General features: G+C 34.6%; 180 protein-coding genes, 4 tRNA genes, 2 pseudogenes and 1 riboswitch. Of the genes and pseudogenes, 72 read left to right on the top strand and 114 right to left on the bottom strand.

Annotated elements, in window-relative coordinates:
- Positions 1-450: 450 nt before the first annotated feature.
- The 7 genes from AR685_RS12590 to AR685_RS12560 form a co-directional block, all read right to left on the bottom strand.
- Complete coding sequence (locus tag AR685_RS12590) at positions 451-2,607, bottom strand: outer membrane beta-barrel protein (RefSeq protein ID WP_059124782.1); 2,157 nt, start codon at positions 2,605-2,607, stop codon at positions 451-453.
- A 211-nt stretch (positions 2,608-2,818) separates the two neighbouring features.
- Positions 2,819-4,819: an LTA synthase family protein gene (locus tag AR685_RS12585; RefSeq protein WP_059124781.1), complete on the bottom strand. Its 2,001-nt coding sequence runs from the start codon at positions 4,817-4,819 to the stop codon at positions 2,819-2,821.
- Between the two features lie 56 nt (positions 4,820-4,875).
- Positions 4,876-6,162 (bottom strand): sensor histidine kinase, encoded by a 1,287-nt coding sequence (locus AR685_RS12580; RefSeq protein WP_059124780.1) that lies wholly within the window; start codon positions 6,160-6,162, stop codon positions 4,876-4,878.
- Between the two features lie 94 nt (positions 6,163-6,256).
- Positions 6,257-6,934 carry a response regulator transcription factor gene (locus AR685_RS12575; protein WP_059124779.1) on the bottom strand — a complete coding sequence of 226 codons (678 nt, stop codon included), beginning with the start codon at positions 6,932-6,934 and terminating at the stop codon, positions 6,257-6,259.
- A 211-nt stretch (positions 6,935-7,145) separates the two neighbouring features.
- Complete coding sequence (locus AR685_RS12570; protein WP_047445839.1) at positions 7,146-7,409, bottom strand: hypothetical protein; 264 nt, start codon at positions 7,407-7,409, stop codon at positions 7,146-7,148.
- 31 nt (positions 7,410-7,440) lie between these two features.
- On the bottom strand, positions 7,441-7,776 hold the full coding sequence (locus AR685_RS12565; protein ID WP_047445838.1) for a peptidyl-tRNA hydrolase: 336 nt from the start codon (positions 7,774-7,776) through the stop codon (positions 7,441-7,443).
- A gap of 36 nt (positions 7,777-7,812) precedes the next feature.
- Positions 7,813-9,000 (bottom strand): PQQ-binding-like beta-propeller repeat protein, encoded by a 1,188-nt coding sequence (locus tag AR685_RS12560; protein ID WP_059124778.1) that lies wholly within the window; start codon positions 8,998-9,000, stop codon positions 7,813-7,815.
- A 648-nt stretch (positions 9,001-9,648) separates the two neighbouring features.
- Here AR685_RS12560 and AR685_RS12555 point away from each other — a divergent pair.
- Positions 9,649-10,116: a hypothetical protein gene (locus AR685_RS12555; protein ID WP_131777628.1), complete on the top strand. Its 468-nt coding sequence runs from the start codon at positions 9,649-9,651 to the stop codon at positions 10,114-10,116.
- Positions 10,117-10,138: 22 nt separating this feature from the next.
- Here the strand turns inward: AR685_RS12555 and AR685_RS12550 are convergent, their stop codons facing one another.
- Entirely contained in the window at positions 10,139-10,573 is a 435-nt protein-coding gene (locus AR685_RS12550; protein WP_131777626.1) for a hypothetical protein, read from the bottom strand.
- 223 nt (positions 10,574-10,796) lie between these two features.
- Between AR685_RS12550 and xth the strand changes: the two genes are divergently transcribed.
- Positions 10,797-11,573, top strand: a complete 777-nt coding sequence (gene xth / locus AR685_RS12545) for an exodeoxyribonuclease III (RefSeq protein WP_059124777.1) — start codon at positions 10,797-10,799, stop codon at positions 11,571-11,573.
- 86 nt (positions 11,574-11,659) lie between these two features.
- Here the strand turns inward: xth and AR685_RS12540 are convergent, their stop codons facing one another.
- The 8 genes from AR685_RS12540 to AR685_RS12505 form a co-directional block, all read right to left on the bottom strand.
- Positions 11,660-13,117 carry an OmpA family protein gene (locus AR685_RS12540; protein WP_059124776.1) on the bottom strand — a complete coding sequence of 486 codons (1,458 nt, stop codon included), beginning with the start codon at positions 13,115-13,117 and terminating at the stop codon, positions 11,660-11,662.
- A gap of 553 nt (positions 13,118-13,670) precedes the next feature.
- The gene (locus AR685_RS12535; RefSeq protein WP_047445827.1) at positions 13,671-13,865 is read right to left on the bottom strand and encodes a cold-shock protein; all 195 of its coding nucleotides are present in this window, start codon (positions 13,863-13,865) and stop codon (positions 13,671-13,673) included.
- Positions 13,866-13,943: 78 nt separating this feature from the next.
- Positions 13,944-14,588 carry a DEAD/DEAH box helicase gene (locus AR685_RS12530; protein WP_047445933.1) on the bottom strand — a complete coding sequence of 215 codons (645 nt, stop codon included), beginning with the start codon at positions 14,586-14,588 and terminating at the stop codon, positions 13,944-13,946.
- Positions 14,589-14,709: 121 nt separating this feature from the next.
- A complete protein-coding gene (locus AR685_RS12525; protein WP_059124775.1) occupies positions 14,710-14,979 on the bottom strand; it encodes a hypothetical protein in 270 nt (89 codons plus the stop codon).
- Positions 14,980-15,348: 369 nt separating this feature from the next.
- A complete protein-coding gene (locus AR685_RS12520; RefSeq protein WP_082671933.1) occupies positions 15,349-15,909 on the bottom strand; it encodes a helix-turn-helix domain-containing protein in 561 nt (186 codons plus the stop codon).
- 500 nt (positions 15,910-16,409) lie between these two features.
- Positions 16,410-17,921: an acyl-CoA dehydrogenase family protein gene (locus AR685_RS12515; RefSeq protein ID WP_059124774.1), complete on the bottom strand. Its 1,512-nt coding sequence runs from the start codon at positions 17,919-17,921 to the stop codon at positions 16,410-16,412.
- A 290-nt stretch (positions 17,922-18,211) separates the two neighbouring features.
- Positions 18,212-18,472 carry a SemiSWEET transporter gene (locus tag AR685_RS12510; protein WP_047445822.1) on the bottom strand — a complete coding sequence of 87 codons (261 nt, stop codon included), beginning with the start codon at positions 18,470-18,472 and terminating at the stop codon, positions 18,212-18,214.
- Positions 18,473-18,546: 74 nt separating this feature from the next.
- A complete protein-coding gene (locus AR685_RS12505) occupies positions 18,547-18,873 on the bottom strand; it encodes a hypothetical protein (protein WP_059124773.1) in 327 nt (108 codons plus the stop codon).
- 141 nt (positions 18,874-19,014) lie between these two features.
- On the opposite strand from AR685_RS12505, the gene AR685_RS12500 reads away from it, so the two are divergent.
- A complete protein-coding gene (locus AR685_RS12500; RefSeq protein WP_047445817.1) occupies positions 19,015-19,608 on the top strand; it encodes a ferritin-like domain-containing protein in 594 nt (197 codons plus the stop codon).
- An 80-nt stretch (positions 19,609-19,688) separates the two neighbouring features.
- Here AR685_RS12500 and AR685_RS12495 read toward each other — a convergent pair whose 3' ends face one another.
- From AR685_RS12495 to AR685_RS12475, 5 genes are all read right to left on the bottom strand, one after another.
- Positions 19,689-20,192 (bottom strand): CinA family protein, encoded by a 504-nt coding sequence (locus AR685_RS12495; protein WP_047445815.1) that lies wholly within the window; start codon positions 20,190-20,192, stop codon positions 19,689-19,691.
- A 47-nt stretch (positions 20,193-20,239) separates the two neighbouring features.
- Positions 20,240-21,406, bottom strand: coding sequence for a zinc-dependent alcohol dehydrogenase (locus tag AR685_RS12490; RefSeq protein WP_059124772.1), 1,167 nt, complete (start codon positions 21,404-21,406; stop codon positions 20,240-20,242).
- 41 nt (positions 21,407-21,447) lie between these two features.
- Positions 21,448-23,592 carry a catalase gene (locus AR685_RS12485; protein ID WP_059124771.1) on the bottom strand — a complete coding sequence of 715 codons (2,145 nt, stop codon included), beginning with the start codon at positions 23,590-23,592 and terminating at the stop codon, positions 21,448-21,450.
- 34 nt (positions 23,593-23,626) lie between these two features.
- The gene (locus tag AR685_RS12480; RefSeq protein ID WP_059124770.1) at positions 23,627-24,238 is read right to left on the bottom strand and encodes a hypothetical protein; all 612 of its coding nucleotides are present in this window, start codon (positions 24,236-24,238) and stop codon (positions 23,627-23,629) included.
- A gap of 535 nt (positions 24,239-24,773) precedes the next feature.
- Positions 24,774-25,223: a PA2169 family four-helix-bundle protein gene (locus tag AR685_RS12475; RefSeq protein WP_059124769.1), complete on the bottom strand. Its 450-nt coding sequence runs from the start codon at positions 25,221-25,223 to the stop codon at positions 24,774-24,776.
- A gap of 280 nt (positions 25,224-25,503) precedes the next feature.
- On the opposite strand from AR685_RS12475, the gene AR685_RS12470 reads away from it, so the two are divergent.
- Positions 25,504-25,728, top strand: a complete 225-nt coding sequence (locus AR685_RS12470; protein ID WP_047445805.1) for a hypothetical protein — start codon at positions 25,504-25,506, stop codon at positions 25,726-25,728.
- 48 nt (positions 25,729-25,776) lie between these two features.
- Here AR685_RS12470 and AR685_RS12465 read toward each other — a convergent pair whose 3' ends face one another.
- Both AR685_RS12465 and AR685_RS12460 read right to left on the bottom strand, forming a co-directional pair.
- On the bottom strand, positions 25,777-27,300 hold the full coding sequence (locus AR685_RS12465; RefSeq protein ID WP_047445803.1) for a carbon-nitrogen hydrolase family protein: 1,524 nt from the start codon (positions 27,298-27,300) through the stop codon (positions 25,777-25,779).
- A gap of 477 nt (positions 27,301-27,777) precedes the next feature.
- Positions 27,778-29,469: a helix-turn-helix domain-containing protein gene (locus AR685_RS12460; RefSeq protein ID WP_165592814.1), complete on the bottom strand. Its 1,692-nt coding sequence runs from the start codon at positions 29,467-29,469 to the stop codon at positions 27,778-27,780.
- A 251-nt stretch (positions 29,470-29,720) separates the two neighbouring features.
- Between AR685_RS12460 and AR685_RS12455 the strand changes: the two genes are divergently transcribed.
- The gene (locus tag AR685_RS12455) at positions 29,721-30,065 is read left to right on the top strand and encodes a hypothetical protein (protein ID WP_131777625.1); all 345 of its coding nucleotides are present in this window, start codon (positions 29,721-29,723) and stop codon (positions 30,063-30,065) included.
- A gap of 183 nt (positions 30,066-30,248) precedes the next feature.
- Here AR685_RS12455 and AR685_RS12450 read toward each other — a convergent pair whose 3' ends face one another.
- A complete protein-coding gene (locus AR685_RS12450) occupies positions 30,249-33,140 on the bottom strand; it encodes an AsmA-like C-terminal region-containing protein (protein ID WP_059124767.1) in 2,892 nt (963 codons plus the stop codon).
- A 167-nt stretch (positions 33,141-33,307) separates the two neighbouring features.
- Here AR685_RS12450 and AR685_RS12445 point away from each other — a divergent pair, with 167 nt between their 5' ends.
- The gene (locus AR685_RS12445; RefSeq protein WP_059124766.1) at positions 33,308-33,640 is read left to right on the top strand and encodes a hypothetical protein; all 333 of its coding nucleotides are present in this window, start codon (positions 33,308-33,310) and stop codon (positions 33,638-33,640) included.
- 15 nt (positions 33,641-33,655) lie between these two features.
- On the opposite strand, the gene AR685_RS12440 is transcribed toward AR685_RS12445, so the two are convergent.
- Positions 33,656-35,656 carry an ATP-binding protein gene (locus AR685_RS12440; protein ID WP_059124765.1) on the bottom strand — a complete coding sequence of 667 codons (2,001 nt, stop codon included), beginning with the start codon at positions 35,654-35,656 and terminating at the stop codon, positions 33,656-33,658.
- A 130-nt stretch (positions 35,657-35,786) separates the two neighbouring features.
- Entirely contained in the window at positions 35,787-37,070 is a 1,284-nt protein-coding gene (locus AR685_RS12435; RefSeq protein WP_047445798.1) for a cryptochrome/photolyase family protein, read from the bottom strand.
- Positions 37,071-37,397: 327 nt separating this feature from the next.
- On the opposite strand from AR685_RS12435, the gene AR685_RS12430 reads away from it, so the two are divergent.
- The gene (locus tag AR685_RS12430) at positions 37,398-38,453 is read left to right on the top strand and encodes a 3-oxoacyl-ACP synthase III family protein (RefSeq protein WP_059124764.1); all 1,056 of its coding nucleotides are present in this window, start codon (positions 37,398-37,400) and stop codon (positions 38,451-38,453) included.
- A 67-nt stretch (positions 38,454-38,520) separates the two neighbouring features.
- Here AR685_RS12430 and AR685_RS12425 read toward each other — a convergent pair whose 3' ends face one another.
- The 5 genes from AR685_RS12425 to AR685_RS12405 form a co-directional block, all read right to left on the bottom strand.
- Positions 38,521-39,195, bottom strand: a complete 675-nt coding sequence (locus tag AR685_RS12425; protein WP_059124763.1) for a phosphatase PAP2 family protein — start codon at positions 39,193-39,195, stop codon at positions 38,521-38,523.
- A gap of 289 nt (positions 39,196-39,484) precedes the next feature.
- Positions 39,485-39,922, bottom strand: coding sequence for a hypothetical protein (locus AR685_RS12420; RefSeq protein WP_059124762.1), 438 nt, complete (start codon positions 39,920-39,922; stop codon positions 39,485-39,487).
- Positions 39,923-40,005: 83 nt separating this feature from the next.
- Positions 40,006-40,335 carry a hypothetical protein gene (locus AR685_RS12415; RefSeq protein WP_131777624.1) on the bottom strand — a complete coding sequence of 110 codons (330 nt, stop codon included), beginning with the start codon at positions 40,333-40,335 and terminating at the stop codon, positions 40,006-40,008.
- A 124-nt stretch (positions 40,336-40,459) separates the two neighbouring features.
- Positions 40,460-40,909 carry a GAF domain-containing protein gene (locus AR685_RS12410; protein ID WP_047445792.1) on the bottom strand — a complete coding sequence of 150 codons (450 nt, stop codon included), beginning with the start codon at positions 40,907-40,909 and terminating at the stop codon, positions 40,460-40,462.
- 12 nt (positions 40,910-40,921) lie between these two features.
- Positions 40,922-42,349: a hypothetical protein gene (locus tag AR685_RS12405; RefSeq protein WP_047445790.1), complete on the bottom strand. Its 1,428-nt coding sequence runs from the start codon at positions 42,347-42,349 to the stop codon at positions 40,922-40,924.
- Between the two features lie 53 nt (positions 42,350-42,402).
- Between AR685_RS12405 and AR685_RS12400 the strand changes: the two genes are divergently transcribed.
- The 3 genes from AR685_RS12400 (at position 42,403) to AR685_RS12390 (ending at position 44,014) form a co-directional block, all read left to right on the top strand.
- Positions 42,403-43,170 (top strand): MBL fold metallo-hydrolase, encoded by a 768-nt coding sequence (locus AR685_RS12400; RefSeq protein ID WP_059124760.1) that lies wholly within the window; start codon positions 42,403-42,405, stop codon positions 43,168-43,170.
- 75 nt (positions 43,171-43,245) lie between these two features.
- A tRNA-Leu gene (locus AR685_RS12395) sits at positions 43,246-43,327 on the top strand.
- A 195-nt stretch (positions 43,328-43,522) separates the two neighbouring features.
- Positions 43,523-44,014, top strand: coding sequence for a cupin domain-containing protein (locus tag AR685_RS12390; protein WP_059124759.1), 492 nt, complete (start codon positions 43,523-43,525; stop codon positions 44,012-44,014).
- A gap of 100 nt (positions 44,015-44,114) precedes the next feature.
- On the opposite strand, the gene AR685_RS12385 is transcribed toward AR685_RS12390, so the two are convergent.
- The 3 genes from AR685_RS12385 to queG all read right to left on the bottom strand — a co-directional run bounded on the left by AR685_RS12385 (position 44,115) and on the right by queG (position 46,768).
- Complete coding sequence (locus tag AR685_RS12385) at positions 44,115-44,747, bottom strand: murein L,D-transpeptidase catalytic domain-containing protein (RefSeq protein WP_059124758.1); 633 nt, start codon at positions 44,745-44,747, stop codon at positions 44,115-44,117.
- Positions 44,748-44,776: 29 nt separating this feature from the next.
- Entirely contained in the window at positions 44,777-45,460 is a 684-nt protein-coding gene (locus AR685_RS12380; RefSeq protein WP_059124757.1) for a TIGR02117 family protein, read from the bottom strand.
- Positions 45,461-45,820: 360 nt separating this feature from the next.
- Entirely contained in the window at positions 45,821-46,768 is a 948-nt protein-coding gene (queG, locus tag AR685_RS12375) for a tRNA epoxyqueuosine(34) reductase QueG (RefSeq protein WP_059124756.1), read from the bottom strand.
- A gap of 105 nt (positions 46,769-46,873) precedes the next feature.
- Between queG and AR685_RS12370 the strand changes: the two genes are divergently transcribed.
- Both AR685_RS12370 and AR685_RS12365 read left to right on the top strand, forming a co-directional pair.
- Positions 46,874-47,173: a rhodanese-like domain-containing protein gene (locus AR685_RS12370; RefSeq protein ID WP_047445668.1), complete on the top strand. Its 300-nt coding sequence runs from the start codon at positions 46,874-46,876 to the stop codon at positions 47,171-47,173.
- A gap of 24 nt (positions 47,174-47,197) precedes the next feature.
- A complete protein-coding gene (locus AR685_RS12365) occupies positions 47,198-47,815 on the top strand; it encodes a hypothetical protein (protein ID WP_059124755.1) in 618 nt (205 codons plus the stop codon).
- A 111-nt stretch (positions 47,816-47,926) separates the two neighbouring features.
- Here AR685_RS12365 and AR685_RS12360 read toward each other — a convergent pair whose 3' ends face one another.
- The 11 genes from AR685_RS12360 to AR685_RS12310 form a co-directional block, all read right to left on the bottom strand.
- Positions 47,927-48,700, bottom strand: coding sequence for an alpha/beta fold hydrolase (locus tag AR685_RS12360; protein WP_059124754.1), 774 nt, complete (start codon positions 48,698-48,700; stop codon positions 47,927-47,929).
- 3 nt (positions 48,701-48,703) lie between these two features.
- The gene (locus AR685_RS12355) at positions 48,704-49,693 is read right to left on the bottom strand and encodes an NAD(P)H-dependent flavin oxidoreductase (protein WP_228376437.1); all 990 of its coding nucleotides are present in this window, start codon (positions 49,691-49,693) and stop codon (positions 48,704-48,706) included.
- 91 nt (positions 49,694-49,784) lie between these two features.
- On the bottom strand, positions 49,785-51,152 hold the full coding sequence (locus tag AR685_RS12350) for a peptidylprolyl isomerase (RefSeq protein WP_047445663.1): 1,368 nt from the start codon (positions 51,150-51,152) through the stop codon (positions 49,785-49,787).
- A gap of 91 nt (positions 51,153-51,243) precedes the next feature.
- Positions 51,244-52,164 (bottom strand): PfkB family carbohydrate kinase, encoded by a 921-nt coding sequence (locus AR685_RS12345; RefSeq protein WP_059124753.1) that lies wholly within the window; start codon positions 52,162-52,164, stop codon positions 51,244-51,246.
- A gap of 112 nt (positions 52,165-52,276) precedes the next feature.
- Entirely contained in the window at positions 52,277-52,834 is a 558-nt protein-coding gene (gene gldD / locus AR685_RS12340) for a gliding motility lipoprotein GldD (protein ID WP_047445659.1), read from the bottom strand.
- A gap of 114 nt (positions 52,835-52,948) precedes the next feature.
- Positions 52,949-53,995, bottom strand: a complete 1,047-nt coding sequence (gene mutY / locus AR685_RS12335; protein WP_059124752.1) for an A/G-specific adenine glycosylase — start codon at positions 53,993-53,995, stop codon at positions 52,949-52,951.
- Between the two features lie 272 nt (positions 53,996-54,267).
- Complete coding sequence (locus AR685_RS12330) at positions 54,268-55,629, bottom strand: DUF5458 family protein (RefSeq protein WP_047445655.1); 1,362 nt, start codon at positions 55,627-55,629, stop codon at positions 54,268-54,270.
- Between the two features lie 23 nt (positions 55,630-55,652).
- A complete protein-coding gene (locus AR685_RS12325; RefSeq protein ID WP_082002140.1) occupies positions 55,653-56,189 on the bottom strand; it encodes a type VI secretion system contractile sheath small subunit in 537 nt (178 codons plus the stop codon).
- A gap of 151 nt (positions 56,190-56,340) precedes the next feature.
- Positions 56,341-58,437 (bottom strand): M13 family metallopeptidase, encoded by a 2,097-nt coding sequence (locus AR685_RS12320; RefSeq protein WP_059124751.1) that lies wholly within the window; start codon positions 58,435-58,437, stop codon positions 56,341-56,343.
- A gap of 143 nt (positions 58,438-58,580) precedes the next feature.
- A complete protein-coding gene (locus AR685_RS12315) occupies positions 58,581-60,623 on the bottom strand; it encodes a M13 family metallopeptidase (RefSeq protein WP_047445650.1) in 2,043 nt (680 codons plus the stop codon).
- Positions 60,624-60,815: 192 nt separating this feature from the next.
- Positions 60,816-62,066, bottom strand: coding sequence for a CinA family nicotinamide mononucleotide deamidase-related protein (locus AR685_RS12310; RefSeq protein ID WP_059124750.1), 1,251 nt, complete (start codon positions 62,064-62,066; stop codon positions 60,816-60,818).
- Between the two features lie 113 nt (positions 62,067-62,179).
- On the opposite strand from AR685_RS12310, the gene AR685_RS12305 reads away from it, so the two are divergent.
- Positions 62,180-62,656, top strand: coding sequence for a hypothetical protein (locus AR685_RS12305; protein WP_047445646.1), 477 nt, complete (start codon positions 62,180-62,182; stop codon positions 62,654-62,656).
- Between the two features lie 138 nt (positions 62,657-62,794).
- Here the strand turns inward: AR685_RS12305 and AR685_RS12300 are convergent, their stop codons facing one another.
- The 3 genes from AR685_RS12300 to AR685_RS12290 form a co-directional block, all read right to left on the bottom strand.
- Positions 62,795-63,334: a lipocalin family protein gene (locus tag AR685_RS12300; RefSeq protein ID WP_047445645.1), complete on the bottom strand. Its 540-nt coding sequence runs from the start codon at positions 63,332-63,334 to the stop codon at positions 62,795-62,797.
- Positions 63,335-63,420: 86 nt separating this feature from the next.
- Positions 63,421-64,155 (bottom strand): LytR/AlgR family response regulator transcription factor, encoded by a 735-nt coding sequence (locus tag AR685_RS12295; RefSeq protein WP_047445642.1) that lies wholly within the window; start codon positions 64,153-64,155, stop codon positions 63,421-63,423.
- Between the two features lie 60 nt (positions 64,156-64,215).
- Entirely contained in the window at positions 64,216-65,982 is a 1,767-nt protein-coding gene (locus AR685_RS12290) for a histidine kinase (protein WP_047445640.1), read from the bottom strand.
- A gap of 126 nt (positions 65,983-66,108) precedes the next feature.
- Between AR685_RS12290 and AR685_RS12285 the strand changes: the two genes are divergently transcribed.
- From AR685_RS12285 to AR685_RS12275, 3 genes are all read left to right on the top strand, one after another.
- Positions 66,109-67,479: a vWA domain-containing protein gene (locus AR685_RS12285; protein WP_059124749.1), complete on the top strand. Its 1,371-nt coding sequence runs from the start codon at positions 66,109-66,111 to the stop codon at positions 67,477-67,479.
- A gap of 158 nt (positions 67,480-67,637) precedes the next feature.
- Positions 67,638-68,312, top strand: a complete 675-nt coding sequence (locus tag AR685_RS12280) for an SIMPL domain-containing protein (protein ID WP_059124748.1) — start codon at positions 67,638-67,640, stop codon at positions 68,310-68,312.
- 11 nt (positions 68,313-68,323) lie between these two features.
- Positions 68,324-69,517, top strand: coding sequence for a vWA domain-containing protein (locus tag AR685_RS12275; protein ID WP_059124747.1), 1,194 nt, complete (start codon positions 68,324-68,326; stop codon positions 69,515-69,517).
- 227 nt (positions 69,518-69,744) lie between these two features.
- On the opposite strand, the gene AR685_RS12270 is transcribed toward AR685_RS12275, so the two are convergent.
- Positions 69,745-70,950 carry an NAD(P)/FAD-dependent oxidoreductase gene (locus AR685_RS12270; RefSeq protein WP_059124746.1) on the bottom strand — a complete coding sequence of 402 codons (1,206 nt, stop codon included), beginning with the start codon at positions 70,948-70,950 and terminating at the stop codon, positions 69,745-69,747.
- Between the two features lie 110 nt (positions 70,951-71,060).
- Here AR685_RS12270 and AR685_RS12265 point away from each other — a divergent pair, with 110 nt between their 5' ends.
- The gene (locus AR685_RS12265) at positions 71,061-71,441 is read left to right on the top strand and encodes an STAS/SEC14 domain-containing protein (RefSeq protein WP_059124745.1); all 381 of its coding nucleotides are present in this window, start codon (positions 71,061-71,063) and stop codon (positions 71,439-71,441) included.
- A 33-nt stretch (positions 71,442-71,474) separates the two neighbouring features.
- On the opposite strand, the gene AR685_RS12260 is transcribed toward AR685_RS12265, so the two are convergent.
- Positions 71,475-72,674, bottom strand: a complete 1,200-nt coding sequence (locus tag AR685_RS12260; protein WP_059124744.1) for an MFS transporter — start codon at positions 72,672-72,674, stop codon at positions 71,475-71,477.
- Positions 72,675-72,800: 126 nt separating this feature from the next.
- On the opposite strand from AR685_RS12260, the gene AR685_RS12255 reads away from it, so the two are divergent.
- Positions 72,801-73,658, top strand: a complete 858-nt coding sequence (locus AR685_RS12255) for an AraC family transcriptional regulator (protein WP_228376436.1) — start codon at positions 72,801-72,803, stop codon at positions 73,656-73,658.
- Positions 73,659-73,834: 176 nt separating this feature from the next.
- On the opposite strand, the gene lipA is transcribed toward AR685_RS12255, so the two are convergent.
- Both lipA and AR685_RS12245 read right to left on the bottom strand, forming a co-directional pair.
- Positions 73,835-74,701 carry a lipoyl synthase gene (gene lipA / locus AR685_RS12250; protein WP_047445627.1) on the bottom strand — a complete coding sequence of 289 codons (867 nt, stop codon included), beginning with the start codon at positions 74,699-74,701 and terminating at the stop codon, positions 73,835-73,837.
- A 113-nt stretch (positions 74,702-74,814) separates the two neighbouring features.
- Positions 74,815-75,375, bottom strand: coding sequence for an RNA polymerase sigma factor (locus AR685_RS12245; protein WP_047445625.1), 561 nt, complete (start codon positions 75,373-75,375; stop codon positions 74,815-74,817).
- Positions 75,376-75,527: 152 nt separating this feature from the next.
- Here AR685_RS12245 and tyrS point away from each other — a divergent pair, with 152 nt between their 5' ends.
- Positions 75,528-76,823, top strand: coding sequence for a tyrosine--tRNA ligase (gene tyrS / locus AR685_RS12240; RefSeq protein ID WP_047445623.1), 1,296 nt, complete (start codon positions 75,528-75,530; stop codon positions 76,821-76,823).
- A 64-nt stretch (positions 76,824-76,887) separates the two neighbouring features.
- Here the strand turns inward: tyrS and AR685_RS12235 are convergent, their stop codons facing one another.
- On the bottom strand, positions 76,888-77,322 hold the full coding sequence (locus AR685_RS12235) for a hypothetical protein (protein ID WP_047445621.1): 435 nt from the start codon (positions 77,320-77,322) through the stop codon (positions 76,888-76,890).
- 271 nt (positions 77,323-77,593) lie between these two features.
- On the opposite strand from AR685_RS12235, the gene AR685_RS12230 reads away from it, so the two are divergent.
- From AR685_RS12230 to AR685_RS12220, 3 genes are all read left to right on the top strand, one after another.
- Positions 77,594-78,232 (top strand): alpha/beta hydrolase, encoded by a 639-nt coding sequence (locus tag AR685_RS12230; protein WP_047445619.1) that lies wholly within the window; start codon positions 77,594-77,596, stop codon positions 78,230-78,232.
- Positions 78,233-78,331: 99 nt separating this feature from the next.
- Positions 78,332-79,645, top strand: coding sequence for a PDZ domain-containing protein (locus tag AR685_RS12225; RefSeq protein WP_228376435.1), 1,314 nt, complete (start codon positions 78,332-78,334; stop codon positions 79,643-79,645).
- A 1-nt stretch (position 79,646) separates the two neighbouring features.
- The gene (locus AR685_RS12220) at positions 79,647-80,171 is read left to right on the top strand and encodes a hypothetical protein (protein WP_059124742.1); all 525 of its coding nucleotides are present in this window, start codon (positions 79,647-79,649) and stop codon (positions 80,169-80,171) included.
- Here the strand turns inward: AR685_RS12220 and AR685_RS12215 are convergent.
- The 24 genes from AR685_RS12215 to AR685_RS12100 all read right to left on the bottom strand — a co-directional run bounded on the left by AR685_RS12215 (position 80,168) and on the right by AR685_RS12100 (position 101,579).
- Positions 80,168-81,193 carry a L,D-transpeptidase gene (locus AR685_RS12215; protein ID WP_059124741.1) on the bottom strand — a complete coding sequence of 342 codons (1,026 nt, stop codon included), beginning with the start codon at positions 81,191-81,193 and terminating at the stop codon, positions 80,168-80,170. The genes AR685_RS12220 and AR685_RS12215 overlap by 4 nt on opposite strands.
- 731 nt (positions 81,194-81,924) lie before the next feature.
- Positions 81,925-81,998 (bottom strand) — tRNA-Asp (locus AR685_RS12210).
- 38 nt (positions 81,999-82,036) lie between these two features.
- Positions 82,037-82,110: transfer RNA gene (locus tag AR685_RS12205), tRNA-Asp, on the bottom strand.
- A 37-nt stretch (positions 82,111-82,147) separates the two neighbouring features.
- Positions 82,148-82,221: transfer RNA gene (locus tag AR685_RS12200), tRNA-Asp, on the bottom strand.
- Positions 82,222-82,352: 131 nt separating this feature from the next.
- Entirely contained in the window at positions 82,353-82,670 is a 318-nt protein-coding gene (gene trxA / locus AR685_RS12195; protein ID WP_047445614.1) for a thioredoxin, read from the bottom strand.
- 71 nt (positions 82,671-82,741) lie between these two features.
- Entirely contained in the window at positions 82,742-83,917 is a 1,176-nt protein-coding gene (locus AR685_RS12190; protein WP_059124740.1) for a cysteine desulfurase family protein, read from the bottom strand.
- A gap of 2 nt (positions 83,918-83,919) precedes the next feature.
- Positions 83,920-84,378 (bottom strand): hypothetical protein, encoded by a 459-nt coding sequence (locus tag AR685_RS12185; protein ID WP_059124739.1) that lies wholly within the window; start codon positions 84,376-84,378, stop codon positions 83,920-83,922.
- Positions 84,379-84,400: 22 nt separating this feature from the next.
- Positions 84,401-84,988 (bottom strand): HAD-IB family hydrolase, encoded by a 588-nt coding sequence (locus AR685_RS12180; protein ID WP_059124738.1) that lies wholly within the window; start codon positions 84,986-84,988, stop codon positions 84,401-84,403.
- A 6-nt stretch (positions 84,989-84,994) separates the two neighbouring features.
- Positions 84,995-85,720: an SDR family NAD(P)-dependent oxidoreductase gene (locus tag AR685_RS12175; RefSeq protein ID WP_059124737.1), complete on the bottom strand. Its 726-nt coding sequence runs from the start codon at positions 85,718-85,720 to the stop codon at positions 84,995-84,997.
- A 1-nt stretch (position 85,721) separates the two neighbouring features.
- Positions 85,722-87,038, bottom strand: coding sequence for an FAD-dependent oxidoreductase (locus tag AR685_RS12170; RefSeq protein WP_047445602.1), 1,317 nt, complete (start codon positions 87,036-87,038; stop codon positions 85,722-85,724).
- Between the two features lie 82 nt (positions 87,039-87,120).
- The gene (locus AR685_RS12165) at positions 87,121-88,008 is read right to left on the bottom strand and encodes a decaprenyl-phosphate phosphoribosyltransferase (protein WP_047445599.1); all 888 of its coding nucleotides are present in this window, start codon (positions 88,006-88,008) and stop codon (positions 87,121-87,123) included.
- A 111-nt stretch (positions 88,009-88,119) separates the two neighbouring features.
- Positions 88,120-88,809 carry an OmpA family protein gene (locus tag AR685_RS12160; RefSeq protein ID WP_059124736.1) on the bottom strand — a complete coding sequence of 230 codons (690 nt, stop codon included), beginning with the start codon at positions 88,807-88,809 and terminating at the stop codon, positions 88,120-88,122.
- Positions 88,810-88,832: 23 nt separating this feature from the next.
- On the bottom strand, positions 88,833-89,324 hold the full coding sequence (locus AR685_RS12155; protein WP_059124735.1) for a lipocalin family protein: 492 nt from the start codon (positions 89,322-89,324) through the stop codon (positions 88,833-88,835).
- 198 nt (positions 89,325-89,522) lie between these two features.
- The gene (locus AR685_RS12150) at positions 89,523-91,190 is read right to left on the bottom strand and encodes a S8 family serine peptidase (RefSeq protein ID WP_059124734.1); all 1,668 of its coding nucleotides are present in this window, start codon (positions 91,188-91,190) and stop codon (positions 89,523-89,525) included.
- A gap of 10 nt (positions 91,191-91,200) precedes the next feature.
- Positions 91,201-91,809, bottom strand: a complete 609-nt coding sequence (locus tag AR685_RS12145; RefSeq protein WP_047445591.1) for a WbqC family protein — start codon at positions 91,807-91,809, stop codon at positions 91,201-91,203.
- A 67-nt stretch (positions 91,810-91,876) separates the two neighbouring features.
- Entirely contained in the window at positions 91,877-93,520 is a 1,644-nt protein-coding gene (gene lepB / locus AR685_RS12140; RefSeq protein ID WP_059124733.1) for a signal peptidase I, read from the bottom strand.
- A 106-nt stretch (positions 93,521-93,626) separates the two neighbouring features.
- On the bottom strand, positions 93,627-94,328 hold the full coding sequence (gene dapB, locus AR685_RS12135) for a 4-hydroxy-tetrahydrodipicolinate reductase (protein WP_059124732.1): 702 nt from the start codon (positions 94,326-94,328) through the stop codon (positions 93,627-93,629).
- Positions 94,329-94,351: 23 nt separating this feature from the next.
- Entirely contained in the window at positions 94,352-94,987 is a 636-nt protein-coding gene (locus tag AR685_RS12130; RefSeq protein WP_059124731.1) for a DUF5683 domain-containing protein, read from the bottom strand.
- Positions 94,988-95,878, bottom strand: a complete 891-nt coding sequence (locus tag AR685_RS12125; RefSeq protein WP_059124730.1) for a ParB/RepB/Spo0J family partition protein — start codon at positions 95,876-95,878, stop codon at positions 94,988-94,990. It abuts the gene before it with no gap.
- Positions 95,879-95,969: 91 nt separating this feature from the next.
- Complete coding sequence (locus tag AR685_RS12120) at positions 95,970-96,743, bottom strand: ParA family protein (protein ID WP_047445884.1); 774 nt, start codon at positions 96,741-96,743, stop codon at positions 95,970-95,972.
- A 167-nt stretch (positions 96,744-96,910) separates the two neighbouring features.
- Positions 96,911-97,744 (bottom strand): energy transducer TonB, encoded by an 834-nt coding sequence (locus AR685_RS12115; RefSeq protein WP_047445581.1) that lies wholly within the window; start codon positions 97,742-97,744, stop codon positions 96,911-96,913.
- Positions 97,745-98,000: 256 nt separating this feature from the next.
- Positions 98,001-99,284, bottom strand: a complete 1,284-nt coding sequence (gene hemL / locus AR685_RS12110; RefSeq protein ID WP_059124729.1) for a glutamate-1-semialdehyde 2,1-aminomutase — start codon at positions 99,282-99,284, stop codon at positions 98,001-98,003.
- A 257-nt stretch (positions 99,285-99,541) separates the two neighbouring features.
- The gene (locus tag AR685_RS12105; RefSeq protein ID WP_047445574.1) at positions 99,542-100,597 is read right to left on the bottom strand and encodes a glucosaminidase domain-containing protein; all 1,056 of its coding nucleotides are present in this window, start codon (positions 100,595-100,597) and stop codon (positions 99,542-99,544) included.
- Between the two features lie 79 nt (positions 100,598-100,676).
- Entirely contained in the window at positions 100,677-101,579 is a 903-nt protein-coding gene (locus AR685_RS12100; RefSeq protein WP_047445572.1) for a 1-aminocyclopropane-1-carboxylate deaminase/D-cysteine desulfhydrase, read from the bottom strand.
- Positions 101,580-101,643: 64 nt separating this feature from the next.
- On the opposite strand from AR685_RS12100, the gene AR685_RS12095 reads away from it, so the two are divergent.
- Positions 101,644-102,249, top strand: coding sequence for a hypothetical protein (locus tag AR685_RS12095; RefSeq protein WP_059124728.1), 606 nt, complete (start codon positions 101,644-101,646; stop codon positions 102,247-102,249).
- Position 102,250: 1 nt separating this feature from the next.
- On the opposite strand, the gene AR685_RS18275 is transcribed toward AR685_RS12095, so the two are convergent.
- A complete protein-coding gene (locus AR685_RS18275; protein WP_059124727.1) occupies positions 102,251-102,580 on the bottom strand; it encodes a hypothetical protein in 330 nt (109 codons plus the stop codon).
- A 31-nt stretch (positions 102,581-102,611) separates the two neighbouring features.
- On the opposite strand from AR685_RS18275, the gene AR685_RS12085 reads away from it, so the two are divergent.
- Both AR685_RS12085 and AR685_RS12080 read left to right on the top strand, forming a co-directional pair.
- Positions 102,612-102,791, top strand: coding sequence for a DUF5522 domain-containing protein (locus tag AR685_RS12085; RefSeq protein WP_047445567.1), 180 nt, complete (start codon positions 102,612-102,614; stop codon positions 102,789-102,791).
- Positions 102,792-102,795: 4 nt separating this feature from the next.
- Positions 102,796-103,323 (top strand): DUF4136 domain-containing protein, encoded by a 528-nt coding sequence (locus tag AR685_RS12080; RefSeq protein WP_047445565.1) that lies wholly within the window; start codon positions 102,796-102,798, stop codon positions 103,321-103,323.
- A gap of 75 nt (positions 103,324-103,398) precedes the next feature.
- On the opposite strand, the gene AR685_RS12075 is transcribed toward AR685_RS12080, so the two are convergent.
- A complete protein-coding gene (locus AR685_RS12075; RefSeq protein ID WP_082671931.1) occupies positions 103,399-104,202 on the bottom strand; it encodes a T9SS type A sorting domain-containing protein in 804 nt (267 codons plus the stop codon).
- Positions 104,203-104,478: 276 nt separating this feature from the next.
- Between AR685_RS12075 and AR685_RS12070 the strand changes: the two genes are divergently transcribed.
- Entirely contained in the window at positions 104,479-106,266 is a 1,788-nt protein-coding gene (locus tag AR685_RS12070; RefSeq protein ID WP_059124785.1) for an endonuclease, read from the top strand.
- Positions 106,267-106,582: 316 nt separating this feature from the next.
- On the opposite strand, the gene AR685_RS12065 is transcribed toward AR685_RS12070, so the two are convergent.
- From AR685_RS12065 to namA, 3 genes are read right to left on the bottom strand one after another with little or no spacing between them, the layout of a single operon-like run.
- Positions 106,583-106,915 (bottom strand): CCC motif membrane protein, encoded by a 333-nt coding sequence (locus AR685_RS12065; RefSeq protein WP_047445561.1) that lies wholly within the window; start codon positions 106,913-106,915, stop codon positions 106,583-106,585.
- 32 nt (positions 106,916-106,947) lie between these two features.
- On the bottom strand, positions 106,948-107,229 hold the full coding sequence (locus AR685_RS12060; protein ID WP_047445559.1) for a DUF2752 domain-containing protein: 282 nt from the start codon (positions 107,227-107,229) through the stop codon (positions 106,948-106,950).
- A gap of 31 nt (positions 107,230-107,260) precedes the next feature.
- Positions 107,261-108,313, bottom strand: a complete 1,053-nt coding sequence (gene namA / locus AR685_RS12055; protein ID WP_059124725.1) for an NADPH dehydrogenase NamA — start codon at positions 108,311-108,313, stop codon at positions 107,261-107,263.
- Positions 108,314-108,421: 108 nt separating this feature from the next.
- Between namA and AR685_RS12050 the strand changes: the two genes are divergently transcribed.
- From AR685_RS12050 to AR685_RS12040, 3 genes are all read left to right on the top strand, one after another.
- On the top strand, positions 108,422-108,904 hold the full coding sequence (locus AR685_RS12050; RefSeq protein WP_047445554.1) for a cytidine deaminase: 483 nt from the start codon (positions 108,422-108,424) through the stop codon (positions 108,902-108,904).
- Positions 108,905-109,015: 111 nt separating this feature from the next.
- Positions 109,016-109,193: riboswitch (cobalamin riboswitch) on the top strand.
- A 32-nt stretch (positions 109,194-109,225) separates the two neighbouring features.
- On the top strand, positions 109,226-111,061 hold the full coding sequence (locus AR685_RS12045; protein ID WP_117584641.1) for a TonB-dependent receptor plug domain-containing protein: 1,836 nt from the start codon (positions 109,226-109,228) through the stop codon (positions 111,059-111,061).
- A gap of 13 nt (positions 111,062-111,074) precedes the next feature.
- Positions 111,075-112,118, top strand: coding sequence for a DUF5074 domain-containing protein (locus AR685_RS12040; protein WP_059124724.1), 1,044 nt, complete (start codon positions 111,075-111,077; stop codon positions 112,116-112,118).
- Between the two features lie 83 nt (positions 112,119-112,201).
- Here the strand turns inward: AR685_RS12040 and AR685_RS12035 are convergent, their stop codons facing one another.
- Positions 112,202-113,620, bottom strand: a complete 1,419-nt coding sequence (locus AR685_RS12035) for a CCA tRNA nucleotidyltransferase (RefSeq protein ID WP_059124723.1) — start codon at positions 113,618-113,620, stop codon at positions 112,202-112,204.
- Positions 113,621-113,761: 141 nt separating this feature from the next.
- On the opposite strand from AR685_RS12035, the gene AR685_RS12030 reads away from it, so the two are divergent.
- On the top strand, positions 113,762-114,739 hold the full coding sequence (locus AR685_RS12030; RefSeq protein ID WP_047445548.1) for a hypothetical protein: 978 nt from the start codon (positions 113,762-113,764) through the stop codon (positions 114,737-114,739).
- A 26-nt stretch (positions 114,740-114,765) separates the two neighbouring features.
- Here the strand turns inward: AR685_RS12030 and AR685_RS12025 are convergent, their stop codons facing one another.
- The 8 genes from AR685_RS12025 to AR685_RS11990 all read right to left on the bottom strand — a co-directional run bounded on the left by AR685_RS12025 (position 114,766) and on the right by AR685_RS11990 (position 120,221).
- Positions 114,766-115,314, bottom strand: a complete 549-nt coding sequence (locus AR685_RS12025) for an L-threonylcarbamoyladenylate synthase (protein WP_047445546.1) — start codon at positions 115,312-115,314, stop codon at positions 114,766-114,768.
- A 38-nt stretch (positions 115,315-115,352) separates the two neighbouring features.
- Positions 115,353-115,787: a hypothetical protein gene (locus AR685_RS12020; RefSeq protein ID WP_059124722.1), complete on the bottom strand. Its 435-nt coding sequence runs from the start codon at positions 115,785-115,787 to the stop codon at positions 115,353-115,355.
- Positions 115,787-116,290 carry a DinB family protein gene (locus AR685_RS12015; RefSeq protein WP_059124721.1) on the bottom strand — a complete coding sequence of 168 codons (504 nt, stop codon included), beginning with the start codon at positions 116,288-116,290 and terminating at the stop codon, positions 115,787-115,789. Before AR685_RS12015 ends, AR685_RS12020 begins: the two co-directional genes overlap by 1 nt.
- Before the next feature lie 51 nt (positions 116,291-116,341).
- On the bottom strand, positions 116,342-116,788 hold the full coding sequence (locus AR685_RS12010; protein ID WP_047445541.1) for a GNAT family N-acetyltransferase: 447 nt from the start codon (positions 116,786-116,788) through the stop codon (positions 116,342-116,344).
- A gap of 60 nt (positions 116,789-116,848) precedes the next feature.
- Positions 116,849-117,988 carry a cystathionine gamma-synthase gene (locus AR685_RS12005; protein ID WP_047445539.1) on the bottom strand — a complete coding sequence of 380 codons (1,140 nt, stop codon included), beginning with the start codon at positions 117,986-117,988 and terminating at the stop codon, positions 116,849-116,851.
- Positions 117,989-118,099: 111 nt separating this feature from the next.
- A complete protein-coding gene (locus tag AR685_RS12000; RefSeq protein ID WP_047445536.1) occupies positions 118,100-118,801 on the bottom strand; it encodes a hypothetical protein in 702 nt (233 codons plus the stop codon).
- Position 118,802: 1 nt separating this feature from the next.
- On the bottom strand, positions 118,803-119,129 hold the full coding sequence (gene gldC / locus AR685_RS11995; protein WP_047445533.1) for a gliding motility protein GldC: 327 nt from the start codon (positions 119,127-119,129) through the stop codon (positions 118,803-118,805).
- Between the two features lie 105 nt (positions 119,130-119,234).
- Positions 119,235-120,221: a hypothetical protein gene (locus AR685_RS11990; protein WP_059124720.1), complete on the bottom strand. Its 987-nt coding sequence runs from the start codon at positions 120,219-120,221 to the stop codon at positions 119,235-119,237.
- Positions 120,222-120,262: 41 nt separating this feature from the next.
- Here AR685_RS11990 and AR685_RS11985 point away from each other — a divergent pair, with 41 nt between their 5' ends.
- The 5 genes from AR685_RS11985 (at position 120,263) to AR685_RS11965 (ending at position 123,174) form a co-directional block, all read left to right on the top strand.
- Positions 120,263-120,796: a GNAT family N-acetyltransferase gene (locus tag AR685_RS11985; RefSeq protein WP_059124719.1), complete on the top strand. Its 534-nt coding sequence runs from the start codon at positions 120,263-120,265 to the stop codon at positions 120,794-120,796.
- Between the two features lie 9 nt (positions 120,797-120,805).
- Positions 120,806-121,597, top strand: a complete 792-nt coding sequence (gene nadE / locus AR685_RS11980; protein ID WP_059124718.1) for an NAD(+) synthase — start codon at positions 120,806-120,808, stop codon at positions 121,595-121,597.
- A 112-nt stretch (positions 121,598-121,709) separates the two neighbouring features.
- On the top strand, positions 121,710-122,192 hold the full coding sequence (locus tag AR685_RS11975; RefSeq protein ID WP_047445528.1) for a ribonuclease domain-containing protein: 483 nt from the start codon (positions 121,710-121,712) through the stop codon (positions 122,190-122,192).
- Positions 122,193-122,208: 16 nt separating this feature from the next.
- Positions 122,209-122,790 carry a matrixin family metalloprotease gene (locus AR685_RS11970; RefSeq protein ID WP_117584640.1) on the top strand — a complete coding sequence of 194 codons (582 nt, stop codon included), beginning with the start codon at positions 122,209-122,211 and terminating at the stop codon, positions 122,788-122,790.
- Between the two features lie 78 nt (positions 122,791-122,868).
- Positions 122,869-123,174 (top strand): barstar family protein, encoded by a 306-nt coding sequence (locus AR685_RS11965; protein ID WP_047445524.1) that lies wholly within the window; start codon positions 122,869-122,871, stop codon positions 123,172-123,174.
- 75 nt (positions 123,175-123,249) lie between these two features.
- Here AR685_RS11965 and AR685_RS11960 read toward each other — a convergent pair whose 3' ends face one another.
- The 3 genes from AR685_RS11960 to pafA form a co-directional block, all read right to left on the bottom strand.
- Entirely contained in the window at positions 123,250-125,478 is a 2,229-nt protein-coding gene (locus tag AR685_RS11960; RefSeq protein WP_059124716.1) for a redoxin family protein, read from the bottom strand.
- Between the two features lie 3 nt (positions 125,479-125,481).
- Positions 125,482-126,387: an ABC transporter ATP-binding protein gene (locus AR685_RS11955; protein WP_047445520.1), complete on the bottom strand. Its 906-nt coding sequence runs from the start codon at positions 126,385-126,387 to the stop codon at positions 125,482-125,484.
- Positions 126,388-126,492: 105 nt separating this feature from the next.
- Positions 126,493-128,136, bottom strand: coding sequence for an alkaline phosphatase PafA (gene pafA, locus AR685_RS11950; RefSeq protein WP_059124715.1), 1,644 nt, complete (start codon positions 128,134-128,136; stop codon positions 126,493-126,495).
- 104 nt (positions 128,137-128,240) lie between these two features.
- On the opposite strand from pafA, the gene AR685_RS11945 reads away from it, so the two are divergent.
- The 5 genes from AR685_RS11945 (at position 128,241) to AR685_RS11925 (ending at position 133,257) form a co-directional block, all read left to right on the top strand.
- Positions 128,241-129,161 (top strand): hypothetical protein, encoded by a 921-nt coding sequence (locus tag AR685_RS11945; protein ID WP_131777622.1) that lies wholly within the window; start codon positions 128,241-128,243, stop codon positions 129,159-129,161.
- A 28-nt stretch (positions 129,162-129,189) separates the two neighbouring features.
- On the top strand, positions 129,190-130,902 hold the full coding sequence (locus AR685_RS11940) for a S41 family peptidase (protein ID WP_059124713.1): 1,713 nt from the start codon (positions 129,190-129,192) through the stop codon (positions 130,900-130,902).
- A gap of 109 nt (positions 130,903-131,011) precedes the next feature.
- Positions 131,012-131,731, top strand: a complete 720-nt coding sequence (locus AR685_RS11935) for a hypothetical protein (protein WP_059124712.1) — start codon at positions 131,012-131,014, stop codon at positions 131,729-131,731.
- Positions 131,732-131,832: 101 nt separating this feature from the next.
- Complete coding sequence (locus AR685_RS11930) at positions 131,833-132,414, top strand: TetR/AcrR family transcriptional regulator (RefSeq protein ID WP_059124711.1); 582 nt, start codon at positions 131,833-131,835, stop codon at positions 132,412-132,414.
- Between the two features lie 51 nt (positions 132,415-132,465).
- Positions 132,466-133,257 carry an SDR family NAD(P)-dependent oxidoreductase gene (locus AR685_RS11925; protein WP_059124710.1) on the top strand — a complete coding sequence of 264 codons (792 nt, stop codon included), beginning with the start codon at positions 132,466-132,468 and terminating at the stop codon, positions 133,255-133,257.
- Between the two features lie 4 nt (positions 133,258-133,261).
- Here AR685_RS11925 and AR685_RS11920 read toward each other — a convergent pair whose 3' ends face one another.
- Positions 133,262-133,636 (bottom strand): Fur family transcriptional regulator, encoded by a 375-nt coding sequence (locus AR685_RS11920; protein ID WP_059124709.1) that lies wholly within the window; start codon positions 133,634-133,636, stop codon positions 133,262-133,264.
- A gap of 82 nt (positions 133,637-133,718) precedes the next feature.
- Between AR685_RS11920 and AR685_RS11915 the strand changes: the two genes are divergently transcribed.
- From AR685_RS11915 to AR685_RS11900, 5 genes are all read left to right on the top strand, one after another.
- On the top strand, positions 133,719-134,627 hold the full coding sequence (locus AR685_RS11915) for an NAD(P)/FAD-dependent oxidoreductase (RefSeq protein ID WP_059124708.1): 909 nt from the start codon (positions 133,719-133,721) through the stop codon (positions 134,625-134,627).
- A gap of 132 nt (positions 134,628-134,759) precedes the next feature.
- On the top strand, positions 134,760-135,599 hold the full coding sequence (locus AR685_RS11910; RefSeq protein WP_131777621.1) for a hypothetical protein: 840 nt from the start codon (positions 134,760-134,762) through the stop codon (positions 135,597-135,599).
- A gap of 61 nt (positions 135,600-135,660) precedes the next feature.
- A complete protein-coding gene (locus AR685_RS18140; RefSeq protein WP_165592813.1) occupies positions 135,661-135,807 on the top strand; it encodes a hypothetical protein in 147 nt (48 codons plus the stop codon).
- A 30-nt stretch (positions 135,808-135,837) separates the two neighbouring features.
- Positions 135,838-136,407, top strand: a complete 570-nt coding sequence (locus AR685_RS11905) for a Crp/Fnr family transcriptional regulator (protein ID WP_059124706.1) — start codon at positions 135,838-135,840, stop codon at positions 136,405-136,407.
- 75 nt (positions 136,408-136,482) lie between these two features.
- Complete coding sequence (locus AR685_RS11900) at positions 136,483-136,872, top strand: RidA family protein (protein ID WP_047445497.1); 390 nt, start codon at positions 136,483-136,485, stop codon at positions 136,870-136,872.
- 303 nt (positions 136,873-137,175) lie between these two features.
- On the opposite strand, the gene AR685_RS11895 is transcribed toward AR685_RS11900, so the two are convergent.
- From AR685_RS11895 to AR685_RS11880, 4 genes are all read right to left on the bottom strand, one after another.
- Positions 137,176-138,102, bottom strand: coding sequence for a malate dehydrogenase (locus AR685_RS11895; RefSeq protein ID WP_047445495.1), 927 nt, complete (start codon positions 138,100-138,102; stop codon positions 137,176-137,178).
- A 161-nt stretch (positions 138,103-138,263) separates the two neighbouring features.
- Entirely contained in the window at positions 138,264-138,815 is a 552-nt protein-coding gene (locus AR685_RS11890; RefSeq protein ID WP_059124705.1) for a biliverdin-producing heme oxygenase, read from the bottom strand.
- 10 nt (positions 138,816-138,825) lie between these two features.
- Complete coding sequence (locus tag AR685_RS11885; RefSeq protein WP_047445490.1) at positions 138,826-141,036, bottom strand: ATP-binding protein; 2,211 nt, start codon at positions 141,034-141,036, stop codon at positions 138,826-138,828.
- A gap of 220 nt (positions 141,037-141,256) precedes the next feature.
- The gene (locus AR685_RS11880) at positions 141,257-142,270 is read right to left on the bottom strand and encodes a nucleoid-associated protein (RefSeq protein WP_047445487.1); all 1,014 of its coding nucleotides are present in this window, start codon (positions 142,268-142,270) and stop codon (positions 141,257-141,259) included.
- A 160-nt stretch (positions 142,271-142,430) separates the two neighbouring features.
- Here AR685_RS11880 and AR685_RS11875 point away from each other — a divergent pair, with 160 nt between their 5' ends.
- From AR685_RS11875 to AR685_RS11870, 3 genes are all read left to right on the top strand, one after another.
- Positions 142,431-142,610, top strand: a complete 180-nt coding sequence (locus AR685_RS11875; protein ID WP_059124704.1) for a hypothetical protein — start codon at positions 142,431-142,433, stop codon at positions 142,608-142,610.
- Positions 142,611-142,682: 72 nt separating this feature from the next.
- Positions 142,683-142,814, top strand: a complete 132-nt coding sequence (locus AR685_RS18335) for a hypothetical protein (RefSeq protein WP_262483879.1) — start codon at positions 142,683-142,685, stop codon at positions 142,812-142,814.
- Positions 142,815-142,865: 51 nt separating this feature from the next.
- Positions 142,866-143,264 (top strand): hypothetical protein, encoded by a 399-nt coding sequence (locus tag AR685_RS11870; RefSeq protein ID WP_047445875.1) that lies wholly within the window; start codon positions 142,866-142,868, stop codon positions 143,262-143,264.
- A 67-nt stretch (positions 143,265-143,331) separates the two neighbouring features.
- On the opposite strand, the gene AR685_RS11865 is transcribed toward AR685_RS11870, so the two are convergent.
- The 4 genes from AR685_RS11865 to AR685_RS11850 form a co-directional block, all read right to left on the bottom strand.
- Complete coding sequence (locus AR685_RS11865) at positions 143,332-143,823, bottom strand: cupin domain-containing protein (RefSeq protein WP_059124703.1); 492 nt, start codon at positions 143,821-143,823, stop codon at positions 143,332-143,334.
- Positions 143,824-143,911: 88 nt separating this feature from the next.
- Positions 143,912-144,415, bottom strand: coding sequence for an SgcJ/EcaC family oxidoreductase (locus AR685_RS11860; RefSeq protein ID WP_059124702.1), 504 nt, complete (start codon positions 144,413-144,415; stop codon positions 143,912-143,914).
- A 112-nt stretch (positions 144,416-144,527) separates the two neighbouring features.
- Positions 144,528-146,057, bottom strand: coding sequence for a RagB/SusD family nutrient uptake outer membrane protein (locus tag AR685_RS11855; protein WP_082671930.1), 1,530 nt, complete (start codon positions 146,055-146,057; stop codon positions 144,528-144,530).
- 12 nt (positions 146,058-146,069) lie between these two features.
- Positions 146,070-148,964, bottom strand: coding sequence for a SusC/RagA family TonB-linked outer membrane protein (locus AR685_RS11850; protein WP_059124700.1), 2,895 nt, complete (start codon positions 148,962-148,964; stop codon positions 146,070-146,072).
- 870 nt (positions 148,965-149,834) lie between these two features.
- Here AR685_RS11850 and AR685_RS11845 point away from each other — a divergent pair.
- The 12 genes from AR685_RS11845 (at position 149,835) to AR685_RS11790 (ending at position 167,136) form a co-directional block, all read left to right on the top strand.
- On the top strand, positions 149,835-150,161 hold the full coding sequence (locus tag AR685_RS11845; protein ID WP_047445479.1) for an ArsR/SmtB family transcription factor: 327 nt from the start codon (positions 149,835-149,837) through the stop codon (positions 150,159-150,161).
- A 102-nt stretch (positions 150,162-150,263) separates the two neighbouring features.
- Positions 150,264-150,728, top strand: a complete 465-nt coding sequence (locus AR685_RS11840; RefSeq protein ID WP_047445478.1) for a DUF6428 family protein — start codon at positions 150,264-150,266, stop codon at positions 150,726-150,728.
- A 13-nt stretch (positions 150,729-150,741) separates the two neighbouring features.
- Complete coding sequence (locus AR685_RS11835; protein ID WP_059124699.1) at positions 150,742-151,389, top strand: class I SAM-dependent methyltransferase; 648 nt, start codon at positions 150,742-150,744, stop codon at positions 151,387-151,389.
- A gap of 83 nt (positions 151,390-151,472) precedes the next feature.
- Entirely contained in the window at positions 151,473-152,084 is a 612-nt protein-coding gene (locus tag AR685_RS11830; protein WP_047445474.1) for a low molecular weight phosphatase family protein, read from the top strand.
- Position 152,085: 1 nt separating this feature from the next.
- A complete protein-coding gene (locus AR685_RS11825; RefSeq protein WP_047445472.1) occupies positions 152,086-152,577 on the top strand; it encodes a GNAT family N-acetyltransferase in 492 nt (163 codons plus the stop codon).
- Between the two features lie 6 nt (positions 152,578-152,583).
- Positions 152,584-153,621 (top strand): ACR3 family arsenite efflux transporter, encoded by a 1,038-nt coding sequence (gene arsB, locus AR685_RS11820; RefSeq protein ID WP_059124698.1) that lies wholly within the window; start codon positions 152,584-152,586, stop codon positions 153,619-153,621.
- Positions 153,622-154,346: 725 nt separating this feature from the next.
- Positions 154,347-157,163, top strand: a complete 2,817-nt coding sequence (locus AR685_RS11815) for a type I restriction-modification enzyme R subunit C-terminal domain-containing protein (RefSeq protein WP_228376434.1) — start codon at positions 154,347-154,349, stop codon at positions 157,161-157,163.
- Positions 157,163-159,322 carry a restriction endonuclease subunit S gene (locus AR685_RS11810; RefSeq protein ID WP_059124697.1) on the top strand — a complete coding sequence of 720 codons (2,160 nt, stop codon included), beginning with the start codon at positions 157,163-157,165 and terminating at the stop codon, positions 159,320-159,322. Before AR685_RS11815 ends, AR685_RS11810 begins: the two co-directional genes overlap by 1 nt.
- Before the next feature lie 24 nt (positions 159,323-159,346).
- Complete coding sequence (locus tag AR685_RS11805; protein ID WP_082671929.1) at positions 159,347-161,011, top strand: DUF262 domain-containing protein; 1,665 nt, start codon at positions 159,347-159,349, stop codon at positions 161,009-161,011.
- Positions 161,012-161,015: 4 nt separating this feature from the next.
- Positions 161,016-162,545, top strand: coding sequence for a class I SAM-dependent DNA methyltransferase (locus AR685_RS11800; protein WP_059124695.1), 1,530 nt, complete (start codon positions 161,016-161,018; stop codon positions 162,543-162,545).
- A gap of 237 nt (positions 162,546-162,782) precedes the next feature.
- Complete coding sequence (locus AR685_RS11795) at positions 162,783-163,475, top strand: hypothetical protein (protein ID WP_059124694.1); 693 nt, start codon at positions 162,783-162,785, stop codon at positions 163,473-163,475.
- 295 nt (positions 163,476-163,770) lie between these two features.
- The gene (locus AR685_RS11790) at positions 163,771-167,136 is read left to right on the top strand and encodes a reverse transcriptase domain-containing protein (protein WP_059124693.1); all 3,366 of its coding nucleotides are present in this window, start codon (positions 163,771-163,773) and stop codon (positions 167,134-167,136) included.
- A 265-nt stretch (positions 167,137-167,401) separates the two neighbouring features.
- Here the strand turns inward: AR685_RS11790 and AR685_RS11785 are convergent, their stop codons facing one another.
- A complete protein-coding gene (locus AR685_RS11785) occupies positions 167,402-167,653 on the bottom strand; it encodes a helix-turn-helix domain-containing protein (RefSeq protein WP_059124692.1) in 252 nt (83 codons plus the stop codon).
- 172 nt (positions 167,654-167,825) lie between these two features.
- On the opposite strand from AR685_RS11785, the gene AR685_RS11780 reads away from it, so the two are divergent.
- From AR685_RS11780 to AR685_RS18270, 3 genes and pseudogenes are all read left to right on the top strand, one after another.
- Positions 167,826-168,641 (top strand): RNA polymerase sigma factor, encoded by an 816-nt coding sequence (locus tag AR685_RS11780; protein ID WP_059124691.1) that lies wholly within the window; start codon positions 167,826-167,828, stop codon positions 168,639-168,641.
- 1 nt (position 168,642) lies between these two features.
- Entirely contained in the window at positions 168,643-169,737 is a 1,095-nt protein-coding gene (locus AR685_RS11775) for a hypothetical protein (protein WP_059124690.1), read from the top strand.
- Between the two features lie 121 nt (positions 169,738-169,858).
- Positions 169,859-170,104 (top strand): annotated as a pseudogene (locus AR685_RS18270) (XRE family transcriptional regulator); the annotation flags it as partial.
- Between the two features lie 472 nt (positions 170,105-170,576).
- Here the strand turns inward: AR685_RS18270 and AR685_RS11765 are convergent.
- From AR685_RS11765 to AR685_RS11730, 8 genes are all read right to left on the bottom strand, one after another.
- Entirely contained in the window at positions 170,577-171,116 is a 540-nt protein-coding gene (locus AR685_RS11765) for a hypothetical protein (protein WP_131777620.1), read from the bottom strand.
- 5 nt (positions 171,117-171,121) lie between these two features.
- Complete coding sequence (locus tag AR685_RS11760; RefSeq protein WP_059124687.1) at positions 171,122-172,594, bottom strand: RHS repeat-associated core domain-containing protein; 1,473 nt, start codon at positions 172,592-172,594, stop codon at positions 171,122-171,124.
- 8 nt (positions 172,595-172,602) lie between these two features.
- The gene (locus AR685_RS11755) at positions 172,603-172,854 is read right to left on the bottom strand and encodes a hypothetical protein (RefSeq protein ID WP_059124686.1); all 252 of its coding nucleotides are present in this window, start codon (positions 172,852-172,854) and stop codon (positions 172,603-172,605) included.
- Positions 172,855-172,979: 125 nt separating this feature from the next.
- Complete coding sequence (locus AR685_RS11750) at positions 172,980-173,198, bottom strand: hypothetical protein (RefSeq protein WP_059124685.1); 219 nt, start codon at positions 173,196-173,198, stop codon at positions 172,980-172,982.
- Positions 173,199-173,517: 319 nt separating this feature from the next.
- Positions 173,518-174,090, bottom strand: coding sequence for a hypothetical protein (locus AR685_RS11745; RefSeq protein ID WP_059124684.1), 573 nt, complete (start codon positions 174,088-174,090; stop codon positions 173,518-173,520).
- A complete protein-coding gene (locus AR685_RS11740) occupies positions 174,074-177,496 on the bottom strand; it encodes a DUF6443 domain-containing protein (protein WP_059124683.1) in 3,423 nt (1,140 codons plus the stop codon). The genes AR685_RS11745 and AR685_RS11740 overlap by 17 nt, the downstream gene beginning before the upstream one ends.
- Before the next feature lie 3 nt (positions 177,497-177,499).
- Positions 177,500-180,256, bottom strand: a complete 2,757-nt coding sequence (locus AR685_RS11735; protein ID WP_131777619.1) for an RHS repeat domain-containing protein — start codon at positions 180,254-180,256, stop codon at positions 177,500-177,502.
- A gap of 4 nt (positions 180,257-180,260) precedes the next feature.
- On the bottom strand, positions 180,261-181,802 hold the full coding sequence (locus AR685_RS11730; RefSeq protein ID WP_059124681.1) for a T9SS type A sorting domain-containing protein: 1,542 nt from the start codon (positions 181,800-181,802) through the stop codon (positions 180,261-180,263).
- Positions 181,803-181,988: 186 nt separating this feature from the next.
- Between AR685_RS11730 and AR685_RS11725 the strand changes: the two genes are divergently transcribed.
- From AR685_RS11725 to AR685_RS18265, 3 genes and pseudogenes are all read left to right on the top strand, one after another.
- Positions 181,989-182,180: a helix-turn-helix domain-containing protein gene (locus AR685_RS11725; protein WP_059124680.1), complete on the top strand. Its 192-nt coding sequence runs from the start codon at positions 181,989-181,991 to the stop codon at positions 182,178-182,180.
- Positions 182,164-182,319 carry a hypothetical protein gene (locus AR685_RS18130; protein WP_165592811.1) on the top strand — a complete coding sequence of 52 codons (156 nt, stop codon included), beginning with the start codon at positions 182,164-182,166 and terminating at the stop codon, positions 182,317-182,319. Before AR685_RS11725 ends, AR685_RS18130 begins: the two co-directional genes overlap by 17 nt.
- A gap of 268 nt (positions 182,320-182,587) precedes the next feature.
- Positions 182,588-182,785 (top strand): annotated as a pseudogene (locus tag AR685_RS18265) (XRE family transcriptional regulator); the annotation flags it as partial.
- A 369-nt stretch (positions 182,786-183,154) separates the two neighbouring features.
- Here the strand turns inward: AR685_RS18265 and AR685_RS11720 are convergent.
- Positions 183,155-183,565 (bottom strand): hypothetical protein, encoded by a 411-nt coding sequence (locus AR685_RS11720; RefSeq protein WP_059124679.1) that lies wholly within the window; start codon positions 183,563-183,565, stop codon positions 183,155-183,157.
- A 620-nt stretch (positions 183,566-184,185) separates the two neighbouring features.
- Between AR685_RS11720 and AR685_RS11715 the strand changes: the two genes are divergently transcribed.
- Genes AR685_RS11715 through AR685_RS11705 form a run of 3 tightly spaced genes read left to right on the top strand, consistent with a single transcriptional unit; the run spans position 184,186 to position 189,039 of the window.
- Positions 184,186-187,161 (top strand): lantibiotic dehydratase, encoded by a 2,976-nt coding sequence (locus AR685_RS11715; RefSeq protein WP_059124678.1) that lies wholly within the window; start codon positions 184,186-184,188, stop codon positions 187,159-187,161.
- Positions 187,162-187,165: 4 nt separating this feature from the next.
- Positions 187,166-188,332, top strand: coding sequence for a sensor histidine kinase (locus AR685_RS11710; protein ID WP_059124677.1), 1,167 nt, complete (start codon positions 187,166-187,168; stop codon positions 188,330-188,332).
- On the top strand, positions 188,329-189,039 hold the full coding sequence (locus AR685_RS11705; RefSeq protein WP_059124676.1) for a LytR/AlgR family response regulator transcription factor: 711 nt from the start codon (positions 188,329-188,331) through the stop codon (positions 189,037-189,039). Before AR685_RS11710 ends, AR685_RS11705 begins: the two co-directional genes overlap by 4 nt.
- Before the next feature lie 30 nt (positions 189,040-189,069).
- Here AR685_RS11705 and AR685_RS11700 read toward each other — a convergent pair whose 3' ends face one another.
- Complete coding sequence (locus AR685_RS11700) at positions 189,070-189,492, bottom strand: hypothetical protein (RefSeq protein ID WP_059124675.1); 423 nt, start codon at positions 189,490-189,492, stop codon at positions 189,070-189,072.
- Between the two features lie 431 nt (positions 189,493-189,923).
- Here AR685_RS11700 and AR685_RS18125 point away from each other — a divergent pair, with 431 nt between their 5' ends.
- The 3 genes from AR685_RS18125 (at position 189,924) to AR685_RS11690 (ending at position 191,921) form a co-directional block, all read left to right on the top strand.
- Entirely contained in the window at positions 189,924-190,061 is a 138-nt protein-coding gene (locus AR685_RS18125) for a hypothetical protein (protein WP_165592810.1), read from the top strand.
- Positions 190,062-190,946: 885 nt separating this feature from the next.
- Positions 190,947-191,360, top strand: a complete 414-nt coding sequence (locus AR685_RS11695; protein WP_131777618.1) for a hypothetical protein — start codon at positions 190,947-190,949, stop codon at positions 191,358-191,360.
- A 147-nt stretch (positions 191,361-191,507) separates the two neighbouring features.
- Positions 191,508-191,921 (top strand): hypothetical protein, encoded by a 414-nt coding sequence (locus AR685_RS11690; RefSeq protein WP_059124673.1) that lies wholly within the window; start codon positions 191,508-191,510, stop codon positions 191,919-191,921.
- Positions 191,922-192,007 lie beyond the last annotated feature (86 nt).

Genomic DNA, 192,007 nt, shown 5'->3' with positions numbered 1-192,007 from the left:
CTAAAGGCTCTTCTGCGCTACCGAATCTCTCTCGTTTTTCAGTGGGGCAAAAGTAGTACGTTTTCCCCTCTACTTCCAAATATATTTAACATTATGTTTAAATTTAATTCATATTCATCGGTAACTCGCTGAATTCATGTGAGAAAAATTTTGGCAATGTTGACTGATGGATACTGACTATAGGATGTAGGGCGATGGATGATCGTGTGGGAGTGCCGCTACCCCAGCCCCGATAGAAACGGCATCCTTTTTTAGATTCCACAGGCAACGCAGAGCCAATCTAAAAAAGATACAGTGCATAGCGGGTAAAAGCTCCTAGAGAAAAATTGTCAATAATTAATAACTGTAAATTACAGTTAAATCAAAACAAGTGCTTTTAAATGCTTCTATATATATGAATAAAAAAACGGATAATGTTTTCGATTATCCGTTTATATGAAGAGAAAAAAATTATTTTTCGCCGCCGCTGTTTTTTTCAACATCGGTTTTTGTGTTTTCTTTTACTTTCTGGTTCCCGAAGCGTTTTACGAATGTTAAGGAGAAACCGTACCAGTCAGATTTGGTAGAGTTTCTAAAACTCCCAATCTGACTGTATGTCGTTGAATCAAAATTGGGCCTGCCAAAGATGTTCATGAGCTGAAGGCTGAACTCCATCTGTGTTTTTGGAAAAATTTTTGTTGCTGAAATATTATGAAAAACATTGGTGGTGTTGGCATAAGAATTTCCATTATTCTGATTAGATACCTCAACCCATGCGCTTAGATTGATGTTCTTATTAAATAAATTGGTATACGATACATTGGTAGATCCAGCCCAATAGCTCAAGTAGTTTGCTGCTCCCTCAATGCGATTTCTCGTATTGAAATCACTATTATCGAGATAATTCCATCCAAAACCAAAATTCACGTTCAATTTATTTTTTAGAAAAGACTGGTTCGTGTTTGCGAACAAGTAATACTTATGTACTTTACCTACAAAATTTGTTTCTTGGGAAATTATTTTATCCCCTTCGGTTAAATACGCTGTCCAATAATCCTGATTGGTATACATATATCTGGCAGAAAGAAAATACTTCTTTAAAAAACCAAACTTCATATACAGCCTGTCGCTCGGATTTGGGAGAAGATCCATATTCCCGCGGGTATAAAACCCATCGTTTGTGGGCTGCATAAAAGGATTGAATTCGGAATACCACGGTCTCCAAAGATTTCTGTTATAGGTCAGACTTAAATCATATTTATCTGAAAAGGAATATTTAACCAAAATATTGGGCAGAAATGCTCCATAAGAATCTTTTCTCGAGGCTCCGGCAATATCCTGACGGATTTTATAATCAATATGCTCATATCGAATTCCTACTCTGGTTTCTAACTTTTTAAAAAATGTTTTAGAATAGTTGACATAGAGAGAATTGATATTGTCTTCATAATGGAATATATCTTTTGTGCTGAGATCTTCCGGCTGATTTCCATAAAGATCATTGGGAATTACATTATTATTAAAATCCATCTTCCCTCCTACTTCAAGATTTCCTCCCTCCTTCCCAAATGGATGTATGTAATCAATCTTAAGGTAATAATTTCGATTTTCTATATCAGACAGAACTCCGATTTCGTTAACAGAAATCCCGTCAGTGCTTGAAACAGTATTTTTAATGAAATAATTATTATCTGATTGTCCATCATAGTTTGTCCCAAGATTAATATCTAGAATTCTGTTTTTCTCTTTATCGTAATATTTGTAAAAAACATTCGTTCCCAAAGTTCGGTTCAATGTTGAAGAGCTTTGATTCTGATCGTAAGACTGGTCGAAAACACCGTTAATTTGGCGAAAGCCTTCTGCTTCTGAAGAATTACTCCGTTTACCTTGGTACATTTCTAGAATCACGCCCATTGTGTTTTTATCATTAATTTCGAATTCTGATGTAGAGGAAAGTGAAGGGTTTTTACCTTTATAAACAATGTACGTACGACCATCTGTTACAATATTATTTTCATAAACCGTATTCAAAAATGAATTTCTCTGAACAAAAGTATTGTCACTGTAACTTCCTATCAGAGTCTGTGTAAACTTCTTTTTATGATAGTTTAAATTTAAATTGGTGTACTGGGAATTTTGTGTATTCTGTCTGTTGTTGAATGTGACACTTCCTTTCATCCCTTCATCATCACGTTTTTTCAAAACGATGTTAATTACAGAACCAGTAGCTTCATATCTTGCAGAGGGACTCGTGATCACCTCAATTTTCATTAAATTATCAGCCGGGATGGTCTGCAGATATTCTTTCAGTTCTTTTCCTGTAAAAACAGATTTCCTGTCGTTGATATATACCGTTACAGATTCTCCTTCTGCTTTCAGAGCGTCATAATTATCTACACTCAGGAGAGGTGTCATTCTCAAAACATCCCAGGTTGTATTTCCTGCAAGAATAGAAGAATTTGCCACATTAAAAACCGTACGGTCTACTTTTGATTCTACGGTTGGCTTTTTATAGGTTAAAGTGACGGCTTCAATTTCTTTTTCTTTGGATTTTAAAGTATCTTTTTTTGTCTGAGCAAAACCGAGAGTTCCTATTAATAATATGATTGGTGCTAAAATGGTTTTCATTTAAAACTAAGTTTTTCTACCAATAAGACACCAATAGGGGAATATTTGTTACATTTATTAAGTGTTAAATTAAGTTAATTTAAAAACACATAGCCAACTTATTAGATATCAAGCGAATAAGACTTTATACCAATTTAGTAAAACACTTATCACCGCCTGAAAGCCAAAAAATTTTAACCTAATTAAAAAAAAGACAAATAAATTTTAAAGCTTATTTATTTTTCTTTCCTTCCTTCATTCTTCCATTTTTGAATCTTTCGCTAGCCGTCTGATAATATGAATTAGTTTCTGAAACTAAAGAATGATTCATGGAAGGAGCTTCGGATAGTGATTGATCTTTTCCTGAAACACTAAACTGTTTTACTCTTTTTCTGTCATCTATTTGCGTGAAGACATTTCTTTTCAACATTCCTAATGTTCGATAGTTTCCCAGAAAAGCTCGTTCCTCTCCTGGTTTGGTTTGATTTATATCCTTCCCATACAAACTGGTGTTGTAACTCCACCCCAAATATCCGAATAGTGTCGGCATCAAATCTATCTGTGAAGTGAGGCGGTAGATTTTCTCTACTTTTTGATGAGGAAGATTGTAAATAATGGCTGGAATATGATGTTTGGCAATGTTTATTTCCCACTTGCCTGCGCTACTTGCACAGTGATCAGCAACAATTACAAAAACGGTATTTTTAAACCAAGGTTTCACTTTTGCTTCTTCAATGAATTTTCCTAATGCATAATCAGTATATTTCACGGCACCGTTTCTATCACCTTGGGGAAGGTTTATTTTTCCTTTCGGGAAAGTGTAAGGTTTATGATTGGAAGTTGTCATTACAAACTGAAAAAAAGGCTTGTTTTCTTTTGCACTTTTATCAGCATACTTTATAGACTGTCTGTAGAGGTCCTCATCACAAATTCCCCACGCATTTTCAAAGGTAACTTCTTTATCTTTAATTTGAAATCTTTCGGTTTTAATGTCGTCTGACAAAGGATTTCCTCGGTCTCTGTCGACAATATCAAAACCCTGACCTCCAAAAAAGTTATTCATATTATCAAAATAGCCGTCGCCTCCATAAATAAAATACGGCTGATAATTTTTTGCTCTTACAATCGTTGAAACCGAAAATAAATTCTGATTATTAGGTCTTCTCACGATACTGTTCCCCGGTGTTGGTGGCACAGATAAAGTAAGTGCTTCCATTCCTCTGACGGTTCTGGTTCCGGTGGCATATAAATTGGTAAAAAAGATGCTTTCGTCAGCAAGTTTGTCGTAATTGGGTGTGATATTATCCTTGTTTCCAAATGCTTTTAAAAATTCTCCACTGAAGCTTTCTATCGTGATCAGTATAATATTGGGTTTCTGTTCATGAATGCTTTGTGTAATTCTGGAAATATCATCGTATTTATTTGTAATAAATTTCTGATTTTGCTGTAAGAGATTATTTCTCAAAACCGAATATGCATCTTTATCACATATTTTAGGGTAAAATGTTTCATAATCTAATTCGTTTGACTGATATGCTGAAACAAAAGAGAACGCCCCATTTTTCCCCAGTTCATTCACCACAAGATTATTGCTAAAATCTGCCTGCTTGTTTTTCATTACAAGTCCCAAGACTGAACCTAAAATCACAACAGGAACTGCAAAAACAAAACGATGGCGAAGAGAACTTTTACCTGCAAAGGTATTTTTGAAAATACTAAGCTTTTTAAATACAATAAAAGTAAACACGATTAATCCTAATAAAACAACTGCCACCAATGGTAGAGGATAAGACTGGTTGATATTTTCAAAAACTTCATAGGTATAAATGAGATAATCGACTGCAATAAAATTGAATCTCACGCCAAATTCGTCCCAGAAAGGAATTTCTGCCAAAAGACTGAAGTAAATAATGATAAAAAGTAAAGCTAAATGAGAGTAAGTAAAACATTGGTCAAAAAAAGAACCAATCCATCTTTTTGGAAAAATCAGAAGATAAGTAGCATACAAAACCAAAAATAATAAGCCCATGGTGAGATCAAACATAAATCCTGTGAAAAACGCTCTCAGGATATCAAGTACATTACCATCTATGTCTTTTGCAGACCAGACCAACAGTAGGATTCTTATTACCAACGAAAAAAGAATGTATAAACTTAAAACACTGAATAATGCAGAAAACCTCCCACCAAAGATCTTCTTAACCAATCTTGCATAACCTTTTTTTGAATTCATATTTACCCGTTAAAAACGTGTAAAGAAACAATCCAATTTAGAAGAAATTTTGAACTTTAAAAACGAACAGAAAAAATGTGATGCTGTTTTTCAAATTGATAACTAATGCTCCAGTTTTGGAATTTGCAAATTTCACTGATAATTGCTAAACCCAGACCACTTCCTTTGCTGCCTTGAGAAAGTTTAGAAAATCTTTTAAACAGTAATTCGGCATCAAGAGACTCAGTCCCAGAATTCGTAATTTCAAAAACACAATCTGTAAGTCGTATAGAAATAAAACCCTTTGTTAAGGTATGACGAATCGCATTCAGTATCAGGTTATTGATGAGCACTTCCGTCAGGCCGCTGTTTCCATTTACTTGAACGTCAGACATTATGTTTTTTTTGACAGAAATATTTTTGTGCTCAAAATGTTCCTGCAAAAGTTCCAGACTTTGATGAAGTAATCCTGTAAACAAAAAAGTCTCAGAACTATCAAATTGGCTATTATCAATTTTTGCAAGAAGTAAAAGGTTTTTATTTATCCTTGAACTTCTAGACAATGCTCTGTTCATTTCTTCAGTGATCTCGTACTGTTTTTCTGTAAGATCCTCATTTTGTAAAAGAATATCAAGCTTATTTTTCAGAATCGCCAAAGGCGTTTGTAATTCATGGGAAGCATTTTCTGTAAACTCTTTCTGTGTTTTGTAAACTGAAATATTTTGTTCTATTAATTTGCTTAATGAACTATTTAATTCATCAAATTCTTTAATATCCGTTTCATTGAATTCAATTTTGGTCTGCTGGTTAAGACTAAATGTTTTGAGTTTATCTAACGTTTGATTGAATGGCTTCCAAACTGATTTAGATAACTTTCTATTTAAAATTAACAAACCCGCTACAATCAAAAGAAAGAGCATTACACTAGTTGCAGATATGAAGAAAATAGTTTCCTGAGATTCTTCAATATTTGTTTCTATGCGAAACCTGAAAGGCTTTTCGTTAAGGTAAATGATTGTGGAAAGCGCTCTAAATCTGTCTATTTTTTCAAAATCAAGAAACTTGTGAGGTCTTTCTATAATGAAAACACTGTCTTGATAATTATCTTTTTTTTTCAGACTTTGAATAGTTGTACTTGGCTGCATCTCATTCCAAAATCGTATCGTTTCTAGAAGTTTATGGTCTTCTAAATTCAAACTGTTGAGATGAGATGCTGTTTTTTCTGCCACAATCTCGTTATGCTCATCTAGCTCGTGCTTCCATATTGCGTCCACGACCAAATAGTACACTGGAACACTGATGGCCAGAATAATAAGGACATAAATAATGAAGGGCTTTGTAATTTTGCTGAGTAGGGGCTGCAAGATGGATACTAATTATTTTATGTACATATTTTAGATAAATTTAAAGATATTTCCTCAATTAAATAGTAATAGCCAGTCTTTTAATAAATCATTACTATTGTGAAACCCATTTATAACCCGTTCCGTAAATGGTTTTCAGATCATGGTCGCAACCTGCATCATACAGTTTTTTCTTGAGATTTTTGACGTGGGCGTAGACAAAGTCATGATTGTCAAGCATATCTGCAAAATCTCCTGAAAGATGCTCTGCCAATGTACTTTTTGAAATCACTTTATTTTTGTTTCCGATGAAATAGAGAAGCAAATCCAATTCTTTTTTGGTAAGGGCAATTACCTGATTTTTGACCGAAACAGTTTTAGCCAGAAGATCGATTTCCAATTCGTTCTGTTTGACAATATTGGAATTGCTGAACTGTTTTCTCCGGATGATAGAGTAAATCCGTGCCATCAGTTCAGACAGATGAAAAGGCTTGGTCAAATAGTCATCTGCGCCCAGCTGAAGTCCTTTAACCTTATCTTCCAGCGCATTTTTTGCCGACACAATGATGACTCCATCCTGCTTATTCTGTTTTTTCAGTTCTTCCAGAATCTTAAGACCATTTCCATCCGGCAGCATAATATCCAACAGAATACAATCGTAATGAAATAGTTCTATCTTGTTCATAGCTTCACTGTAGGTAAGGGCAAACTCACACAGATAGTTTTCTTCAGAAAGGTATTCTGCAATACTTTTTGCCAGTTCGGTTTCGTCTTCTATAATCAGGATTTTCATCAGATTCTTTTTAGGAATGTAAAATATCAATTTTACAATGCAAATTTAAACATACGATTTCGAAGAAATTTTGAATTGATTATCAACAAGTCTTACAATAAACGATCAAAGGCAAGTAAAAGTTTTTTCCTTGGGCTAAAAAAATACATTCTTAGTGAACTATAAATATTTCAAAATTTATTTTCTCTGAATTTAAAAAAAAGACAATTATTTAATAATCGCAGGGTCGCGTATCTTCAGTATCCCGAGCAATCGGAATTCCGTCAGGATCGAGGATCATGGCTTCCTGAATATTTGTTTTGTAAAGTGTAGCTCCACTGGCAATGAGTTTATAGCCGTTTTCATATTCTGTAAAATAACCACTCGGATAGGCAGAATATCCATTTGGTAAAACAACTTTTATCTCATGCTGAAATCCCCAGGCAATTACTTTTTGGTTGAGGATGTAGGTTTGAAATGCTTGGTCAAAGATCATTTTTTTGTCTTTTAAATTATTTTATTAAGTTTTAATCAGCTCGGTTTTCATCCTGATGATTTTGAGGTTTCCACATTTTTAAGAATTTAAATTTTTTGGAGTATTCTATTCTCGGGCAGAATGCCAGACAAACTTCCCGGCCATCTAGGGCAGATTCTGTTAAAAGAATAAAATCATCTTCATCTTTAAGTTTTTCAAATTCATTTTCTTGGGTAACACAAACAACTTTTTTAAATATTCCATTGATCCATCTTATCATATTATCATTGGTCTCAAATTTTTTGTAACAAGCCAAGGAAGCATGAGCGGTGATCACAGGAACCAATTTATCAGGAACGTTATCTTTTACGATAATATACATTTTCATATAATCACTGTTAAATTCAATTTATTCTTTGACTCCTTATTTTTTCTGAATCTCCTCTGCTTTTTCTTTTGCTTTTTTTGCCGCTTTCACTTTTTCTGGATCAGGTTGATCGCATCTCAAACGATCATGTATTGCTTTGTCACGTTTTATTTTTCTGTCGAGTTCCTCATCCGGTTCAAAATCCAGTTTATAAAGTTGTCCGTCATTTTTTGAGATCAGCCAAATTGTTTTTTGATCTACAATCAGCTGATGCGGTCGCCATTTGTTTAAATAAACATTCCGCACTACCTTTTCTTTTTTAATATCGAAATGAATTAGATGATTTTGATGAACAAACCAGAGTTGCTTGTTATCAGTATCTAAAATTGTACTGAGTGCATCATTTTCATATTCTTCAGTTGGAACAACGGTTTCTAGATCAACCTGAAGTTTTTTATTTCCATTTTTACCGATTACAGTCAAATATTTTTCACTCAGTAAAAAAGTATAGTCTTTATTGATTTCTGTTTTAAAATCTGTATTTGAAAGCTGGTGTTTCTTTAAAAATTCTTTTGTGATTTCTTTTCCGTTGTGAGTAAGGAATTCATATTTTTTTGCAGATACTTTTTCGTCGTCAACGTACGTATGAACTTTCGATTTTGATGCAAGCAAATTCCCTTTATAATCCATTTCAATCCAATAATCATCTTCTGCCTTTACTATGATTTTATTATTTAAATAGACGGGTTGAAAATCAATTCCGTGCCCGATATTCCTGCTCCATAACGGTTTATTTTCCTGTAGATCATAAGCTACAAACTTACCGCCGTCTGAAAGTGCAGTAACATACATGATCGTATTGATAAAATACGGTTTTGAATGTAACGACTCTAAATCTAACCGCCTGATAATTTCGCCGGTATTGATATCATACTGTGCCACACGTCTTATCTGTCCATCATAATAACCATAAAGAAATGAATCATTAAAAAAATGCGGTTTTGTATCTGATCTCCAACCAACTTCCTTTTCCCATACAGGCTTTAAATTTTCTTTATTGATACAGTAGATGGTGTAATTACCGGCGCTGTAGATTATTTTATTACCAGCAAGAATTATGGAACCTCTAACAGATTCGCCTGGCTGATAGCCAACAGGAAATTCAGATGAATACATCTCGGTCTGTGCAAAAAGTGATGCAGCCAGAAAAATGAGGGCATATTTAAAAGGAAATAAATAATTCATTTGCAAATATCATCACCAATAATGGATCATGACAATTCAAAATTACATAAATAAGATGATACGAAAAATCCCCCAAAAGGAGTACTTTATGCAAATGAAATAATATTATTTAAAATTAATTGCAGTATTTAAGAAACTCAAATATAACATAAAAAGAAATCCCCGAACTTCTTCGGGGATAAAAACTAATAACCATGAAAACTCAATTAAACATGAGTGCTATACTGCATTGAAAAATTGTGCCAAAAGAGATTTCTTATCGGTTTTTAACATTATTTAATAGTACATATTTTAGTTAAAATCATAAGTACATTGAAAATTAAAGTATAACGATTTTAGAAAAATCATTGATATTTCATTATTCATTCGGATCCTTTCAGCATCAAACAATTCTTTTGATTAAAATGTTGATTGTTATTGAAAATCCCCTTCTAAAAATGCCTTCAGAATCAATATATAATACTCTAAAGATTATATTCTATAGACATTATATTTCACGTCAATAATACTACATACTGACATGAAAAAAATTTATGCTATTTTGAAATCTATCCATCATTGTAAACGTGTATATTTGCGAAAATAATTTATATTAAAAGATACAGAGATATCAAGATGCAGAATTATGACTTTCCCAAACTAATCCCAATGACCAGCTTTGTTATAGATTACTATTCTCACGAGGGATATGCAGATCTGCAGACTTTACAACTCATGAAAAACTATGCTAATTTTCTCAAGCAACCGTTAGCATTATGGATGTTCGTACCTACCGATTCTAAGGGTGAACTTTTAAAAGAACCTGAAGACTATGACTTTTGGAGAAATGTAGATTCAAAAGCTAAAAAAGATCTCACCATATCAGAATCCAGTAAAATCGTACAATTTAAAGCCTATGAAAAGGCTAGAAAAAAAATTCTTTTTGAAGGTTTTAAGGTGGGCTACAATGGCTATTCTGTTGTAAGAATTGTTGCATCGTATGATGATTCAATTGAGCTGTCTTTCAAGAAAGACAACTTCAACAACCAAATGATAGACGATGTAGAATCTCTTACGAAATACAACGAAATTTATCTGAGTGCACTATCCTTAAAATCTATCGGAATAAACCCGTAGCTTAATTAACGGTTGATACCATTTAAAAAGTACGTGTAGAATTTCCGGCATATTTTCTAGAAACATGTTGAGAATGGAAATTATAATACGTATGATAAAGATCTTTGAAGTAAAGATCAGACTCAATTTCAGGTATCTCAAAGGTAGATTGATTGTGTTCAGTCTTAGAATGAAGTGAACGATGAGAGGTTTGCAACGTTTTTTTTGCTTTAACGCAGTGACAATATTTTTGATCTTGAGTTATGTGATCTGCAAAATCTAAGATTCTCACTTCAACATCCTCCAGTTGCGTTTTTTTTTCAAAAGTTTTGTGATCTAAAGTAAACCATGGTTCGCCATGATAGAAAAAGTGATCAATAACATCGGGATGATTCAGGTGTTTTTTTTCAGCGGGTGTTGCTGAGCAGTATCCGTTACAATTTGAGCAAAAAGCAACATTAATAGAAATCGACATCATAATTTTTTGTTTTTGGATTGTACCTTTACATATCAGAATGCATGCCATTAAAGCCTTACTTATAGAGAAAAGTTGAACATTTTTCCTTTTAAATCAAGCTCTACTTTATTTGCCTAAAAAATTATTAGAATATTAATGGCAAAAGTAAACTGGTTTACAGTTACAGTTAATTTTTGATGGAATAATCTTTGTCTGAATACCTATCTATTAAATAAAGTATCTTATGAAAATTGCTACATATAATGTTAACGGTGTCAACGGCCGGTTGCCTGTTTTATTGAAATGGCTGAAAGAAGCAAAACCTGATATCGTCTGTCTGCAGGAATTAAAATGTCCTCAAGAAAAATTTCCAGTTGATGAAATTAGCAAAGCCGGATATCATGCAATCTGGAAAGGCCAGAAAAGATGGAATGGTGTGGCAATACTCTCAAAAAATCATGAGATAACAGAAGTTCAAAACTCACTGCCTGGAAATCCTGAAGATCTTCAAAGCCGTTACATTGAGGCTATTATTGACCAAATGGTGATATGCTGCCTCTATCTTCCCAACGGAAATCCTTATCCGGGAGAAAAATTTGACTATAAACTGTCTTGGATTAGACGTTTTAAAAGAAGAAGCAATCAATTGATAAAGATGGAACTTCCTGCACTATTAATTGGAGATTTTAATATTATCCCGACTGAAAAAGATACTTATAAACCGGAGAAATTAGTAAATGATGCTCTCTTCAGGGTAGAAGTACGAAAAGCATTTAAAGAACTGGAGAAACAAGGATGGCTTGATTCCATCCGAAAAATATATCCTGATGAAACAATTTATACATTTTGGGATTATCTCTATAAGGCTTATGATAGAGATGCGGGAATGCGTCTTGATCATATTTTGGTCAGTCCATACTTGGCAGACCTCGTTGTGAATGCGGGTGTTGACAAATATGTACGCAGCTGGGATAAAACAAGTGATCATGTACCTGTGTGGGTTGAACTGAAAAATAAGTAACTACAACTCTTTCGATTCTTTTCTTAAAATTAAAAAAGTCATGCAGATGCATGACTTCTTAAGTTTTTGAATATATATAAAAGCGATTATTTAGCTTCGAAATACACTCTTCTGTTTGCTCTGTTTTTCCATTCTGGACACTTTGAAGCAGGATCACATTCAGGATATTTCAAGTCTTTCTTACCTCTACCTAATGCATCAAGTTTAGTAGCCTCTACTCCGTTTTTAATCAGGTAATTTTTCACACTGCTTGCTCTCTTTTCAGATAAAGTCTGATTATACTTTTCAGAACCTGTAGTATCAGTAGTTCCAATTACTGTGTAAGAACCATTAGAAGAGTTGATATAATTAACAGCATTATTCAAAATTGGTGTATTTGAAGGTAAAATTCTGTCAGAATTTAAATCAAATTCAATTCCGTCTAATTTTGTCTCAGATTCTGTTACAGTTCCTGAATTTGTAGTTGTTGTAGGGCATCCGTTATTTTCTACAGGTCCAGCAACAGTTACGCATTTATCATAAAGATCAATAACACCGTCCATATCAACATCTAATGCTACACCAGAACCGTCAACTCTAGCACCTGCAGGAGTATCAAGCTGTCTGTCCCAGTCATCGCAAACACCGTCATTGTCAGCATCTCCTTTTTTACAAACTTCAACATCCTGATTCTTTTCAGCCAAAACATCTAGTTTATAGTAAATTTCTTGTAAAGGGTCATGCCACATCAAGTGAGAATCATGCTTACCTAATTTCACTGAAAGACCAAGTGTTGCATTAAAAAAGTTGTCAGAAACCTGATCTTCTCTCATGTTGATTGCACTGTAAGGTGCTCCGCCACCGTCAAATTGGTCATCTGTAGTTACCACATACATTACTCTTCCTTCAAGGTCAAGTCTGTTGTTGATCTTATACTTAAGACCTGCTCCCGCTTGTCCGAAGAAATCCAAGGTTTTAAAAGGTTTGATTTCCGTCATTAATCTCTGCCCTGTCTCATCTTTCAAATAGGCTCTGTATGCTATAGTACCAAAACCAGCGTAACCATGTAATGCCCATCTGTAAGGTGATTTATTGTCTACACGTCTCATCAGATTAGAAAAATTAATATCTCCTAAAATTGAGATTGCATCGTACTGCGTTCTTGCACCCTGTTGCCCGTTTGCCGCTGCATTAGCAGGCGCTGCATCTTTTGTGTTGAAATAACCTTGTCTCGTTTCTCCACGGTCATATTGCAGATTAAGTCCAAAAGCATGTGTAATCGCTTTATCAACACTAACGTACGCTGAATAACCAATAAGATTTTTTCCGTTTCCGTTTTTTATTGATGTTAAATCAGCAGATTGCATCAACGGTACACCAGCACCGAATGACACTGCCCAGTCATTAAATCTTTTAGAAGATTGTGTAAACTTGCTTACATTGGCAGAACCCGAACTAAAAGTGTTAGGATATTCTCCTGTTGACACTACTTGTAAACTGTCTTGAGCAAATGTCGTCAAAGGCAACGATAATGCTAATGAAAAAATTGCTAAACTTAATTTCATATTATATTATTATAAATTATTATTTTTTGTTAAAACGTAAATCAATATAAGATGACTTACTATATATCTAAAGAACCCATCTAAGACTGCCTTCCGCAGGCTATATCCCGTAGGTTTACATTGACTCGCAATTTCTGTACCAAAAAAGAAAGAAGAAAAACCCAAAAAAGATTTGACAAGAATAAACTAAGTAAAATAAAAGCTTCAAAAGTTCATGCAGAAATCCATAACTACCTAAAAATTAGAAACTTTTAAGAAGAATAAAACCAGCATTGAAGTTTAGTAAAAAATTAAAAATTTTTATATTAATTAAAATTAATATGGAATGAGTTTAAACAACATTTGCACTATTCTGTGAAAAATATAAAATAAACTCCCGAAGCTGTGCTGATTTTACGCAGTTGTTTGCCAATCCACCTAATTGGTTTTTCTAGACTTAAAGACTACACTCTACGTATTTTTAAAACTTGTACGCTTTTTCTTTCGGCTTCTATTATGGGTAAAAAAAAGCTGCTTCTTTCGAAACAGCTTTCTTTAACGATATGTATATCGATTATGCAAGTCTTACGTTAACTGCATTTAATCCTTTTTCGCTTTTTTCTACGTCAAAAACTACTTTATCATTCTCACGAATCATTTTAGTGTTTAATCCTGAAGAATGTACAAAAATGTCTTGTCCTCCTTCTGCTGGAGAGATAAATCCGAAACCTTTTGTTTCGTTAAAAAATTTTACTGTGCCTTGTTGCATTGTATTGGTATTAAAAATTGTTTTATTATTATAAGGTCTAATTCTAGATTAAACGTGGTTTAGTCAATATTTCGTTGGTTATGATACCGCTGAATAAGCCGTACTTTTCTTGATTTCTATTACTTTATCAGATATTTTATCAACAAACTTTCTGACGTCATTTGATATTACTGATGAATAAATTATGTTTTGTCTTTTAAGAGGAAGTTTTGTAAGAAGTTTTGTAATCTCAACCTCATTTTTTTCCAGTAAAATTTCAATATCATCTACAATCAAAACTTCTATTTTTGCCAAACTGATGTGCCTCTGATCATCCAATTCAATCAGTTTTTCAGGTGTGGCAATCAGGACATCCAATCTTCTTCTTAATGATGACAGCTGTGTTCCGTTTGAAATACCTTCGTATACTGAGAGTTGCGACAACGGCAGATATTTGGTATACAACTTAAAGTTTTCTTCTATCTCCAGTGCCGTCTCTTTGGTAGGAGTCAAAACTAGTACCCTTGTATCATTGTGATCCGGATTATTCTTTTTCAGCGCCTGTATAATCGGCATTGTAAAAGAAGTCATCCTTTCGGTTCCCCGACTAATTTGGCAGAGTATATCTTTACCATCCAGGATCTGCGGAATGATTTGGGTCTGCAGTTCTGTAGGCATCGGACATCCTGCTTCCGTGGCAGCTCGAATGATGGGATTGATTAAGTTTAGATTCTTAAAACTCATAGTATTTGTTTGCCGAGTGACGGCTTTCTTCATCAAAATTGACTGAGAAACTTTATTAGGTGATCTGGTGAGATCGTTTTTTATAGAAATTTAATATTCTCTATTTATTATTTGTATGAAATTATAATACATCATAATCATCCGAAGGATAATAAAAATAATGCTCTATTGTTTCTTTAGCCGATCCACAAAGCTTAGCAAGCTTATCTAAAGGCTCATTATGAGCAAAAAAACCATCCGGAACCTCTATCAGAAATTCTGAAAGAACCTCTATATTCATAAAACGCATCATCATAAAATCGTTGAGCGAACTGAGTTTGTAATCCTCATTAAATGAAGGCTTGTTCCAGCTGACAGCATCATTGTATTTAAAAAGATGAATGGTCTTCATAGCAGTTAATTTAAAATATATACACTTCAGAATTACTTCTGAAATTTTATTCAAGATGCTATGATGATCAAAAATCTGTTTTTACACAAATGATTTTATCTACAACAGCTCCTGTCACTTTGCTCTAGGGAATTATTATTTTTGAACTCAATAAAGAAAAAAAGAAATTTTCTCAGAAGAACTTTTTTAAAATTCTTAGCATCGAGATTAATGCAAACGTATAACTCTTATATTTCAAAATACTTTCTACGAAACCGCTTTTTTAACTACAAGACAGTCTTCAGGTATTTATTTCACATTACAAAGGTGAACAAAAATCCTGCGAGAGATTTACATAAAAAAATATTCAATTTACATAAATCACATATTTTATAAATCTTCTAGGTTCATTTTCCTTTTTAATTTAAGCTGTTTATAGAAAGAAGGAGCCAAACCTGTGATTTTTTTAAACTGATATGAGAGATGCCCCACACTGCTGTAGTTGAGTTTATAAGCAATTTCTGTAAGATTCAATTCGTTGTAAAGCAGAAGTTCTTTTACTTTTTCTATTTTATTTAAAATAATAAAATGCTGGATGGTATACCCGTTAACTTCAGAGAAAACATTTGAAAGGTAGGTGTAATCATATTCTAATTTCTCACTTAAGTATTCAGAATAATTTTCTTTTGGTTGTTCATCGGCAGTATGAACCATTTCTGTGATTGCATTTCTTATCTTTTCAATTAAAATACTTTTTTTATCATCTAACAGCTCCAGGCCTAGGTGCAGCAATCTTTGCCTTAAAATATCTAGCTTTTCATCACTTATCACTTCCAGAATATCTACTGTTCCCAACTGAACAAGTGCATGAGAGAAACCCAATTTTTCAATTTCTTCCTTCACCATCATCTTGCACCGCAGACTGACCATGTATTTGATGTAAATCCTCATACCTTCTCTTAATGACGGCAATCTGAAAAAATTTATTATATAATTAAAAAGACGACCATATATGAAAAGGTAAGGTACACAATAAATATGAAAATTTGTCTATAAACTTTCAAACTTCAATTATGAACTTGCAAGGAGTTCTTAACGTAAATATAATGCTCATCACATATTTCCAACTGAAAATAATAAATCAAATATTTAGACATAATCAGTATGGTTACTTTAACTCATACTATCTCTGTAACTTGTTTGCTTAAGTGGTGACTGTATTTTAATGATAAAGCCGTGCATTTCAAACCATGATAACTCTTACGGGCATCACAAAGCAAACTTGTAAGACTGATTCCTTCAGCTTTATCAGAAATCAGTGATGTTTACAAAGTGCTCAGAACAATCGTAATTGGCAGAACAAATTAATGTCTAAATTTTTTAAAATTTAAACAAAAAAATCTCCGCAGAAAATTCTGCAGAGAAAATATTATATTGAAAGAATGTTTTGTTTAAACCAAAGACATCCAATTGCTGTTTTCTGAATAATCATCCAAAGGTTTCAGATCCTGATGATGATTCATCGATGCTATCAGAGCAACGATTTCCTGTCTAGTCATTTCTACAGAGTTATCAACCAGTTTTTGGTTAAATCCTGCGTTGCTCAATTCCAGAAGATCATTTACCGTGATGATTCTTGCCACCACTTTACCAAGATCGATCATTTTTCTCTGTGAAATTGCAGTATTGATGGTAAAATCTAAGTTTTGAGTATATAATTTCGCAGCGTTTTCACTTAAGACATTCTGCTGAAGATATTGGCCTACATTTTCAAATTTCTTTTTCTTCATATCTTTCAAAATTCCTTCTGAAATCTGTGTGTACAGCATTTCATTAGAACCTTCAAAGATTTGGAACGGTCGACTGTCCATAATTCCTCTACCTCCGATGTGACTCATTCTGTAACCTTTTCCTCCTGAAAGCTGAACCAAAATCTGTGCAGCTTCCTGCATCATATCTGTAACTAAAGCTTTCATAGAATTGGCATGAACACCTTCTGAGGAAAGGTTATGATCAATTCCGCTGATTTTAGAACTTTTTGCACACATTGCCGAGCATAATGTGAAAAACGATTCTAATCTTGCCAGCTGATATTGTACCTGATCAAGTGCATAAAGATTAGAATTCCCAACAATTCTGGTTCTTGTATGTTCCAAAGCTTCATCAAGCATTCTTTTCAAAAAGCCCATTCCCATCCCCGGGAACTGAAATCTGCTTCTGTGAAGAATATCAAGCATCATTTTAAGACCTGTCGATTCAGGAATCAGTTTATTTGCCTGTGGAACTGTAATATCAATTTTATTAAGGCCGTAAGGAATCATGTATAATCCCGGATTATCATAATATTCTAAAACCTCGATATTTTGCTGTGGCTGATGAGTATCTGCAATGAAGAAGTCTACATCTCTGGAAAGATTTCCTTCTGCATTGGCACTTCTTGAGGTAATTAGCCAATAATTAGCCAAACCTGTTAATCCCTGCCAGTGTTTTGTACCTTTTAGTTCATAAGAATCTCCTTTCAATACATTTTGGGTCTTCATATTCAAAGCATCACTTCCAAAATCAGGTTCTGTGATCATCAGACCACCCATCGCACCATAATCTAAGAAATGCTTAAAGATATTTTCTTTCACAGCTTCATTTCCGTATTTTGCCAATGGCTCAAGGAAAAGTGCAATATTGATCCCAAATGTTAAAGATAATGGCAGAGATTCATAAGATGCAGCAGATAAAATCCCCAGACATTCTTTCACTTTCAATCCACGCCCCCCAAATTCTGACGGCACAGCAACAGATAATGGTTTAAGATTCATGATTTCTTTCCAGACACTTGGCGGTAAACCTCTTGACTGGCTTAGCTGGTCGATATTTTCTCTCTGAAAAAGATGGTGGAGTGAAGTTTTAAAATGATCAAGAAATTCAGGATAAGATTCCCCGGATAACTTGCTTGAAGATTCAGTCATAAAAAATTAAAATATGTGCTGTATGCCATTGATACAACGGGATTACTACATGAAGCGAATGGCACAATTTAAAATCTAAATCAGTAGCTTCATAAAATCTGCGACCAAGATACAAATTTTCAATCAGCTTATAATCCTAAAGCATGAAAATTGATGTATTATTAACGTAATATTATGATTGTTATTTAAAACATGTCATTAGATCAATTTTTATCGCCAATTTCTAAGATTAAAATTTATTACTTAGAACGATTCTTTATAAAGAAGACGAAATTGGTAATTTAACATGCTTATTGCTTTTTCCGAAATATAACAAAGCACACCAGTAAGGTAAGATTTACCAGTACTGCAAAAGCATTTGACAAAATAATCGGTAGTTCATTTTGAAGAATCCCATACCAAACCCATAAAGAAAGTCCGCAGATGAGAATCGAAATCATCACCCATGAAAGATCTTCAACATTTTTCTCCTTAATAACCTTAATCAGCTGCGGAATCATAGATACAGATGTGAGCACTCCTGCGACGATACCTAAAATGTTTACATCCATAAATTAAATAATAGTTTATTAAACGACAAGCGGCTATGATTATAGTCAAAGCCGCTTATTTTATTTTTATCAGACTAGTGATGTCTTTTTCCTCTCTGATGATAGTCTACATTCTGAGGTTTTGCCTGATAGTTTTTAGAGGCTTTATCAGAATGGAGGTGATTAAAAGGATTTGCAGAATGGGGTTCGCTGTCAAATTCTAAATGATCGAAATGGACGACTTTACCGTTTCTATATGCTTTCCCTTCTGAATTCCGGTAAATTTGATTTTCCTGATAAGTAGTTCCATCAGGTGCTGTGAAAATTTTTGTTTGTTTGCTCAGTTTCTTTCTTCTCTGATTCAGAAGAATTGCCGTTCCTCCTGCGATCAATGCTAAGGCTATTTTTACTTTATTATTCATGTGATTTATTTAGTATTAGCTAAACAAAACACTTGCCATTACAGACAATTAGAAAATATTCTTTTTTTTAAGTATTTAAGGCTTCTTTGGTCTTAAAATTGAATAATAAGATTCACATAAAAATCACTAAAATAATACATTATGGCAACTAAAACAGCAACAGCTAAAAAAACAGCTGCACCGAAAAAAACGACAGCTGCAAAAAAAACAGTATCGAAATCTTCTTCTAAAGAGCCCGCAAAAAAAGATGCAGCTTCAGATCTGAGAGATTTCTTTGAAGATGCTCTGAAAGACATTTATTGGGCTGAGAAAGCTTTAACAAAAGCACTTCCGAAAATGGAGAAAAATGCAACCCATCCTGATTTGAAAAAAGCGATTTCTTCCCATTTAGCTGAAACTGAAGTTCACGTAATGAGACTGGAAGAATGTTTTAAGTCTTTAGGATTAAAACCGGAAGCTAAAAAATGTGACGCCATGCAGGGATTATTAGATGAAGGTAAAGGAATCATGGAAGAAACAAAAGTAGGAGCAATCCGTGATGTAGGAATTATTGCTGCTTCACAAAAAGTAGAACATTATGAGATTGCAACTTACGGAAGTCTTGCAGCGTATGCTAAAGTCTTAAATGAAAAAAAGTGTCTCAGCAACTTTTTAGCTACTTTGAAAGAAGAAAAAAACTGCGACAAACTATTGTCAACTATTGCAGATACCGCTTTAAACAGCAAGGCAAAGTAAGATAGATCACGCACAAAAAAAATCCTCAATGTAATGCACATTGAGGATTTTTTTTTCTAAACCTTACGCATTACCGTCGATCAGTTGTTTAAAATTAAAAGATTATTGAGTTCACTTTTGAAGCAACCGAGAATAAATTCTGCATAGTACAGTTGCGCATTCAGAGCCTGAGTTTTAGGATGAAGTTCCAGTTTTTTAGAAACAATAATTTCGCCTTTATAGGCAATTGAATAGTGTGTATAAACGCTATATGTAGATTGTCTTACCGGAGTACAATATCCTGTTGTCGCAATCGACCAGTCGCTTTCAAATAATTTCGCAATATTTAAAGCCATGGTTTCTACTATTTCTTCAGAAACGCAGTCGCAGTTTTCAGCTTCTTTCTTGTCCACTTGCAACAATCTAACTTTTTCAGGTAAAGAGTAAGCTGTCATTCCACCTTTGTAAAACATGGAAGCGTTTGGCATTTGTGAAAATGCAAGCTGAAGCATTCCTGAGGTTACGCTTTCGGCGATGGCAACGGTTTCGCCAGTTGTTATCATAGATTCACTGATATAGTCCAGTATCTTTTTTTGAAATTCCATAATAGTAAAATTTTAGTCTGATTAAATTTTAGCAGTTACAAAAAGTATTATTTCCAGGGATCTAATACAACCTTTACGCAGCCATCTTCTTTTTTATCGAAGATTTCATATCCTTTTGAAACCTCATCCAATGAAAGTCTGTGGGTGATAATATCATCCAGTTTCACTTGTCCGGTTTCAACATATTTCATCAGCTTGTCAATGATCGCGTGTACCGGTGACTGACCAGCTTTTAAAGTAATTCCCTTATCAAACATTTGTCCGACTCTGAAATTATCATAATTCATGGGATAAACTCCGAGAATAGAGACAAATCCACCTCGTTTCACACCGCTCATACAGGCGTCTAAAACTTTTATCGAACCTTTTTCAAAATTCACCACAGCTTTCGCTTTATCCAATAAATTTCTCTCAGGCTCAAAACCAACTGCATCGATGCAGACGTCGGCACCTCTGCCATCAGTCATATCTCTGATTTGCTCCACAGTTTGTTCTGCATCTTTCCATAAAATTGTTTCACAACCCGTCAGTTTTTTTATCTGATCTAATCTGTATTGAAGGGTGTCGATTACAATTACTTTTTTAGCATTATGAAGGATTGCGCTCTTGGCGGCCATAGAACCCACAGGGCCTGCACCGAAAATCGCAACCGTTTCGCCGCCTTTCAAATCAGCCCACATGACCCCAGTATAACCTGTTGGAAAAATATCAGTTAAAAATAATGCCTGATCATCCGTGAGACTATCTGAAACTTTTCTCGGTCCGAAGTTGGCGTAAGGCACCCTAACATATTGTGCCTGCCCGCCATTATAACCACCGTAAAGATCAGTATAGCCAAACATTCCGGCGCCTTTTTCAGTCAAAATTCCGCCTTCAGGACCATAATGATCCGGATTTGAATTTTCACAGGCTCCCGGAAGATCATGGTTACAGAAATAACACCCTCCGCAGGCGATAGGAAAAGGCACCACTACTCTGTCTCCAATCTTTAAGTGAGTAATATTTTTTCCCACATCTTCAATAATTCCCATAAACTCATGACCCATCACCATGGGACGGGCCTGAGGTATACCTCCAGAATACATATGGAGGTCACTTCCACAGATTGCGGTGGAAGTGACTTTTAAAATAATATCGTTCTGATGTTCAATTTTAGGATCGTCTATTGTATCGCAAGTAATCTTGCCCGGTGCGTGAAAAACAGCTGCTTTCATAAATAAAATTTGATATTGGTGTTGTTACATTTAAGGTGAAGTTATGCCATCGAGTTACGCTCTTTCTCAAGATCCCAAACCCTGTGATTAGCAATCGCCTTAATAAATTTCTGATCAGAATCTTCGCCTCCGTTTGTGATAATCGCTGGGTCTTCATGACTTTTGGCACTCACTCGTGTTGCGTTGTAAATTTCGTCAGTATCTTTTCCGAAATAGATTGCTTTACAGTGTTTATAAGCTTCGTTGATGAATTCTGTAACAATCGGTTTTCTTTCAGGATGCATTAATTCCTTGGAAGATTTTTCTCCTGAACAGATATATAAAGCATCAAAACTTACACTTGCAACACTTGTAATTGAATGTTTCGGTTCAAACTTAGTTCCATCATCTGCTTTCACAGGGGCAACACTTGGAGCGATGATTTGAACAACGGCACCGTCACTTTCCAGTTTATTTTTTAAAGTTTTTACAGCCTGAGTATTTACTCCATCTGCCATTATGAAACCTATAACACGACTTTCTATAGTATCTTTTACGGTATTTTTCATGCTTAAAGCTTCAGAACTTTTAGTTTCCGGTTCTCTTTCTTCACTCTGCAAACTTGCGGGGTCAGCATCCGCAGGAATACTTTGATTAGGCATATCCAATTTTTTTACTTTAACTCCCACTTTTTTAGCAACATTAGCAGCCAATTCAGCATCAATGAAAGCCAATTGCCCCACTACTCTTTCTCTGATTTCGGGAATGGTCACTTTAGACAATTCAAATATCAGCGCATCCTGAAGATGATTTTTTTCCGGTTCAGACTGGCTGTTTAGAAACATTTTTGCCTGAGAGTAATGATCAACAAAACTGTCGCTTCTCGCTCTGATCTTATGTCCGTCTACTCTTTCATTATTTGAGCTAAATCCACCATCTTTCATCATCGCCTGAAAAGGACAGCCGCCGCCGATAGAATTTGGCTCGTAACTTACCTTTCCTTTCACAATTTGCTGTCTCATGTGGCCATCACGCTGATTGTTGTGAACAGTATTGATGGATCTGTTGATTGGAATTTCATGAAAATTAGGTGATCCTAACCTTGAAAGCTGCGTATCTGTATAAGAAAACAATCTTCCCTGTAACAGTGGATCATTAGAAAAATCTATTCCGGGCACCAGATGTCCTGGGTGGAAAGCCACCTGTTCTGTTTCTGCAAAAAAGTTGTCCGGATTTCTATTTAAAGTCAAAGTTCCGACAAGCTGAACCGGCACCAATTCTTCAGGCACCACCTTTGTAGGATCGAGAAGATCAAAATCAAAATCGTGCTCGTTTTCTTCAGGAATAATCTGTACGCCAAAATCCCACTCAGGGAAAGCGCCATTTTCAATAGATTCCCAAAGATCTCTTCTGTGAAAATCAGGATCTGTCCCTGAGATTTTCTGCGCTTCACTCCAAGCCACTGAGTGTACGCCCAACTTTGGTTTAAAATGAAATTTAACGAAATGTACAGCTCCTTCACTGTTAATAAATTTAAACGAATGAACGCCAAATCCTTCCATCATTCTGTAACTTCTTGGGATTGCGCGATCACTCATCGCCCACATAATCATGTGCATACTTTCCGGCATTAATGAGATAAAATCCCAAAAAGTATCATGAGCTGAAGCTGCCTGCGGAATTGCATTGTCTGGTTCAGGCTTTACTGCGTGTACCAAGTCTGGAAACTTCATTGCGTCCTGAATGAAAAATACCGGGATATTGTTTCCTACCAAGTCATAATTTCCTTCTTCAGTGTAAAATTTTACGGCAAAACCTCTTACATCTCTCGCCAAATCTGTACTTCCCGCGCTTCCTGCAACAGTAGAAAATCTAACAAAAACGGGAGTTTCTTTATCAACGTCACTTAAAAATTTTGCTTTCGTATATTTTGCCAGACTTTTATTCAGTTTGAAAACTCCATGAGCGCCAGAACCTCTTGCGTGTACAATTCTCTCAGGAATTCTTTCATGGTCAAAATGTGTAATTTTTTCTCTCAGAATAAAATCTTCAAGTAAGGTTGCACCTCTTTGATCGGTTTTAAGAGAATCTTGATTATTGTTTACTTTTAATCCTTGATTGCTCGTAAGTTTTGCATCCTGATTGTCGGTTGTGTGATCTTGAAGCTGATCCAGCTTTTCGTTTGTTTTAAAGTCTTTATTGTCCATATTATTTATAGTTTAGTTGAATTGATTTTTTATGTTATTTTTTTATAAATTCTTCTGCAAAATCCTGCCACTGTACTTTACTGCCTCCGAAAATTCCACCGTTGGCTACAAAAAAATTTCTGCATGAATTTAAAAATCCTATGCTTTTTACATTTGGAATTTCATTTCTTCCGTGTATACTGAGCTGTACAGTCTTGCCTTTTTTCGCCAAAATAAAATTGTTGGTTGCATCTTCTGTGTAAAAATGAGCAATCTGGTCATTCATAGTTTCAGCACATGAATGAGGTTTCATCTGTAAGAGAAGAACTTTCATTCCTGTATCCTCAATAGAATCCAGCTTATTGATCACAACCCAATCAAATCCTTTACCTGTCTGATTTTTAGGAGCTGGCATTTTTATTTTAACCAAATCATTCATTTCCGCGAATGCTAATTTTTCCTGTTCCTTATTATGTAGATAGAAATCTGTAGGATTTTTACCAGCGTTAACTTTCCAGTCATTAATCTGCAAAAGTTTTCTTGAGAGCGATCTGAATTTATCAAAAGCTTCAGCCTCAGAATGAAAGGTTTGAAAAGCTGCTGCATTATTTGCAGAGCCAATGGTGTTGACAGGCAGCAGGTGCTGAACATCTATTTTATAATTCATAACTCAAAAATTATTGGGATCATTTACCAATGTCCATTTGCAGCTCAAATAGTTTATCTGAGTTTTTATAAATTATTCCCTGAATTTTTTAATATCATCATCTACTAATTCAAGATGAAATATTATGAAGGTTATATCTGATAAATTAAACCAAGCGAAAAATTCAGAGAAAAATAACAACGTACTCTGGGAGTTTAGCAAAAACAGCGCAGTCGGCGATTGCAAATGATGTGAGTTGCTTTCAATATTAGAATTTTGTTTTTGTATGAAAATATCTTCTTATTGATGCCGTAGCTTTATTTGCAGATGATGTTTACGAATTCGAGTGATGAGCGCTTTCATATCTTCTATTTTGGTGGTATATCAAATGTACTGACTAAAACTATCTATGTTTTATGACTTGAATCACAAACATATTATTATTTAGTAATCAAATAATTAGCACCAAAACCAATCTCTTATTGCAGGAGATTTGGATATGGAGATGTTGCTCAACTTTAGAATAAAACAGCTGATCGCTTTACGCTTTTTCTGCTCACTTTTTCTGCTCAATATTTTCAAACTTATTGTATGAATCTTTCAAATGATGAAGCTGATCCTGAACTTTTCTTGAACTTTCTGTGCAGAGTTCACCGCTATCCAAAGCATTCTGATACGCTTTAATTGCCGCGTCTTCACCAAAAAGTACGTTTTCCAGCGTTGCCTCATCTTTGTTTCCGGAGAAAGAATTTTTAACGTCAATCCACGCTCGGTGGATTGCCCCTGCAGTAGTGGTATTATTTTCCGGCAACCCTCCTCGTTCGGTTATTAATCCTACGAGCTCAGATTTCATCTCCTGAGAAGTAGAAACCATGTTATCATAATCAGCCTTCAATCCGGAATATGTATCCCAAACTTTTTTTTCGATCTTTGAAAATCCTTCAATTCTGTCGTTTGTAATTTGCAGCAGATCATTAAGAACTGCTATTGTTTTTTCTTTACTCATTATATAATATTTTTGATTGGTGTACTATTCACTTGGCAATATCTGTGCCCAGAATTAATGGCGAATATTTATTTCAGATTATTTAACATAATAATGTTTTAGGCATAAAATTTGGAATACTGTCGGCAAGAATTAATTTACCAACACCACAACATATTAATACTGAAAAAAAATCCCTAAACTTTTTAGCTTGGGGATTTTTTGATTAATGAAAATTTCAGCATTAGTAGTATGAAAACATATTTTATTATTAACTTAGATTAGTACAAAAGCAAAGAGTATGGCACACAAAGAATTTAAAAAAGAAGATTTTATAAAAACAGACGAGGGCAATTTCCAATTAGAGTATACAAAATCTGAAATCGGTGAAGGCAGCAATCTCATAGTAGAAGAAAAAAATACTGACGGCACCTATTCTGTAATTCAGATCCCTATTAAAAGGCACAATGAAAGCATTTTTATTGTAGTAGATCAGCCTATTGAAGGAAGAATTATTCTGGATTAATAAAAATCCCCATTCTAAAATAAAATGGGGATTGTTTTTTGTAGAGGCCTAAAGTATAGGAGTTTTATCTTTTATAAGGTAGGTTTCATATAAATCTTTCCGCCTGTCATTGAGAATTTGAACTGAACCGTGATAGTGAAGATCTTTTAACAAATTGAGATCTACATCTACAATAAGCGTCATCTCAGTATTTGGAGTTGCCTCACCTTTCACTGCATTAGAAGGAAAAGCAAAATCTGAAGGTGTAAATACGGCAGCCTGACCAAACTGAATATCCATATTATTAACACCCGGTAAGTTTCCTACGCAGCCCGCAATGGCTACATAACATTCATTTTCGATTGCTCGTGCTGCTGCACAGTGGCGCACTCTCATATAAGCATTCTGAGTATCAGTAAGGTAAGGAACGAAAAGTATTTTCATGCCCTGATCAGCTAAAAGCCTGGGCAATTCCGGAAATTCTACATCGTAACAGATTACCAAACCAATTTTACCACAGTCGGTATCGAAAACTTTGATTTCGCTACCGCCTTTCATCCCATAATATTTTCTTTCGTTCGGGGTGATATGAATTTTTCTGTACTCATCAATACGGCCATCACGATGCAAAAGATAGCTTACATTATACAAATCGTTATTTTCAAAAACCGGCATACTTCCTGAAATAATATTCACATTATAACTAATTGCCAAATCAGAAATTTTTGCTTTAATCTCATCTGTAATTTTTGCCAACTCAATCATACTGTCACGCTCTGACAGATTATTGAACGGAGCGAGTAAAGGTGTGTTAAACAATTCCGGAAACAGCACAAAATCTGATTTATAATCACCCATTACATTCACAAAAAACTCAACCTGCTCATAAAATGCATTAATGTCTTTAAAATGCCTCATCTGCCATTGCACAAGTCCTAGACGGATTGTGCTGTCCTGCATCGTATTCGGTTTTTTACTGTAATAGATATTATTCCACTGCAGCAGCACAGCATTCTCGCGAGAAGCCTCATCTTCCGGAAGATATTTTTTCAGAACCCTGATCGGTAAAAAATTATTGGATAACTGGAAAGAAAGCACAGGATCGTAAATTTCTTTGTCTCTTACTCTTCTGATGTATTCTCGGGGAGAAATCTCATGACTGTATTTATGATAATCTGGAATTCTTCCCCCTAAAATAATTGATTTTAAATTTAACTGTTCACACAATTCTTTTCGTGCATCATATAACCTTCTTCCCAATCTTAATTCGCGATACACGGGATCCACAAAAATCTCAATTCCGTACAAAACATTTCCAGTGGTAGAATGGGTATTAAATGTATAATTTCCGGTAATATCACTGTAAGTATGTTCATCATCAAACTCTTCATAGTTGACCACAATGGATAGTGCAACAGCAGCGATTTTACCGTCTACCGTTATACAAATCTGACCAGCTTCAAAAATTTTTGTAAGTTTCAGAATACTTTTCTTAGACCAAACATATTCAGACATTTTGGGATAAGCTCTGCGCATGGCAGAAACCAGCTCATCATAATCATCAATATTTAGTGTACGTGTATCAATCTGCATAAATTTATTTTTACTAAAGTTAAGTAAAATAATAGAAAGGTCAATATACAGGCTGATTTTAGGAGAGAGTATAGATATATTTTAAGTGAAAAAAAGTTGAATTTCCTATTCTGTAGTAAATTGTAAAATGGATTAGAATCAAAAAAAGTTGTAAAATAAAAAGAAATAAATACTATTTCAATATATTGACAATCAAATATTTACAATAAAATATTTCTGTTAAAATTTATAAATCGTTACGTAAACATTTATAAATGCATCCAGTAATGCTTTGCGAGTGATTTTTAAAGTATATACTTTAGTCTTATAATTATTCAGGGAGATAATAAGAATCGAGTTCTCCTTTTAGAAATAATTTAAACATTTATCCTTATCACATTAAATATATTGTTTCATCACTTAGTTTCTATTAGTAGTATGCCAGGATTCTTCAACCCTGGCATCTACTTTTATATGATTTTGTAATAAAACCTAACATTAGATTTCGCCAGCTTCTATCTCCTTAATTCTTTTTTTAATAAAATCGACCGGACGAATTCCGTTTATTTCCAGAAATATATTAGAAAAGCTCTGCCTGTTGCTGAAACCCGATGCAGACGCAATGTGCTCTATAGAATATTTTCGCCACTCTCTGTCATGATATATTTTCTGTGTTGCATAATTTATTCTCAACACATTTATATAAACACTAAAATTTGTGCCTTTATATTCATTAATTACCTGCGATAAATACGAAGTATTGGTTTTAAAATTTTCGGCAAGTTTTTTCAGGGTAAGACCTTTTTCAAGAAATTTTTCATTGGCTTCAAAATTACTGATGTCTTTCAGTAACTTTTCAACGATATTTTGATCAAGCTTTACATTTTTATTAAGATCAAATTTTAAAGGTTCATTTTCAGGATCTGGAAACTTCTCATCCTCTATCTTCACCAATAATTCATTGTACTTCTTCTGAATTTGCTTCTGTTTCCTTGTTCTATAGAACATCATACAGCCAAGGAGAATAATTACGATTGTAGAAATGACTAACAACACAGTACCGAATGAGTTGGTCTTTTCAAGATTTTCTTTAACTTCCAGCAACTGCTTCGTCTCATAGTCTTTGTAAATACGTGTTGAGAGATATTTAAAATCAGAAGAAATCACGCTATCAACCTTTAACAGCTGATTAGTATAGTACAGCTCCTTTTCCGGATTCTTCTTTTTTTTGTAATAATTGATCAGCTCTTCATAATTACTTCTCAGTTCCGGTAAAATAAAATGATGTTTTTTAAAAATAGAATCAACCTTTTTATAATTTGTGATGCCTAATTCAGGTTTTCCCAAATCAGTATAGCTTTTTCCCTTATAAAAATACACATAAGATGCCCATGTGAAATCATTAACTTTTAGAAGACCTGGTAACGATTGATCAAAATCCTTAATCGCATCTGGGTATTTTTTCTCCGAAAATTCAGAAACTCCTAAGCTTTTTTTGAAATAGCTGTATTCTAAACTGAAATCCTTTGTCTTGGGTATAGCAGCACCAAAAATCGTTAGAACTTTCTTAGCCTCATCAAATTTCCCCATCGCCTGATAACATATAATGACCTGATGTAAAGAATTCAGATAGCCTTTTGTATTATTATAGATTAAATTCTCATGAAGATCAGCTTTTATTTTACTTTCAAAAAAAGCAATACACTTTTGAAAAATTTCTAAAGCTTCATCATAATAGCCCAAATAGCTTTTAATAACCCCAATATGATAGAGGTTTTGATATTTTAGGAATTCATTTTTCGAATCCTTCAGATATTCGTATGCTGTTAAATATTCATTTAATGCAAGTTGAAATTTTCTGTAAGTAAAATAATATACCGCTCCCTTACTTAAATAGGCATCACCTACCAAATCTCTATTACCAGACTGTTTTGCAGCAACAATAGCGCTGTCAGAGTATTTTACTTTTTGATCTTTCGAAAATAAAATTGCATCTTTATATGCCTGGAATAATTCCGAATAATTCTTTTCTGATCTGGCACGACTTATATATTGATTAACATAAACAAATGCGCGCTGGTCATTTTCTTCATACCCCCAATACTTTTTTCGATACCCAGCATAATAATCCTGTGAAAGTAAAAATGATACAAAGAAACAACAGCATAAAGTCAGCAGCTTTTTGATCAATTGGTGTCTTTTCTTAAAAATCATAGTCAAAAATAAGCAAATAAATCAATTACTACAATGGTGAATTATAAATAACAAACTATTGCAATTAAACAAACATTCAGCTATCAATCAAACAATTACCGAACCAATACCCTGTAAAAATTTATAAATTATTACTACATATTGATAAATCATCTTCTATATAGTTGCATAGTGAACATCACATCAATACCTTTGTTAAAACTGATCATAACATTTTAAATCACAACATGATACATAAGAACATTTTTATCATAATTATGCTAATGGGCGTTGGGGTGATATCCTGCCGTGAGGATGATGTATTGAGCAGTGACAAAGAAGAGATTTTCGACAAAAATACAGCTAAAAGAGAACATCATGGTTCATCTAATCGTGATTCTTCAGATGTAGAGGTAGAGCCAAATAATTCCCCAAAAATCGGAACTCAATGGAAAAAAAGTGACAGCCTAGGTATTTCTGGTGACACATTAGAACCACCGAAGAAGCATCCCCACGGGAAAAAAGACACGATAATTGTTCCTGATCCCAGCGACCCTCCTAAAAGTGGTACTCACTGGAAAATAAGCAATTAGTAATATTACACCAACATTCATCTATAATTAAAAAGCAGAGCTCTATTTAGCTCTGCTTTTTTGTACTAACAAGAATTTAATATGCTTTAAATAACAATTCTTTATGGTTTGAATGCTGATTTTTCTCAACTCGCGCGAATTTAAATTTAATGAATATAATACGCTGATAATACAATACATCTCTTATTTTCTCCTCAGATCTGTTACTATCTCTTTTTCGGCTGTTTTAGCTTTGGCTTCCTGAGCCGCCTTTTCCTTCTTCTGCTGACGTCTACTTTTTTTCTCTGCACGTTTTTCTTCACGAATGACTTTGTTATATTTTCTATTGTAAAGTGCATCAATAATCCCTTGACCTGTTTTACTGAAGATTTTAACTTGTGGTTTGTCATGAGTTCCAGTGACTACAATAGGGAATCCTATGATTCCCCCTGGGAGAATACCAACTCTGATTCTTAAATCAAGCAAACCATTAAAACTTGTTGTACCACTAATTGTGGGCCTTAGAATAGAAACTTTAAAAGTAAATTTATCAGCATGGATTAGATTATTCTTGATATGTGTTTCTATATTCACTCCTTTCATATCCGGATTATCAAACGCTTTTGCACCGATGTTACTTCCTACAGCTGAAAGCATTTTTAAATTTCTCACCTCAACATCTCTCAGGTTAACCACTCCCCCACCTTCTAATGATGGATAAATAGGCATCATATTTTCATCAAAATCACCTTTCAACTTGTAATCTATAGAGACAATTCCTTTGACATTTTTTGCTGCAGTAGCCATCTCCCTCACCATGTCGATTTCTTTATACGCTTTCTGAACATTAAAATCTAAAACATTCAAAGCAACATCGAAATTAGCCGTCAATGGAGATTCATCCTGATATCGGGCATCAATTTTCATGCGGCTGCCAATAATATCAAAGGAAGTTTCTTTCAGGTTAACTTCCCCTTTATTCACTGATGCCATACCTCGCAGATTATTTAAGTCCAAACCTTTAAATTCAACCCTTTTAGCATTCACCCCTAAAGAAACATCGAGATTTTTAGGAATGATAACCACACCGCTGCTTTTTGGATTTTCTACTTTTGCATATTCTACTTCTATAGATTGATCGGTATTATCTCCGTTTTTAAGTGCCATAAATTCGTCGATGAGAATATATCCCGAGTTAAGAACAAACTTGCCGTGAAGTGTACCCTTTCTTTCAATAAAATAGTTAATTGTATTGATAAGATGTCCATTCAAGGCAAAATCTGATTTCCCGTAAGTGGCAAAAAATTTTCTGAACCACATTTTTTCATTTTCAAATTCGAAATTACCTTCTTTTATGTAAAATGATTTCGGAAGATATTCTGTCGTGGCTTTTATATTTTTTAAAATTAAATTCCCTCTGTTATCCAGTTTGCTGTACTGTCCTGAAGATGCGTAGCTTTGACGTCCGTTCAAAGCAAGATCAGCCATAATCAGACCACTAATATCCAGGCCTTTTTTTGCAAAAACTTTATAGATTCTTCCTACATTGAGAACGCCTTTTGCCTTTACTTTATACAAAAGATCTTCAAAGTTTTGCAGATCTGCATTCACGAAAACCGGATTTCCTTCAAAATCAAATTTAAAAGGATCAAGTTTTACTCCAAGACTTTTGAAAGTTCCGTCCGTATTGGTAATATGAGCCGCAATATTAATATTCTGAATCGGATTTGGATAATATTTTGTTTGTAGCCAACCGTTTTTCAAATTTAAATAGCCATTGGTTTTCGGGAATAATTTTTTCTCCAAACTGAAAAGTCCATTGGCTTTTATTTTGGTATCGAGTAAACCTCTAATGTCTATATTTTTTAATCCTAAAGCATTATCCAGAGTCTGAAGATTCACAGCACCCTTGATGTCAGCTTTGACCATCATCTCCTTCAAACCTTTGGTTTGCACAACTGCCCTAAAATTATTATTCCGTCCTAAATCAAAGTTTAATTTCTTTAAATCTATACCCAATTGATCGGTATTCAGGTCAGGTAAGTCAACATTTAAATCCATATTCAGATTATTCATCGGCACCGGAGCATTTCCACTAGAGATAAAACCATTTTGAACCAACAATCTTGCTTTCAATCGAGGTTTGAGATTTTTGGCTTCACTGAATTTCCCTTTCAGATTAAAAAACAAATCGCTGTTTCCTTCGATCTTGGTATCTTTCACCCAATCCAAATACTGCGGTGGCAAAACAGAAAGCATATCCCGAATGGTAGTTTTCTCAGATGCTGCTTTTATATCTAAATCATATCCATCTTTTAAAATACTAAGGAAACCTGTGAACTTTAGAGGAAGTTCATTGATTCTCAACTCATTTTTTCGAAGGACAAAAGTCAGTGCATTGGTATTGATTCTAGTAATCAAATCTGCATGCAGCGTTTTCTGCTTCGCATACCATATTCTATCTAGGCTGAAATCTAATGAATTAATATCCAAATCGGTTTCCAGATCAAAAACATCCTGACTCAATCCACCTTTTCCGGTGTAATTTAAACCTTTCGCATCGACTAGCACACGAGCAGCATGATCATTATATTTGATATTAATATTTCTGAATTTTATTAAATCCAGCTTAATAGAAGCCCCTTTCTCGGTAGTATCCTTTGGTTTGTTAGAAGGTTTTGAAACATAAACATTGTAGTTGGCTTCGCCTTTTGTATTCACAAAAACATTGGCAAAAGCATCCGTAACATAGATTTCATCAATCTTCACTTCACCATCAAAAATCAGATTTTTAAGGTTAATTCCTGCTGCAACTTCCCTTGCTGCAAGTAAGGTGTCTTTTTGAAATGGTTTTGAACCTTTTAATAATAGATCATCCACCGACACTGTAAGTGATGGAAAATGTCTAAAAAATGTGAGATGAGTTTTTTTATAATCAAGCTCACCCGCAAGATGTTTATTGGCAAATATTTTTACCTGCTTAGAAATCGTACCTGGAAATAATAGCGGAATGATAAACATTAAAAACAGAATAGATGCGAGTGAAATTCCGATCCATTTTAATATTTTCAAAATTATTTTTGTAAACTTTTTCATATGAATAATTTTGACCTTAACTAAAGTAAGCGTGAATAAATATGACTTATCTAAAATCAAGCCATTGAAGAATGATGAATTTATAAAGGGAATTATGTGTACAGAAGACCTGAATTCACATAAATTTTCTTACTTTCGTTTTAAGCTAAAAAAGCTATTTCTCAACAATGAAAATCAAACCCAATTTCATCGCTCTTCTCACCTATTTGCCTGCGAAAGACGGTGTGAAAATAGCTCCTGTGTCTTCAGGATACAGATCTTTAATAAAATTCCCATTTGATTTGGAATTTTACATCGGAGCTCAAACGTTTTCCGGGGATGATCTGGTATTTCCGGGTGACACCGCAACTGCAGAAATAGCTTTGCTGAAAAGCGAATATATCACCGGAAAAATTTATGAAGGATTAGATTTTGATTTTTTTGAAGGAGAAAATCTGATTGGTCACGGCGTAGTCACCAAAACAATCAATCCTGATGAAGTTGATGATTTTGAAGATTAATTACAGCCCATCAATCTAACCTGGAATAGTAAACCAAAAAATGCTTCCTTCACCTATTTTGCTTTCTGCACCAATTTCGCCGCCATGTCTTCGGATGATTTCAGCACAAATGTACAGCCCCAAGCCAAGCCCTGTATACGCTTTTCCGGAGTGATCTACACGGAAATAACGGTCAAATAGATTTGGCAGAATCTTCTCATCAATACCCTCACCAAAATCCTGTACCGAAACTTTCACACAGTTTTCCTGCAATTCAGTTTTAATGATAATCTCTGTAGAGTGCGGCGCGTATTTCACTGCATTGTTTACAAAATTGATGATTACCTGATCGATTCTATGCTCATCCCCATATACTTCAAGATTTTTTTCTCCCTGAAGAATCAGATGATATTTACCTTCCATTCTGATATGGTTACAACTCATGGCTAGCATATCATGCAGATTAAACTTTGTCTTCTCAAGTTTCAGCTGATCTTCACTCAGCCTGCTCATATTTAAAAGCTCATCAACTAAAACCATCATTTTTTCTACACTTTTACCAGACTGCTCGATCAATCTGACATGCATGTCAGAAAACGGTTTATTTTTCATTCTGTCTAAGAGCTGTAATGATGCTTTCAGTGAAGTAATGGGCGTTTTCAGTTCGTGACTTGCTATGCTCAGGAAATCGTCTTTACGCTGTTCAAAGAGTTTTTGATCGGTAATGTCGGCGGTCATACCTACCATTCGGTCTGCATTTCCGTGTTCGTCATATCTCGGTCTGCCGTGAGCCTGAATCCAGTGCAAAGATCCGTCGCGCCATTTTACCGGATATTCAGTTTTATAAATGCTGTTATTTTTAATCGCTTCCTGCACGAGACCTTTCACTCTCTCACGATGGTCAGGAAATATTGCTTCAAACAAATCTGAGTAAGCAAAATCTTCATCGGGAGAAAAACCGTAATTTCTTTTAAACTGATCTGTACTTTGCATTTTTCCTGTTGCCAGATGAACCTCAGTAGAACCAAGACTGCTGGCGTCTAAAGCAATCTGTAACCGTGTATTAATCTCATTGACTGATTCTCTGGATTTTACCTGATCAGTTACATCGGTAGCTACAATGAGGATAGTATCCATCTTTCCATCAGTTCCAGGAATGGGCTGGTAGACGAAATTCAGATATCGATCTGTAAGTACTCCATTAATTTTTAATTGAGACTTCAGTTCCTGACCATAAAAGGGTTTCCCTGAATGATAAACTTCTTTAAGGATACCTAAAAAAGGTTGGCCTTCAAGCTCAGGAAGTGCAAAATGAAGAGGTAGTCCCAAAACTGAGCGGTCTTTACCCCAAATTTCCAACACAGCGTCATTAACAACGGCAACCTGGAAATTTTCTCCTTTTAAAGAAGCCATTGCAACAGGAGAATGCTCTATCAATGATCGGAAGCGGTTTTCACTTTCATACAGAATTTTATTCAGCTCCTGCATTTGATTTTTAAACTGTATCAGCTCATAATTTGCAGTCTGCAGTTTATCATTACTTGAAACGAGCTGATCATTGGTGGCAAGATATTCTTCATTCAAAGCTGCTAAATCTTTAGAGAGTCTCGCCTCTGTATTCGATTTTTCATTTACAAGATTTGTGGCCTCCATTCTTTCAGAGACTTCAAATGCTGTATGTAGAATAAATGCCGTTTTCCCATGCTCATCTAAGATAGGTTTATATTCGAAATCAAAATAGAAGCTTTTGGCTACACCATCTTTTTCGAGAATTGCAGGATAATCTTTGGCTAAATACGTTTCACCAGAATTATAAACATTTTTTAAGATATCGAAAAACGGCTGCCCCAGAAGCTCAGGGAGTGCTTGATCAAAAGATTTCCCGACAATACTCTTGTCTTTATTCCAAAATTTCAGCATTGCATTATTAACACTGATAATTTTGATATCAGCACCTGTATAAACAGCAGTTGCATTAGGTGATTGGAAGAGTATTGAAAGCAGTTGCTCTGGTTGAATATAGTCTGGAGCGTTCATTAAGCGGAAAATATAAACAAATATAGTGGATTAAGTTGGTAGTTGTGAAATATCTGAATCATGAAATGTGATTTTTATTAAAAATAAACGTTCATGTAGTTTCAATAAATTAAAATATACCTATACTATATCATTCCAATCCTTTTTTGTAGGTTTTCAAGGCTCTTTCTCTTGCATCTTTATGCGCAACAATTGGCTGGATGTCATAATCTTTCGGCAGCCATTGGCGGATGTATTTTAAGTCTTTATCAAATTTCTGTGTTTGAGCTTCCGGGCTAAAAACTCTGAAATATGGTGCTGCGTCGCAACCACAACCAGCTGCCCATTGCCAGTTTCCATTATTGGATGACAGCTCGTAATCTAAAAGTTTCTGTGCAAAATAAGCCTCTCCCCATCGCCAGTCGATCAACAGATGTTTGGTAAGAAAACTTGCCGTTATCATTCTCACTCGGTTATGCATAAATCCGGTCTCATTGAGCTGTCTCATTCCCGCATCTACAATAGGATAGCCGGTTTTTCCTTCGCACCATCTTGTAAATTCGTTCTCGTCATTTCGCCATTGAATATTTTCATATTTCTTCTTGAAGCAACCTTTAATAACATAAGGAAAATGATATAGGATCTGCATAAAAAACTCCCGCCAAATGAGTTCACTTAGCCAGACTTCATTATGATTCACTGCAAATTTCACACAATCTCTCACCGAGATGGTTCCAAAACGAAGTGCAATTCCTAAATGCGTTGTATGATCCAATGCGGGAAAATCTCTGTATGTATCATAAGAATCAATTAACTTTTTTTCTAGAATGGGTTTCTTATATTCAAAATCTGTTTTTTCAAAACCAATTTGTTTTAAACTGATGATACTTTCATTTTTTACATGAACAAAATTTGAAAAATCGCTGTCGTATCCTACGATTTTAACGGAATTGAAATTCAGCTTCCATTTTTTTGAGTAAGGAGTAAAAACAGTATACGGTAAATTGTCATCCTTTAGAACATCATTTTTTTCGAAAATAACCTGATCCTTAAAATCGGAAAATTTAATTTCTTTTTTACAGAGAAACTCTCTGATTTCTTCATCCCTTTTGATCGCCTGCGGTTCGTAATCGCGGTTACAGAAAACAGTATCTACATCAAATTCTTCTACCAATTTCTCGAAAACCTCAATCGGAGTTCCATAAAATGTTTTGAGTGTTGTTTTGTATTTTTTCAGTTCATTGTTAATATCCGTCAACGCCTGATGAATATAGTCTACTCGTTTATCTGATTTATCATGAAGCTGATCCAAAATTTCTTGATCAAAAATAAATAGCGGCAATACTTTACAGTCGGATTTTAATGCATGAAAAAGTGCCGTATTGTCTTCAAGTCTGAGATCTCTTCGGAACCAAAAAATATTAATTTTACTCATAAGAATTTGAAAATAAAAAACAAGGGCTAAAATACAAATCCCACACCACGATCCCGTAAGTACCGAAGCGGTTTCTAATCGTCTGAGAGAATATCATTCAAAATTTAAAAACATCGAAGAATACAAAAAGAATTCTTAATTTAAAGCCTTTTAAAACAAAATACATAAACACCTGAAAACCAAAGCCTTTTAAATATCCTATGCTCAGAATTTAAAATAATTTTATAATAATCTTATGAAATGGGCAATAAGACAGGGAATTATCATAATTTTGAATAGTACTCCGTAAAAAAAGCTTTCAGTGGGTATGTATTAAAGATATCTATGATGAATATAAGAATTAAAGGTTCCGGCAGCTATACCCCAGAGAATGTGATGAGAAATGCCGATTTTAAAGATCATGTATTTTTGAATGAAGATGGTTTAGCAATCAAATTTCCAGAGTCTATTATTGGAAAATTTAAAGATATTACAGGAATTGAAGAACGCAGATATGCTGATTCTCAGCACGTCACATCAGACCTTGCCTATTTTGCAGCAGAAAAGGCAATAGAAGATGCAGATATTGATCGAGAGTCTATTGATTATATTATAGTTGCACATAATTACGGTGATATTGAAAAAGGAAAAATTCAGTCAGACACAGTACCAAGTATTGCAACCCGCGTAAAAAATAAACTTCGTATACAAAACCCTAGCTGTGTAGCTTATGATCTTTTGTTTGGCTGTCCGGGATGGAATGAGGCAATGATTCATGCAAGTTCATTTGTAAAAGCAGGAATTGCAAAACGATGTCTGGTAATAGGAGCAGAAACTTTATCCAGAGTTACAGATCCTTATGACCGTGATTCTATGATCTATGCTGATGGTGCAGGTGCAGTGATTGTGGAGGCCACAGACCAGAACAATGGGATCCTTTCTCATGAAAGCGCCACCTACGCTTACGACGAAGCCAATTTTTTGTTTTTCGGAACTTCTTATAAGCAGGAGGATGAATCAGATATTCGTTACATTAAAATGAAAGGACGAAAGATTTATGAATTTGCTTTGACAAAAGTGCCACTCGCTATGAAATCTTGTTTAGAAAAAGCAGGAATTGATATTAAAGATTTAAAGAAAATCTTAATTCACCAGGCGAACGAAAAAATGGATGAAGCAATTATCGACAGGTTCTACAGCCTTTATGACATGACTGCACCAGTGGATATTATGCCAATGTCTATTCATAAATTTGGAAACAGCAGTGTAGCAACGATACCTACCTTATACGATCTGATTATGAAAGGTGAGATGGAGGAACACTCTTTCGCAGAAGGTGATATTATTCTTTTTGCATCAGTGGGAGCAGGTATGAACATCAATGCATTTACTTATAAAGTATAGTAGTTCAAAATTGAACAAAACAAATAATATTCGCCGTCAGAAATTTCTGACGGCGATTTTTTTATACTTATTTTCTGCTCCTTATATACAAGCTTGCCGTAATCATCAAAAAAAGAACTCCCACAACAAATCCTCCGAGAACATCAGTAAACCAGTGTGCACCTAAGTAAATACGTGAAATAGCTCCAAGCACAATCATCCCGAGACAAACCAAACTAATAATCGCCTTGATCGACAGTTTTAAAACTCTTGAATATAAAGCAATTACCATCAATGAGCCAAAAAATGTAGTATAAAACAAGACATGACCACTCGGAAAGCTCTGATAATGTGTTTCCTGTACAACTCTTACAAAATCTACACTAGGTCGCGGTCGGTCGATCATCATTTTTAAAACGTAACTGACACCACCAGACAGAAGGCATGATAAAGTAAACAAAGCCTCGTTGATGTATTTGAATAGTAAGAAAACAAGAGAAAACAGAATCACCATAACTGCAGCAACATAAACAGTGCCCAGCCAACTAAAACCTTTCATCAGGCTGTCTAAAATTTCATTTTGGTCCTCCTGTATCTCCTGAGAAACCATGATATCCCATGACGGAGTAAAATGAATTACGTAGACACTAAGAAGTAAAAAGACGATTACAAAAAACAGTGAAAAACATAGAAACAAAGTTTTTTTCCTTTCTGTGAAATAAGTTGAGAAATTATCTATAAAATTATCCTTTCTTCTATCCATGTTTTATATTAAAATTAAATTACTATTTGGGTTGCAAATTTGATGCAAATATTTTTTAGATCGACGAAGACTAGAATTATTTCTAATTACATTGAATTAATATATTGAGAAATTTATTTCCAATGTAACTGCTTATTTTAATCTCTTTAAAACAATTAGAAAAAAATAATATATCGATTATTCTCTCAAACCTACTCCCCGGATTTATGGATTATTTACTATTTTAAATTGAGAAATTATAATGCTGGAAAGTATTTGATGAGATGCAACTCATTGCTCGCTATTCAAATCAAATTCTTTGCTTGATAAAACTCCAAAGCTCTTCACTGTTCCGTTTTTGAGCCAGCATTTCAACAATAATTTTTGAAGTTTCACTATTCGGATTTTCTTTTACAAAACGTCTGAATTCTTTTACATTTTCAGGAAAAAAAATGCCCTTCTCATTCGTCTGCGTATTATCATATCCTGCAAGATATGCGTAACGGTAGTCCTTCAGTTCATCTTTTATTTTTTTCGCTAATTTTGAATTGGGAAAACTTTTCAAAAACTTTTCTCGAACCTCCACTCTAAGGGCAACATCGCGCCATGGGATAATAATTCCGGCGTCGGCAGCAAAAAGAAACTTATCCTCTTCTGAAATGATCTCGAGATACTGCTGATAATCTGCAGTAAGTCTGCCAGTGAATAGTTTTAAATAATAATCGGGAAACATTCTGAGTTCTGTCATTCCTTCTCCGATTTCCCAAAATTCAATTCCTGTTTTTTCGTATCTATCAATTATTTTTTTGACATCATCCGGAAACTTTTGTGTTAATATCTGTGCTCAAGCAAAACCATCTGTTTTAGAGCTAAAAGCAAAACTGCAGAATCATTTTCCTTTTTTAGATTTTCATAAATTTCACCAGCATTTTCAGGTGATGAATTTTTCAAATGAGAAGAAATTTCTATTTTCCGATTTTGAAGATGCTTCAGAATTTCATTTTCTGTTTTTAAAGAATCTAAAAAAACAGGAGGTTGAATCATTGAATTTTCAGTGACCTCTTCCTGAGGTTTTCGTTTGGCCACAGTTTGATTCTTCTCATTTTTACACGAAATAATGAAAAGGAGAATTATTAAAACAATATAGTGATTTTTAATCATGACGAATTAAATTTTATTGAATGTTATATTTTTTTATTCACTTCTTTATGAATAAGAAGTATAAATATAAAAAAAACTCCGATTAAAAATCGGAGTTCATATATTTGATTAAGCTAAAAAAATACTACAATATTTTTGAAACTTCATTACAAAGCCATTCCAACAATTCTAAATCTTCTTTCGTAAAAGGATCAATCGTATGAGAATCGATGTCAATCTGACCGATGTTTTCACCGTTTTTGAAAATAGGAACTACAATCTCTGCTTTAGTATCAATTGAGCAGCTCAGATAGTTATCCTGTAAATGAACATCAGGAACGATAAACGTTTCGTTGGAAACTGCAACCTGCCCGCAAATACCTTTTCCATAAGGAATGATGATATGGTCAGTTTCTGCACCTACATAAGGCCCCAATTTCAACTCGTTTTTATCTCCGTTTTTGAAATAAAATCCCGTCCAGTTAAAGTAAGAAATTTCCTGATCTAAAAGATGACAAACTTTCTCAAGTTTCTCTTCAGTGTTATGTTTTGGACTTTCAAGAATAGACGAAAGTCTTTTTTTTAATTCAGACATTTTAAATTTGTTTTAAGAAAATTGTTTTAGAGAAAGCTCTTGTTTATAACCGAACATTCCTCTTTCTTTTATCATTTCAGCAACGCCTTCCGGCACCTGATTTTCCCAACCGCTAACATTGCAAGCTATTTTTCTCAGTATTTCTCTAGAATAAATTTCCAAAAACTCCGGATCGTAGTTTTTAATATCCACAATACGATTGTTAAGTTTGAAATATTTATATAATTCTTTCAGACTTTCTTCCACTTTAAGATTATCAGAATCAAGCAATTCGTGAGTTTCAGGATCTTTGTAAGGGTAAAGGTAAACTCTCATTCCGTTTCTGAAAAACTTACCGAATGCTTCCAGAATTCCGCCCGAAAGATCTTTGTAATATTTTTCATCAAATACCATCAGCATATTATTCACACCCATGGCTACACCAATATCTCCATTTGTGTAGTGAGAGAAATAGTCGATCAGTCTGTAATACTCTGAGAAGTTTGAGATGATAACGGTATATCCTAATTTTCCGAGAACGTCTACTCTATCCAAGAAATCGCGTTCATCAATATCTCCGTCTGCACGCAGATTAGAGATGGTAATTTCAATCAGAACTTCTGTTTCCTCCTGCGTACAGATGGCATCTTTCAGGAACATATCCATACCGTTGCGCAGCATATCAATATTCACTCTCGTTACAGGTCTAAAACTTCCTCTTACAGCGAAAATATTTTTTTTGTACAAAACATCTGCCGGAAGCATATTATTCCCTTGAGAATTAAAAATCACAGCATCGGTCATATTGTTTTTCACGAGCTGCAAAGACATCAGTCTGTTATCAACATAAGCGAAAGCGGGACCGCTGAAATCAATCATATCTATCTCCAGATTATCGGTAGCCACATCATCATAAAGTGATTCTATCAAACGTCTTGGATTATCAAAATATGTAAATGCTCCGAAGATAAGATTTACCCCCAAATTCCCAAGAGTCTCCTGCTGCAAAGTAGCATCGTTCTCTTTGAATTTTACGTGAATAACCACTTCATTATAATCTTCATTTTCTTTTACCTGAAAACGAATTCCTACCCATCCGTGACCTTTTACGGTTTTATCAAAATTGATAGTGGTTACTGTATTGGCGTAGGAAAAAAACTTTCTGTTTGGGCTGTTTTCTCTTGAAATTCTTTCTTCGATTAATGAAACTTCATAGCGAAGCATTTTTCGAAGTCTGTTCTGAGTTACATACCTGTTTTTAACTTCTTTTCCGTAGATGGCGTCACTAAAATCTTTGTCATACGCTGACATTGCCTTAGCAATCGTACCTGAAGCTCCCCCTGCTCTAAAAAAGTGTCGTACAGTTTCCTGCCCTGCTCCAATTTCTGCGAAAGTACCATAAATAGTAGGATCTAGATTAATTGTTAATGCTTTTTGTTTAGGAGTTAGTTTCTGATACATTAGGACATTAAATTTTTCGTAAATTTACCAAAATTAAACCAACCTCAAAACAAATGAAGTTGAAATTTTTAGGAACCGGAACTTCTCAGGGCGTTCCCGTTATTGGTTGCAACTGCGAGGTATGCACCTCAAAAAATCCAAAGGACAACCGTTTCAGATCATCTGCAATGGTAACAACCGATGAAAATAAAAAAATCCTCATCGACTGCGGCCCCGACTTTAGGCAGCAAATGCTGATCAACAGAGAAAACCATATCGACCTTGCGCTTTTAACCCATGAACATAATGATCACGTTATAGGTCTTGATGACATGCGTCCGTTAATTTTCAAAAGCGGTAAAAATATGCCGCTTTACTGTAGTGAAAGAGTAGGAAATGAGGTTAAAAACCGTTTTCCATATGCATTTGCTGATGATAGATATCCGGGAGCCCCTGCGTTTGATTTGCATAGCATTGAAAACAATTCTTTTGAAGTCTTAGATATTGAAATAACTCCTGTAGAAGTTATACACTACAAAATTTCAGTTTTCGGTTATAAATTTAAAAACTTAGCATACATTACTGATGCCGGCTTTATTTCAGATACTGAAAAGGAAAAACTTAAGAATCTGGATGTACTGATTTTAAACTGCATCCGTAAATTTGATCCACATCCTGCTCATTTTATTCTGGCAGACGTCATAAAATTACATGAAGGGCTTAAACCCAAGAAATTATTTTTAACGCATATCAGTCATCATTTTGGGCTGCATGACATTGAAGATAAGTTACTTCCCGACGGAATACACCTTGCCTACGACGGTTTGGAGATAAATTTCTAAAGAAAAATTCGCAAAAAGTTTTTGAACATTAAAAAAAGTTCCTATATTTGCACACCAATTTAAAACAAACATCAAGCCCAGTTGGCGGAATTGGTAGACGCGCTAGACTCAAACTCTAGTATCGAAAGATGTACCAGTTCGATTCTGGTACTGGGTACAAAAAAGGCACTAACTGCAGACAGTTGGTGCCTTTTGATTTTATTCACAAGGTAAATTCATGTAACAGGGAAAAACAGCTTTTCCCCTTCTACTATTTCATTATTATCAATCAAATGAATTGTTGCGTGTAATATTTTTATTAATTTAGATAATTAAAGGTAAGAATAAAGTAGAGAGTACTCAAATAATTAGGATGAATAAAGATATTACAATAATCGAAAGCAAAGAAGGTCAATTCTTAGGCATTGCTGGCGGAAATTATAGAATTATAATCTCGGGTGATCAAACGAATGGCAACTATGCAGTGATAGAAATGGTTGTACCTCCCAATGGAGGGCCACCTCCGCATGCTCACGAAGATACGCAGGAGATGTTTTATGTTTTGGAGGGAGAAGTAGAATTTAAAACAGAACATGAGAAAAAGACGGTTGGTAAAGATGGATTCATCAACATTCCTTTGGGAGGAGCAGTGCACTGTTTTAAGAATCAATCCAAAGAATTCGCAAGATTACTTTGTACTGTAGTTCCTGCCGGACTGGAAAAAATGTTTGTGGAAATAGGCGAACCTGTTGCTTTCGGAGAATTTTTAAAAATGCCGGAATTAACTGAAGAAAGAAAACAATTACTTAAACAACTTGATCTGAAATACAATCAAAAAACCTATCCTCCAGACTTTTTAGACTAATGGAGAATCAGTTCAAAGGTATTTTTTCTACTTAAAAAATTTCACTGAAAATATATTCATTTTCCGATAAAAGAAAGTTTCTATGATTATTCAGGGATGTTTATTCATTATAAATCCACATCAAAACTGGCTTTCCAGACTTTTTAATGAGCGGATCAATCTTTCTCATCGCATTATTTGAAATCGTCGGGCAGCCCCAGCCTTCCGGTGAGCCTTTTGGAAAAACCTCTTTATCGCTCATCAAATTCCATGAATGAAAAACGATAAATCTCTTCATTGCATTACTGTTGGTCTCTTCAAGTCCGTGCATCAAATATTTTATATTAATTCCCCAATCGCTGTGACCTCTTCCTGATATCATATACTTTCCCAATGAAGAAAGGTGACTTCCGTCTTCATTGCTGAATGATGGATCTTCTTTTGATTCATCACTGCTCCATGCGTTTTTTCCGCAACCATGACCAACAAGATATTGACCCGAAATTTTACCCTTTGTAAAATCCCATATTACAAAACGGTTTACCCCAGAATGCAGGCTCATATCAATCAGAATGCAGAAATCATAATTCATGTTTTTTCTTCTGCAAAAGTCAAGAGCTTCCTGCGCTTTCTTTTTTGTTTTAATTAAATCTAATTCCGGTTTCTTTATTCCAACACCTGTCTTTTCCTTAGAAATAATCGTGCGTAACGACCTCTTGCTATCATTCTGACATGAAACAAAAAAAAGTACCATCAAAAATAAAAAGGAAAATCGCACTTGAATTATTTATAATGAATGAAAATTCCGTAGTCTGTAGGTGTCCAAAGTGCTGCTTTTTGGCCGGCTGCTTTCAAGGCATTATTTGCCCACGTGTTGCAGGTATCTAAGAAGCTGTAACGTCCCCGCGCATCATAAAAAGCATCATTATCACTGTAAACCGCTTTCGTTGGGATCAAAATATAATTACCTTTCTGATCTTTATCAAATTTAGCATCAATAAATTTGATAAGATCCTGATACTGCTTTCTGCTGATCATTATTTTTTTGCAGTCTGATGCTTCCGTCATTGTTTTATAAAATGAAGTATGCATTGCAGATTCACTCATCCAAAAAGCAGCTTTCACAGCGGTTGAAAATTTCAGATCTGCCCACGTCGGTGTATCCAGATAAAAACCTTTATCACCCCAACCTATTCCCACATAGTTATAATCTGTTTTTTTCGATGTTGTATTTGCGAAAGGAATGCTAGAACTCCAGTCGTGAAGATCATTTTTCACGGGCATGACGATATCGGTATGAACGCCATTGGTGTAGATATATATGGGAACTTGTTTTTTGCCGCCATCATCTTTTGCCGAAACTTCAATGAATGGCAGCAAATAGCCCAAAAGTGCGTACACTACGATGATTCCCAAGATGATTCCTAAAGTTTTAAGGAGGTAAATGAATATTATTTTCGCACTCATGTTGATGATTGTAGATGAATAAAATTTAATTATCAATTTTTCGTAAAAGTATTTGTTTTATTCCGAAAAATCAGTAAATTTAGTCAACAAAGTATCACGAATATGCACAAAAACACGAAATCCCAAAAAAGATTTAAAGTAAGAGTAAAAACAGCTCCTAAAAGAACTCAGAAAAAACGTTGATTTTCTTAAAGATAATATCTTTTTGAAAGTCAATTTTTCTTTTACAGGACAGGATTTTTTAATTTTTGCGAATTAAAATCTTTAGTTTCTTTAAAAACAAAATTTTAAGGAAAGGACAATTACCCACTTTATTTTTGGAAAGTAAAATTTTCAAACAGGTATTTTCAACTTTAGATTTTACATCAATTGTTCCGAAAAGCCATTCAAAAATTCAATATTTCTTTTCAATCCCGTAAATTTCGTCCGTTTTACCGGTGACTTTCTGAAGATTTCCGAGAATAGCTCCTGAGTTAATTCTTTCCACTCCCCTTTCCTGAAATTTTTTAATGCTTCATTGGGTTTAAATTTCGTCTGAAGACTCGGAGCAGAAAAACGGTTCCATGGGCAGACGTCCTGACAGATATCGCAGCCAAACATCCACTCCTCCATTCTGTCTTTAAAATAATCCGGAATTTCATTTTTCAATTCGATTGTCGCATAAGAAATACATTTGCTTCCATCCACAATTTTATCAGACACAATCGCATCTGTGGGACAGGCATCAATACATTTCCTGCAGCTTCCGCAGTGATCAGTTGTTTCATTATCATTAACCAATTCCAGGTCGCAGATGATTTCAGCTAAAAAATAGAATGAGCCACTTTGTTTGGTAATTAAATTAGCATTCTTCCCTACCCAGCCAATTCCTGATTTTTTGGCCCAGCTCCTTTCAAGAACAGGAGCAGAATCTACAAATACACGGAAACCAAAATCACCAATTTCGTTTTGCAATTCCAGAACCATATCTCGGAGAATTTCTTTGATCACTTCATGGTAATCTTCTGCGTAAGCATATTTTGATATTTTAAAATTCTCTAAAGTGGAAATTTTTTCTTCAGGAAAGTAATTGTAAGAAAGCGAAATAACTGATTTTGAACCTTCCACCAGCAATCGCGGATCGAGACGTTTATCAAAATGATTTTCCATGTATTTCATTTCGCCATGGAAATTATTTTTGAGCCACTTTTCCAAATGACGAGCGTCTTCTTCGAGAAAATCTGCTTTGGAAATTCCACAATTCTGAAACCCAAAACTTTTGGCTTTGGCCTTAATTAATTGTGAATATTTTTCGGAAGTTGAATTCATTATTTTACATTGCAAAACTAAGATTATTTTATAAATTTGTTGGTCTTTGGATTTGTGAAAAATTTATGATCCATTTAATGTATTAACTCTAAAAAATCAAATATTATGTCATTAGCAGAAGTTTTAAAATCAGGAAATTACCACTTAATCGACGTTCGTGAACCCATGGAATTGGAAATGGACGGAAGTATTGACGGTGCTCAGAATATTCCTTTAGGTGAAGTAGAAGACAGAAAAGACGAGATTTTGTCAATTGAAAAACCAGTTGTATTGTTTTGCAGAAGCGGAAACAGAAGCGGAAAGGCATTAGAATTCCTTCAGTCTGAAGGTTTAAAAGATGGCTACAACGGTGGCGGATGGTCAGAGTTGAAAGCGCATTTAGAAGCAAATCAAGGAACTTTTTAAGTTCCTTTTTTTATATCTTTAAGTATGAATTTAAGAGACTATTTCTTTCAACTTTGTTTATCATTCAGTCAGAATGAAATACTGGCTGACAATTTATGGCTTGAAATTGAAAAGAAATACTCTGAAAAAGGAAGACATTATCACAGTTTAAGCCATTTGGAGAATATGCTTTCTGAATTGGAATTTGTGAAAGATAAAATCCTAGACTTCCGTACTGTTTCCTTTTCCGTTTTTTATCATGATGTGATTTATGACGCAACTTCAAAACTGAATGAAGAAAAGAGTGCAGAATTTGCAAAGTCGAGACTTCAAAAGTTGGGTTTAAATGAAACTGACATTACCGAAATCTCAGAACAGATTTTAGCGACAAAATCTCATCAGAAATCTGAAAAAAGTGATATCAGTTATTTATTAGATGTTGATTTGTCTATTCTGGGAAAAGATCCTGAAACATATTTAGATTATACCAAAAACATCCGAAAAGAATATTCCATTTATCCTGATTTTCTCTACAAACCGGGAAGAAGAAAAGTCTTAAAGCATTTTTTGGAGCTTGAAAGTATTTTTAAAACTGAATATTTTAAAGAAAAGTACGAAGTTCAGGCAATAAAAAATATAGAATTTGAACTGAACGGCTTATAGTTTTTGGCTGAAGCCATTTAGTTCATACCATTAAAGCGGACTAAAGTCTTCTCGTATTGATTTTTTTTTAAATAAGAGATATTTACCAAAAATTCTTTGAACTTTCGCAAATCAAATTATGGTTGAGTTTATAAATTCAATTGATTTATTTAAAACAATCTCGGGAGTTTCTTTATGCGGTGTATGCCCAACATTCGGAATGATAAACTTTTCTGAATTTCCGCTTACCTGTGTAAACGTCTTATCAACCTGATCCAAACTTCCGTACTCATCGTTTTCTCCCTGAACAAATAAGAGTGGACAGATAATATTTTTCAACATTGGCTCAATATTCCAAGATCTGAATTCATCGCTGAGCCAAATTTCTGTCCATGCTTTTACAATGGTATCCACTTTATCCCCGTGGTATTTTTGCAGACGTTCCGGCAGATTTGTGGTTTTGTAAGCATCTAAAGCTTTTTTCACGCCTTGCACTGTAATATCTTCCACAAAAATATGTCCGGCCTCGCAGATTAAAGCTTTTACTTTTTCAGAATATTTAGATGCAGCAATTAATGCAATTGTACCGCCATCGCTGTGCCCGAAAAGAACCGCATCTTTAATATTTAATTTAGAAAGCAAATCATTAAGCAAATCAGCTTCCAGTTCCATGTAATTGCTCTCTCTTTTATGGGTCGCCATTGTAAAGGACTTTCCATATCCAAGGCGGTCGTAGACTAGAAAATTACAACGAACAGCAGTAGCCAGTTTCTCAGGAAAATCTCTCCAAAGCTCAACTGAGCCTAAAGAATCATGCAAAAACACAATTGTCGGTTTGTTTTCGAATGAATGATTAAATTTTATAAATAAGTTTTGCCCTTTTACATCAATTACCTTTTCAATCATTATTTATAAACCAGGATTTTTCGTTGCATTAAATTCTCTCAAAAGATTGGCAAAAACCTCTTTTACAGGAAGAACCTCATCAATCAACGCTGAAACCTGACCGATTTCCAGCTCACCTTCTTCCATGTCACCTTCAAACATTCCTTTCTTTGCTCTTGCTCTTCCTAAAGCTGCTATTAATGACTCCGAATTTCTCCCGACGTTATAGATATCTTCCAAATCATTGAAAAATTTATTTTTAACCAATCGTACGGGAGCCAGTTCTTTTAAGGTTAAATGCGTGTCTCCTTCATTCAGTTCGGTGATTTTCTTCTTCCATTTTTCGTGGGCACTTGCTTCGAGCGTAGCTGCAAAACGGCTTCCGATCTGTACTCCGTCTGCACCTAAAATCATCGCTGCTTTCATTTGGGAACCTAGGGCAATTCCACCCGCTGCAATTAATGGTTTTGAGATATGTTTTCTTACGTTGGGAATCAGGCATAAAGTTGTGGTTTCATCTCTTCCGTTATGACCGCCTGCTTCAAATCCTTCGGCTACAACAGCGTCTACTCCGGCATCTTCACACTTCATCGCAAACTTAGTTGATGATACTACGTGTGCCACTTTCACTCCCTCTTTTTGTAATATTTCGGTATATGTTTTAGGACTTCCGGCCGATGTAAAAACTATTTTCACACCCTCCTCTAAAATGATATTGATAATTTCTTCTAAATTGGGGTAAAGCAAAGCAACATTAACACCAAAAGGTTTATCGGTAGCTTTCTTACATTTCTGAATATTTTCGCGTAAAATATCGGGATACATGCTTGCAGAACCAATCAGCCCCAATCCGCCACAGTTTGAAACTGCAGAAGCCAACTTCCAACCGGAATGCCAGATCATGCCTGCCTGAATGATAGGATACTGAATATTAAAAAGTTCGGTAATTCTATTTTTGCTTTCCTGCATCTCGTGAAGTTTTTTGGCTGAATTGAAATCTATAAAATTGCTCATGGTGTAAAAATACTAAAAACCTAGATTTGACAATAGATCTCGTGTACAAATTGCATAAAAAAAGCCTTCAGAAAATTCTGAAGGCTTTCATTTATTTTTTAATTGATTCTTTCTTCCAGTTTCCTTTAAAATCACAATTGTCATAACGGCCATCGATAGAAATAAAGGTTGTTGATATTTTTGAGTTTACAAATTTCTCAACCATCTCGCCTTGTTTTTTTCTCAAAGCCATCTGCTTTATTCTGTCATAGTCAGTTTCCAAAGTAATTTGATGGGAAGGAATTACATCTTCTATTTTTACAATTTTCACCACTTTTCTTTCTCTTTCATCTTTATCATCAAATGCTGTTGTAACATCTCCTTTGTTCAGTCCTGCCAGCTCGTAGCTGATTGATACAGGAATACTTTCCCTTTCAATTTTATTTGAACCATCAGCTCCAGCAATTACTCCCGCGTTAAATTTTGTTTTTTTATCATCCGAAAATTTAAAAGAAGCATCTTTAAAAGTAATTTTCTCAGCAAGAATTAGACCTCTTATGCTATCTAATTTTTTTCTTGCTGTATTCATCTCTGCATCTGTAGGAGTTGCCATCAAAAGAATATGTCTTGCGTCATAAGCTTTACCAGACTTTTTCACCAACTGAATGATGTGGTATCCGAACTCTGATTCAATAGGTTCAGAAATTTCACCTTCCTGAAGATTCAGAGCTGCAGCCTCGAAAGGTTTAACCATCTGACCTTTGAATACGTTTTTCATCAAACCTCCGTTAGGTGCAGAACCTGGATCTTCAGAATAAATTCTTGCCTGGCTTTCAAAGCTTTCTCCACCAGCAATATCCTGTTTTATCTTCTTTAATTTACTGATCAGTTCATCTTTGTGAGCCTCAGTCAATTGTGGTTTCATAACAATTTGAGAAATTGAAACCTCATCTTTAATTTCCGGCAACTGAGATTTGTACAGATTATAGAAGTCTGTCACCTCATTTGGAGTAACATCAGCTTTTTCTGTAATTCTCTGATATTTTGCCTGACCGTAATACGTATCTGTATCAATTTTCTCGATAGCATTCTTCATCTCGTATCCGGTTCTGAATTTATAAGCCGTCAACATTGATTTCTCATCAGGAAACTGAGAAAGCAACTGGTTATATTTAGCATTTGCCTGCTCTTTGATTGACGCAGAGCGGTTTTCGATTAGGGTATCTTTTTTAGCTTCAAAAACAAGGAATTTGTTATTGATAAGATTTTCAAGAAACTCACATTTATCTGCTGTACCAGCACCTTGCTGCTTTGCATAATTCATCTGTTCCTCCACATCAGATTCGAGAACAATTTCATCGCCAATCACTGCCGCAATACCATCAATCAACTGACCTTGCTTTAGCTGAGCCTGTACATTTGTTGAAAACAACAAAGCAAAAACTCCAAAAAGAAAAGCGATTTTTAATTTATTTATCATTTTACTATTTTAAACGAGTTGCAAATTTATAATTCTTAGCGAATTACACTCAATTTTTTATTATAAATATTTCTTAAAAAAGCCTGATTGATTACAGCTCAACAGTAAAAGTCGTCAATTCTTTAAATTGATTGATTCTTTCTAACATATCAGCCTCTGTAATTTCTTCAAGTCTCTCTGTTCCAAATTTTTCTACTGTGAAAGAAGCCATCGCAGATCCTACGATTAAAGCTGACTTCATTGTTTCAAAATCGAACGTTCCTTTTTTCGCTAAATATGCTGCAAAACCTCCTGCGAAAGTATCTCCAGCACCAGTAGGATCGAAAACTTCTTCTAATGGAAGTGCAGGAATGGCAAATATTTTACCATCATGGAAAAGAATCGCACCGTGCTCTCCTTTTTTTATGATCACAAATTTTGGTCCCATTGTATGAATCACCTTCGCTGCTTTCACCAAAGAATACTCTCCTGAAAGTTGTCTTGCTTCTTCATCATTGATGCTTATTACATCAGTTTTAGCAATCATATCTTTTAAAATATCCATCGCAGAATCCATCCAGAAATTCATGGTATCTAAAATAACCAATTTAGGACGCTGATTCATTTTTTCAAGAACAGAAAGCTGAACACCTGGGTGAAGATTTCCTAAAAGTAAAATCTCTGCATCCTGCATTGATTCAGGAATTTTAGGGTCGAAGTTTTCAAGAACGTTCACTTCAGTTGCTAAGGTATCTCTTGTATTTAAATCATTGTGATATTTGCCCGACCAGAAGAAAGTTTTTCCATCTTTTACGATTTCCAGTCCTTCTATGTTGATATCTCTTTTGGTAAACATATCAAGATGCTCCTGAGGAAAATCTCCTCCAACAACAGAAACAATCCCAGACTTCACTCCCATTACAGATGAAGTAATCCCAATATATGTGGCAGCTCCTCCTAAAATCTTATCTGTTTTACCAAACGGTGTTTCTATTGCGTCAAAAGCAACACTTCCTACAACTAAAAGTTTCATATGTATTTTATATTTTTTTAATGATCATATGTAATCGTATCGATGACATATGTATTTTTAGTACTATAAGTAATCTCAGTGATTAAAATAGTTATTAATGTATTTTATTAATTTAATTTTTCCATTCAAATGTATCGAGCATGTGCATGATATCTTTTTTGATATAGTTCACTGCTGGCGACAAAGAGTCAGGTTTTGGTCTTGTATCGAAATACAAATAAGCCGTAACAAAATGTTTTGTACTGTCTGTAGCGTAAAACTGAAGGTTAGAAGCAGTCTGCCCTTTCAGTTCATAAAAATTTCCGTACACTTTCTTTTCAGGATACTGAAAAGATTTTGCATCGATAGAACTTGCTTTGATGGTATGCTCATAAACCATCTTCTCAGATTCTTTTACATGATCTGCAAAATCACCCTTTACTGGAAAATAGGTAATGAAAACTTTTGCTTTCATCTTAGGATAATTCATATAATACCAGCAAGGTTTTTTTGCTTCAACGATCTTAGCAAAATCTGAATACTCAAAAGTATAAGAACAGTTTGTATCAAATTTCTGATATTTCGGTGCGGGATATTCTAATCTCAATTCACCATATGGTTTTGGATTGGTTTCTTTTTCGCACGAAATGAGTAGCAGAGAGGCGAAGATAAAAATGACTTTTCTAATCATTTTGCAAAAATACAAATTACATTTCAGATTTTAGGGCACAAATTTCAGCATTTCAATGAGTTTTGAGCCTGAACTCCAATTTTACATTAAAGAATGTATCTTAAAAGAAAAAAATTAAAGAATACTGTAAGCGCATTGATAATTTTGAATATAATTTTCTAAAGGCTTAGGAAATGATCTGTCATGAGAATTTTCAACATCGGTAATTATGAATTCATTTTCAATAATAAAATTTCCCCAAGCTTCTTCTGAATCAACCTCAACATTAAAAATTTCTATGCTCAGATTCTTGTGTGTCAATTTATGATTAACAGTTTTTGTACTTTTAATAAAAGGAATTAATTCATCTGAAATTTCAAGTGGAAATTCAAATAGCTTTTTCCAGATAAAATCATCTTTTCTCTGCTGAATTAAAAATTCTCCATTCCTGTGAACGAAATAGTATTTTAATCCCAAGTCCTGTGTTTTCACCTTCTTTGTTTTTACAGGAAATTCCGAGACTTTATTTAAGGAAAAAGCGAGACAATCATTATGTATCGGACACACTCCACATAAAGGATTTCTGGGTTTGCAAATTTCCGAGCCTAAATCCATCATTGCCTGATTAAAATCTCCAACGTTTTCAGACATAACTAAATGCGACAACTCTGAAAAATAATTAAACGCCCTTGAATTTGAGATATCAAAATCATCCGCAAAAACACGGCTTAAAACTCTGTAGAAATTTCCATCAACAGCAGGCATTTTTCCATTAAAACAAATACTGGAAACTGCGGCGGCTGTGTATTTCCCGACACCTTTTAGTTTTAAAATCTCATCATAGTCGGTAGGAAAAACACCATTGTGTTCATTGATGATTTGCTGTGCTGCTTTATGAATATTGATTGCGCGCGAATAATAGCCCAACCCTTTCCAATAAAGTAAAACCTCATCTTCAGGAGCTTCTGCCAAAGTTTTCACATCCGGAAATCTTTCGATAAAATTATTGTAATGATTTAAGCCTTGTGCAATTCTGGTTTGTTGGAAGACAATCTCGCAAATCCAGATTTTGTAGGGATCTTTTGTATTTCTGAAAGGTAAATCTCTGGCATTGCTGTCATACCACTTCAAAAGTTTGGTTCCGATATGTAGAAATTCTGTTGTTTTTGTATTGTTTTCCAAAAAGCTATCTCATTTATATTTTGCAAAGATAATTTATTATTTGTCGTGTTTTTATGATTAAAAAATATGGAATTTTACTAAGTAGGGGTAATTTATATGAAAAATTATTTTTTCAAGTCTGCAGAAGTGCTGCTCCGACGGAGCTCGTTTTCTTTTTGCTTACTCTTTCAAACATTCAGATCCTACGGAACTGAATGTTTGAAATTTTTCTGAAATTATTCCACAAAAAAACCGATGCTTTCAACATCGGTTTTGTATTTATTTTAGAATCATTAATCCTGAATATACTCAGCATCCCACTCGTTACCGTCATCTCCTTTATGACCGTCAAGTTTAATGACAAAACTTTTAGTTGGGAAATACGGAGTTAAACGAATGTCTAGCCAAACTCTGTCTTTATTTACTTTATCCTGTTCGAAACGAACAATCTTAAATTTCTCAATTAATTTATCAGCACCTTTGATACCATCTAAGAATGTAACGATTTGTTTTCTTAAATCGTCTTCATTTTTAGCATTCCAGTTTTCGAAAGCTCTTCTGTTTAAGAAATCCAATAAAACTTTGGTTACATAATCGAATACACGAACTACAGAATACGTCTGAAGACCAATGTTATCGCCTGTAAATAATGTTTTAGCAGAGAACGCCATGATCTTACCATACTCGTTCACCATTGGTACAAGACCCATTTTTTCTAACTGGGAAATTTCACTTTTCTTCAGTTCGAATTTTACTGCGTCTACTTCGTTGATATTCCCGTGTTTTTTACCGGCTGCAACCTGAGACATCAATGTTTTATGAATCTTACCTGCTAATGAAGTTGAAGGTGGGAGTTCTACATTCTCTTCCTCACCCACTTCTTCGGCTCTTCCACGACCTACAAGCCAGTTACATGTCATGATAACATTACTTCTGTGCAATTCACCACCCGTAAGATTTGCAGAGTGGAATAAATCTACAACGTCATCAGGTTTGTCTAGGTTCGCAAAATCTGTAACCATCATAACTTTATTTTCGTTACAGATTTTCGCCCACTTCTCAATCACTTTATTAGATCCCAAATATCCCGGAATTGCTAAAATTGAGTAATTATCACGAAGATCTAAACGGTCATAATATTGCTTAAATTCTTCTGCCACAGCATCAATAAATAGAGGGTTATCTAAATCTGACATCTGCTCCAAGGTTGCATTGACAATACTAACATTATCAACTTTATCTAATTCAGTATTTTTATAAAACTGCGCAACTGTTCTGTAGTTTGTTTCCAACTGTCGAGCTGCATCGAGTGTATTTTTTAAATTAGTCTTTAGATTTTGATCAGCAGCCTGCGCTTTTGTTTTGCATGTATCTGCCATTTTCTCAGCAGATTCATTGCTTCCTAAAAGCTCAACCCAAAGATTGATTTTCTGAAGAAGCTCTTTTCTTTCATCCGCCTTATTGCCATCGTTCAAAAAAATTTCTTTTCTCGCTTTTCTTGTAGGATTCATATTGGCGATACCGTCAACGACAGATTCTATAAAACCGAAGCCTCCTATTTTATTTAATTCTTCAACAGGATTTCCCTTAGGTTTTCCGCTCTGTTGCTGTTGATTATGTTGTTGGCTTTCTGCAGCCTGTAATTTACTATCCATAATATTTGTGTAGGTTCTTTAGATTATTTTTCAAGTTCTTGTGCCACGTCCTTTAATGCCTCAATAAAAGCAGCTCTCGTTTGGTCATTTTCAAGCATATTGCGCAGAATCTTATTGGTTTTCAGCTGACGTACAATTTTATTATACTGCTCCTGCTCCATGCTGAGCTTCTGAAGGTAATCTGATTTCTGAACGAGGTTTTTGGGAGTGAAATCTGCAAGATTTTGAAAGCGAAATTCTTCTTCTACTATATTTCCGTCTTCTGTCTCATGCTGTACAGCTACAGACGGTTGAAAATGTCTGAAGACGTCATCTACAGTTTTTAGTCCTGTTACAATTTCGGGAACATAAGATTCATCTGTGGTAAGTTGGCTTACAATAAGAGATTTGTTTTCTTGGATTTCCTGAATAGCTTCATTAGCGTCGACCTTTACTTCGTTTCCGCCAACACCATAATTAAACATTGCCATATTATTATTATTTTGAGATTGTTGATTTTGGTTTGGATTAGCAAATTTTTGACCAATCCATTGTTTAAATTTATAAAAAAACTGTAACATACAAAATTTTGTAATGATTTTTCTTTAAATAAATCAATTAGCCTCGGATAACAAAATGATTTATAATACCCTTAGCTTTCACTAAGCTATGAAAAATAAATAAAAAAACGCACTATAAAGTGCGTTTTTCATATTAAGATATTAATAATTTTTACCAGATTTTAATCCTTTCTTCGGGAGCTTTATAAAGCTTGTCTCCAGGCTTAATATCAAAAGCTTTCATAAAACAATCCTGATTCACCAGTGGTCCGAAAGCCCTAAAATACCCGGGAGAATGCGGATCTGTTTTCACCTGATTCATCATGTACTGATCTGTCGATTTGGTTCTCCAAACCGTTGCCCAGCTCATGAAAAATCTCTGATCCTGATTAAATCCTGAAATTAATCCCGGATTGCCTTTGTCTTTCAGATACATTTGAAGAGCATCGTAAGCAACCGCCACTCCACCTAAATCGCCTATATTTTCTCCGCTTGTGAATTTGCCGTTAACAAAGCTTCCTTTTACCGGTTCATAGGCATCATACTGCGCTGCCAGTTGGCCCACTTTTGCGTCGAAATTTTTACGATCCTGCTCTGTCCACCAATTGTTCAGGTTTCCATCTCCGTCAAATCTTGAACCGCTGTCATCGAAGCCATGAGAAATCTCGTGACCGATTACCGCACCGATTCCTCCAAAGTTCACCGCTGCATCAGCTTTTGGATTGTAAAAAGGCGGCTGAAGAATTGCTGCAGGGAACACAATTTCGTTGTTAGATCCACTGTAATACGCATTGACGGTTTGTGGAGACATTCCCCATTCTGTTTTGTCAACAGGCTTTCCTACTTTTTCCAGACTTTTTTCATATTGCCATGCTGAAACATTCTGTAAGTTTGAATATAAAGTTGCGCCTTGTGAAGGACTTTCCACTTTTAATTTAGAATAATCTTTCCACTGATCAGGATAGGCTATTTTTACGGTGAATTTGGAGAGTTTCTCCTGAGCTTTCACTTTAGTTTCAGGAGACATCCAATCCATTTCACTGATGTGGTTTTTAAATGATTTTAAAATGTAATCGATGTAGATTTCCATCTGTTGCTTAGATTCGGGAGTGAAATATTCATCCACATACAATTTCCCGAAAGCTTCACCCAAAACACCGTTCACCAAGGCAAGACCTCTTTTATCCATCGCTCTTTGCTCTTTCTGACCCTGCAGATATTTGGAATAAAAATCAAAACGGATATTGTCTAAACTTTCACCCAAATTACTTGCATTACCATTAACTACATGATATTTCAGATAATCCTTCAATAACGGAAGATTTTTCTGATTGATAAACTGATCCATATTCTGGTAATATTTCATTTCACCAACGATCACTTTATCTGTATTGACACCTGCATCTTTTAAGTATTTTGCCAGATTTACATTTTTCACCAACCCAGACAATTCCGAAACATTTTTTGGATTATATCTCAAATTAGCATCTCTGTTCTGCTCTAAGGTCAGTAAATAATTAGCCAACTGCTTTTCAAAATCAACTACATTTTTTGCTACTGCATCTGAATTTTTATAACCTAAAACTCCAAACAACTGTCCCACATATTTTTGATATTCTGCTAAAGTTTTTGTGTTGGCTTCATTCACCTTTTGGTAATAATCTCTTCCTAAACCAAGATCTGGACCGCCAAGATACACCGCATTCATTTTAGAATTTTTCATATCGGCACTAACTCTCCATCCGTAAAACGAATTGTCGCCAAGTTTTGTCGCTTCTAAAAGATACTTCTGCAAATCATTGACATTTTTTATCGCATCAATTTTAGCCAAATCAGCCTTAATAGGATTTAAGCCATCAGCATTCCTCTTACTGACATCCATAAATGATGCGTACAAATTCTGAATTTTCTGACCCTCAGAACCTTCTGCATATTTTTCGGTTAAGATTTTATTTAAAATACTTAAAGAAGCATCATCTACGTTTTCTCTCAACGCATTGAAAGATCCCCAACTTGCTTTATCAGAAGGTATCTGAGTGGTTTTAACCCAATTTCCGTTCACGTAACTGAAGAAATCATCCTGTGGACGAACGGTCTTATCCATAAAAGAAAGATTAATTCCTTCTTCTTTTATTTCTTCTTTTACTGGTTCTGCAGCAGCTGCTACGGATGTTTCCACTTTTGGTGTTTCAACAGTTTTTCTCGTTCCACACGATTTTAAAAACACAATACCTGAAAATGCAAGTACTGCAATATTTACGTTTTTCATTAAATTAATTTTGATGTGTAATCAGTTTGATCAAATATAGGAAATTATGTTAAATGAAAATCGTTGATTTCTTGGCAAAATTGTTTGTGTTTTCATTTAAGTTCATAAAAAAAACCGCTCATTTCTGAACGGTTTGATATTGATTACCAGATTTTAATTCTGTCTTCCGGTTTTTTGTATAATTTATCACCAGGCTTCACATCAAAAGCTTTATAGAAAGCATCTACGTTGGTCAACGGACCGAAACTTCTGAAATATCCAGGAGAGTGGGGGTCTGTTTTCACTTGGTTTACCATATATTTTTCACTTGATAAGGTTCTCCAAACGGTTGCCCAGCTTAAGAAGAATCTCTGATCCTGAGTATAACCACTGATTACACCAGGGTTTCCTTTATCTTTTAAATACATCTGCAATGCGTCATAAGCAATATTTACACCTCCTAGATCTGCGATGTTTTCACCATTTGTGAACGTTCCGTTAACGAAAGTTCCCTTAACAGGCTCATATTTGTCGTACTGAGCAGCTAATGCTTTTGTCGCTTTTTCGAAGTTGGCTTTATCTTCCGGCGTCCACCAGTCAACTAAGTTTCCTTCTGCGTCAAACTGCGCACCTGAATCATCGAATCCGTGAGAAATTTCGTGACCGATAACCGCGCCGATTCCACCAAAATTAACCGCAGCATCTGCTTTTGGATTAAAGAAAGGAGGTTGAAGAATCGCAGCAGGGAAAACGATTTCGTTGTATACAGGATTGTAATATGCATTTACAGTCTGTGGAGTCATTCCCCATTCTGTTTTGTCAACCGGTTTTCCGATTTTTGCCAAATCTTTATTATACTGCCATTCTGCAATATTTTGAAGGTTTGCGTATAGATTTCCACCTTTAGATTCAGGAGTGATATTTAATTTAGAATAATCTTTCCAAGTATCAGGATAAGCGACTTTTACTGTAAATTTATTTAATTTAGTCATCGCTTTCTCCTTTGTTGTTGTAGACATCCACGTTAAGCCGTTGATGTGAACTGCGAAACTTTTCTTTAAATAATCAATCAGTTCAACCATCTGAGCTTTTGCTTCAGCCGGAAAATATTTTTCAACATACAGTTTACCGAAAGCTTCACCCAAAGAACCATTGATCAATTCATATCCTCTTTTGTTTAATGCTCTCTGCTCCTGCTGACCTCTTAAATATTTACCGTAAAAAGCAAATTTAGTATCTCCTAATTTTTCACTTAAATAAGAAGCACCACCGTTGATCATATGAAATTTAAGATAATCTTTAATTACCGGTAGATTTTTCTCATTCACCAACTGATCAAAGTTTTTGTAATATCCAATCTCACCGATGATCACTCTGTCTGTATTTACGCCTGCTTTTTTTAGATATGAAGCAAGGTCTACATTCTTTACCAAAGATGAAAGTTCAGCAATCGTTTTTGGATTGTACTGAAGTGTATTATCACGGCTCTGCTCATTCGTTAGCAAATGTTTAGCAATACTTTTTTCGTAATCTACAACACCCTTTGCAGCAGCGTCAGCATTTTTATAGCCTAACTCTTTCAACATTGAGGCCACGTATTTCTGATATTCTGCAAGAGCTTCAGTGTTTTTTACATCCACTTTCTGATAGTAATCTCTTCCCATTCCCAACGAAGCGTCACCAAGGTAAACGGCATTCATGTTAGAGTCTTTTAGATCAGAGTAAACTCCCCAACCGTAGAATGTATTATCACCATCTTTGGTTACAGAAGTTAAATAATTCTGTAAATCTTTTAGATTCTTGATTGCATCAATTTTGTTGATATTTTCCTGAATAGGCTTGATTCCGTCTGCATTTCTTTTCTGCATATTCATATACGTCGCATACAAATCCTGAATTTTTTTGCCTTCACTTCCTTCTGCAAATTTGTCTTTCAGAAGAGAATTTAAAATTGTCATCGAATTGTTGTCTGTATCATCAGCCAATTTGTTGAAACTTCCCCAAGTTGGTTTATCAGAAGGGATTTTTGCGGTTTTCATCCACGTTCCGCTTACGTAGTTGTAAAAATCATCCTGTGGACGAATAGATTTATCCATCAAACTGATGTCTAAACCTTTATCTGTTGTAGTTGATTTAGCCTGAGCGTTCAGCGTATTTTGCGAACAAATTCCTGCCAATAAAAACAAAGAAAGCGTTAATTTTTTCATAAGAAAACTTTTATTTTTTTTGAGGTCTTATGCAATCGTCAGTCTTTATGTGACTTTCATTCACTTTAAAACATTGCGATTTCATTGTCCTAATAATTTATACAATAAGTATATTGAATTTAAATTTTGTTACGGTAAAGTTAATTTATTTTACGAATCGAATTTTTCGGAAAAATGATCATTGAATTTCTGTTATTTTCGAATTAAAATCCCTACCAAATCCTGAATAATTTTTTGGGAGACGAAATAAATAAAATCATGTCTTTCAAGATGCGGAAGGTGAAGTTTGAAAGTTTCAGATTTATGGTTGACTTTTATGGTATAGTAAACCAACCCCACATCCTTGCCATCCTCTCCTTTTCCGGGACCGGCAACACCCGTTGTGGAAAGAGAAATATCTGTTTTGAATAAATTCTTACAGCCCTCTGCCATTTCGCGTGAAACTTCTTCGCTTACCACCGTGAAACGTTCGATGGTACTTTCTGAAACATGAAGAAGATCGATTTTCTTTTGTGTTGCGTAGGTGACAGTGCCACCGACAAAATATTTTGAGCTTCCTGGATTTGAAGTAAGCATTTGCGATAAATATCCACCAGTACAACTTTCAGCAGTAGAAATGGTTAATTCTTTTTCGCTTAAAATTTCTCCTAAAATCTTCTCAATTTTATCTTCTGAAGTAGCAATAATATTTTCTCCGATGATTGGAAATAGCTTTTGAATTTCGTCTTCCAGCTGAATTTGCAATAGATTTTCATCAGTTCCGGTTGCCGTCAGCCTTAGCTTCACCCTTGTTCCCACAGGAAGATAAGACAATGCAAGGTTTTCGGGCAGCGCCACTTCCCAATCTTCAATTTGATCTGCCAAAATACTTTCGGGTATTCCCACAACAGAAACGATTCTTGTAGAAATGTAATTCAGATTAAATTTATCTTTTAAATAAGGAACGATTTGATTTTTAATCAAAGGTTTTACTTCATAAGGCACACCCGGTAAACTGAAAGACAATTTTCCATCCTGTTTCATCATCATGCATGGTGCAGTTCCGAAATGATTCTGAAAAACTGTTGACTTTGTAGGTACAAAAGCCTGTTCACGGTTTCTTTCCAGAATTTCTATTCTGCCGCGTCTTTCCATATATCCTTTCAGATGTTCAAAAGTCACCTCATCCAAAGCAATTTCATCATCAAAAAATTCAGCTAATGCTTTCTTGGTTTTATCATCTCGTGTTGGCCCCAAACCTCCTGTTGTGATCACTAAATCACCCAATTCAAAAGCAGATTTCAGGGTGTTTTTAATAATTTCTATTTCATCTGAAATAGTAAAAATCTGTACGACTTTGATTCCGATATTTTTGAGCTCAGCTGCGATAAAATTAGAATTCGTATCAATAGTATTTCCTGAAAGAATTTCGTCACCAATGGTGACAAGAACTGCGTTTTGCATGATTTTAAATTAGAATAAATTCCCTACAAATGAAGTGAAAATCCTGATAGTGAACAAAAGAAAATGATTTTTTATATCTTTGATTTGAACTGTCTACAACTATTATAAAGATTATGACTAAATATGATGATGCGTCGTGGCATTATGGCGGAGATTTTCCCGAAGGAATTCCTGAAAAAAACAGCGCAACTCACAGCGGAATGTTTGTCAATTGGTGTATCAACAACAATTTACATTCTGACGAACTGAAAGAAGACTTCAAAAATGAAATTGAAAGTTTAAAAAAGCGTGAAATCACAGGTGCAGACTTTGTTATCAATACTTTAGATGGAAAATTTTCCGAGTATAATCTGAATGATTTAGGAAACGCTTTTGCGAAAGATTATTATGTTGACGAAACCGATTTTACGGATCAATTCAGTTCATTTGCGACAGATTACATCAATATTTTTGATTCTCTTGCCGAAGAAAGTGATTTTGAATATGAAACTTTTTATCACATTGAAGATACTTATGAAAACTATGATTTGATGAAACAGATTATTGACCATCGTTTTTTGGAGTGGAAAGAGTACAAGAATTTGAATTAAAAATAAAATTTGTCATTCTAAACGCAATGAAATGGGTGAAGAATCTATTTTTTAATTGTAAAAATACTTCCTCTGTCAGAATGACAAACTTTACGTTAAATAATTTAGCTTCCTTCGTCTCTTCTCTTCTCGCAATGACTAGTTATGTTTTACCCAGATTAAATCATCGGTCTTATAACCTAATTTTTGGGCTTTTGCCAAAAACCGTTCTTTGATGCTGTTTGGAATTTCTTTATTTCTCGATAAAATCCAGATGTATTTTGTGCTATTTCCCACCACTAAAGCGTTTTGATAATTATCATCAATATCGATAACATTGTAACCAGCCCAAATTGGTTTGAAAAATGAAACCTTCAACCTGGCCTCTGATTGATCATTGACGAATCTGGCTTCCCCGATAGATTCTTTCCATTCTTTTTTAACATAATTGTAGCCTTGGTTCTGAACTTTAATTGATCCATCAGGTTTGAGTGAATACGTCGCAGTTACATTATCCAGATTTTTTTCGAATTTGTAATCGAAACGTGCGATTTCATACCATTTACCAAGATATTTTTTTGAATTGAAGTTGGTGACTGCCGTTGCACCCTCAACAATACCTACCGAACAGGAGTTAAAAATCAAAAATCCGATAATACCCAAAGAAACCGGAATGGCTATTTTCTGAAAATTTTTCATATCTAATATTTTTGTCGATATTAAAATTCAAAAATGATGCCCAACCAATTTATAGTTTATGCCATAAGCTAACTTCCGTTTGCTGATTATGAAAAAACCTTTAAAAACTGATCTTTAAAACTTGAGGAAACTTCTATTTCGGTATCATCCGATAAGGTTGCAGTTCCGCTTTTATGATAAGATTTCACAAAATTAGTGTTGATAATATGCGAACGGTGAACTCTTACAAAAGGATTTTCAAGCAGATTATCAAAATGTTTCAGAAACCGGCAAACCATCTTTTTAGAATGATCAGTAAGATAAACCTGCGTAAAATTTCCATCAGCTTGAAGTCTTACAATATCTTCTGTTTTTACTACATCGAAACCCTGTAAAGTCGGTAGAATCAACTGTTGTTTTTCAGGTTTTAGTTTTAAATTTTCAAGAAGAATTTTGTTTCGATTGAGCTCCTCGTTCTTTTCAACATTTTCAGCAACCTTATTCACGGCCAAGATTAGTTCCTGAATATCAATCGGTTTTAAAATATAGTAACTCGCAGATTTGTTTAAAGCCTGAAGTGAATATTGCGAAAACGCAGTGATAAAAATGGTTTCGTAAGAAAATTCTTTCGTAGCTTCCAGTACATCAAAAGCGTTTCCGAACGGCATTTCAACATCCAAAAAAACCAATTGTGGCTGAGTTTCCGAAATCAAGGGAACTGCATCTTTAATATTTTCTGCTTCACCCAAAATCTCGATTTGAGGACAGTATTTTGCGAGATAATTCCTGAGAACATCTCTTGCAATTTTTTCGTCATCTACGAGTACGGATTTTATTTTCATTGTTCAGATTTTAGGTTGCATGACTCCGTTCACATTTGATATCATTAGACATCACATCATTTATAATTTATATTTTATTTCTACAAGTACACCATTTGAAGAATCCTTTATGGAACATACAATCTCCTTTTTATATAAATCATTCAGTAATCTTATTCTCTCCAGCGTATTCTTCATCCCGCGGCTTTCACGGTTTTTTTGATGAATCGTTTTCTGCTTTTTACTTTCCTCAATACCGATTCCATTGTCTTCGACACTGATTTTTAAGTTTCCGTTTGATTTTTCAAATTTTAATTTCAAAAGTCCTTTTTGGGTTCTGTAACGCAGTCCGTGCCAGATGGCATTTTCTAAAAACGGCTGAACCATCATTCCGGGAATCAGGAGATTCTGCTGGTTTAAATTTTCATCAACAACAATTTCGTAATCAAATTTATCTGTAAAACGGGTTTTTTCTAAAGCTAAATAATTCTGCAGTAAATCGAGTTCCTGCTGAAACGGGATTAAATCTTCCGAAGAATTTTCCATCACGCCACGCATCAGTTTCGAGAATTTGGTTAAATATTGGTTGGCCTCCAATTCATTATTTGTAGCAATAAATTGATTGACAGAATTTAAACTGTTAAAAATAAAATGTGGATTCATCTCACGACGTAAAGACTGTAAGGCAATTTTTTTATTTTTAATCTGGACTTTCTTTAATGTTCTGAAAATAAAAAACACCAATGCTGACAAAATAACTAATGCCACAATCAGACTGTAATTGAAAATATTTTTTTTCCGAATCAGCTCATCTTTCAGCTTTCTTTCCTGTTCGAGCTGTACTATGCGTTGCTCCGTATCTTCAAGTATTTTATTATCAACCAAGCTTCGGTCTTTGGAAACCAAATTGGGTAATTTCCCAAGAAAATCTCTATATAATTCTACAGAAGCGGCCACATTTTCTGAAATAGCGTAAAGGCTGTCGAGTTTTTTTACACTTTTCTGTGCTTCCAGAGTATGACCTTTACTTAGCGCAATATCATAGGCATTTTTCAATAAAACAATCGCTTCTTCTGGATCATTTTTTTTGATATAAATATCAGCCAGTTCCTGAATCTGTTCCACCTTTTGCTGAGAATTATCTTTAACAAAATCTTCTTTTAATACTGATTTTTTTGCTTTAATCGCTTTATCGAAATCTTTGTTTTCGAGATAAAAATCAGTTAATCTTTGGTTGATTATCAACGCTTGCTGAGGTGCATTTTCTTTTGAAATATTATAAGCATTATTGAAGTTTTCTTCTGCTTTCGGGATATTTTTTTGTTCAGCATTCACTTCAGCCATTTGGCTGTAACCTGCCGCTAAGTCTCCTTTTTCGTTTTCTTTTCGGCTGATATCAATATTATTCTGAATTGCCTCTGCTTTATTTTCCATCATGGGCGATGAAAGTCTTGAAGCGTCATTAGCATTTAAAACTTTTTTCGACTTTGAATATCCAATGTTTGATGCTTTTTCATAATTACTGACGGCAGATTTCAATTTATTCTGATTTTCCTGAGATTGCGCCAGTTTTCGGGTTACTTTTTCAAGATTCTGCTTGTCATTCAGTTTTTCGTAGATGTTTTTAGATTTAATAAAATACTCTTCACTTTTTGAAAAGTTTCCGTTATTGTAAAAGGTTTCTCCAATATTATAATATGAATCTGCTTCTGCTGATTCATTTTTGGTATCCACAGCTTTTTTGAGTTTTGAGGTTTCGGCGACAACTTCCTGCGTAGCTCTGTTCTGCGAATATATATTATTCGCAAAAATCACAAAAACAAACACAAAAACCCGAATCACATTCATAAAACAAAGATATACATATCTATACTTCTTCCAAAAATTATTCACCAAGTGAAAAGCTGGATTGACCAAGTTTGCTGTTTAAGACTTTTTACGTGGATTAAGTTTGCAGTATAATTTAAAAATATCATGAAAAACAATTCAATTATTAGCAGAAACAAATATATCTATGTTTTTTTAGCTTTAGCTATTATATCAAATTTCAAAGCTCAATATGCCGTTTCTTCAGGCTCAGTTTCACATATCTTGATCAATGGTTTTTACAGCATTAATGGGCAAGGGAACATTAAAGAAAACACCATTATTGTTGAAGATTTTATGAATTATCATAAACATCAGATAAAAATCCCGAAGAAAAATGAAGTTGCCGTAAGCATTGACTTCGACAACAGACTTTTTGATTCTGATCATACATTTCTACTGCAGATCGGCGTTGCCACTCAAAATGTTGTGAATAGACCCAAAGCAAATAAAGTGAATGTTTCTCTGGTCATCGACAACAGCGGATCAATGGATGGAGGAAAACTTGAGAAAGTAAAAACTGCTTTGAAAGCATTTGTAAAAGGTCTCAAACCAAACGACATTATTTCGATTATCAAATTTGACGGGAATGCAAATATCGTTTTAAACTCAGCTAAAATGAAAGACGTGAGTGCTTTAGATAAAATGATAGACGGAATTTATCCTGCAGGGTCTACCAATATTTATGAAGGAATGATGCTTGGTTATCAAGAGGCACAGAAACATAACACCCAGGAATATAACAGCAAAGTCATACTTTTAACCGACGGCATGACGAATACCGGAATTACCGATCAAGAAATCATTCTGAAAGACTCAAAAGAATTTAATGATAAAGGAATTGACATCAGTACAATCGGAGTTGGATCACAGCTAGATTTTGATCTGTTGAGAAAAATCGCAAACAACGGTAGAGGCTCAAATTATTTTATCGGAGATACTGAAAAAGACATTCAGAAAACATTCATCGATGAACTGGAAAGCCTTCTTTATAATATCGGCAAAAAACCAAAACTCACCATCAGTCTTCCGAAAGGAATGAAAATTAAAAAGTTTTACGGTTACAGACCGCAATATACTTCCGATCATCAGGTAAATATAGAACTAGAAAATTTAGATTGTGGCCAGACGCAGATTTTTCTTTTAGAAGTTGAGAAAAACATAATTGAAGATCGTACAATTTTCACAACGTTGACTTATGAAAAAAATGATAAGATATTAACTAAAAGTTATACAGCAAGTTACAACCCTTCCACAGAAACCACTCAAAAGGAGCTCAAGAAAAATTATCAAATCGCAAAAATGATTTCTGATTTTAAACAGGCTGTAAAAGATTTATCAGAAAACAACAAAGCCAGTGCAAAAAGAATGATTCAGAATATCATTAACTATTACAACTCATACTCTGATAAAAGTGATGAAGATCTAAAACGCATTTACGATATTGCTATACGGTATTCTTCAAATCAGTATCCTTAGTACAATCAGATCATATAGATGATATTCTAATGACAGCATTATTGCTGTCATTTTTTATTGTAAAACCTTTACCAAGTGAAAACCTCAGTTCACCAAGTCTGCAGAATTTCAGCTGAGATTCATGGTAATTTTACTTTAGAAATTTAAAATAATAAATTATGAAATTGAAACACCTTTTATTAGTAGGAATCTTGGCAGCAGGAAGTTTTGTGAATGCGCAGGAAATCAAAAAAAACGCAATTGAAGTAACGGGAGTTGCTGAAATGGAAGTTGAACCCGATGAAATCATCTTCAACATCGGAATAAAAGCCGACAACAAAAATCAATTGGCAGAAAACGAAAAGCTTTTATTTGAAACTCTGAAAACCAATGGAGTGAAAAATGAAGACATCAAATTCAAATCGATGTATCAGAATTTATATTCAAAAACGACGAAGTTCACCAAGAGTTTTCAGTTTAAAGTGAATGCAAAAACCAATGTAAGTAAGCTTTTTGAGGACCTAAATCAAAAATGGGTAAGTAATCTGAATATAGCAGAAATTAAAAACACAAAAATTGCTGATTTCAGGAAAACTGTTAAGATTAATGCATTGAAAGCGGCCAAAGAAAAAGCAGATTATCTTTTGGAAAGCATCGGAAAAAAGACGGGATCACCTTTGGAAATCACTGAAATTGAAGACTACATGAGCGACTCTGTAATGCCGGTAGCCTACAGAAGCAAAATGGCCAACGTACAGCTGGAAGCAGCCGACCAAAGTGTTGATTTTGCTTTTGACAACATCGAAAACATTAAGCTGAAATTCAGCATCAAAACAAGATATGAAATTCTTTAAATAATAAAATCATGACAACTTTTAAAATCTTAACATTCGCAATAGGTACAGCAGCTTTTTTAAGTGCTAAAAATCTATCAGAAACCTTTTTTAGCAACCAGGCAAACGAAAGAAAAGTAGTGGAAAGTAATTTTTCTGTTGAGCCAAAGATTACCGTTTCAAAGGATAATAAAATTCAGGTCGCATTGCTTTTGGATACCTCAAACAGTATGGATGGACTTATCGATCAGGCAAAATCAAGACTTTGGAATATCGTGAATACTTTAACCACTTTAAAGTACAACGGACAAGCTCCGCAAATAGAAATTGCATTGTACGAATATGGAAATGATGGTTTAAAAGATGAAAATTACATCAGACAAGTCACTCCACTTACCCAGGATTTGGATCTCGTTTCGGAAAAACTTTTTGCTCTCAGAACTAACGGTGGAAGCGAATACTGCGGTGCTGTGATCCGTGATGCTTCAACGAATCTCAATTGGGATGGAAATGAAAAAAGTATGAAGCTGATTTATATTGCAGGAAATGAGCCGTTTAATCAAGGAAAAATCAGTTACAAAGATGTGATCGCAAAAGCGAAAGCGAAAAACATTTACACTAATACCATTTTTTGTGGAAGCAGAAATGAAGGAATTGAAACCTTTTGGCAAAACGGAGCGAGTCTCGGTGATGGAAAATTTTTCAACATAGATAGTGACCGAAAAGTAATTTACATTGAAACGCCTTATGACGTGAAAATTTCTCAATTTAATTCTAAACTGAATGACACCTATATTTCTTACGGAAGCCGTGGTTCTGAAATGAAAAGCAAACAGACTGCGCAAGATTCTAATGCTGAAATGCAGTCGGCGTCTAATGCTGTAGAACGTGCGGTAAGCAAATCTAAGAAAAATGCGTACAGAAATGATCATTGGGATTTGGTGGACAGAGTTGGAAACGACAAAGGTTATATTTCATCAATCAAAGAAGAGGAATTACCATCTGAATTAAAAGGAAAAAGCAAAGAAGAAATCAATAAAATTGTAGCGCAAAAGTCTGCCGACCGTGATAAAATTCAAAAAGAAATTGAGATTCTAGCCAAACAAAGACAAACTTACATTGATTCTGAAATGAAAAAGAGAGGAAATTCTGAAGGTGACGATTTAGGAAAAGCAATCGAGAAATCTATTCTTGAAATCGGAAAGAAAAATGGTTATAGTTTCTAATGAGAGAATGCAGGAATAAATTTTAATATCCTCTTAAAGTCCTAAAAAGACAATTTATATAGAATAATAGGATAAAATCTTATTCCAAATGATAAGTGTGTTTTTTACAGTCGTAGGACTATAAAGAATGTAAGTAGTTTATTATTATTTGTTTCCGGGGTTCGGCTTTGCCGAACCCCGGAAGCTTTTTAATTTACACAAATTTAATTGCTCAAATATTAAAGTAGTTATCTCCCAAATTTGAAATATTCAGATAGTTGATGTTTTTTATTTTTCATAAAATTCGATGCCATCTCCATTCCGGTTACAGAAAAGGTAATCCCATTTCCCCCAAAGCCTAACACAAAATAGGAGTTTTTAAAATTTTGATGAGCGCCAATGTAGGGAAGTCCGTCTTTTGTTTCACCGAAAGTTCCCGCCCAGACAAAATCAGTGTAAAAATGATAGTCGGGCTTTATCCTTTTCAGATTTTTAAGAATCTCTTTTTCTTTTTTATTTAATAAGGAATCACGTTTCTCAGGATCAGAAAAATCTTCGTCACCGCCCCCAATTAGAAGTCGTTCATCATCGGTTGTTCTCATATAGATGTAGGGATCATCGGTATTCCAAACAAGCGTGTGTTCTATATTTTTAAATTTATCATTGTCGATTTCAGAAACAACTGCGTATGTGCTCTTCAGGTCAACGAAATGTTCTTTAATCATTGTTTTACTTTCGTAGCCTACACAATAAATGATTTTTTTAGCTTTAATATTAAACCCATCAGTTGTCAAGGCTAAATTATGATCACGCAAATATTTCACAGATTTCATTTCAGTTTTATCAAAAACTTTTAAACCTTTATTGACATTAAATCTTAGCAACTCATGAGCAAATTTAAAGGCATCAATACTTGCTCCTTGTTTAGATAAAATTCCACCGTAAGTATTTTGAAATCCAAATTTTTCTTCAATATCTTCAATACCGAGCCAGGTAACGTCGAATCCGGCTTTTCTTCTTACTTCATATTCTTTCTCTAACCAAATTGCATCCTTCTTTTTAGAAGCAAAATATAAAGATTGCTTTCTTTTAAAACCCGAACGGGACTTTATTTCTTTGGTTAATTTTTCAAGGTCATCTATAGATTTTGAACAGGCTTTATAACTTTCTACCGCACCTTTTTCACCAATCATTTCAATCAATTCATACAATGGAGTATCTATTTCGTACTGCAGCATTGATGTTGTGGCCGAGGTGCTTCCGTTGCAGATTTCACGTTTATCAATTAAAATCGTTTGGTATCCGTCTTTTATCATTTGATGGGCAATGAGACTTCCTGTGATTCCGCCGCCGATAACAAGAACATCACATTCTTTATCAGATTTTAGCGACGGGTAAGAAGAAACAAGGCCATTTTTTAAAAGCCAGAAAGGTTCGTTAGATTTCAGGTCCATAGATTATTTTTCATAACGTAATCAAGAACTGAGCCTTAAACGCGGTCGTTGTATAATTATGGTTTAATTATTGATAAAATAAAATCACCAAACCATTTAAAATATAAATTATGATATCAATTATTAATGATGCTCCGGAAAATGTAGCAGCTTTCAACGCGAAAGGCGATGTCACCAAAGAAGACTTCGAAAACCTGGTGATTCCTCATGTTAAGAATAAAGTAGAAGAATTCGGAGAGCTGAATTATCTTTTGTACCTGGATACCGATTTAGGAAATTTCACTGCAGGAGCATGGCTTCAGGATGCATTATTAGGAATAAAAAACATCACCAAATGGAACCGCGCAGCAATTGTTACAGACAAAGAAGGAGTTCAAAATTTCACCGACATTTTCAGTGTTGTGATGCCTGGAGAATTTAAATCTTTCCCAAAAGAAAATCTCTACAACGCCCTATATTGGTGCCAAAATGGGAATGAAGTTGAAGATTAGAAAACAAAAAGAGAAGCAATTGCTTCTCTTTTTTTATTGATCACAGGTTACACATTCTGCCATGATTTCTTTTTCTTCAACATTTGGTGATCGGTACAGATAAAAATAAATAATACTGATCACTAAACCAATAATCGTCATTCCCACTCCAACAAGAGAAGGATAATTATAAGACAATCCATGTTCTAAAGGAATTCCTCCTAAGAAAGCTCCCATTGCATTGGCTATATTAAATGCTGCCTGCATGAAAGCTGCCGCCATCATTTCACTTTTCGGTGCTGCTTTCATCATCATGATATTGATTGGCGATGCAACTGACATTGAGAGAGCTCCACAAATGAAAGTTAAAATCAAAGAAATACTTTGATATTCTGAAAGGAAAAATACTCCTGATAACGAACACATCATCAAAAACAACAAAAGCACACAGGTTTTTTCAGGACCTAATTTATCAGAAAGAAAACCTCCCGCCAAATTACCAACGACCATTCCGCCACCGGCAAGAATCATCACATACGCCATATTACTGCTTTCAATTTTTGAAACAACGGTCATCAACGGAGTGATGTAACTAAACCATGTAAATAATCCACCAAAACCAATGGCCGTTATCATTAAAACCAACCACGACTGTCTGGCTTTCAGGAATTTTAATTCTTCCAGGAAATGGCTGTCCTCCTTTTTTTCCATAGCCGGAAGCCAAAGTCTTAAAGCCAATAAAGTCGCTATTCCAATGACACCTACAATCGCAAAGTACCAACGCCAATGGAATGCATGGCCAATGTAAGTAACCAAAGGAACCATCGCTAAATTAGCCACTGTCAATCCGGTAAACATTAATGAAATGTATAACGCCTCCTTCCCTTTTCCTGCCATTCTTGATGCAACCACAGTTCCAACACCGAAGAATGCTCCATGAGGTAAACCAGACATAAATCTGATGATCAGCATTGAATGATAATCAGGAGCAATCGCCGAAAGCGCATTAAAAATGGTAAAAATCACCATAAGGACTGTCAATACTTTTTTGGGTGGAAATTTCACTGAATAACCAATTAAAATGGGCGCTCCAATCACCACTCCCAAAGCGTATGCCGCAATCAAATGCCCCGCTTGAGGAATTGTAATCTTCAACGTTTCTGCAATGTCGGGAAGAAGTCCCATTATCGTAAATTCAGTGGTTCCTATCGCCAAACCACCGATTGCCAAAGGCAAAATTCTTTTATCAAACATCTATTCCAATTTCAAAGTGCAAAATTCGAGAGAATAAATGGTTTTTACTTGTTCTGAAATGATAGATTATTGTTCCGTATTGACATTTTTAAATAAATTTGCATCAATAAATAATCAAAACAGAACATGATGAAGATTCAAAAAGAAATCATTGATTTTGAAGATGGTAAATCTTTTAAAATTTTCGAACCCTCTATGAAGCACCACTTTTTCTGGCATTATCATCCAGAAATTGAATTGGTATACGTAGAAGCGTTAAGTGGAATTCGTCATGTAGGTAAAGATATCTCTGGTTTTATGGACAGTGATCTTCTCTTGGTAGGTTCAAATGTTCCGCATCTTAATTTTGATTATGGAATTAAAACTGAATACAAGCAGATTGTTTTGCAGTTTAAAGAAAATTTTCTAGAAGAAATGATTATTCCTGTTCCTGAATTTGATGATATTAAAAAGCTTTTGGATCGCTCCTATCTCGGATTATCTTTTTTTGGAGAAACGAAAAAAACAGTCGCAAAAAAGTTACATGCTATCAAACAAAAAAATCCATTTGAATCACTCCTTGCTTTGCTGGAAGTATTGCAAATCCTTTCTCAATCTACTGAAGTAAAAGAACTCAATAAAGAGGACACGCGTGTAAAATGGTTTTTAAACGATAAAATCAGGATGGGAACAATTTATGATTACATCAATGAAAATTATAATAAAAATCCTAACGTCAATGTGATTGCCGAAATGGTAAGTCTGAGTACTCCAGCCTTTTGCAGATATTTTAAAAAGCAGACTAATATGACCTTCACGGATTTTGTGAATAACTACAGAATTGATCAGGCAAAAATGCTGTTGCTGCAGAATCTATGTATTTCTGAAGTTTCTTTTCAGGTAGGTTTTGAAAGTCTTTCTTATTTCAATAAATTATTTAAAAATCACATTGGAGAAACTGCGACCGCTTTTAAGAAAAAGCACTTGAATAAAGTTGAAGGCTAAATTTCTAACGCGAACATTTCCCCTCCTCTGGAGGGGTAGCTAAAATTTCAAAGAAATTTTTGATGGGGTGGTTTTAGAGTCCTAATTTATTATCTATTAGAAGTATAAATTAGGAATCTTACTTCAACGCTTTAGTCCTCAAAAAAAATCGCTTCAAAAATGAAGCGATTTATATCTTAATGAATATGTTTTTCTGCGTGGTAAGAACTTCTTACCAAAGGGGAACTTTCTACGTGTCTGAAACCTAAGCTTCTTGCAAAATCCCCGAATTCATCGAATTCTTCAGGAGTAATGAATTTTTTCACGGGTAAATGTTTTTTCGTCGGCTGCAAATACTGACCCATTGTAATCACATCTACATTCGCATTTCTGATATCTTCAATTGTCTGGAAAACCTCATCTTTATTTTCTCCCAAACCAAGCATCAATCCTGTTTTGGTTCTGTTCTGTCCGGCTTCTTTTAAATATCTTAAAACTTCAAGGCTTCTTTCATATTTCGCCTGAATTCTTACTTCTCTGGTCAAACGTTTTACCGTTTCCATATTATGGGAAATCACTTCAGGAGCCACATCTACCATTCTGTCAAGATGTTTTGTCAACCCTTGAAAATCAGGAATTAAAGTTTCCATTGTAGTTCCAGGAGAAATTCTTCTTACGGCATTTACCGTTTCACCCCAAAGAATTGAACCCATATCTTTCAAATCGTCACGGTCAACAGAAGTTAAAACTGCGTGTTTGATTTTCATTAACTTAATCGAACGAGCCACTTTTTCCGGTTCATCCCAATTTACATCCATCGGTTTTCCGGTTTTCACCCCACAAAATCCACAGCTTCTGGTACAAATATTCCCCAAAATCATGAAAGTTGCTGTACCTTCTCCCCAACACTCACCCATATTTGGGCAACTTCCACTTTGGCAAATTGTATTTAATTTATATTTATCAACCAAGGTGCGGAGTTCTCTGTAATTTTTTCCGGTAGGAAGTTTTACACGAATCCATTTTGGTTTTTGAACGGTAGTATCCTGAACTAAATTCTCCATTTATTTCTAAAATTGACTTCAAAGTTAAGGAATTTTTTATCGACTGCGTCTACGATGCAAATTGATGGAAATAATAATTTAATTTTTCCACGTATTTCACAGACCATTATAAACTAGTTATCCTCAAAATCATTATTTTTCAACAACTCAGCTAATACCTTTTTAGCACGCATTACTCTTACTTTCGTGTTGGCAACAGAAATCCCCAACTCTTCTGCAATTTCTTTAATGCTTTTTTCTTCAAAGAATCTTAATTTAATAATATCCTGATAGTTACCATCTAAAGACTCGATGGTTTTGATGATTTTCTTTTGCTCTTCATCAGAAATCATCAGCTCTTCAGGAGATTTTGCGTAGTGATTTTTCACTTCATCTAAATTTCCTGTCGGATCCTGATTTTCTCTGCTTTTTCTTCGCCAAAAATCGATAATCGTGTTTTGAGCAATCGTCAGAATCCAAGTTTTAAACTGAAAATGAGGATCATACAAATCCAATTTAGATAAAACTTTTGAAAAGACATTGACTGTAATTTCATCGGTATCATTTTCGTCATGTACCTTTTTCATCACAAAAGAAAAAACATCGACCCAAAAAACATTGATGAGTTTTGTTTGGGCTTTTTGGTCTTTCTCCTTTGCCAGCTGGATAAGCGAAAATAATTGTTCGTCTTTCATTACTAACAAATTTATTAAAATTAAAAGAGTAAATAATTAAAAAATTCAAGAATTTGGGATTTTAGAAATTTAGATAAAGCCGTGAAACTGTCTATTTATTTCACATTCTATATTTTACTTATCTTTGCACCTTAAATTTTAAATAAAAAATAATGAACTCTTTTATTGAAGAACTGAAATGGCGAGGTCTTTTTTCTGACATGATGCCCGGAACTGATGAACAACTGAATAAGGAGATGACCACTGCCTATATCGGGTTCGATCCTACCGCAGATTCTTTACATATAGGAAGTCTTATTCAGATTAAAATATTGGCTCACTTTCAACAGCACGGTCACAAGCCAATCGCTCTGGTAGGTGGTGCTACGGGAATGATTGGTGATCCTTCTGGGAAATCTGCAGAAAGAAATCTTCTGGATGAAGAGACCCTTTTGCATTACGTTGACTGTCTTCAAAACCAACTTTCTAGATTTTTAAACTTTGAAGGAAATGAAACCAACAAGGCAGAATTGGTAAACAATTATGATTGGATGAAGAAAATTTCGTTCCTTGACTTTGCTAAAAATGTGGGAAAAAACATCACCGTTAATTATATGATGGCTAAAGATTCTGTAAAGAAAAGACTTTCCGGAGAAGCAGGTGTTGACGGAATGAGTTTTACAGAATTTACTTACCAATTAATTCAGGGATATGACTTCCTGCATTTATACCAAAACAATAACGTAAAACTTCAGATGGGAGGTTCTGATCAGTGGGGAAATATCACTACAGGAACAGAATTAATCCGTAGAAAAGCGCAAGGAACAGCGTTCGCATTAACCGTTCCATTGATAACAAAAGCTGACGGATCGAAATTCGGAAAATCTGAAAGTGGAGAAAATTATTGGCTAGACAAAAAGAAAACTTCACCTTACAAATTTTACCAGTTTTGGCTGAATGCGACCGATGCTGACGCAGAGAGATTTATAAAATTCTATACTTTCTTGGAAAAAGAGGAGATTGAAAATTTAATTGCAGATCATCAAACAGATCCTGGTGAAAGAAAATTACAAAAGAAACTGGCTGAAGAGGTTACCGTTTGGGTTCATGGTAGAGAGGAATATGAAAGAGCTCTGAAAGCGACTAAAATTCTTTTCGGAAAATCAACAGCTGAAGATTTAGCAGGTCTCAATGAAGAAATTTTCTTAGAGATTTTTGAAGGTGTTCCTCAGAAAGATGTCGCTAAAGCTGAAGTTCTAGGAATCAATATCGTTGATTTACTTTCTGAAAAATCTGGATTTCTGAAATCTAAAAGTGAAGCTACTAGAGAGTTGAAAGGAAATGCAATCTCTGTAAATAAAGAAAAAGTAAACGAAGTTTATACTGCTAATGAATCTGATTTGATTGATGGGAAATTCCTGCTCCTTCAAAAAGGTAAAAAGAATTATTTCATTGTAAAAGCGATTTAATTATCATATTACATACAAAACAAAAAACCGCCAATCGGCGGTTTTTTTTATTTATTTAAATTTTTTAAAGCTCTAAGAAGCTGTGATCAATAGAAGCATCCTGTGTTCCTGATCCTGTAGCAGTATCTGATTTTGCTACAACTCCATCCACATACAGAGTAACAATCAATTCAGAATCTGCATTTGGCAAAACTGCATTAGCGTCCAAATTAAGTTGAGACTGACTAGAATTCACAAAAAATTCATCACTTGCCCAAATTACTCCAGGAGGATCAAATGTCGTGTTCTGACTTACTCCAACTTGTGTAACAATCGTTTTCAAAACCGGATCTCCAGACCCTGTTCCTTTCGTTGCTTTTACTTCAAACTGTACAAGGTGATCCTGAAACTCGTCTTCGTCATCCTCTTTACAAGAATTCATAACAGATACAACTGAAAATAATGCGACTACTAAAAATGAAAGTCTATGTAATTTTTTTGATTTGTAAATTTGCTTCATTTCTCCGAATAGATTTTTAATGTTTCAAATATAGGTTTTTTATCAATATAAAAATAACTTTTATGAAAAATTTCCAATAAAGATTTACAAACAATATCAAATCAACAAAAGATTCTGAGGCAATTATGCCTCAAAAATTAATCTTATAAGTAAACTTTTTAAAATCAGGATAAATCATTATTATCTATCTTTGTTCTTTAAAAATCGCTCAGGGGCAAACAAAAATCTCCTTAGTAAAACGATTTAAATAATTAAATTAGATTCCCATTATATGAATTTAGATTATATCGTAAGAGAACCGGAAAATATCAATGCAAAAACTCCAATTCTCTTTATGCTTCATGGCTACGGCAGTAATGAGCAGGATTTATTCAGTTTCAGAGACAATCTTCCAGCTGACTGGATTTTGGTAAGTTTCAGAGCTCCTAGAGCAACACAGTTTGAGGGTTATTCTTGGTTTGATATTGATTTTAATAATCCAGAGCAATTTATAGATATTGATCAGGCAAAAGAAGTGTTAAACAGTGTTTTGGAAAACATAATGGCTATCACCAATAAATATGGGCTTACCGAAAACAAAACTCATCTCTGTGGATTCAGTCAGGGTGGTATTTTATGTTATAGTCTAGCTTTAAAATATCCTGATCTTTTCAATTACGTTGCGTGCTTGAGTAGTTATCCTGAAGAAAAATTGCTAACCGACATTGTAAAAGATAAAAAGAGACTCGAAAAACTACGCTTCTTTGTTTCTCACGGAACTGACGATGCAATCATTCCAATGGAATGGGGCCGAAAAGCAGCTGATCTTCTGTATGATTTAAGCTGTTATTTCACCTTTAGAGAATATATGAGCGGTCACGGTGTCAACCAGAAAAACTACATAGATTTAATGGAATTCTTTTCGAAATAAAGAATTTTCATCCATAATAATAAGACATTCTCAAAAATTGAGAATGTTTTTTTATTTCGGTAAGAAATATTTCATTACTTTCAATACATGAAATTTCTCATGTTTTTACTCACCTTCTTTGTGTGCATTTTTGCGAATGCTCAGAATAGTTTTGAGATAAAAAAAGCAAAGAAGGTGGTTGTTCCTTTTAAACTTATTAATAATTTAATTTTCATTCCTATAACGGTAAATGGTGCTGAACTCATCTTTTTACTGGATACTGGTGTTGCTGAAACCACTATTTTCAGTTTAGAAAATAAAGAAATGAGGCTTTCAAAATTAGAAAAAATGAGATTTTCCGGACTTGGTGGAAGTACGAGCATAGAAGGTTTTAAATCTGATCATAATGTGGGTAAAATAGGAGAAAATTTCGTCAATACATCTTTTACGCTTTTTATTATTCTTGACCAAAACATTAATTTGTCATCTCACGTCGGGATTCCGGTGAATGGAATTATTGGCTATCATTTCTTTAAAAATCATCCTGTACTTATTGATTACACTTCAAAAAAGATTACAATATATAAAGACAAAGAACTTTTCTCAAAAAAAATAAAAAAGTTTGATGAACTTCCTATTTCAGTTGAACGAAATAAACCTTATGTATTTGCTGATGTAGAAATGACTAATGAAAGAAAAAGCTCTAAACTCTTACTCGATTTGGGAAACAGCGATGCTATTTGGCTCTTCCCTACTTTGATTAAAGATTTTGTGTACAATCGCCCAAATATTGAAGATTATCTTGGCAGAGGTTTCAATGGAGATATTTATGGTAAAAGGAGCAGGATTCATCATTTTTATTTAGGTAATTTTAAATTTGAAAAACCTTTAACTGCGATGCCTGATGAATTTTCTATCCAGCATGTCAGTCTAGTAGGCGAGAGAAAAGGTTCGGTTGGGGGTGATATTTTAAGACGTTTCACAACAGCATTTGATTACGCCAACCAAAAATTATATTTAAAGAAAAACGGCAACTACGACGATCCTTTTCATTTCAATATGAGTGGTTTAGATTTTCAGCAGGACGGTATGCAGTGGGAAAAAGATATAGTTAATCTGGAAAGTAAAAAGAAAGACAATGCAGGAACAGGTGTTGAAGTAATCAATAACAGTTTACAGTATAAATTTGTTTTAAAACCCATATTTTCAATTGCGGGAGTACGAAAGGACTCTCCAGCTGATAAAGCCGGCCTGAAAAAGGGGGATCAATTGATATCAATTAACGGAAGAAAAACGGCAGATATGACGCTGCAGAAAATTATGGAAATGATGAAATCTGATGAAAACAAAACGATTAATATGCTTATTGTAAGAAAAAATCAGGAACTTACCTTCAGTTTTAAACTAGAAGATCCAATCCCTTACCAAGAATGATATGCAGACAGAGGAAACCACTTTAGATAAAATAAGAAACCGCCCAAGATTTAAGATGTATACACATCTGAGTAAAGAGATATATGCCGAGAATTTAAAAAAATATCTAGCAGAACATAAAGGCGAATTTTCCGGAAACATTAACAAAGAAATGGCTACAATCTGGGTAGAAACGAAATACGAACAATATTGGCAACCCCAGTTATCACTTCGCACAGAGATTGAAGACGATCAAACCGTCATCAGAGGAGTTTTTGGGCCCAGCTCTTCAGTATGGACATTTTTCATGTTTCTTTACTTCCTCTTTTCCATTCTTTGGATGACGTTTTTTACTATGTATTATGTAGAAAAACAAATTAAAAGCTTTGAATACCCATGGGCTCTGAACGCTTCTTTTATCATGCTGTTCTTGATCGCCGTAACTTATGGTGCGGCAAGAATCGGACAGGTAAAAGCCAAAGATGAGATGAAAAAACTGAGAAAGTTTGCCGAAGAATCTACCCTTCAGTTTGAAAAGAAAAGTTAGTTGGAAGTTTCCGGTTCTTCAATCGGAGCTTTTACTTCCATAGCTTTAGCAGACTGTATAGAATCTGCAACTTTTTCTCTGTTAGTTTGTTCAGCTACCATCTTTTCAACATGAGGTTTAATCAAATTGGTCATCTCTTCTACCGAAATATTATTGGCATTAGGATCATTTAGAAGATTCCGCCAAGGCTTTCTCTTTCCCCAAGGATAATCTCCAAAAACTATAACAGGCGTCCCATTTGCTTTTTTGGTTGCTCCTCCAGGGTTTAAAATCCATGTATCTGCATAATTATATAACCAAATCGCATCTCTCATCAATAATCTAAGGCATGAGTGAGAAGCGGGGTAACCCGGAAGATCATACTGATGCCATCCAATGCCGCCTGTATTGTGTATATTGAAATTATAAGGCAATTTCCATTCGCTTTTAACAGTTGATATCGCTAATTTCTTTTTCCAGTTGGCAAACATTAATCCTCTGGTGGTCTGCGCACTTTTTTTTCCCATGCTTGTAGGTCCCCATTTCACTAAGGCTCCGTTGGAATATACTGCGTATGCCTGAATAGGATACGAAAACACTACAAATTTCTTAACATCGCTCAATACATCAAGCTGCATTGGAAAGGGTGAATAAGCCATTAAGGTAGTGTCAATCTTTGCTGGAACTATCAAGGTGTCGGAATTCCATTTGCTTTTCGAATCTAATCTATTGAGAGCTAAAATGGTGTAACGCTCTCTTTCAGTATATTTTTTACTAAAAATAGCGTACATGGAATCTCTTAACTTTTTATCTTTTGGAATTGGAAATGCATTATAAAAACCATTTTCCTGTATTGCGGGAGGCACTGATTCTTTAATCTCAGTTTTCGTAGCTACTGAATCTGATTTTTTGTCATCTGACAAAGTTCCGCTTTGTGTATTTTGTTGATCGTCTATTTTCTCGTTATCTTTCTTACATCCGGTAAGTATTAACATCAATAGCAAAGTGTAGAAGAATGATTGTTTCAAGAATAATTTTTTCATAAATATATAGTGGTCATTGAGTTTGTACTAAAGATACAAATATCAGACCTAAAAACTTTTAATCTCAAAAAAATGTTTCGTATACCATGTACTCAATTGAGATTGAAAATTTTACAGTACAATAAAAAGTTCTACTTTACAGCAATTTATAATTTTATCATAGTAGTCGCTAAAATTCCCATGGCAGATATCCTGTTTTTTTTGTGTACGAGTGTATCCGTAAAGAATATAGCGTACGATCCCAGAACATAACAGGACGATGATTCCAGCGTTTCTAAATTGTTTTACTAAGCTAAAAACAGGAAGTTGTTTTACAACTACTATGTGAATATTTAAGCAGTACCATCTAATAGTCAATGATGTTAATGGAATAAGATAGATGGCCACGGCAACATCCTATATTTCTTTAAGTACTCTTGTATTATGTTATTACAATCATTGAATATTTTGATTTTGCCAAGATAACGCTAAATATATTTAACCTAAATCCTTTAGTCTCTAGTTGACAATATATCTGACGTCTAAAAATAACTGACGGGCTTATTTCGTAGGATTCTAATTCATTTAAAGACTTTCCTAGTGGCAAGAATGTTTCTTATGGAAAAGATTTTTCAAACGTTGCTCCGAGTCAGATTCGGTAGCGCACCGAGACTTCAACTACAGGAAAAAATAAAAAAAATGCTTTAAAACATATGTTTTAAAGCATTTGAACCACTTTGATATTGCAGTTGCGATCCGGACGGGACTCGAACCCGCGACCTCCGCCGTGACAGGGCGGCATTCTAACCAGCTGAACTACCGGATCAATTTTCTTTTAAAAGTAAATTGAATAAAAACTTTCTGCGATCCGGACGGGACTCGAACCCGCGACCTCCGCCGTGACAGGGCGGCATTCTAACCAGCTGAACTACCGGATCAATTTTCTTTTAAAAGTAAATTGAATAAAAACTTTTGCGATCCGGACGGGACTCGAACCCGCGACCTCCGCCGTGACAGGGCGGCATTCTAACCAGCTGAACTACCGGATCTTTTACTTTAACTCAGATATTATCTTCTGTTATTGTGGTTGCAAAAATACAACTTTTAAGCGAATCCGCAAGTATTTTAATAAAAAAAATGCTTCCCTTTACGGAAAGCATTCATTATCAAAGCGATTTTTTTACAAGTGTGCACTTAATTTCTCAGCGATGATCTCTTTTGGAGTAACACCTACCAATTTATCTACTACCTCACCATTCTTGAATATAAGAACTGTAGGGATATTTCTGATCCCGTACTGCATAGAAATTTCTTGATTGTTATCTACATCTACTTTTCCTACGACAGCTTTTCCTTCAAAATCTGCTGCTACTTCTTCGATGATCGGTCCTAAAGTTCTGCATGGTCCACACCATACTGCCCAAAAGTCTACCAATACTGGTTTATCAGATTTTAAAACTGTTTCCTGAAACGAGCTATCCGTAATTTCTAAAGCCATTTTTTTATTTTTAATTATTAATATTCTATTTTAATTTCTACGATCAAAATTACAATTTTTAAGCGATAAGACTATCTATGCTCAACATTTGTATTTTCTATGATTAAGTCTTTAGAGATTTCTGTCAGAGCATTCACAAATACATCAATATCTGCTTTCGTCGTCATGTGACTAAACGAAACTCTTAAAGGGGTGCAATGATCCATTTCATCTTCAGAAAGCACCATCATCATCACCATAGAAGGTTTTGAAGCACCTGATGAACATGCACTTCCCTGAGACACTGCAATTCCTTTCATGTCAAGCTGCAAACCAATCAGAGGATTCTTATAAGGCAGCAATAGACTTACTACCGTGTAAAGACTGTTCTCTTTCTCGGAACTTCTTCCGTTGAATTTTACACCCGGAATGGCTTCTAAAACTTTATCGATAGTATATTGCTTTATATCCTGCATATGTTGTGTGTATGCATCCATATTAGCAAGAGAAAGTTCCAAAGCTTTACCCAAACCTGCAATACCGCTTACATTTTCAGTACCTGCTCTTAAACTTCTTTCCTGAGGTCCACCGGTAATAATTCCTTTTAGACCACTAGATTTTCTGATGAAAGCAAAACCAATTCCTTTCGGACCATGAAATTTATGTGCACTGCAAGAGGCGAAATCTACAGGAATTTCAGAAAAATCTAAATTCATATGCGCCATTGTCTGCACTGTATCAGAATGAAATAATGCATTATTTACCTTACATAATTCTGCAATCTTTTTAATATCTACAATGTTTCCGATTTCGTTATTGGCATGCATCAAACTTACCAAAGTCTTTTTATCAGAAGCTTTCAGCAATTCTTCAAGCTTATTTAAATCAATATCTCCCTTTTCATTAGGACGGATGTAAGCAACTTCAACACCCTTTCTATTTTTCATGTCTAAAATGCTCTCCGAAACGCATTTGTGCTCCATTGGAGAACTAATGATTCTTTCAACACCTAAATGCTCAACACTAGATTTGATAATCATATTGTTTGATTCTGTACCGCAAGAGGTAAAAATAATCTCTGCAGGAGTTACGTGAAGATAATCAGCAATCTGCCTTCTTACATTTTCAATTAAAATTTTAGCATCCTGTCCGAAACTATGTGTTGAAGATGGATTTCCAAAATTTATTTTCATGGTTTCTACCATAGCATCAATAACTTCTTCTGAAAGTGGTGTTGTGGCAGCGTTATCTAAATATATTTTATTCATTTTTATTTTGAATATTTTAATTCTACTGAAGTGAACTGATAATTTGAGGGAACCGAAAAGATAAACCAAGGACTTGACATCACCTGAATTTCCATACCTCCCGACTGATATTGTGGAATTTCCACGTACAAGACATTATTTTTTACCGAAATACTTTTAATTTCAGTAACCTTATGATCTCCCGAGTTGAAAGTCCCTAAATTGTATAAAACAACTTTTTTATTATTTTGAAATACAGGAATATCGATTACCGGATCTCTACCAGATTTACTGAAATTTTCTGTAATACTGTTTTTTAGTTCTGCCTGATCTTTTATGATTTTGAAACCTGGCTGGTCTCCTCCACCCTGCGATTCTGAAGCAATAATTTCTCCTTGTGCCTTTATATCTTTTGAGTTATTTGGCACAGCATTCGTACAGCTCATAACGAGTGCCAAAAGCAATATAAGAAGTTTATTCATAATTAATAATTATCTTTCAAAATTAGTGAAAAAATTGATAATGTCCTTCATTTGCCCACTTGAGCATATACTTGTCTCCGGAAGTGTCTCCGAATGCTATGATTTTATCATATTTTGAGTCATTTATTTCTGCTTTTATTCTTTCCAGTTTCTCTTTTCCGTTGCAGTTTTTTCCAATAAAATTCCCCGTAAAAACACCGTTTTTAAATTCCGCTTTGGTGGCAACAAGATTCATCTGTAATTTTTCCGCAAAAGGTTTTGTCCAAATGTCAAGAGAAGCCGTTACCATTAAGCTTTCCGTATGTTCTCTGTCTATATTATCAATAAAATCAAGTGCATTTTCCCGTACAATTTTCGGATAATTTTCTTCAAAAAATTGTCTGGATTTTTCTTCAATCTTCGTCTGAAGCTGGCCTTTAAGAATAGAACCGATGAAGCTTTTTTTCACTTTTTCAGTTTCAGCCAACTTTAATTTCAATAAAATAAATAGCGGAACATGTTTTACAAACTGCACCCGAAATTTTGATGGATTGTAAAATTTAAGATACAAAAACATTGTATCCTTATAAGTCAAAGTGCCGTCAAAATCAAAACAATACAATTTTTTCATTTACTACTAAAGCTTTAATTTTTTAAATATAAACTCAGGTATATTTCTGATGATCATCATAATAACGCCCCAAACCGGTAAAACGTATGCCACATTCTTTTGTTTTTTAAAAGCTTTGTAAATACATTCTGCAGCTTGCTTTGGAGTAGCTGTTAATTTCGGATTTAATGGTAAACCTTCCGTCATTTTAGTTGCCATAAATCCAGGTTTTACGGTCAGGACATGAACTTTCTTCTCAAAAAGATAGTTTCTCAGTCCACTCAAATACGCTGTAAAAGCTGCTTTTGCACTTCCGTAAATAAAATTACTCTGTCTTCCTCTGTCACCTGCAACGGATGAAAGCCCAATGATTGTCCCCGATCTTCTGCTTTCAAATTTCTGTGCAAAATAATTGATTACAGGAACCAATTTTGAATAATTAATATCTATAATTCTCTGTGTATTTTTGTTGTCATAAAGACCTTCTTCCGTGCCTTCACCCAAAAAGCCTATTGCACAAAACAACAGATTTGAATTGATAGAATCAAAATCCTGATAATTGATCTCTTTGATGAGATTAAGCTCGATGACTTCAGATTGCTGTAGAAATTTCACATCAATATGTCTTGCAAACCTTTCCGTTGTTTCTTTATTTGAGGTAAAAAGATAAATCTTTTCAAACTTTTCGCCTTTTTGCAATGCCTTTTCTACAAAAGCCTGCGCCACTTCAGATGTACTTCCTAAAACTATCATTCTACTTATTATTTAGGATTCTTTTGTGCTGTAAAGACACAAATTTTGAGCTTTGAACATTTTTGAGGTAATCTGTAAGGCAAGATCTGCTCATGCTGTCTTTTGTAAGATAAATTCTCCCACCAAATTCCTGAACGATCTCATCTAGTTTATCAACTAATTTTTTCAGTTTTGAATTTACTTTAAAATCCAATGCCAATGTGTAACCTTCAAACGGAAAAGAATTGTATGCTTGAGGATTGCTTTTTCCAAACAGCTTTAGAACTGCTAAAAAAGATCCATTTCCGCTATTGGCAATGGTTTCCAAGATCTTTTTCATCCCTTCTTTCCCCTTTTCTTTGGGAATCACCATTTGATACTGAATGAATCCTGATTTTCCGTAGATCTTATTCCAATCAGTTACTGCATCCAAGGGATAAAAGAATGTTTCATAATCAACAAAATTCTTCAGTTCTTTCTTCGATTGCTTTGTATAATATAAAAAATTAAAAAATCTTACACTAAATGCATTTAAAACAAATCCAGGAAAATAAAAAGGTACGGTTAAAGAGAGTTTTTTCTTTAAAACCAATGGGTTTTCAGCCTCATTCGCTGATAATTCATGACGGTAAGCATGTTCGCCACGCATCAAAATACTTCTTCCGATATTTTTCCCTCGTTGAAGGCAGTCAATCCAGGCAACCGTATAGGTCCAGTTTTCACTCTCTTCAAAAAGTCTGAATATTTCGTCTATATTTTCGGCTTTTATACTTTCTTGACGAATGTATGCGGTTTCAATATTTTTAAGTTTAAATTTTGCTGAAAGAATGACACCCGTAAGTCCCATTCCACCGATAGTTGCCCAGAATTTCTCTGTATTCTCAGCTCTGGAACAAATGATGATGTCACCGTTCTCAATCATCAGTTTAAATTCAAGTATATATTCCGAGAAACATCCTTCAGCATGATGATTTTTCCCATGTACATCAGATGCAATCGCTCCACCTAAAGAAACGAACTTGGTTCCCGGAGTTACGTATAAAAAATAACCTTGAGGAACAGAAATCTCCAAAACTTCTGAAAGCAAAACTCCAGATTCGCATTCAATAATGCCATTAAGACGGTCGAAACTGATGAATTTGTTCAATTTTTTAGAGGAAAATATATTTTCGCCCAAAGAAGCATCACCATAGCATCTTCCGTTTCCTCTTGCAATAACTTCATTGTGATTGAGTACAAAGTCTTTTATCTTTTCGAAGCTATCTTCAGACCTCATTTCTTTTTCCACTACAGGAAAATTGCCCCAATTTGTAATTTTCTGTTTAAAATTTGGCTTCATCTGTAATTATTTATTTTTTTTAGCTCAGATGCAATCACCACAAAACTTTGGTTATTTTTTATAATTTTCAGTCTTCGTGATTTCATTTTTTAAAATAAATCTGAATTAAAAATGCAGCAACCCACAAAATTAAAGTGATTTGAATATATCGGTCTCTATAAACAATTTTCGTAGGCGATTCGGTTCTGTTGTACACCAGAGTCTGCTGTAAGTATCTCAAAAATGCAAATACAACAAAAATAACAGTATAAAAAACTCTTGCATGAAATTTCTCCTGAACTTCAGGAGACAAGGTAAACATCAGATAACAGATAATTGCCAATGTCACAGAAATAGAAAGTGCAATATCTGCAAACTGAACATTATAACCATCCAGTGCTTTTCTCGTTTTCCCAGAAACCTGCGCATTGATGAGCTCTCCGCGTCTTTTCCCTATTGCTAGAACCAATGCGAGAACAAAAGTCAGCAACGTTGCCCACTGTGAAATGAAAATCCCTGTAATATAACCTCCGGCCTGGACCCGCAATACAAATCCTGTTGCAATGATGAAAATATCTATAATAGGAACGTGTTTTAATTTGAAAGTATAGGCAAGATTCATCACAAAATAAACACCGATGATGGTTGCAAACTTCCACAGAATCTCATTAAAATAAAACTGTGAAAAAAAGATCAGAATAATATCGACAATAATCAAACCTGCGAGAACTGATAAAGCTCTGGACTTGGAAATTGCGCCACTCGCCAAAGGTCTCCTTCTCTTCTCCGGATGTTGTTTGTCTGCATCAATATCATTATAATCATTTAAAATATAAACAATACTTGCGGCCAAAGAAAAAATGATGAAAGCAAAAATACTTTTACTGAGTAGATCTATATTTTTGATGTTACCTGAAAAAAATAGAGGAACAAATACAAAAAGATTTTTGACCCACTGTTCTACGCGAAGTAGTTTGAGATATTTTTTCATTAATGTTATTTCGATTGCAAAAATAGTGAATTTAAAGCAAAAAATCTGATGCATAAAAATACAAAAAAAACCGCCAAAGCGGTCTTTATGATTATATTTATATGTTAATGATTACTGCCCTTTCTGAGCGTCGTTGATCATTTTTTCGTTCGCAGTAATTGCAAACTCTACTCTTCTGTTTTTCGCACGTCCTGCATCTGTATCATTAGAAGCTACAGGCATCGCCTCACCTTCACCTAACGCAAACATTCTACTTGATGCAATTCCTTTTGACATCAGATATGATTTTACAGAACCTGCTCTTCTTTCAGAAAGTTTCTGATTATAATCATCTGCACCCACACTGTCTGTATGACCGTAGATATTGATATTTGTGTCTGGATTATTAACTAAAACCTGAGTAAGTTTATCTAAATTGGTTTTAGCTACAGATGTAAGATCTGATGAATTAAATGCAAATGTAACAATACTTTCATTCAGGGTAATTTTGATACCATCACCTACTCTTTCTACTTCAGCACCAGGTAAAGTTTCTTTGATCTCTTTAGCCTGTTTATCCATTTTGTTTCCAATAACATTACCAGCAACACCACCAATTACTCCACCTAAAACGGCGCCTAAAGCTGCATTTTTACCTTTCCCTACATTATTTCCTAAAATACCGCCAATCACAGCTCCTGAAGCTACACCTACTGCTGTTCCTCTCTGCTGGTGATTAGAATTCTGTACAGCTTCACAACTTGTAAGCAACAGCGCTGACGATAAGAAAAATGCTCCTATATATGTTTTATTAAATTTCATTTTGTTTATTTTTAAATATTAAATTATTTCATTGCGGTTCTTTCAAAGTTGTAAACAACCCTTACAGTACTTCCGTCAAACGGTACATTTTGCTCCAATGAAAACTGATCTGTATTCATATTAATAACATTCAGCGTGTAACCTACTGTATTCTGTTTTGCTTTTGTACCTTCCTGAATTTTTTTGAACATAAAAGTATTCCCATCTTTTACTTCAAATTTAATTGGTTGTGACAATGAAGGACAAGTTCCACCACCGTTTAAAGTATAAGCACCTGTATAATTATTTGGAATGAATCTCCAGTGACTTCCAACGAAACATTGTGCATCTGCACCTTCGTCGAATGGTTTAATCTTATATTGCTTGTCGTAGTCGATGCTAACAATCTGGAAATCTCCTTTCATTTTAAGAAATTCAGATTTGTTGCTTTGCGCATTTCCGGCTTTTTTTACGGAGGAACAAGACACTGCAAAAAGTGATGTTCCCAACATTCCCGCAAGTATTAACTTTTTCATATTGTAGATTTTTATTTTTTCAAGTCTATGCTCTGAGATTATTTGAAGTGGTGATTAAATATTTCAAATCCTTCAATTCCATAGATTGTTTATTATTCATAAAGTTAGTACAAAAAACCGTGCCAAACAAAAATACAGCAAAATAAAAAAGCCCGAAAAATCGGGCTTCAATGTTTATCATCAATGATTAATTGACTCTTATTTTTTAACAGCTTTTTTTGTCTTTGCAGGCTTTTTCACTTGAGTAGATTTCCCATTGTAAAAGGTAGTAAAAGCGTATTCTGCTGCTTTTTTAACATCAATTACTCCACCAGCCTGAGACTTGTTTCCAAACTCGTTTTCTGTACTTGCATTACTTGTCTTCACTAAAGACTCGATGATTTGCGCAGGTGTAAGGTTTGGCATATAAGCCAATAATACCGCTGCTGCACCTGCAACCACTGGCGAAGCCATTGAAGTTCCCTGTTGGTAGCTGTACTCATTATTTGGAACTGTAGAATAAATTTCTTGTCCAGGCGCGAAAACATTCACCATTGTCTTATTGTAATTTGAGAAACCTGCTCTCAACTCACTATTATTATTGGTACTTGCACCAACAACTAGAACATTATCTACGAACGGAGCCGTATCAGTCACATTTTTAAAGTTGGTAGGATATGCTAAATGTTCTGCAACATCTTCATTTTCATTCCCTGCTGCTTTTACCAAAAGAACTCCTTTGTCTTGTGCATATTTAAATGCATCCCAAACAACATTTTTACCTGGAGAAACTGGTTTACCAAAGCTCATATTTAAAACTTTAGCACCATTATCTACGGCATATCTAATGGAGTTAGCAACATCTTTATCTCTCTCATCCCCATTAGGAACAGTTCTTACGACCATAATCTTTGCCACCTTTGATGCTACACCATATTGCACTTCTTTACCTTGTGGTAAACCTGCAATGATACCTGAAACGTGGGTTCCGTGTTCTGCATCAGGACCTTGATAGTGATTATTTCCGTATTTTTTTTCAGAATAGTCATCGTAATTGTCTCCTACAATTTCTGCTCTTGGATCGTATGCTAAGTCGTACTGTTGAGCCATTGGCTTAAAATGATCAAGCGCACCTTTCAGTTCCTCTTTAAGCATTTTCTCTACTTCCGCAGGAGATTTACCCGCAAATTCAGGGCTTTGTGCCAAATTATTTAATACTTGAAGACCAATTGCCTGCTTTTGCTCAGTCGGTTTTATATTGGCAAGATTTTCTTTAGTTAACGGTCTCCCATTTAACATCTTAACCATTTCCGGAACCGCATCATTCACCATGCTAGCTTGTTGATAGCCTTGTTTAGCGTCTAAACTCTTTTTAGTGAAAAGGTCTTTAGACTTCATATACATGGCAAATTCTTCAGGCATTTTTGCTTGATTTGCTTTGTTTTTAGTAGAATCATCGCCCTCGAAAAGTGGCTTATATTTAGCAACAACCCTCGTCACTTCCATATTATCTACCCCAATGTCTCCATTTTTACCACCGATAAAATTCCATCCGTGAACGTCATCAATATAGCCATTCCCATCATCATCTTTTCCGTTATTCGGAACTTCATTTGGGTTTGACCAAATATTTTTCACCAATCCCGGATGATCAACCTGAACACCGCTGTCTAGCACTCCTACAACAACTGTTTTAGGTTTAAGACCTTTAGATTCAAGATATTTATAGGCATTTTCGGTATTTACTCCGTATACTTTAGAGGTGGCAAAATCTTTATGATACCACGTCATTAAATCTTTATCATTTTTCGGATCAACGGCCGCGCCTTGAGCATAAGAATAACTAAAGCCTGCTAAAAAGACAGCAGCTAATACTATTTTCTTCATTTTACTAGAATTATTTAATATTTTTAAGATAAGTCACAGATTCTGGTCCTTTGTTACAAATTAAATCTAAAATTGACAAATCTTTTAAGAAACCATATTTATCGGTGAATGTTTGATAATATTCTTCCATTTGAAATTCTGTTTCAACTTTCGTGGAAAATTTTTCACGAAAATTAATCTCAGACGGATTTTTGATATATTCATGATTCAAAGACTGTGCCTTTTCTGTCTTTAATATTTTCTGGATAATGTCGATACCTTTTAAATTAAAATCCAGTAAAAATTTTTCTTTTTTCTCGTAGAGCACTTCAAACTTATCTTCATAATACTCAAAATATGCCGATCCTTGGTAAACATTTTTTATTGATTTCCAGTGAATCTTCAGCCAATCTTCTCTGTAAGAAATTTCGATGTCTTTCATCTCTCTTTTTCCGGTATGATTGATTGGAATAATGAGAGAAAGTTTCCCGTTTGCTCCGTAAATATTGGTTCTGTTTCTGTACGTCTGTTTAGGAAAGCTTTCGTACTGCTCGAAAGTCACTTCATTTTCAGGATCTAAAAAAACTGAAAACCATGAGATCGGTGGTAGATAAAATACCGGTAATAATACATTCTTCATTATTCATTATATATAAAAATGAAGTACTTTTTCAAATACTTCATTTTAATTTAGTTTACAAATTTAGTTATAATTCGTCTTCAGTTTTTTTCTTTCCAAAAAGTTTTACAAAATATTCCCAACCAAAGAAAAGGACAAGGATCATTGCAGCAATCCACCAGTATGAAGTTTTGTTGGCTTCTCCTGTGTTGGTTGCTTTAAACATTCTATCCCAACGCACTCTCATTCCGTCTGCTTGATAAGAAGATTGTGAATCTTTGAAAGCTCCTTCTACACTCATCCAGGTAAACATCGGCTTCCCTACAATGTTTGCTTCAGGTACAAAACCAAAGAACCTTGCATCTAATGAAGCGTCTCTGTTATCCCCAACCATCATATAGTAGTCCTGCTGAATAGTGTATTGATTGGTTTCTTTTCCGTTAATGAAAATTTTTCCGTTTTTATTTTCTAAAGTATTGTGCTCATAGTTTTTAATGATCCACTGATATTCTGGTAAAGTTTTATCATTGATCGCTACAACATCACCTTTTTTAGGAATTTTTAAAGGACCATACTGATCCTGATTCCATCCGCTGTTGATTGGGAAAATTGAATTGGTGGTATCAATTTTCTTTCTCGCTTCATCTCTATAGTTAATTGATAATTCTCCTTTCGCTTGGACATCTTCCTTCATATCAATCACCTGAGGAAGCTTTTTGATTTCTGCAGCCGTTTTATTGGTTAAACCCTGGAAAGCATAAATAAATTTATCCCCATTTGGAATTTCTTGAACAGGTAAAAATCCATAAATATTATAAAGGCTTGGAATATCAAGCTGACTACCGGTATTGACAATATATCTGTGCTGAACTTCTTGGTCACCTAAAAATACTTCAGGCTTACCATTGATAAACATTTTACCGTCACGCATTTCGAAAGTATCCCCAGCAACTGCAACACATCTTTTCACATAAGGATCGGCACGGTCAAGCGAAACATGAACAGAATCTCGTGGGTAATTGAAAACCACAATGTCAGTTTTTTGAGGTTTGTTAAACTGGAAGATTCTTTCGTATGGCAGTTTCACAGCTTCAACATATGATTTCGGATCATCTTTCGGGTTTCCTTTTTCACCTGTATCCAAAATGGTTCCTTGAAGAAAAGGAATTGCCAAAGGACGCATCGGTAATCTGTACCCATAGCTCCACTTATTAACAAAAAGGAAATCTCCTACCAAAAGCGTTCTTTCCATTGAACCTGTAGGAATTCCGAAAGGTTGCGTAAAAAAAACGTGGATGATGGTTGCAAAAACAACTGCAAAAGTGATAGATCCTGCAAAAGTATCTTTTTTCTTAGATGCCTTTTCATCTTCTGTAAGGTATAAATCGTTTTCATCTTCCAACTCTACATCTTTAGAGTAGTTAACAGTTGCCATGTATATGAAAGGCAAAATTACCGTTAGGACCTGATTCTGAACAAGACTTTTGCCAAATTTCTTCATCAAATAAATGTGAAAAACAGACATCATAATCGGACCAACAATTGGAAGATATGATAAAATCGCCCACCACTTCGGGTGTTTTGTTTCTTTTAAAACAATGAAATAATTGTAGAAAGGTACAAAAGCCAACAGCGGACTATACCCCATTTTCTTGAACAGTTTCCAAGTGGAAATCCCCATCAATACTGATAAAATGAGAACATAAACTGTGTACGTTAAAAAATAATTCATAAATTTCTGTGCCTAATCTGTGATATAAGTGATGAGCAATGTGTAATACATATTGATTACACTAATTTCTATTATTAGTTTGAAAAGTTGTTGTTTTGTTACACCTTTAAAGTCCCAAAACGTCTTTCATTGTAAAATTTCCTTTTTTATCTTTGATCCATTCTGCCGCAACAACAGCACCTAATGCAAATCCGTTCCTGTTGAATGCGGTGTGCTTGATCTCTATTTCATCAACTTCACTTCTGTAAAAAACACTGTGAGTTCCTGGAACTTCATCTTCACGGATTGCAAAAATACCCAATTGCTTATCCTGAGTTTCTTCAAGCTTCCATGCATTATATTTTGCATTATTTTTGAAAATTCCTTCTGCTAAGGAAATCGCAGTGCCACTGGGAGCATCCAATTTGTGAATGTGATGAATTTCTTCTAACTGACAAGAGTATTCGTCGACATTTTTCATTAAATCTGCCAGCTTCTCATTTAATGCAAAAAATAAGTTGACCCCTAAACTGAAATTTGAACCGTACAAAAATGCAGTTTCGTTTTCTATGGCTAAATTTTCTATCTCTGATTTTCTTTCTAACCAGCCCGTTGTTCCGCAGATTACAGGAACTTTATTGACCAAACAAGCTTTAATATTGTCAAAAGCTATTTCAGGAAGAGAAAATTCTATAACAACATCTGGATTATTTAAATTTTCGGCAGTTGGAGTTTCTTTTAATCGGGCAACCACTTCATGACCTCTCTTTGTGGCAATTTCATCAATGATTTTGCCCATTTTACCATATCCAACTAATGCTATTTTCATATTAGCTATTATTATTTAAAAAATTAAAACTTGAAATTTAAACTTATGCCCGTTTTCGGAGGATTGCTTCCAAAATCATCATAAATGACGGCTGGAGCAAAAGTCAAATCAGGATCTTTACGTCCTTCATACAAGTGAGCATCTACTACAGCATCTACAATATTTAAAATGTATATAAGGCCGGTAATTGCAATAGCATAATCGCGCTGTCTCTTTGATCTGTCCTGAGCGTTCCCAAGTGCTATCTTATCCAAATAAGGTCTCTGATCAACAAATTCGTTTGGAGTTCCATTAAGTTTTGCGATGTAATACTCTCTGTATTTTTTGTACTGATTCTGATTCCAGATGGCAATTCCTACACCAGCTCCCACTGCTCCCCAAACAATTGGGATCTTCCAGTACTTCTTGTTGTAAAACTGTCCCAACCCCGGTAAAACCGCAGAATACAGACCTGCTTTTGTAGGATTTAGTTTAGTTACGACTACTTTAGCAGGAGCATTTACCTTCTCAATACTCTCTACAACTGATGTTTCGGGAATCTTCTTTAGAACAGTACTGTCACCTGAAACGGTTTCTACCTTCACTGTATCATTGGGAATCACCTGCGAAAAGAAAACCGCAGATATGCACAGGAAAAATGTTAAAATGATTTTTTTCATTTATTTAATATGAGATAAAATATATTCTAGCTCATCTTCATTTTTAAAATCTAAAACAATTTTACCTTTTTTACCGGTTCCCACTGTTTTTATCTCAACCTTAACATCAAGAATATCCGCAATTGTCTTCTGAGCTCTTCTATAATTATTAGAAAGCTCAACCTTTGCTTTTTTCGCTGCAGGAGATTTCGGATTCTTGAATGCAATCGCTGCCTGTTCAGTTTGGCGCACGTTCAGTTTTTCTTTGATAATCAGTTCAAATAATGCCTGCTGATGTTCTTCATTTTCAAGACTGATAATTGCTCTACCGTGTCCTGCAGAGATCTCGCCACTTCTGATGGCATTCTGAATATCCGGATTTAATCTCAGCAATCTGATAGAGTTGGTAATTGTACTTCTGTCTTTCCCTACTCTTTGGCTCAGATTTTCCTGAGTCATTCCAATTTCTTCCATCAACCTTTGGTAGGTCAATGCAATTTCGATTGAGTCAAGATCTTCACGCTGAATGTTTTCAACAAGAGCCATCTCAAGCAATTCCTGATCATTCACCAAACGAATGTAAGCAGGAACCGAGGTTAAACCTGCAATTTTACTTGCTCTGAAACGTCTTTCTCCAGATATGATTTCAAATTTCTCACCATCTTTTCTTAAAGTAATCGGCTGAATTACTCCAAGATTTTTGATGGATTGTGCAAGTTCGTTTAATGCTTTTTCGTCAAAATAAGTTCTTGGCTGAGTGGGATTAGGGTAAATATCTTCAATAGAAACCTCCATGATATTTCCTACAAAATTTTCAGCTCCCTCATCAGTTGCTGAATTTACCGTAGCTTTAGATTCTGCGCTCAAAATCGCACCTAAACCACGCCCCATCGCTCTTTTTTTGTCTTTCATATTATGCATATGGCAATTAGCCTACAGCTTTTTGCGTTAATGTGTTATCAATTATTTGCAATCAGAAACAGCCAATTGCTATAAACTATCTTTAATTCTTTACTAAATTTTCGTTTTTCAGCAGCACTTCTTCTGCCAACTGAAGATATTGGATTGCTCCTTTACTTTCTGCATCGTAGTTGAGGATACTTTCACCAAAACTTGGCGCTTCGCTTAATCTTACATTTCTACTGATGATGGTTTCAAAAACCATTTCCGGGAAATGAGCGTTCACCTCTTCCACGACCTGATTAGACAATCTCAATCTACTGTCATACATCGTCAAAAGCAAACCTTCAATATCCAAGTCCTTATTATGTATTTTCTGAACATTTTTAATCGTATTCAAAAGTTTACCCAAACCTTCCAAAGCAAAATATTCGCACTGAATCGGAATAATTACAGAATCTGCAGCAGTAAGTGCATTCACGGTAATCAAACCTAAACTTGGTGCGCAGTCGATGATGATATAATCATAGTCATCTCTTACTGTTGCCAAGGCTTTTTTCAACATGTACTCACGGTTGTCTTTGTCTACCAATTCAATTTCTGCGGCTACCAAATCGATGTGAGAAGGTACGATATCTAGATTCGGAGTTGTTGTTTTCTGAATGCAGTTTCTTGTTTCCACACTGTGCTCCAAAAGGTTGTACGTAGAGTACTGAACCTCTTCAACACCAAGACCAGAGGTCGCATTAGCCTGCGGATCTGCGTCGATGATTAATATTTTCTTCTCTAATACCCCTAATGCTGCGGCTAAGTTTACAGCGGTTGTAGTTTTTCCTACTCCCCCTTTTTGATTAGCGATACCTATGATTTTTGCCATTGCTTGAACTTTAAGTTTCAAAAATACACTTTTTTCTCTGCTTTCAAGGAATGGGTAAAACGAAAGATGAGTTAAAATATTGTTAATAAGGATTTTAGACATTAAAAAAATTATCCACAAAAAATAGCATTTTGTGGATAAGTGAAAAGATTTGTTTTTGAATAATCTTAATTATCGAACTTCATGGAAATAGGAAACTTGAAATAACTTCTTACAGCTTCTCCATCTTTATTTTTACCAGGAATCCATTTGCCTTTTACAGATTTGATGGTTCTTAATGCTTCTGCGTTAAAATCTGAGTCACGTCCATCTGCCTTAATTCCTGAAATTGTTCCGTCTTTTTCTACAATAAAAGTAACCGTCGTTTTCATTACATCATCAGAAGCAAAACCGGATCCGTCAAATTTATTCATCACCTTAGTTCTGAAAGACTCTATTCCCCCTTCGAAATCTGCCTGTACAGCAGCCACTTCAATTGCATTTTTATCTTTAACAATTACCACTGGAGGTTGTACCGTTTTAATAACCGGTCCAGTTCCTGGAATTGTTGTTGGTGGAACATATGTATTTGTAGCAGGAGGTGCAATAAAATCATTTTTCACACCAGCAACTGCATCTTTCGGAATATCTTTCACAATATTACTTTCGTCTGCATTTCTTGTAGGTGTTACTACTTCCGCATTATACTGTTTTACACTTGGAGGTGGTGTAACTTTTACAGGCTCAATTTTCACAGGTGGCTTTACAGTAGGATCTTCTGGGATAAACACCGGTGGAGGAAGTACATATCCTCCGTCTGTCACTGGTTCAACAGTTTTAAACGCCGAAATAATCATTGGCGTAATAGAAATTACTGCCAGAAGACTCACCCCTATAAAAAGTGATTTCGTCAGAATTCTGTCTGATTCATTTCTTAAAACATAGGCGCCGTATTGTTTGTTACGGTTTTCAAATAGGATTTCATTCAGTCGAAATTCCTGGTTTTCTAGTAGGTGTTTCATCACGATAAAAATTAAAAATGTTAATATATGGCGATTATTAGTTTTCTATACTGTTTGAATTAATTATTAAAATAATATCAAAATATTTGCCAAAAAATTATCAAAAACCAATCATTTACTAAAAAACTATATAAAAACAAAAATTTAACTATGCGAAAAACAACATTATATGTTTAACCTATTTAAATTCATTTTCAGATAATAAAAAAAGATGAGGAAATCCCTCATCTTTTTCTAATCATTATAAACATGTACTTTAAGAATATTGAAATTTCCTAACCGCTTCCAAGGTCATATCAATTTCTTTATCTTTTATGGCGTCGCTTATAAAATACGTTTCGTAGCCACTTGGCGGAAGATAAATTCCGTTGGTTAACATCTGATGAAAGAAATTATTGAATAGCGAATGATTGGCATTCTGCGCTTCATCAAAATTCGAAACCCTGTTGATATGAAAAAATACCGACATCATCGAACCCTTTCTGTTTATTTTATGCTCTATACCTTTTTCATTTAAAATTTTCCCAATTTCAAAATCCAAAGTTTCTGTAGTCTTATTAAGATTATTGAAGAAATTTTCATCTTTTTTAATGAGCTGTAAAGTTTTTAGACCAGCTCTCATTGCCAAAGGATTTCCGCTTAGCGTTCCGGCCTGATAAACTGCGCCTTTCGGAGCAAGACAATCCATAATTTCGTTTCTTCCGGCAAAAGCACCAACCGGTAGACCTCCACCGATTACTTTTCCGTAGGTTACCAAATCAGCTTTCACGCTATACATCTCCTGTGCACCACCAAACGCCAGTCTAAAACCGGTCATCACTTCATCGAAAATTAATAAAGCTCCGTTTTCGTCACATATTTTTCTTAAGTTTTGCAGAAAACTATTTTCAGGCAAAACGCAACCCATATTTCCGGCCACCGGCTCGATGATGACCGCTGCAATTTCACCCTGATTATGTCTGAATAAATCCTGAACCTGCTCAAAATCATTATATCTTGCCAACAAAGTATCTTTCGCTGTTCCTTCAGTTACTCCAGGAGAATTTGGGTTTCCAAAAGTAGCAGCACCACTACCCGCTTTTATTAAAAACGAATCTGAATGCCCATGGTAACACCCTTCGAACTTTACAATTTTATCTCTTCCTGTAAAACCTCTTGCTAATCTAACAGCACTCATACATGCCTCTGTACCAGACGAAACCATTCTGATCTGATCAATATTCGGGACATTTTCTGTGATGAATTTGGCAATTTCCGTTTCCAACTCAGTGGGTGCACCGAACGAAAATCCTTTCTCAGCCTGAATTTTTAATTCTTCCAAAACCTCAGGATGGGTGTGGCCTAAAATTGCAGGCCCCCAAGAATTGATGTAATCCACATAGGTATTATCATCAGCATCTGTAAGATATGCACCTTTTGCCGATTTCATAAAAACAGGCACTCCGCCTACAGATTTAAAGGCACGAACAGGAGAGTTTACCCCTCCCGGAATATATTTGTAGGCTTCTTCAAATAAAGCTGAACTTCTTTGGTATTTCATTTTTTATAATTGATAATTGATATAAAAACAGGGTTTATTAAGTGACATTTTTCAAATGCAAAAAACACAAAAGGCACATCTTAAATATAAGATTTTCAAAAGTGAACAAAATAAATGCGTTACATTTTTGCAAACTTTTGAAAATCTTTTTTTTTAAAATCATTTCTTCTGTTACTTTTGCTCTGATGAGCAATATTTTTTTTTGCGAAAGAGTAAAAAAGAAACAAAAAAATTTACCCAAAACCGGCAACTAAAGTTTAGTTTCTTGGTTTTTTGTCAATAAGATAAATAAGTTGTCCGGCAGCAGGTTTTTGCCCCTCTTCCATTCTGTTTTTCGCGTATAATTTATTGAGCTTTACACCAAATTTTTGTGCAATGTCGTGCATATCTTCACCGAAATCGGCTTTGTAAGTCGGTGTATTTCCATCAGAATTTTTCGATTCCAAAAATACAATATCATCTTTTTTCAGAATATCAGACTGCAGGTCATTCCATTTTGTCAGTTTGCTGTCGCTGATTTTAAATTTATTGGCAATAAACTGAATATTGGTATCTTCAGGAATCACTACATATTTCAAACCTCCATTTGGGTGGCTTTTAATTAAAATAGAATTAAGAATTTCAGTTTTTGTTTTAATGCGTTCTACTCTTTTTTGCTGTTGAGCATACGATGACGGCTTGTACGGAACTTTTATAGTAACAGGTTCTGTTTTTTTTATTTTTTTTGAAGGTTCTAAACGAGCCATGAATGTCTGGTCATTTTTCAAATCTGGGTATTTTTTCAGAACCGCATAGAGAACTTCGGTAGATTTTACATCATCAAATTCATACAGCTTATATCTTTCGATTTTGCCTATAAGAATCGAGGCATATCGCGGATTGGTTGCGTAACCTGCTTTTTTCAGACCGTGAGCCCACGCTTTATAGTCTTTCATATCCAGATCAAAAAGCTTCGTATAGTATTTTCTCGTTGCCAAAAATATAGAATGGTCTTCGTAAGATTGTTTTGGGTCATCATACACACGGAAACACTCATTAGGAGCATCATCGGTATGCTTCATGGTTCTACCCGTCCAGTCTTCTTTACATTTTATTCCAAAATGATTTTTCCCTTCCTGAGCCAGGCGGCTTTGTCCGCCACCAGTTTCCAAAAGACCCTGTGCAAGCGTGATTGAAGCCGGAATTTTGTATTTTTCCATTTCTTCAACTGCGTACTGTGCAAATTTTTGGATGTATTGGTCTTCAGTAGCCCATGTCTGAGCCGAGAACTTTGATAAAACTAAAAGGCTAATGAGTAAGAATAGTCTTTTCATGTTTCTATTTTTTTGAATTATTAAGTGAAAACTCATAAAGTCAGCTTATCTTTAAATAACTGCTTCAAGTTGTTCAACTTTATCGGATTAAATTTCTATTTTGTTTTTCTAAAAGCATGTTGGCTCCTTCTATTCCCTGCAAACCTCCGGTATGAAAACATAAAATTTTGCTCTCTGCAGGAAAATAATTATCATCAATCATCTCAAAAACTTTCTGCATCATTTTCCCTGTGTACACAGGTTCTAACGGAACATCATACTTCATTTTAAAATCATTAATAAAACGTACGTTATCATCATTTATTTTCCCGTAACCGCCAAGAGCCGCATCGGTTAGATGATAATTTCTTTTTGAGGTTAATTCTGAAATCCTGTTTTCTAAAGAAGTGTCTTCGACGACTTTAAAACCTATAACTTTCTGATTTCCTTCACAAAAATGCGAAATCCCAGCAATAGTACCTCCGGTTCCAACTGCGGTGCAAAGATAATCAAAATCTTTTGTATCGTTATTCAGCATCATTTTAACGCCCTCAACAGCTTTTGCATTCGTTCCTCCTTCGGGTATGATCAAAGCATCTGGAAATTCAATTTGTAGTAATTCTGTCATTTTTTGCTTATTGCGATAATCATCGCGAGTAACAAATCTAAAATTCATCCCATTTCTTTTGGCTGTAACCAAAGTGGGATTATCTATCCATTTTTTCTCTAATTCTTCCCCTCTGATAATTCCTAAGGTCTGAATCGAAAATATATTCCCAACCGCTGAAACCGCAGAAATATGATTGGAGTAAGCACCACCAAATGTTATAATTATAGGTTTTTCGGGACTACTTTCAAGATAATAATTAAGATTATAAAAAATCTTCCAGTATTTGTTCCCTGAGATTTGAGGATGAATGAGATCTTCTCTTTTGATAAAGAGTTTCACATTTTTCTCAATTGGAATTTCAACAATCGGAATATGAATTTCTGGAATTTTCATTGATGCAAATTTCCAGAAATTATTTTAAATGAGAATTCTTATTTTTAATTTTTAAAAATACAACATGAAAATCAGCACTACTTTTAAGACTTTGATAGGAGTTATTTCTTTAGCAATTTTCCTGTACTGGATATTTAGCGATCTGATACCCACAAAATCTGAATTTGACATTTCGGATAAAGAAAATGCGAAAATCATCAATATGTTTAATGCTGAAATCGAAAAGCAGCTAGATGACCATACTCAAAGTGTAACACACCCGGGATATATAGTAGAAAGCAGACAAAATACCCTTACTTATTTAAAAACAATTAAAATCATTCAAAGCTATGCGAGATCTGGTGTAAAATCCACTCAGCCCAGAAATTTACTACAATTGCAAATAACTTTTAACGATGGCAGTACTGTCGACAAAATATATACCGGTTATTCATGTTCTGGTTTTATGGATCCCTGTTTATTATTGAAGATAGAAATGAAAGACGGAAAAGCTATAAAAGCTTTCACTAATGGTCAAGAGAAAAAAGGTTCGCCCGAGTGGATAATACCTGATCTAAACATTCTTATCGACAAAGCAATCGCTTATGATATCAAGCAAAATCACGACAGGTATTTTGCACCGCAAAAAACGCAGAAAGATTTTGAGAAAGAATGGCAAAACGAAAAATAATTTATTTAAAATATTTCCAGAATGTCCAGGGTTTCCTTTTTTTAAGATAATTTAAATCAAGCTCATTACAATAGGCTTCTCTTTCAAAAGAGATTGCATGGTAGGCTTGGTGAGCATTTTTCAATTTAAATAAATGATAATAATATTCTGCAATATAGGCCAAATAAAAAAAAATAATCAGTAATTCCAGCTGTTGTCTCAGGTGGATTTTTTCATGGTTGATAAGCACTTCATTCTTTCGATCATCAGGATTTTTGATGAATATAAAAGGATAGAGTGTAATGCCGTTTATTTTTGTATTTTTGAGCAGCTTTTGGCACACAATTATCATAATAACAAATATAAAAGTTTTGATTTAACTTATGGCGAATTTTGACATCAAAGAACATGAAGACTTTTACTATAACGAGCAAGGTTACAAGGTTTTTACAGAAAAATTCCATCTGAAACGCGGATATTGCTGCAAAAGTGGTTGTAAACACTGCCCGTACGGTTACGATAAAAAGACAGACACATTTATAAAAATCAACAAAAAAAATTAATAATATGAAGAAATATATTTTTATTTTGCTGGCAGCAACTTTAGGTTTATCTTCTTGCAGTCCTTTTAAAGTACGTTCAGATTATGCAGAAACCGCAAACTTCACCTCTTATAAAACATATAAAATAAGAATTGACGATCTTAAGCTGAATGATATTGATAAAGACAGAGTGTTGAACGAATTGTCGAAGCAATTGCAGGCAAAAGGTCTTCAGTCTGGTGACAATCCTGATTTGATTGTTAACGTAAAAGCCAATCACAAAAAAGTAACCGATATCACGACTTCAAATCCAGGCGGAATGTGGGGTTGGGGCGGCGGCTTTGGATGGGGAATCGGTATGAACAGAACCTGGTCTAGCAATTACAACGAAGGTGCAATTATTGTAGATCTAATTGATTCTAAAACAAACAAGTTAGTTTGGCAGGGTATCGGAAGTGGAATATCTGTTGACAGACCACAAGCTAAACAAAAACAAATTCCTCAGATTGTAGCCGAAATTATGGCAAATTATCCTCCGGGAATGAAAAAATAAAATCTCTCCAGATTCTAAGTAAAAAAGATCAATACAACTGTATTGATCTTTTTTTATAGGCCTGCTAATAATTTTTTACTCTTTAATAACTTTAAATGCCTGCACTTTCTCGTCTTTTGATTCAATTGTCATCATGTACACGCCAGATTTCAAATCGTTTAAATTAACTTCCGACGCTGGCTTTACAACTGTTTTAAGAATTCGCCCTGAAACATCACTTACATTTAATCGTTCTGCATTTTTTATACCTGAAATATTAATGACATCTTTAAATGGATTCGGGTAGATCCTGAATTCTTTTCTTTTGTTATTTTCATCTGTTCCCAGTATTGACTTCGATTCCCAGACAGCATCATCCCAGTAATGCCCTGCCCAAGTTGTTCCCGGGTTTCTTATGGCCAATCGTGCGTTTGTAGGAACGGTTGTTGGGACATCTATAGTTCTTTCAGCTGTGCTGTCATATGTACTGTTAGTAATTGTTATTGGTTGCAAGATGACAAAAGTAGCCATATCACTGATGTCGGTCATATATCCAAATTCTAAAAGTCCCGGACCTGAATTGGCTCTCGCCTTGAATCTGAAATGATGCGTGCCTGCATTAACATTGCTTAACGGTGGCAGAATAACAATTGAAACTTTTTGATAACCATTTTGATATACGTTACTTACGCCAGAGGCCGGAGTTGTAGACGAGATAATCTGATTACCGCCTTGAGTAACAATACTGTTCCAACATGTTGGAACTACTCCCATATTGCAACACGACAAGGTGTCAAAATTTTCTGAAAATTCACTGATTGGAGTACACTGTCCAGAGATTGAAATACACCCTGAGATTGATAAGCCTAAAAAAAGCTTAGTAGATAAATTTTTAATCATTCTAAATAAAAATAATAATCCTCAAAAGTAAATCTTTCATACATTACTATTTCATAAAAATTTATGACATTTATCAATTAATTATTATTTAATAACCCACTTAATTTGAATTAAAATTAAAAATAAGTGACGAAAACTATTGATTCATTGTTTCGAAATAAATCAGTGAGCCCGCTTTTTTGTTTTAATAAAAATTCATACAAGATTTTGATATTTTCAATGATCATGTTATTTTATATTCTTAAAATTGTAATCAACATACATCAATTTATTATTATGAAAAAACTATTCCTATTCACAGTATTGGCGCAACTTGCCCATGCACAGGCGCCGTCAGGATATTATTCGTCGGCAAACGGACTTACTGGTGCACCTCTGAAAACTGCGCTCAGCAACATTATTACCAGCGGACATCAGGACAAGGGTTATGGCGGACTTTGGACTGCCTACCAAACGACAGATATCGATAAAAATTACGAAAACGACGGTAGCATTCTCGATATTTATTCTGAAAGGCCAAGCTCATCTGATCCTTACAATTATACACCGGGAAGCAACCAATGCGGGACGTATTCTACTGAGGGAAACTGCTACAACCGTGAGCATATCGTTCCTCAAAGTTTTTTCAATGAAGCTTCACCGATGAAAAATGACATCCACTTCATCAGAGCAACCGACGGAAAAGTAAACGGAATGCGCTCTAACTATCCGTTTGGAAAAGTGGGAAGCACCACTTTCACGTCTCAAAACGGATCGAAACTGGGAAGCTCGTCTTCTTCCGGATTCTCAGGAACGGTTTTCGAACCTATTGATGAGTTCAAGGGCGACGTTGCAAGAATGGTTTTCTACTTTGTCACAAGATATCAAAGTCAGTTATCATCTTTCTCTTCCGGAAATATGCTTGGAGGTTCTGCTTTTCCCGGATTGCAGACCTGGGAACTTAATGTACTCTTAGCGTGGCATACGCAAGATCCGGTATCTCAAGCTGAAATCAACAGAAATAATGCTTCATATACTTTTCAGGGAAACAGAAATCCGTTTATTGACAATCCAAATTATGTGAATCAAATTTGGGGATCACAAACTCCTACCAATGATACACAAGCTCCAACTACAGTAACCAATCTTTCCATTCCGGCTAAGACATCCAGCAGTATTTCGTTAACGTGGAGTGCATCAACAGATAATGTAGCTGTAACTTCGTACGATGTTTATATGAATGGAAGCTTAAAATCTAATGTGACTTCAACATCAACTACCGTTACCGGGTTGAATCCTTCTACAACCTACAGCTTTTACGTAAAAGCGAAAGATGCAGCAGGAAATGTATCTGCAAACAGTTCAACTGTATCAGCAGCGACGAATGCAGGAACAACAACTCCTACGAATTGTGTGAACGAGACCTTCGAAACAATTCCGTCCACAAGCGCATCATCTTACACTACAAAAACCTGGACCAACGGTGGAATTACCTGGACGGCCACAGATTCAAGAAGCGACCAAACGATCTCGAATAAAGCCATTACGGTAAGGAACGGTTCGTTAAAGTCAAGCAGTTTCAGTAACGGAATAACTTCTTTAACAGTGACTACACAATTAAAATTCAGCGGAAGCAACGGAACTTTTAATGTTCTTGTTAACGGTGTAAATGTGGGAACAATTCCTTACAGCACCACTGCAACAACCACTACGATCAGTAATATCAATATTTCAGGAAATGTGGTGGTAAGTCTGGTGAATAACTCATCCAGCAACAGAGTGGCGATCGACAATCTAAACTGGACCTGTTCTGCGGGAACTGCAAAGCAGAGTATTGTGTCAACAGATTACAGTGAAACAAAAAAGTTACAGGTATACCCTAATCCTATTACCAATCAGGAAATTTTCGTAAAAGGAGAAACTGAAAACATCCAGAAAGCCGAAATTTACAATCTTCAGGGGAAAGTAATGCAGGCTTTTGATCAACCTTTTAAACACGGAAAATCTATTAAAACAAGAAATCTTCAGCAGGGAATTTATATTTTAAAGCTGGATGAAAAAAGTTTGAAATTTTTGGTAAAGTAATAATTTAATTTATAAAAATTAAGGACTTCTCTATTGCAGGGAAGTCTTTTTTTTGCAGAAGTCCATCCCTATTTTTGAATTTTTGGCAGTTTACATCTGTTTTTAAATGCATTCTGTTTCAGACTAGCTATAAAAAAGATTATCTCTAAAGACAGTCTTTGCTCTGTGGGCCATAACAAAGATAAGTCTTGACTTAGTTTTTCGTCCAGACTTCTTCGTAAGCAGAAATTTTCACATCAATTGACTACAATTTTGCAAACTAACAAAATAAAAAAAAACCGCATTGCTGCGGTTTAATAATTAGTATTCTTAATTTTTATTGATTTTGCAAATCTCTTAATCTTTCCTGCATCAATTCCTGATTAGTTACGGCATCCCATCCTAAAACAAATCCTGAAATAATTATTGAAACAATATAAAGTACGCTTAAAGAAATTCCTATAATACTTAAAATCCTACCCGTTTTCAAGTTGTTATAATCCGAATAAAGAGTTGGGTTTGCCTGATAAAGTTCATTATCTTTTTTGTAAAGAACTAAGCCGATAATACCAGCAATAAGACCTAAAATTCCATAACAGCAACATCCTACAATTGAGACGATTCCTAATACGAGTACTGCCGTAGCATTTGGTAACTTCTGTTGATTCATAATTTGATTTTTTTAATGTTTAATATTTTGATTTAAAAATAATGTTTATAAAAGTAAGAAAATACCATGATTAGTGAGTTAATAATTGCTAAAAATATTAAAACCTGTCCGTAATTTCTTTTTTTGTCAATAAAATTGACTGCCACAAAACCAAAAAAAAGCAGTACAGTATACACTGCAGGAAACATATAAAATGCTTCTGCAAACTTTCCCTCAAAAACCAAAACTATTGCTCTTTGGGTACCGCATCCAAAACATTCTATCCCTAAGAATTTTTTGCTAGGACATGGCAGCATAAAGTCTTCAATCTTCATATTTTAATTTGTGATTTTACTGATGCTAAAATTAAGAAGAAATTTTCGCTCTCAGGTACTGATGCGGAAAAAAACTATCCTTTTTCATTTCAAAAGAACCCTGAACAGCTATGTATGGATTTCTCAGAATTTCTCTCGCTACAAAAATCAAATCAGCATCACCCATCTGTAAAATTTCTTCAGCCTGCTGCGTAGAAGTAATCAGTCCCACAGCTCCGGTTTTTACATCTGCTTCATTTCTTACTTCCGAAGAAAAAGGAACCTGATAACCGTCAAATACAGAAATTTTCGCTCCGTGAATATTTCCACCACTTGAAACATCTACCAAATCTACCGAATGATTTTTAAGAATTTTAGCCAATTCCACACTGTCATTGATATCCCAACCATTTTCGGCATATTCAGTTCCCGAAATCCTTACAAACAGAGCTACATTTTCATTCAACTCTTCATTCACAGCGTCAACAATCTCAAGGAGAAAACGCGTTCTGTTTTCAAAACTTCCGCCGTATTGATCAGTTCTAACGTTTGAAAGCGGCGATAAAAACTGATGCACTAAATATCCGTGTGCTGCGTGAATTTCGATCACATCAAAACCTGCATTGACCGCTCTTTCCGCTGCGTCCTTAAAGTTTTGAACTAAGTTTTTGATTTCCTCTAAAGATAACTCATGCGGAATTCTCTCCGATGGATGATATGGGATGGGGCTTGGAGCAATGGTTTCCCAGCCTTCTTCCAAAGAAATCTGTTTATTCTCCCAGGTTGAGCCCTTTCTTCCTGCATGAGCAATCTGAATTCCTATTTTTGAGTCTGAATTTTTGTGCACAAATTCTACAATGTTTTGAAGTTTTGCGGCCTGTTCGTCATTCCAGATTCCCATACAGTGATTGGTGATTCTACCGCGTGGCTCTACGCCCGATGCCTCTACGATAAGCAAACCAGTACCTCCTTGAGCGCGACTTCCATAATGTACATAATGAAAATCATCGGCTAAACCATTTTCTGAAGAATACATACACATGGGTGACATTACCCAACGATTTTTCAGTTCTACATTTCTAAATTTTATCGGAGTATATAACATGAATTTTATTTTTTTAAAAGTTTAAAATTACAAATTTAGTATCGTAACAAAGATGTTGCCAGCTTTCATAAAAAGGGTTACATTTATCGCCCTTTTTAAGGCAACAAAATGAAAAAAGATATACTTATAAGATACGAGCATTTCAAAAGCAAGAGTGAACTGAACGAAAGTGAAAAAAAACTTTTTGATACAGCAAAATCTGCACGCGAAAATGCCTATGCTCCCTACTCCGATTTTCTCGTGGGTTGCTCTGTTTTGCTGGAAAATGGTGAAATTTATCACGGTAGCAATCAGGAAAATGCTGCTTTTCCTTCCGGACTTTGTGCGGAAAGAACAGCCTTGTTTTGGATAGGTGCCAATTTCCCTAATCAAAAGATCAAGAAAATATTTATTATTGGCGGGCCAAGAGAATTCTCAGAGAAAACTCCACCTATTCCACCATGTGGAGCCTGCAGACAAAGTTTGATGGAATACGAAACCAAACAGAACGAAAATATTGACGTCTATTTTTCCAATCTAAATGAAGAAGTTTTTAAGGTAAATTCTATCAAAGACCTGCTACCTTTTTATTTTGATTCTACATTTTTATAATCTTTCTTCATCAAGGCAAAGAATGTCCAGACTTTAACTCTTTTCTCCAATTTAATTATTAACAAAAAACAACATCCTTTTTTTTCAATTTTGTATTTCTTTATAAAAACCTATCTTTGCAAAAATTTTGGTTTCCAAGGTATTGGAATTAATAGGGAATTGGGCGAAAATCCCAAGCTGTCCCCGCAACTGTAAATCGTATTAAAATTTTCTACAAAGAGCCACTGCTAACACGGGAAGGTGTAGAAAAACGAAAGTCAGGAGACCTGCCAAGTTTTAACATAAATAAAATTATTGCTTTCGGAGGAAAAGCAAAATGATATGAGTATAAAAAGTTCTTTAGTCTTTGCCTGTACCGTTTTCAATTTATCTCTGTACTTTGGTCAGGAGAAAATAATTGATACGGTCTATATTTTTGACAATCAAATGAATAAGGTAAAACTTTTTCATAAGATTACTACATTGACTCCTGATGACATTCAAAAAAACTCCTCTAATCTTTCAGAAGTTTTACGTTTTCAATCTCCGGTTTACATCAAAGAAAATGGCCGTGGTGCCGTTTCTTCACCATCATTTCGAGGAACGACTGCTCAGCAAACTGCTTTTGTCTGGAATGGAATCAACATCAATTCTCAGTTTTTAGGTCAGGGCGATGTCAATAATATTGCGCTTTTCGGTTACGATCAGATGGAAGTAAAATCGGGCGGCGGAAGTGTTATTTACGGAAGCGGCGCGATTGGCGGAAGCATTCATTTAAACAATGAATTAAGCTTCAATCAGGGTGTTAATGGATTATTAAATTCTGAAATTGCCTCATTTGGAACGTTTAATAATTTTCTGAAAGCATCTTACAGCAATGAGAAATTCAGTTTTAAAGTATCCGGGAATTATGTGATTAGTGAAAATGATTATGAAGTTCCTGAAGCCCAAAATTATATCAACAGAAACGGGAAATTCTACAACACCACTTATAATGTAGGAGTTTCCTACAAGATAGCTGACAGACAGATATTGTCTTGGCAAAGTCAGATTTATGATGCTTCACAAAACTATCCTATTTTTTCAGAAAATGGGAATAAAAGTAAATATGAGGCACAGACTGTCAGAAGTTTGTTATCGTGGGATATTAGCAAAAACAGAATTTCAAATACCCTAAAAGCTGCTTACACAGAAGACAATTTTCAATATTTTGGAATCTATAAAGCTCCAAGCACAAGCGGCGGAATTAATAAAAATTATATTGTAAAAAATGACTTCAATTATTTCATCAGTCCAAAGTGGAATGTAAATGTAATAGGAGAATTTCAGCAAAATCAAGGTGAAGGGCAAGGAGATTCCGGGATTAAAAAAGTAAGTAGGAATGTAGGTTCTGTTGCAGGACTACTGAGGTATTTTACCACATCAAATCTGCGTTTTGAAGCGGGAGTAAAGAAAGATTTTGTCGAAGATTTGAATTCGCCATTCTTATATTCATTTTCAGGAAAATGGAAAGCTTCAAATTGGTACAGTGTGAACTTAAATTTTTCAAAAAACTTCAGATTCCCCTCGTTCAACGACCTATACTGGACTCCGGGAGGAAATTTAAACCTACGACCAGAAACTTCCAATCAGGCAGATATGAACCATGAATTCAAAGTGCAGGATTTTAAATTAAGCATTACGCCTTACTACATGCGTATCACCGATATGATTCGCTGGCTTGACACCGGATTAGGCTACTGGGCTCCAACTAACACGAACAAAGTTGAGTCTTATGGTTTAGAATCCCAGTTGAGCTACGAAAAAAAGTTTAATACACATTTCATCAAGCTGAGTGCAGGATATATTTTGACAAAATCCATAAACTTAGAAAGCCAGAAACAGTTGACCTATGTTCCGTTGCACAAAGTATTTATGAACGGAGATTATCAATTCAAATTCCTGAAAGTTTATGCTCAGGGAATGTTTAACGGATTGACATACACCACGACAGATGAGAGCAGACCAAAAGCGCTACAGCCCTACTTTGTAATGAATGCAGGTGCTTCGGCAACGATCTTTAAAAAATACACTTTAGGATTTAAAGTCAACAATATTACAGATACTATTTATGAAACGGTAGCTTATTACCCTCTACCAAAAAGAAATTACAGTATCACAGGAACAATAAATTTTTAAAATTAACTATATTATGAAAATGACTAGATTTTTACAACTTGTCTTAGGATTGGTTTTACTATTTAATATCTCGTGTTCGTCTGACTACGAAGAAATAGTTGCAAGCCCAACTTATGAAAACGGCTACTTCATAACAAATGAAGGAAACTTTGGAGTACCTAATGCTGATGTAAGTTTTATAACTAAAGATCTGAACTTTGTACAAAACGACATCTATAAGGCTAATAATGCAAATGAAAATCTGGGTGATGTACTTCAGACTATCGCTTATAACGGAGATCAGGCTTATCTTTTATTGAACAACTCAAACAAAATTCAAGTAGTAAACCGTTATACTTTCAAAAAAACAGGAGAAATCACCAGCCAACTGAATAATCCTCGTTATATGGCAGTTGCTAACAATATGCTTTATGTATCTAATGATCAGTACAATGGTCCTAAGTCTGTCAATGTATACAAAACTTCAGATTTATCTTTCGTGAAAAAAATTACTTTTACTAATACAGCAGAAAGAGTTGTGGTAGCGGGAGGAAACGTTTTTGTACAGAATGCAACGTACAGCTTTGGAAATACGCTTACAAAAATCAATACGGTAACCAACGAAATTGAAGGTACACCAATTTCTTTACCAAGCGGAAATATCAACAAGACTATTGCTTACAATAATAATATTTATGTAATTGCGGAAGGAACTACAGATTCTTATATCTATCAAATCTCTGCAGCCGGAGCAATTGTGAAAACAATTACGCTTACCGGTATTGCTAACGGAACCCACCTTCAAATTGATAACGGAAGATTCTTTTTCAGTTCTTACAATAAGATCTATTCTATGGATGTGAATGCAACAGCTTCACCTACAGCTCCTATCATAACAGTTGTTGATGGTGGTCAGTACTTTACCCTTTACGGATTTTCTGTAGTAGACGGAAGAATTTTCACATCTGATGTGAAATCATTTACTGAGGCAAGTGAAATGAGTGTTTACACTACTTCAGGAACTTTAATCAAGAAGTTTACGACAGGTATGGGATCAACGAATGTTTACGCTAACTAATTTACATTAGTTTTAAATTTTATCTAAAAGTACGGGGCGGTTTCTTTGAAACCGCCCCGTACTTTTTTTTATCTTGACCAGACTTAAATTGACAATCCGAGCTTCTCAGCCTGAGCAATCACAAACATTCTTGCTTCTTCATGATCATTTCCAATCTCTCCTTCCAAAATTGCTTCTTTTACTTTTTCCTTTAAAATACCAATTTCTCTCCCTGGTTTAAGGTTAAACATCACCATAATTTCTTCTCCTGAAATTGGTGGCTGGAAGTTTCTCACCTGATCTTTTTCTTCAACTTCTTTAATTTTAACCGCAACATATTGGAAATTTTTCTTGAATCTTTCCTGTTTTTTGGAATTTTTGGTCGTTATATCTGCTTTACAAAGCGTGAACAAATCTTCCATATCTTCTCCTGCGTCGAACAACAGTCTTCTTAATGCAGAATCTGACGCATCATCGGTAATCAGCGCAATTGGACGTGAAGACAATTTCACCATTTTCTGAACGTACTTCATGTCGGCATTCAAAGGTAACTTCAGCTTTTGAAATAAGGTCTTCACCATTTTTGAGCCTAAAAACTCGTGCCCATGGAAAGTCCATCCCGTTCCGTCTACAAATTTTTTCGTTGGAGCTTTTCCTATGTCATGAAGCAATGCAGACCAACGAAGCCACAGATTATCCGTATTTTCAGAAATATTATCAACCACTTCCAGCGTGTGGTAAAAATTATCTTTGTGGGTCTGTCCTTCTACTTCTTCTACGCCTTTTAAATCAATCAATTCCGGAATAACTAATTTCATTAAACCCGTTTCTTCCATTAGTTTTAAGCCAACAGATGGTTTTTTTGATAGCATGATTTTATTAAATTCAACCATGATTCTTTCCATAGAAACGATCTTGATTCTCCCCGCTTCATGTCTTATAGCGTCTAATGAATTTTCTTCAATGGTAAAATTTAGAGTAGAGGCAAAACGAACCGCTCTCATCATTCTCAAAGGATCATCAGAATAAGTTTGCGCAGGTTCTAAAGGTGTTCTGAGAATTTGTTTTTGCAGATCATCAATTCCATCAAACGGGTCTATTAATTCGCCGAAATTGTCTTTATTTAAAGAAATTGCCATCGCATTGATAGTGAAATCTCTTCTTTTTTGGTCGTCTTCAATCGTTCCGCCTTCTACTTCGGGTTTACGGCTATCTTCGGTGTAGCTTTCTTTTCTCGCTCCTACAAATTCAAGTTCGAGATCTTTGTATCTGATCATCGCAGTTCCATAAGTTTTAAAAACGGAAACTTTCATTTTAGGATCGATTTTCATTCCGACATTTTGAGCCAGTTCAATTCCACTTTGTTCGGTCACAAAATCTATATCAGTGCTAGCCTCCCTTTTCATCAACAAGTCACGCACATACCCGCCAACAATATACACCGACTGATTGTTTTCGGCAGCAACTTCAGAAATTGTCTTGAAAAGTTTTAGATTTTTATTTTGATTGAGGTTAATTGTCATTATTATTCTAAATATGAAATTTCATCTTTATGCTATGAAAAATGAAACTTTTGCAAATATAGGAATTAGATTAAATCTTAAATAATTTAAAATCATTTATTAAAACTCTTTATCTTTACGTAATAACTAAAACTAACTACCATGAAAAAATTATTATTCATTGCCTTCTTGTGTTCGTTTTCGATTCTTTTTTCTCAGGCTAAAAATGTTTATTATACAGATTTTATAGATTTCACTGATAATTCTGGAATAAAATATAACGTAATGATGATTACCGATCAACACGACGAAAACGGACGTGCAGATTCTACGGTGAGAATCCTTTATACCTCTGATAATGAAGAGCATCTTGTAGAGTTTCATGCAGATTGCTATCTGGAAAAACTTAAAAACGGCAATACAAAAATATCTTTTATTCCAACAAAAAACACCTCCGTACAAATTATTAAAGGGAAAGATGTAGCCTATAATCCAGATACTTTTGTGTATGAAATTGATACAAAAACAAGTAAAATAACAGGTACACAATCAGATAAAAATACGACTGCTCCTATCCCTATCGTTTATAAAAACTCAACTATGTCTACACTGGAAAGAAAAGATGAAATTGAAAGATTTTATTTCAGAGCTGAGCCAATGCATAATCTTCTCAAGAACTTTTACAACAAAAAAATTGCCGATGCCAATAAAATTACTCCTTACTTTGATGCTTTAGGGTGGTTCGGAAGTGACGGTATTGCATATCAGGCTTTTATTGTTTCATTATTTAAGAATAATGAACATATCAATACCATTGTAAGAATACGTTATGAAAAAGAAGGTGAAATCAATATTGTAGAATATGATGCCCAATCTGACATTGTAATACAAAGTGACGACAATCTGAATGTTTCTGTAAAACCAAAAACGACAACTGTAAGCAATATTAAAGGCACTTCAGGATACAATCCTGACACCTTTTCCTACACCTTGGATATCAATGATAAATTTATAAAAGGAAAACAATCTGATGAAAATTCTTCTGCAGATCTGTCGTATATATCGATTAACAACAGGCAAGAATTTGCATTGAAATTTTACTCAGAAAAAGATGAAATTTTTCAAAAATATGTGAAATAGATTTCTATAAATGTTGGATAAAACTTTTATTCACGAAGAACTTTGATTCTGTTATCACTCCATATTTTGATTACTGACGAACCTGAATACTGCGAAACTTTTTCGCGGTATTCTTCTACTGCGTAATCTACCAAATCAATTATTTCTTTCGAAATATCAGAAAACTGCAAAGGGCTTTTATCACCACTGAAATTGGCTGATGTGGAAACCAAAGGTTTATTCAGTTTTGTAATTAGCTTTTTGCAATACAAATCTTTTACAAGACGAATTCCGATGCTTCCGTCTTCGGCCAATAATTCTTTAGGTAAACCTTTTGGATTTTGATATACCAGAGTGACTGGTTTTTCACTCAAATCCATAATTTCCCAAGCCATTTCCGGAACGTCCACCAAATCTTGTAATCGCTTCTCATTTTCTACCAAAATAATCATCGATTTATTTTTCTCGCGTTTCTTGATCTCGAAAATTTTATTGATGGCGTCTATGTTTGTGGCGTCGCAACCGATTCCCCAGATGGTGTCTGTTGGATAGAGAATGGTGCCGCCTGACTTTAGTATGTTAATGATGTTTTCCATTTTTAATAAGCTTTATATAGATTAAATAAAACGAACTTTTAAATTCTCGTTCCATTTATTTTAATTTTTAAGTAAACTCCAGAAATTAAGAGCGACAAAAAAGCAGCTATCCACAAAAAATAGCCTGCTTCTAAAGTATTTATAATACCTTTTCTCCCATTTTCAGAAATTAAAATGTTATTCCAAAAAATAAATGACAAAGCAGTAATTGTAGCAATTGTTGAGAATGTTATTGATAAAGAATATTTTTTCTTAAAGAAGAAAAAAATTGAGACAAAAAACCAAATGTTCGCGGACCAAACAAAAAATTCTAAAATTCCACCACCCAGAAAGCTGATGATACCAAAAAGAAAAATCAGAATAGATTTATAATTTTCACTTTTCCCTAGATCAACAACTGTAAAAGCAGTAAAAAAGAGAGAAGAAACAAAAATAATCAGATTGAAAACTATTACTTTTTTGTTTATGTCCATTACAATTCCGGCAAATACCTTTCCTCCACCACATTCAAATGATGGATATTATGACCCACAATCAATTGACAAATCGTTTCCACAGAAATTTGGTTTCCATTGGCTGTCCCGATATTAGTTAAAACTGAAGAGCTTAATGTTTCCGATAAAATCAAAGATGAATTTCTTACTGATTGATATTCCTCCAATAAAGATTCTAAGCTTCTATCGTTGGCAAAAGAATTCGCTGCATAACTTTCTTCATCAAAACCCGGCAATTCAGATTTTTCGCCTCTTGCAAAAGCTAAAATTCGGTATTGAAAAACTCTTTCAGTGTCTGATAAATGCAGAAGCACCTCTTTCAACGTCCATTTTCCTTCTGCATAAGCAAACTTTGACTGTTCTTCGGTCAAATAAGAATATAGCGAAACCGTTTTTTCACCAACCAATTTCAATTCTTCCAACCAATTTTTAGATGGAATTAAATCTAAATATCTCTGTATGTATTTTTGAAAATCTGTCATGTTATAATGAGTAATTTTAGAAATTCACAATTGACGATTGACAATTCACAATTATTTATTCGTCCACTCGTAGAAATTCACTTCATCGTAAATCTCAAACCCACAAGACGGATACAATTGGTTTCCGATGTCGTTTGATTTTCCGGTTTCCAGAAGAATTCCTGCTGCATTAGTCAATTTTGCCAGCTCTTTGGCTTCTTCGATTAATTCTTTTGAAAAACCTTTTCCACGATAATTTTCGTTGACAAACAAATCATTCAGCAACCAATAACGCTTCATTCTTGTTGACGAAAACAATGGATACAGTTGTACAAAGCCAACTAATTGACCTTCACTTTCAGCAACGAAAATTTCAGAATCAGCTTTTTCTATTCTTTCTTTTAGAAAATTTTCAGCAGATGGAATATCAGAATCTTTATGGTAAAAAACTCTGTATTGATCAAATAATTCTGATAATTGAGGTAAATCCTGAATCTGAGCTTTTCTTGTATTATTCATATTTAAATTGAATTAAAAATCAACATCCGCTGTAAAAACGGATGTTGATGATTTATTATTTTAAGAGAATGCTTTCTCTAAATCTGCAATCAAATCTTCTGCATCTTCGATTCCTACGCTGAGACGAACCAAATCATCTGTAATTCCTAATTCCGCGCGTTTTTCTGCAGGAATAGAAGCGTGAGTCATCAAAGCTGGATGATTCGCCAAAGATTCTACGCCTCCTAAAGATTCAGCCAAAGTAAATACTCTTACTTTCTCCAAAAACTTAATTGCATCTTCTTTCTTTCCAGATTTAAAAGTGAAAGAAACCATTCCTCCGAAATCTTTCATCTGAGATTTTGCCAATTCATATTGCGGGTGAGATTCTAATCCTGGATAAATCACTTGTGCAACTGCCGGATGAGACTCAAGGTACTTTGCAACAGCCATTCCGTTTTCAGAATGTCTCTGAACTCTTAAAGCCAATGTTTTAATTCCTCTCAACACCAAATAAGAATCGTGTGGTCCTAAAATTCCACCACTTGCAAACTGAATGAAATGAAGTTTCTCTCCCAATTCAGCATCTTTCGCAATCAAAGCTCCAGCGATAACGTCAGAGTGACCACCTAAGTATTTTGTTGCAGAGTGCATTACAATATCAGCTCCCAAATCGATGGGTCTTTGAAGGTAAGGTGTTGCAAATGTGTTATCTACCGCAACCAAAATATCTTTACCTTTTGCGATTTCTACAACTGCTTTAATATCAACCAATTTCATCAATGGGTTGGTTGGTGTTTCCACCCAGATCAATTTAGTTTTATCAGTAATAACATCGGCAATTTTTGACACATCATCAAAATTCACGAAAGTAAATTTCAACTGATATTTTTCGAAAAGTCTGGTGAACATTCTGTACGTTCCACCATATAAATCGTCTACAGCAACAACCTCATCGCCCGGATTTAATAATTTTAAAACACAGTCAATCGCAGCTAAACCAGAACCGAAAGCTAAACCTCTTGCTCCGTTTTCGATGCTTGCTAAAGAGTCTTCCAAGGCCTGTCTTGTAGGGTTTGCCGCTCTAGAATATTCGTATCCTGAATGTACTCCCGGACTTTTCTGTGCGAAAGTTGATGTTAAAAAAACAGGAACATTCACAGAACCCGTTGCAGATTCGTGATGTTGTCCTCCGTGTATAACTTTTGTATTGAAATTCATTTTTTATAATTTTTTGTTGAAAGCTGAATGATAAAACTGGATCTTAGTATAAACTTTCGATATCCGGCTTTCTAACATTGTTTACTTATTTATTTTTTCTGTTTGTAAGATTTATTCAAATACAGCAACTTTAAAAAAGCTTCTTTTTTTCATATAATAATCTCTTTGAAGAGAAAGTCTTTTTCCATACTTCAAATCATGTATCACAAATAGTAAAAAGAGATGAAATGAAGTTTTTTGCTTTATTCTATCAGAGAATATTTCTTCCTTAATGGTCTCATTACTTTCATTCACATATTCAATTTCCAAGAACTCCTCAATTCCTTCATTATCTCGAAAAGAGTATTTCCATGATACAATTTCCCAAGGAATTATTCTGGTATAATGTTTAAGGTGTACATTTTTAAATTCCAGTATACTGTAACTTTCATTTTTCACAAAAGAATATTCTGACGGAATATTATTCTCTGAAATAAAGGCCTCACAATCTAAGTTTTCAATAAAGTCTTCAATTTCTTTTTTTGAGAAATTTTCATGAATATTATATTTCCTATCCCCAAAATATTCTCTAAAAAAAATATAACTGATGATGTTTTTTTTATCCTTAAAATATTTGTGAGCAAATAATTTCTCAAACACAGGAATCAAAGCTATATAAAAAATGATAACCCCTACAATCCAAGCAATTTTGTAAGAAGCCAGATTAAATATGACAAGGAAAATGACGTCTAAGATAAAAGCAAGAAAAAAAGAAATATGACTTATTCTGTTCTTAAGTCTTACATATTTAAAAAAATCCTGCAACGAAAACATCTTACATTTTTATTGCCGATTTCACAGCAAATTCTTCTGCAATATCCTCAATCCATGCAGCAACATCGTCTTCTCCGGTCGCTCTCTGATACGTATTTCCCATAGAAACAAAAATCTGATGCATGAACATTTTCATTTGATCTACCGGCATATCTTTCGTCCAGAGATCGATTCTTAAAGCTTCTGATGTCTTTTCATCCCAAACAGAAATCATCACTGCCTTGGTTTCTTCTTTTTCTACACCGCCATCCGCTGCATTCCAAGTCATCAATTCTGGGATGTGATTTTCATCCAACTCTACATCTATTGTTATTTGAGTCTTTCTCATTTTTCCTATTTTTTCTACTATTTTTAATCAGTTGCTAGTTCTCCGTTAATAGTTTAGAAATAAATCCCTTTCATTTCCATCAACTTTCACTCTGTCAACCCAATTTTATTCTTCTAATTTTGGTTTATAACCCGCTTCATTAAAAATTTGTGTAGCATCCATTTTCAGGAAGTCTACCAATTTTGTTTCAGGTTTCTTTTTTAAATATTCTCTGCAAATCTGCCAACCGGTAAAAATTCCTACCATCGGAGATGAACTGTTATCAATTTCTGTGTAAAATTTTGAAAACGGACCGGGAGCAATGAAACGTTCTGCCAATCTATGATCATCACCAAAAATCAGATTGTTCTCAACGAAATAATTATAAATATTAGCTTCGTTGGCTTTTGACCAATCGTATTGCTCTTTCGTATAATCCATTTTCAAATAATCAGGAATTTCAGGTAAAAAAGCATCCTGTAAAGTCATAACCTTACCGTTATATACCAATAAATCAATAAATTTCTGACTGTTTCCTGTATACGGAACAATATTCTCCGCAAACATTCTGGATACTTTCGGAACGATATTGCTTGGGTTCATTGATTTTTGAAAATACAGTTCTAATCCTTTATAATTAGCATTTTTATCACCCATAAATCCTGAAATATCGATGAACAGAAAATTGGTTTTATCATCATACAGAAGAGGATCCTGAATCATCTGTAAAGCCGATGAAAAAAGGAAAACTTTTGGACTCTTAAACTGTGGAAAATAAAATTTAATGTGTGAAAACAAATCCTGAAGCTCACTCTGCAACTTCTTCTGATCAATTTTGCCAATTGCCTCCTTGTAGATTTTTATTTCCTGAGCATCAGCTCTCCTTTTGCCAAAATCTTCATCAGGAACAGTCCCCTGAAACCACGGAAACTTCGACGTGAATTGCTCCAAAGGAACATTCTGATCATAAAATTCTTTTGAAATATCGGTGACCTCCACCTTTTCGGCAGGATTTTTTATTTCTACCTTCCAGTCAGTTTCCTGTTCTTTTTTACAAGAGTTTAAACTTAAAACTAAAAGGCATGAAAGTGCGGCAATTCTAAAAATCTTCATTATTTTTACATGAAATTTAAGTCACAAAAATAAGGAAATTAATGGCAAAAATATTCATCGAAACAGAAAGACTTATTTTAAGAGAAATAATTACTGAAGATGCTGAAGCCTTTTTTGCAATGGACAGCAATCCGGAAGTCGTAAAATATGTCGGAACAAAACCTCTTACCCACATCAGTCAAAGCGTGGAGATGATTGAAAATATTCGAAATCAGTATACAGAAAACAGAATCGGAAGATGGGCCGCTATCAATAAAGAAGACGGGAAATTGGTCGGCTGGAGCGGATTAAAATTGATTAAAGAAATCAATAACCATAAAAACATCCACGATCTTGGGTACCGTTTCACACCGGAATATTGGGGAAAAGGCTATGCCACAGAAACTTCAATTGCCGTTTTGAATTATGCTTTTAACGAAATGAAGCTCGACCAAGTTTTCGCCTACGCTGATGTAGAAAATGACGCATCCAACCATGTTTTGAGGAAATTGGGTTTTGAGGAAAAAGGCACTTTTATTGATGAAGGGGACAATTGTTTTTGGTACCAACTTAAAAAAGAGAATTTTACAAAATAAAAATATACAATGCAGACACAAAAAGTAATAGATCATATTGTACATTGGCTGAAAGATTATGCAGAAAAATCAGGTGTTAAAGGATATGTCATTGGTGTTTCCGGTGGTGTAGATTCCGGTGTGGTGTCTACTTTGGCAGCGATGACCGGTTTAAAAACTTTATTGATTGAAATGCCAATCCGTCAAAAAGAAGATCAGGTAAACCGTGCGTGGGAACATATGGATGATTTAAAATCAAAATTCCCGAACATTGAAGCGATGTCTGTAAATCTTTCCCCAGCTTTTGAAGAATTGTACAAAACTTTTGATGTTCACGATGATGAGTTTCCGAACGAAAAGCTGGCTTTTGCCAATACCAGATCACGTTTGAGAATGCTGACTCTATATTATTACGGACAAATTAACGGACTTTTGGTCTGTGGCACAGGAAACAAGGTGGAAGATTTCGGAATTGGTTTTTACACGAAGTACGGCGACGGTGGTGTAGACATCTCTCCTATCGCAGACCTTTACAAAACTGAAGTGTATGCCTTGGCTAAAGCTTTAAATTTGGTAAAAAACATCCAGGAAGCCATTCCTACAGATGGTCTTTGGGATGCCGAACGAACCGATGAAATGCAGATTGGTGCCACTTATCCTGAGTTAGAAAAAATACAGAAAGAATGGGGAACAAAAACAGAAGCAGACTACAGCGGAAGAGATCTGGAAGTATTTAAGATTTTCAGCAGAATGAATAAGGCTGCTCAGCATAAAATCAATCCGATTCCGGTGTGTGATATTCCGGAAGAATGGAGAGCTTAAATATGATTTTGCCTTGTAAGTGAATTATCATTTATGAATTTTTGCAATTCGACATCTATTTTTAAAATTGATAATTCGCTAACGAAGCTAAATTAACCATTGATCTAAAACTATGAATCCTAAAATACGCTCGGTACTTTTTGCCTGCATGGGACTTCTTTTCGGGATGTCTGTGATGTATATTTATAATAATTTTATTGCAGAGAAGAAAGCTCCAACTAAAACTGAGACTGTCTCGAAAGTTGCAAAAGACCAATCTGAAAGGCAATCAATAGATGAGCTCACGAAAGAGAATACGGTAATCAATTACGTCAAGCAAAACCATCAGCTTCCTGATTATTATATTACAAAAAATGAAGCCAAGAAATCGGGATGGAATCCTACTCAGGGAAATCTCTGTGAAGTTCTTCCTGGAAAAGCCATTGGTGGAGATTATTTTGGAAACCGTGAAGGAAAACTTCCGAAAGGTGAAAAATATTTTGAAGCTGATGTCAATTACAACTGTGGAAACAGAAATGCAGACCGGATTGTTTTTACTCAAAAAGGCGATGTTTATTTAACTAAAAATCATTATAAGAGTTTTGAGAAGAAGTAGTTGGTTACTTTTTACATTGATCTTTTTATTAATTTTCTCCTGTATCGATAAAAAGACCAGTCTCTTAAAAAATAATAAAGAGGCGGTTATTTTGATTCAGCCTTTCACGGATATGAATTCTGTGACTACGAAATTTGTTGCTGATGAAATCAAAAAAATTTATCCGCATGTGAAAATTTTAGACGCAATAGATTTGCCAAAATCAGCCTACTACAAAGACAGAAATCGTTACAGAGCAGATTCAATTATTAAACTTCTACGTCAAAAAACGGAAGAAGGATTTGTCACAATAGGCCTCACAACAAAAGACATCAGTACTACAAAAGGTACAATAAAAGACTTCGGAGTCATGGGATTAGGATATAGACCGGGAAGATCATGCGTTGCATCCAATTTCAGGTTAAATAAAAACAACAGGAACGAACAGTTTTTCAAAGTGGCAATTCATGAAATTGGGCATACACAAGGTCTTGAGCATTGTCCGGAAAAATCTTGCTTTATGAGAGATGCGGAAGGTAAAAATCATACAGACGACGAAACTGACTTTTGTACCGACTGTAAGAACTTTTTAAAAACTAAGAACTGGAAGTTTGACTAGTGCCTCATTGCTTTTTCGTTCCACTTCTTTCACTGACAATAAAACCCATACATTTGCACATTCTTAAAAAATAAAACTATGAATACAATATACATTGACTTCGCAGACCTTGGAGATTACGAAGATTTTTATGCTCAGCTTAAAGAAAAGATAGAGCTTCCGGCTCATTTCGGAGATAATCTGGATGCCCTTTCAGATGTTATTTCAGGGGAGCTGAAGATGCCTCTTCATCTAGAATTTGTCAATATGAGCGTTGATCAGCTAGAAATTTTTGAAGATTTACTGACCACCTTAGAAGATACAGAAGATGAGGTGGAAGATTTTTCTTTTGCCTACTACCTGGAGCAGTATGATGATGAGGAAGAAGAAACTACAGAAGAATAGTAATAGGTATCAGAAACTAAAAAAGGCTTCCCAATTTTATATAGGAAGCCTTTGTTGGTCTAAAGTGAATTTTCACTAAAAATTAATTGTTATCTCATCATTATCAGAAACTTCATCAATTATATTTTGAAAGTTGGTTTCATCAGGTCGAGGAAGATTGGCATTATAGATTTTTCCTTGGGGATCAATCATCATAAAGCGTGGAATTCCTGATACTCCCAGATGATTCAGAACATTGGGATCTGAGATCCACCATTGAACGACCGCAAATTTTTTATTCTTCAGATCAAGTTTCCACTTACTTTTATCTGCGTCGATGCTTGCCGATAGAAATACAATCTTGTCATTGTTAGAATATTTATTTGCCTGATATTCAAATACAGGTGATGTTTCGCGACAAGGTGCACACCATGTTGCCCAAAGATCAAGAACAACATATTTACCCTTAAATTTTGATAAACTTACTTTCTTCCCAGATTCATCTTCGAATGCAATTAGCGGAAAAGGTTTTCCTTTTTGCTGATTGTTGATAATCTGCAGCTGGCTTCCTACAAAATTCTGATATTTGGGGTTTTGAAACTCCGAAAACTTATTTTGAAAAAGCAGATTACGTTGCTTTTCATCTTTTATCAGATTCATCATTTTTAGCATTTGAAACGACAGAAGCTGATCTTTTTCCAGACTTTTCGGCATTTTTGAAAGCTTTACAAAAACAATACTGTCAGGATTTTTTGTTCCTTCTTTTGGAAGAAATTCTTTAATCCTCCAGTTTTTATATTCTTCATCAGACAGTAACATAGAGACCGGTTTTTTCACAACATTCTGAAGCTCCTTCATTAAATCAGCCGGCGGTGCAAATTTTTTGTCGGTAAAAGAAGTCATCTTTTGATAATCGTAAACAGCATTTAAAAGATTGACTGCATTTTTTTGCTGCTGAAACTGTCTGAAGTCATCAGAAAAATAGATATTTTCTTTTGTACGGTATTTTCTAAGATATTTTTCGCCATCTTCCCACTCTTCTTCTGCAGCCTCATAAAACTTATCCGGTTCATTAGTATACTGCTTAGCTTCAACAATGTATGAAAAAAACATTGAGAATTTCTGAGCTTTTGAAATAATGTACTGATCTTCCGCTTTTCGTGTACCTTTCAGAGTAACCACAAAATGCTTTGGATCTGTTTTAATATCAAAAAAGATATCATCACCCTTTGATAAAACAAAAGGATATTGTTTTTTGTCAACAATTAAAATATAGGACGCCAAGTCTACATTTCTTTTAGATTCCCAAGAGAATTTCCCATCTTTTACAGGAATTTCAGCGAGAGGTTCATTAAGTTCTTCGGAAACTATTTTAACTGTTTTAATAGTGTTTGGAGCAGCAATAGTGCCTTGAATAGAAGTTATATCAGCATTTTTAGTGGGATAAAATGGCTTCGTAATTAGAAAATAAATTCCTGTAAATACTGCAATACCAATCATCGTTTTCAGAATGATTGCATTATTTCTTGCAAAAGCATTTTTGAAACCTCTTCTACTGTACCAAATGTAGCCTATTACAAAAAATAGAACAGCCCAAAATAAACTCAGATATTCAGAATAATTAAAAAAGTGATTCAGTTTATAAGAATCTTTGTACTGTAGTGCGGTATCGATATTATTATACGGAGAATAATCATATGTTTCTTTTCTAATACTGGCAACCACATTGCCTACAAATCCTACAAATCCTATCACAAAAGGCCATACAAAACCCGGGATAATAACAGACAGCATCATCTGAAGTGAAATAATTCCCAGACTTAATACAAACATTCTGACAAAAGTCTGGAAAACCCAATATAAATCTATCGCATATCTCAGATTTTCCTGCGGAAATAACGCCTGCGCTAAATATCCAGTGAAAATGGTTGCAAGGAAAAATATCGTTATAGAAATGGTGGTAAGGGTAACCAGAACTAAAAATTTCCCAGTGTAAATACTTAGTTTACTTAAAGGTTGGGTTTCTAAAAATGTCCAGCCGTTATTTTTATGATCAGTCTGTGCAATTCTGGTTGCAGCAATAATGATGAACAGCAACATAAAAAATGTTCCGTAAGGTCCTACGGTGTCTATCAATGCATCCTGCGTTGTTGTGGTAACCACTCCATCGTATATTCTTGCATCTTCAGTCAATATCTGAAACAACATGCTGATCAGCGGAAGTAAAATAGCAAAGACTATTGCCGAATAGAGCAGTCCGAGATTCTTTGTTTTGAGCCACTCTGCGGCAAAGGCGGTTTTTATATATTTAAATTCTGTATTCATGTTTTAGTTTTGTTTTGTAATTTCCATAAACCATTCTTCGAGACCTCCTGCTGCTGAAATTTGAAAAATCTGAGCACCGCTGTTGACTAAGAGTGTATTGATTGCTGCAATTTCCATTTGAGAATTGGTGACTACAGCAATTTCGTTCTCAGATTTGAGTTCTGTTTCGTATTTCGTTTTTAAAATTTCATTAAATTTTCCGGCATCATTCATTTGGAATTTCGTTTTCTGGAATTTATAAAGGTCATTCAACTCTTCTTTACTTCCTTCGAATTTTATTTCGCCATGAGAAATAATCCCGAGATGAGTCACCATTTTATCAATTTCTAGCAGTAAGTGACTTGAAATGAAAATAGTCACGCCTCTTTCGCGGTTCAGTTTGATAAGAAGTTCACGCACTTCGAGCATTCCGTTGGGATCGAGTCCATTTACAGGTTCATCCAGTACCAGAAGTTCAGGACTGCTGATTAATGCCAAAGCAATAGCGAGCCTTTGCTTCATTCCCAGAGAATACTTTTTCATTTTAATATTTCGGGCATGTGAAAGACCAACCGTTTCCAAAACTTCGTCGATAGCTTCAGTATTCAGTTTTTTGATGATGCATACAATTTTCAGATTGTCATAACCAGACAAGTGATCGTAGAAAGCGGGATAATCGATGAGTGAACCAATATTTTGTAAAGCTTTAGGATAAATATCAGAAACATTTTCATTAAATACTTTTACCGCATTGGTATCATCATTAAAAAGTCCCATGATTAAGCGCATTGTCGTTGACTTTCCTGCCCCGTTTGCGCCGAGGAATCCGTAGATTGAACCTTTAGGAACCTTTAAATTTACATTTTTCAGAATGAGTTTCTGTTTATCGAAACCAAAATTGAGATTTTTGATTTCTATGATGTTGTCCATAGTTTTTTTTAATAGGTATTAAATTTCACCAAGTTGTTACATATTAAGCAAAAAAAAGCACCTACAGGGTAAGCGCTTAATAATTTAATCTTTTTTAAAACTGATTTATTTTCCCAAAACTTCCATCAAAGGCTGTCCCACGTTTCCGCTGGGGTTTTCAATTTTTAAAAACTGTGCGATTGTAGGTGCAATATCAGTCATAAAATGCGAAGCATTGCTTTCACCGTGAGGAACTTTCCAACCCATAAAAATCAATGGGATATGAGCGTCGTATGAATTCCAGACACTGTGTGTGGTTCCTTTTTTGGCATAATTGGGAAGCATTCCGTCGTGCGAAACAATCTGAATATCACCGCTTCTCTGCCAGTTGTACCCATTAATGATTCTCGTTTTTATTGGCTCTGGAATTGCTGCATTGCCAACATCTTTGAGATCTACGGCATACAGTACACGGGGATCTTTATTTAAGTTTTCAATAATGCTTTTTTTAATTGCGGTTTCATCTAGTTTTTTCTCTTTGATCAGTTTGCTATCAATATAAATCTGGTAATTATCTATTCCCAAAATCAGTTTGCTGGCAGCATATTTTGCTTCTAATTCTGCACCCAAATTTTTCTCTAAACCGTCATCAAAGAACCCGGTCATCATTTTATTTTCTTTCATGTATCCTTCCGCATGCGCCCCGCCATGATCTGCTGATAGAAAAACGAGATATTCGCCCTTCCCTACTTTTTTGTCAAGCATTTTAAAGAAATTTGCCAATTCAATATCCAGTCTCAGATAGGTATCTTCTACTTCAATGGCGTTGGGACCGTACGCATGACCTACATAATCTGTGGAAGCAACATTAATTGCTAGAAAATCGGTAATCTGATCTTCACCAAGTTGATATCCTTCAATTGCAGCTTCAGCAAATTTCAAAGTATATGAATTTCCAAACGGTGTTGTTCTCAGTACGCCCTTATTTGCTGCGTAATCAGCAGCAAGATTATTGTACGGGAAAGTTGGACTTTTAGCTGTTCCCACGGGCTTTTCCCAAGGCACATCGTCTCTTGTACTTTCTGTGTACTGATCAATCGGTAACAAAGTATTCCATCCATTAGCTACCAATTTCTCTGCTAATTTCTGATCATTAAACCGATTCACCCATTCTGGCAAACTGTTCATGTAATAAGAACTCGTCACAAAATTTCCGTTAGTTTCATCAAACCAGAAAGCTCCTGTCGGATTATGACCTGCGGGCAAAATAGAGGCTCTGTCTTTTAAAGAAACCCCCACCACTTTTGACTGAAAATTACTTGCCATTCTCAGCTGATCAGTAATCGTTGTACTCCACAGATTTTTCGGGGAGTGACCACCAATTTTATCATTTGTACCAACACCTTTCATTTCGGTATCTTCGGTGCAGTATACATTTTTTCCGGTTGCTCTGTCTGTCCAGTCATTTCCTGCAATTCCGTGGATCGATGGCACAGAACCTGTGTAAATGGTGGTATGCCCAATTGCAGTTACGGTCGGAACGTAAGGAATCATTACATTATTAAATGAAAAACCTGAATTCAGTAGTCTTTTGAAACCGTCATCTCCATACTTATCGTAAAAACGATATAAATAATCCCACCTCATCTGATCGATTACCAAACCCACTACCAACTTTGGTTTTTCCAACTGTGACTTTTTGTTTTTTTGAGCATTCACCGTCATTAAAGAAATGAAAGTAACTGCAGCAATCGTAATTTTCCTTAGCATTGCATAACTTTTTTGTGACCACAAATTTAAGGGTTTTCAAAGTTTTGGTATGTGAAATTTTATTTAAATTTAAACGTTATAAGATTTAATAAAAACTACATCCAATGAAACTTAGATTTTTCTATCTGTTTGCATTCCTGCTATTCTGTCATCATGTATTGGCTTATCCCATTGCTCCAAGGCCGTTAAGAAATCTTATTATAGAATCCGAGAATATTGTATATGGAAAGGTTACGGCAGTTAAAGAAAATAAAGAACCAGTACAAGGCTGGGCCGAATCTCATATTGCCGTTATTACAATCTATGAAGTTTTACAAGGCAAAATACATCATAAAGGAAATGTAGAAGTCTATTTCTCGCCAGAATTTTCATGCCCGATGCCTGCACATTATGAAAAAGGTGAGACGGTATTGGCATTTTTAGATAAAGAAAAAGGAAAAAACATCTATAGCACCCATGCGCTATCGTACGGGGCAAAACCGATTAACGGTAAAGAATATTCTCATTACAGAAACCGTATCCTCGAAATGAAAACTATTTTAGAGATCAAGGATGAAGAAGAAAAGAGAAACAAAACGGTAGATTGGCTGATCCTCTGCGCATCTGAGGAATCTACGAGATGGGAAGGACTTTACGAACTTTCTCCCGAGAGCGATTTTATGTCATTTTATGATGATAGAAAAGAAACATTTTCAAGAAATTTTAAGTTAAATGATGACCAGGTACAAAAGCTGAGACATCTCTTTTTTAAAATAAATAAATTTGAATATACTGATCTAGGGCTCGTTGATTTAATTGTAAAAGAAGATGACCTGGAAGTTCTCAATTTTTTGACGATGCATTTTAAAAAAGCTGAAAAAGACTTCTTTTGGAGTGGAAATTTCCTAATGAAGAAAATTGCCGATCTCTCAAAGCGAGATGATTTGAAGATGATTATTAAGAAAAAAGACGAAATGGATATGTTGGATGAAAATTATGAAAAAAAGTCAGCGGACTATATGAGAGAGTTTGCTCAAAAACTTTAATTTTCCCTTTGTTAATCGCTATTAAATTATGAAAAGACTTATCATGCTGTTGACCATCGTACTGTTTCAGCAAACACTGTATGCACAAACCGAACAGCACTATATTTTTCTTAAAACCTGGAATTTTCTTAAATATTACCATCCTGATCTTGCCAGCGGTAAAATTGATGCAGACAGTTTGTTTTTAGGTAAAATCAAAAGCATTAATTCTAAAGATGATTTCAATTCTGTAATTGCACAATTAACTCAAAATTTAAATAAAAATCTCATAACTCCAGCTCCGACTGAAACTTCAAAAGATATTATAACGAAAAATCAGAATTTTGACTGGTTCCGGAACAACAAAAAAATAAGCGCCAGCAATAAAGATTTGCTCAACAACATCTATCAACATAGATATAATTTTGAAAACCTGCCAAAAGACAAACTGGTAAGTGATGAAAAAAAATATCCATTCCCGAAAACCGAAAATTTGCCTTTAGAATATCGTTTGCTGGCTATGGCGAAAATACAGGGAGTCGTAGATTACCTCTTCCCTCATAAGTATATCATGGACAAAGGTTTTGATCAATATTTCAGCAATAGTTTAGATGAGAGCTCCACAGTACATTCGAGAAAAGATTTTGAAATTATTTTAGCCAAATTGGTTTCAAAATTTAAAGACAGCCATGCGCTCAGTTTTTACAAACAATTAAATTACAGGAAAGATATTTATCACATGACCTATCTTGCACCTTTTGATTTTCAGATTGTTGATGATCACATTTTGGTAACGCATCTTATCTTACCTGAACTCTGTTCAAAAGCTCAGATCAACGTGGGCGACAAAATCACATCCATCAATGGTAAAGGGATTTCGCAAATCATCAGAGAAAAAGAAGAACTGCTTTCTACTTCAAACAAAGAAAAGCTGGTATATGTTATTTCGAAATTTGAAAATAATCTCATCTGGCCTGATGATCTTCCTCAAAAAACTTTAGAAATAAAATCAGCCAAGGTCAACAGAAAAGTTTCTGCAAAAATCGACATGATCGACACTTCCAACAAGGAAAAGTATGAGATTATTGTTAACTATCTTCAAGATAAAATCAAGAAGCTGGAAAGCCGCAGAATTACCCATAAGGATATTGCTTACTTTAAAATCAACGAAACATTAGGCTTCATCAACAATGTGGATGATGACAAGATAGATGCAAAGATGGACAGTATTTTAGGTAGTGCTTCACAGAAAAAAGCTGTTGTTTTTGACATGAGAGCTTATCCGGATTGGGGTGGTTTTCCATATCATTATATCTATAAATACTTCTCGCCTGCTGAAAATTATTTTGGAAAATATTACAAACCCAATTTAAAAAACATCGGCACATTTATCTATCAGGATTATGATTACTTCCCCTCAATTCCCAATAAAACAACACACAGTTACAAAGGAAAAGTTTTTATTCTCGTCAACCCGGAAACCCGAAGTGCAAGTGAATGGTATTCAATGAGTCTGCAGAAAATATTTCCGCAATCATTAACTATTGGTCAGCAAACTTCCGGTGCAGACGGAGATTTGGTTAAAGTGAATCTTCCGGGAGATTATCTTTTGGAATTTACAGGAAACGGCATATTTTATCCCGATAATTCTCAAACCCAACAAACAGGCATTAGAATCAATGAATTGATAAAGTATAAAGATTCTGATATTTTAGATAAAAAGGATTTGGAGTTTGAAAGAGTTTTAAATTCTCTAAAATAATTGATGGCATCATTTACTATTTAACATTATTTTAATTATTTTTCGCCCTCTTTAGCACCAATTTTGCTGCCACACAAAACCATAATCACACTTCCCAAAATATTGAATTATGAAGAATATGCTTTTGATAAATGTTTTATCAGCACTTACGCTTTGGTCATGCAGCAAGAAAGAGCAACCTGCACCTGAACAAGATCCTATCTCGATTACGTCTAAAACAGAAGAGCAAGAAGAAGCAATTTCAGATACAGGCTACAACATCAGCAAAATTCCGGTTACTGATAAATTTCGCGGAACATTTCCTTATTTCAAGCTTCCTGAAGGATATACATTTACCGACCCGAGCTTATATTACGGCGACGGGCAAACCAAAGATTTTGACAAAGAATACTTCTATGATCACGGAACTTACACTGCCATGGAAGGAAAAACTTTTAAGGCTGAAATAAGAATTTCTGAAGCATTTAAAGATAAAAAATTCTCTCCACTGGAGATTCAAAAGAGTTTTGATGAGTTGATAAAAAATGTTGGTGGTGTAAAAATAAATACCGGTGAGCCTCTGAGGGAAGGTGAAGATGAACGGATAAAAAAAGAAGATCCAGAAGCATACAATTTAGGCTACATGCACTCCTGCAACAATTGGAAAAACGTAAACACCTATATCATCAGATCTACAGACAAAACAGTTTTCGTACAATACAATCTTGGAAAAGAGCAGACCAGTATTACGGTATTGGAAGCTAAGCCATTTGAAAATAAAATGTCTATTATAGTAGAAAAACCAAAAGCAGATTCTGCAGATACAAAGAAAAATATAGGCAAGAATTAAAATTATTCCAAGCATTAAAACAAATTTTATTCTGTTTTAATATAAAAATGTATGTTATTAAAATATTTTCACTAATTTTGTATCGATCATTACAAAATAAAATGAGAGGAAGACCCAATATTCACGATAACGCAGCACTGATAGAAAAAGCGCAAGATATTTTTTGGAAAAAAGGTTACACTGCAACGTCCTTAAATGATTTATTGACCATTACCGGTGCAGGAAGCGGAAGCTTTTACAATACTTTTAAAGGCGGAAAAAAGCAGGTGTTCAAAGAAGCAATCAACCAAAGAAGAAAAGCTTTTACTGATTTCAAAACCGAACTGGATAACAGTGAAACGCCGATAAAATTAATTAAAAATTTCTTCCGGGCTGTTGCCGATGAAACCGAAGCTTCCCATTTGCGCGGCTGCATCATCGCCAATACAGTTGTTGAAATGACCTACATCGACGAAGATTTGGAAAAAGAAGCAGTACAAATTCTAAAAGAAGTGGAAGAAATGTACACTAAAGCTATCCGAAAAGCTCAGGAAAAAGGAGAATTAAAAAATACAACCGAGGCAGCGATTCTAGGGAAATACCTGATCACTTTCTGGTGCGGTCTGAACACTTTGAGACGAATGTACCCAGACCAAAAAATACTGTCTCAACAAATAGAAATGCAATTGGCTGTCCTCAGCTAATTTTTTTATCCATTTTTGGATTAATCATTACAAAAATAAAATTTACATACAATGAATTTAGAATTGACATCAAAAAAAGCATTCATCAGCGGTTCAACACAGGGAATTGGATATGCAATTGCACAACAGTTATTACAGGAAGGCGCAGAAGTCATCATTAACGGAAGACAAAAAGAAAAAACTGAAAAAGCTGTTTTACAATTAACAGAACAATTTCCTAACGCAAAAGTTTCAGGTATCGCTGCCGATTTCTCAAATAAAGAGGAAGTGACTCATCTACTCGAACAACTGAATGACATTGATATTTTAATCAATAACGTCGGAATTTTTGAACTGAAAGATTTCGACATTATTTCTGATGAAGATTGGTATCATATATTTGAAGTGAATACGATGAGCGCCGTCAAATTATCCAGAAAAATAATGCCAAAAATGCTCGAGAAGAACTGGGGACGAATCCTGTTCATTAGCAGTGAATCGGGTGTAAATATCCCCGGAAATATGATTCATTATGGAATGACAAAAGCTTCGCTGATGGCTATCAGCAATGGTTTATCAAAATTAACCAAAGGCACGGAAGTGACAGTCAATACCATTCTTGGCGGACCAACTTATTCAGATGGTGTGGCGAGAACTGTTGAACATTTCGCACAAGTTCAAAACGTTACAGTTGACCAGATGAAAGCGGTTATTGTTCAGCAAACCAATCCAGATTCTTTGTTACAGAGATTCATCGACCCAAAAGAAATTGCCAATCTGGCAACTTATCTTTCTAGTCCATTGTCTCTTGCGACAAACGGAGCAAGTCTGAGAGCAGATGGTGGCGTTTTGAAAACTGTATAAAGTCCTAAGTACAATCTTTACAAACTCCTGTCAAAATACAGTTCACGCTTTCCACCTGATAACCTTGTGGTAAAGAAAACTGCACCGGAACCGGCAGACATTCTATGGTCTGACAATTCGTACACCGAAAGTGAAAATGATGGTCTGCCAGTTTCTTTTCTTCACACTTGATGCAGACTGCAAAATATTGTTTTCCGTCTTCTGCTACGATACGGTGAAGAATTCCATCTTCGCAAAAACGGTTCAGCACACGGTAAATCGTAGCACGATCCATATTCACATCAACATTTTTTTCAATAGCATCCTGACTCATCGCCTTCCGGGTAGTGGTGAGCAATGTAAGAACGGCTTCTTTGGTCGGGGTACTTCTTCTTTTCATTTTATTAATGCGATTAAGTTGCAATAATAAAAAATTATTCTAACTTTGGCAAGAATTTAAACAATAATTACAACTATAAAATATGAAACAGCCTGATTTATTTGACGTTATTATTATTGGCGGGAGCTACGCCGGACTTTCCGCAGCAATGACTTTAGGACGTTCACTACGCAATGTTTTGGTGATTGACAACGGAAAACCCTGTAACGAACAAACGCCACATTCTCAAAATTTCCTGACTCAGGATGGCAAAACACCGAAAGAAATTTCAGCATTAGCGAAAACTCAGGTTGAGAAATATGACACGATTAAGTTTTATGATGGAAAAGCTGTTTCAGCTCAAAAAACAGATTTTGGATTTGAAATTACAAACGAAAACGGTGAAAAATTAGATTCAAAAAAACTGATTGTCGCGACCGGAATTCGTGACGAAGTTCCAAACATTAAAGGTTTCAAAGAATCATGGGGAATTTCATTAATCCATTGTCCGTATTGCCATGGTTATGAATACAAAGGTAAAAAAACGGGAATCATTGCCAATGGAGACAAAGCCGTTCATATTTCTTCTTTAGTTAAAAATTTAACTGAAGATGTTACGATTTTTACGAGAGGAAAAGCCAATTTCACTTCTGAACAATTGGAAAAACTTAAAAACAACCAAATCGAAATCATTGAAACGGAAATTTCAGAACTGAAAAACGAAAACGGCTATGTAAAAAGTCTGGTCTTTGATGATGGTAAAGAAATCGATTTTGAAGCGGTTTACGGTGGGTTTCCTTTCACTCAACATTCTGACATTGCCAAATCTTTGGGTTGTGAAATGACGGAAATGGGTCACATAAAAATCGACCAATTTCAAAAGACCAATGTTGTAGGATTATTTGCGTGCGGTGACAATTCTAGTGCGATGCGCTCGGTTGCCAATGCGGTATATACAGGAAATGCTGCCGGAGCGATGGTGAATGCGGAATTGGTGTCAGATTGTTTTTGATTTAAAAATAATTATATATTCTGTTATTACAATTCTTACAGTGATCGATCAGAAGTAATTCATAAATCTCGAGCTGAAAAAAATCACTTTCATTAGTTTTAAATTTAATGTATTTTTACAGCAAAATTGACCTTGAAAACTAATAGATGCAGACATATTTTACTTTTAATTATTTTGTCATTATTTGGAAACAGCTGTCATACAGATGACTCTATTGAAGAAGTTGCACAAGAAAATCCGCAACAGAATTTTGTAAAATTTGAAGCCTATCATTTCATGTATATGCACTATCCTAGCGGAGTGATGGCAGGCAACAATAACGGTGTTGTTCAAATTGAATATGATAATCAAAACCGACCAAAAAAGCGTATAGGAGGACTGCTTCCATTATCAGGATCAACAGGCTTCAATTACATTTTAACTACGGATTACACTGAAGAAATTACATACGGAAATAATGAAATATTGCTTAGAGTGAAAATGCCCTCACCCTATAATGTTGATGTTTTAAGAACTATTTTTAAAACAGAAAATGGTAAAATTACAAGAAAGATAAAAATTGATACCTACACCAATGATACGATAGATTATTTTTACAACAATGACAGAATTGTGAATTCTCTTCACAAAAGAATATTTCCTGTATCAGATACGAAGTACTATTATAATTCAGCAGGAAATGTAGACAGTATTGTGAGCAGACCTTTTCTCTACAATCAAAACACCCAAACTTGGCAGGTAGATAATTCTAGTAAATACCGAACTTTACAAACTTTTAAAGATTATGATAACTCTCCGAATCCTACAAAGAAATTAATGCTTTTTGATGAAATATTCAACAGATCATTATCTGTAAACAACTACAAATCCTACGAATCTCGATCTTACGATTTTAATGGGAACCTCGGTAATTTTTCAACAAAAACTTGGACTTTTAATAATATCAATAACCAAATAAAATTTACCAATTAAAATTTATCTTCATTAACCCCGTATAATTCCTTCAAGTTTTTATGATGAACAGTTTGCTCTGATGAATCCTGATATTACCGGATTTAATATTTATGATGTTGACGGCAAAGAATTGGATTTGAATGAATACCGAAAAAATGAAAGAATATTGGCAAAGAAGAAGTTAGAAAAAAATAACAATTTTCTTAATCTCGAACTCTACAAATAATCGGCGGAACTGATTATTAAATCAAACTAAATGAATGTCCTCAAAAACCATATCAACAAAACAATCTCTTTAACCGACGAAGAGTTTTCGGTTGTTGAATCATTTTTCACAGAGCAACATTTTAAAAAACGTGAAATGATTATTAACGAAAATGATCAGGTTGACCATGTCTATTTCATTGTTTCAGGTCTTCTAAAACTTTTTTATACCGATGCTGAAGCTAAAGAACACATCATTTCGTTTTCCATGGAAGATTGGTGGGAAAGCGATTATGCAGCATTCTATACCCAAACCAAAGCAACTCAGTCCCTGCAATGTCTGGAAGATACTGTTGTTTTAAAACTTTCTTTTAATAATTATCAGCAACTCCTGACTGAAGTTCCCAAAATGACCGATTTTTTTCTGAAAAAAGCCATTGGGGGACACATTTCAAATCAAAGAAGAATTCTTTCACTGATGACGATGAGTGCAAAAGAACGGTACGAACAGTTTCTGAAATACTACCCTTCCCTTCTGCAGAGAATACCTAAAATCACTTTGGCCGCTTACCTTGGTCTTTCGCGCGAAACTCTGAGCCGCTTTTTTCTGGAATCAAAATAATTGTGACGCAGGTCACAGTATAAAATTTTCAGTTCTGCCGAACTTTGTTCCATAATTTAATTAAAATATTTCAACATGGAAAAAAGAATCATCAACCCGTGGACTTGGCAGGACGACAGAAACTATGCACAGGCCGTAGAAGTTAAAAATGTTCAGAGCACATTGTATGTTTCCGGGCAAACCGCCATCGATGACAACGGAATTACCAGCGATGACGATATGAGAACGCAGATCAGTAAGACATTTGAAAATCTGGAAAAAGTAATTCTACAGGCTGAATTTGAATTGAAAAACATTGTTCGGTTAAATGTTTATACAACAGATCACCCGGCATTTTTTGAAAATTTTGATATCTGGCAAAGTTGGATCACAAAGCATGGAATTCAGCAGGCAAGTACCGTAATCGAAGTTAAAACTTTGTTTGAAACGCTGAAAGTGGAAATGGAGGCGACAGTTGTGAAGTAGTTTTTTTTTACGGAAAAACTCTACCACATCGTCAGTTCGAGTAGCGGAGCGTATCGAGAACTTTTATGGCTTTCTTAATCATCATGATTTTCATCGATCTTAAAATAAGTTTTGGCTAAAGCCAAATTTGAAATCTTTAATTGTGGTCGGGTTAAAGCCCGACCATTTTGATAAAAGACTGTAGAACCTTGTTCTTGTTCTAATCACCAAATACAAAAAAAATTACAAACGCACCTATTAAGACGGTAATAAACAAAAACAGCGCACCAAAAGGTGCGCTGTTTTTATATAAAGTTTAATAAATTAAAACTTCAAATCACCATTTACTTCTCTTACTGCTTGTGCAGCTTCAGCAAATTTAGCTTTCTCTTCTTCAGTTAAAGAAATGTTCACGATGCTTTCAACACCGTTTTTCCCGATAATTGCAGGAACACCAAGACAGATATCGCTTTCGCCATATTCTCCGTCAAGCATTAATGAACAAGGGATCATTTTTTTCTGATCACAAGCAATTGCCTGAACCATTACAGAAACTGCTGCACCCGGTGCATACCAAGCTGAAGTACCTAACAATTTAGTTAATGTTGCTCCACCTACTTTAGTTTCTTCGATTACATATTTTTGTTTAGCATCGTCTAAAAACTCAGTTACCGGAACTCCGTTTCTTGTTGCTTTGCTCAATAGAGGAAGCATTCCTGTATCACTGTGAGCAGCGATTACCATTCCGTCTACGTCAGAGATTGGAGCTTCTAAAGCTTCAGCCAATCTGTATTTGAATCTTGCAGAATCTAAAGCACCACCCATACCGATGATCTTGTGCTTAGGAAGACCTGAAGTTTTGTGAACCAAATAAGCCATTGTATCCATTGGGTTAGAAACCACGATGATGATTACTTCAGGAGAATTTTTTACTAAATTTTCAGTAACTTCTTTTACGATTCCCGCGTTGATACCTATTAATTCTTCTCTTGTCATTCCCGGTTTTCTTGGGATACCAGAGGTGATAACTGCTACATGAGAACCAGCTGTTTTGGTGTAATCTCCTGTTGTACCTGTAATTTTTGTATCAAATCCGTTCAGAGATGCAGTCTGCATCAAGTCCATTGCTTTTCCTTCAGCAAAACCTTCTTTGATATCTACTAAAACTACCTCTGAACAGAAGTCTTTCATTGCGATGTATTCTGCACAACTTGCTCCTACAGCACCTGCACCTACTACGGTTACTTTCATAATATTTTTATTTATTGTTTTTAATGGTATTATGGAACTTTACAGTTTCATAATCTTGCTTTTTTATTATTATTTTGTTCGTTAAATTTTTGCTTCCCAAATGTACAAATTCCCGAAAAATTGAGCAATCTTTCGGGAATTTTAATTATTATTTAAGTAAATTAATTAACGTTTAGTAAAAATGCATATAACTTTTTGGCTCCTGACAATACTTCGTTATAGTTTTCTCTGCTTACCTCAGAATCCAAAACTTCTTTAAAGTTCTTCCACATCGATCCCGTATTTTCTTTATAACATCCAAAGAAATTAAACGTTACATCATCAAAACCCTCAGTCTTCGAAAGCTGCTTCGCAATAACATTTCCACCCAAAGTAGAACCTTCAATCACGTACATCGCTCCCAAAGCTTCATTTTCATTAGCAAATTCAAGGTGATGACTTGCCGTTTGATTTTCTATCGCTAAACTTGCAAGATCTTTTTCAATTAAAGGAAGCTTTACTCTTTGGTCTAAGTGAAGTTTTTCCGCAAATCTATCAGAAAGACTGCTGAATATTTTGTTTTCACTGTGAAGCAACATCAAATAATTCGTATTGATGATTTTTTTATAATCTTCTACAGTGAAAGTTTTGCTGAAAATTTTATCTGAATTAAATAGTTTTTCGGCTTCATCATGAAACTCTGCTGTGTTTTGTTTTAGAAATTCAGATACCATTTTTTTTAATTTAAAGTTGTTTCACAAATTTAGGGTTTTGAAACGTTAAAATAAAACAAGTTCCATTATTGCTGCTTTCATAATCGACATTTCCGCCAATCCTGTTCATAATTCGGTGAACAATTGATAAACCTATTCCATTTCCTTTAAATTTTCTGGCATTATCCATCCTGTTAAAGATCTTAAACATTCTATGTTTTTCAGATTCAGGAATTCCTATACCGTTATCTGTTATCCTGTAGACAATATTTTCTCCATCTTCCATACCTTCTATGAGAACCTCAGGAAAATCTTGTTTTGATGAATACTTGATCGCATTGTTGATGATGTTTAAAAACACTTGATGTAATAAAGTTTTGTCGGCCAGAACGCTCGGACAATCTTTAATGACCACCACACTTCCAGGACTGTCAAATGTCAACTTTGCATTTTCAGTAATCTTCTCTATTGTATGTTGAGTTTCTATATTTTCGAGTTCTATTTCGCTGTGCTTAGCTCTACTCAACTGCAGAACATCGTGCATCATTTCCGCCATATTGTCGATTTCGTCGATGATAGAACTTATTTTATGCTTGTTTTTATCAGAAAGATCAGAAAGACTTTTCAGCAGCATCTGAGCGTTCAGTTTCATCACCGTCAGCGGAGTTCCCAAATCATGCGAAATGGTGTATGAAAAACTGTCTAATTCTTCATTAACTTTTTTAAGCTGTTCATTGAGTCTTTTGATGGTGACGTATTGTCTGTGAGAAGCTTCTAAAATCACATCGCGAATTGCCTGGATAGCGATTTCGTTTCTGCTGCTCCATCTTCTTGATTGTCCTTTGATTTCTTCTTTAAAGATTTCAAAAGACGTTCTTGGCGAAATAATATTACGCTCTTCTCCGTTTTGAGAAAATACTCCGATTTTCTTTTCAGGATTTCCTGCCCAATTGATGTGATCATCAAATTCTTTTCGGAACCAAATGAGTAATTCGTTTTTATTTTTTTCAACAAAATAAATAACGATTCCGCCTGCGGTTTCATCAAGCCCCAACTCACCTCCAAAATCTCTAAGAAAACTGCGGTTTATATATACGGTCTCATCGGTGTTTTTATACGCCCAGTCTACAATTTTATGGATAATATTACGATCCGGCGTGACACCCTCAGTCACCACATAATTTTCTGAAACAATTGCCAAACCATCAGCTTCAGGTAGATTTTTGATCTCAGATTTACTTTCTACAAGTGAATCAAATAAGGTATTGTACTTTAAAAATTCAGACTTTAGCTTTGAGGCTTTTAAGCTTAAGTCCATACGGTATTCTAATTCTCTCTTTGACTTAAAAGATGAGTAGGCATTAGAGGCCAAAACGGTGAAAATTCCCGCCTGTACGCGATCTTCGAGATCGATATGCTTTGCTTCTGAATTCTGACAGGTTACGAGCCCCCAAAGTTTGTCATCAATAATAATCGATACACTAAAACTTGAAGACGCTCCTGAGTTTTTGACATACTGCCCATGAATAGGAGACATCGCACGTAATGATGAAAACGTAAGATCAATCGTATCGATTGTTTTGCTCATTACCTTTACCGGTTCTGCGTAAACATCACTGAATATTCGTTTTCTTTTCTTTTTATAGAGTTCACGTGCCTGTCTCGGAATATCAGATTCAGGATAATAAAGCCCTAAATAACTTTCTAAGTTGCTGTTTGCTTTTTCGGCAATCACCTTTCCTGAACCGTCTTCCATGAATTTATACACCATGATACGGTCATAGTTGATGATATTGAAAAGCGTACTTAAGAGTTGATCCCAAATTTCCTGAGCATTATCAATGATGTAGAAATTATCGTATTTGTTGGTAATTCTTTTGTTAGGATTTTCTAAAAGTGCTTCAAATTCAAGAAAAATATGATTCTGACTACGGAAAACCGAAAAATGATACTGTTGTTCACCAATAAAAATTTTGTCGAAGTAAGTTTCGTTATCTCTTCGAGTCAGATTTTCCAGGGATTCAAAAATATCAGAAGCCATGACACTTTTAAAAAGATCTGGGAAATCTGTCATTTTCTTTCCAAAAAAAACTTCAGAATTTTCAACAGTAAAAATATCTGTAATATTTTCACTGAAAAAAGAAATAGTATGAGATTCTGAATTGATGCCAATCAGATAACCAAAACTTTGTATGTAACCCGGAATATGTATGGGCTCGTCATGACATTCAACAAAATTCATAAATAACACTTAAAGAATCAAAGTTAAACATTTTTACTTCCTGATAAACACTTTATGGTACCCAAGTTGAAATTTGTACTGATTATTAATAAAAATTATTATTTTTTAGTATTAAATTAACATGAGTATTTGATTATCAGAGTATAACAGTTAATTTTACCTAAAAAATTCTGCGATATGCATAATACTCTGCATCTTACAGCATTAAATTACTATCTTTTTAAACTTCTTTATCAAAGTAAAGCATATAATATTTTCCTTTTTCATCCTGACCCTGCTCCAGCATTTTCCGGTCTCCGTGAATGTAAATATGGAAGTTTTTATCTAATTTAATAATGCTTTTAAAATGTCTCTGCGTTTTTTTCACCGCTGCTTCACTGATAGGAAATTCTTCTGCAATATTGATTTGCATTTCCTGTTCGTAATCGGTCTTATAATTATTAAAACTTTCAATGACATGCTCATCTTTCAAAACCTCAGCTGCAAAATCATCCAGCTTAAATTCTTCTTTTTCTTTAAAGAAATTAATCGACTGATTCAAAAAATCTGCCTGGTCTGCCTTTGAAACCTCAAATTCCTGCGGAAGCTGTTTGATGATATAGTCTTTATAAACCATCAACGCCTCTTGTGTGTGAAAATATTCATCATCACGCTGCTTCACTTTAAGGAAATCTTCAAACCAGTAATACATGTCGCCATTTTTGTTATTATCAACTACAGAAAGTACGTAACCGCTTTCTTTACTGCTGTTGTAAATCAACGCTGCTTTATCGATTTTTGAAAGGCTTATTCCCTGGTCTTTATCTATTTCGAATGATTCATTTTTAGGGAAAATCTTTAGGAAAGATTCTCTTTTTTCGGTTTTAAAGATCCCGATTTTATCCACTTTATCGTCACCTTCTCTGTCGTCTTCAAAATAAACAACAAACAATTCACCACCTTGAACTCTAGGATTTTCGGCAGCTTCAAAAAGATGTTTGGCAAGATTTTCAGATTCCCAAAGGAATTTGGCTTTGTCTTCAAAAATTTCTGACACAGAACTAAATACGGGATTATTGACCAAATAAGAATCACTGTAAAACTGGTATGTCTCTTCGGTTTTGAATGAACCTAAAAAATAATTCTCCAATAATTCTGCGGTTCCTTCGTCCAGCTCAAGTTCTTCCTGAGAAAGCAAAAGAGATTCTCCGTTGATTTTATTTCCTACTCTGTGTACTGCAATTTTTGAAAACATCGTTTATTTTTTGTGGACTGCAAATATATTAATTAAATCAAACAATCTAATACCTTTCATTTTGATAAAAACAGTATCATTTTGAAATCATTCCATTCTTGCCTCCGCACTTCAATATATTGATTTACAGCAACATAAACAAAAACCACATAAAAGGAATATGATTGGTATCCTACTTTCAAAACCTACAAGAATGGATTTAAAAACTTTAAATAGAATCGACACCCTCAGAAGATTGAAAAGCAGAGGACCAAAAACTCCAAAATGGCTAAAATCTTATTTCCTTCTCATATTGGCTGTTGTAGCTCTTGCTGTATGGGTTTATTTCAGACCTATCTAAAAAAGTTATGAACACAACTTTCATTACATAATTCGCACATCTTATTACAAAATGAACCTAAATTTTAAATTTATGAAAACAAGAATCAGAAAAATATCCGATTGGAAAAACTTGAAAACATCGACTGCTAAGCATAATGCGGAAATCCTCGCTACCCATATCGCCATAATTATTGCAGTTTTTATTTTAGCTGCGTTTCTCTAAATTGGTACACTTTTAGTTACTCATAGAATGTTCAAAAAAAATATTTTAACAATGAAGAATTTTGAAGCGGATACTATTAATGAAACTCAGGCAATCGAGCATTTGAAAATATTTTATCCATCAATTCAGAACGAAATTTCGCAGCTTTCTGCACAAAATAACTTTCCGGCCATTATTCAGTCGACGGTTGATTACTTAAAAGTTCTTTTACAGGAATCTAAAATCAACATCGTCAACAGAAACATCAAAATGATGGAATGGCTGTATAAAAATGGAACTTTTAATGTGAAACACATCATTGAAAATCTATTTATCAGGTCATTTGGTAGCCTTAAAAAGCATACTGACAGCCAACAATGGAATCTCCTGTATCAGTACATGCCGATTGAATTTCAGCAGATCTATCTCAACCAGACCCGACTGGACGAGATTATGTTTAAGAAGAATTAAATTTTGCAATAGACTGCGCCCAAGCTTTTAGCTTGGGCGCAGTCGTTTATATCGGTAAATATTCAATCTATTTTTTAGAGATTTCTTTGGTAAACTGTTCGTCTGTAACTGGCTCAAACCATTGTGACGGATTTTTCTCATGATCAATGCTCACCGCAATATGCGTCATCGACTGATTTTCGCTTCCACCATGCCAGTGTTTGATATTTTTACCCACTTTTATGACATCTCCTTTTTTAATTTTCTGAACAGGTTTTCCTTCTTCCTGATGATATCCTACTCCATCGGTCACCAAAAGTGTTTGTCCGCCCGGATGATTATGCCAATTTGTACGTCCCTTAGCCTCAAAAGTCACATTACTTACGCGTGTTCCTTCATCGCTTAAAATTGCCTGATAAACATTTCCTACAAATTTGTTGTTCGGAACTTTGTCTCCTTTTGAAAACAGCATTGCTTCTTTTCCTGACTTTTTTGTCTCTGGTTTCTTGTCATTCTTCTCATTACAGGAAAACATAATGAAACTTACAATTCCTATAATTGCTGCACTCGCTTTCTTCATTCTAATTTTTTGATAGGGTTTGAGTATACAATTTAACTATTTCTTATTTAAAGGAGATTAAGAATTGAATTAAATAAGATTGAAGATATTATTTTTTTGAAGGATTATTTCCCGCAGCACGGGCGTCAACTACGGTGTTCTGTCCGGATGAGATGAGCCACTTTCCATTCTTTTTAACAAAGACTAAAGTCAGAATATCGTCACTTGCAGGCATTCTGTTATTTCCGTGGTCGATACCGTCAGGCGGAAAGAATTCTCCAACACCGGAGATCAATATCGCAACAGCCACATCCTTGGTCAGAAAACGGATTTTTAAACTCTTCTGAGTAAACGGAACACCTTTAAAGAATGCATCAAAATTCCCCTGATGGGCAGCTTTCACTTCATTTCTTCCTTTCCACCACATTCCGACGATGTTGACCCATTCTACATCATCGGTCATATAAGAATCCATATTTTTAAATTCATGGGTATTCCAATCGGAAACCATTTGTGAAACCTGGGCCTGAATTGCCTTTTCGTCGTTTTGAGAATAGCAGAAAATACTGACCATAAAAAAAACACTACTGAATAGAACCTTTAGATTTTTCATTTTAATTTGTTTTTTGGTTATTTACACAAAGCTAATCAATTTAGAATGATTGAGTTATACAAAAAACCGTAAACATATGCTTACGGTTTTCATATTTAAATTTAAAAATTATTTAAGGATTCTGATCATATCCTGCCACCTGAATTTGAGATAGTGGTACCTGATACAGATAATCGTTTGTTGTAATGGTAAAATTATAGTTTAAAGCTGCGGCAGCCTGATTGATCACTGTCACACCTGTATTCCAACGAACTAAATCATGCCAATACACACCTTCACCGGCAAATTCCACTCTTCTTTCTTTGCGTAGTGCCGTAGTGAAATCAGCAGCTGATATCGAAGCAGAAACAGGCGTAAGACCAGCTCTCTGACGGATTCTGTTTAAATACGGAACCGCAGTACTTGTAGCTCCTTGATTATTTAAAACCTCAGCATACATCAGAAGAACATCTTCATATCTTATAACCGGGAAGTTAATGGGCCAGTCGTAACGGTTGGTCAAAACAATTCCTTTTTCACGAAATTTCACAAAAAATTTAGCTTGATCAGGTTGTCCGTTTGTTGCAATAAAACTTGTCTTAATCGTTAATGGAAGTCTTAGGTCTCCAGGCTCGTAAGTATCAATCAAAGACTGCGAAACTCCCAATTCGGCTGAGCTATATAAACTGCCTTGCGGATTATAATAAGGATCAGCACTCCCAAAGTTTGGTGAAACATAACTTGGCAAATAAGAACCCTGAGACAAACCGCCACTGATATGCTGAATTTCAAAAATATGGTATTTGTTATCGTTGGCACTTTTAAATAAATCTGCATAATTAGGCGCAAAGGTCACAAACTGACCTTCTCCCTGAATGACTGCAAACAGATGGTCTTTTGCTTTTGCTGCATACGAACTGTTGTTGAGCGGAAAACCGGAACCTGTAAGATAGATTCTGCCTAACATGGCATGAGCTGCTGATTTTGTTATCCTTCCTTTATTTGCTGCATTGTAGACATCTTTCAATCCAGCTATGGATGCCTCAATTTCTGAAGTGATGAAATTGTAAAGCGTTGCCAAATCAGTTCTTGGTATAGCAGCTGCTTCTTCCGGACTTACCGGATGATCGATTAACGGAACTTTGCCGAAACTGCGCATCAATTCAAAATACGCATATGATCTTAGGAAGCGGGCTTCAGATCGGTATTGCTCTCTCATCGCCGGGTCGGAAAAGGGAACTGCATCTATTCTTGATAAAAGCATATTGGCATAAGAAATCTGCTGATAGGCATCTTCCCAAAGAATCTCCATTTCTTCGGTAGAAGACGTATCCTGAAAACGATTGATTGCATAATAATCTCTGTTCCCGTTTTGAGAAATTGCGTTAAAATTATTAGATCGAACTTCTGATGCTAACAAATAAAAATTAACATCATAACCGCCTCTTGATGAAGCATTCACCATTGCAGAATATACTCCTGACAAAGCCTGCTGTATTTGCAATTCGGTTGTGTAAAAAGAGTTTTGGGTAATATTATTTTCAGGCTCCAGCATCAAATCATCTTCGCAGCTGAGCATTCCCAACATCATGGTTCCACAAATCAATGCTTTAGTTAGAGACTTCATTTGCAAAAGGGATGTATTTATTTTATTGATTTTCATTTTTTATTAAATTTAGAAGTTAAAGTTTAAGCCCATCATATAAACCTTTGCGTTAGGATATGCTCCGTAATCGGTACCGTCTGACTGCACAGATTCTGGGTTGTAGCCACCATAATAATGGTCTTTTCGCCAGACATTTTCTAAACTGACATACACTCTCAAATTGGAAATTTTTAATTTACTGACTAATTCCTGCTCAAAATTATATCCTAATGTAATATTTTTAAGCTGAATGTAAGTGGCATCATATAGCCATCTTGTATCAAGAAGACTTCCTGTGGTACCGTCTAACCTTGGGGTTTTTCCGTCTCCTGGATCAGCATCAGAACGCCAGCGATTTGCCCAGTTACCCATTACATTCGTTGTAGTTCCCATTCCGGTGCGATCAATGGCACGTCCAAGTAAGGCATAACTATATCCTCCCTTTTGACCCTGGAAAAATACCGAGAGGTCAAATCCTTTGTAAGAGAATGTATTGGTAAAGCCCCAGTAATAATCAGGAGTCGGACTTCCTATAATATGACGGTCATCTTCTGTGATTTTACCATCTCCATTTACATCTTTATATTTAACGTCTCCAGCAATAGCTCCATTTGTTTTCGCAACACCCGTATTGTTAATATCTGCTGTTGACAAAACACCTATCGCTTCATATAAATAAAATGAATTGAGCTCCTCTCCTACTTTAATAATATTAGTACTGCTGCTAAAACCTGTATAGATAGGTGCATTATCACTTCCCAACTGCAAAACTTTATTATTATTGAATGCAATATTCGCCGAGGTATTCCATTTAAAAGCTCCCGTTAAATTTTTTGTACTAAGATCGAATTCCAAACCTTTATTCTGAACCGAACCAACATTCTTCCACATGATATTATACCCTGACGCATAAGGAATTGGCTGCTGTAAAAGAAGATCATTGGTTTTTTTGATATAATAATCTGCTGTAAGATCAATCCTATTAAACAAGCCCAGTTCAATACCAAAATCTGAAGACTGTGTTTTCTCCCAGGTTAAATTGGGATTGCTAATCGTATTAGGTATTAAACCGTTTGACAATCCTCCGCCAAAAGAATAATTACCTCCGGCTAATGTTCCAAAAGCTCGGTAATCTCCGATGTTCTCGTTTCCGTTTTCACCCCAGCTGTATCTTAGTTTTAAGTTGCTTAGCCAGGTTTTATCCTTTAAAAATTCTTCTTGATCCATTTTCCATGCACCACCAAATGCTGCAAACGTTCCATAAAGATTATCCCATCCAAATCTGGAAGAGCCGTCTCTTCGTATACTTGCAAATAACATATATTTCTTTTGGTAGTCATAGTTTATACGGCCAAATAATGAGATCAGCATTCGTTCTGAAGCTGTATATTCTGAATTTAGTACCGATGCAGACTGAGTGAAATTAAATGTTTTCAAATCATCATTAGGAAAACCTTTGTTTCGGTTATACTGACTTGTCGTTCTATAATTTTCTGCACTATAACCTGCAAGAGCAGCAATACTATGACTTCCAAAAGTCTTTTTATAATTAAGTAAAGCCTCTCCTAAATATCGGCTATAATTAACTGTTCTTCTACTGGCAATACTTACCTGTCCCGGAATATTGGTAATTAAATTAAAGGTTGGAATATAACCGGTATTGATGTTAAAATTATTGGTAGCACCTCCGGAAATTTTAAAATTCAATTCAGGTAAAATATCATACGACATGTACATACTAGACAATAGTCTGAATTCGTTGGTATCATTCGTTGTGTTTTCTAAAACACCTATTGGGCTTTGTGAAGAACTCGCCCATCGATACCTGTCATTTTTCCAAAAATTGGTATAAAGACCAGCCGATAATTCTGCCACAGGAACCATTGAAAGCATTTTGTGAGCTTCATTGTCTTTTCCGTCCACTGCAGCTCCATAGCTTTGTGAGTAACTTGGTCGTAGCGCAATTCCAGCTTTCCATTTATCAGAAATATTTACATCAATAACCGCACTTAAATTAAATCTGTTAAAACCCGTATTCAACGCCATACCTTCCTGATCAAAATACGCGGCCGAAATTGCATATTTTACATTCGGACTTCCGCCTCGTACTGATAACTGATAATTTTGAATAGCAGCCGGACGGTAGAAAGCATCTTGCCAATCGATGTTCGCCACCTGATTGGTTCCCCATCGAGGATCAACCATATATTGAACATTAGCCAAATTGTAATTGGTTGTATTTGCTAAATTAAAATAATTGGCTCTAACAGCGTAACTGTCTGATGCTGAATTACCGGGAGCCAACGCAACCCATCTTTTATTTATTGACTCGGTTGCATAATCAATCCACTCTGCACTGGTCATGATATCGAGCTTTTTCTCGATGGTTTGAACACCGTAATATTGAGAAAATGAAAATGACGGTTTTCCTGATGCTCCTTTTTTTGTCGTTATAATAACAATTCCATTAGATCCTCTTGATCCGTACATGGCCGTTGAAGCGGCATCTTTTAAGACTTCAATCGATTGCACATCATCCGGAGAAACGTTGGCCATATCATCCACCACCATTCCGTCTACTACATAAAGAGGAGAATTGCTTGCGGATATAGAAGCTGAACCACGTACTCTGATTTCCAATGGCTCTCCCGGTTTTCCTGAAGTAGCACGCGTTTTAACACCTGCAATCTGACCGGTTAATGCCTGGTCAACTCGCGCAATGGGACGATCTTTAAAACTTGCCACATTCACTTTTCCTACAGAACCAGTAACCTCACCTTTTTTTTGCGTACCATAAGCGATAACGACTACTTCCTCAATATCCTTTGTTTTGTTTATAGGATTTGATAAACTATCTTTTTCCTGAGCGAAAATAAAACCTGTGGTACTAAACAAAATACCTAAAGCTACTATCGATTTCTTCATTCTCTATTTGGTGATTATTAATTATTTACTTTTATACTTTCTTTCAAATTAAAAGCGTAAGAAAAGTTAAATCGTAAAGACATGATATTTCTCATATTTTAATTTTTATAAAAGTATACTTATCATAAAGTTCTGCTATCCTGCAGTTACCTGCCCAACTCTTCTGAAGTGAAAAACAAAAATAATAGCCTCATTTTCAATTACTTAATTGAAAAACCACCCCACCATCACTGAAGAAAAAAAATTAAATTGCTTCATTTGTAAACAAAAAAAATCCCCAAGCTTTCACTGGAGAATTCCTTCTATTGGGCGTGCCCATTGAGATTTCAGTTCTTAAAATCAATACCTTCATATGAACGTTCAACCACGCACATTAAGTTCATCTTCGCATTAGAATATTTTGAAAAAATTCAACACAGTCAAAACTGAAGATTAAACCACCATAGATTTGTTCTTTATTGGTACTTTATCTAGAGGTAAAAATGATTTCAGAATCTTCTTCACCTCAGCCTTTGGAGTACTTTTACCATTGTGCATTGCGCCAATTAATGCTCACCTGCATTCATGAAATAGCGTTAAAACCTCTCGACTGTCTTCTTTTTTTCTACTAACTATTAAGGTGCGGTCATCACAATAGGTATAGACGCATTCTCATCCAGAACGACATCACCTAAGTGTAGGTTTTCAGTATACAGTTTTGGTAAGTTTTTGGGTTAAATACTTAGAAGAAAGGAATTAGAAAGAAATATGCTTTGGTTCATTATTTCAAACTATGCGATGAGTTTACATGGATTAATAGATTTTAAAATTTTTCACGCATTAATTTTTCAGATGATAATTAATATCGTAATATTGCAATATTAAATAAATATGGGAGCTACAAAGACAGATCATTTTACGGATCAACAAAATAAAATAGCAGTGATATCAAAAGCCTTGGGACACCCTGCCAGAGTGGCTATTATAGAATACCTTCTCAAGGTAAATACCTGTATCACGGGAGACATCGTCAATGAATTGCCCTTGGCACAGCCTACGATCTCACAACATTTAAAAGAACTGAAAAATGCCGGTTTGATAAAGGGTAGCATTGAAGGAAATTCGGTGTGTTATTGCATCGATGACAATACTTTTGAGATCCTGAAAGATTACTTTTCAAAGATTATCGATACCGTTTCCGATCAGAAATGTTGCTGATGCATTTTTTTATCTAAAATATCGCAATATTGCATTAATACAATTTAGATAATCAATCTGTAAACATCTTTGTTTAAAATAAAACAATTTAAATAAAATAATATGACACTTGAACAAATAAAAGAGATTTTACCAACATTAGAGAATGTTGAATTTCAATTGGAAGATGGCACTTTTGTTCCTGAACATTTCCACGTGACAGAAGTTGGACAGATTAATAAAAGATTTATCGATTGTGGTGGAGTGATTCGTGACGAATCGGTGGTCAATTTCCAATTATGGAATGCCGATGACTACGAGCACAGATTGAAACCCGGAAAACTCCTCCGTATTATTCAACTTTCTGAAGAAAAATTAGGAATTGAAAATAATGAGATCGAAGTGGAATATCAAAGTAATACCATCGGTAAATATGATCTAGAGTTCAATGGGAAAGTTTTTGTTCTGAAAAGTAAAACCACTACCTGTCTGGCCCAGAATGCTTGTGGAGTTCCTTCGGAAAAGCCCAAAAAGAATTTGGCGGAAATTACTGCTAATACATGCACACCGGGGGGAGGTTGCTGCTAAACTAATTTTACGTATGGAAGGAGAAGAAAAAAGATTGCATTGGGAAAACATCTACCTCACCAAACCCTTGGAAACGGTAAGCTGGTATCAGCCCAATCCTGAGACATCTTTACAATTTATCCGTCAGCTCGAGCTGGCAAAGTCCTCAAGAATCATTGACGTTGGCGGTGGGGATAGTTTTTTTGTCGACCATTTGCTGGAGCTGGGATATGAAGATATTACTGTGCTTGACATTTCCCCTAAAGCCATAGAACGGGCCAAAGCAAGGCTTGGCAGCAAAGCCGACAAAATACAGTGGATTATCACTGATATTTTGGACTTCAGCCCCACACGACAGTATGATGTTTGGCATGACAGAGCGGCCTTTCATTTTTTGACCGCAGAAAATGATGTCGACCATTATCTGGAAACCGCAGGAAAAGCAATCTCCCAAAACGGAATTCTGGTGATCGGTACTTTTTCCGAGCAGGGACCACAAAAATGCAGCGGTATCGATATTAAACAGTATTCGCAAGAAACAATGACAGATCGGTTTAAGAACGATTTTGAAAGAATCGAATGTTTTTCTGTTAATCACAAAACACCTTTTGAAACCATACAGAATTTTGTATTCTGCAGCTTCAAAAGAAAAAATGACATTTCTGATCAAGTTAAATTTTAGCCCTACTTATATTTTAAATACCATTTAATAAAGATTAAAGTGAAATACCATCCCTGATATCAGTACTAATAAAATACATAAAAATGAATCCAACCATTTTAAAGACCATTGAAGCTATTTCGCTGCGCTCTGTTGCAGAAGAAAGAAAAATGGTTTTAAAACCATTAATAGAGTACATAAAAAATAAAATGGATAAGGAGCAAACGATTCGACTGAACTTTATCTGTACCCATAACAGCAGAAGAAGCCACCTCTCCCAGATCTGGGCACAGACTATGGCCTTTCATTTTGGCATTAAGAACTTATTCTGCTATTCGGGAGGTACGGAAGCGACCGCAATGTATCCAAAAGTAGCGGAAACATTAGATAATCAAGGGTTTGAAATTCAGATGTTAAGCGATAATGATAATCCTATCTATGCTTTAAAGTATGCGCAGAACGAATCTCCCGTCATCTGTTTTTCAAAAGAATACAGCCATGAATTTAACCCCAAAAATGAATTTGCTGCAATCGTGACCTGTAACAATGCTGATAAAGGCTGCCCTTTAGTTATAGGAGCGGAAGCGAGATTTCCTATCAAGTATGATGATCCTAAATCTTCGGACAACACACCGGAACAAACAGAAGTTTATGCAGAGAGGAGCCTTCAGATTGCTACAGAGATGTTTTATATTTTTTCACAGATAAACAAATAGAATGAAAATAATATCAATAGAAAAGAATCATTTTACAGAAATAGCAAACATATACAGGCAAGGACTTGAAACAGGTCATGCAACCTTTGAGACAACCGTTCCGTCTTGGGAAGATTGGGACAAAGGTAAATTAAGTCACAGCCGATTGGCTGCTGTGAGTAACGACACTGTTGTTGGATGGGCTGCGCTCTCAGCGGTAAGTGATCGATGTGTCTATGGCGGTGTTGCCGAACTGAGCATTTATATTGCCAACGATCATAAAGGAAAAGGAATCGGCAAAGCTCTGATGTCAAAACTGATAGAACAGAGCGAAGCTCATGGAATATGGACATTGCAAAGCGGGATGTTCCCTGAAAATGAAGCAACAGTGGCTCTTCATAAAAGCCTGGGCTTTAGAATAATTGGTTACCGAGAAAAAATCGGAAAGCTAAGAGACACTTGGCGTGACACGATCATCATGGAAAGAAGAAGTACAACAACAGGAATACATTAGAACAGTATGCAGCCAAAATTAAAATTTCTCGACAGATACTTAACGTTATGGATATTTCTTGCCATGACAATCGGAGTAGGTTTAGGAAATATATTTCCTGACATTTCAACGATCACCAATTCGTTTTCCGTTGGGACAACCAACATTCCTTTAGCAACCGGATTAATCCTGATGATGTACCCTCCTCTCGCAAAGGTAGATTACTCCCTATTACCTATTGCATTAAAAGATAAAAAAGTAATCACCATATCCCTGATATTGAACTGGATCATCGGTCCTATCCTGATGTTTATACTGGCCATTGTTTTTTTAAACAATGAACCGGATTATATGACAGGGCTCATCCTTATCGGTTTGGCAAGATGTATTGCAATGGTCATCGTTTGGAATGATCTTGCCAAAGGAAACAGAGAGTATGCCGCTCTACTGGTGGCTTTGAACAGTATTTTCCAGATATTCACTTATAGTTTTTTCGTCTGGTTATTCATTAATTTTTTACCTGAAAAATTAGGATTCGGCAATTTCAACGTGAATGTATCGATGAAAGAGGTTACTCAGAGTGTTCTCATTTATTTGGGCATCCCATTTCTTGCGGGATTCCTGAGCAGATACTTTTTGGTTAAATCGAAAGGCATTGAATGGTACAATAGAAAATTTATACCAGCAATATCGCCCATAACATTGTACGCACTGTTATTTACCATTGTTCTCATGTTCAGCCTTAAAGGTGAAAAAATAATAGAATTGCCAATGGATGTGTTAAAAATTGCAATACCACTGGTTGTATATTTTACACTGATGTTCTTTGTGAGTTTCTTCATCAACAGGTCTTTGAAAGTTCCTTACGACAAAAATGCCTCCATTGCATTTACAGCCACGGGAAATAATTTTGAACTCGCAATAGCCGTTTCGATCGCTGTATTCGGCGTCAACTCTGCACAAGCGTTTGTAGGGGTTATTGGCCCCTTGGTTGAAGTTCCTGTTCTGATACTGTTAGTAAAAACCAGTCTCTGGCTGAAGAAAAAGTATTATGTACAGTCATAAAAAATATAAAACAAAAAGTAAGCTCTGTTTTAAGTCTACTTTTTTTATATGCAAAGATCATTAGAGATTTCCAGTGCCAAAGAATGATCATGTTTAAAAACCCAAATAAAACGCAGTATAAATAGGTTGCAAAGACATCTAAAACACCAGCTGTACAGAAACAAAAAAAAGCCGCCTTAAAATGAAATCTAAGGCGGCTTTATGATATTTAGCTATTTTTGCTAATCCAATTTACTTCACTTCTTCAAAAATAAAAGTCATTGAAAACCAACTAGTTATAACTTAAAGGTACAAATAAGGTACTGATTACTAGTGTAATTCGTGGATATATATTTTGAACATTGACCTTTCTATCATTTATTATCCTATTTATTTTATTTAAAATACTGATAACCAACATTTTTACAGTTTCAATTTCATTCGGTTTACTGGGGAAATCGGTGACAATGACCACCTGTTTTCAATTTTTCGTGAGCATATAATTTCAGTTTTAAACGACCATCAACTTTTCAATGATATAACGAATTTTTCAAACATCAAAAAATTAATAGTAGATGATCAGTATAAATCAAAACTAGATGGTCAATCATTGTAAATTTTGCAGATTACATTGTAAAAAATTTACTAAAAGCAATCTATAAAATATCTGATTTTTAGGATAAATGCTGTTTCCCGTAATTGTGAAAATAGTTTTTTTGGTTATATTTGAAAAAAACTGACTATCATTGACTAACCTTAACCAAAATCCAGAACAAAAAGCCCGCGACCAAATTGATGACATGCTGCGTTTGGCAGGTTGGCACGTGCAATCGAAAAACAATATTGATTTCAGTGTAGGATTGGGTGTGGCCATTCGCGAATACCAAACCAGCGTTGGTCCTGCAGATTATGTACTTTTTGTGAATCAAAAACCTTTGGGACTAATAGAAGCTAAAAAGGAAGATGAAGGTCATCGCCTTACAGTTGTTGAAGAACAGTCAAAAGAATATGCAACTGCTGATCTTAAGTTTTTTAAAAATACAGAAGGATTAAAATACATTTACGAAAGTACGGGCGTTGTTACCCGATTTACCGATTATACCGATCCAAAACCTCGTGGCAGAAATGTTTTTAGTTTTCATAAGCCGGAGACTTTGTTGGAATGGTCAAAACGTGAAAAAAGTTTAAGAGGAAGGTTTGCTGATTACCCCGTGTTGGATGAAACGAATTTGCGTCCGGCGCAGATTATTGCCATTAATAATTTGGAGAAATCTTTTAAAGGCAACCGACCAAAAGCATTAATCCAAATGGCAACGGGTGCGGGTAAAACTTTTACAGCAGCTACTTTTATCTACCGCTTACTTAAATTTGCAAAGGCTAAACGTATTCTGTTTTTAGTAGATACCAAAAACTTAGGGGAACAAGCCGAACAGGAGTTCAGAGCGTATCAACCACAGGATGATAACCGCAAGTTTACAGAATTGTATAACGTACAAAGATTGACGTCGAGCTATATCGCCGATGAAAGTCAAGTTTGTATTTCTACTATTCAGCGGATGTATTCTATTTTGCAGGGCGAAGAAATGGATGAGGATGAAGATGTAATCAATCCCAATGAAAATTCATCGTGGATAGAAAAACAGTTGGCAAAAAAAGATGCCATTCCGGTTGCCTACAATTCAAAAGTTCCTATTGAGCAGTTTGATTTTATTATTATTGATGAATGTCACCGTTCTATTTATAACCTTTGGAAACAGGTGTTAGATTATTACGATGCTTTTTTGGTGGGCTTAACTGCAACGCCCGATAAAAGAACCTTTGGTTTCTTTAATGAAAATGTTGTCAGCCAATATACATACGAAGAATCGGTGATTGACGGCGTGAACGTTCCTTACGATGTTTATTTAATAGAAACCGATATTTCCACCAAAGGAGCTTTGATAGAGAAAGGCTGGTTTGTGGACAGAAGAGATAAACTTTCCAGAGCCAAACGCTGGCAACAGGAAGATGAAGATACCGCTTATCTGCGAAATGATTTAGATAAAAAAGTGGTTAACATCAGCCAAATCAGAACGATTATTACGGCTTATAAAGAAGCGTTGCGAAAAGATATTTTCCCAAATCGTTTTGATGAAAATGGTGAATATGAAGTGCCTAAAACTTTAGTCTTTGCCAAAACCGACAGCCACGCCGATGACATCATCAATATCATCAGAGAAATATTTGACGAAGGCAATGATTTCTGTAAAAAGGTAACGTATAAAATAGAAGAAGACCCAAAATCGGTGCTAAACCGTTTTAGAAACGACTATTATCCACGTATTGCCGTTACGGTAGATATGATTGCGACCGGAACCGATGTGAAACCTTTGGAGGTGTTGCTGTTTATGCGGGATGTGAGAAGCATCAATTATTTTGAACAAATGAAAGGACGTGGTACCCGAACCATTTCTGCCGATAAATTAAAACTTGTCACCAAAACTGCCGATGCTAAAACACATTTCGTGATTGTAGATGCAGTAGGTGCCACAAAATCTAAAAAGACCGACAGCCGTCCGCTGGAACGTGCACCAACCATTCCGTTAAAAGATTTGTTGCAAGCCGTAACAATGGGTGTGCAGGAAGAAGATGTGTATCTTTCTTTGGCTAACCGACTCATCCGTTTGGAAAAGCAGTTGACTGATGCCGAAAAAGAAAAAATACAGGAACTCGCAAAAGGCAAAAGCTTAAAACAGATGACCCGCGAACTGATTGAAGCTTTTGATGCCGATGTGATTGCCGATAAAGCAAACGCAATGATTGCACAAATCCCGATTGATGAACGTACACCTGCAAAAGAAGCAGAAGCCAGAGCAGAAGCTCAGGAAACTTTACTGAAAACAGCTTCACTCACTTTTAATGGCAAACTAAACGACCATATCGATAATGTGCGCAAACAGCACGACCAGATTATCGACCATATAAATTTGGATGAAGTAACCAAAGCAGAATGGGACACCGAATCGGTGGACAAAGCCAAAGCCTTGATTAATGATTTCAGCGAATACCTGAAAGCCAATAAAGACGAGATACAGGCACTGAGTATTTTCTACGACCAGCCTTACAACCGCCGCAACATTACTTTTAAAATGATAAAAGAAGTAATGGATAAACTGAAACTGGAAAAACCGCTGTTGGCTCCGGCTCACGTTTGGAATGCTTATGCGGGTATAGAAGAAGTGAAAAGCGACTGCCCGAAAGATGAACTGACGGCATTGGTTTCTTTGATTAGAAAAGTGTGTGGCATAGATGAAGAACTGAAACCTTTTGACAAAACCATTGACGAGAATTTTAAACGTTGGATATTTGCACAAAATGCCGGACAGCACAACCGCTTTAGCACCGAGCAAATGGAATGGCTGCGAATGATAAAAGACCACATTGTAAGTTCGTACCATATTGAGCTGGATGATTTAGATTATAACCCGTTTGACAGCAAAGGCGGAAGAGGAAAAATGTACCAATTATTTGGTAATGAAATGGACAGTATTATTAATGAATTAAATGAAGCTTTAGCTGCGTAATGAGAGAAGATTGGATAGAATGTACAATAAAGGATATTTCAAAGATAATAAATGGCGATAGAGGTAAGAATTATCCTTCAAGAACGCATTATGTTTCAAATGGTCTTCCATTTGTAAGTGCAGGGAACATAAATGATAGTAATAAGCTTGAAAAGAGCTCTTTGAATTTTATAAGTCAAGAACGGTTTGATTTATTAAAAGGAGGTTTTCTTAAACAAGGAGATATTTTATTCTGTATCAGGGGAAGCTTGGGCAAATTGGCAATATATGATTTAGATATTGACGGAGCCATTGCATCATCTTTAGTCATCGTCAGACGCCTTAAATCTGTTGAAGAAAAGTATTTATTATATTATTTGAGTTCTTTTAGTATCAAGCTTTTTATAAATGAATTTAATAATGGTACTGCTCAGCCAAATTTATCTGCTAAAGATTTTTCAAATTTTAAGTTTCCTTTACCACCCCTTCCCGAACAACGAGCCATTGTTAAAAAATTAGAAAGTTTATTTAGCAGTTTAGATGCCGGTGTTGCCGATTTAAAAAAAGCACAACAGCAATTAAAAATTTACAGGCAATCGGTTTTGAAAAAGGCTTTTGAGGGGGAGATGACGAAAGGTTGGAGAGAAAAAAATTCATATAATATGGATGATTTTTTACAGGAACTCAAAAACAAAAAAGTTACTGCAATAAAAGAAAAACTAATTTCTAAAGGAGATTATTTTCCAAATTACAAATTAGAGCAATTAAACTTTACTACACCGAATAGTTGGTTGAGTTTACCTTGGAAAACTTTAACTTCAAATAGAAAATATGCACTTAAACGTGGACCATTTGGAAGTGCTTTAAAAAAGGATTTTTTTGTTGAAAGCGGAACAGTTGTTTATGAACAAGGACACGCAATAAATGACGACCCATATAGACATAGATATTTCATTACACCTGAAAAATTTGAAGAATTAAAAGCATTTGCAGTTGGAGCGGGTGATTTAATAATAAGTTGTTCTGGTGCAACATTAGGAAGAATATGTTTACTTCCTGAGGATGCTGAAGTAGGTGTTATTAACCAAGCATTACTTAAAGTTGATTTAGACGAAGAGGTAATTCTTAAAAAATATTTCCTTATTCTGTTTAGGTCTGAAAGTTTTCAAAGATTAATATTCTCGAAAGCATTGGGAAGTGCAATGCCCAATATGGTTGGTATGGAAGAATTAAAAGAAATGCCAATTCCAATACCTTCAATATTAGAACAAAAAGAAATCGTCAAACAAATCGAATCCCGTTTATCCGTTTGTGATTCCATAGAACAAAACATCAAAGAAAGTTTAGTAAAAGCAGAAGCCTTGCGCCAAAGTATTCTTAAAAAATCATTTGAAGGTAATTTGCTAACCGCACAGCAATTGGCAGAATGCAAACAAGCTGCAGATTATGAACCTGCAAGTGTGTTACTGGAGCGGATAAAAGCGGAGCAGAATAAAGTAACGGCTAAACCAAGCAAGAAGAAAGTGACTCAACCTTTAGTTGTGGCTAAAATAGAAACTCCGGTTGCAAAAATATCGGCAGACATTCACGCAGGCTTGATAGCCAAAGTAATTAAGATTCACGAAGAAAATCCCGCATCAATTGATAACTTAAGTCACATCAAATGCGAAAAAATTGCACATTTAGTTGAGTACCATTTGCAGATTCCATTGGGCAGAAAACCTGTAAAAGATGCCGCAGGTCCGGATGATTATCCGCACCTGAAGAAAATAGAACACCGTGCAAAAATGGCCAATTATTTTGCCATACAAAAGAAAGAAATTGGCTATTCCTACTCTTCGGCAAAAAATTCAGATAAGGCTATTGACAAATTTCAGTCTGCACTTTCAGATGAAAAAAATAAACAGTTGGATGATTTAATTGCCTTGTTTTTAAAGTTTGATTTAGAAGTCTCAGAAATTATTGCCACCACTTACGCAGGATGGAACAATTTAATTCTTAATGGGAATGCAAATCCATCAGATGAGGAAATCGTTTATGAATCAAGAGAAAACTGGTCTGAACGAAAGTTAAAGATTGCAAGAGAACGCTTTTTCAAAGCGATTGACTGGATGCGTAAAAATGAAATAGTACCAACAGGTTATGGGGCGGTTGTTCCTTTCCCGAAAAAGAAGAAGTAAAAAACTAATAATAAAAACTAAACAATGAGTGAAGTAAAAGATATATTTAAACCTGATAATAAGACTATTAATCAAATATTCCGTGATAGTGATGCATTCTACCATATGCCTATTTACCAACGTCCTTATTCTTGGGATAAAGAAAGGGTTGAACAATTATGGTTTGATATAGTAGAAGCTTTTAAAAATAATCAAGAAGATTCGACTTTAGATAGCAATTACTTTTTGGGTTCTATCGTGGTGGTTAAAAATGCAAAAGGTTTTGAAGTGGTAGATGGACAACAACGTTTAACTACCTTGACTATATTGTTTTGCACACTAAGAGATATGGGACTGGATATTGCACCAAAATATAAGGCATTAATTGACGCTTGTATAAAAGATGCTATTGAAGATAAAGAAAGATTAGTATTAACAACACATTTAAACAATCAAGCTAATTTTGAAGAAACAGTTTTAAATGGAGTAAATCTTGGCGCATCAAAGAAAGAACTTGAAAATAATAGATTTCTTCAAAATGCATTATTTTTAAAAGATGTTATTAAGCAGTCTTTGAAAACAGATTCAGAATATTTCATAAATGATATAAATGCCTTTGTAGAATACTTCTTTAATAATGTGACGCTTATCAGAATTGTCTGTTTTGATGAAGGCTTTGCAATTAAGCTTTTTTCAGTCTTGAATGACAGAGGTCTAGACTTAACGCCTGCAGATATAATTAAAGCATATCTTCTTCAGCATTTGGATGAGACAAAGCGGGGAAGTTTTATTGAAGTTTGGAAAAGAATTGAAAATACAGCATCGCTTTCTGGGGAGTCGGTTCAAAGTATTTTTAACCTTTACCTGTACTTCCTAAAAGCGGAGAACCCAAGAAAATCTTTACAAGATGAATTAAAAGAACAGTTTAAAGGAAAAAATACTCAACAAATTATTTTAGATGTTGAAAAATATGCGAAGGTAGTACTGGAAATAAATTCCAATACAAAAGACAAAGACATTTCTTTATTGAGATATGTGAATCACAGCATTTATTGGAAAACAATTTTAGCTTCAGCTATCCATACAAATTATAATGATTTTGATGGGCTAAAACTCTTGTTGAGAAAATACTATTATCAAAGCTGGATAGCTGGTGGAACTTTAAACAGAATAAAGCAGACATCTTTTAATATTATAAGAAAAGTAAAAAATAATGAGCCTCTTGAGAATATTAAATCTGTGGTTAAAGAGAATCTTGATAAATATCAATTCTATACAGATTTCTTGAAAAATGAGAATATATATTGGATGAACTGGCATAAACCTCTTTTACTTGCCGTTGAATATTTTCAGCAAGATGACAGAGAATATATTCCCATTACTCGCGATTTACACACTGAACATATTTTACCCAAAGAATGGAATAGAGAAGATTTAAATTGGAAAGATAGTTTCACAATCGAAGATTCTTCAAAGTACCTTAATTCACTAGGAAATTTGACATTACTTTCAGGAGTTAAAAATATCCAAGCGAGCAATAGAAATTTTTCTGACAAAAGAGAAGTTTATAACGGAAAAGGTATAGATGGTAAAACTTCATTTGAAATCACTAAAGCTATTCTTGAAGATAATACGGAATGGACAATTGAGAAAATCCAGGACAGAGCCGATTGGATGGAAGGGAAAATAAAAACTTTGTTTGTAATTTAAGTATATGACAGAAGCAGCAATAGTATCAAAAATATGGAATCTGGCGAATGTAATGCGCCACGATGGAGTTGGGTATGGAGATTATTTGGAACAAATCACCTATCTGCTATTTCTTAAAATGGTGGATGAATTAAATAAACCACCTTACAACAGAAACCTGGAATTACCAAGACTGAAAGATGTAGAAGGCAAAGAAGTGGAAGGTGCCGAAGTTTGTTCGTGGGAGAATTTGACTTCAAAAAACGGTGCAGAACTAGAATCTTTTTACATTCAGGCATTACGTTCATTAGGTACAGAAAAAGGAATGTTGGGGCAAATCTATGTAAAGAGCCAAAACAAAATACAAGACCCATCCAACCTGCAACGAATCATCACGATGATTGGCAAAGAAGATTGGAGTTTAATGGGTGCTGATGTGAAAGGAACCATCTACGAAGGTTTGTTAGAAAAGAATGCAGAAGATACCAAATCGGGAGCAGGACAATATTTCACACCAAGAGCTTTAATCAGAACAATGGTAGCCTGTGTACAGCCTAAACCAATGAAAACCGTGATAGACCCAGCTTGCGGTTCAGGCGGTTTCTTTTTGGCAGCTTACGATTGGTTAACTGAAAACAATAAATTAGACAAAGACGAAAAGATGTTCTTAAAGAACAGTACTTTTCACGGCAATGAAATTGTTGCCAGCACGCGTAGAATGTGTCTGATGAACCTTTATCTCCACGGTATCGGTGAAATAGATGCAGAGCCATTGGTCAAATCTAACGATGCACTGATTGCAGCCGAAAGTCAGACTTACGATTATATTTTAGCCAATCCACCATTCGGTAAAAAAAGCGGAATGAACGTTACCAATGAAGATGGGGATATTGAAAAAGAAGATATTAGCTACAACCGTCAGGATTTTTGGGAAACCACGAGCAATAAACAGTTGAACTTTTTGCAGCACATCAAATCCTTAATGAAGATTGATGGTGAAGCAGCAGTTGTTTTGCCAGACAATGTTTTGTTTGAAGGTGGAGCCGGTGAGGAAATCAGAAAGCAACTATTAAAAACGACAGAACTTCATACCATTTTACGTTTGCCTACAGGTGTTTTCTACGCCAATGGTGTAAAGGCGAATGTTTTGTTTTTCAATAACAAACCTGCCAACAAAGACGCCTGGACGAAAGAAGTTTGGTTTTATGATTACAGAACCAATGTTCATCACACCCTAAAGAAAAAGCCATTAACGGAATCTGACTTATCAGATTTTGTTGAATGCTATAATTCTTCTAACATCCATAAACGTAAAGAAACGTGGAGCGAGGAAAATCCAGACGGTCGCTGGAGAAAATACAGTTATGATGAAATTGTTGCAAGAGATAAAACCAGTCTGGATATCTTTTGGGTAAAAGACCAAAGCTTAGCTGACTTGGATAATCTGCCAGATCCTGATGTTTTGGCATTGGAAATTATTGATAATATTGAAGCTGGATTGGCGAGTTTTAGGGAGATTTTGAGCGAGCTAGAGAAGAGCGATGAAATTAAGTAAGCAGATATTTTACCTATTCGATTTCAGATAAATCTTTTCGAAAAATATTTTAGATTTATTATTTATGATGCGTCTGTATTGATTCTATGTATTATGGGAGCATTCAAAGATTAGTATTCAATAGTAAATGCATATTTATAATTTGCATATATCGTAAAATATTAGAACAAAAGTGATAACCATATAAGTCAGCTTTATTCTAGAAGTATTTTTAAGTTTTAAAATAATTTATTAACCATGAAAGATATTAGAATTAAAGATTTAGTAACTTTTAGACGCCTCACTGAGAAACGTCAAAGTACTTTTATTAATAATTTGCAAAAAGAAAAAATTGCAAAAGAAAAAGAAGAAGGTTCAGGTGGTGACTATTGGGTACGAAGTATTAGTGCTTTAAACAATGCTTTTAGAGAAAATGATAATCGTTTTATCTCTGACAAGATTACGGATATCATAAATGATTATAATCCAAAATTAGATAAGGGAACTAAGGTAAAATACGATAGGAATTTGCAGATTTTATATAATTATGAAGATTTTGATTTTAGAAGTGTAACGCCTGCAGAAGAAATTGAAATACTTTCGAAAGCGAGAAAAAGCGGCGTCATTGAAATTGCAGCTTTGAGTTTAAAGGTAGAAACACATCATATCTATACTTTTTCTATTGATGAAAAAGAATATTTAGGAGCATTATTATTTGCAGCACAAAAAGAAGGTTATCAACCATCTGAATTGGGGATTTTCGCAGAAGCTATTTTTAATTTCTTAGATGCTAACTATGGTTCAAAATACATTATACATCCTTCATTCGTAAAGGTTGTTGGTGTGATGACGCATGGAATCGTTGATTATCAAATGGTATTAGATGGCGATTTACCATCAATCATATTACCTATTATTGAAAATATTAAGAATCTTAACAATAATATTTAAATAATTATGGGATTAACTTATAAAAAGGAGTTTGATGATTTCTGGGACAAGAAAGAACTGATGCCTTTGAAAAAATTGTAGAAGAAGAATCTTCGAATAAAGAAAAATTTCAGTAAATGATTGATAACTTTCTTTTTACATCCAAAATACCCAAAATGAGTGATGCTTTGAAACTCTTAGAAATAAAACCAAAACTTACGAAACAAAATATATTGGAAAAAGAATTATCCAAAAAGTTCAGGATTTTGGCGAGGTGTTTATTGATAAGGTGGCGAGTTAAATAAAACAAAAAACTATGAAGAATAATAACCTAATTGATGTTTTCACTCCTAGTGAAGTTTTTCTAGCATACAAAAAAGTTAAACATTTTTTTTATTATGATAATGCTAATTTATTAGAAAAAGAGAAATTAGCCAATTTTGAACAATCTGTTTTTTATGAAAGTATCCATACAGATTGTAAATCAGATTTTAGTACAGTACAGAATGCATTGTATGTCCGCATATTAGATTTTGTTGATCAGTATTTTAATTCTAAATCAGGAAGCTTAGAATTAAGTAAAAGGATAAGGCTCATAAAACTACCAAAAAAATTAAAAGATTCTAAACTAGATGTAATTACAAATAAATCAAATTCGGAAGAAAAATATGTAATTGAAAGAACAAGCAAGTTTGCTGATTTTCCAATTGAGGTACATATATTATCTGTTCTTTGGATTATGTATAGTGGTCGGTATCTTCAGCCTGATATTCATAATGCAAGTTATGCTAATGTATTAGATTTTGAGTTTTTGAATCACAAATCTGAACCTTCTGAAAATCTAAAATTGTTTAAACCATATTTTGTACAATATCAACTGTGGAGAGACTCTGCGATAAATAAAGCCGAATCATTATTAGCAGAAAAACGAGATGTAACGATTTTGAGTTTGGATTTAAAAGATTTTTTTCATTCTATATCACTAAACTTACAAGATGTCTTTGAAAAAATTGATTTAAATGTTAATAAAATATCAAGTGATAAAAATATTTTAGGTAAGATTAAAAATATTAATTCTATTTTTTTTAAAATTCATCATTCATATAAGTTAATTTTAGAAGACTATAAGAATACTAAATACGAAGTATTCTCTTTACCTGTTGGTTTAATATCTTCAGGTTTGCTTTCTAATTATTATTTAAGCGAATTAGATAATAGAATAGTTAATAATCTTAACCCCGCATTTTATGGAAGATACGTAGATGATTTAATGTTTGTTTTTTCAGATTTGAATAGCAATATAAATAGTAATTTAAATTCATCGATAATTTCATTTCTTAACAAAAATTTTGTTGAAAAGGAAATTCTTAATTTTAATATTGAAAATATTGATATTAAAAATATTTATTTTCGAAATAACAAATATGTTGAATATAAGGATAATATAAACTTAGCTGAATTAGATCAATGTATCTCTAAATTTAACATTTCGGATAGTCAATTAAACTCTTTTCTTGTAGATAATATTAAATTCAAAGTAAGTAATCTCGATGTAGATGCTTATGAAAGATACAATCAAGTTTTTAATTATGAAAATTTACAGGTTCAAAGCAGTAAAATTGTTTTACATTATTTAGCTCACAAAGAGTCCAAAGCAATTATAAATATATTCAAAAGAAAACTTGATAATCAAAGAAGTGAATTTCGTTTTTTACCCGATGAAGATGAAATAAGTGAAAAATTTGACGAAGAGGCTTTTGAATTGAAGTACAATGATTCAATTAATAAATTTAGAAGCATAAGTGATTTTTCAGAAAATAAATATGGCGCTTCTAAATTTTTAGCAAAAATGATATTTGCTAAAAGTTATGGAAATCAAGAATTTGATGAAGATTCGGACAACCAAATTTTAACATTTTTTAGAGGAGAGCTTGCCGTAAAGTTTTATTCTCTTTGGGAAAAAGTTGCAACTTACTTTATAGTTAGTAATCGTATAGATTATTTGGTTCAATTTAAACAAAACGTTGAAAATTCTATTATAAAAACGGAGTTTAGTAATAATATAGAAAGTAATAAATCTCAAAAAGATGTATTTATAGAATACCTCCGTGTATCACTTTCGATTCCTTTAGCGTTGAATCCTTCTCTTACAAGAAATATTAAAAATAACGGAGAGGACGAATATAACTTTTTTAAATCATGTGAAGAAACAGCATTTAAATTACGGGCTAGCAATTTATTTAGACATTCACTGATGTCGATTCCTGCTTGTAATTTAACAAACATTTTGTATACAAAACTAAGTTTACTTGAAAAGGATTTTAATTATTATGATTTTGAAAATCTGGGAAAAAAAAGTAAACAAAACATTGATAAAGATGAATTATTTCAGCTTTGTAAAAAATTATGCTATTTAGCACCGAATTACGTACAGTTTCACGAAGTAAATATTTTGAGAATAATAGATGTGGTTTCTAATTTTGATGATAAAAAGAAAGAAGTAGAAATTCCTGAGTTTAATTATATTTATCCGACTAATAATTCACAAGAAATTCAAGAAGATAAAAGCCTAAATGAAGACGTCGAACATATTATTAATAGAATTCCAGATGACAGTTTCAACCTATATTACTTTATAAATTATTCTTGGAAAGTAGGTTTCTCAATAAAAAAACGAGAAAAACTTAAGAATAAATATTTTCAGATTTCTGTGTTGAATTCAACGGGAAATATTCAAGCATTAAATATTGATATCAAAGGAGACAATCTTAAAGATGAAAAACTTAATGGAATTGATAAAAGTGTAGCAATTGCTAACATGAAGGTTCACTTGAGTGACATGTTTGCAAGTATTCATAATAACGCCAACGTTAAAAAAGATAGAAGAAAATTGGTTTTCAATTTAATAAATGATGCTGATAGAAGTAATGCTGATTTACTAGTTTTTCCAGAAGTATCAATACCATATTCTTGGATTAGATTACTTGCAGAAAGAAGTCATAAAAGATATATGGGAATAGTGGCAGGATTAGAGCATTGGGTAAATAAAAACAAGATTGTATTTAATTTTTTAGTGACAATTTTACCATTTAAAATAAATCATTATAATACTTCACTTGTTAAATTGAGACTAAAAAATCATTACTCTCATTCTGAAACACATTTAATTAAAGGTTATAGACTTAAGATACCTAATCAAGATAAAAAAGATTGTTTTAAGATGACATACGATCTTTTCCATTGGAGAAAGACCTATTTTTCAGTATATAATTGTTTTGAGTTAGCAGACATTTATCATAGATCTATTTTTAAATCTAAAGTAGATTTCATAATAGCTTCTGAATATAATAGGGATACGAATTATTTTTCAGATATAGCAGGAGCTTGGGTTCGTGATATTCATTCTTACTTTATCCAAGTTAATTCTTCAGATTTTGGTGACTCTAGAATTATCCAGCCAGCAAAATCTTATGAAAAAGATTTAGTTCAAGTAAAAGGAGGGATAAACTCTGTTGTCCTTATAGATAAACTAAAAATATCAGATCTAAGAGCTTTTCAATTTAAGGAGTATCATTTACAGAAAGATGATATTGATAAAGGTAAAACAGCACTTAAACCAACACCTCCTGATTTCGATAGAGATAATGTGAAAATTAGAATTAAGAATAAAAATTTTAGTTAGTAAAATCAATAAGCCTGATATAAGTTCAGGCTTATTGATTTAGGATATCCCCTAAAATAAGCAATAGCTTTAGTGGTTGTAAATTAAAAAAGCGCAACATCATCTAGATATTGCACTTTTATTATAAAATGGAGAATCTCTAAAATCCTTTCAAAGATTACAATTTCAATTATTCAGTTACCTAAACAAAAATTCCCCTGCTCCGAAGGGATGCCCCCTAGGGTGTAATAGTGTGGAAAAAAAACCAACTTCAGCTGGGATATATTTATTCTTCAATTTTATATTTTGTAATATCAAGATCGAAATCATATAATTCTTTTGGATGTACTTCTAAGGCGATAGAAAACTTCGAGATTGTTTTCAGGGTTAAATTGATTTTACCTGCCTCATATTTACTTATATCTGCGCTATCAATTCCTGTTATTAATCCTAAGGTTTCTTGAGTCAAAGCTTTTTGGTTTCTAATTGCCTTGATTCTTTTTCCTATACCAATTGTGAGATCCTTCAAAATGTCCATCGTAGCTTTATTTAAAGCAAAATGCAATAAATTCACAATATTCCTATTGGGATATATCCCAAGTGTTAAATAATTTGTTATATTTGTAAAACAATTTACAAGATTGTAACTGTACTATAGTTCAAAGAAATATAGAAGCAATTATCTGATTCTCGACTGGAAAACGCTGCTTATGAAAACAACAGACTCTTTGCCCCGAAAGTTGACCGATCTTCAGTTGTACGAGCTGCTGAAAAAAGGCAATCCGACCGCTTTGGAACACATTCATCTGCGTTACAAAAGACTTCTTTTCTGGCTTGGATGGCAAGTGCTGAAGGATGATTTTGTAGTGGACACTATTGTTCAGGATACATTCCTTAAATTGTGGCTGCACCGCGACACCATTGAAACGCCTGATCATATTACCGGATTTTTACGGTTTGTCATGAAAAGGGATTGTATCTCTTATGTTACTGCTCCCAGAAATAAATTCACCCGCTTAATGGCTTCTCTTGACAGTTTTGAGAATTATAAGGAGTATCTTGCGGGTTACGATCCTTTGAAAGATAAAGAGTATTTACATAGCCAAGAATCCGATCAAAACAAATTTGATGAAATCACAAAGGTTTTACCCGTTCTAAACCCCAAAAGAAAACACCTGATAGAACTCTGCCTTGAATATGGCTTTCAGTATAAACCCATTGCAGAAGCTATGGGTTGCAGCGTGACAGGCATTAGCAAGGAGATAAGCAAAGCCATAAATGAGCTTCGGAAAATTCTTAAAGTCACCTCGTTTGAGCAGCCGGAGGAAAAAGCTGCAATTAAAAAAGAGCAGTCAGAACAACTCAGCAGTCAGCAGCTGGAGATCATCAAAAGACGGTTTGAACAGAAATCTTCTTTTGCGGTGATTGCAAAAGAACTCAAACTACCGGAAAAAGAAGTGCATCGGGAATTTCTGTACGCCTATCAGCACCTGCAAAATCATAATCGATCTGAAATACTGCTGTGATATGGAAAAGTCTACGATAACCTTGACCAGGAAAATCCAACTGGTAATTGATGTTCCGTCTGAAGATAAAAGCCAAATGTGGGAGAAGCTATACCGGTATCAGAACCGCTGTTTCCGAGCAGCGAATTTGATTGTTTCCCATCTGTATGTACAGGAAATGATCAAGGATTTCTTTTACCTCACCGAAGAAATCCAATATAAGTTAGCTGATGAAAAAAAAGATGAAATGGGGATCTTCACCCGTTCGAAAACAAACACCACGGCACGCCTGGTCTTTGACCGTTTCAAAGGAGAAATCCCCACAGACATTCTGGGATGCCTGAACAATACAATTCAATCCACCTTTTCCAAAAACAAAGCAGACTACTGGCAGGGCTCAAAATCCTTAATGAACTTTAAAAAAGATATTCCCATTCCACTTCCGGTCAATTGCATCAGCAAAATGAAGTATGATCCTGAAAAAAAAGCGTTTAGCTTTAATATGTTTGCGATTCCGGTTAAAACTTACTTAGGAAAAGATTTCAGTGATAAACATTTAATCATGGAACACCTTTTAAAAGAAGAAATCAAGCTGTGCAACTCACAGGTCCAGCTGAAAGACGGTAAAATCTTTTGGCTAGCCGTCTTTGAGTTTGAAAAGGAAGACCACTGTTTAAAACCCGAAATCATTGCTGAAGCGTCCCTGTCATTAGAACATCCTATCGTGGTAAAAGCCAACAATGTGCGAATGAATATCGGCTCGAAAGAGGAATTCCTCTACCGCAGGCTGGCGATTCAGGCCAGTAATAAAAGGATTCGTGCCGGAGTCGCCTATTCCCGTTCAGGACATGGATCCAAACGGAAACAGAAAGCTCTGCACAAAACAGAGGATCTGGAAAACCGTTTTGTCAGTCATCATCTTCATCTGTACAGCCGTCAGCTGATTGATTTTTGCATCCGGCAGCAGGCTGGCACACTGATTCTTAAAGATCAGGAAGACAAAATCGGGATTGCAAAAGAACAGGAGTTTGTGCTTCGCAACTGGAGCTATTATGAACTGCAGACCAAAATAAAATACAAAGCAGAAAAAGCCGGTATCGAATTGATCATCGGATAGCTAAAAAAATGAGGGTGCTTGTAAACCCGTAGGGTGAGGTTTTTAACACTCACTAAATACCGGAAGCTCAATACTTTTGCCGGTGTATACAACGGCGTGGGTTTCTTTTTCTGTTTAAAGTATCAAGCAGAAAATACATGAGGGACGCACTATAAAACGTTTCAGAGAGATGCTTGGAATCAAGCAAGAAGCTTTAGCTCTAGACTTCGGGAATGGGATCAAAAGAAAATTTCTTTACTGGAACAAAGGGATGTGATTGGTTATTTGTGGTTTCAAAAAATCTGAAGTGTTAAAAATCCCTGTGGAAGCTTTCCAGAATTTTAATGATGAACAGACTATTAATATTATATCTAATAGTTTCCACGATGGCTATTCACTACAATTGGAAAGCTTAGTTCATAACACGTATAATTTGTATATTTCTAAACTTCTTTAATAAAAACTTATCTGTGCTAGAAAAAACCATAAACTCTAACCTCTTATAGTTAGCGTTTTCTTCTATTCAATGAGTACGAGTGGGAAGTTCGCACCAACTTGCGGTAAGACTTATACTTATTTAACAGCTCGAAGACGAAGACAAGCAAACTATTTTCCGACTCGTCGAAAAAAGGCTTACCAATAAAAAGTTTAAAGATTTTTTTGCTAAAAATGCAGCAGCTCTATAAAACACAAAAAACCTCGCAAATTGCGAGGTTTTTTTATTATCTGCCACACGATGCAATCGTGCGGGAGCGAGGGGGAGATTTTTTTATATTAAAAGGAACGAGCGAGACGCTCGCACCAGCGGGGGTTGGTTATATTAATTTTATTTTACTGCTTTTTATCTCAATTGCATTCATCTAATATATTTTCGATAATGGAACAAAACTTAAAACAAAAAATGTTAAGATTCCTATTATAATTCCAAAACTAATCCAAGCCCATTTACGTTTTACTTTTTTAGTCTCTTTATCAAATTCTTCAAAATATTTTAAATATTTTTCATTTTTAAATAATAATTGCTCATTTATAATCCAAGGGATAATCAAAAATCCTATTATAAAAATCCATTTATATGGATTTCCTGGCTGCCATACAAGTTGTATTAATGACTTTCCTAATATTGCCTGTAAAATATTAAACAATCCATATTCTAAAAATACTAATAAGCCTCCCATTTGAATTCCTGCCCAAATACTATGTAATCCAGACATTTTATTGTTAAAAATAATATCATCAGTAAATTTATTCATATCATCGATTCCTCCTTTAGCATAAAATTTTTTAATTGCAGGAATTTTATAGATTAGTCTAAAAGGGTCAATGTAAGATAACAATTTATACAATTGTTTTAAAAAATTAAAAATTGCATAATAAACATAATTCCAAATTCTTTCCATTTTTGTTATTTTATCCAATTTTCTGCTGCTTGTTCTGCATAATCACCACCATAAATTCCTCCAACTATTCCCCCAATTATTCCTCCAACTGCTCCTCCAATAGCTGTTCCTGGAGCAGCTCCTACTCCAAAAAATAGTACACCTATACCTCCTCCAATCGGAGCTAATATTTTAGCTCCTAACCAAGCTCCTGCAGCTGCTCCTGCCATACCTCCTGCAACACCGACAGTTGCAACCTGTGCATTTTTACCAAATTTTCCTTTGTCTTCATAAACTCCATATCCTATTTGGCCAGCACTAATAACATGTCCAACCACTCCTGCTCTTTTCGCATATTTTCCATACATTGCAGTAGTCCTTACATAGCTGCTTCTTAAACCTATTTGTGAATCTACAGCTCTCCCGGCATAAGCAACACTTCTTACATTGCCTAAATTATCAACCCATGAACCACTATTGTAAAATGCTGTTCTTTGCGCTGCAATATATTCATATGTTCCCCCCATTGCGGTAGATCCCCAATCTGCCCAATTTTTATAAGCATCCCAAGATGTATCCCCACTATTCCCAACGTTCACTCTATTTCTTGTCACACCTCCTATGGATCCGTCGTCAAGCATTCCGTTGGCATTGGCAGGGTCTAAGGTGTTCCAGTATAGATACCCATTAGCATTAGTAATACTAGAGGTTTGCCCAGACATAAAAGCTGCATACGCGGGAGTCTGTCCAAAAGTAGCGTAACTTCCTCCACCGCCGCCACCGCTGCCGCCGGCTTGGAAAGCCTTCATGTAACCAAATGGACTGTTACCTTCTAAAAATGACTGAAATGATCCAAATGTATGATCACCACCCCTCATCATAAAATCTATATAGCCACCTGCTGGAAAAAATGTCTCTACTGGATCCATTAGAGCCATTGCTTTTCTACCGTCAGGATCTATAAAACTTATCGGGTTATCTAGCGCATAATTATACGGATTTATTCTCGTTGTAGTTTCTGCGAGAGGATCAATTACGCCCCATCTTCCAATGTCAGCCATGTACATTCTGGCTCCAAAATCACTCCATCCGGTTTCCTTCTGAAACTCTTTACCGCTGTGCTCGTAATTATAAGCCGGATTACTTTGTAATGTATTCTCCTGCTTCATCCCGTAGGGGTAAAAGTTGCTTTCTTCAATGATCGCTGCTGCAGAACCGTTCTTGGTATAACTTAATCTGATGTTTCCTAAGTGGTCTGTATAATGGTAAATATACTTATTATTTTCAAAATTAAAATACCCTTGTGATGTCGGGACAAATTTTAAAACACCGTTCTCATACTGGAAGCCGTCAACGTAATCTCTGGTTACACCGGAACTTGTTTTTCTCGGCGCCCTGTAAAGGTATTGGATGGCATTGCTTTTTTGGGTAACAGTTGAAGGTAGGTCAAGCAGATTATAAGCGATATTCGAAATCCCTTTATCCTGCTGTATGGTCATGTTTCCATTCAAGTCATAATCAAAAGCACACCACCTGAAGGATAGCCTGAAAGATTGTCTTTGAAATCAGTTACAGTCTGAAGCTTATTGCCTACATAAGCATAAGTAAGATCATCGATCTCTTTTGCAGTTGAACCGATTCCTCCACCTGTTCTTTTCAGGGTACTGATGTTTCCTCCCAGATCATAGGTGAGAACTTCGTTGTAGAAATTATCTTTGGGCAGAGCAGCTCCCGGTTCGGTATAGACTCCCGAGGTCATTCGGTTTAAAGCATCATACCGATACGTATATTTCTTCTTTATCCCGTCCTGTGCACTGTTCCAGATTGCTTCTTCTACGTTTCCGCTTCTTTTTCCGGTGGCATTGCTTGCAGGAGCCTAGTAGTTCAGCTCATATCCGAAAAGTTTTGTTCCGAGGTTGGAAGGATCATTAATTTTAAGTAGAGAACCTCTGATATTGTAATCTGGCTCAAATCATCTGCTATTGTTACTTTTCCGAAAATCGATGAAGGTCTAGCTGGACTTCCCTGCGGGTAGGTATCATAATAGCTAATGGAAAGAATGTCTGAAAATGAAGTTGGGTAGACTGTATTGGTATAATACATACATATTATGAGAGAAAAAACCAGGAAGGAAAATACTCCCTCCTGGTTATAAATAATGTAAAGTGTAAAATTATAAGTCGTGCATTCGCTGTTATAGCCAGAAACAAGGATTTGTAAATACTTACAAATTTGCATCGTAATTTTAGCAATTTTATGTGGATTTTGTCATAGATTGAGGTAGCAGGGTGGCATTTAAATCTAAAGACCTCGTTCTGCTTATCTAAACAGTATCTGAGTTTGATCTAGTGAAATGCAAAACTCAATATCCATAAAAATAAAAGAGAGTAGGAATTACATACTCTTATTTTTATTATAATGTTTAGGCCGTTAGTAACATTACTTTTTTTATGTAAATCCATTTGGAATTTTTCTTCTCAAAATAATAAACATCAACTTTTCCCTCTATTCTCCCTTTATAAACATCACACTCTTGCACTATAATAAAAGACTTGTTTTTATTAATGAAAAAATTTGAAAAACTTAATTCTATATATTCCTTTTGATTAATGTTTGCTTCAACAGTTTTTAGTTTAAAATTACTTTTGTTGGATAGATTATTTAAATTAAAAGAAATAAATTTTGTGTTTCCACTAATTTTATAGCCTTCTTTATTTATTAATTCATATAAATCTTTCTTGCAATTATCTTTCAAATTTAGACTATCCATTTCTATTATAGATTCACAATGGTCTTTAATAAAATCATTGCCACCCACCTCCTTTATTATAAAAAGAGGTGTATGTCTTGAAGGTACTCCATATAAATTAGAAATAAATAAATTTATATTATCATTAATAATTTTTTTTCCAGTTTCTTCTTCTTTGAAATTATTACATCCTACAAAGAAGCATAATAACAAACTAATTTTTAAAAATTTAAAACTTCCAGCCATATTGATTAGATAAATTAACTGTTGCCTGATTAATTCCAGTTGTCATATTAAAATTTTTTTGTTCCCAAAAGGAACCATAATCCGAAATATTCCATTTATTAGTTGGTGCTCGATATGGTAAATGAGATTTGGTTCTACCCCAATGCACAAATTCATGTAAAACCGTAATACCTAATAAAAATGATGTACCTTGAACATATGAATTTGTTTGTAAGGTTTCAAATGTTCTTATTAAATCATAATTAATACTTGTAACACTTAAGTGTCCTACTTCTCCTAAATTATTCATTTTTTTAAACATATATACAGGTCCTTCAGCACTATTTACATCCAAAAAATTTAAAACTTGTGCTTTGGTAAGTCCTGTATCTTCTGACAATGATGATAAAATTTTAGGGTTAGCGTCTAAAAAATCGTGTAATTTAGCTAAAACTTTATAGAATCTGGGATATTGTTTTTGTATTGCTGCTAAACTCTGTTTTCTTGTTATTCTTTGATTGTTTGAATTTTCACTACCAAACTGCGAAAAATCAATACCTGCGAAATAATCTGGTTGTTTTAACCCAAGAAAAACCATTACTTCATCGTACGTTGCTTCTGTACCTGCAAGATTAACGCCACCAGCGCCGCCTCTTTCTCTTTCATAAATAGAAGTAATTTTCACAAACTCTTCAAAAGCACCATATTTATAATCCCTTCTTGAACCAAACCATCCGCTGTCCGGTGCAACATTCCAAGTAAATCTATCTTCTATTGCCATTGCTTTCCTTCCATCAGGATCTATAAAACTTATAGGGTTATCAAGCGCATAATTATAAGGGTTTATTCTGGTTGTAGTTTCTGCGAGAGGATCAATTACACCCCAACGTCCAATATCAGCCATGTACATTCTGGCTCCAAAATCACTCCATCCGGTTTCCTTTTGGAACTCTTTACCGCTGTGTTCGTAGTTGTAAGCAGGATTAGTTTGTAATGTATTCTCCTGCTTCATCCCGTAAGGATAAAAGTTACTTTCTTCAATGATCGCCGCTACAGAACCGTTCTTAGTGTAACTCAATCTGATATTTCCTAAGTGGTCTGTATAATTGTAAATATACTTATTATTTTCAAAATTGAAATATCCTTCAGCTGTCGGTACAAATTTTAATACCCCTTCTTCATATTGAAAACCATCAACGTAATCTGTCGTTACACCAGAACTTGTTTTTCTAAGCTTGCTTCCGTCTGCCCGGTAAAGGTATTGGATGGCATTGCTTTTTTGGGTAACAGTTGAAGGTAGGTCAAGCAGATTATAAGCGATATTCGAAATCCCTTTATCTTGTTGCTTGGTCATATTTCCGTTAAGGTCATACTCAAAAATATTTCCACCTGTCGGATAGCCTGAAAGATTGTCTTTGGAATCAGTTACAGTCTGAAGCTTATTGCCTACATAAGCATAAGTAAGATCATCGATCTCTTTTGCAATTGAACCGATTCCTCCACCTGTTCTTTTTAGGGTACTTATGTTTCCTCCCAGATCATAGGTAAGAACTTCGTTGTAAAAATTATCTTTTGGCAGAGCAGCTCCCGGTTCGGTATAGACTCCCGAGGTCATTCTGTTCAGCGCATCATACCGGTAGGTATATTTTTTCGTTATGCCGTCCTGTGCGCTTTTCCAGATTGCTTCTTCTACGTTTCCGCTTCTTCTTCCGCTGGCATTGCTTGCCGGAGCGTAGTAGTTCAGCTCATATCCGAAAAGTTTTGTTCCGAGGTTAGAAGGATCATTAATTTTAAGTAGAGAGCCTCTGATGTTGTAAGTATAACTTACTATTTCCAATCCACCACCTACAGCCTTACTGGAAAGTTGGGAAAGTTCGTTATAGCTGTTATCCGACAATAATTCTGCCGCAGGCTGACCTGCGATCTGATGGTATTGTTTTTTCAGACGGTTCTGGCCGTCGTATTCAAAAGTCTGGGTAATCACTTTTTCGGCATCCGATGCCAGTCTCTTATGATACGCTTTAGTAGTCTGAGGTACACCCGCAAAGTCAAGATCAGATTCTGTTTTAGTATAACCTCCTAAGTGGTTTATAGAATAGGTGCCCACCATTCTCGATTTTTCATCATACCATGAGTAAGATTTCGTCCAGTTGTCATTCTCAAGGTTTTTTACATAAGAAGCTGTGGGAAGATTTTTGGTATTGATGTTCTGGCTAAGATCATCGCTGATAGTTGTTTTTCCAAAAACAGAGGTAGGTCTCGCCGGGCTTCCCTGTGGGTAGGTATCGTAATAGTTGATTGATAGGATTTGTGAAAATGAAGTAGGATAAACTGTGTTGGTATAATAAGCCGTTTCCCCTGTAGCGGCAAAACCTCCTGTACTTCTGCTTTCATAGTATGTTGTTGCACCATTCAGTTGGTTCTGTTCTGCCTGTCTTTCTGCACTACTGTAGCTATTGGTACTTGTAAAAATTCCGGTAAAGACGGTTCTTCCATACTTATCGAACTTTGTAAATAACCATTTTTTAGAACTTCCCATATTGGCATCCTGAGTCATCACCACACGATCAAGCTTATCATACACCATATATTCCCAACCTTTCCCGGGAAGCTTTTTTTCTACCTGTCTTCCTTTAGCATCATATTTATACTGATAGCAAAGGTTATTGAGTGTTGTTTCATCAATAACAAGAGCATTGGCAAGCGGCGGAACCACTGCCACCAACTGACTGTATTTGTTGTATATATAATAGGTGTCAGAATTTGGGTTTCCTGCTTTTCTTACCATTACCGTCTGTCCTTTTCCGTTCACAAACTCTGTAGTAACGTTGCCGTCTACATCGGTTACAGAATTTTTGAAAAGCTGCCCTGCGGCATAATGGGCAGCGGGTGTAATCACATCTTTCGTTGCTCCGTTTTGCCATGTGGTCTGTACAGTGTAGAGCTTTACATCGGAAGCGGCATTTACCTCATAAGCATACGTTATACTGTGAGACTGGTAATCTGCCCCAGGCTTTTTCGAAGAAAGAGGTTTTCCGATGGGCGAGCTTTCAACTGTGGAAGAGCTGTAATAATAGATATCTGTACCATAGCTCTGTGGAGCATTCGTATGCGGATTAGCATAGATCGCTCCGTTCTGCGTCTGGTTCTGCGGAATCGGAAGATAGGATTTTAGATTTCTTCCGAAGTCGTCATAGTCGATAGGGGTTACAATATCTCTGCCCAGTGGAGTCGCTTTAATACTGATGACCTGCTTTGCTCTTCCGAGTCCGTCTGAATACTCTATGGCTTCGGACTTTTTGCTGCAGTCTTCATTAAGGCAGTTTTTGGTGTAAACATAGTTTTCATTAGCAGAAAACTGATTGCTCTGGGCATACGTCAACAACGTTGGCAACAGCAGCAGGAATATATTTAAATTTCTTTTCATGGTTTAGTGTTTGTAATTGTACTGGTTTTCTTTAAGCACTTTTCCGTTGCTGTCTTTTACCGTGCTTAGTCTTCCTGCTGCATCGTAACTGTATGACACTTTGATCCCGTTTCCGGAAATTGAGTTAGTAACTCCTACCAAAGGATCATAAGTGTAAACGGTTATTGGGTATTGATGCAAAGCACTGTTTAAACGCAAATTGTTTAAAGCGGTCAGAAGCGCAGGTTCGTTATTGCCGTTATCTGCATCTGCATCCGAAGCGGTAACAGCATTGGTAACAACTGACAGCGAAGAAATATCACCGTATTTTGCTCCCACGATCTCTGCAATAGGCAGAGTCTTGTGGTAGCCCCAGATTGTTGTCGTGCTTACTCCTGCTTTATTAGTAACCTGTACAAGATTCCCTTTATCATCATACAGATCAAAAGTGAGCTGGGTTTCAGGATTCTGTGCAAGATCTGTAGTCACAACTGAAGTGGGGTAAAAGTAAACACTGTTGCCAAATATTGTCTTGCTTGTCGAAAGGATATCACCATTTTCCTTTACAACCGTTTCAAGAGGAACGGAGATCATATTGGCATTGATCAGTCGAGTATCTGAAAGATCCTGTGCATATTTTGTCGTCGATTCCTGTATATCTCCATTATGAGTGGTTACCTTTGAACTAACCTGCTGAAAGTTGTTCGGGCTGAAGGTTGTTTCTTGTGTAGTTATGAAATCTGAAGAACCTCGTTTTATTGTTCTTGTTTCGATAGATTGCTGTATGTACCCGGGAATGTAAGAATAGAAACTCGACAGTGCGTGTCCTGAAGCACCCGGAATATTACTTATTGTATTAAGATATTCGGTTTTTTCTTGTAGCTGATTACTACTGTTTCTGATTTCCTTTTTTTCCAAAAGACCATTACTGGTGAGATTAAAATAGAGATAATTTCCGCTGGCATCCGTGTAATCATCTGGTATTTTATAGGTGTATTGTACAGATCCGTTATTCTTGTTTCCTGAAACTTCAGTTTCTTTTACGTTTTTATACAATACGAATTGGGATATCGATAAAGAATTGGGATCACTGATCTCAGAATCATAAACATAACCGGTTTCATCGTTAGAGTTTGAGAAAGAACTATACTCATATTTTTTTGTCTTTACAAGAGATCCGTCAGCATCATATGAAGTTATAGTTTTTATCCTTGCTCCAACATTGACTGCACCTTTATTTGGATAAGGCAAAGGTAATGACGCTATCTGGTAAACCTTGAAATTTCCGTCATCAGGTGCCGTATTAGTATTTATAGTGTAAGTACCGGGATAAAGTTGGTAGGCCGGTGGATTGCAATCAGTACTACTTTGCTTCACCATTACTGTTCCACTTGAATTTTTCACGTTAAAAGTAAAGATCGGTGGAGGATTATTCGGGTCAAAGTCGTCTATAATACCGTCATGATTAGATTCATTGAATAAATATACCGGATATTTGTTGCTTTGATTTCCAGTAACCTGAAATGTATAATTCAGAGAGTTTGCGGTGTTGTATGGGATGATATTTTCAGCGTAGTATTGAACTGTAGGATCTGCAATGTAATTATAGCCGGTGTAATCGAGGCTGCTTTTGTCTATATAGATTTGGCTGGCTTCAAACTCATAAAGTATATATCCTTTCGTAGGAAAAGTTATTTTTTTTAAAATCCCGCTATTAGGTATGTAGTTAGAGCTACCACTAGTACTGCATAGGTAGTTGGATGATGATAAAGATGATGTAATATCCTGACCAATGTATTCAAAATCTGTTCGTTCATGTACTTCAAGATTCTTGTTTAGTTTCTTCATGATCATAAGAGATCTTCTTGAGTCACTTTGAATACCGCCGTAGATCAGTTCATATCTTGAAATCATTAGTCCCTGCTTATTAAATAAAGAAAAATTATTAAGTGGATAAGGATCGCTTTCAGTATATTGCTGATTATCCAAATACTGATCGTAACCGTACAAAAACGATATTCTTCCTTTGGTAGTTATTACATCTTTTAATTTACAATACAAGTATTTATATACAGTAGAATTAGTTCCTACGTATCTTATTTTTTTATCATAAGTATAGTTGACAACTTCATGATTTCCGGCATCTTTTATTTGTGTAAGTTCAAATCCTGACTTATGATTTCTGGTTCCGCCGCTTGTAGAATGAGTTCCGATATTGTAATCATTAAAGAAATACTGATAGCCTTTATCATCCGTAATCTTAAATGAATTAATAATCAGTTTAGTACTGCTTATATCTCTTGTGTACTCAATCTTTAATTTTGATCCTGAAATATTATTGAGTACAAGATCATTTGTGGTATTACTTTTGTGGATATTGAATTTTCCTGAGTATCCGGGAATGTTATAATAAAAAATATCAGCTTCCATTTCTGTAATATCAGTAATATTTTTAGTCTCATCAACATCTCCTATGATTGCCCTGTTGACGCTTCCTCCTTTAAACAATGTCCATCCTTGTCCTACCTCGTCACCAGGCGAATTTAATGTATTGTATGGATGATAAGATAATGAGACAGAGACAGGGAAACCGGGATCTGAACTTTCCAAACTATATAAGGGGAAATTTACAGAAGGAACTCCCGTAGCAGGTGACGCTCCCGCATTTACATAGTTTTGAAAAGATGCAGTAGAAGGAGGTAGGGAAGTTTGGCTTTGTGCATAAGCTTCTCCCTGTATCAAACCTATACTAAATATGAATAATTTTCCTAATTTTTTCATCATGTTACTTTTTAATCAACTTAGCGTTAGCAGTTTTCTCAGTATCCGTTTTTATGGTTATCAGATAAGCTCCCTGAATCAGATTCTGTGTATTGATTTTTGTTACTTTATTCTTGGTTTTCACTGTTTGCAGCTGCCTTCCACCCATATCGTATAGCGTGATATCAGCGTCCTTGAATTCAAATCCAATCTCTACATAGCAGTAATCAGATACCGGATTCGGATAAATCTTGATATCCTGCTTTTCAATCAACTGATCCAATTGTTTGTCTCCCAACTTAACAATCTTCCAGTTTTCTTTTCCCAATTCCTCTGCACTGGTTCCTGCCAGAATAATCGAACCGTCTCTGTTCAACTTAATATCAGCTAGTCTCTCTTCCTTCTTTCTGGATTCTCCTTTCACATGCTTTCTCCACTGCTCGTTGCCATCCTGATTCAGATACAACATCCAGAAGGTTTCATCATCTGCTTCAATTCTTCCCTCTGCCTGAGTATAACCTCCCAATAAAATTCCTTTTAAGCTTTTATCGTCTCCGGTTTTAATCACGTTCATGCCCATCAGAACATCCCTGTTTTTAAAGTTGTAAGATTTCTGCCAGATTTCTTCGCCCCTGTCATTTAGAGAGATCAACCAAATATCAGTGCCTTCTTCAATGCCTGTGGTTTTGTTTCCTGACCTATCGGATCTTGAGCTTCCTCCGATAATATATCCCGTAGAAGTCAGAGCTAACGTTTTGATGTGGTCATCCGCTTTACCGCCGTAGTTCTTTTCCCATTCTACTTTTCCTTCTTTATTCAGTTTTACAATCCAGTAATCTCCTTCACCGAAATTCTCTGTTTTCTTTGATCCGCCGGCAGTACTTCTTGAGTAGATCCCCAATAGGGCACCTCCGTCTAAAGTGGGAATCATTTTCTCCACTTCATCAAGACCTTTTCCTCCTACAATCAGTTGTGAAACTTCTTTTCCGTTTTTATCTAGTTTTGAAATGAGAACATCTTTTGAACCATAACCTTTCGGTGCATTTTGAATGCTTCCTGCTACAAAAAATCCTAAGTCTGCAGTCTGAATCACTGCTCTTACTTCTTCATCCTGAGCCGATCCCAAAGTTTTTTGCCATAGCTCATCACCGAATTCATTGATTCGGATCAGCCAAATATCCGATCCTCCTTTGGAAGCTTCTTTTTTATCTAAACCTTTTGCTGAATAAGAAGTTCCGGCTAGCAGGAATCCTCCTTCCTGTGTGGAAACCGTTGCTGATAAAAAATCATGATTCTGTCCTGAAAAATACTTTTCCCAGACTTCCTCACCCTGCTGGTTGAGTTTTACCAAGTGAAAATCGTAGCCGTTGTTTTGTTTGTTTTCGGAAGTGATCTTTTTAGATTGGATCGAGCTTCCTGTGATGAGATACTGCTGATCGATGGTTGTAGTGACCTGAGAGAGGAAATCCTGTGTGGAGGATTTAATATCTTTCTGCCATACCACATCCTGAGCACACAGTACAGCAGTTGTGCATATAAGGAATGCACTCATGTATAATTTATTCATGATTTGGGTTGGTTATTACTTTTTTGCGAATTTAACTTTTTTTAACACATATCACAATTGTTTGATACAAATTTGATCATTATGTAATTTGTACTGCAAAGCTAAAATGGTATTGCGACAAAACTTGACGTATAAAAAAATATAATAAGTTTTAAATAAGATGTTTAATTCTTGAAAATCTCACTTATGACCATTACAGAGCGTATAAGATTATATAGACAACAAAAAGGACTTTCGCAAGCGGAACTTGCAGAAAAGTCTCAAGTGAATAATAAAAGCCTTTCTCGTTACGACTTAGGAAGCAGTATTCTGCCAGCAGATGCACTTAAAAATATTGCCGATGCTTTAGGAATTTCAAGCGATGCTTTACAACGATGAAACGGTTTCTATTAAAGATAAAGAACTTCTGAAAAAGTTTGAAGTCATACAGGAAATGAACGAGGAAGACAAAGCTCTGATCAAAAGATTTCTTGACCTTACAATCAGAGATTATAAAGCTAAAAAAACATACTCGTAGAAAATTACTACACTATAAAACACAAAAACCCCACCGCAATTACGATGGTTTTTTTATTATCTGCTGCGAAGTTACAAACTTCGCAGAGCGGGATAGTTAAAAAAAATAACGAGGGTGCTTGTAAACCCGTAGAGTGAGGTTTTGAACACTCACTAAATACCGGAAACTAAATACTTTTTCCGGTTTATACAACGGCGTGGGTTTCTTTTTTTGTTTAAAGTATGAGCAGAAAATACATGAAGGACGCAATGTAAAACGTTTCAGAGAGATGCTTGGAATCAAGCAAGAAGCTTTAGCTCTAGACTTGGGGAATGGGATCAAAAGAAAATTTATTTACTAGAACAAGAGGATGTGATTGGTTATTCGTTGTTTCAAAAAATCTGAAGTATTAAAAATCCCTGTGGAAGCTTTCCCGAATTTTAATGATGAACAGACTATTAATATTATATCTAATACTTACCACGATGGCTATTCAATCCAATTGGAAAGCTTAGTTCATAACACGTCTATTTGTATATTTCTAAACTTCTTTAATAAAAACTTATCTGTGCTATAAAAAAACAAAAAATCTAACCTTTTACAATAAGCGTTTTCTTCTATTTAATAGGTACGAGCGGGACGCTCGCACCAAATTGAGGGAAGACTTCTACTAATTGAGCAAATAGAAGAAGAAGAAGAAGAAGAAGACAAAAACGCATCTACCGGATTATTGACGCAATGCTCACAAATCTAAATTTAAAAACTATATTTTTAAATGCTCCGATTTTTGGGGAAGATTACAATTATATTTAGCAAATAAAATCCGGTTCACAAAAGATTGTGAGCCGGATTCATTTTAGTCATGGTTTATGGTCATAATAGACTCTTCATAAACATTATATTCACCTTTCTTGTAAACATCCTTACTTGAAAGTAAAATTTCATACTGATAGATGGCTTTCGGTAGATTGTAGGTACACTCTTTCCCATCTTTCTGTATCACTAATTCTTTGGTAACAGTTTCATCCTCGTGCTTTCCAGACAGTTTAATAGTGATTTTCTCCTCCATTTTGTTTTTAAAACAAAAACTATCTACTGTTTTTGCTGTCGGATCTGGAGCTTTCTTTCCGTTTCCTTTGATGGCCTGGTAACCTTGTATCAAAATATTTCCTATTACAAGACCTTTGTCTAGACTTGATAATGCTTGAGCTGGAAATAAGGTTGCACCAGCAAAAAAGAATCCAATGGCTATATGTTTTGTATTCATAATTATCACTTTTTATAGTTAAGGATATTTTGAATAAAAACTCCGGAAAATGAAATTAAACTTATCAGACTAATAGCTGAAGTTAGAGAAAATTCCCGAAAATTCTCTGTTAAGAATATGGCAGATACTTGGATCGCCATAAATAAAGATAATAGTTTCATGGTTTTATTATTTATTGGTTAATCGTCAGTGAAAAAATTCTGTTGTGTAGAGCATATTTTGCATATTAGACTTTATTTTAGTTTAGTTTTTCTAGGTAAATATTTATTTCGATAAGCAATTTGGCATTCTCATCATCTAATCTGATGCTATTACCTTTTCATCGCTTATAATTCTTTTATTTTAGGAATTAATATTCCGTAATTTTTCATGGTGGTTTAATCATGACACAATAATTAATGTGATTTTTAAAATTTCTTGACTTAAACTTTGTCTTCATTTTAGATTATTAGTTTATATTTTTGTTTATTTAAATTTCATACTTCAAAAGTATATCACCTAAAAGCAAAAAGAAATTAATTTCGACAGAAACGATTATTTAGTCGTTCAGATTCTAATTTTATAGGATGAAACTATTTTTAAATATTGAAAACATTATAAACTAGAACCAGAATATCAATATGAAGCATGAGACATATGGTAAATATCTGCTTAGAAAGCCTTTATTTTTTACCCAAATATTATTTAATGGCAATGCAACTAAAAATCTTGAAATTGTTGTCGAAGAAATGATGAGAAACGATAGGTTTGTTGCCTCTATCTACTGGAGCTCACCTGAGCTCTACCACTTAATTATATCTTATAAAAATGGAATATTAAGTAAAGATAAGGTTCCAAAATTAATTGATACATTAAAGAAGTATGCACTCAGAATAACCACTAGATCTACGCCTTATGGAACAATGGCCGGAGTAGCATTGAAAAATACTAAAACTGCTGAACTGGAAGATTCGAAACTCAGGAGAAGGGCAAGAATTGATATGGATTTCCTGCATGATTTAAAGTCATCTATAGAAAACCATCCTGAGATAAGAAAAAAACTTTTTTATAAAATAAATAATACTGTTTACGAACTTGGAGATTATTATCGATATCAGGAACCTATAGGAAGAGAGGATGATGAAAAATTTCAACTGACTTCTCTAGAAATTAACGAACATCTTTGCAAATTATATAAGACAACTGAATTAACTTCCTATGAAGATATTCATGCTTTTTTTACAGAAAATTTTGATTCTGAAGAAATTTCTTTGTTTTTAGATGAATTAATTATAAGCAAATTTTTAGTAAATGAATTACAAATTAAAGTTACCTCAGACAATATAAAATACATAGTAAAAACTTTAAAAAGATTAATTGAAGAGAACGTTTCAGTTGCGAAACTATACCTCGAGATATTTAATGAAATACAAGAGTGTTTAAAAATTATAGAAAACACAGATGTTAGCTATTTGCCTTTACATGAAATTGAGATAATAAAATCATTGGTGAAACCTTTCGGAATAAATAATAAGCATTTGTTTCATGTTGATCTATTGCATACCAAAGAAAGTTCTTTTACGTTGGATGAAAGAATGCTTAAAAATATAAATTCATCTCTTTCTATTCTTTCATATTTTAAGAGCAATCACTCTACTCATAGTGAACTGGAGCATTTTAAAAGAATTTTTAGAGTAAAATATGATTGTGAAGAAGTTCAACTTACAGAAATGTTAGATGATGAATTTGGAATAAGCTTCCCTGCCTCAGCAGAGATTGGAAACTTATCTACAAATTCTCTAATTGCTGGAACGGCTAATAAGAAAAAAAAACTTGCAGAAAATGTTGGAAAATTAAACCTTGATTTTCTAATTAATTTAATAGAAAAAAGGCAGGAAGATGTCATCAAATTGCATGAAGAAGATTTATCGATATTGAATGAATTTTCTTTTACTGTAGAAAACTGCTGTATAATTGGAATCCCTTATAAAGAAAACTTTTTCATCCAAAATATTTCGAATCCGAATCCTAATGCAATTTTAGGAAGATTTGCATTACTCGACGAGCAAATAGAAAGCTTGTGTGAAGAAATACGAAGTCAAGAAGAAATCAATAATCCGGACGTCCTGATTGCAGAAATTGTTTACATTCCACAAAAAAGAGATGCGAATATTGTGAGAAGGCCTCAACTTTCAGAATATGAAATTACTATTTTGAGTGAAAATTCATCTAATGCAAGGCAGATATTGCTTAGTGATCTGTTTGTATCTATTATCGATGAAGAAATTATTTTAAGATCAAAAAAATTAAATAAGAGAATTATTCCGAGGCTTTCAAACGCTCACAACTTTAAAAGAAGCGATAATTCAGCTTACAATTTTCTTTGTGCATTACAGTTTCAAAAGCAGGATAATTTTAATTTAAATTTCAACTATACAAAATCAAAAAAGAGATTTATTCCCAGAATAGTATTTAAAAACATTATTTTACATAGAGCTACTTGGATACTTCTTGAAAATGATATAAAGACTATTCAAAAATCAAAAGATTCCTTAGTAGAATTAAAGGTTTTTATTAAAAGATGGAACGTCGCAAAATTTATAGTACTCGTTAAAGGTGATAATGAACTTTTTATTGATACAAGCAATGACTCATATCTCATATTACTAATTTCCGAACTGAAAGATAGTAAAATAGTACAATTATCTGAATCTATAAATATTAACGAAAATTCTAATTTTAGCGAACAAATAGTACTTCCTCTCCAGAATAAAATAGTAAAAAAAGAAGCCAAATATCTTCAAACCAATTCTACCCTACAAAGAAGTTTTTTACCCGGAAGTGAATGGTTATATTTCAAAATATATTGTAATTCTAACTTTTCAGATGAACTTTTATCTAGTGAAATAAAACCTCTTTTGGATGAGCTTATAATAAATAAAATTATAAAAAGTGCGTTTTTCATCCGGTACACAGATCCCCATCATCATATTAGATTGAGATTAAATCTAGTTAACAAACAATCATATTCGAATGTACTTCAGAAAACCCAAGAAATTTTAAACTGCTATTTTCAAAAGAAAATGATTTGGAATATTCAGTTAGATACGTATCATAGAGAATTAAACAGATATCATCCTGATTACATAGAAGATACCGAGAAAGCGTTTTTTGCAGACAGTAGGTTAATTTTAAATTTACTTTCCAATCCATATTTTTTTGAAAATGAGAATATTAAACTATTCGCTGCAGTAAAGAATGTGGATTCCTGGCTTTCTTTATTTGAATTATCTTTAGAGGAAAAGCTGGACTTCTGTAAAAAAATGGAGATTATCTTTTTAAATGAATTTTCATTAGAATTTAAGACTCATTTAAAATTAAAATATCGGGAGCTAAGCAATGATTTGAACTTGTTTTTTGACAATAATAAATTTGAAAGTATATTTACAGAAAGAGATAACGATCTAAGTAATTTGAATCTTTCTAAAGACAGGCTATCAAGTTACATTCACATGAGTATAAACAGATGGTTTAATTCAGAACAAAGAGCACTTGAATTAATGACATATACATTCGCAACGAAACATTTTAGCAGAGTTCTAAATCAAAAAAAATAGTGATATGAATTTTAGAGAAAAAGAATTGGATCCTTTTTTAAAAAGGATTTCTCTTATTAATTTTAACGATTTATATACTCCTTTTAGAAGATTCATTCTCCATACTTCGATGTGGCTTTTTTTCATGTCGTTATTGTTTTTTAACTACTGGATTGAAGCTGCGCTGCCTGCTGAATCCAGTGTATTATTAACAGGTCGTCTGATTATTAATAATATGGTGGTTTTTTATTTGTCTTTCTACTTCTTCATCCCGAAAGCATTTAAAGTGAAAAACTGGGGAATCCTTTTAATAATCTTATATAGCCCTTTAGTATTTTATATGTGGCTTACTACAAATTATTTACAATTTTATATTCTAGATTATTTTGGATTTGATATTCATACCGGTCCTTTAAAGAACATTATAAGTAAAAATGCGGAACAGTCCTATTGGGATGCTATATCTGTCGAAAATGTTTTATCGAATGCTATAATTGTTATGTACGCCTTTTCCCCGTCATTTTTTATAAAGATTTTGTTTGATACTACAAGACTTTACAGTAGAACTATTTCTATTGAAAAACAAAATCTAAATTTAGAATTACAAAATGTAAATATTGAAAAAGACTTTCTTAAAGCTCAACTAAACCCCCATTTTCTTTTTAATACTTTAAATAATCTCTATGGTTTAGTAGTGAGCAAAAACCCACTTGCTTCAGAAACTATTATTAATATTTCAGATCTAATGTCTTACACGTTATATGAATCTAATATTGAAAAAGTACCACTACAAAAAGAGTTAGATTTTATCAAAAATTATTTTTTCTTGGAAAGGATGCGATATTCTACTGATAAAGATATTTCGTTGGATATTACTGAAAGCGATGATACTCATTTAGAGATTGCTCCACTACTCTGCTTTACTTTTATCGAAAATGCATTCAAGTATGGATTACAAGAAAAAAACAATAATTTTATTCATATAACTATAAAGATTGTGAATTATATTTTTTACTTTGCAATCGAAAATAATAAAGAGGAATTTAAGAAAAAAACGGCTTTAGGTGGAATAGGATTAAAAAATACTCAAAAAAGACTAAATCTAATTTATCCCGATTCCCACGAACTAAAAATAGAAGACAGAAACAAAAGCTTTTTTGTTTCTTTAACAATAAACTTAGACATAAGATGAGCGAAAAATTACGTTGTGTGGTAATTGATGATGAACCAATAGGTAAAGATCTTATTGTAAATTTTGTAAATACTGTTCCGTTTCTAAATTTAAAAGCTTCTTTTGAAGATCCTGTCGACGCATTGGCATATCTTCATTCACACGATATAGATATTGTTATTACAGATATCAATATGCCTAAGATAAGCGGTATTGATCTTATTCGATCACTACCCAAACAACCTGCTATAATTTTCATTACTGCTCATAGAGATTTTGCATTGGATGGGTTTGAAAATGGGGTTGTAGATTTTTTAGTAAAACCTGTGGCCTACGACCGATTTTTTAAAGCTGTTAGCAGAGCAAAAGAAAAAATTTTGTCATCAGATAAAAAAGCAATAGCTTCTGAAGCTGTTTTAGACCGAATCTTTATTAAAGCTAATGGAAAGCTTGTTAAAATAATATTAGAAGATATAGTATATGTTGAAGCATTAGGTGATTACCTTAAGATTGTAACCAATACGGAATCGTATACAACGCTGGCGACCTTGAAATCAATGGAAGCTATTCTTATACCTCCAATATTTTTGAGAGTCCAAAGATCCTTTATAGTGAAAATTACTTCTATTAAATCTGTTTCTGGTAACATGATTGAATTGAATAATAATAAAAGTATTACTATCGCCAGTAACAAGAAAGATGAATTATTCAGCTTGTTAGGAATATAGTTTTCATAGAAACATTATCTATATCTTAATTTAGGGACTAAACGCTCTATTTTCAATTAGTTGACTTACTTCGTCAACAAATTGTGAGTATGCTACATTTTTTGTTAAAACCGATATATTTCTAAAAATTTCACTACCAAACATTTCAGATATCACACTTTTAGAAATTAAAGAAGATATCAAAAGTATAATAGACCCTTCGGTAATTCTTTCTTTGATTAAAAGTATATCAATGTTAATCGTATCTATATCCCAAAAGATAATTTGATTATTTTCGAAATCATTACTATTTTCTTGCAAATAAAAAAATGGAGTAGATTTTATAAAATTCTCAATTTTTTGATTTATCAAAAAGTCACTGGACAAAATTTTACAGTTTACTAACATAATTGATATATTAATATATTGATGACGTTGTTGGAACCCCTGTTGGATTGGTGGTTTCAAAATCATACATGTTTTTTGACTTTGAATAATTTTTGATTACTTTTTTGTTGATAGATAGTTTTGATCCTTGAGTTTTAGTCTTGTTATTCATGGTTATATTAGTTTTATAGATCAAAATTGCCACACAAACAAAATAAAAACAAAAGCTATCGATAAAAACGCCCTAATAGACGTTAAGATTCTATTATTTGACGATTATAAAAAAGCTGTCAGCTTTTAGCACCACTGTTGCGATTTTCGGGTTTTTAGACATATTAAGTTCACTGTGATTTTTGCCGAATAAGATATATTGCCTTTGTCGACTTCTATGGAGAGTACTTCTTGAAAGGCCACAGTGGAAATGCGATCTAGTTGAGCATTGATTTCGAATAAATGGACCACCATTTTTGGGTTCAAAATAACAACTTGTTATCTGGTTTATATTACGTGTGAACCCAATGATGCATATAAATCCCAAATCTGGTGATAGGATATATGTCGATTATGCAGGAAAGCCACTCTCCATTATTGATAAGGAAAGCGGGAAACTTAAAGAAGTTCAGTTTTTTGTAGCTATTCTGAGAGCAAGCCAATAGCCTCTGTGAGTCAGTAGTGTTCCGTACCAGTATATCAAGAAAATATCAAGATCTATACATCTTCCATAATAGAGATCTACTATAATACAACAGGATCGCCATGCACCAACATAATTGCAAGCCCTATGTCTACCCATCCTGTTGCAGAAGCTTTCAGCAATACTTTAAAGATTAGAAGCTCTAAGTATTAACTGCATTTCTTTTTCTCCCTTATTACTTTTTCAAGTTCTATTTACATTCTTACTTGATATATAAAAATAAGTTCATCGTACAAAATTAAAATCTGAACGGATAAATAATCGTTTCTGTCGAAAATAATTTCTTTTTGCTTGTAGCCGATATACTTTTGAACTATCAAATTAAAACAAACTAAAAAACAAATATTCAAATGAATAACATTATATGGACAGCAAAAATTAACAGTATGAAATTCCCACTAGGAAAATCTCCATGATAAAACAAATAAGTATTAACCTGTAACTAAATGTAGCTTATTTTTAATAGATACCATAAAAATAATAGCCAATGAATAAATTTTCAAATTACATTAATTACATCCAAAACATTTACGATGAAGAGTAACTTCTTTAAGTAATAGACTAAAAACTAAAAACTAATAACCAAAACTAATCATCTAACCCCGTAAGGTTTAAATTCAAAGAGAATCATTAACTAAATTAAAATAATAAAAAGACAACAGATATGTGAAAGTATTATAAGTGGTAAAAACCCCGTAAGGTTTAAGACAATTCTCTAAAATCGCTAAAGATTAAGATTATGAGAATACCTAATAGGAAAAAAATAAAATTAGCAACGATGATTCCGGTAAAAATACTTCTCTCGCTGGAAATACAACATCAAATAATATCGAGAAGAAAAACTAACATGAAAAAATCAATCAAATTTTTAAGCGTAGTAATGGTAATGGCAGGAAGCCTTGCTTTTGCACAAACTAAAGTACAAGACGATATGAAGCAGGCAGGGATGCAGAGCTTAGTAGAAGTATCAAAAACAGTATATGACGAAAAGCCCGATGTCTTCATTCTAAATGTAGAAAAAAATGATGGTACAACACTAACGGCTTACGAAAGAACCTTGATGATGGAAGTTCATAATAATATCAAGGCTGGCAATCAATTCGGAAAATATGAAACAAAGATTCTTTCCCAACACAGCAGTTATGACAGACAGGAAGATTGTGCGCAAGAAACTGCTGCAAAACTTAATAAAAAGAAGATTATCAAAATTATTAAAGCAATTGTTAGAATCTTAGATGAAATATGTGATTGGATTTGCTAATCAGACGATATTCAAATAAACACAACATTCTTAATATTAATCATTCGAAAGAATATTCAAAAATTAACTAATAATCAATGAATCCGGTTAAAATCTCTTCTCTCACCGTATTCATTTATAATTAAATAGAGAAGAAAAACTAACATCATGAAAAAATCAATCAAATTTTTAAGCGTAGTAATGGTAATGGCAGGAAGCCTTGCTTTTGCACAAACTAAAGTACAAGACGATATGAAGCAGGCAGGGATGCAGAGCTTAGTAGAAGTATCAAAAACAGTATATGACGAAAAGCCCGATGTCTTCATTCTAAATGTAGAGAATAATGATGCAACGAAACTTACTCCTTATGAGAGAAGCCTTATGCTTGAGGTTCATAGCAACATTAAAGCTGGCAATCAGTTTGGTAAGTACGAAACTAAGGTACTTTCAGACTATAACAGTTATGATAGACCAGATGACTGCAATACACAAGTTGCAGCAAAAGGAAAAGCAAAATTAATTTATAAAATAATCAAAGTGGTTGTAAGAATTTTGGTAGCACTTTGCGATTGGTTCTGCTAAAATTAATAATCTAAAAGCACATGTGTAAAAGCATGTGCTTTAAACAAATATTTTATGAATATTTCTATAATTCTCCTTGCTATAAT

The sequence above is a fragment of the Chryseobacterium sp. JAH genome (assembly GCF_001507335.1).
GTDB lineage: Bacteria > Bacteroidota > Bacteroidia > Flavobacteriales > Weeksellaceae > Chryseobacterium.
The sequence above is the reverse complement of the archived record's forward strand: the minus strand, read 5'-3'. Positions and strand labels throughout refer to the sequence as shown.

Coding starts and splice junctions, on each gene's coding strand:
- AR685_RS12220 (WP_059124742.1), top strand. CDS start 79,647: ATGCAGACAGAGGAAACCACTTTAGATAAAATAAGAAACCGCCCAAGA.
- dapB (WP_059124732.1), bottom strand. CDS start 94,328: ATGAAAATAGCATTAGTTGGATATGGTAAAATGGGCAAAATCATTGAT.
- AR685_RS11885 (WP_047445490.1), bottom strand. CDS start 141,036: ATGAATTTTGTTGAATGTCATGACGAGCCCATACATATTCCGGGTTAC.
- AR685_RS11735 (WP_131777619.1), bottom strand. CDS start 180,256: ATGAAAAAATTAGGAAAATTATTCATATTTAGTATAGGTTTGATACAG.
- pafA (WP_059124715.1), bottom strand. CDS start 128,136: ATGCTAAGGAAAATTACGATTGCTGCAGTTACTTTCATTTCTTTAATG.
- lipA (WP_047445627.1), bottom strand. CDS start 74,701: ATGGAGAATTTAGTTCAGGATACTACCGTTCAAAAACCAAAATGGATT.
- AR685_RS12380 (WP_059124757.1), bottom strand. CDS start 45,460: ATGAGTGCGAAAATAATATTCATTTACCTCCTTAAAACTTTAGGAATC.
- AR685_RS12325 (WP_082002140.1), bottom strand. CDS start 56,189: ATGTTACAGTTTTTTTATAAATTTAAACAATGGATTGGTCAAAAATTT.
- AR685_RS12280 (WP_059124748.1), top strand. CDS start 67,638: ATGAAATTGAAACACCTTTTATTAGTAGGAATCTTGGCAGCAGGAAGT.
- AR685_RS12470 (WP_047445805.1), top strand. CDS start 25,504: ATGGCACACAAAGAATTTAAAAAAGAAGATTTTATAAAAACAGACGAG.
- AR685_RS12550 (WP_131777626.1), bottom strand. CDS start 10,573: ATGATGTCGATTTCTATTAATGTTGCTTTTTGCTCAAATTGTAACGGA.
- AR685_RS11785 (WP_059124692.1), bottom strand. CDS start 167,653: ATGGACATTTTGAAGGATCTCACAATTGGTATAGGAAAAAGAATCAAG.
- AR685_RS12370 (WP_047445668.1), top strand. CDS start 46,874: ATGTCATTAGCAGAAGTTTTAAAATCAGGAAATTACCACTTAATCGAC.
- AR685_RS12190 (WP_059124740.1), bottom strand. CDS start 83,917: ATGAATAAAATATATTTAGATAACGCTGCCACAACACCACTTTCAGAA.
- AR685_RS12145 (WP_047445591.1), bottom strand. CDS start 91,809: ATGAAGAATGTATTATTACCGGTATTTTATCTACCACCGATCTCATGG.
- AR685_RS12345 (WP_059124753.1), bottom strand. CDS start 52,164: ATGAAACTTTTAGTTGTAGGAAGTGTTGCTTTTGACGCAATAGAAACA.
- AR685_RS12015 (WP_059124721.1), bottom strand. CDS start 116,290: ATGACAGATTTTCAAAAATACATACAGAGATATTTAGATTTAATTCCA.
- AR685_RS12360 (WP_059124754.1), bottom strand. CDS start 48,700: ATGATTGAAAAGGTAATTGATGTAAAAGGGCAAAACTTATTTATAAAA.
- AR685_RS12350 (WP_047445663.1), bottom strand. CDS start 51,152: ATGATAAATAAATTAAAAATCGCTTTTCTTTTTGGAGTTTTTGCTTTG.
- AR685_RS12005 (WP_047445539.1), bottom strand. CDS start 117,988: ATGAATTTCAATACAAAAGTTATACACGGAGGACAACATCACGAATCT.
- AR685_RS11925 (WP_059124710.1), top strand. CDS start 132,466: ATGAATTTAGAATTGACATCAAAAAAAGCATTCATCAGCGGTTCAACA.
- AR685_RS12270 (WP_059124746.1), bottom strand. CDS start 70,950: ATGGACCTGAAATCTAACGAACCTTTCTGGCTTTTAAAAAATGGCCTT.
- AR685_RS11905 (WP_059124706.1), top strand. CDS start 135,838: ATGAATGTCCTCAAAAACCATATCAACAAAACAATCTCTTTAACCGAC.
- AR685_RS12525 (WP_059124775.1), bottom strand. CDS start 14,979: ATGAAGACCATTCATCTTTTTAAATACAATGATGCTGTCAGCTGGAAC.
- gldC (WP_047445533.1), bottom strand. CDS start 119,129: ATGAGAAAGACTCAAATAACAATAGATGTAGAGTTGGATGAAAATCAC.
- AR685_RS12505 (WP_059124773.1), bottom strand. CDS start 18,873: ATGAATAATAAAGTAAAAATAGCCTTAGCATTGATCGCAGGAGGAACG.
- AR685_RS12030 (WP_047445548.1), top strand. CDS start 113,762: ATGAAAAAATTATTATTCATTGCCTTCTTGTGTTCGTTTTCGATTCTT.
- AR685_RS12185 (WP_059124739.1), bottom strand. CDS start 84,378: ATGAATAAACTTCTTATATTGCTTTTGGCACTCGTTATGAGCTGTACG.
- namA (WP_059124725.1), bottom strand. CDS start 108,313: ATGTTATATACTCCGATAAAATTTAGAAATGTAGAACTGAAAAATCGT.
- AR685_RS12530 (WP_047445933.1), bottom strand. CDS start 14,588: ATGAGTTTTAAGAATCTAAACTTAATCAATCCCATCATTCGAGCTGCC.
- AR685_RS12445 (WP_059124766.1), top strand. CDS start 33,308: ATGAAAATCAAACCCAATTTCATCGCTCTTCTCACCTATTTGCCTGCG.
- AR685_RS18130 (WP_165592811.1), top strand. CDS start 182,164: ATGCTTTACAACGATGAAACGGTTTCTATTAAAGATAAAGAACTTCTG.
- AR685_RS12540 (WP_059124776.1), bottom strand. CDS start 13,117: ATGAAATTAAGTTTAGCAATTTTTTCATTAGCATTATCGTTGCCTTTG.
- AR685_RS12155 (WP_059124735.1), bottom strand. CDS start 89,324: ATGAAAAAGTTAATACTTGCGGGAATGTTGGGAACATCACTTTTTGCA.
- AR685_RS12060 (WP_047445559.1), bottom strand. CDS start 107,229: ATGAAGATTGAAGACTTTATGCTGCCATGTCCTAGCAAAAAATTCTTA.
- AR685_RS12020 (WP_059124722.1), bottom strand. CDS start 115,787: ATGGACATAAACAAAAAAGTAATAGTTTTCAATCTGATTATTTTTGTT.
- AR685_RS12585 (WP_059124781.1), bottom strand. CDS start 4,819: ATGAATTCAAAAAAAGGTTATGCAAGATTGGTTAAGAAGATCTTTGGT.
- queG (WP_059124756.1), bottom strand. CDS start 46,768: ATGAATTCAACTTCCGAAAAATATTCACAATTAATTAAGGCCAAAGCC.
- AR685_RS11795 (WP_059124694.1), top strand. CDS start 162,783: ATGAAAGATATTAGAATTAAAGATTTAGTAACTTTTAGACGCCTCACT.
- AR685_RS12410 (WP_047445792.1), bottom strand. CDS start 40,909: ATGTCTGAATTAAAAAAAAGACTTTCGTCTATTCTTGAAAGTCCAAAA.
- AR685_RS12495 (WP_047445815.1), bottom strand. CDS start 20,192: ATGGAATTTCAAAAAAAGATACTGGACTATATCAGTGAATCTATGATA.
- AR685_RS11715 (WP_059124678.1), top strand. CDS start 184,186: ATGAAGCATGAGACATATGGTAAATATCTGCTTAGAAAGCCTTTATTT.
- AR685_RS11780 (WP_059124691.1), top strand. CDS start 167,826: ATGAAAACAACAGACTCTTTGCCCCGAAAGTTGACCGATCTTCAGTTG.
- AR685_RS11845 (WP_047445479.1), top strand. CDS start 149,835: ATGGGAGCTACAAAGACAGATCATTTTACGGATCAACAAAATAAAATA.
- AR685_RS12265 (WP_059124745.1), top strand. CDS start 71,061: ATGATATCAATTATTAATGATGCTCCGGAAAATGTAGCAGCTTTCAAC.
- AR685_RS11800 (WP_059124695.1), top strand. CDS start 161,016: ATGACAGAAGCAGCAATAGTATCAAAAATATGGAATCTGGCGAATGTA.
- AR685_RS12025 (WP_047445546.1), bottom strand. CDS start 115,314: ATGGAAAACATCATTAACATACTAAAGTCAGGCGGCACCATTCTCTAT.
- AR685_RS12215 (WP_059124741.1), bottom strand. CDS start 81,193: ATGAAAAAATTATTCTTGAAACAATCATTCTTCTACACTTTGCTATTG.
- AR685_RS11990 (WP_059124720.1), bottom strand. CDS start 120,221: ATGAAGATTTTTAGAATTGCCGCACTTTCATGCCTTTTAGTTTTAAGT.
- tyrS (WP_047445623.1), top strand. CDS start 75,528: ATGAACTCTTTTATTGAAGAACTGAAATGGCGAGGTCTTTTTTCTGAC.
- AR685_RS12260 (WP_059124744.1), bottom strand. CDS start 72,674: ATGTTTGATAAAAGAATTTTGCCTTTGGCAATCGGTGGTTTGGCGATA.
- AR685_RS12100 (WP_047445572.1), bottom strand. CDS start 101,579: ATGAAAATTCCAGAAATTCATATTCCGATTGTTGAAATTCCAATTGAG.
- AR685_RS12465 (WP_047445803.1), bottom strand. CDS start 27,300: ATGCAGATTGATACACGTACACTAAATATTGATGATTATGATGAGCTG.
- AR685_RS12435 (WP_047445798.1), bottom strand. CDS start 37,070: ATGAGTAAAATTAATATTTTTTGGTTCCGAAGAGATCTCAGACTTGAA.
- AR685_RS12080 (WP_047445565.1), top strand. CDS start 102,796: ATGAAGAAATATATTTTTATTTTGCTGGCAGCAACTTTAGGTTTATCT.
- AR685_RS12290 (WP_047445640.1), bottom strand. CDS start 65,982: ATGAATGTGATTCGGGTTTTTGTGTTTGTTTTTGTGATTTTTGCGAAT.
- AR685_RS11965 (WP_047445524.1), top strand. CDS start 122,869: ATGAATACAATATACATTGACTTCGCAGACCTTGGAGATTACGAAGAT.
- AR685_RS11930 (WP_059124711.1), top strand. CDS start 131,833: ATGAGAGGAAGACCCAATATTCACGATAACGCAGCACTGATAGAAAAA.
- AR685_RS11825 (WP_047445472.1), top strand. CDS start 152,086: ATGAAAATAATATCAATAGAAAAGAATCATTTTACAGAAATAGCAAAC.
- AR685_RS12150 (WP_059124734.1), bottom strand. CDS start 91,190: ATGAAGAAAATAGTATTAGCTGCTGTCTTTTTAGCAGGCTTTAGTTAT.
- AR685_RS12230 (WP_047445619.1), top strand. CDS start 77,594: ATGAATTTAGATTATATCGTAAGAGAACCGGAAAATATCAATGCAAAA.
- AR685_RS11915 (WP_059124708.1), top strand. CDS start 133,719: ATGAAACAGCCTGATTTATTTGACGTTATTATTATTGGCGGGAGCTAC.
- AR685_RS11805 (WP_082671929.1), top strand. CDS start 159,347: ATGAGTGAAGTAAAAGATATATTTAAACCTGATAATAAGACTATTAAT.
- AR685_RS12555 (WP_131777628.1), top strand. CDS start 9,649: ATGACCAGCTTTGTTATAGATTACTATTCTCACGAGGGATATGCAGAT.
- AR685_RS12225 (WP_228376435.1), top strand. CDS start 78,332: ATGTTTTTACTCACCTTCTTTGTGTGCATTTTTGCGAATGCTCAGAAT.
- AR685_RS12050 (WP_047445554.1), top strand. CDS start 108,422: ATGAAAAAAGATATACTTATAAGATACGAGCATTTCAAAAGCAAGAGT.
- AR685_RS12175 (WP_059124737.1), bottom strand. CDS start 85,720: ATGATAGTTTTAGGAAGTACATCTGAAGTGGCGCAGGCTTTTGTAGAA.
- AR685_RS12180 (WP_059124738.1), bottom strand. CDS start 84,988: ATGAAAAAATTGTATTGTTTTGATTTTGACGGCACTTTGACTTATAAG.
- AR685_RS11810 (WP_059124697.1), top strand. CDS start 157,163: ATGAGAGAAGATTGGATAGAATGTACAATAAAGGATATTTCAAAGATA.
- AR685_RS12170 (WP_047445602.1), bottom strand. CDS start 87,038: ATGAAGCCAAATTTTAAACAGAAAATTACAAATTGGGGCAATTTTCCT.
- AR685_RS11700 (WP_059124675.1), bottom strand. CDS start 189,492: ATGATTTTGAAACCACCAATCCAACAGGGGTTCCAACAACGTCATCAA.
- AR685_RS12165 (WP_047445599.1), bottom strand. CDS start 88,008: ATGAAAAAATATCTCAAACTACTTCGCGTAGAACAGTGGGTCAAAAAT.
- AR685_RS12075 (WP_082671931.1), bottom strand. CDS start 104,202: ATGATTAAAAATTTATCTACTAAGCTTTTTTTAGGCTTATCAATCTCA.
- AR685_RS12425 (WP_059124763.1), bottom strand. CDS start 39,195: ATGGATAGAAGAAAGGATAATTTTATAGATAATTTCTCAACTTATTTC.
- AR685_RS11955 (WP_047445520.1), bottom strand. CDS start 126,387: ATGGACAACATCATAGAAATCAAAAATCTCAATTTTGGTTTCGATAAA.
- AR685_RS12330 (WP_047445655.1), bottom strand. CDS start 55,629: ATGGATAGTAAATTACAGGCTGCAGAAAGCCAACAACATAATCAACAG.
- AR685_RS12415 (WP_131777624.1), bottom strand. CDS start 40,335: ATGATTAAAAATCACTATATTGTTTTAATAATTCTCCTTTTCATTATT.
- AR685_RS11710 (WP_059124677.1), top strand. CDS start 187,166: ATGAATTTTAGAGAAAAAGAATTGGATCCTTTTTTAAAAAGGATTTCT.
- AR685_RS12420 (WP_059124762.1), bottom strand. CDS start 39,922: ATGACAGAACTCAGAATGTTTCCCGATTATTATTTAAAACTATTCACT.
- hemL (WP_059124729.1), bottom strand. CDS start 99,284: ATGAAATACCAAAGAAGTTCAGCTTTATTTGAAGAAGCCTACAAATAT.
- AR685_RS18275 (WP_059124727.1), bottom strand. CDS start 102,580: ATGATAATTGTGTGCCAAAAGCTGCTCAAAAATACAAAAATAAACGGC.
- AR685_RS12235 (WP_047445621.1), bottom strand. CDS start 77,322: ATGAAGCAAATTTACAAATCAAAAAAATTACATAGACTTTCATTTTTA.
- AR685_RS12315 (WP_047445650.1), bottom strand. CDS start 60,623: ATGAAAAAATTAACGCTTTCTTTGTTTTTATTGGCAGGAATTTGTTCG.
- AR685_RS11855 (WP_082671930.1), bottom strand. CDS start 146,057: ATGAAAATCAATAAAATAAATACATCCCTTTTGCAAATGAAGTCTCTA.
- AR685_RS11840 (WP_047445478.1), top strand. CDS start 150,264: ATGACACTTGAACAAATAAAAGAGATTTTACCAACATTAGAGAATGTT.
- AR685_RS12275 (WP_059124747.1), top strand. CDS start 68,324: ATGACAACTTTTAAAATCTTAACATTCGCAATAGGTACAGCAGCTTTT.
- AR685_RS11960 (WP_059124716.1), bottom strand. CDS start 125,478: ATGAATACAGAATTTAAATATATAAAAACCGCCTTTGCCGCAGAGTGG.
- AR685_RS12440 (WP_059124765.1), bottom strand. CDS start 35,656: ATGAACGCTCCAGACTATATTCAACCAGAGCAACTGCTTTCAATACTC.
- AR685_RS12295 (WP_047445642.1), bottom strand. CDS start 64,155: ATGAAAATAAAATCCGTACTCGTAGATGACGAAAAAATTGCAAGAGAT.
- AR685_RS12285 (WP_059124749.1), top strand. CDS start 66,109: ATGAAAAACAATTCAATTATTAGCAGAAACAAATATATCTATGTTTTT.
- AR685_RS12305 (WP_047445646.1), top strand. CDS start 62,180: ATGACTAAATATGATGATGCGTCGTGGCATTATGGCGGAGATTTTCCC.
- AR685_RS12430 (WP_059124764.1), top strand. CDS start 37,398: ATGAATATAAGAATTAAAGGTTCCGGCAGCTATACCCCAGAGAATGTG.
- AR685_RS11775 (WP_059124690.1), top strand. CDS start 168,643: ATGGAAAAGTCTACGATAACCTTGACCAGGAAAATCCAACTGGTAATT.
- AR685_RS12160 (WP_059124736.1), bottom strand. CDS start 88,809: ATGAAATTTAATAAAACATATATAGGAGCATTTTTCTTATCGTCAGCG.
- AR685_RS12065 (WP_047445561.1), bottom strand. CDS start 106,915: ATGAATCAACAGAAGTTACCAAATGCTACGGCAGTACTCGTATTAGGA.
- AR685_RS11900 (WP_047445497.1), top strand. CDS start 136,483: ATGGAAAAAAGAATCATCAACCCGTGGACTTGGCAGGACGACAGAAAC.
- AR685_RS11945 (WP_131777622.1), top strand. CDS start 128,241: ATGAAACTTAGATTTTTCTATCTGTTTGCATTCCTGCTATTCTGTCAT.
- AR685_RS12490 (WP_059124772.1), bottom strand. CDS start 21,406: ATGAAAGCAGCTGTTTTTCACGCACCGGGCAAGATTACTTGCGATACA.
- AR685_RS12480 (WP_059124770.1), bottom strand. CDS start 24,238: ATGAATTATAAAATAGATGTTCAGCACCTGCTGCCTGTCAACACCATT.
- AR685_RS12455 (WP_131777625.1), top strand. CDS start 29,721: ATGATACATAAGAACATTTTTATCATAATTATGCTAATGGGCGTTGGG.
- AR685_RS11755 (WP_059124686.1), bottom strand. CDS start 172,854: ATGACCTCGGGAGTCTATACCGAACCGGGAGCTGCTCTGCCCAAAGAT.
- AR685_RS11725 (WP_059124680.1), top strand. CDS start 181,989: ATGACCATTACAGAGCGTATAAGATTATATAGACAACAAAAAGGACTT.
- nadE (WP_059124718.1), top strand. CDS start 120,806: ATGCAGACACAAAAAGTAATAGATCATATTGTACATTGGCTGAAAGAT.
- AR685_RS11920 (WP_059124709.1), bottom strand. CDS start 133,636: ATGAAAAGAAGAAGTACCCCGACCAAAGAAGCCGTTCTTACATTGCTC.
- AR685_RS11745 (WP_059124684.1), bottom strand. CDS start 174,090: ATGGCTGGAAGTTTTAAATTTTTAAAAATTAGTTTGTTATTATGCTTC.
- AR685_RS11720 (WP_059124679.1), bottom strand. CDS start 183,565: ATGAATACAAAACATATAGCCATTGGATTCTTTTTTGCTGGTGCAACC.
- AR685_RS12365 (WP_059124755.1), top strand. CDS start 47,198: ATGAATTTAAGAGACTATTTCTTTCAACTTTGTTTATCATTCAGTCAG.
- AR685_RS12400 (WP_059124760.1), top strand. CDS start 42,403: ATGAAGTTGAAATTTTTAGGAACCGGAACTTCTCAGGGCGTTCCCGTT.
- AR685_RS11895 (WP_047445495.1), bottom strand. CDS start 138,102: ATGAAAGTAACCGTAGTAGGTGCAGGTGCTGTAGGAGCAAGTTGTGCA.
- AR685_RS12245 (WP_047445625.1), bottom strand. CDS start 75,375: ATGAAAGACGAACAATTATTTTCGCTTATCCAGCTGGCAAAGGAGAAA.
- AR685_RS11760 (WP_059124687.1), bottom strand. CDS start 172,594: ATGACCATACAGCAGGATAAAGGGATTTCGAATATCGCTTATAATCTG.
- trxA (WP_047445614.1), bottom strand. CDS start 82,670: ATGGCTTTAGAAATTACGGATAGCTCGTTTCAGGAAACAGTTTTAAAA.
- AR685_RS12035 (WP_059124723.1), bottom strand. CDS start 113,620: ATGACAATTAACCTCAATCAAAATAAAAATCTAAAACTTTTCAAGACA.
- AR685_RS12105 (WP_047445574.1), bottom strand. CDS start 100,597: ATGAAAAGACTATTCTTACTCATTAGCCTTTTAGTTTTATCAAAGTTC.
- AR685_RS12085 (WP_047445567.1), top strand. CDS start 102,612: ATGGCGAATTTTGACATCAAAGAACATGAAGACTTTTACTATAACGAG.
- AR685_RS18335 (WP_262483879.1), top strand. CDS start 142,683: ATGAAAACAAGAATCAGAAAAATATCCGATTGGAAAAACTTGAAAACA.
- AR685_RS11695 (WP_131777618.1), top strand. CDS start 190,947: ATGAAAAAATCAATCAAATTTTTAAGCGTAGTAATGGTAATGGCAGGA.
- AR685_RS12115 (WP_047445581.1), bottom strand. CDS start 97,744: ATGAAACACCTACTAGAAAACCAGGAATTTCGACTGAATGAAATCCTA.
- AR685_RS12320 (WP_059124751.1), bottom strand. CDS start 58,437: ATGAAAAACGTAAATATTGCAGTACTTGCATTTTCAGGTATTGTGTTT.
- AR685_RS12520 (WP_082671933.1), bottom strand. CDS start 15,909: ATGAGGATTTACATCAAATACATGGTCAGTCTGCGGTGCAAGATGATG.
- arsB (WP_059124698.1), top strand. CDS start 152,584: ATGCAGCCAAAATTAAAATTTCTCGACAGATACTTAACGTTATGGATA.
- AR685_RS11890 (WP_059124705.1), bottom strand. CDS start 138,815: ATGGTATCTGAATTTCTAAAACAAAACACAGCAGAGTTTCATGATGAA.
- AR685_RS12125 (WP_059124730.1), bottom strand. CDS start 95,878: ATGAAAGACAAAAAAAGAGCGATGGGGCGTGGTTTAGGTGCGATTTTG.
- AR685_RS18125 (WP_165592810.1), top strand. CDS start 189,924: ATGATGCATATAAATCCCAAATCTGGTGATAGGATATATGTCGATTAT.
- AR685_RS12130 (WP_059124731.1), bottom strand. CDS start 94,987: ATGAAAAAAATCATTTTAACATTTTTCCTGTGCATATCTGCGGTTTTC.
- AR685_RS11870 (WP_047445875.1), top strand. CDS start 142,866: ATGAAGAATTTTGAAGCGGATACTATTAATGAAACTCAGGCAATCGAG.
- AR685_RS11730 (WP_059124681.1), bottom strand. CDS start 181,802: ATGAATAAATTATACATGAGTGCATTCCTTATATGCACAACTGCTGTA.
- AR685_RS12565 (WP_047445838.1), bottom strand. CDS start 7,776: ATGAAAATGTATATTATCGTAAAAGATAACGTTCCTGATAAATTGGTT.
- AR685_RS12255 (WP_228376436.1), top strand. CDS start 72,801: ATGATGAAGATTCAAAAAGAAATCATTGATTTTGAAGATGGTAAATCT.
- AR685_RS11765 (WP_131777620.1), bottom strand. CDS start 171,116: ATGGAAAGAATTTGGAATTATGTTTATTATGCAATTTTTAATTTTTTA.
- AR685_RS12120 (WP_047445884.1), bottom strand. CDS start 96,743: ATGGCAAAAATCATAGGTATCGCTAATCAAAAAGGGGGAGTAGGAAAA.
- AR685_RS12355 (WP_228376437.1), bottom strand. CDS start 49,693: ATGAGCAATTTTATAGATTTCAATTCAGCCAAAAAACTTCACGAGATG.
- AR685_RS12390 (WP_059124759.1), top strand. CDS start 43,523: ATGAATAAAGATATTACAATAATCGAAAGCAAAGAAGGTCAATTCTTA.
- AR685_RS12510 (WP_047445822.1), bottom strand. CDS start 18,472: ATGGATGTAAACATTTTAGGTATCGTCGCAGGAGTGCTCACATCTGTA.
- AR685_RS12405 (WP_047445790.1), bottom strand. CDS start 42,349: ATGTATCAGAAACTAACTCCTAAACAAAAAGCATTAACAATTAATCTA.
- AR685_RS12575 (WP_059124779.1), bottom strand. CDS start 6,934: ATGAAAATCCTGATTATAGAAGACGAAACCGAACTGGCAAAAAGTATT.
- AR685_RS12040 (WP_059124724.1), top strand. CDS start 111,075: ATGAAAATGACTAGATTTTTACAACTTGTCTTAGGATTGGTTTTACTA.
- AR685_RS11690 (WP_059124673.1), top strand. CDS start 191,508: ATGAAAAAATCAATCAAATTTTTAAGCGTAGTAATGGTAATGGCAGGA.
- AR685_RS11860 (WP_059124702.1), bottom strand. CDS start 144,415: ATGAAAAATCTAAAGGTTCTATTCAGTAGTGTTTTTTTTATGGTCAGT.
- AR685_RS12300 (WP_047445645.1), bottom strand. CDS start 63,334: ATGAAAAATTTTCAGAAAATAGCCATTCCGGTTTCTTTGGGTATTATC.
- xth (WP_059124777.1), top strand. CDS start 10,797: ATGAAAATTGCTACATATAATGTTAACGGTGTCAACGGCCGGTTGCCT.
- AR685_RS12570 (WP_047445839.1), bottom strand. CDS start 7,409: ATGATCTTTGACCAAGCATTTCAAACCTACATCCTCAACCAAAAAGTA.
- AR685_RS12310 (WP_059124750.1), bottom strand. CDS start 62,066: ATGCAAAACGCAGTTCTTGTCACCATTGGTGACGAAATTCTTTCAGGA.
- AR685_RS12590 (WP_059124782.1), bottom strand. CDS start 2,607: ATGAAAACCATTTTAGCACCAATCATATTATTAATAGGAACTCTCGGT.
- AR685_RS11705 (WP_059124676.1), top strand. CDS start 188,329: ATGAGCGAAAAATTACGTTGTGTGGTAATTGATGATGAACCAATAGGT.
- AR685_RS11835 (WP_059124699.1), top strand. CDS start 150,742: ATGGAAGGAGAAGAAAAAAGATTGCATTGGGAAAACATCTACCTCACC.
- AR685_RS12385 (WP_059124758.1), bottom strand. CDS start 44,747: ATGGTACTTTTTTTTGTTTCATGTCAGAATGATAGCAAGAGGTCGTTA.
- AR685_RS12475 (WP_059124769.1), bottom strand. CDS start 25,223: ATGAGTAAAGAAAAAACAATAGCAGTTCTTAATGATCTGCTGCAAATT.
- AR685_RS11850 (WP_059124700.1), bottom strand. CDS start 148,964: ATGAAGAAATCGATAGTAGCTTTAGGTATTTTGTTTAGTACCACAGGT.
- AR685_RS11830 (WP_047445474.1), top strand. CDS start 151,473: ATGAATCCAACCATTTTAAAGACCATTGAAGCTATTTCGCTGCGCTCT.
- AR685_RS12560 (WP_059124778.1), bottom strand. CDS start 9,000: ATGAATTATTTATTTCCTTTTAAATATGCCCTCATTTTTCTGGCTGCA.
- AR685_RS18140 (WP_165592813.1), top strand. CDS start 135,661: ATGAATCCTGATATTACCGGATTTAATATTTATGATGTTGACGGCAAA.
- AR685_RS12515 (WP_059124774.1), bottom strand. CDS start 17,921: ATGACTGAATCTTCAAGCAAGTTATCCGGGGAATCTTATCCTGAATTT.
- AR685_RS12095 (WP_059124728.1), top strand. CDS start 101,644: ATGAAAATCAGCACTACTTTTAAGACTTTGATAGGAGTTATTTCTTTA.
- lepB (WP_059124733.1), bottom strand. CDS start 93,520: ATGAATTATTTTTTAACGTACACAGTTTATGTTCTCATTTTATCAGTA.
- AR685_RS11935 (WP_059124712.1), top strand. CDS start 131,012: ATGAAGAATATGCTTTTGATAAATGTTTTATCAGCACTTACGCTTTGG.
- AR685_RS12070 (WP_059124785.1), top strand. CDS start 104,479: ATGAAAAAACTATTCCTATTCACAGTATTGGCGCAACTTGCCCATGCA.
- AR685_RS11740 (WP_059124683.1), bottom strand. CDS start 177,496: ATGAAAAGAAATTTAAATATATTCCTGCTGCTGTTGCCAACGTTGTTG.
- AR685_RS11750 (WP_059124685.1), bottom strand. CDS start 173,198: ATGTATTATACCAATACAGTCTACCCAACTTCATTTTCAGACATTCTT.
- AR685_RS12450 (WP_059124767.1), bottom strand. CDS start 33,140: ATGAAAAAGTTTACAAAAATAATTTTGAAAATATTAAAATGGATCGGA.
- AR685_RS11985 (WP_059124719.1), top strand. CDS start 120,263: ATGGCAAAAATATTCATCGAAACAGAAAGACTTATTTTAAGAGAAATA.
- AR685_RS11880 (WP_047445487.1), bottom strand. CDS start 142,270: ATGTTTTCAAAAATTGCAGTACACAGAGTAGGAAATAAAATCAACGGA.
- AR685_RS11790 (WP_059124693.1), top strand. CDS start 163,771: ATGAAGAATAATAACCTAATTGATGTTTTCACTCCTAGTGAAGTTTTT.
- AR685_RS12535 (WP_047445827.1), bottom strand. CDS start 13,865: ATGCAACAAGGCACAGTAAAATTTTTTAACGAAACAAAAGGTTTCGGA.
- AR685_RS12000 (WP_047445536.1), bottom strand. CDS start 118,801: ATGTTTTCGTTGCAGGATTTTTTTAAATATGTAAGACTTAAGAACAGA.
- AR685_RS12010 (WP_047445541.1), bottom strand. CDS start 116,788: ATGAATAATACAAGAAAAGCTCAGATTCAGGATTTACCTCAATTATCA.
- AR685_RS11975 (WP_047445528.1), top strand. CDS start 121,710: ATGAATCCTAAAATACGCTCGGTACTTTTTGCCTGCATGGGACTTCTT.
- gldD (WP_047445659.1), bottom strand. CDS start 52,834: ATGATTAGAAAAGTCATTTTTATCTTCGCCTCTCTGCTACTCATTTCG.
- AR685_RS12045 (WP_117584641.1), top strand. CDS start 109,226: ATGAGTATAAAAAGTTCTTTAGTCTTTGCCTGTACCGTTTTCAATTTA.
- AR685_RS12485 (WP_059124771.1), bottom strand. CDS start 23,592: ATGGACAATAAAGACTTTAAAACAAACGAAAAGCTGGATCAGCTTCAA.
- AR685_RS11865 (WP_059124703.1), bottom strand. CDS start 143,823: ATGAAGAAAGCGAGTGCAGCAATTATAGGAATTGTAAGTTTCATTATG.
- AR685_RS11875 (WP_059124704.1), top strand. CDS start 142,431: ATGATTGGTATCCTACTTTCAAAACCTACAAGAATGGATTTAAAAACT.
- AR685_RS11940 (WP_059124713.1), top strand. CDS start 129,190: ATGAAAAGACTTATCATGCTGTTGACCATCGTACTGTTTCAGCAAACA.
- AR685_RS12500 (WP_047445817.1), top strand. CDS start 19,015: ATGGCAACTAAAACAGCAACAGCTAAAAAAACAGCTGCACCGAAAAAA.